Here is a 196788-nt window from a genome sequence, read left to right on the forward strand (position 1 = left end):
TGCGCAGAACGCCCGGCTCAACAAGGAGGGCTACGAGTCTATCGATCAGGTGATGCAGCGGGGGAGCCAATCGCTCGGGCCCGATGCGTTCGAAGCGGCTGTTAATGGTACCGGGGCCCTGATGCTCGATGTTCGCGAGGCTGCCGAATTTACGGCTGGTTTTATTCCTAACGCGATCAATATTGGCCTCAACGGGCAGTTTGCCCCGTGGGTGGGAGCTCTTATTCCTGATCTGGAACAACCCATTGCGCTGATTACCCCCGTGGGTAAGGAAGAAGAAACCGTGTTGCGGCTGGCGCGGGTTGGGTACGACAATTGCGTGGGCTACCTCGAAGGTGGGTTTGCCAGCTGGCAGTTGGCCGGTAAAGAGATCGACACGGTGGAGTCGATTTCGGCGGAGGAGTTTGTGCAGCGGCACGCTCAGAACCCCGCAGCCCCGGTGGTCGATGTGCGTAAACCAGTTGAATTTGGGCCGGAGCACCTTGCCGGTGCCGAGAACCTGCCGCTCGACACCCTCAACGACTACATGGCGGCTATTCCGCGCACGGGACCGGTGTACGTGCATTGCGCGGGTGGCTACCGGTCGATGGTGGCCAACTCAATCCTGAAAGCACGGGGCTTCGATAACGTGGTGAACGTAGAGGGGGGCATTGCTGCCATCAAGAAAGCAGCACCAACCTTGATTGAAGCGGGTGAGCCTGCGCACTAAGCGGCCGGTCTCACCGAATCGGGTTTTCGTCGATACCCAGTCGGGGTAAGGCCGGATTGAGCACCCGTGGTACTACCTTAATTCGAAACACTTTGGTACCAGCTACGTCGAAGTCGCAGGAGTAAAATTTTCGTTGTTTTACGCCCCTATACACGGCCGTGTAGTTTACTTTCAGAGGCCAGTTGTTCACGAGGAGTTCGGCCGTGATGGCCTCAACGGCTTTTTTCAGGTTTGAGAAAAAGATAGTGTTCGGTTCGCGTTGCCGGAGTGTGTTGAGCGAGCCAATATGTTGCATGGTGATCTCGTAAATCACCTTGGTTTCGATACGCACGGTTTGAGGATAGTGTTAGTTACATCAGTTGTTTTATGGTAAATTATTAAACTATTTTTCAACTGCAAAATATCTGCGTGCCTCCGCGCGTTTACGATGTATAAACTTTGCAAAAGCTCAGGCCACCCGGTTTGGGCTTTTTTTATTCAAGAAATTGACCGTGCGTCTCACTACTGGACATTAGATGTTGAACCTCCCTACAGAATGGTAGTAAGTCTAACGTCTAATGTCTGAAGTCCGAATGTCCGGTACTGTAAACGTCCGTGATAAGTAGTATCCAATTCGTAGAGATGCAACCTATCGCGTCTCAGTAAGTACGATGTATGCCATTTCACCTCACAAAAAAGCCCCGATACCTGCACGATACCGGGGCCCGGAAAATCAGCTTGACAGCTTATTTCTTGTACATAACCGAATCAACGGCCTGCAAGGTTTTCTTCACGTTGGGCAGAATCACCTCGATGAGTGATGGTGCGTACGGAAGCGGCAAGTCGAGGCTGTTCACCCGAACTACCGGTGCATCCAGATAATCGAACGCGTTACGCTGAATGTTGTACGTCAGCTCCGACGAGATGGCGGCCAATGGCCACGCTTCTTCCACAATCACACACCGGTTGGTTTTCTTCACCGAGTTGATGATGGTAGCGTAATCAATCGGGCGCACCGAACGCAGGTCGATTACCTCGGCCGAGATGTTGTTTTTGGCTAATTCTTCGGCCGCCTGATTGGCTACCTTCATCATTTTACCAAACGAAACGATGGTCACGTCGTTGCCTTCGCGTACCACATCGGCTTTGCCAATCGGAATAAGGTATTCTTCTTCGGGCACCTGACCTTTGTCGCCGTACATTAGCTCTGACTCCATGAAAATCACGGGGTCATCGTCGCGAATGGCTGATTTAAGCAGACCTTTCGCGTCGTAGGGGTTCGACGGAACCACCACTTTCAGGCCGGGCGTATTGGCGTACCAGTTCTCGAAGTTCTGAGAGTGCTGGCTCGACAGCATACCGGCGTTACCGGTGGGGCCGCGGAATACGATTGGGCATGAGTACTGCCCGCCCGACATAGACATGACCTTGGCCGCGCTGTTGATCACCTGATCGATGGCAACGAGCGAGAAGTTAAACGTCATGAACTCGATAATGGGCCGCAGACCGTTCATACCCGCTCCGACGCCAATACCGGCAAAGCCCAGCTCAGCAATGGGGGTGTCCCATACGCGATCCGGTCCGAACTCGTCGAGCATACCCTGACTGACTTTGTAGGCACCGTTGTATTCGGCCACCTCTTCGCCCATCAGGAAAACCTTCGGGTCCCGGCGCATTTCTTCGGACATAGCCTCCCGCAGGGCCTCGCGAAACTGTATTTCTCTCATAGTAATTCGAGTGATCTATCCGTTAGGGTTTCTGTACGAGTTGGGAAGTCCCGGGTTCTCACACAAAAACGGCCAAAATTAGACAACAATAGGGGATTGGGCAATACGTTACAATTTCTCCCGCAGGAAATCAGCCGTGTAGTTTTGTCCTTCGGGGAGTTGGGCCATCTCTTCGGGTGTACCCGCAAAGGTGATATACCCGCCCGTTTCGCCCCCTTCAGGACCCAGGTCGATGATATGGTCGGCACTTTTGATGACTTCCATATTGTGCTCAATGATAATCACCGAGTCGCCCTGATCCACGAGGGCGTTGATGGCCTTGAGCAGTTTTCGGATGTCGTGAAAATGCAGACCCGTGGTCGGTTCGTCGAAAATGAACAGGGTGCCGCCTTTGTTAGGATTCCCTTTGCTCAGAAACGACGCCAGTTTCACCCGTTGAGCCTCACCACCCGACAAGGTGTTGGCCGATTGCCCCAGCCCCACATAACCCAGCCCAACCTCTTGCAGGGGTTGTAGCTTGTCGGCCATTTTGGGGTCGGCTTCGCGGAAGAAAGTAATGGCTTCATCCACGGTCATGCTCAGAATATCGGCCACGTTTTTGCCGTGGAGCGTTACTTCGAGCACCTCCTGCTTGAACCGCCGACCGTTGCAGCCCTCGCATTTGAGGTAAATGTCGGCCATGAACTGCATCTCTACCTTTACCTCGCCTTCACCCTGACAAACCTCACAGCGCCCCCCGTCGACGTTAAACGAAAACTGACTCGGCTTGTAGCCGCGAGCTTTTGAAATAGGTTGCTCCGACATCACCTGCCGAAGATAATCGTAGGCTTTGATGTACGTGACGGGGTTTGAGCGGCTCGATTTGCCAATCGGGTTCTGATCGATCATCTCGATGGCCGTGATCTGATCGAGGCTACCGGTAAGTTCGCTGTAGCGGCCTGCTTCTTCGGAGCCTTCACCTTTCAGGCGGGCCAGCGCCGGATACAGCACTTTTCGGATGAGCGTACTCTTACCTGAGCCCGACACGCCCGTGACCACCGTCAGGGTATTGAGCGGAAACCGGGCGTCTACGTGCTTGAGGTTGTTCTCGTTGGCACCTTTCAGCTCGATAAAATGCATACCCTTCCGCCGGAACGTGGGCGTCGCGATGGTTTCGCGGCCCGTCAGGAAGTCGAGGGTGTGGGAATGGAAGGGCAAGGCTACCGGACGGTGAGGAGTGAGGAGTGAGGAGTGAGGAGTTGCTTGCGCGAGCTCTATCTCCTCACTCCTCGCTCCTCGCTCCTCGCTCCTTAAGGAGCCCTGAAACACCAAATGCCCTCCGCCGGTGCCGGCTTCGGGGCCAATGTCGATCAGTTGGTCGGCGGCCCGCATCACTTCTTCTTCGTGCTCAACCACGATCACGGTATTGCCCATGTCGCGCAGAGATTCGAGTACGCTCACGAGTCGGCGGGTATCGCGCGGGTGGAGGCCAATGCTCGGTTCGTCCAGAATATACATAGAGCCTACCAGGGCCGAACCAAGCGAGGTAGCCAGTTTAATGCGCTGGTACTCACCGCCCGACAGGGTATTGGTGAGCCGGTTGAGGGTCAGGTAGCCCAGCCCCACGCGTTCCATATAATCGAGCCGGTTCCGAATTTCGACCAGAATCCGACCGGCTACTTTCTGGGTAGTTGCGGGCAGGTCGAGGGCGCGGAAGTAAGCCGCTACCTCGGTGATCGGCATGAGAACCAGATCGGTAATCGAGATTTTATGGCCATCGTTGCCGGTCAGTTTTACATAGCTGGCGTCTTTGCGCAAGCGCGAGCCCCGGCATTCGGGGCAGGTGGTTTTGCCCCGGTATCGCGAGAGCATCACCCGGTACTGCACCTTGAACGTTTGGCTTTCGACCCACACAAAGAAATCGTGCAGGCCCGAAAAGTACGCGTTGCCTGTCCAGAGCAAATCTTTCTGCTCCGGCGTAAGGTCTTTGAAAGGTCGGTGAATGGGGAAGTCGAACCGAATACCATTGCGCAACAGGGGTTTCAGAAACTCCTCACTCATTTTCTCGCTCCGCCAGGGGGCAATGGCTCCTTCAAACACCGACAGATTTTTGTCGGGCACCACCAAATCGGGGTCAATGCCCAGTACCTTCCCGAAACCGTCGCATCTGCGGCAGGCTCCGTAGGGGTTGTTGAACGTGAACAGATTCACGCTCGGCTCTTCGAACGCAATCCCGTCAAGTTCGAACTTATCTGAAAATAGCTGCGACTCGCCCCGGCTCACCACATCAACGCGGCAAGTGCCGTCGCCCTCGTTGAAAGCCGTTTGTACCGAATCCGAGAATCGGTACTGCGTATCTTCGTCGGGTTGGCCATTATCATCGAGCAGTACCGTACCGCGGTCAACGAGCAGTTCGAGCGGGGCCGTGTTGGCGAGCGCGTTCAGTTCGTCGGTGGGGAGTTCGAGCAGGTCTTCAATCTGCCGCACCTGTCGGTCGGGCCGGTCGGTTGTACCGTTGTCGATCACCACCCGCGTGTAGCCTTTTTGCAACAGAATCCTGAGTTCGTACTCCAGCGTGCGGCCCTCATGAATGAGCAGGGGCGTGGTAATCATGACCCGCTCGGTGGGTTGGTCGGGGGGGGCGGCCTGCGCAAAAATATAGTTGACCACGTCGGTCACGGTATCCCGGCGCACCGCTCGGCCCGACACGGGCGAGTAGGTAGTACCTGCCCGGGCGAAGAGCAGTTTGAGGTAATCGTAAATTTCGGTGCTGGTGCCGACCGTAGAGCGGGGGTTGCGCGTCGATACTTTTTGCTCGATAGCAATGGCGGGCGACACGCCCCGGATATACTCCACTTCGGGTTTTTCCATCCGACCCAAAAACTGGCGGGCGTAGCTGCTCAAACTCTCCACGTACATGCGCTGGCCTTCGGCAAACAGGGTGTCGAACGCGAGCGATGATTTGCCGGAGCCTGAGAGGCCCGTCAGGACCACCAGTTTATTACGGGGAATGGCAACGTCAACATTTTTCAGGTTGTGTACCTTTGCTCCTTTGATAAGGATGTACTGCTTCGGATCGAGGTCGTCAATAGCGACGATTGGGCCTGTTTCCGCAAGGTTCCCGGAGGTTGTGTTCATTCAGAAAGTTAAGCAAACCGTATCTGTAGGCTAACGGTTTTCAACGGAATTAGGTTTCTGGAAACCAATCATTCGTTGGCTTGTTAATGGGCCAGAAGATTTGGGTAGCTTGCCCGTCGATTCGTTGTTTTTTACCAACCATTCAGCCATGAATTTTGTCGAGGAAGATATGTACCGATTGCTGGTGGCCCTGCTGGTGGGTGGCCTGATCGGGGTTGAGCGCGAATACCACAGCAAGGCTGCGGGGTTTCGGACCATGATTATGATTTGTGTGGGGGCGGCTTTGTTTACGCTGGCTTCGGAGCGCATCGGTGACTCCGGCGACCGGATTGCCGCCAATATTGTGAACGGGATTGGTTTCCTGGGCGCGGGAATCGTGTTTAAGGAAGACAACCGGGTGCGGGGCCTGACAACGGCCGCTACCGTTTGGGCGGTGGGGGCCCTGGGCATGTGCATCGGCGGTGGGCATTACGACATCGGGCTGTTGGGAGCTGCGGTAGTACTGGCTACGCTCTGGCTCATGGTAGGAACTTCCAACTGGATTGGCTCCAAAAACCAGCAGCGCGATTATAAAATCGTGACAACCTTTAAAAACAAAACGCTGCAACATTACGAGCGGTTGTTTGAAGAGTGCGGGCTGGTGCCACGACGCGGGCGTCAGGAGCGTATTGGTAATGAGATTATCGGACAATGGCGGGTGTCGGGCCCCGATAAAGCCCACGAAAAGTGTATCAAGCGGCTCTTAAACGATGCCGAGGTAAAGCAGTTTGTGTTCTAAAAAATTTCGGGTACCCCTTTTTCGTTCTTTCATTTAGTTTGCGGAGCCTCGGTGCTCGTGCTGCCCCCAACCGGGCTCATGGGCCGAACCTACTCCGCGAGCTGCACACTATAAACGAACCATGAGACATATTCGTCGTATTTTACTGGCTGTTGCGCTGTTGAGCAGCGGCATGGCTTTTGGGCAAATCACCGAAGACCCCGAAGACCGGGAGCGGGGTAATCAGGGGTACGAGCCCCTCCGTACGCAAACGCCCGAGGGTCGGCCGTTGCCGTTCTGGCAGCGTTTGCGCGTGGGTGGCGGCATTACCGGGTTTCGGTTTGGTAACCCGTTTAGTCTGGGGGCTGCCCCGGTGGTGGCGTATCAGGCGTCGGAGCGGCTGGTGCTGGGCATTGGCGGTAGCTACACCTACACGCGCTACAAAGCCATTGACCGGGTTACGGGCCGCACCATTCCGTTTGAGACGTACAATCAGTTTGGGGCGCGGGGGTTTGTGATGTTTGAGGCACTGCCCTCGGTCATTCCGAACCTGTACCTGCATGGTGAGGTCGATAACAGTGCCATTCAGGTGATCGATAACATCAACGGCGGTCGGCAAACGGCAAGCGTAACGGCTCCATTGCTGGGCCTCACGTTTTCGCAGCGTGTGGGCCGACTGGCGGGGGTGAATATCACGGCCCTGTACAATCTGAATTACAATGGTAACCGACTCAATCAGGCTATTTACGGAAGTCCGTTTGTGTTCCGTATTTCGTTCTTCTAAACGGGTGTGGCCATGTAGGCTTGTTCAACCCGGTCGCTGTAGTGGCCGGGTTGTTTTTTGTGGGGCCGGGTCACCACCCCCAGGCCCCCTCCTGAATTCATGAGGGGGTGTTGAAAACGTTTGCCCTGACTAATCAAGGGGGCTTGTAACGTCTGCTAATTCAGACCTTTTCGAGGGAGAGCGGAGGGTAGCACCAAAGGGCACTCTGCCCCCTTCGCTAAGAGATACGTGGGCTTTGTTGGCGGATTGTTAATTTTGGTCCCGAAACGTAGTCCTTTCCCATGCTCTTTAGCTCGGCCATATTCCTTTTTCTGTACCTGCCCACCTTTCTGTTTATCTACTACCTGCTGCCCACACGCTTTAAAAACGCGTTTTTGTTTGCGGCCAGTTTGGTATTTTACGCCTGGGGAGAAGGTATCGTTGTGTTGATTCTGCTCTTGTCGGCGGGTATCAATTTCATAGCCGGGCGGCTGATTGAGCAGGGCAAACGAACGGCCGGTTTGTGGCTTTCGTTGGTGGGGAGCCTGTCGTTGCTGTTTTATTACAAGTACAGCAACTTCGCTGTAGAATCGGTGCGGGGCTTTGCCGAGGCCCTGAGTCTGCCCGGAGCCGACAACATCGAACTGGCGGCTATTGCCCTGCCCATTGGCATTAGTTTTTACACGTTTCAGGGTATCTCATACACGCTCGACATTTACTGGGGGCGTATCCGGGCCAACAAGAGCTTTATCAATTACGGCACCTACGTCGCCATGTTTCCGCATCAGATAGCCGGGCCTATTGTGCGTTACGCCGACATTGCCCCCGAACTGGAAGAACGGCACGTGACCATCGAAAAGTTTGGTGTTGGGGCCGAGCGGTTTATCATCGGTATGGCCAAGAAAATTCTTCTGGCCAACACGTTTGCCAGCCTCGCCGACCAGATTTTTAACGCGCAACTGTCTGACATCAGCACGGCTACGGCCTGGCTGGGTATTGTGGCGTACACCTTCCAGATTTACTTCGACTTTTCGGGCTACTCCGATATGGCTATCGGTCTGGGTAAAATGGTGGGGTTCGATTTCAAAGAAAACTTCAACTATCCGTACATCGCCCGGTCTATTCAGGATTTCTGGCGTCGGTGGCACATTTCGCTGTCGAGCTGGTTCCGCGATTATGTGTATATCCCGTTGGGAGGCAACCGGGGCGGGGAGTTTAAAACCTATCGCAACCTCCTGATTGTGTTTTTTGTGACGGGCCTGTGGCACGGGGCGAGTCTCAATTTCATTGTCTGGGGCCTCTACCACGGTGTATTTCTGTTGATTGAACGCGCCGGACTGGGTAAGCGGCTTGAGCGTGCCCCGGCCGCAGTGGGGCATGTGTACACCCTGCTGGTGGTACTGGTAGGCTGGGTATTTTTCCGGGCGGTCGATCTGAGCAGCGCGCTGGCGTATCTGAGCAAGATGGCTGGCCTGAGCGCAAGCCCGGCCGATGTGGCTTATCCGCTTTCGTTTTTCATCAATACTGAAGTGCTGGTATCGCTGGGCCTCGCTGTGGTGCTGGCTACACCTGTGTACCACCGGTTTCAGCGGTTCTGGCAGAGCTTGCCCGCCGTGGCCGTTCGGGAGGTGGTGTACTCGATGGGGTTGTTTGGCCTGTTTATCGCTGCGGTCATGTACTTAGCCGCCGACACGTACAACCCGTTTATTTATTTCCGGTTCTGAGTTGGCAACCGGCCGTTAAGCCATCCATACCTCTGTTTTTCGCCGTCTGACAAACCCGGCTTTACGCTATGAACAACCCCCGATTCCGCATACTCGCTTTTGGCTTTGGACTGCTGTTGCTGCTGCCTACGCTCGATCAGCTGCTGGGCTTGTCGGCCCGGTTCGAGAGTACCGAAAACCGCCGGGCTGGTGGGATGCCGGCTTTCCATTTTCCGCACATCAACAGCTTTGTGCGGCAGTTCGATCAGTATTACAAAGAGAATTTCGGGTGGCGCAACGCCTTGTTTTATGCCTACAGCCGCTGGCAGTATTGGGGCTTGGGCGGGTCGCCCCTGCCCGAAAAAGTAGTGGTGGGCAAAGAGGGCTGGTTTTTTCTGGGCGATGGCTACAACAATGTGGTGAAGCAACACCGGGGTCTTATGCCGCTCTCGGCCGATTCGGCCCGGCTTATCAGTACGCATCTGCTCCGGCGACAGGCCGAACTGGCCGCGCAGGGTATCCGGCTGTACGTACTCATTGCACCCGATTCGCACAGTATCTATCCCGAATTTCTGCCCGACCGCGTTGCGTACAAGGCACCCTCGCGGCTCGATGTACTCCGCCAAACTATTGAGAAACAGGGACAGGTGCCGTTTATTGATTTGCGCGACACCCTGCTGGCGGCCAAAAAGCGGGATGTGGTGTATTACCAGACCGATACCCATTGGAACGATTACGGCACGCTGGTGGGCTCGGCCCGGTTGCTGAACCGGATTGCGCCTGATTTTCCAGCGATGTTGCCCGTGCGTCCGGCCGATTACCAAATCACCCGAATGCGCGGGGGCAGCGGAGATTTGGTTCGGATGATGGCCCTGCAGGACGACATCCGCGATCCGGTGTTTTACGAGATCAAAACAGCCCCGGCCATTACGGCCCGCCAAACGGCCGAGGTGCCTAATACCGAAACTGGCCCCCGCGCTACGGGGTTTCCGAGCACCCGCTTTGTGGGCCCGAATCCCCGTGCGCCGAAGCTCCTGTTTATTGGTGACTCGTTCAGTCACAGCATGATGCCCCTGCTGGCGGGGTACTTCCGGGAGTCGTATTTTGCCCGTAGCAGTTACCTCAGCCCGGCCGTGGTGCAGCAGGAAAAACCCGACGTAGTGGTGTTTCAGATTGTGGAGCGCAATTTGGGCTGGCTGGCCGAAATCTGAGCCGTTTGCCCCAGCACCAGGTCGGCCCCTTTTTCGCCAATCATGATGGCGGCCGCATTGGTATTGCCCGACACCACCTGAGGCATCACCGACGCATCAATCACGCGTAAGCCTTCTACGCCCTGCACCCGCAGTTGAGGGTCGACCACGGCCATGTCGTCAATGCCCATTTTGCAAGTGCCGACCGGGTGATACACGGTTTCGAGCTGGTTCAGAATATGATGCCAAAGCCCCTCGTCGGAGCGGTTGGGGGGCGTCTGAATCCGCTGGCGGAACGGCCCGAACGCATCAGCCTCCATAATTTCCAACGACCGCCGGATACCGCCCATCAGAAGAGCCCGGTCGTTTTCGGCGGTCAGAAAATTAGGCTGAATCACGGGAGCGTCGGCTATGTTGGCCGAGCGCAGACCCACGTACCCACGGCTTTCGGGGCGGAGCAGCGTGGGCAGAATCGTGTAGCCATCGGTATGCGGGAACGTGTTCTGGTCGTACAAATCCACGTTGTATTGGTCGCCGAGGTGAATGGGGGCAAAGTGCAGTTGCAGGTCCACCCGGCCCGTGGGGTCGAGCTGGTTGGTAAAGGCGTAGGCTTCGAGCGGACTGGTGCTCAACGGTCCTTTACGGCCCATAAAATACCGCGTGAGGGCAAGCACCTGCCGCATAGGAGCCAAGTGAAAATTGCTCGTGCTACCGCGTTGCGACGAGAGCGCACTGACGGCCGTGAACAAGTGGTCCTGGAGGTTCTGACCCACGCCCGGCAGCTCGTGTTTGGGGTCGATACCGTGCCGTTTTAGCTCATCTTTAGGCCCAATCCCCGATAGCATGAGTAGTTGGGGTGATTGAAACGCCCCTGCCGACAGAATCACCTCGCGCCGGGCGGTGGCCGTCTGCGTGGTGCTTTTGCCGGTGATAAACTCGACCCCCGTGGCCCGGCCCTGTTGCAGAATAACCCGCTGAGTGAGGGCGTGGGTAATGACCTTCAGATTGGGTCGGTTCAGTACCGGTTTCAGAAACGCACTCGCGGTGCTGTGCCGCTTGCCGTCTTTGATGGTAAACTGAAAGAAGCCAGCCCCGGCCTGATTGGCTCCGTTGTAATCGGGGTTGGGCGCAATGCCTGCCTGTTCGCAGGCCTGTACAAACGCGGGGGCTACCGGCGTCCGAAAGGTCTGGGCAAACGTAACGTTCAGCGGGCCACCGGTGCCGTGATAGCCCGCGTCGAGCTGCCCGGCCTGTTCGTTGTGCTCCGACCGTATAAAGTAGGGGAGCACCTCGTCGAAACTCCAGCCAGTATTGCCCAGCCGGGCCCAGTCGTTGTAATCTTCGCGGTTGCCCCGTACGTAGGCCATAGCGTTGGTACTGCTGCTCCCGCCCAGGGTTTTACCCCGTGGGAGGTAAATTCGTCGTCCGTCGAGGGCTTGCTGCGGTTCGGTCCAGAACCCCCAATCGACTGCCGAACGGTGGAGTTTGCCGTAAGCGGCCGGAATCTGAATTTCGAATTTTGAGTCGGGACCGCCTGCTTCGAGCAGCAGCACCGAAACGGACGGGTCGGCCGAAAGTCGGTTGGCCAACACACAGCCCGCCGAACCGGCACCCACAATGATGAAATCGTAGTTCATGACTCGTTGAAAAGACGATAGGAATGTTGAAGGTACAATTATTTCATGGTATCGGACTATGAAAGCCGGGTGTGACTCTTTTTTCTGGAATAGGGATTGCGTAACCCATCACCGCAACCGCCGAAAATATGCCGTACTTTCGCGGCTGGTTTACCAACCTACCCCCAATTCATGACTATTTGGTACCTGACCGACCTGATTGGTACAAGCGTATTCGCGATTTCCGGCGCTTTATCGGCCCTGCAAAAGAAAATGTACCACGACCTGTTCAGTATATTTTTTGTCGGTTTCGTGACGGCCATCGGGGGTGGTACCCTCCGCGACATCATCATGGGCGCCCACCCGATTGCCTGGATTCGCGACCCGAACTACCTGGTTGTCATTATTGCCAGCGTGCTTATTGCCGTTTTGTGCCGTACCTGGTGGCTGGGGATGCTCCGGCGGCCTTTGCTGATTTTTGACACCCTCGGCATCGGTATCTACACGATTCTGGGCATGCAGAAAGCCCTGGCCCACGGGGTAAACGAGTGGGCGGCTATTTTGCTCGGTCTCATTTCGGCCCTGTTTGGCGGAGTGATCCGCGACACCCTTGTCAACGACTTGCCCCTTATTTTCGACCGGCAACTGTACGCAACGCCCTGTCTGGCGGGGGCTATTCTGTATTTGGCTGGCCTCGCGCTCGGCCTCGACACCAACCTGAACTTCGTTCTCTCGGCGGGTACTATCACCTTGTTTCGGTTAGTGGCTATCCGGAAGGGCTGGTCTTTGCCCCGCGTTGAGTAGCTCTTCCGCTACGGAATATGATACCCTAAGTTGTGCTTGATTTCTTTAAGCACAAACGTGCTGTTGAGTACGCCGATGTTCTCGATCTGGGAGAGCTTGTACTTCACAAAATCGTGGTACTCGGCCAGGCTGGCTACGTGAATCTTGAGCATAAAATCCACCTGCCCGGCCATGTGGTAGCATTCCTGCACTTCTTCCAGTTTCTGGACCTCTTCCTCAAACTTGTCGATAAACGCTTTGTCGTGGTAGCGCATAGATACCTGACAGAACGTGGTGATGGGCTGACCGAGCAGACTTTTGTCGAGCACGGCAATGTACTGCTTGATGTAGCCGAGGGTTTCGAGCCGTTTGATGCGCTCATAAACCGGCGACAGTGTGAGGCCCAGATGCGACGCCAGCTCCTTGGTGGTGAGCTTGGCGTCCTGCTGCAACAGGCGCAGGAGTTTCTTGTCGGTATCGTCTAAGGTTTCCATGCCGAAAAATTTTCTATAGGTGGCTTAAAAACAGAGTGGGTTGTCGAAAGGCTTACGGCTTAAAACTGATATGGCCATAAAATTCACGGATTTATTCAGAAACGCACTACTTATTCCCTGTAAAAATAACTTTGCTCCGTAAATAGACGCTGTTGTCGAATTGCGTTTTCATCAACGAAACTTACTTCATCACACCCTTACTTAACGTCTTATGCAGCGCGAAACCGTATTAGTTATCGGAGCCAACGGGCAAATCGGAACGGCCCTGCTCCCGCAGTTGCAGGCTCAGTTTGGTGTTGGCCACGTGGTGGCTACCGACCTGCGCCCCCCGGTGGTGGAATCGGGCCCGTTTGAGGTGCTGGATGCCACAAAACCCGATGCCCTTACCGACATAGTACGCCGGTATCGGGTCACGCAGATTTACCATTTGGCGGCTGTGTTGTCGGCCAAAGGCGAGGGTGATCCCCTCTGGGCCTGGAACCTCAACATGCAGACCCTGCTCAACGTGCTCGAAGTGTCGCGGCAGTATCAGGTTCGGAAGGTATTTGTACCCAGCTCCATTGCGGCCTTTGGCGAGCACGCGCCCAAAGACGAGACGCCCCAAAGCAGCCCGCTCGACCCCGCTACGGTGTACGGAATCAGCAAGGTAGCCGCTGAGAACTGGTCGCTTTACTACCACAAGCGTTATGGGCTCGATGTGCGCTCGCTGCGGTATCCGGGCGTCATTAGCTACCAGTCGATGCCGGGTGGCGGCACTACGGATTATGCCGTGTCGATTTTCCACGCGGCTGTGCAGGGGCTGCCGTTTGAATGCTTTCTGGCCGAAGACACCCGCCTGCCCATGATTTACATGGACGATGCCCTGCGGGCTACTCTCGAACTGATGGAGGCCCCCGCCGACCGCATCAGCGTGCGTACGTCGTACAATCTGGCGGGTATGAGTTTCACACCCGCCGAGCTGACTGCCGCCATTCAGGCGTATTTCCCGGAGTTTTCGACCGTGTACAAGCCCGATTTTCGGCAGGCCATTGCCGAGTCGTGGCCCCGGAGCATCGACGATTCGGTGGCCCGGCAGGACTGGGGCTGGAAACCCGCGTTTGACTTGCCCCGGATGACGCACGAAATGATTACCAACCTGACCCCGGCTTACCAGCCGCTGGTCGCAACCGTTTAAACACCATGTACGGAAGCATCAAAGAACAACTTCAGCAAGAACTCGATAGTATCAAAGAAGCCGGTCTGTTCAAGTCGGAGCGGATTATTGTATCGCCCCAGTCGTCGGTTATTGCCGTGCACGATGGCCGCGAGGTGCTCAATTTCTGCGCCAACAATTACCTCGGCCTGTCGTCGCACCCTGAGGTGGTCGAAGCAGCCCATAAAACCCTCGACAGCCACGGTTTCGGTATGTCGTCGGTGCGGTTTATCTGCGGCACGCAGGACATTCACAAGGAACTCGAACGCCGGACGGCCGAGTTTGTCGGAGCCGAAGACTGTATTCTGTACGCGGCTGCTTTTGATGCCAACGGCGGTGTGTTTGAGCCCCTGCTCAACGAAGAAGACGCTATTATCTCCGACGAACTGAACCACGCATCGATCATCGACGGGATTCGGTTGTGCAAGGCCAAGCGGTTCCGGTACAAACACAACGATATGGCTGACCTCGAAGCGCAGTTGCAGGCGGCTTCGTCGGCTCGCCGGACGCTGATTGTGACCGACGGTGTGTTTTCGATGGACGGTACTATTGCTCAGCTCGACAAAATCTGTGACCTCGCCGACCAGTACGGGGCTATGGTGATGGTAGATGAGTGCCACGCCAGCGGCTTTATCGGTAAAACGGGCCGGGGTACGCCGGAGTATCGCAACGTGCTGGGACGCATCGACATTATCACGGGCACCTACGGCAAGGCTCTCGGTGGCGCGTCGGGAGGTTTTACGGCCGCCCGCAAAGAGATTGTGGAGTTGCTGCGTCAGCGGTCACGGCCGTATCTGTTTTCCAACACCCTGGCACCAACCATTGTAGGGGCATCGCTCAAAGTGCTCGATATGCTCGAAGGTTCAACCGCTCTGCGCGATAAGCTCGAAGCCAATACCCGGTATTTCCGCGAGGCTATGACGGCGGCCGGTTTCGATATTCTGCCCGGCGAGCACCCCATTGTTCCCATTATGCTTTACGACGCTCCGCTGGCGCAGGAATTTGCCGCCCGGTTGTTGCAGGAAGGTATTTACGTGATTGGGTTCTTCTACCCCGTGGTACCGAAGGGCAAAGCCCGGATCCGGGTGCAGATTTCGGCCGGTCATGAGCCAGAGCACCTGCAAAAAGCCGTGGCTGCCTTTACCAAAGTAGGGCAGGAGCTGGGCGTTATCCAGCCTGCCGAAACGGTCGCCTAACGAAGATGCCGCCCCGGCGGAAGGTCTCCTGTGGATCAGCTTGTTTGTGAAAAAACAGGCTGACGCACAGGAGACGCTTTTTTTACAGGTTCCGGGTGCTTTTGAGCGCCCAGTACATTAGCACAGGCTGGAAAAATAACCGGGCGAATCGTTTCCGGTCGGTGTCGAGGCCGAAGGCGCTGCGCCCGTTCACGTACTGCGAGATATTGCCCGGAAACACAGCCGCGAAGAAGCCTGCGGCCACTTTACCCACCGTTTGTTCGTACGTTGGGTTGGCCAGCACGAGTGCGCTACCCAGGGCTATTTCGGCAAGGCCCGAGTACACCACTGTATCGTCGACATCGAGCGGTACCCAATCGGGAACCTGCGCCCGAAACTCTTGCCGGGCCACGGTCAGGTGGCTTATGCCGGCCCAAATGAGTGAGCCACCCAACGCCAGCCGGGCCGCTACTTTTGCCTTTTTCGTCAAATTCATACCGTTGCTATTAGTTGACTGACCACCCTGCTCCTGATGGGAGCCGGGTGTCTGATGGAAGTACTAACCGGTACTTACTTTGAGGTGTTTAATAATCAGACGGATTGGGCATCACTCAACCCGCACAACCAACTCCGGCTCGAGCATAACGCGCTGGAAAGCGGGGGCCGACTCGTCGGGGCCGGATTCGGTGACCGACAGCAGAATCTCGACGGCGGTGCGGCCAATCTGATAGGGGTGCTGCTCTACCGATGCCAGGGGCGAGTGATCCATGTAGGCCGTGAGGGGAAGGTTTGCAAAACTCACAAACGAGATGTCGGCATTGATCTGAAGACCCTGTTTGCGGCAAACCTGCATGGCATCCAGGGCTACGTAATCGTTGAACGCCAGCACGGCATCGGGCCGGTGCGGGGTGCTGAGCAACTGCGCCATTTGCCGGGCCGTATCGTCGGGCGTCAGGTCGACGCGCTTGATTAGTGCGTTTTCCACCGGCAGGTTTTCTTCCAGCAACGCCCGTACGTAGCCCCGGTACCGGTCTTCGCTCGCCACCAGAGGGTGCGGTCCGTTGAGCAGGGCAATCCGCCGAAACCCCCGGCTTGCCAGCCATTTGGTGGCTTCGTAAGCCCCTTTTTCCATATCGCAACCTACCTGATGCGTTTCAATTCGGGGCGGAATCCGGTCGAAGAGCACCACCGGAATCCGGCGGTCGAGCAGGTTCTGAATATGATCGAACTGCTGCGACTCCTTGGCCACCGACAGCATCACGCCATCGACCTGATTGGCCGCCAGAACCGACAAAATCTGCCGTTCGCGCTCGAAAAGGTCGTGCGATTGGTACAGGGCTACGGTGTACTGATGCCCAAAGGCCAGTTCTTCGACGCCATTGACCACTTCCGAAAAGAAATTCTCCCGGATTTCGGGGAGCACCATGGCGAACACCCCGGTTTTGCCCCGGCGCAGGTTGCGGGCCGTGGTGCTCGGAAAATACTTGAGCTGACCCGCCATTTGATGCACGGCCTCGCGGGTGGCTGGGCTGATCCGGGGGTTGTTCTGCAACGCCCGTGAAACCGTCGAGGGAGAGATGTGTAACCGACGGGCAATCTCCTTAATTGTGATGGTTTCTTTCATCGAACGGCTGGTCCACGTACACAAAATACGTTTTGGGCGCCCAAACGCAAAAAAATCTCCTGTTTTGAGCAAACGATTGCACACGGCAGAGCAAACGTTTGCACAAGGAGTACGGGTCAAATTAAACAGTTTTGGGCCGAATGTGACCTTTCAGGAGCCAATTGAGGGGAGTAATTTTCAAAAAGTTTTAGCCGCCCCACGACCCAAACAGGGCGTGCGGTTTTCCCTTCAATCATCACCAGACATGACAACCTCCCGGCGTTCTTTTTTGCGTACGGCCGCCCTCAGTACGGCCGCTGTACCGTTTTTGCCCGCCCTGACCGGGGCGGCCTCAGCCCAGGCTCAACCCGCGGCCCTGTCGAAAGTACGACTCGGCTTTATTGGGGTGGGTTTGCGTGGGCGTAGCCATTTGCAACAGGCTCTTTACCGGCCCGATGTGGAGATTACGGCCCTCTGCGACATCTCGGCCGACGCCATTGCCCGCTCTAACGCCATGATTGAAAAGGCTGGCCGGAAGGCTCCCGTGGCTTATACCAAAGGAGCTGAAGCATACCTCGATATGCTCAAGCGCGACGATATCGACGGTGTGGTGATTTCTACGCCCTGGGAATGGCATACGCCGATGGCCGTGGCTACCATGAAAGCGGGCAAATATGCCGGGCTGGAGGTATCGGCCACGGTGACGCTCAAAGAATCGTGGGATCTGGTGAATACCTACGAAAAAACGGGCTCGCACTGCATGTTGCTCGAAAATGTCTGCTACCGGCGCGATGTGATGGCCATTCTGAATATGGTGCGGCAGGGTATGTTTGGCGAAATGACGTATACCCACTGTGGTTATGAGCATGATCTGCGCAACATCAAGTTCAACGACGGAAAAGGGCATGGCGTAGGGGCTGAGTTTGGCAAAAACGCTTACTCGGAAGCGAGCTGGCGTACCCAGCACTCCGTCGACCGCAACGGCGACCTGTACCCGACTCATGGCCTTGGGCCGGTGGCGCATTGGCTCAATATTAACCGGGGTAACCAGTTTGTGCGGCTTACCTCTATGGCGACCAAAAGCCGGGGGCTGCACCAATATGTGGTTGATAAGGGCGGCCCGAACCACCCAAACGCCAAGGTCAATTTCAAACTGGGCGACGTGGTGACGACGATGGTGGAGTGTGCCAACGGCGAAAACATCGTGATTATTCATGACACCAACTCGCCCCGGCCGTACTCGCTTGGGTTCCGGGCGCAGGGTACCAAAGGAATCTGGATGGACGATGGCGACACTATTTATCTGGAAGGCATAAGCCCCAAGCCCCACCAATGGGAGCCGTTTGCGCCGTATGGAGAAAAATACGACCACCCGCTCTGGAAACAGCACGCCCAAACGGCCCAGAATGCGGGTCACGGCGGTATCGACTTCTTTGTGCTGCGCGGATTTATCGAGGCTATCAAAAATCAGGTAGCGCCCCCCATTGATGTGTACGACGCGGCTGCCTGGAGTGCCATCAGCCCGCTCTCGGAGGAGAGTATTGCCAAGGGCAGTAAGCCGGTCGAGATTCCTGATTTTACGCGGGGCAAATGGAAAACCAACAAGCCCATTTTCGGCCTCAACGAAGTGTATTGATGTGCGCGCTTTTCGCTTCTGTCCACGTTTCAACCTATCCAATATGAAAAAGATGTATGCTTACCTGCTCGTACTGTCGTTGGTCGTAATGACCCTGACAGCTTACGGGCAATCGCTCAGTCTGAGCGGAACTGTGCGCGACGATGCCGGTCAGCCACTGCCGGGGGCAACCGTTGTGGTACGCGGCACTACCACCGGCACTACTACCAACGCCGAAGGGGCGTTTTCGATCCGGGTTCAGCCTACTGATGTGCTCGAAATCAGTTCGATTGGGTTTCAGGGTACGACAGTCGCTGTTGATGGGCGCACCACCGTCGAAATCTCGCTAAACCGCTCGACGGCCACGCTCGACGAAGTGGTCGTGTTAGGATACACCTCAACGACCCAGAAAAACCTGACCGGGGCGGCTCAGTCGGTTACGGCCAAAGACTTGAAAGACGTAACGGCCAACAACGTGGGGCAACTGCTTCAGGGTAAAGCGGCCGGGGTGTTTATCGGTAACAGTTCGGGCGACCCGCGCACCCCTCCCAAAGTGCTGGTGCGTGGTATTGGTACACTCACGGCGAGTTCAAATCCGCTGTATGTGGTAGATGGGGTTATTGGGGGGATTCCGAACCCGAGTGATATCGAAACCATTACGGTACTGAAAGATGCCGCATCGACGGCCTTGTACGGGGCGCGGGCTTCGAATGGGGTCATTGTGGTAACTACCCGCCGGGGCGCGGCTGGTAAAACCCGACTGTCGGCCCGGCTCAACAAGGGAATGGGCTACCTGAGCCTGGGAAATTTTGGCCTGCTCAATGGTACAGACCTGTACGCCCTGCAAAAAGGGGTGTTTCAGCGCGACCGCCCGACCGCCAATGTCAACGATTATCTGCCTACGCCCGAAACCAACGCCAACACCAACTGGTTTGATCTGGCGTTTCGGCCCGCCACCAACACCCTGGCTGAGTTGAGCGCGTCGGGTGGGAACGAAAAGACCCGCTTTTTCATGAGCGGCAACTACTATCAGGAGCAGGGGATTTTGAAAGGTACCGGCCTCGACCGGTTTGGCGGTCGGCTCAATTTTAGCCATAACGTAAGCGATAAATTCCGGGTGAGCATCAACACCTCGGGCCTGTACACGCGTGGCTACGACGATAGCAACGGGGCATTGTACGGAGCCTATACCTACCTGCCTTACGATAGCCCATACCTCAACGAAAAGCCGTATAACCCTGTAACCGGTGCAAAACGGTGGTACGGACGCGACAACGCTAACTTTATCTATAACCAGCAGTTCAACACGTTTCGGGAGAACACCTTTGCGGGCGATGTACTGTTCAAGGGTGAATATGACCTGCTACCGTGGCTGTCTTTTTCGACCACCAACCGGGCGCAGACCAGCTACTACGGTAGCGAGAGTAGCCAGGATTTGCGCGGTAATGCAGCCGCCGATGTACTCGGCCGACTTTCGGATTACAGCAGCCGCGATTACAATCTGCTTAGCTCCAACCTGTTCAAGTTCAAGCAGAGTTTTGCCGGAGGACACAGTATCGACGGGCTGGCGGGTTACGAATTTCAGCGGTACTACTTCGAGTCGCTGGGGGCTACCGGGAAGGGTATTTTCTCCGGCCTGAATATTCTGGACGCCACCTCGCAACCCGAAAGTATCAACGGCACCAAGACCGAAAATGCGTTCACATCGTACCTGTTGCAGGCCAACTACGGCTATAATGAGAAGTACCTGGTGACTACCTCGTTCCGGCGCGATGGATCGTCGAAGTTCGGGCGTAACCGGCGCTTCGGTAACTTTTACGCCGTGGGTCTTACCTGGATTGCCTCGAACGAAGCCTTCCTGAGTAGCAATGCCACGCTCAACAACCTCAAATTCCGGCTTAGCTACGGAACTACAGGTAATGCCGATGGAATCAATGACTACGCAGCACAGGGTCTGTATAACCTGACAGGGCAGTACGCGGGTGTGCCCTCGGCCTTCCCTACCCGGATCGAGAATCCAAACCTATCATGGGAGGTGTCGAACAACGCCAATTTTGGGGTTGATGCCACGCTCTGGAATCGGATTTCGGTAACGGTTGACTTGTATAACCGACTCACCAACAATCTGTTGTTTAACCGACCTTTGCAGGGTACCAGTGGATACGCCTTCATAACGGAGAACATTGGGGCGGTGCGTAATCAGGGTCTCGAAGTGGTGTTGTCGGCGGATATTCTTCAGAAAACAGCCCTCAAATGGCGCACCGAACTCAACGCGGGCCTCAACCAGAACCGGCTCATTAAGCTTTATGGCGACCGCACATTGGTAGCCAACGGGCAGCGTCCGTTTGCGCTCGACAAACCCCTCAATAGCTGGTACATGCGTCGGTGGGCGGGCGTTGATGCCCCCACAGGCGACCCCCTCTGGCAGAAAGTCAACGCTGACGGATCAGTGGCGACCACTAACAATTACAACGAGGCCACGCTTCAGTTTATCGGCTCCAACGCTAACCCAAAATTGTTTGGCGGGGTACGGCAGGTGCTGAGCTGGAACAACTTTGAACTGAACGCTTTCTTCACCTATGCCGCCGGGGTAACGATCTACAACGGCGACCGTAACCTGTTCGATAACGATGGGGCTTATGACCGCTACAGCCTGATGGCCTTACAGCCAGGCTGGAGCCGGTGGGAAAAGCCGGGCGACGTGGCCACGCACCCCAAATACGTGATCGGTGGTAATAAAAACTCACAGCGCCCTTCGTCGCGGTTCCTCGAAAGCGGCAATTACCTCCGCTTGCGGAACATCAGCCTCAACTACGATGTGCCCAAAACATGGCTGCGTAGAGCCCGGCTCGAAGGGGTACGCCTGACGGCCTCGGCCGACAACCTGTTTACGGTTACTAAATTTTCGGGGATCGACCCTGACGTGACCGAGACGGGTGAAGTCGGAACGAAATATCCCTTCAGCAAGAAGTTTGTTTTTGGTGTTCAACTCAACTTTTAACCACTATCCCGTATGAACGCTTTATTTTCCCGGTTGGCAGGGCTAGGACTGGTCGTGATGATGAGTGCCTGTAGCATCGACAAAAAACCCTACAATGGCTTGCCCGAAGATGCTGTTCTGCAAAATGCGCAGGGCCTACGGGCGGCTACCGACGGTAACTACATGTTTATCAAGGATTCGGATTATACCCGAAACCTGTACATTATGAATGAGTACCCCGGTGATAACGTCACACTGAGCGGTACTACTACTGACCCCCTGTTTCTGACGTACACTTACCGCCGAACCTCCGATCAAGGCAATGCGCTCCAGATTTACCGCAAAGGGTATCAGGCTATTGTAGGTTGTAACAAAGTGATTGGATCCATAAAAGAAGGTAGCTCGAAAGAACTGGATCAGATTCTGGGCGAGAACCTGTTTCTGCGGGCTATGGTGCATTTTGATCTCGTACGCCTATTTGGGCGGCCGTATGCCCAAAGCCCCGAAACAAACCTTGGTATCATTATCAAAACCGATACCAAGGCCGATGACAACGCCAGCCGGGCTACTGTGAAAGAGGTGTACACGTTTGTGGTAAGCGAATTGCAGAAAGCCGCCCGGCTGATGACGGTGAACCGGACCAACAGCTACGCGAGTCCGGCTGCTGCCAACGCGCTGCTGTCGCGGGTGTATCTGTACATGAATGATAACACCAACGCCATCAAATACGCCGATGGGGTAATTACCGAGGGCCGTTTTGCTCTGGCTACCCCGACACAGGTCCCCGACTTTTATGCCGTGGAGAACGAGCAGAACAAAGAGATCATTTTCGCTATCAAGCACACGCTTAAAGACGACCGTACCTGGAGCTCGATTGGTTCTATGTACTACACCTCTCCCGGCGGAGTGGGCTGGGGCGAGGTGTACGCGTCGCAGGCCTTTCAGGATCTTGTCAACAAGTATCCTAACGATCAGCGCCGGTCGTATCTGGTTCGGAAGCTGACGGCGCAGGGCGTGCAGGAGAAACGTAACGGTATTGATAAGGTGTATGTTACGAAATTCTCCAATCAGGCAGGCCTCCCTACACTCAGCTCACCGGTTGTATTGCGTCTGGCCGAACTATACCTGAATCGGGCCGAGGCTTACGCCAAACTGGGCGAAACGGCCAAGGCGATTGACGACGTAAACCTGATTCGCCGTCGGGCGGGCCTGAGTGGTGCCGATCTCTACACACCCACCGACCTGAAGGGCTTACCCTCCGTACTCGATGTTGTGTTGCAGGAGCGCCGGGTCGAGCTGGCCTTTGAAGGGCACCGTCCGTACGACCTGTTCCGCAATAACCGGAGTTTGGTTCGCAACTATCCCGGTTACCACAACACGGCTACCGGCCAGCAAACGGTGCCCCCCGACGATAAGCAGGTGGTACATCTGGTACCTGAGTCGGAATTGGTGCTGAACAAAAACTTGAAGCAAAATCCCCTGTAACCTGATGTTTTATACCCGAGACCACTCGTCCCGCTGGGTGAGTGGTCTTTTTTTCGCCGGAAACCGTAGCTTAGAGCGGTATTTTGCCACACACTCCCATGAGTCAAATTCATATTCCGTCGGCCCGGTTGGTTTGGGTCTGTCTCGTTAGTTTGTTGCTGACCTCCACCTGCACGCTGTCGAAGGCGCCGGAGGCTGCCCCCAAAGCTGTAGCCGATACGCTGGCTGTACGTGTGTCTCTCGGCGGTAATAGCTGGATTACAGGCGGGGCGAATTTGTCCGAAACGCTTTCGGCTGAAGGGCTGGCCAATTGGTCGAGTGCAGACGCTGTGGTGAACACTTACGTCCGGTTTGGGAAGGTCGGTAAACTGACTCTCTCGGCCCGGCTCCGGGTACCTACCGGCAAAAGCCGGATTCGGGTGACAGTAGGGGCGCAGTCGAAAGAATTTGATATTGATGGAAGTACCCTTGCCGAGCACCGGCTGGGCGAATGGCGCATTGATAAGGGACAGACGCCGGGCGAGTCCACGCCGGGCGAGTCCACGCCGGGCGTGACGATGCCCGGAGGTTATGTGAAAATTAGTTTGCAGGGCGTGCGTAAAACGGGGGCTACCTATGCCGAGGTGACCGATTTGGGCATTGGCGGGGAGGTGGTCGACGAGCAAACGGCTTTTGTGCGCAACAACGAAGGTAACTTTTTTTACTGGGGTCGGCGGGGGCCGTCGGTGCACTTGCGCTACCCTATACCGGCCGAGCAGTCGGTTGAGTGGTTTTACAACGAAATCACCGTGCCTACAGGGAACGACGTTATTGGCTCGTACTACATGGCCAATGGCTTTGGCGAAGGCTACTTCGGGATGCAGGTAAACTCGGCTACCGAGCGCCGGATTCTGTTTTCGGTCTGGAGCCCATTTCAGACCGACGACCCGAAGCAGATTCCCGAAAACCAGAAAATCCGGCTCGACCGCAAAGGCCCGGAGGTAGTCACCAATGAGTTTGGCAACGAGGGGTCGGGTGGGCAGAGTTTTTTACGATACAACTGGCAGGCGGGCCAAACCTACGCGTTTTTGTTGCGTGGTCAGCCCGGCACGGATGGCTACACGGCGTACACGGCGTATTTCCGGCCGGTAGGCGAAAGCAGCTGGCGGCTAATTGCGAGTTTCCGGCGACCCCAAACCAACACCTATCTCAAATCCTTGTATTCGTTTCTGGAAAATTTTGTGCCCAACACGGGTAATGTGCAGCGCGAAGCCGAGTTTGGCAACGCCTGGGTGCGTACGCGGGAGGGGCAGTGGCACGAGCTGACGCAGATTCAGTTTACCGGCGACAATACGGCCCGGAAGGCGTTTCGGATGGACTATGCCGGGGGCGTGAGCGCGTCGGGGCGGTTCTTCCTGCGAAACTGTGGTTTTTTTGACCAATACACCCCGTTGCGTTCCGATTTCACCCGCCCTGCCCGGTCGGTGGCTCCAACCATTGATTGGTCGGCCCTACCGTGATGGCTGGTAGTGCTCAACTCTGTACGGGGCTGACAGTAAATTGTGGCGTCTGTCTGCTCTTTTGAAAAGCGAATCCGGGGCTGAGTTGTCGGTATGGGTACCTACTGCAATACAAAAGAATTGGCACGCGGATGTAACAGATTAAGCCGATTTTCACGGATCTACTCATGGGCGTGAATTCGTTAAATCGGTGTTATCCGCGTTCAATTGACATCGGTTGGCTACGTCAATCGCTCGATTGTACAGGCTGTCCAGTACTCAGGCCAGAGACTACAAACCAAGAACTACGTAAACTACCTGGTAGTGAAGCTGCCAAATACCTTGCTGGTATGATGAATAACCAAGCTATTTCTGTTTCAACCCCTGGCCGGATTTGCCTTTTCGGCGAACATCAGGACTATCTGGGGCTTCCTGTGATTGCCGCAGCCATTTCCTGCCGGATTCAAATCAATGCCGAGCGAATCGATCAACCCACGGTTCACCTCGAACTGCCCGACATCGGCAGTCAGGAAGTGTTTAGCCTCACTGAGCTTCCCCTGTCGTATCAGCACGACCGCGACTATTTTCGGAGCGCCATCAACGTGCTCATGCGCGAAGGCTTTCAGTTCGGGCACGGCCTGGCAGGCGAGGTGCGCGGCCGTATCCCGATCAACGCGGGTACATCAAGTTCGTCGGCTCTGTTGATTTCGTGGCTCAACGTGCTGACCCAACTCGCCGACAACCCCCGCGAGCTGACGGCCCGCCAACTCGCCGAATTGGCCTACCGGGCCGAGGTACTTGAGTTTGGCGAACCCGGCGGTATGATGGACCATTACGCAACGGCCGTGGGCGGGGTTATCTACCTTGAATCGCAACCGGCTATCCGGCTCGAAACCTACAAACCGGCACTGGGGGCTTTTGTACTGGGCGATTCGCAGGAGCCGAAAGATACCATCGGGATACTGGCCCGGGTAAAACACGGTATGTTGCGCATTGCCAAACAACTGACCGAGCTGAATCCGGGGTTCTCGCTGCACACAACCGAACTAACCGAGGTGACCGAGTTTAAAGACGTACTTTCCAAAGACGATTATATTTTGCTCAAAGGCACCCTCTCGAACCGCGATATTCTGCGGCAGGCTCTGGGTCTGATTCGGGCGTCGGAGCAAGCGGGTACTCCACTCGATCATACCCGGCTGGGCCAACTGCTCACCGAACACCACGCGAACCTGCGCGACGCCCAGCAGATTTCGACGCCCAAAATCAACCGGATGCTCGATGCGGCTCTGGCGGCTGGTGCGTTGGGAGGCAAAATCAACGGCTCGGGCGGGGGCGGCTGCATGTTCGCGTATGCGCCGGGCGACGCTTCGCCGGGCGAGGTGGATAACGACCCTTTAGCGACGGCTCGTCGGGTGGCGGAGGCCATCGAGCGCGAAGGGGGTCGAGCCTACATTGTGTCGGTTGATGAAGGCACGGTTCGCCACCCGTTGGCTACCAGCACGGTGTTGTAAGAAAACGCCATAACCAAAAAAGCCCGGTACGGAGCAGATGCTCCGTACCGGGCTTTTTACCACCGGCACCGGCCGCCCGGCCCCAACCCCCTCCTGAAAAACAGGAGGGAAAGAGAGAACGTCAAACTTGACTAACGGAGCAGGTAGCCTTAAGCTCTTTGGTAGTCTGGTAAGATTCCCCCTCCTTAGTTCAAGGAGGGGGGGAGGGCCGGGCGGCCGGTGCCGGTGGTAAACCATCTTAATAACTCTCATTCTGCACCAGATAGCCGGGCAGGTTCGAAGCACCATCGATGGCTGTTTGCGGAATTGGGAAAATACGCTTCCGGCGATCGTTGTTCGATTTCTCGGTCCAGGTGCCTTCGTATTTTCCGAAACGGATCATGTCGGTCCGGCGCAGCATCTCCCAGTAAAATTCGAAACCCCGCTCGCGGAACAGCAAATCCAGGTTCATCGACGTGAGGGCGGGCGGGGGCGTACTTGCTGTACGCGAAGCCCGTACCAGATTCACGTCGGCCAGGGCACCGGCGGCATCGTTGCTCTTGCGGAGTTTCGCTTCGGCCCGCATCATGTACACATCGGCCAGACGGACAATGGAGAAGTCGGCATCGCCCAAGTTCCGGCCCGACGACGACTTCTTGCTGAATTCATACTTCAACACCCGAAAACCGGTGCTGTAATCGCTACCGGCCACGGTAAAGTCCACGCGCTCAGTAAATACCACAGGGGTGGTTGGGCGGTTACGAGTTACGTTGAATAACCGGCCCACGCGGTAGTTGTTGCCGCAGCGCACAAACGCTCCATTGACCCGAATCAGGCCAAACTGCTGCCCACGCAGGATACCCCGGTTCATGTTGAAATCGTTGGCCGATACGCACGAATCAGCCGGAATGTTCAGATTTTGCTTGAAAAAACGCGGGTCGGCGGCTGCCGGGTCGCGGGGGGCGTAGGTATCCACCCAGGTCCGGTAAAAGTCGGGCGTAATAGCCGGGCCATCGGTACCGTTAGCGGCCGGGAAGGCGGGCAGCGGAAACTGATCGCCCGAGAGCGAGAAATACGCCAGACGGTTATGTCCGTTCAGTTCGGCCCGTTGATCGACGGCGAAAATCAACTCTTTGTTTGTGTTGTTGTCGGAGTTGAAAATCGAGAAATAATCCCGCGCCAGTTGGTACTGCCCTGAGTTGATAATCTTGTCGCAGTACTCCACCACCTTGTCCATATCTTCGGGCTTAAAGGTAAAGTTAGTAGCGTAGCGATCGCGGTACACGGCCGCATTCAGGTGCAACCGGGCCAGCAAGCCCCACACAGCCCCTTTGGTCAGGCGGCCGGGACCTACGTTGGTCAGCAGGTCGGGCTCAACGGCCAGAAACTCAGTCCGAACATAATCGAGGGCTTTCTCACCCCGCAGAATCTCCGAAATACCCTGGGCATCGTCTTTGGCAAAGACCAGCCCAAACAGGTCGAGCAACACCATGTTGTAGTAGGCCCGCATCCCCCGTGCTTCGGCAATGTAGACCTTGGCGGCTGGGTCGTTGATGGTGGGCAGGGTGTTGATGGCCGTGAGCGCCCGCGAAATGCCCTGGGTCAGAAACTGCCAGGTATTACGGATGTTCGGGTCGGTGCTGGTAGAGGTATGCTGGTGCATAGCCAGATAAATACCATTGTCGCCCCAGTCGGTGCCACCCCGGTAAGGCAGAATAGCCTCATCGGTCGAGATTTCCTGTAGGTTGAAGTAGTTGGTATGCAGGAAAATATCTGGCAGACGGGCGTACACCGGAGCCAGGTTGCCATCCGCAGCCTGCTTGTCGGTCAGGCCCGTTACCGACGATTCGTCGAGTACGTTTTCGGTCAGGTCGGTACAGCTATTCAAAAAGAGCAGGCCGCACAAGGCGAGCGAGCTTACGAGTATCTTTTTCATGATCGATTTTCGTCTTAAATGGAAGGATCTCCTGCCTAAAATGTCACGTTGAGCCCAAACACAAACGACCGCGCGCGGGGATAGCTCAGGTAATCGATACCGTACGACACGATGCCGTTGACGGTACGGTCGGTGTTGACCTCTGGGTCAAAGCCGTCGTACTTCGTGATTACGAACAGGTTCTGACCCGTAGCCGACAGCCGAATGTTCGACACCCAGCGGTCGAGACCGATGCTGCGGGGGCTGAGGTTGTAGCCCAGGGCTACGTTGTTGAGCCGGAAGAAAGCTCCGTCTTTCAGGAAGCGCGTTGATACAGGAGCCGCGTTGTTGATCGACTCGTTTGCTTCGCCTACCGACGAGGCCGGGCCGTTCAGACCTTTCACCAGACGAGCCCGGTAGAAGAATGCGTTGGCCGTGTTGTCGTACAGTTTGTTGCCCGACACCCCGTTGAAGTTAGCCGCCAGGTCAAAGCCTTTGTAAGCTACGCTGCCGTTGATGTTGAACTGACGCGTGGGTAGGGCGCTACCAGCCGCAATCCGGTCTTTGTCGGTGCCACCTATACCGTCGCCGTCCACATCCCGGAAACGGTTCACGCCTTTCTCGTCGATGCCGAGGTACTCACGCAGGTAGAACGTACCAATGGGTTGCCCGTTTACGTAGCCGTTGACCGTGGCCGACGTCAGACCCGGACCCGATGCTGACCCTGACGTAATCACGGTATAGGGTGAGTTGTCGACCCGGTTTTTGATAAACGTCATGTTGCCGCCGATATCGAAGCGCAGACCGCTTTGGCTCACATACCGGTAGTTCAGTTCCATTTCAACACCTTGGTTGGTGATGGTCATGTCGGGTACGTTGGTCCAGTAGGTCGATGCGGGCTGAATGGGGTCGGCCGGAATCACTTCGAGCAGAATCTTGCCCGATACCTTACGGAAATAATCGAGCGTACCGGTCAAAGCACCGTTGAACAGGCCAAAATCGAGACCGATGTCGGTTTGGGTCGACAGCTCCCACTGAATATCGGGGTTAGCGAGTCGGGTGTAGGTCGTACCAGCCGGGAAGTTGGCCGAGTTGTCGAGCGGGTAGCTCGTGGCGGCCGATGTGCTTGAGGTAAACAAGGCCTGCGTAATCTTCGACGGAATCTCCTGGTTACCCGTTTGACCCCAGCCCATCCGCAGTTTCAGGTCAGAGAAGGGCCCCGACTTGAGGAACTCTTCTTCCGAAATCCGCCAGCCTGCCGAGAACGACGGGAACACCCCGTACTTGTTGTTGGCCCCGAACTTGCTCGATCCGTCGGCCCGTACGGTTGCCGTAAACAGGTAGCGGTCGTTAAATTGGTAGTTCAACCGTCCGAAGAACGATTGCAGCTCGTTCTGGATGGCAAAACCGCCCGGCCGGTTGGTGGCCAGGGTCAGTTCCTGCCCTAAACCGGGGTTGTTGCCCGGCTCAATAGGCGAAACCGGGAATCGGTTGATGCTCCAGTTGCGGCCCCGAATATCGAACTGCTGGTACGAGTGACCCAACAAGGCCGAAAGGCTATGCTTGGCCCAGTTGCGGTTGTATGTGAAATAGTTCTCAATCAGAACGTTGCGGTTGTTGCCGTAGATGCTTTCCAGACGGCCGTCCTGCTGCGGCAGAGCACTCGCCAGCGACTGCAAATCGCGCGTCGAGCTGGCGTTGTCTACACCGAGATTCAGCTTGTACGTCAGGTTTTTGGTGATCTTGTACGAAGGCGACACACTCGCGACTACCCGGTTGATGGTGGTGGCGTCTTTCTGGAGTTGCAGCGTGATGAGGGGGTTGGTAAACGCCTGGTAACGCGCTGGTTGACCAGTTGTGGGGTCGTAGGCCGGATACGTGGGGTTAGCCGACAGGGCCGCCCCAATCAGACCGTCGATAGACGGACGGTCGTTGACCGTTTGCGAAGCCGTCAGGTTTACATCGAGCACCAGCCGGTCTTCCATGAACTTCTGCGACGCGTTGAACCGGCCCGTGTAGCGTTTCAGGCCGCTGCCTTTCAGAATACCTTCCTGGTTCTGCACCCCTACCGAACCGTAGTACGACAGGCGCTCGGCTCCTCCGCTAAAGGCAATGTTGTGGTCCTGCGTGATGGCCGTTCGGGTAATTTCGCGCTGCCAGTCGGTCGACGCCCGCTGATCATCGACAACCCCACCAATAGCCGCTACTTCTTTCCGAAACTCGTCGGCCGTGAAGAGGGGCAGCGGGCGGGCAATATTCGAGATGCCGACGTTCGACGACAGGGTCAGGTTGGCCGCGCCAGCCTTGCCTTTGCGAGTCGTAATCAGAATAACCCCGTTGGCACCCCGGGCACCGTAGATAGCCGTAGCCGAAGCATCTTTCAGGACATCAATCGACTCAATATCCTGCGGGTTGAGGAAGTTGAGCGGGTTACCGGCTCCGCCCGTGCTGGAGTTGTCGAGCGGAATTCCGTCGAGCACAAACAAAGGTGTACTGCCCGTGCGTACCCCGCCCGGTCCGCGTACCGTAATGTTTTGCCGGCCGCCCGGTTCACCACTTGCCGAGGTCACGTTCACACCGGCTACCCGGCCTTGCAGCAACTGCTCCGGTGAGTTGACAATACCCCGGTTAAAATCGGTGCTTTTGACCGACTTAATGGCGCCCGTCATATCCTTTTTAGTGGCGCTACCGTAACCGATAACCACCACCTGATTCAGCTCCGAAGCCGACGCCTTGAGCGATACGTTGATGGTCGACTGGTTGCCGACCGTTACTTCCTGCGATACAAACCCGATAAACCCGAACACCAGTACGGCCGAGCCCTCGGGAACAACAAGCTTGTAATTACCATTGGCGTCGGTAGTGGTACCGCGCTGTGTGCCTTTGAGCAATACGCTACACCCGGCGAGGGGTTCGTTGGTGGTGGCATCCACTACGCGGCCCGTGACCGTGATGTCGGCCACCTGACGGGTGGCTCCGTTGGGCACGATTGTGCGTGCTGGCGGAACGGTGGCTCCCTGCGCGGTGAGCAAAGGAAAAGCCAGTAACGCGCAGAGGGGTACTCTCCAGGATGAAGCCCATGGAGGAGTAGAGAATCCATACAAGTTAGACATACGGGATACTACGTTTAAAGTGCAAAATTGCCCCTGAGGGGGTACTCGTTACTCAAACTTTGAGCGATTTAAAGATAAAATAATACTATGTAAGGGTAGGCGACTCGTTCGACTTGAAATATTTTGCGGTGTGCGTAAGGGAGGATGTGTGGATATATAGCAAACTGTTGATAATCAGATAATTACTGGTCAGCATTGGCGGGTTTAGTTTTTTAGAAATTTTAAAAACTAAAAAGGGCTGTTTATCAAGTGTTTACCCATTTTGCGCTGCCAGATTCGGAATTTGCTTAAGTAAGCAGGTATGCGGTGCCCGACAAAAATACGCCTACGCTTACTGCCCGGTGGGTTATTTTTTTGTAACGAACGGACCGGTATATACACAATTTGGTAACAGGTGCCCGTGGAGTAGGACAGTAAAATGGGCTGATTTATGGTCTTAGTAAAGGGTGAGCAACGTATCGCTTCAAATCACAAAATGATAACAGACCCGGCTGGCTTTGTGCGGCCGTCGGGTAGTAGTTTTGCCTTTTAGCTTCCAATCCAACCATGCGGTTTCTCTCATTTTTCTTGCTTAGCGGGCTGTTGTGTGGCTCGCTGTTTGCCCAGCGCCCGGCCGACTATTCAGGCCAACAGGCGGCTGGCTACCAGTTAGGCGTTATTCCGGGTCTGCAAACGCTCGACAAAGCGCTGCATTTTGCCGTGGTGGGCGATTGGGGGCGGCAGGGCGAGTACCGGCAGCGCGATGTGGCCCTTCAGATGGCGCGGGCTATGGCGGGCCTGAGCGGGAGCTTTATCATCTCGACCGGCGACAATTTTTATCCCAGTGGCGTCATGAGCACGCAGGACCCGCTTTGGCAAAGCAGTTTCGAGCAGGTGTACACCCATGCGTGGCTTCAGGCACCCTGGTACCCGGTGCTGGGTAATCACGATTACGGCGGCAACCCCGATGCGCAGGTGGCTTATTCGAGCATCAGTCGGCGGTGGCGGATGCCGGGCCGGTATTATTCGTTCAAGAAAAAACTGCCGGGGGGCGGCAAGGTTCTGTTTGTGTGTATCGACACCAACGGGCTGGAACCGGGTTACTACAAAAATGAGGATTTGGCCCCGGCGCTGAGTCAGCAGGATACTACGGCACAACTGCGGTGGTTGCGCCAAACCCTGAGCGATTCCGACCCTGAGGTGCGCTGGCGCGTGGTAGTGGGGCATCATCCGGTGTACACGGCCGGCAAACGGGTGGCCGTAACGGGGCCCGTTCGGAAGGTGATTGAGCCCATCCTGAACGAGTACGCGGTAGACCTCTACCTCTGCGGACACGATCACGACTTGCAGTACAACAAACCGGCTGGTCCTACGCACCATTTTCTGTCGGGGGCGGGTTCGGAGCTGAGCAACTTCCCCCACAAAACGCCCGAAAACGTGTTTTACGCGGGTGTTAACGGGTTCATGACGTTTTCAATGCAGGCCGACCAGTTTCTGGTACAGGCCATCGACTACAAAGGAGAAATTCTATTCAGCCGGGTGTTGAGCAAAGCCCAAACCGCCCGGAAGTAGGAGTTTTTTGAGTTTGTGGTTTATAGTTTTTGGTTTTTGGTTGTGTAGGCTCGAACCCCAACCAAAAACTAAAAACCATAAACTCTCCAAAACGCCTACTCGTAAAAATGCCGTAACCGACGCATCGACTGCCGCACAATCCAGTCGCCCAGGCGGGGGAGGTAGGTATGCACAAACGCAATGAGTTTCCCCAGCCCCGAAACCACCGTCCGCTGCCGCCGACGCCGGATGTGACCCAGAATGAGCTGGGCGACCTGCTCCTGCGTTTTTTGCCAGCGCGGAGACCGGTACGCAATGGGTACGGGCTGCCCGTTGGCGTCGAGCACACGTTTGGTTGTGTCGTTTTTGGTGAAGCCTAAGTGTACCACCCCGATATGCAGGCCCGTATGCGCCAGTTCGAGACGGAGCGTGTGGGCCAGGTTCGAAATAGCGGCCTTGCCCGCGCAATACGCCGATCCGCTTGGCATTCCGTTGAGCGCCGAAATCGACGAGATAAACGTGACACTACCCCGAGACTCAATCAGGTGGGGTAGGGCGGCTTTGAGCGGGTACACCGTGCCGTACACATTGCTGTCGAGAACGCGTTGAAACACGTCGGGTTGCATATCGGCAAAGTAGGCCCGCATTGAAATACTGGCGTTGGTAATCAGAATATCAAGTTGTCCGTAGGTATCAATGGCCGTGTCGACGAGCCGCTGACACGCATCGAACTGGGTCACATCGGCCACGCAGCGAACAACCGGATAGCCCTCAGCCCGTAAAAGTCGCTCGGTTTGAGCCAGTCGTTCATCCGACAAGCCATTAATGACCAGGCGAGCCCCGGCTTCGCCCAGTGCAAAGGCGGTAGCCCGTCCGATGCCCGATTCGGAGCCGGTAATCAGGGCTACTTTGCCCGCAAAGGCCGACTGGCGTGCGCCGGGTATGGGCGTATCGGTGGGTTTATGGGTGAAAGAAGGCGTTGGGTCGCTACGTTCGAGGAGGATAGATGGCATAAGAGAGCAAAAGGGACACCTGCTAAACCGAAACGGTCGGTTAGCGGTGGTTCAACATGGATTTGTAGGTGCGGGCAATGCGTTGGGGCGATACATTCAGAAAGAACATCGAAAAGGCGGTTAGGTTCGCCAACTGCACCCGCAACCAGCTATTGGTCTCGTATTTGCGGGCCGACACCAGTACGTCTTTCGGAATAATGCGGAAGCGGGCCACCTGCCGAATACGGACAATGATGTCGAAATCTTCCATGATTACGTACCGCTCATTGAAACCGCCCAGCCGGTCGAAAAGCGACCGGGTGATAAACAGGGTTTGGTCGCCCCCGCGGCTCATAAGCCCTTCGAACCGGGTGCCGTAGCTGTTGAACCGCAGCATGGGTTTGTCGGAGTTGAACCGGAACCGGTAGCAACCGGCTTCGTAACCCGCGCCGATGGCCTCGGCAATATCGGTGGCAAAAGTCGGGTTGAGCTGCACATCGGCATGTACAAAATACAGCACCTCGCCGGTAGCTATGCTCGCGCCATAATTCATTTGTACCGCCCGCCCGCTGGCTGGTGAGCGCCGTACCGTAGCACCCGCCTGTTGAGCCTGCGCAACGGTTTGGTCAGAACTACCGCCGTCGATGACCAGAATCTGGGTTACGGCATCTCCGCCATAGCTGCGCACGGCCTCTACCACCTGACGGATATTATCGGCTTCGTTGTAGGTGGGTATGATTACGCTAATTGTCACAGAGTACAGGTTTGTGTGTTCGATTTATTCAGTACTGGACATTCAGACTTCAGATACCAGACGTTAGACCTACCACCATTCTGTAGAGAAGTCTGACGTCGAATGTCCAGTACTGAGTTTGGTTTATAGATATATACGGCAAAACGCGGTGTTTGGTCGGTTTTGCCCCTCAAAACGCTTCGCCAATGGTCAGATAAAACCCGGTCGATTGGCGGCCGATACCGTAGTCGAGCCGAAGGTTGAGGTGGTCGCGCCGGTTCAGCGTGAAGCGCAGGCCACCCCCGTAGGCCCCCTTGGGGTCGTCGGGCCGGAGCCAGCGCCGGTTATCGCCCAGCACACCCACCGACCCAAATACCACAGCCCCCAGCCGCCGGTAAAGGTCGAAACGGATTTCGGCCTGTAGCAACGCCAGATTGTCGTCGCGGAACCGGCCTTCGTAGTAGCCCCGCATCCGTTTGGTGCCGCCCAGCAGCGAGAGGGCATTAAACGGGGCTGTGCCTACGGTACCACTCAGGGCGTAGTTGAGGGCCAGTACCGCGTGTCGGTTGAGCGAATGATACGACGACACATCGAGCCCGTACCGCGTAAACCGTACCCCGCTACCCAGCGCCGGATGATGATTGAGGTAGGTGAGGTCGGCAACCAACCCTTGGGTGGGAAAAAATATTTGATTGCGTCTGTCGTAAAACAGGCCCAATCCGCCCCCCGACAGGCGGCTGCCGGTTCCGCCCGGTACGGTTCCGCTTGCCAGCAAACCACCCGGCTCCACGCTCGTAACCCGGTAATCTTCGTACTGATAGCGCAGCCCGGCATAGAGTTTCCCGGTTTTCAGCCGGGGTACGATGCGCCGAAAGGCATTGACCCGAATTCGGGGGAAGTCCACGCCGTACAGCTCCTGCTCAACTTCCCGCTGCCCCAGTCCGAAGAAAAAATAATTGTAACGGTAATACCCCACTTCGCCATTTGCGTAGTAGGTGTCGCGCGCCCAGAAAAGGTTGAACGGCAGGTAGAACAGAATCTGCTTATTTTGGGTGTAGGCCACGCCAAACGTAACCTGCGAGGGTCGGGAGAGGGTATGGGTGGTATCGGCCGGGCGGGGCCGGGCACCGAGCTGAAACGTGGCTGTAGCGGCTACGCCGTACGCCAGCCGGGTTTCCGGGGTATAGTACACCAGTGGCAGCGGCAGAAGCTTAAACCGTTTGGGCAAACTATCGGGCGGGGCCGTAAAGGCTAATGCGAGCAGAAGAGAGACGAGGGGCATTGAGGCTGAAATCGGGTCGATGCGGATATATACGGGAAACGGAAGGGGATGGGTTCATGCTTGAAAAATCAAACTATTCGGGCCCGAAACGCGTAAATAAACAACTGAAACGAATAGAAACAACAAATTGACCCTATGAACAAGCTCCTGAATAGTGCCTTGCTGATAGCCACGCTTGCGGGCCTGGTAGCCTTTGTAAAACCTCAAACCGCGCCCGTGGATCACAGCGCCTACGATCGGTTGCTGAAAAAACACGTGAATGCGCAGGGCTTGGTTGATTACAAGGGTTTCAAAGCCGACGAAAAGGCGTTCAACGCGTATCTGGATCAGTTGAGCAAGAATCCGCCCGCCAGTAGCTGGTCGAAAAAGGAGCAGATGGCCTACTGGATCAATGCCTACAACGCCTATACCATTCGGCTGATCCTGAACCACTATCCCGTGAAAAGCATCAAGGATATTGGCTCAAAAATCAAGATTCCGTTTGTCACAACCCCCTGGGCGGCTAAGTTTATCACCATTGGCAACGAGAAAATGAGCCTCGACAACATTGAGCACGGTACGCTACGCAAACAGTTCGATGATCCCCGGATTCACTTTGCCCTCGTGTGCGCGTCGATCTCCTGCCCGCGCCTGCGCAACGAGGCTTTCACCGCCGACAAACTTGATGCCCAACTCGACGATCAGGGAAGCGATTTTCTGAACAACCCGGCTAAAAACAAACTGGCCAAAGACAAAGCCCAGCTATCCAAGTACTTCGACTGGTACAAGGGCGATTGGAATGACGATGGCCAGTCGGTGGTGAAATGGGTAAACCGGTACGCCAACACCAAAATCGACGCGAATACCAAGATCACTTACCTCGATTACAACTGGAATCTGAACGAGCAGTAAAGTAATTGAGTGAATGAGCAATTGAGCGATTGAGCAGGGTGCGCAGCCTGATTGAGTGTGTTGGGCGGAGCCATTCGCTCAATCACGCATTAAATAGATGCCGCGCCAGCTCGGTTCGCCAGACGCTGTAGCCGGCTGGGTTGAGGTGTAGGGCGTCGTCTTCGTAGAGCTCGGGCCGGGGTTGGCCGGTTTCGGTGAGCATAGCTTCTGATAAATCCAGAAATGTGCAGTGCGGTAACCGTTCAATTTCGGCAGCAATAGTCTGGTTTGCCGCCCGAATCGACTCGATCAACGCCCAACGCGCGGGGCTCGGTTTGATTGAGATAAACCACAAGGGCACGTCGGGCAGAAACCGTTGCTTTTTTTCCATGAGGGCGCAGAAAAAAAGATAAACAGCCTCGGGCGATTGTCCCTCGCCCAGATCGTTGTCGCCCGCGTAGAGAATTAGGGTGCGAGGGTGTGCTGGCACAACGAGCCGCTCAAAATGCCAGGCACAGGCGGCCAGTGTAGAGCCACCAAAGCCCAGGTTAAGGGCGTCGATGTGCGGGAAATCGGCGCTTAGGTCGGGCCAGAGCCGGATGGTCGAGCTGCCGTAAAACACCGTACTACCGGCCGGGTGAGCCCGCACTTGCTGCTCCAGTAGCGCTACCTCGTCTTCAAACAAATTCATGCAAACTAAATCACACCCTTGCCCGAAAGGTTTACAAGGCCTGTGCGTTTATGTGCACGAGTTGCGTGTTCCAGAGGCAAGGCTCTGTTTACGAATGGGTTACGGGTAGGGCCGGACAGTAAGAAACAGACGATTGTGCGGTCAGGCCGTAGTGAAACGGTTCCCCGACCTGACCGCCCAACCGTGAATTAGGCTGCTACCGACACGTCGGGGTTTTGGCCGAGTGAGTCGGGGGCGGCCCAGTTGAGGGCTTCTGGCTGGGCGGGGGGCTGTGCTACCTCGCTTTGGGTCAATAGATACTGCTGCCGAACGTCGTCGAGAGCCGCCCGGCCTGTTTCCCACCGGCGTACGATGTTGGTAAACCGGATGGTGTCAGGATGTTGGGGCTGGTTGGGCCCCTCGAAATAGTCGGTCATTCGCTCAGTCATCTGGCTCACCAGCTCCTCAATAGGTCCGTTCACAAGCAGTTCGGGCGACTGCTTGGCCAATTGCACTACGGCCCGGCCCATAGCGGCTGTGTAAAACGCACAGTCGATGTCCTGATGCCGAATAGGTACGCCGTCGTGCAGCCGTTGCAGGTTCACCCCGCCATCTTCCAGAAAATCAGAAGCCGGGGGCTCGCCTTCCGGTTGCGGAAACACCGAATCGAGGCAGCGCCGGAACGTATTCCACCAGGGCGCGCGCCCGTTGGGCCGGAGCGTGTCGTGAAAAATAACCCGTTGCGGCCGGTGGGGTTGCTGCGGGTTCATGAGCACGGTGGCCAGTCCCAGATGCCGGTCGTCGATGGCGTGCCGACGGTGAATCACGTAGCAATGCAGCTCCGTGTCGCCCTCAGCTTGCCGTTGTTCGGTCTGGTGGCGCACCATCCGCAACGACTCCGCCATGTACCCCTCGTTGAGTACGTGGGTGGGCAACACCATGGCAAACCGGGCCTCGAACCGCAGCTGCCGGGCCAGCAGGTTCAGGGCGGTGTTGTCGGAGCGCCGGGTACCAAAATAGTAGCCAATGTCTTCACGAGCCTGCTCGGGAGGCAGGTCACCCAGTCCGATGGAGTCGCCGTAGGCACCCTGCCGGTTGGGCGAGCTGTACCGAAACGGCACTTCGCGGTGCTCGCGGTGAGCCGCCAGGTTGTAAATGCGCCGTTCGAAGGTGGCCAGCAGAGGCTCGTATGCGTCGGGTTCAAAATACACTTCGTTGGCTGGGCGGAGCAGGTGCCGGGCCAGCGTATCGTGGCTGAGTAGCCGCTCAAGGGCGTCGTCGTGATGCTTGAAAAAGCTACGCAACGCGCCTTGCTGCACAAAGTCCTGGAGGTTGCCTTCGTAGGCATGGTCGGTGTCGGGAACGGTGCCTTGCTCAATCCATTGGTGCAGAAATTGCCGCACCGCCTGATCGAAGGCCTGATTAGCCTCGGTGGCTTTTTCCTGGGTGTACGATTGGGGGGGAACAGATGGGTAATCCACCGGCTTCGGGGCGTCGAAGTCGGTTGGCATCACTTGAATCATTGGCAGTTGACGAGGGGCAAAAATTGTTTGGATAAATGTACGAAGGTTTGCGATTTATTTAGGCTATGGTTTCTATAGCGCCTATAGATTTAAAAAATAAAGGGGCTAATTGGTTCATGGACAAGTGGGTTTTGCCGATGCGTTGGAAAACTATTTTTTCAACGCATCGGCATTTTCCGGCAGGTCTCTTTTACGGTTTTACCCGCTCTGGCTTGGCCGTGGGGCCGGTCATCCGGGCGGGTAGCCTGAACACAGCCCCGGCTTTCGTCCCGAAATACAGAAACGACTCCGAAGGTTGCCGACCGTTACCATCGGCCCAAAGCCCGTAAAAATCGGGGTGAGCGCTAACCGGTCGGCGGGGGTAGCTGTGGTTGCGGGGACTGTTGCGGGTGAGGGCCCCGGTTGATTGCCAGTGCTGACCCCGGTCTCGGCTAACCCAGACCGCAATCTCTCCGCCAGTGTTGTACGCCTGCGGGCCGGTGCCGGTGGGCCCTATAATGCGCCAGGTACCGTCGGGTTCGCAATAGAGCGAGCCCATGTCGTAGTTGTGGTCGGAGGTGGTAACCGGATAAATAGCCCACGTTTTGCCCGTCCAGTGGGCTACGTGCCAGGTGTAAGGTCCACTGTCGGGGCCGGGTTCGGGGCCTTTGCTCGTAATGTACAGAATCACGGGGTTTCCCTTGGTATCGTGGGCCACGTCGTTGATGTACACGTTGAGTCCTTCGGCCTTGTAATTGTGTATGAGAGCCGCATTTTGGGTCTCGCGCACCGGTAGGCTCACCCGTTGTCCACCGGCGGTTTGCCACGACTGCCCAAAATCGGTGGTTTCGATGTAGTACAGATTGGTTCGGTAGTCGAGGCCGGCCCCTTTTTCGGTATCCGGGTGCATGTTAAACGCGGTTCCTACCTTACGGCCGTGTTGGTGGCTGGTTTGGTAATGTCCCTCCTCGATAGTGGCAATATCCCGAATGGCCGACCACCGGATACCGTCGCGGCTGGTGACGTAGCCAATGGTTCGGCGGGGTTTCTTCGCGCCGTATTTGAGCATACCGCGCTCATAGTGAGTCATCAGATGCAGAAAGCCCCGGTCGGGGTCGTAGTGGCTCTGGAGGTACGAGAAATTGTCGAACGGCACGAGGCTGTCGCCCTGCATTCGGGTAGCAGGCACCCGGTCGAAGGCGGTGATGTCGTATGGTTTCCGGCTCCGATGGATAAACGAGGGGCGTTCGGTGCCGTGTGAGGTCGAAAAGAGCCAGATGTAGCCTTGCCGGTCGATATTGAGCACCGGGTTGTCGTGGGCGTCATCGGTCTGTTTATCAAGTACCACCGTCGGTAGCGATACCGTGCCGGTGCGGTGATCAAACACGCCAACCTCGTGGAGCAGGCTCGGTTTGGCACGTTTGGAAGCCCCACCAAAACAGAAAAATGTTTTTTGAACGGACGGGGCATATACGGCGAAGGGGTGATGGTTGGCCGGATAGGTGGCGAGGCCCCCGCTGTATTTGTACGCGTACTCGGTTTTGAGCGGCCCAATGTGGTACCAGATGCCCCGGTAGCCGTCGTCGGGTTGGTTGAGGGTCGGAATCGGTTGAGCGAAGGTACTAAGGCCTACCAGCAGGCCAATCGGGAGGGTGAGGTGTTTGAGCATATCGATAAAAGCACCGCCCGACCGGTACTTAATGGCTTTGATACTCACCGAGGGGAGGTTTGGCCCGACACGCTCAGGAGGGCAATGCGTTGCTGGGTAAATAGTGCTTCACCAATTGGCTGATCATCACTTGAAGCTGACCGTAATCCGTCGGTTTGGTTAAAAAATGGGTGGCACCCAGGGCCTGCGCCCGCTCCTGATCTCCCTCGGTGCTGGAGGTGGTAAACAGAATAATGGGCAGGTCTTGCCAGGCTACCGTTCGCCGAACCTGCGCCAGCGTTTCGAAACCATTTTGCCGGGGCATGTTGATGTCGAGCAGAATGAGCCGGGGTGGTTCGGGGGCGTTCGAGAGTTCGGGTAGCACCTCGTCGCCGTCGTTCAGAATTTTGAGTGGAATGGAGGGCGTGTGTTGTTCAAATGCGGTGTAGACCAGAAACTGGTCGTCCTGGTCGTCGTCGACGAGCCAGACATTAGGAGATTGACTGGATGGAGAAAGCATGTGGAGAGGTTAGAACGTATGGAAGGCGCCCGGGAGCACCCAAAAAGAGAAACGCCGACTGAATGCAGTGCCGGGCCGGAGCCGACTAATGGGGTGTGCGAAGAGAGTGGACTTGGCTGTTGGGTGACCTTTACCCCGAAGCGCTTATGCTTTAATAAACAACCAAATTTAACAAGTAAATTATTAGGAAACAAAAATGATTTAAATGTCTATTAATGTGGGTCTGGACAGGCCAAAATCTTGGACTGGCTTAGGCGGTTCGAAGGTACCAGCTACGCCTGTCGTTCAGTACTATACGTGACCGGAAATAAACAGATTCTTATTTAACGAACCCGGCCGTGCGATTACGGCTTGTGCCGTATGTTGGGTAGGTATAACGGCCGCAATTTGGCTTTATAGGGTATGAGATTTTTACTTACCCTGGCGTTGCTGGTTGGCGCTCTGGGTGCCGTAGCCCAACATAAACCTGTGAACTTCGACAAAATTGCCATTCAATCATCGCGGTACTGGATGGACCTCGATTACGTGGGCGACAATCTGGTTGGCCACAAACTGGACATTCACTTGCCACTGACCGGCAAAGCACCCTACCCCGTGGTTATCTGTATTTACGGCAGTGCCTGGCGGTCAAATAGTTGGAAAGCCAATACCTTTAAAGACGGCATTGGGCAGCGGTTGCTCGAGAAAGGCTATGCCGTGGCCAGTATCAACTACCGGTCGAGCAGCGACGCCATGTTTCCGGCTCAGATCCACGATGTGAAAGCCGCCATCCGGTTTGTACGGGCCAATGCCGCACAACTGGACCTCGACGATTCGTTTGTGGCTATCACGGGTTGGTCGTCGGGGGGGCATTTGGCTGCTATGGCCGGGACAACCAATGGTCTCAAAAAGACCAGTGTGGCCGGGCTGGATGTTGATCTGGAGGGAAATCTGGGGGCATTCACGGGTGTTAGCAGTCAGGTCGATGCGGTGGTCGATTGGTTTGGCCCCACCGATTTTCTGATTATGGATAGCTGCGGGAGCACCATGTCGCACAATGACGCCCAGTCGCCCGAGTCGGTGCTGGTGGGTGGCCCTATTCAGCAGAACAAAGAAAAGTGCGCGGTGGCCAACCCCATCAGTTACGTACGGAAAGGCAACCCGCCTTTCCTCATCTTTCACGGTGATAAAGACCCGCTGGTGCCGCCCTGCCAGAGCGAGAAACTGTTTGAGAAACAACAGGCAACGGGTGTTAAAACCGAGCTGGTGCTGGTGCCGGGCGGTGGGCATGGCCCCGGCGTCATGATCGACTCGTATTTCGATCAGATGCTCCGCTTTCTGGATACGCTCCGCACCAGCCGCAAAAAGTAAACCGATAGGTAGTCTATTTCGCCCATTCACGCTCTCTATATGTCGTCTGAACCCCAATTAACCTCCGCCGATTTAACGGCACTCTACGAAAAAGGCGCCGAGATGCCCGGCGGCCTGTCGGCTATTCAGGCCGTGACCCCGCAAAATGCGCTGCCGGGTCAGAAAATCCCGTACTATCTGCTCAACGGCTCCGGCAACCGATACCTGGTTGGTGGGTTGGTGGTGAGCCAATTGGCCCGCCCGGCCGACACGGGCAATCTGTTCGAATGGTCGGTGCTGACCGGTGGCCGAGGGGCCTCGCTGCCCATGCACACCCATGCGCACACGCACGAGGTGCTGTATGTGCTGGAGGGTGTGGTGGAACTTTGGCTAAATGGCGAGCACCATTTGCTGGTCAAAGGCGATTTTGCCAGTATTCCGCCCACAGTCCCGCACGGTTTTTGGATGGGTACGCACCGGAACCAGCTGATTTCGATGACGAGCGAAGATGGCCTGTCGTTGTTGTACCCGACGCTGGGCACACCCTATGCCGGCCATGTGCAGCCGGGCGATGCCGTGGCTCCGTTAGCGGCCGAGGCTATGCAACAGGCCGAGCAAGTGGCTGATATCCGGTTTACAGACGAGCCCCTCACCGGCGACTCGCCCCGCCGGGTAACCAATGCCCAATTGCCCGGTGCGGTGGTGCCGTATGTGTTGGCTGCAGGCGAGGGCGACCGGTACACGATTGGTGATCAATTATTTACGGTTCTGAGCGATAATGCCAGCACAGCCCACAAACTCCTGGTGGTTGGTACCGAGGGGCCGGCCGGGCACATGATTATCAAGCACTTTCACCAGAAGCATTCGGAGTCGTTTTTCTGTGTGGATGGGCAAATGGCGATGTGGGCCAACGGCTCGCTACTCGACCTGAATCCGGGCGATTTTCTGTCGGCCCCGGCCGGTACCATTCACGCGTACCAGTTCAAGAGCCCCTACACCCGCATTGTGGGTATGCTTACGCCGGGCATTTTCGAAGATTTCTTCCGGTCGGCACACCCGTACACCGATCACGTGTACCCCCAAACCCCAACCCCCGGCCCGAACTTCGCCAAAATAAGCCAACTCGATCTGGTCTTCGTCGAACGGCCGGGACCACCGAAGTAAATGAGTGAAAAGCGAAAGAGCGAAACATGAGTCATCCCGAATTTTAGGGTAGCAGAGGCCTCGACTCGACGCCCCGTTAGGGGCCCAACATTGGTAGAAAAGACGTCCCCCGCCAATACCAGAGCCCCGAAGGGGCGTAACTTATTTAGGGTTACGCCCCTTCGGGGCTCTGGTATTCGGTCTATGTTCCGGGTTTGCTACCAATATTAGGCCCCTGACGGGGCATCCAGGGAGGTGCTTGTGTTTAAATTCATCAAAAATTCGAAAATTCGGCATGACTCATGTTTACCGAATGCGGTCCACACTCTTTACTCTTTCCCATTGAGCGTTTCCTTATCAAAGCCGGCGATCTGGCGGTAGCGGTCCATCACCTGTTTGAGGTCTTCGTATGGAATAGCCTCGTCGGGGTGGGCGAATCCGTCGGGAGCGGCTTCTTCCATCATGTCCAGAATCTGATCGGGGCCTTTCTGTCGGTTTTGCAGCACCACCCGTGTGGTAGCTTGTACGCGCTCCTGATCGTAGGCCCTGAGAGCCGTTTGTACGTCGGGCTGAGTAGTCAGTGCCTGCGTGAGGGCTTCGGCGTCCAGAATAGCCTGCGACGCCCCGTTTGAGCCAATTGGGTACATGGGGTGGGCCGCGTCGCCAAGCAGCGTTACCCGCCCAAATGTCCAACGATCGAGCGGGTCGCGGTCTGACATCGGAAACTCGTAAACCGCAGGCGCACCGGCAATCATAGCGGGCACGTTGAGCCAGTCGAAGTGCCAGTTCTGGTAAAGATTCACCAGCCGGTTGGGGTCAGCCTGTCGGTTCCAGTCGCGCACGGTCATAGCCGTTTCGGGCTCCCAAAGGTTAGCAACCCAATTAATTACCTGCAAGCCAGTTTCGTCGGGTTCACCAATGGGGTAAGCCACCATTTTCTGTTTCAGGTGGCCAATCATCACCATCGAGCGGCCGTTCAGAAACGGCTTCATGCGGGTGGTGCCCCGGTACAGCACATTGCCCGAAAACCGGGGCTCGGTTTCGGTCGGGTACAGCTGTTTGCGGACCACCGAGTGGATACCGTCGCAACCAATCAGCAGGTCGACGGTATCGGTCGTCAACCCGTTGCCGGTAGCCCGGTGGGTAAACGTAGCGGTTACGCTCTGATCAGTTTGGCTGAACGAGGCCAGATGATGGCCTACCCGCACGGCATCGGGGCCAATTCGGGTCAAAACCTCTTCGTAAAGCATTTCCTGAAACCGACCTCGATGCACCGAAAACTGGGGCCACCGGTAGCCTGCATGACGACCTCGGGGCTCGTGCCAGAACAGTTGACCGTGTTTGTTGTAGTACCGGAGATCTTCGGTCTCGACGGCTATCTGGGTGAGTTTCGGGGCGAGCCCCAGATTGGTGAGTACCCGAACGCTATGAGGCAACAGATTGATACCCACCCCCAGCGCCCGGATGGCGGGCACCGATTCATAGACCTGTACGCCAAAGCCAGCCTGGTGTAGGCAGAGGGCGGTTGTGAGCCCGCCAATCCCTCCGCCGACGATACCTATTTTCAGCATTCGTTTAGAACCGGTAAACTCGTTTTTCGCCTTTTTTCAACATAATCGGCTTCGATTGGTCCTTGTACCGCAGCGTAGCCCGGCCACTCTGCCGGGCCTCGACTGTTACCTGCTCCAGTTGGCCGCTTTTCCAGTTCATGCTGATGTTGTAGCCTCCACGGGCCACCAGCCCCCCAACGGCTCCGTTAGCCCAGCTCGCGGGCAGGGCCGGTAACAGGTCAATCAGCACCCCGCCTTCCGGGGTCTCCACGTGGCTTTGCAGGAGCATTTCGGCAATGCCGGCCGTGGTGCCAAAGTTGGCGTCCATCTGAAACGGCGGGTGTTGCCCAAAGAGGTTGATAGAGGTGCTTTTGGCACCCACCACGTCGAGGCTCGCCTTTGCTTTTTCGGCTTCGCCCAGCCGGGCATACTGACTCACGAGCCAGGCGGCACTCCAACCGGTGTGGCCACCCCCGTTAGCCATGCGGTAATCGAGCGATTTCCGAACGGCATCCATCAGGTCGGGCGTTTGCACGGCGTTGATCTGATGGCCGGGGTGCAACGCAAACAGGTGCGAAATATGCCGGTGACCGGGTTCGGCTTCCTTGAAAGGCTCGGCCCATTCCATCAGTCGCCCGTCGGCCCCGATCTGTGGCCCGGCCAACTGCCCCTGAGCCTCGGCAATGCGCCGGGTCCAGCTATCCGAGATGCCGAGGGCTTTGGAAACCAGGCCGAAATCTTGAAACAACTGCCAGATTACCTGCTGCTCGTGGGCAGGCCCCATGCTGATTTGGCTCTTGCTGCCATCGGGTGCAATAAACGTGTTTTCGGGCGAGCCCGCCGGGCCTGATACCAGCTTGCCTGTTTGTGGATGCACCACCAGCCAGTCCATGTAAAACTCGGTGGCGGCTTTTAGCACCGGGTACATCTGCCGCAAAAAGGCTTTGTCCTGCGTGTAGCGGTAATGCTCGGCAATGTGGCTGCAAAGCCAGGCCGTGGCCCCGGTGTGCATTCCCCAACTGGCCTGTTCGCCGGGGGCGGTGTAGCCCCACACGTTGGTAATCGGGTGCATCACCCAGCCCCGCGCGTGGTAGTGAACCCGGGCGGTCTCGGCACCGGGTGTTGTGAGCGAACGCAGCAGATCGAAAAACGGCAGGTGTAACTCGGGCAGGTTAGTTACCTCGGCCGGCCAGTAATTCATCTGGATATTGATGTTCGTGTGGTAGTCGCCGTTCCAGGGCGTCTGGATTTTATTACCCCAGATGCCCTGCAAATTGGCGGGCAGGGTACCGGGCCGCGACGACGAAATGAGCAGATACCGACCGTACTGAAACAGGAGTTCGTACAGGTGAGGGTCGTTGCGGTTGGTTTTGAAAGCCGCCAGCCGCTCGTCGGTAGGTTGGGTGTCGTTGCCCGAAAACAGGGTAAATGAGGTACGGTCGAAATAGCGCCGGTAGTCGGTCAGGTGGTCACTGAGTAGCCGGGCGTAGGGTTTTTGCATGGCCTGTTGCAGCGAACGGGCCGTGAGGGCCACATGGTCGCGACCGCGGTACGTGGGGTGTTGCAGCTTGTAATCGGTTGAGGCTGTCAGATACAGAATCACCTCGGTGGCTCCGCTGACCGAAATACCCGCATCGGTGTAGGCCACCGTGCCGCCTTTGTGCCCGGCTTTGAGTCGGGTCATGTACGCCAGTCCGTCGCCCCCTTTGCCGTCGGAAAGGTTACCCGCCATAATGAGCTGATTATCGGCTGCGTACGTCCGAAATCGTTCAGGCCGCCAGAGCCGGGCCTTGAACGAGAGCGCACCGGGTTTGTCGGCCGTGAGCCGAATAGCCATTACCTGATCGGGGTAACTCACAAAGGCTTCGCGGCTATACCGAACCCCATTTTGGGTGTAGCGTACCCTGACTGCGGCATCGTGCAGGTCGAGTTCGCGGTAGTAATCGGTGTAGGGGGTGCTGTTGGCAAAATCGAGATACAGTTCGCCGAGGGTCTGAAAACTGCCGTAGGGAACCTTGGTTCCGTTGCCATTGCCAGAGCCTGCACCCTTGCTGATCTGCGTTTTGTCGGTCAGCTCGGTAGCTTCTTTGTATTTTCCGGCGTACAGGAGTTTCCTGATTTCGGCCTGCGCTGCAAACGAATTGGGGTTGTTATTATCGTCGGGGCTGCCCGACCACATACTTTCTTCGTTGAGCTGAATACGCTCGCGGTTTACGTCGCCAAACACCATCGCCCCCAGCGACCCGTTGCCGAGCGGCAGGGCCTTGAGCCATTCGGGGTCATCTTTCCAGCCGTTATCAACATCGGCTATCTGCGCGTTGGCGGGTGTTTTATACCAGAGTTTGAGCGGTGGATGGGGTTGGGCCAAAGCCGTTTGGGCCAGAAAAAGAGCCAGAAACAGGAAACAGGTACGCATGAGTGTCGGAAAGCGGCTGGTCGGAAGCCGGTAAAGAGTTCGGGGGTTAAAGGTAGTTGTTTGGGGCGTATAGGGGGCAGAGATGTCATCTTTCCAAACAAGATGACATCTCTAGTCAAAATGACATCTCTGCAGCGCATACACGCGAAAATTTAACTCAGAATACCGTTTACCACCTTGCCGTGTACATCGGTCAGGCGGAACCGGCGACCCTGGTATTTGTAGGTCAGTTGCTCGTGGTCGACGCCGAGTAGGTGCATCAGCGTAGCCTGAAAATCGTGCACGTGTACGGGGTCTTTCACAATGTTGTAGCTGAAATCGTCGGTTTGGCCATAGGTAATGCCTGCCTTCACACCCGCCCCGGCCATCCACATCGTAAAGCAGCGCGGATGATGGTCGCGGCCGTAGTTGGTGGCCGACAGTTGCCCCTGTGAGTACACCGTACGGCCAAACTCACCGCCCCACACCACCAGGGTATCTTCGAGCAAACCCCGCCGTTTCAGGTCGACGATGAGGGCGGCCGTAGCCCGGTCAATTTGCCCGCATTGGTGCTTCATGCCTTTGGGCAGGCCCCCGTGGTGGTCCCAGCCCTGATGGTACAGTTGCACAAAGCGCACGTCTTTTTCGAGCAGCTTACGGGCCAGCAGGCAGTTGGCTGCGTACGAGCCTTTGTCGCGGCTGCTGGGGCCATATAGGTCAAACACCTCGTCGGGCTCGCGGGTGGTATCCATCACATCGGGCACCGACGTTTGCATCCGGTAGGCCATTTCGTACTGCGCAATCCGGGCGTTCACTTCGGGGTCGCCCCAGCTTTCGTTTTGCAGCTGGTTGAGCTGCGTGAGGTATTCCAGCATCTGCTGGCGGTCGGTGCCGTCGTAGCCTTCGGGGTTGTTCAGAAACAAAACCGGGTCTTTGCCCGACCGAAACTGCACACCCTGATGCTCGGAGGGCAGAAACCCGTTTCCCCACAAACGGGCGTACAGCGGCTGGTCTTTGGAGGCATCTTTCGAGACTAGTACGATAAACGCGGGCAGGTTCTGGTTTTCGGAGCCGAGCCCGTAACTCACCCACGACCCAATGGATGGTCGGCCGGGCAACTGATGGCCCGTCTGGAAAAACGTGATGGCCGGGTCGTGGTTGATTTGCTCCGTGTACACCGACTTAATCAGGCACAGCTCATCGACCACCTGTGCTGTGTAGGGCAACAACTCACTCACCCACGTCTGATTTTTGCCGTATGGTTTGAACTGGTACGCCGATGGCGCAATGGGTAAGGCTGCCTGATTGGCGCTCATGCCCGTGAGTCGCTGCCCTTTGCGTACCGAATCGGGCAGGTTTTTGCCGAGCATCGACAGCAGTTTGGGCTTGTAATCGAACGTCTCGAACTGCGAGGGGCCACCGGCCATAAACAGGTACACCACCCGTTTGGCTTTGGGGGCAATTTGCCCCAGCCGGGCCGAAATCTGGTGGGCCATTGCCTCGGCGGGGTTGGCCAGGGCCCGGCCGGTGAGCAAGCCGCTCAGGGCCACCGCACCCAGCCCCGAGGCCGTGCGGAGCAGAAAGTCCCGGCGGTCAAGTTTGCGGTTCAGGTCCGAAAAATCGCCCCCGCCCACCCGAAAGGGTTCGTCGTGATGATGTGCCATTGGATTAACGTTTGGTTAGGGTGGCGTCGGAGTTCAGAATTGTACTGACCACTACGGCGTAAGCGGCTACTCCAGCCGGTTCGAGGGTCGGGTCGGGCCGATGACGCCCGGTTTTGAGCCAGCCGGTTGTTTTGGCGGGGTTCGCTTTAAACTTCTCGAACTCGGTTTGCCGGAGTTTGAGAAGCAGGGTCAGTTCGCGCTCGGTGGGGGTGCGGCCCGTCAGGCGTCGGTAGGCGTCGGTGATGGCCTGCCGGGCGTCGGGTTGCCGGGCCATGTGCTCGCCCAGTACCCCGGCCGCTTCAACATACGTGGGGTCGTTGAGCGTCACGAGGGCTTGCAGGGGCGTGTTGGTACGTTGCCGCCGAACCACGCAGCTACTCCGCGAGGGGGCATCAAACGTACCCAGCGTGGGGTTGGGCACCGACCGCTTCACCACCACATACAGGCTTCGGCGGTACACGGCATCGGTCGTGTCGGCTTTGTAGGTCATGCTGTTAATCTCCCAAAGGCCGTCGGGCTGGTACGGTTTCACACTTTTGCCGCCAATTTTGGGGTTCAGCAGGCCGCTTGCCACCAGGGCGTTGTCGCGGAGCATTTCGGCCGTAAGCCGGGTAGCCGGGCCGCGGGCCAGCAACCGGTTTTCGGGGTCACGCTCGCGCAGGTCGGGCCGCGTGAGCCGCGAGTCCTGCCGGTACGTGGCCGACATCACCATCAGCTTCACCAGCCGTTTTACATCCCAGTCGAAGTCTTGGGCAAAGGTCACGGCCAGCCAGTCGAGCAGTTCGGGGTGGCTGGGTAACTCGCCCTGATTGCCAAAATCTTCGGTGGTTTTGACGAGGCCCGTGCCGAAGAAATTCTGCCAGTACCGGTTCACGGCCACGCGGGCGGTGAGTGGGTGCCGGTTGTCGGTGAGCCATTGCGCCAGCCCCAGCCGGTTTTTGGGCAACGATGCCGGAAACGGCAGAATCGACGTGGGGGTATTCGGAAATACCTCCGGGCCGGGGAGGTCGTACTGACCCCGGTTCAGCAAAAACGTTTTTTTGGGCGTGGGCATCTCCTGCATCACCATCAGTTCGGCAATGCGCCGGGTCGAGTCGCTGAAAGCCGTTCGGCGTTGTTGCAGGGTTTGCCGGGCGGCCCGTACGTTGGGGTCTTCTACCGCGAGGTAGTACGCCAGCAGGGTGGCTTTGTCGGCCTCCGAGAGGTCGGCCGGTGCTTTGTTTGCCAGATTCGACCAGCTTGCCTTGCGGGCCAGCACCCGAATCTCAAACGGCGTAAGCGCGCGGTTGTACACCACCACATCGTCGACCTTGCCGCCCTTAAAACCCAACCCCCGGTACCAGCCTCCAATTTGCAGAGCGGGCTCGTTCTTCTCGAAGAAAATAATGTCTTTGTACAGCTGATCGATTACCGTTTCCATGACCAGCTCGGCTCCGTCGAGGTAAAGCCGGAACCCCTCGGCCCGGCCCGACCCATCGTAGGTCAGCGTGAGCTGTACCCATTTCTGGCGGGGCACGGGTTGGGTGCTCAGGCGCGTAATGGCGTTGGAGGGGGCCGTGTGGGCCATTGTGATTTCGAGCCGGTTGTTTTTCAGCAGCAGGTGGTAGCCTTTGAAGTTGTATAGTCGCTCGGCATTGCTTTTGTGGAAGATGACGCCCTCCTTAAACTCGTTCGGAAACCACGCTCGGATACCCACCGAAAACGGCTCCGACTTGCGAAACACGCCCACATCGCGTAAATCGGCGTAAGAGTCGCCGTTCAGCAGCAGCACTTTACCTTGTGGGGTAGTCTCAAAAACGGGCTTGTCGGCCTCGCCTGCGTCGCGCTTCATTACGCCTTTCTGTTTGGGATTGAGGCTGTTGCGCAGCGAGTCCTCAAACGGATAAAAGCCCTGTAAATGGGCCTGAGGCAGCGTTTCGGAAGCCAGTTTGCGGTAACTGCCCGACGCCAGCCAATGGGCAAAACCCGCCTGAGCGTCCCGCTCGGCCTTCGCTACGGCGGCTTCCTGCTCCGTAATGCCCGACTGCATAAACCGAATCAGGGCCTCTTCTTTTTCGGTTGGCAGCAGTAAGGTGGGCGTGGGTAGGTCGTCGTTCCACGAAATTTGCCCGGCCTCCCGCACATTGTTGAAAAAGCTGTACAGTTCGTAGTAATTTTTCTGGCTGATGGGATCGTATTTGTGGTCGTGGCAGCGCGCGCACCCTACCGAAATGGCCATGAACGCATCGCCAAGGGTATTGGCCCGGTCCATGACGTACTCGGTCTGAAATTCTTCCTCCACAATACCACCTTCCATGTTTTGCGGATGCAGCCGGTTGAAGGCCGTGGCAATGAGCCGGTCGCGGTGGGCCGTTTTGTCCTCGTCGGGGCTTTTCATGAGGTCGCCGGCCAGCTGCTGATGCACAAACAGGCGGTACGACATATTGCTGTTGAACGTCCGAATGACCCAATCGCGGTAGGGCGACATATCGCGGAGCCGGTCGACAGTGTAGCCGTGTGAATCGGCAAAGCGGGCCAAATCGAGCCAATCGGTGGCCATTTTTTCTCCGTAGTGGGGTGAGGCCAAGAGCCGGTCGACCTGCTTTTCGTAGGCATCAGGGCTTTTGTCGGCCAGAAAACGGTCGATTTCGGCCGGGGTGGGGGGCAGGCCCGTCAGGTCGAGCGAAAGCCGCCGGAGCAGCAGTTCACGGTCGGCTTCGGGCGCGGGCTGTAACCCTTCTCGTTCGAGCCGCGCAAACACAAACCCGTCGATGGGGTTCACCACCCTGCCCGCGAGTGCGTCGCTCAACGGGGGTAGGGCCTTTTTCTGGGGCGGCACAAACGCCCAGTGCGGTTTATAAACGGCTCCGTCTTTAATCCATTTGAGCAGCACGGCTTTCTCCTCGGCCGACAAACTCAGGTGCGACTCGGGCGTGGGCATCCGGTAGTCGGGGTCGGTGCTCAGAATCCGGTGCACCACTTCGCTTTTGGCCCAGTTGCCGGGTTTAATGGCCACTTTGCCGGGGCTTTCGGGCAAGGGACCGTACGCGGCCGCGGCCACATCGAGCCGAAGACCGGCTTTTTGTTTGGCTTTATCGGGGCCGTGGCAGGCAAAGCATTTGTCCGACAGTACCGGTTTTACGTGCTGGTTATAGTCCAGCTCGGCCGGGAGTTTGGCATAGGCACCCGCCACGTCGGCCGGGAGTTTTACATCAGTGCCGGGCGGACCGGAGGGTATCCAGAGCGGCACACTGCCAAACAGGAAAAGGAAGAACCGAAGCATACGTTTGTGTGGGTTTTAGAGCGCTTTGTTGGTGTCGGGTTTGGCCAGTTGCAGCGTTCCGGTTTCAATAATCAGGTCGGGCCGGGCTTTGCGGAGTCGCTCTACACCGGCCGGGGTGGTTTTGGTTTGCCACAGATACAGCACCTTCAGGTTGGGTAACTGCGCCAGTTGCGCGAGGCCCGCGTCGGTCACGGCGGTGCCGTAGAGGTTTAGCTGCTCCAGGTTAGGCAGTGCCGATACGTGTCCGAGGGCGGCATCGGTAATGGGGGTGTTTTCGAGGTTGAGCCGGGTGAGGTTCGGAAATTGGCGTAACGTCTGGAGGTCAGCATCGCGCACGGGCTGATCGGAGAGCCGCAACCGCATCACCTGCTGGCCCACGCCCGCCAGAGCGTCGAGCAAGCGGGGTTCAAATGATTTGACGTTTACAAAATTGGCCGACAGATAGGGGCCTGCGTCGGTAAGTCGGTTAATCGTTACCTGTTCGGCGCGGAGTTTTTCGAGTACGGCCGGGGCGGGTGCCGCTATGGGATTGGCCAGCAGCCGGGCCTCGGCACTTGCGGGTGCGTTTACCACGGGGCCACCCGCCGGGGGCGTAGTATTGGCGGGGAGGACGGGCAACTCATACACCGGGTTAGTGGGCAGGCCGTCGGTGGATGCGGCCACGAGGCCACTGCTGGTTGCCGCTGGGGCAATGACCTCGATTTGCTCCTTGAACGAAGCCCCCGTTTTAATCCAGTGGTGAATCAGGGCAATTTCGTTCCGGCTTAGTTGCAGTTTGCCTTTGGGGGGCATGTGCATCTCGTCGCCTTCGGGTAGCAGCAGGTAGGTAAACAGTTTGCTTTTTTGTGGATTGCCGGGCGTCAGGATGGAGCCATTTTTACCGCCCTGCCGGATAAACGCTTCGGTGTCGAGCCGGAGGCCGCCTTTTTTCTTGCGCGACGAGTGGCAGCTGTAGCATTTGGTTTCGAGAACCGGCACCACGCGGTCGCGGTAGAAAAACGTGCGCCGGACAGTAGGTTGGGTGGCCGTTGCTCCCGAATCGTTGGTGCGTATGGCCAGTTCGCCCACCTGTGCCGAAACGGTTGGCTCAAGGTCAGTGGAGGTGTCGGCTACCGTTTTCGCGCCAGGAAAAAGGTAATCCTCGCCGTGGGTCAGGTTGCCGCCGTAGTGCCCCGCAACTGTCAGAAAAAGGACTGTAGCCGTAGCCAAAGCAGGGCGGTAACGCTTTATGAAGTAGGTAAGAGCACCGAACCCGGCCGTAGCCAGCCCGGTCCATTGGTGTCGTTGTACCAGGTCCGCATCGTACTCGCCCGACTGCGCCAGCAACCAGCCCGCACCACACGCCAGTAAAGCCGACCCTGCGCCCAGCCCCCACGCCAGCGACTCGGCCGCTTCGACATCGACCGACCGCCACCGGCCAAACACCATTAGGGCACCTGCAAACAAGAGAATGCCAATGGGCAGGTGAACCAGTAACGGGTGTAAATGGGCAATAAAATCGAACATCTGGATGGAAGGTTTGGGGGTCTTGAGTACCAACGAGGTCAAACTTACGTAAACTTAAGTTTTGGGCCCGTATGCGTAAAGCACCCAGCGGAGAAAGCATAAACGGGTGTTTATTTTACCAGGTTGACCGCTAATTTTCGCACGAGCGGTGGACACTGCATGAAAGGCTGACGACTTTCCCTGAAGAACCATGCAGCCATTTTACATGGAAAAGGCGTTGCAAAAAATAGTTGGTAATTAGTTGAAAACGAGGGGTTAATCTAGGTTGAGGCTAATAGCGGGAAAGTCGATCGGCTTAGTTTTTAGCTTACTATTCGGTTAGAAAACCCCTTTTTTTATCTTAGTTGCCCAATTGCCCACTAACACGTTCGATGAGTACGATTAAACGATTGCGTTACACGCCCACCACGGAACTACAAAAAGCACTCGAACAGATAACCGATGAATTAGAACGACGGAGGAAGCAGGCGGAGAGTTTACCCGACGAGTTACTGATTCAGGATTTACCTATTCGGGCCAATACCCGGAGCACGCTGTTTCGGGCTTACAAGCAGAATACACAGGCCGGTTATTTGGTCGAAAAGACGCTGACGCTTCGGGAGCTGATGCTGCAACTCCCGCCCGGCTACTGGCTAAAATTCAAGGAGGAGTCGCCCCGGTTGTTTGATGAATTTCGCGATGCCCTGCGGCAGAAAAAGATTTACATCAATCAGGTCATCTCGATTGATATGACGTCGGTAAACGACGATGTGTTGGCTCAGTTGTAAGAAATATCGGTAACGAAAAGCGCAAGTTGGGACACCCCGGCTTGCGCTTTTTTCGTGTAGGACCACCCGAAAAGCGCCAAGGCTGACAACCCCATTTGGCGTTCCAGTACATTGTGCTTTACGTTTTTGGCGGTTTGCCCTGCCCCGGATGCTCAGGCCCTACAGCCTGTGTAAGTAACTTTTACGTTTCATTAACATTCTTTTGCTAGCCCTCCGACACATCTCAGCACAAAGCAGGTAGGTTTACAGTCCACCGCCGTTTCCGCCGGTGCGGTCCAAATTCGTTGATACCAAAAAGGGAAACCGATGAACTACTTCCGCCTATACGCTCTGCTCGTACTGTCTGTTTGGCTTACTTCCTGCGGACAAAACCAGCCAAATGAAACACAGGAGTCCATCAAGACCGAAATCAAAGACATAGGCCCCAACCTGATGGTTCGTAACATAAAAAAGGGCAGAGATGGCACCCTTTTGATGGCTGGCCCCAACAACGCATCCTTTGGGGATGTGTTTCGATACGATGCCCGCCTGCCCGATGAGCCGGGAAAATCGTTTACGAATCTTACCCGTAACCTGGGCCCGCACCGATTTGGGGATGTTCTGGAAGATCGGCGCGGCAACCTTTGGTTTACGTCTACTGATTCCGGTGTTTATTATGACAACGGCAAATCCATTCGACATTTCACTACCAGAGAGGGGCTCGCCAGTAATTCGGTCAGGTCTGTTTATGAAGATAAAGCCGGCATTATTTGGTTCGGTACTGAAGAGGGAATCAGTCGCTACGACGGGAAATCGTTTCGAAATTTCACCTCTCCGAACGCCCCGCTTTTCTACAAGGAAGGGCATTGGAATCATGATATCCATACAATCATTGAAGATAGAACCGGGAAATTGTGGGTTGGCACCCGGGGCGACGCCTTTGTGTATGACGGGAAAACGTTTACCACGCTGACCCATAAAGGCGAGCCTTTTCTCGACGTTTGGAGTATAATCGAAGATCGAAACGGCAACATTTGGCTCAGTGGCTATAATGGCTTTCGGGGAGGCCGTCGGCCCGGTGGCCTCTATCGCTACGACGGTCGTACGTTTACAAAGGTATCGGAGCGAGGGGCCTATGCCATTATCGAAGATAAAAAAGTAAACATCTGGACTACGGGTCCCGTAAACCCGGCTAATTGGACGGTTCAGGCACTTTCCCGGTACGAGGCCGCGTCTCTGAACAGCCCGAAGCCCATTGTAACTGAAATCAAGTCCGGGAAGGCGTTTTTTGGGCTTTCGGAAGCGAACGATGGCAGTATTTGGTTTGGCGACGCTAATGGGGTGTATCGGTACGACGGAACCACCATCACAGACTTTTACAATAAAGGAGGGAAGAAAAGATATAGCATTGATCCGAAGCAAAGTGTTATCGTCTGGAAAGGGTCTATGCTACTGGGTGGATGGGAAGGTACTACGTTTCTGGGGGATGGGACCCGTACGGGAAGCGTCGATCTAAAAAAAGGAGAGCTGACCATCGAATCGGATCGCCGAAGCGACCGTCGGCTGGTGGGCGGTGCCGTTGAGGTCGACATGACTACCATTCAGGAAACGATGGACGATCAACGTCCACGCAACCAGTTACCTCCCTTTTTTGATCTCAAGAAATTCCCCCTTTCTACGTTCGCCATTACGAAGGTTGAGCCAGCGAATGGGGGAAATGCAAATATTCCAACGGATGGAAGTATACGGGTCACAACGGAAGGAAATCTAAAAATTACCGGGAACCTAACCATTGAAGGGGTTACGAAGGCCGTTACTTTTTGGGCCACTATGCACTTTAAAGACGGAATGGACGGAATTGTCGAGCTAAATGGCGCGCTGACCATTGACCGAACGGAGTGGGGCATCGATTACGGATCAGAAAGACACTTTTATCGGTCTGGAAATGCAATTTCGAACGACGTCAAACTCTTTATGAAAATCGTAGCCAGGAAACAGATGAGATAATCTCTTTGGCTGATTGGTGCTGCCGATGATCGACTCCAAAAAATGACTTTTATCGATGATCGGCTTTGTGGCTCGGCGCGCGCTATTGGCTGAATGTTTCGGGAACAATAAAAAAGCCTCTCAGTTTGCACTGAGAGGCTTTTTGAGCGGTGCGGACGGGACTCGAACCCGCGACCCCCTGCGTGACAGGCAGGTATTCTAACCGACTGAACTACCGCACCATTTTTTTTGATTAAGTTTTCGTTGCCGTTGTCCTTAATCGTGGTGCAAAAGTAGTGCGCCGGGCTATTCGACGCAAGAGGGCGCTTGAAAAAAATTAAAAAAACTTTCTCCGAAAATGGCCAATACAGACGTTAAAGAAGGGTATGCGTTTGAAAACCACTTGATTATTTCCACGAAAAAAAATTGACAATGAACCCTATTCATCGTAGTTTTCGAATTGGTTCACCTCCTCTTACGCGATCTCATGAACGTCTCTGAATCATACGTCGAAATGCTGAACCGGTCGTTTCGGCCTTCTCAACAGGAAGGTTGTCGGCCGTTTCCGATTGCCAGCCTGGAAATAACCCTGTTAGATGAGGCTCAGCAGCGAGCCAAGGAACGGGAGAAAGTGTTGTTTGCCCGGCTGTGCCGCATTTTCGACTGGAAGCTCACCCGGCAGCAACGCCGGTACTACGCCCAAAGCTTGCAGGACGGCATGACCCTCGTGTTAACCGACCTCTCGAAAAGTATTCTCTGGACCAGCCACAGCTTCCTGACCCTGACCGGGTACACCATGGGCGAGGTGCTCGGCCGAACGCCCTCCCTCCTGCAAGGAAAAGACACGAACATGTCGCTGATGCGGAAAGTAGGCGATCAACTGCGCCATGCCCGACCCGTGAACATCACGACCCGTAATCACCGCAAAAACGGTGAGTCGTATCTGTGCCGGATTATGATCAACCCAATGCGCAATACCCAAGGGGACCTGACTCACTTTCTGGCCGTTGAATATGAAGTAGCAGACGCCTGATGCGCTTATCTGGATAAGTGGCTGATCCATATATACAGACGTTATGAAACTGAATGGAAAGTGTGTCGGGCTACAGTTGCTGGTCTGGCTTCTCTTTTTTTGCCAATCATACGCACAGCAAGGCAATCCGCCCCCTTGCTCTGACGTGCAGGAAATAAAGCTTGACACCGACCCGCTACGAAGGCGTATTTTGGCCGAATTCCTACAGGCTTGCGTCCGGAACAAAGAATTTTTGCCCAAATACGATAAGGGAATTATTCATCTACATCAGTATCAAAACGCACATGGGGAGGAGTGTTGGCTCCTTATACCTTTGATAGACGATAGCTACAAAGACAATCCACCAACCCGGTTTAGTGATTTCGATGGCGATATAATTTTAGTGTACGATGCTGATTCAGTCGGGTATCCTTACAAGACAACGGGTGATATAGCCGCACGCAACCGCTGTCTGGAGCAGATTATTGGTGATCGTGTATTTACCCGTCCTCCAAACCAAACACGTTGGACAAGCATGATAATACCCATTTCGAATAGAAGGAGAAAAGAGGGCACCCGTCGAAACCTGACTGGCAATGGCGGGGACATTATCATCATCTTCGATAAGAAAGGCGGTTACCGAAAATCAATTCCTGTCTGACAAGCAGCTTGCGCATTAGAAAAACGACCTCTCGGCTGATAACGTACCAGCCGAGAGGTCGTTTACAATCAGGCCTGTTCGTTGGCCTCGTCGGGTGTCATTTTTTCGGCATCATTGGCGCTGTCGCCGGCGGAGTTAATAGAGCCGATTGTTTCTGCTTGTGTGGTTTCGCCATCCATACCCTTGTTGCCGAGGGCCTCGCCCAGATTATCCAGATCAATGGAGCTTATTTGTGGGGCGTCTGCTTGTTCATTCATACCGTTGCGTGATTTGTGTTTACTGCTCAACCACCCGTCGGTCTGAATGTTTTACCGATCCAGCGCTGACTTCTCCGGCTGAACCGATACACTCCGCCGACCCGACGAAACCGGGTTTCGCGTTACTGGCATCGAGAGGCCCGGCAGCGGCTCGCCCGAAGGGTCAGCTTTGGGCGTCTGCTCGGCATCAGGTACTGATACGCCCGGGGAGGGTTTGCGGGAGCCGCCAAACAACCGGTTGAAGGTGCGGGTGTATTGCAGGCTAATGCCCCCGCCCGTGGTCAGGGTGCTGTTGGTTGTGGCCTGACTCAGCACGTTCTGCTGGTTGCGGTTGTACATCTTGGCCCGGAACCGACCATCGGGCGTTACCCAGTATTCGAGGGTCCACTCGCCGAGCAAACTGGCTGCGCTCGTTTGCGTTTGGCCCGCCCCGTTCTGACCGTACGTAAAGCCTCCGTCGCGGCTGATGCGGAACCTGTCGTTGAGAAATCGGTACGAGAACCTGAGTTGCAGGTTGTTCAGCAGGTTTTCGTTGTTGGTGTTGCTCGTAAATCCACCAAATGACACCCCTACGTCTAAGTTTTTGTCGATGTTCGAGGCAATGCGGCTGATCTGGTTCGAGAGTAGTTCGCCCACACTATTGGCAATGCCACTGTTTACGTTACCCTGATCGAACAGGCTGGAACCTTCGGGCAGCAGTTGGCTGAACAGCAGCACACTGCTCACCTGCCGGGTCAGCTCCTGCTCATTGGCCTGTAACCGGGCTTCAAACGCGGTGACAGCCTGCCGGAAATCCGACGAAGCCGGATACTCTTTGACCTCCAGATCGTACGTAACGGCGGGCGACTGCAACTCACCATCCAGATTAATAATCAGGTCGACGGGGTACCGCCGGTTACTATCGGGGTTGCGGCTCGCGCCCGACGAGGCCCCGTTGTACAGGCTAGTGAGCAGGGGTTGCAGGGAGGTGTATTGCGTGTAAGCGGCCGATACGTTGAGCAACGCCCGGTAGGGGTCGCCGGTCCAGGTGATGCGGCTGTTGGGCCGAATCTGGAACCGCTTGTTAATCACATTTTCGAACGTAAAAGTGTACTCGCCCTGCTGGATCTCGTAGTTGCCCGTCATGGAAAACGCTCCTTTCGTATCGATCTGCATGTTGATTCGGCCTGCCCCGTTCGACTTGATAATGTCGCCGGTTTGGCGGTCAAGCTGGATTTCGCAGTACGCATCGGGCGTAATATCGAAGTTGAAATCCATTTTGATGCCCGACAAATCGAGGGTCGGTTCGGCCTTGTCGATGTTAGCGAGTGCGTTGCTGGTGCTGACGGCCGTAGTCGAGACGGGCGTACGGTCGATAAACTGAACGAAATCGTCTTCGGCCGACGAGACCGAGGTAGCCTGATCGAGCGGAATGTAGATGCGGGTGCCTTTGTTGCTGGTCACATCGGCCCGAATAGTCAGGTTGTCGATGGGGCCGTACAGTTCCGCTTTCCCGGTGGCAAAGGCGGCTCCGTAAAACAGGTCGTTATCTTTGGCCGCAGTGTTCATGATCCGGAAATTGCGCAGGTCGGCATCGAACCGCAGCTGAAAATACCGAAACTGATCGTGGTACACCCCGCCCCGGAGGTTCATGATGTTACCGAGCGGGTCGCGCAGGGTGAGCCGACGGGCAATAATCTCACCATCACCGAAATACACCCGGTCGTCGAAGGTCGCTTCGGCTTTGAGGTAATCCATCGTCAGGCGACCCTTCTGCACATCCAACGCCCCTTTCAGAATGGGGGCTGTGGCTGGCCCGGTCAGGTCGATGGTGCCACTTGCCGTACCGCCAATGTTGGAAAACAGACCCTCGGTAAATGGTTCGAGCACGCGCAGGTCGGCATTGGTAAACACAGCTTTCAGGTCGAAAGCCTCATCGGTGTTGACCGGTGTATAACTGCCTCGCAAGGTGAGCGCGTCCACCCCGTCGCGGTTGAGCCGGGCGTCGATGTTGATGCGTTGGCCACTCGGGTCGTACACACCCAGTCCGTTAACATTACCAATCAGAAAATCGTCGTACCGCAGCCGATCTACAGTCAGGTTGCTTTCTACAATCGGGGTTTGGTACACGTTGCGGATCTTGGCGGTGCCGTCGAGGGTACCGGCCAGCCGGGTATTAAGGAGCGGGTTGAGGGTTTCGAGCAGGAAGTTATCGGCCTGAATCCGCAACACGGCGGCTGTATCGGTGCCAACCCGGCCCGAGGCCATCACGCGCTGATCGCTGTGCGAGAGCATTAGGTCGGTCAGGGTGTAATTGCGCCCTACTTTCCGTACCAGACCATCGGGGCTGACGGTCCAGGTGCTGTCGAGTACCCGAATGTTGGAGTTATGAAACATCAGATCGAGCGCGTTGCCGCTAAACCGGAGTTCCCCGTTCAGGTCGGCCCGGTTGGTGCTGTTTTGTTGCTGCACACTGCTCGAAAAGTCGATATGATCCACGTCCCAGGCGGCTTCGATCAACAGGTTTTCGGTCGGGGCAAGGCTACCCAGAGCTTGCTTTTGCGACGTAGCTACTACCGAGGCCAGTACTTCCTGATTATCAACAAACTTTGAGGTGGTCAGGTCCACTTCGCTCGCGCCGAGCCGGATGTCGCCAATCCGAAGTGAGTCAGTTTGAACATTAGCCGTGAGCAAGGCTGTCCGGTCGACGGAGAAGCGGCCTTCTACTGTGGTTCCCTGCGCTACCCGCACCGAAGGGAGGGCAAAATCGAGCAGGGGTTGCAGGTTACGGGTGGCAAATCGGTACTGAATATCGTACCGATCCGAGCTACCAATTTTGGCCCGGTTGAGCTTGCGGTAGTAGTAAGCCTGCCGGGTGTTGAGGTCGCCCGTAAAATACAGGGCGTACTCTTTGGCCAGTGTGGTCAGGTCGTTAACAGTTTGGTTGGGGAGGAAATTGCCCCGTAGCTCGGCCGTCAGAAAGTCCGAATCGACCGTGAGCAGGCGGCCGTTGGGCTGAATGGCCGACAGTACCTGTAGGGTGTCGATGTTGAGAGGCCGCCGGTTGAGTACCAGCATAGCGTTGCGGAAATTTGCCCGCCCTTCGAGCTGATCAATCGTGTTGCCGTCCATAATCACGTCCAGCTCGGTGCTGACCGTGAGGGTGTCGCTGGTGTAGCCCAGAGCACGCAGGTTGGCGTGCTGCACCGAGCCCCGGATGTCGAAATGATTACGGGGACTGCCGAGGTCACTCTCGCCGTCGAGGTCGAAGCTCAGGTTGGGGTCGCGCAGGCTCACCTGGCCGTGGAAAAAGGCTTTCTGAAGATTGCCGCGTACCGTAACGTTGCGGTAGTCGTAGCCCTGAAAGCCGAACCGGGTCAGCTTGCCGTCGATGTCGACGGAGGCTTTGGTGAGATCGAGGCCACCCCGGCCCGTGATGCGGCCTTGCCCGTCGAGTTGCCCAATCAGATCGGGCTGGTTGATGAGCTTGCCGAGTGCAAAATTTTCGCCCCGTAGGTTGGCGGTGTAGGTGGTTTGTGCTGACTGCTCGCCCAGCTTCAGCTTGAGGTCGCCCGTAACGTTGCCGAGAGCCGTACGGAAGGTACCAGCTGTTTTAAAATCGTCGAACAGCCCGGCAAATGTAGCCGCGAACGTTACGGTGCCCAGTTGCTGCACCACGTCGTTGAAGGCTTTGTCGGGGTAATACTGCCGAATATCGGCCATGTTCACCTCCGAAGGCGTAAAGTCAAAATCGGTGATGATGTTGTCGGTGCGGGGCAGATTTTTAAACCCAATATTGCCCGCCAACCGGCTCCGAAGGCCGGGCCCGAAGCGGAGATCGGTGCGCCGGAGCTTGAAATTGTCGACCGTGCCCACAAAGTCGGTGGTGAGGGCCCAGGTTTCGCGCAGGTTCCGCAGATACTCCGAAAAATACCCCAGATCGGCTGAAGTAACGAGGCTGTTGCGGAGCCGCCCGATCATGGTTACCTCCCGGTTAAAATCGCCAAACGCTGAGGGGCTATCGTACAGAAATACAATTTGTTCGCGCACCGTCGACTCGTTGATACGGGCGTACAAATCGTTCATTTCCATCTTTTTGGCGCACCACAAAAACTGCGTGTTCAGCTTGTGTACCCGCAATCGCGAATCGCGGTCGACGGTTTTAAGGTTGCTGATGTTGAGGGCGATGGTGTCGCCGAGGGCCAGAAAGTTGCGAACGTTGCCGTTGATGCGTTCGAGCCGGAAGTGGTAGTAGTCGAAGTATCGCTTGTCGTTCATCCGGGCCTGCCGGGGATCATCAAACTGAAACGACCCATCGGCCACGGTAGCCCGGCCAATGGTAAACGGCACATTGTTGTCGGGCTTTTTGGGCTGCGTGGTGTCGGCTGCGAGCAACTCGCCAATGCGGGCAATAAATTCGTCGATGTTGAGGTCGCCGGTGCGTGGGTTTTTCACCAGCCGCACATCGGGCTGGTACAGCAGCACCTCATCCAGATGAATGTTGTGGGCCGACGAGTCGATGAGGTTGCGCAGGTTGTAGTTCACTTCGAGCCGTTCTACGTCGATCATGGGGCGTTGTTGCCGGTCTTTCACGGTCACGCCTTCGAGCACCATCGAGTCGAACCATTTGATCGAAACGTGCTTAATGTCAATCGGGAACTGCATTTTGGCCGACACCCACCCGGCCAACTGACGCACGGCCTTCGTTTGTACTGCCGGAATCTGCAACCCAATCGCCACGGTCAATACCAAAGCCACTACCGCCATCAGGGCGTAGCCGATTGATTTGACAAGTATGGCGAAGAAATCACGCATTCGCTGAGGAAGCTGGGTGTCCGACCGATGGACTTTAGATAGATTTAACCCTCCTTTGTTTAATGGATATGCCTAAAAAAGGGGTGCTACTACACAAAACTACATTCTAAACGCGAAAGCGCCCATTGCTGGTGCGCAACCGATTGAACGGTAACTTGTATTTTTGTCCGGTGAATTTACTAGCAATCGAATCTTCCTGCGACGAGACGTCGGCGGCCGTTCTGGTAGACAACCAGATTCGCTCGAATGTTATTGCCGCACAACTGATCCACGAACAATACGGCGGTGTTGTTCCAGAACTGGCTTCGCGTGCCCACCAACAACACATTGTACCCGTGGTAGAGCGCGCACTTGCCGATGCAAAGATACCGAAAACTGCACTGGATGCCATTGCCTTTACGCGTGGGCCCGGTCTTTTGGGCTCGTTGCTGGTGGGAGCTTCGTTTGCCAAGGCGCTCGCCCTCGGGCTTAACATCCCGCTTATTGAGGTAAACCATATGCAGGCGCACGTATTGGCCCATTTTATCGGCGACTCCAACCCGGCGTTTCCGTTTTTATGCCTCACCGTGAGCGGTGGCCATACCCAGATTGTGCGGGTGCGGGCTCCGCTCGATATGGAAGTGATTGGCCAAACCCAGGACGATGCCGTGGGCGAAGCCTTCGATAAGTCGGCTAAATTGCTCAACCTGCCGTATCCGGGTGGGCCGCTCATCGACCGGTACGCCCGGCAGGGAAACCCACTGGCGTTTCGGTTTCCGCTCGCCGAAATGCCTGGTCTCGATTTTTCGTTCAGTGGTATCAAAACGGCTATCCTGTATTTTCTGCGCGATCAGATCAAAACCAACCCCCAGTTTATCGACCAAAACCTGCCCGACATTTGCGCCAGTATTCAGTACACGCTCGTGCAGATGCTGCTGACCAAGCTCAAACGGGCCGCCCGCGAAACCGGCATTCGTGATATTGCCATTGCGGGCGGGGTATCGGCCAATAGTGGGCTGCGGGAGGCTCTGCAAAAAACCGGCCAGGAATTGGGGTGGCGGGTGTTTATTCCGGCCTTTGAGTATTGTACCGATAATGCCGCTATGATTGCCATGGCGGCCAAGTTTAAATTTGACCAGTCGGACTTTGTGGGGCAGGACGTGAGCCCGTTGCCACGCATGAGTTTTTAACCCTTGGCGTGTATGAGACTTTCTCAACTGGTGCTGTACCCGGTGAAATCGCTGGCGGGTATTTCGGTGACCGAAGCGACGGTCGAAGAGCGGGGTTTCCGGCACGACCGCCGGTTTATGCTTGTAGAGCCGAAACTGGCCGACGGTATGCCAATTGGCCGGATGATGACCCAGCGGCAATATCCCAATATGGCCTTGCTGGACGTGGCTTTCGGACCCGACGAAACGCTCCAGATTAGCCACCGGCACCAACCGGGCTCGGTACTTACCGTGCCCCTGCACCCCGCTGCTGGCGCGGGTACTCTCTCGGTGCAGGTCTGGGACAGTGCCCCGTTTGATGGGCTGTTGGTAGGCCCCGAGGCCGACGCCTGGTTTAGTCAGATGCTCGGTACGGCGTGTCAACTGGTGTATATGCCCGATACGGTTACCCGGCCCGTTTCCTCAGGTTATCGGGTTCCGCGTCACCAGAGTCATCCACCGGCGGTTAGCTTTGCCGATGGGTTCCCGTATCTGGTGGCAAGTGCGGAGTCGCTGAACGAGCTGAACCGACGGCTGGCCGAGCCGGTCAGCATGAGCCGTTTTCGCCCTAATCTGGTGGTATCCGGCGCGGCTGGTCCGCACGATGAGGACGGCTGGGGGCATTTTCGGGTGGGAGATGTGTCGTTTTTTGGGGTGAAACCCTGTGTGCGCTGCACCATGACGACCATTGATCCCGAAACCGCGCAGAAAGGCAACGAACCCCTCCGAACGCTGGCTTTGTACCGGCAATTAGACCACAAGATTTTGTTTGGGCAAAACGCGGTGCTCCAGCCTGGTGCGGTTGGGGTGGTGCGGGTGGGCGATCTGGTCTCAGTAATTGAGCATCTGGAGGCCCGACTGTAGCGAGCCGGAGTATCCGCTCCGAATGAGGTACTATTTAATGAATAATGTACAGTGTAGAATGCGTAAAAAGTCTGATAGTCAACAAGATAAGTTGTTTTCAGTTGTGCATTATTCATTGTGCATTCACTTACAACCGATTGAGACCACTTTATACCTTTAATTATCTGAGCCTGCTCGTGGTTCTGGGGGCTGTGTTGTCGAACCGGATGGCGGCCCGGCTCTCCGACGTAGTGCCTATCCATTGGGCTACGTCGGTGGTGCTGGCATTGGTGGTCTGGATTATCTACACTGTCGATCGTCTGCTGGATGTCCGTAAGGCAAGTGGCCCGCAAACGCCCCGGCATACCTTTCACCGTACTCACGCTACCCGGCTGGGGCAGATGGTAGCGGGGGCGGCCCTGCTGGCGGGCATCCTGGTTTTTTTTCTGCCCAAGCCGGTCTGGAAATTCGGGCTGGTACTCGGCGGTATTTGTGCCGGCTATGTGCTGGCTGTGTTTCGGTTGCCGGCCCGGCATCCGGCCCTCCTGCTCAAAGAGCCGCTGGTCGCTATTCTATTCTCGGCGGGTGTGTGGGGGAGCGTGTGGGCGCAACGGGCGTCTATTTCGGCTGTGGAGTGGACCGAAGGACTCATGTTTACGGCCATTGCGTTTCAGAATCTGCTCCTGTTCGACCTATTCGAGCAAACGGAGCCCTACACAGGTGCGCGCCCGTACTCACTCGCTACGGCCTGGGGCTCGGTGGCCTGTGATCAAATTCTGCGCTGGCTCACGTTCGGGGTGGTGGCAGCTGCGTTTGGAATCTGCCTCATGGCCGACAACGGTAGCGTAGGGGGCGGCTTGCGGTTTGCGCAACGGTCGGCCCTGATGCTGGGCATTATGAGCGTGGTGCTGTACGTGATCCAACGGTATCCGGGCTACTACAGTAAGCATGAACGTTACCGCTGGCTCGGCGATGCCGTATTCTGGCTGCCTGCCCTTGTGCTGTAGGCGGGCGTTATCAACTCCAACGGACTGATCTGATTATGTAACAGCGAGTTTAGGCTTTACGGGTAAACGCCTACTCTCTTGATCGCCAATCAGCCATCCGACCTGTACACCCTCACGCCCGAACGCGTGCGCGAGGCTCCTCCTACGTTATTAAAAAGCCTGCGCCACCTCGGGCCCGGCTTCATCATGTCGGCCGCTATTGTGGGGTCGGGCGAACTGATTGCCACTACGGCGCTGGGGGCGAAAGCCGGTTTTATTACGTTCTGGGTCATTCTGGTGAGTTGCTTCGTGAAGGTGGCCCTACAACTCGAATTTGGCAAAAACGCCATTTACACCGGGGTGCCCACCATGCAGTCGATGAACCGGTTGCCTGGCCCACGGCTGGGACGAGCCAACTGGACCATCTGGCTCTGGCTAAGTCTGCAAACGCTCAAGGTGTTGCAGGTGGGCGGTATTGTTGGGGGTGTGGCACTCGTGCTCCACATGGCCTGGCCGGCGCTACCGGTTTGGGTGTGGGCGGTGGTTTCGGCGGGGTCGGCGGCTGGTCTTATTGCCACCGGACGCTACGGCTGGGTCGAGTCGGGCTCGCTGGTGATGATTCTGCTGTTCACCAGTCTCATTCTGCTATCGTTGTTTTTGCTGCAACAAACGGATTTCGCCATCAGCGGGGCCGATCTGGCCAGTGGATTGTCGTTTTCGCTACCGCCCGAAACGGTAGGCGTAGCCCTGGCGGCTTTTGGAATCACGGGCGTCGGGGGCGACGAAATCATGTACTACAATTACTGGTGTATCGAAAAAGGATACGCAGCGTACACCGGCCCCCGCGACGATTCGGCGGAGTGGGCTGAGCGGGCTCGTGGCTGGATTCGGGTCATGACCTTCGACGCCCTTTGCTCTATGGTCGTGTACACCACCGTAACGGCTGCGTTTTACCTCTTGGGGGCCTCGTTGCTGCACGCGCAGGAGGGGCAGGTGCCCGAAGGCTACGCTATGGTCGAAACGTTGTCAAGGTTGTTTACAGCTACCCTCGGCGATGGCGCACGGGTAGCGTTTATGGTAGGGGCTTTCTTTGTCCTGTACTCGACTCTATTCACGGCTACGGCCAGTTGGTCGCGGATTTTTGCCGATGCCTTTGGCGAATTAGGCTGGCTGAACTTGACAAAGCCGCAGGCCCGGAGTCGGGCAGTAGCGCAGCTGTCGTGGGCGTTTCCGGCCCTGTGGTGCGTGTTATATCTGTTTATCAAACTGCCCGTGCTGATGATTCTGCTGGGCGGCATCGCCACCTCGGTGCTGTTGCTGGTGGTGGTCTGGGCGGCCCTTCAGTTTCGGTATCGGCAACTGCCACCAAGTTTACAGCCCTCGCGGGCCTACGACCTGTGGCTCTGGCTGAGTGTGCTGTCTATTCTGGGTGTTAGTGTTTATGGCGTATGGCAAATCCTATGAACGGAGTCGAAATAAAATGTATAATGCATAGTGTAGAATGAATAAACATAGGCTGATAATCAAATGGATAAATCGTTTTCATTGTGCATTTTTCATTCTGCATTCAGGTATGAATACTAAATATATCTTCCGAAAAGCCTGTTTGGGTCTTCTGCTGGGTTGGTCGTCGGTTAGCTTCGGTCAGATACCGCCCCTGAACATATCTATCATAGCAAAACCACCCACGACCAACGTGGTGGCTTTTTACGATGGTTACGATACCGGGGGCAACACGTCCGTCGCGTTCGATGGGGAGAATATCTATAAATGGTCGGGAACATCGCCCTACAAAGCCGAGCCGTGGGGGTATTTTACGCCCGATGGCCGCGAGGTGCCTTATATCAAACGGGATCGGGATCTGGGGCAAACCTTCACGTACACCGGCTCTGTCGCCAGGCAGTTGACCGCCGTCACGGTATCGACCGGATACGGAACCAACGTGGTACGGGCGGGCATGTATGGCCGACGGGTATCGATGCAACTGTTTGAAGTAACCGGCGAACCAACACGGCACACCAATGGCTCCGAAGGCGCAACGAACGCGCTTCATGGGTTTCCGCATAATCGGCCCGCCTTGCCTATTCCGCCCGAACGAGACGACTATCTGGTGGGCGAAGAATACAGGTCGCTGGGCGTGTTTTCGGGTGCTGTTTTCCCCGACAAAGTGGCCTTTGGCTTTGCTTCTGCCGACGTAGCCGTACCGCCTAATCACCCCAATCTGAAAGGTCGGTACTTGCGATTTGTGTTTACCGACGCTAAACCGATCTGGCTACAGCCGGGTAAACGTTATAGCTTTCTGGTGATGCTCGAACAGATTGGGCTCGATTGTGGCTTCACCTTAGCCAATCACTACTCAGGAACGTATGCAGCGGGTCACGCTATCCGGCGCGATGGCAACGGTCAGTTCCCGCCCGTCCCCGCCGATCCACGTCAGGATTTTACGCACCCCGCGAATGCCAAGGCACTCGCGTCGGCTCATTTTCCAACCGATCTTAGTCGGCGCGTTCAGATTCCGCCCGGTACCAATGGCTACCCAGACGTAGACACCTGGCGCGACCTTCTGTTTTACGTAGAAGCCCGGTAGGAAATCGAGTCCCCAATGCGTCGAGTCTCCAAGGCAAAGTTGGCTGATGAAGTTGGGGCAGTTACCGGCGTCGGAGCATCCGAACGTACAGGTCTTCGACCTTTTGCCGGGCCCAGGGGGTTTTACGCAGAAACGTCAGGCTCGATTTAACGCTGGGGTTGCTCTGGAAGCAGTTGATTCGGATGCGGTCGCCAAGTTCCTCCCAGCCGTAATAGTCGACCAGCTCGTTCAGAATCGCTTCGAGGGTTTTGCCGTGCAGAGGGTTGTTGGGCTGTTGGGGCGTCATGGGCGTACACTATTTTTCTTTCCGCAAAATCGCTTTCAGCTGGGCATACGGCACCGTCAGCTCAATGGGCCCAACGGCGTAAGCCGCAATTTCGTAGGGATTGTACAGAAAAATAAGACCCTCGCGGCCAATACCAAACGTGCCGGGCAGGAAGAACTGCCCATCGCGCAGAAAGTAGCCAGCGGCTTCGAGGTCCCCATTGGCCGGAATTTCCTGCTGCCGCCGAAATGCCCGTTCTACCAGTGGGAGCAGGGCTGTTGTGTCGGTCACCACTTCGGTCAGCTTGAGGGCATGGCCGGTGCGCCGGTCGAAACTTTGCAGTGTGGTTTGGGTATTGGGGTGGGCACCGCCTGAGTACGTAAACGTGGCTTGCCGAACGGTCAGAATTTCGGGGCTGCTGTAAATCGAGTCACAGTGAATTTCGAGCTCCCAGCAGCCGCCAAACATACGGCCTTCCTCTCCCATCTGTCGGTAGCTCTCCCAAAAAAGAGAGGCCCCTTTGCTCAGGTCGGTACGGGCGGCTGGTGTCTGCGCCAACGCTGCACTATCGACCCAGTTAATGATGCCCGTAGCCACCATCGCCCGTAGGGAGTCGTTGATACTTCGGGTGGCGGGCGATGTACCAACCAGTTCAAAGTAATCAGCCGATACCTTGACCCCCCGGTTCTTAGCCGTGTCGCACCTGCCCTCGCCGGTGTATTCGTAGGTGATAGGTTTGAGGGTGGTTGTCGACAGATCGTCCGATTGGTTACAGCACCAAAGGGTTGTTAGCAGGCCAAAAATGAAACCGAAAGTAGGGATGCGCATGGACAGAAGCACTGGCGCGGCCAAACCGACCGCGCCAGTGTTCTTACAAACTTAGTAAATCCTTGAATCGAATAGCCTGTCGGCGGCTGATTTCAATTTTGTCACCTCCGCGTAAGGTCACCAGCAAACCCCCGCTAAACCAGGGTTCGATTTTCTCGATCCAGTTCAGGTTGATGATGTGCTTGCGATTGGCCCGGAAGAACGTAGCGGCATCGAGCCGGTCTTCAAGGGCATTCAATGACTTGAGTACGAGGGGTTTTTGGTCGTCGAAATAGAGCCGAACATAATTGCCCATCGACTCAAACAGCCGCACTTTGCCCAGTTTAACGAACCAGCATTTCTCGCCGTCTTTCACAAACACCTGATCGTTTTCGCCCAGAATTTTTGTGCCCGGCTCTGAGCTTGGTCGCGGAGCTTCAGTTGGGTGGCTCTGCAATTCTTCTTCAACCCGGTGAATAGCCTCCGTAAGCCGGTTCAGCTCAATGGGTTTGAGCAGGTAGTCGAGCGCGTTGAACTCAAACGCTTTGATCGCGTACTCGTCGTAGGCCGTTGTAAACACCACATCGGGGGCCTTGCCTTCGATAGCCTGTAGTAGCTCGAAGCCATTTTTGCCTGGCATCTGAATGTCCAGAAACAACAGGTCGGGCTGAAGGTCCTCGATCAGGGGCAGGGCTTCGTCAGCATTGGCCGCTTCACCCACAATGTCAATTTTGGGGAAGTTCTCAAGTAGTCGGCGCAACTCGTTCCGCGCTAAACGTTCGTCATCAACAATCAGGGTTCGCATGGTTGGTATTTGTCAGATAATCAAGTTTACAGGTTGCCCACTGCCCGGCAGGGCCCTTGTGCAGGCCATTTATCCACGGTCCAAAACCGGTTTTAGGCGGCCTGGGAGGTTATGTTTTTGGTGTCGTTCTTGCGGAAAATGGTGTCCGACTGGCTGGGAATAACGATCTCAGCGCACACAATATCTTCCTTTTCCTGCACGATGTGAAAACTGGCGGGCGAGCCGTACAGCAGATCGAGCCGCTGGGCGGTATTCTTCAGACCAAAGCCGTCCGAAGCTTCTTTGTCGCCCAACACGCCCGTGTTCCGAATCCGGATGTGCAGCAGATCGTGATCTTTGGCGTCGGCTTCGAGCCAGGAGGTAACCTCCACAAAACCACCGCCCACGGCTTTCTGAACGCCGTGTTTAATGGCATTCTCGACGAGGGTCTGAAGCATCATGGGGGGCACTTGCCAGTACAACGTTCGCGTATCGAGATCGATGTGGGCGTTGAGCCGGTCTTCATACCGAATCTTTTCCAGCGCCAGATAATCCTCCACCGTCTTGATTTCCTCGCGAAGCTCTACGGTTTTACGCCGGTCGGCGAGGAGTGAGTTACGCAGAATATTCGACAACTGCGTGATACCCTGTTGTGCCTTTGTGGGGTCTTCGTAGACCAGCGCCCGAATGCTGTTGAGGGCGTTGAAGATAAAGTGCGGGTTCATTTGCGAGCGCAACACTTTGGCTTCCGTTTCGCGAATGCTTGTTTTCAGCAGCAGTTTTTCGATCTCGGCATCGCGGGTGCGTTCTACGTAATGATAAGCCGTATAACTCAGCACCCAGGCAAACATGGTTTTGCCCCAGCTCATGAGATAGCCAAACAAAACAACCGGCTCATTAATAAAGAGTTCGGGGTAGAGCGTGCGGTCGAACGGCAGGTTCACGAACGTCATGATACTCGCCAGCACCAGCACGGACAGCAGCACGCGGGGGGCCAGCCGGAAAAACGGTAATCGAACCCAGTTCCAGCGTCGGATCACATGCCGGTAGGCGTGTGTCAGCGAAATACCCAATACGATGTTAGCTAATGCCAGATAGATTGTATCTGGGTTGTAGCCATCATCCAGCCAAAAGGCCAGCCACTCGATCATAATGACGAGTGTCCAGCCAAATATCTGGCAAAACCAATATATTTTATGTTTCGGATAACCCATCTCAGTTTGTCCCTTTTTCGGGTGTGTCCCTTTAAGGGTCAATAAGCGAAGATAGGACATCTACGCAAAAACCCCGGCAGAAAAGGACGAAAGGGAGGAAACGGGGAAGAAAGGAGAAAAGGGAGGAAGGGAGGAGGGGGATGAAAGGAGGAAGGGGAAAAGAAAAAAGGAGGAAGGAGGAAAGGAAAAAGGCCCTGAAGCCATTACACATTATGCATTACACATTATCCATTCCCCCTTTTCTATGCCATCACCAATGAAATAAGGTGGGCAGTGTTATTGGCCAGTTCGATGGTAAACTGCCCGGTTTCGTAGTCGTAATCCAGTTTGTACAGGCAGAGGTTGCTGTGCTCGTAATTGTCCATTTGCGATAGGGGCTCGTTCATGAGCCAGGAGAGCAGAATCCGCATAGCTCGTCCGTGCATGGCAACCAGCACCGGATTTTCGTCCTGCCGAGACAGAATCAGGTCGATCACCGGTTTTTGTCGATCCCGAACCTGCTCAGGGCTTTCGCCCCCTTCGGTTGAGCGGGCTGTGTTGCCCGAGGCCCAGCTTTCGGTCAGGTCACGATAGTATTCATCGTCGACATTGCCCGGCACTTTGCCCTCCATAATGCCCCAGCTGATTTCGTTGAGACCCGTATGGCGTTCGTACGGAATACCGAGATCAATAAACGGCTGGGTGGTCTGAAGGGTCCGTTTCAGGGCCGATATGTACACTTTGCTGAACGGAACGTGCTGGTAAGCCGCGAAAAAGGCTTGTGCCTGTGCGCGGCCCATATCATTCAAATCGGCGTCGACCCCACTACCCTGCACCACACCCCGGCGGTTGTAGTCTGTTTCGCCGTGCCGAATTATATAAATACTTTTATGTCCCAAGCGCCCGTCAGTAGTTTATAGCGTGTGGTTCTGGGGACCATCGTTCTCGTAATGAAAAAGAGAGATTTGATGCCCAAAACCATACACTTAATGGTCAATAAGGGTGCAAAATTACATAAAACCAATCGCAATATGAAAGCTGGATTTGATCTGAGTTCGTTGCAGTTTGCCCATACCGATTCTATTGTCAAACACCTTGGTATTGAGTTTACGGAGGCTGGTGAGGGCTACCTCGAAGCCCGGATGCCGGTGGATGGCCGCACGCATCAGCCGTTCGGGATTCTGCACGGCGGGGCCTCGGTGGTACTGGCCGAGTCGCTCGGGAGTACTGCCTCGTTTATGCTGCTCGATGACCCGGCCAAACAACGGGCAGTCGGGCTTGAGATCAACGCCAATCACCTGCGGGCCGTGCGCGATGGATGGGTGTACGGTCGGTGCACGCCTATTCACCTGGGGCGCACCACGCACATCTGGGACATCCGTATTCGCGATGAACAGGGACGCTCTGTTTGCGTGAGCCGCCTTACGGTCATGATTGTGGGTAGTTGATCGCAGCAAAACCAGCTCCGAGCCGAGCCTGCCAGAACGGAGCCGATGGCCAACGCTGTTCCTGTCGGTAATACACGGATTGGTTGGTCCGAAAGGCATCGTACAGCCGGTCGAGCGCGCCACTGTATGAGGGAAAGGCGTCGGGGCTACCAGCCTGCTCGTTTAGTATGGCTTTGGCTCCCAGAATACCCGTGTAGAGGGCGCTCAAAACCCCCTGTGCCGACAACGGGTCGAATCGGACGGCGGCATCGCCCACGGCCAGCCAACCCGGTCCGGTGGCATCCGTAAGTCGACCGCTCCGGGCATCGGCCGCTACGGGCGGCCCCTGAAGTTGATACCCGGAGCGATACAGACATTCGGCAACGTGAGTAGTCTGCTGAATGAGCGCACTAAATCCGGCCCGTGTTCTGGCCAACTTACTGGCCGGGAGGTGGCCATCGGTGAAAAATGAAACCACGCGTTTGCCGGTGGGCAACAAGGCGGTATGAAACCACCCGTCGGCTACCGACTCAATCAGGGTTGTGCTGTCTTCGTCGGGTGCGGCTCCGCTCCCGGCCGAAAACCAACCCATGAATGCAACCTGCCGGTCGTGGTGCTCAATCGGCACCCCAAGCGTACGGGCTACCGTAGCCCGGCGTCCACTGGCGTCGATGAGAAAGCGCGCAGTCAAAGAGCTTTGGGTCGGGTCGTCAGTCGAAACGAGCCAACCCGTCTCGTGCCGGGCGACTTTCATAATCCGTGTCGGCAACAAGGTGGCACCAGCCAGCCGGGCCACCTGCCTCAAGCTGTCGTCGAACCGGGGCCGGTCGAGATGCCAGCCATTGCCGAAGGGCGAGTGAATAAACGACCGGTCGGCCAGGTGGCTGCTGCCCCAGGCCGATGTGTTGCCATAACAAACCCGGTGCGCGTCGGCCTGGAAAGCCGACCACGCCCCGAGTTCAATCAGCATGGGTTTTGCCGAAGGGGCCAGGCTTTCCCCTCCGGCAAATCGATGTTGGCCCGGCTCGTAAACCAGCCCAACCGACAGGCCCGCCCGACTTAGCAGGTTCGCCGACGCGGCTCCGGCGGGGCCACCTCCCACAATCAGTACGTTGTACATCATCGCTATCGCTGCCGGGCGGCCCGACCTACCCGACCCACGTACAAGCCCTGGTCGTCGGGGATTTGGGTGGCTTCGTCGGCCAGATTCTGCCGAAGTGTAGTTACACGATCGGCCATAAGTAATCCCGATTCGGGCGCTTCGCCCGGTGCAAACGGGGGCGACTCTACGTACATTGTGGGTGGGAAATCAGGATCGTCGGGCAGACCGGGCTGATGACCAATCACGCCCAGATCCCCGAACTTATCCACCATATTGACCAGTGCATCGAGGTAGCCGGGCCCGAGAATCCGGTACCAGCTGGCCCGGCGATTAAACGCATCGAGCCGTTCCGACCGGTCACGGCCTGTATCCATGACCACTTCGTAATCAGCTTGTTTCAGAACGGTATTGGGCACGCGGGCGGGCCAGAACGTCGGCACCAGCGGATCGTACTGCGACTCATACCCGGCCCGGCAACTGGCGGTGTCACTTTGCCAGGGGCAGGCCATCCAGCGGGTCAGGTCGCCGGGGCCGTTCCAGAAAATACCTGGTGGCGTGGTAAACACATCGCTCAGTAAATCGGGTGAGAGCACCGGGCCGTAGTCAGGTTCGGGGTAATTGGCCGGCCGCCGACGAACCCGAAACGGGCCGCTGTACATGCCCACCTGTCGCATGGGCCAGGTCATTTCGCAACCGGGGTGGAATGGGCCGCCGAGGCAGTACCAAAGGGCGGATTTGGTCAGGGTGTCCGCCTGTTGCTGTGGGTCGCCAATGTCCTGAAGCGACTGGGGGGGCTGGTAATTCGGGTCCCAGTCGGGCGTAAAGTTTCCGTTGACCCAACTGTTCAGGTAGCCGTACAGGGTTTTGGTCAGCGTAAAATACGCGTTGGGCGTCGAGGCTGGCACGTTCATATTGTCGCCGTACATCCAGGGCCACCGCTGCGGCTCAATCTGGGTCGATTTGGGTGAGCGGAAGTAATTGAAAATCTGTCGGCGGTACTCACGGTAGTCGTCGGTCACGTTGCCGTCGGCATCGGTCGTGATCGTCGATAGTTTGTGCAGTAGGGCGGGCTGGGTGAAATCGTAAGCCTGGCCGTGTCCGTAGGCCACAAAAAAGCCCTGATTGACCCACTGATTCTGACTGAATTGATCCAGAATGGGCAGAATATCGTGCTGAAACGAGGGACGTGTGGTTGTGGGGGTGTTGAAATACCCGCTGATGGCGTCGGCCACCACATCGTACATCGTCTGTACCGAGATAATGTCTGGCGCGTAGTTTGGTGGCCCGCACACAACCCAGGCTCCTTCAACGGGCAGGCTCTGCCCCTGGTACGTCACCACGGCATCTACCGGTCCGTCGGAGGTGTCGTCGTGCCAGCCGTTATTATTGGCAAAGGTCGTGGGCGTGTTGCCGGGGTAAGGCGTGTTCGAAACGCCATGGCCACCCAGAAACAGCAAATGGCCCTCTTCGTCGGTGCGAAGCTCGCCCAGATACACCGATTCACCCAAAAACTGGCCTTTGTCAAAGGCATATTGCTGGCCACTCTCGTTGGTTCCGGTGATTGATACGGGGCCCGGGTCAATAATCAATTGTTGCCGGTCGGTGCCCTGGAAATTGGCGTTACGAAGCGGTACGGGCTTGGCCTGCGGAATATCCAGGGCCACGTCGAACTCGTACCAGGCCGCTTTTTTATTAGCCACATGGGCCGTCCAGGTGATCGAGGCATTAGACGCGTTCAATTCCTGCACCACCTGCCCCTGCGCGTTGAGGCCAAATACCCGAAACCGGGCGGCCTGCCGTTTGAGGGCCCCACGCTGGTCTTTGTAAAAGGCTGCGGGCCGCTGGGCGGGCGCCAGCACTTCGGGGCCAATGAAATACGAATCGGGACTGTTGCCCACGCGGGCAACGCCAATGGCGGGATAGATAGCCGCCCGGACAATCGTTTGGTCAATAGAAGACATCGTTACGCGTTGGTTTAGGAAAGAGTTTAGTTGGAGGCTGGTTGCGGAATCACGTTAGAAGGCGGCTGGGGTGGGCGGTTGACCGTTGGTTCACCGACGGGTACGCCATTGAGGTACCGCCGGAGTTCGGCCGAGGCCTGATACACCACTTTACGAACTTCGTTGAGGCTCCCCACGGGTGCATGTTCGGGTAGGGCGTGCCACGAATTAAACGCCAGATTTTCGCCGAAAGCCGCCTGACCGGGGGCGTCGATATCCTGCACGGGTAGCGTGATGGTGGCTACCGGAATCGGGGGCGACTCCTGTTCGCTCCAGGCCACGGTGGCATCGTCGAGGGGCATGGTGGCTGGGTTACGCCGGAACTGCACCGAAAACGTCAGCGTAATGGGCTGGCCCAGCAACCGGTCGCGCAGGCGGTCGTGCAGGTAGTTGGGGTTGTTGGTCGGCACGTCGTCCGGGGCATCCGTGACCGAAGCGGTTACCTTGTATTTCACGTATTCGCCTTCGCCAAAGGCATACGGCAGGCAACTCCAGTAGGGCGTGGCCAGTACATCCGGAAACGACTTGTCCATTTCGTTCAGTATCGCCTGCGTAACCGGGTGCGTGTTCAGGTAAGTATCGTAATTATGCCCCACCACCCCGGCCTGTGTGAAGGCACACATTTCGGTCGCGTTTGGTACAAAAAACCGGTCGATGAACTGAAGGGTGAAATCGTGCGTGGTGGCATCTTCTTCGCCGGGGAGCAGCTTGCGGCCGGGCACATCAAATAGCTTGATCGAGAGGCCCAGCGTGGTACCCTGGTCGGGAAGCAGGGGTAGGGTGTCCGACGAAAACCGAACCCAGCACGCAAACGAGGGGTAACTAAACACCCCAATTTTGAGCGTATCGGGCAGGTCGGGGTTAACCGTAAATGTGCCGTATGCAACGCCGTGTGGGCGCAAAAAAACCGCCCGCCGAACGGGTTGCTGACCCGCCAGAATCCGAGGGCCCATTGTTTTGTTGACGAACATCTGTTTGAGCGATCCAATGGGGTCGGCTGAGCAATCGATAGCCATAGAGGTATTGGTTTAGGGAAAGAGAAAAGCAGAAGCAACCGGGAATAAGAATCCGCCCGATCAAGGGTACGGATGCACGATCAGTCGGCAGGTATTACGAATCCGGACGAAGTAGATGATAAAACGCATACAGATAATGTCTTAAGAGTGAATGGCTTGTGGTATAAGTCGAATCAATATATGTGATGCCGTAGATGACTGATGGTCTTTTCTGACAGATGGTATCTTTTTCATTGATTTGCGTCTCCAGCGTCGATTATTTGTACCGAATCGGGATAGAACTGCACCCAACGGATTGATTTTAGTGCTGCCGTGACTTTTTCGTTGTACAAACTGTTACCCGTTTAACCGACTGACTCTGTTGGTCGTCGGTCCGTTGATTATGCAAGTAGAGGCAATCCATATTCGGCCAGACTTCGCGCAGCCCACCGCGACAGCCTGGTGGGAGGTAGCCCGGCAGGCTGGTTATCCGGCTGCCCTCTGGCGGCTGCCCAATCAGACCGAAAAACACCTGATCGTTCACCTCGACCATACACCCGCCGTGGTGCCGGTCGATTTGGAAGAGCTACCCGCCGGGTTCGTGATGAGCCCGTTCAACAATTTTGATTACGGCACGGGCCAACCCTTTGAGGCTCCGTTCTTACGCGCTGACCTGCACGTAAAGCAGGCAGGCCAGGGCTGGGAACTTGCCAGCCCCGTGACCTCGCGCCGGGCCGAAGAACTCATCGGGCAGGTGCAAGCCTACCGGCCGGCCAACCGCCCTGTGGCCCAAATGGTCGATGACCCGGCTGCCGATCAAATCAACAGCGTAGCCCAGCACCGTTTCGAGCAGAGTGTCGAGGAGGCCGTTGCGGCTATGCAGCAGGGGGCTTTTCGGAAAGTGGTGCTCTCGCGTACTAAATCGGTCTGGTTCGACGAAGAGCCCGATGCCGTGGCCTTGTTCGATCAACTTTGCGTAGCGTACCCAACCGCGTTTGTGGCGGCTGTGTGGCTCCCCGACCGACGGCAGGTCTGGATCAGTGCCAGTCCTGAGCGGCTGGTGAGCGTCGATGCGGCCGGCATATTCCGCACCATTTCGCTGGCCGGCACCCAGTCGGCTTACGATGCCGGGGGGCGGCTCAAGCGGACTTCGGAGGCCTTATGGGCGCAGAAAGAGATTGAGGAGCAGGCCCTGGTGAGTCGCTACATCATCGAGTGCTTCAAGAAAATCCGTTTACGAGAATATCTCGAAGAAGGCCCCAAGACCATTCTGGCGGGGAATCTGATGCACCTGGGCAGTCATTTTACCGTGGATACGCAAGCCGTACGCTATGGGCAACTGGGCACCGTGATGATTCGGCTGCTGCACCCGACCTCGGCCGTGTGCGGAATGCCCCGAACCGATGCGTTCAACTTCATCAATGAACATGAGGGCTACGACCGCGAGTTTTACAGCGGTTTTCTGGGGCCGGTCAACATGACACCCGATGGCGTCACCGAAGGCACCGAAAGCAATCTGTTTGTGCATATTCGGTGCATGAAGGTGGAGGGTAAACAAGCGACTTTGTTTGCCGGAGCCGGCCTGACTGAAGACTCTGACCCGCAAAAAGAGTGGAAAGAAACCGAGATGAAATGCCAGACATTGCTCTCGGTGATGAAAAGCCTGAATGCCGGACAGTAGCCGGATCGCCCTATCTTTACGGAACCTCTCTCCGATAGTCATGGCAGCATCCGAAACCTCCACACCCGTACACCCCGGTTGGCCCGTGGTGGGCAATACCCTTGAGTTTGCCCGTAATCCGCTGGCGATGTTTACCCGGCTCTCGCAACAGTACGAGCGGGTGGTACGCATATCTATTGGCGGCCGTAAGCAGTTCGTGGCCCTGCGCCCCGAAGATGTGAAGTACGTGTTTCAGGAGAACAACCGAAACTATGTGCGGTCGCCTGCATTTATGATACTCAAACGCTTTCTGGGCGAAGGGCTGCTCACAAGCGACGGTGATTTCTGGCGTCGGCAACGTCGACTGGCACAACCCGCGTTTCACCGGCAGAAGCTGGCTATACTGGCCCAAACGATGGTGGAAGAGGCCGTCGGTTGGGTCGATGAACTGGCTGAAAGTGTGGAGGCTAAACCCGGTGCGCCGGTCAATATGTCGCAGTCGCTCATGGATGTGACCATGCAGATTGTGTGTAAAACTCTATTTGGCACAGAGTACGCGGCCGTGTCGGGCGCGGGCCACATCAAGGGCCTTTCGCACTCGCTCGAAACACTCAACTATCTGGCCAATCAGATGCTGCTGACGCCCGTTAAGGTGCCGCGCTCGTGGCCTACGCCCAGCAATGTCCGGTTCCGAAAGGCAAGCGCGCTGGTCGATAACCTGATCTATGGCTTTATTGCTACCCGGCGCCAAACGGGCGAGTCGCGCGATGACCTGCTCGATATGCTGCTCCATGCCGTTGATGAAGAAACCGGGGCGGTGATGTCGGACAAGCAACTGCGCGACGAGTGCGTGACCCTGTTTACGGCTGGGCATGAAACAACGGCCGTATCAATGGCCTGGACACTTTCTCTGCTGGCCACCCACCCCGACATACAGGCCCGCGTGCAGGCCGAAGTCCGGGAGAAACTCGGTACCGACCGCGTGCCGGGTGCCGATGCTTTCCGGTCGCTTACGTACACGCTTCAGGTTATTCAGGAGTCGCTGCGGCTGTACCCACCGGCCTGGGCCATGAGCCGTATGGCGCTTGCCGACGATCAGCTTGGGCCGCACCGGGTGCCGGCGGGGGCTACGGTGCTGGTATCACCCTATGTGCTGCACCACGACCCGCGCCATTGGGAGCAGCCTGACCGGTTCGACCCTGACCGGTTTGCGGCCGGGCGCGAAAAAGAACGGCATCCGTACGCGTACCTGCCGTTTGGGGGCGGCCCCCGGCTCTGTATCGGCAATCAGTTTGCCCTAATGGAGATGCAGATTCTGCTCGGGCTGTTGCTCCGCGACTTTACCCTCCAACGCCCCGAAAAACTACCCGTTCCGCAACCACTTATCACGTTGCGCCCTAAAACACCGCTGCATCTGGTGATGCAACGGAACACCAACTGGTTCTCCTGAACAATCGGGCCTACTTGCTGGTAACGTACAATACACACGTACTCAACGTTATGGCGCAAGAAAAAGAACTGGAAGGCCGGGTAGCCGTGATTACAGGTGCCGGGTCGGGAATTGGTAAGGCGGCTGCCCTACGGCTGGCTCGCGAAGGAGCAAAAGTAGTAGCTGTGAGTCGTTCAGACGACGAAATAAAGCAGACCGTTGCCGAAATTGAGCAGGCAGGGGGTGAGGCAATTGCCGTTACAGCCGACATTTCGAAAGAACCCGATATGAAGGCTTTGTATGAGCAGGTCGAAAAAACCTACGGCCGACTCGACATTGTGTTTGCCAACGCGGGCATCAACGGGGTATGGGCTCCGCTCGACGAAATTGAGCTTGATGAGTGGCAAAAAACAATCGACATTAACCTGACCGGTACGTTTCTGACGGTCAAGCACGCCCTGCGGCTTCTTAAGCAGGCGGGCAAAGGCTCCATCATTATTACGGCGTCGGTCAATGGAACCCGCATTTTTACGAACACCGGTGCCACAGCTTACTCCTCAACCAAGGCTGCACAGGTGGCTTTCACCCAGATGATTGCCCTTGAACTGGCCAAGCACAAGATTCGGGTCAACGTGGTTTGTCCGGGGGCTATCGAAACAAACATTGAAGAGAGTACCGAACACCGCCATCTCGACCGGGTGAAAGAGCCCGCCGAGTTTCCGGCCGGTAAAATTCCCCTCACCGACGGTAAGCCGGGTACAAGCGAGCAGGTGGCGGATTTAGTGCTGTTCCTGGCCTCCGACCGGGCGAGCCATATTACCGGCACACCTATCTGGATCGACGGGGCCGAGTCCCTGTTGTTGGGGTAACCTGTAGAGACGCCTACTTGCATCTCACTTGCGCCAGCAATCATTAAAAATTGCTTACGCCGGTGAGACGCAAGTATGCACCTCTACAGGTCATTACAGGGCCAGTTCTTTCTCCGACACGATCGTTAGTACCTCGGGATCTTTCAGGCGGGCCGCCAAACCGAGCGTTTTGGGCACTTCGTAATGGAAGAAGAACTTCATTGTGTGAATTTTGCCTTCGTAGAATGTCAGTTCATCGCCCTGCGGGTTTTGGGTGAGCAGCGCCTGTTTAGCCACCACAGCTTGTTTGAGCCACTGCCACGCTACGGTGACAATACCGAGCATTTCGAGGAACAGTGTCGCGTCGGAGAGGTAGCGCTCCACGTCGCTCATGGCGTGTGGCATCAGGGCCATAAATACCTCCTGCGCCTGCTTTAGTTCGCCTTTGAGCTTGTCGGCATAGGGTTTCAGATCGTCGTACGCACTAGCTTCGGCAATGCTCTTGCTTATTTCGGCAAACAGCAGTTGAGCCGCTTTGCCGCCCTTCATGGTCATTTTACGGCCGAGCAAATCCTGCGCCTGAATACCGGTGGTACCTTCGTAAATCGGGGTAATCCGAATGTCGCGGTAGAGTTGTTCCACCGGGAAATCTTCGGTGAAACCGTACCCGCCAAAGGTTTGAACGCTTTGGCTGGTGGCCTGTACGCCCATTTCCGACGGATACGTCTTGGCCATCGGCGTCAGGATTTCGAGCAGCAGGGTATTGTTTTCTTTCTCTTCGCCCTCGGTCACCTGCGCCAGGTCGAACAGGCGAGCCGTTTCGAGCAACAGCGATAGCGAGCCCTCGGTTACGGCTTTCTGGAACAACAGCATCCGGCGTACATCGGGGTGGTTGATGATGGGCGTTTGCGGAGCGTCGAGCGCGTGTTTCTGGTTCAGTCGGCGGCTCTGTGGGCGCTCCTTAGCGTATTGCAGGGCTGCATGGTAAGCGGCCGTGGCAATGGCGGCTGCTGTCATACCCACCCCAATACGGGCTTCGTTCATCATCTGGAACATATACGAAAGTCCCATATGCGGCTGTCCCACCAGATACCCGATACAGTCGTCGTTTTCGCCGTAGGTGAGGTGCATGGCGGGCACACCCCGTTGCCCCATTTTGTGGTACACACCGGTAGAGGTCACGTCGTTGGGCGCACCATCGGTCCGGTACTTGGGCACCACAAACAGCGAAATCCCCTTGGTACCTTTAGGGGCTCCGTCGATGCGGGCGAGCAGCAGGTGAATGATATTATCGGCGGCATCGTGGTCACCGGCCGATATGAATACCTTTTGGCCCCGTATTTTGAAGGTGCCGTCGGGCTGCGGAGTGGCCGACGTGACCACGTCTGAGAGTGAGCTACCGGCCTGCGGCTCAGTGAGGGCCATGGTGCCCTGCCACTTACCCGATAACATGTTTTCGACGTATGTTTTCTGGAGCTCTTCGGACCCGAACGACGTGATGAGGTGAGCCGCGCCCGAGGTAAGGCCGGTGTACATCATGCCATTGTTGGCCGCCATCAGAATAAAGCCCACCGTCGAGTTAATCAATTCGGGCAATTGCTGACCGCCGTGGTCGTAGCTGAAACCAGCCCCGATGAGGCCGGCCTCGCCCATGGCCTTCAGAAACTCTTTTACTTTCGGATGCACCGTCACCTTGCCGTCTTTCAGTTCGGGCTGGTTTTTGTCGGCGTCTTTGAAGTACGGGTGCATGAGTGTATCGGCGATGTGGGTCACCGAATCGAGCACCATGTTGAACGTCTCTTTGTCGTGTCCGCTGAAGTATTCGTATTGGGCCAGTTGCTCGGCCTGAAATACTTCATGGAGCAGAAACTGTAGGTTGCGTTTGCTGAAATAGGTTGCCATCGGAAGGGCTGATTTTTGGTTAACCGTATGCGTGCATACTAATTATTGGATAAAAATAAGCTGAAGTTGTTCAATCCTGCAAGTAAGCGGCCGCATATTTGGCAGACGACGGCCTCCTTTAAACCTTTTGGGCATCCGTCTGTCCATAAAGGGCGCAATTAGCGGGATTCTAAACAACAATTTGAGTAGACAGCCGTTTACGTTGCGTTGTTAATACAAACCACTTTTTACAAACATGAAAAAATTTAGCGCATTCATTCTGCTGCTGTTAACCACCCTGACGGTTGCCATGGCCCAGGGCCAGAAAGCCCCCGCCAGCCCCCGCATCACGGCTGAGAGCCCCAACAAGAACATTAAAGTTGTGTACGGTCAGCCTTCAAAGCGTGGTCGGGTAATCTTCGGGCCCGAGGGTTCGGCCAGTCTGGAGAAATACGGTAAGCCCTGGCGCACCGGTGCCAATGAGGCCACCGAAGTGACGTTTAAGAACGACGTTATGTTTGGCGGTAAGCATGTGAAAGCGGGTACCTACACGCTGGTTACCTTCCCCGGCGAGAAAGAGTGGGGTGTTGTACTCAACTCAACCCTCGGACAGTGGGGCGCCTATGAGTACGAGAAAAACAAAGCCAACAATGTGGTTGACGTGAAGGCTAAGGTATCGAGCAATAAAACGCCTATCGAGAAACTGACCATCACACCGGCAAACAACAGCATTGCTATTGCCTGGGATAACATGACGGTATCGATTCCGGTAATGGACCACGGTAAGTAAGCAAACAGGCTGAACACAGTATATCGGGTCGGGGCCATTGCGGTTCCGACCCGTTTTGGTTTAGGGATACCCGGTTACGCTTAGGGCTTGCTACGGACCTCGGCCAGTACCTTGGGCTTCAGTGCCTGGGTGCGGGTCTGATGATTCAGGAATTCGCCGGTGAGCTTGGTGACGTGGAAAAACTGGAAGGTGCCGATAGGAGCTACCTGCCAGCCATCTTGCCGGAGGGTGTCCAGGTGGGTTGGGCTCGTCAGAATCCAGACGGGCTCTTTGTCGGCTACGGCTTTCAGGTCGGCTTTGGTACGCCAGTAGTAAGCCCGCTGCTTCAGGTAAAACTCAAACGAATACTGGTCTTCAACGTACATGCCCGCCAGCCGCATACCGCCGGGCTGCTCGGGCGTGTTGTGTTCGTTAATGTAAAAAGCGGCTTCGCCACCTGCCTGGTAGGGCATCAGGTGAGGGTACAAAAACAGGTTGTAAAAGCCCAATGCCAGCACCGAGCTTCCTACGGCCCAGCCCACTAAGGCCGGGAGCCAGCGGCCCCGCGCCAGTACTCCCGTGACAACCGTGACCAACACGGCCCAGATAATGGCCCCCGCCATAGGTTGTGGCCGGAAATACCAGATGAGCCCGCCTACAATAACCAACAGCAATAGGTACTGTATTTGGATGGTTCGGAGCCAACGCCGGTGCGTTACGTTGTTGCGCAGGGTAGTCAGAAAATGGGCGGTGAGTACGGCGTAAAAAGGAAAAACAATGTTGAGGTAGTGCGGTAGCTGAAACCCCGACAGCGAAAACAGAAGAAAGGTCATCAGCCCTGACCCCAGCGAAACGTATTCGGGCAGATACGACATCCGCCCAATTAGCCGGAGAAGGGCCCGCCCCACGGCCGCATACAGCAACAGAGCCCAGGGAGCAAACGCCCACAGGGTCGTGTGCAGGAAGAACGTTTTCTCGCCCGACCCTTTAATGGGACCCGTGTTGAAAAACCGCCCGAACTGACTATCCCAGAAGAAAAACCGGATGCCGGAGTTGCCCGTTTTACCGAACACTACTTTCTCCGGGTGCAGGTCGAACTGAAGGTAAAGCGTGTACAGTTCGGGTAGGCAAAACACAAGTGAAAGAATAATAGCTACATACCAGCGCAGTTTCCAGAACTCCCGCCATTGGCCGGTGAGCACAATGTGAAAAAACAGCCCAGCCCCGATCGGAACAACTACAAACGGCCCTTTGGTCATGAGGGCCATACCCGTCCAGAAAGCCCCCAGCACCAGATCCAGCGGCCGGTCGGAGCGGTAGAGCCGGAAAAAATGAAACACCGCCCCGATCACCTGAGCGGTCAGGTACGGCTCGGCCCGTACATCATTGTTAGAAATAACGAGGTGTAAAGCCGTGAGCATCACCAGGGCCGAAATCTGGGCTACCAGCCGACTGTACGCCAACAGGGCAAACTGATAGGTGTACCATACGCTCCCCAGAAAAAACAGAAACGCCGGAAACTTATAGGCAAACGAGTTGATGCCGAAAATTTTGTAGCTGATGGCCGCCACCCAGAACGGGAAGTGCGGTTTGTCGAGCCAATCCCGATCTTCAACAATCAGGTTTACAAAATCGCCCGATTCTGCAACGGTTTTAGCGATTGTAGCGTACAGAGCACCGTCGGGCTCCATAATTAAGCTGAACAATCCCAGAGCGTTAAGGATGACCCCAACGGTTAATAAAATGTTGAAAAAAAAATCGGGCAAAGCGGGAGCGGAGCTACGGGCGTAATTCATGCCGCAAAACAACAAAAAACCGGGGGGAGTGCAAGTGCGGAAGGCCGATACGGCGATTCTTCCCGTGTGCCGTTACCTGTCCGAGCAACGCTCGTCATTGTACTGACTCCCAAGTTTGTGTAAACTTGTGGTTGATTTTGGAGCCCCACCGTAACGACACATTAACTATGCTTTATTTTTCCCGTATCTGTGTGCCGGTTTTTCGGGTGCTACGCGCTTCTTATGGCCTATTTCTCTGGCTCTTTTTGCTGACCGGCACCGTTCTCAACGCACAGAGTTTACCCGCGGGATTCAATCTGGTTCGACTTAGCGAGGGGCTCAGTACCCCTACCGCTATGGCGTTTGCCCCCGATGGGCGCATTTTCATCACAGAGCAAGGGGGAACCATTCGTATTTTTAAAGATGGAGCCTTGTTGCCAACACCATTTTTGGAGCTTACTGTCGACAGTTACGGCGAGCGGGGCCTCGACGGGATTACGCTGGACCCCGACTTTGCCAGCAACGGCTACGTGTACCTTTACTACACCGTACCGGGTAGCCCAGCTCACAACCGGGTTAGCCGGTTTACAGCCAATGGCGATGTGGTAGTGGCCGGTAGCGAGACCATTCTGCTGGATCTGGAGCCACCCCTTTACGGCGAGTTTCATAATGGTGGGTCGATGCGGTTTGGGGTCGATGGAAAACTGTATATCGGCATCGGTGACCATGCTTCGCCCCTCAACGCGCAGGACCCTGATAGCCACTGGGGAAAGCTGCTGCGGATCAACCCGGACGGTACCATACCATCCGACAACCCGAATCAAACCGGATCGGAGGCCCGGCAGCGAATTTGGGCTATGGGTTTACGCAACCCGTTTACTCTGGCGGTGCAGCCGCTTACAGGCCGTATTTTTGTCAACGATGTTGGGTTTTTGAACTGGGAAGAGATCAACGATGCTACCCAACCGGGCCATAACTTCGGTTGGCCACAAGCCGAGGGCGTCGACTACAACCCGGCTTTCACCAATCCGTTTTATACCTATGCGCATGGTGATGGCGACAGTGTAGGCTGCGCTATCACCGGGGGCACGTTTTTCAACCCGATTCAGACGGGTTATCCGGCTGAGTGGACAGGACGCTATTTCTTCCATGACTACTGTAACCAGTGGATTAACTACCTCGACCTGTCGGGGCCAACACCCGTACGGGGTTCGTTTGCAACGGGCATACCGTCATCGCCCCTCGGCATCAGCACCGGCCCCGATGGAAATCTATATTTCATTACCCGCGATAGTGGCCACCTGTACCGGATTATTTACAGCGATCAGCTGGCTCCGGCCATCACGGCTCAGCCGGTGAGTGTGTCGGCTTTCGATGGGCAACCTGCTTCGTTTGGAGTGTCGGTATCGGGAGCCACGCCCATCACTTACCAATGGCAGCTGAACGAGGAAGATATTCTTACCGCTACCGGCCCCTCGTACACGGTACCGAGTGTGTCGTCGGCCGTAGCGGGTAACTATCGCGTGATTGTCAGCAACGGCTACGGTAGCGTCACCAGCAATACAGCTAGCCTTGTTAGCTTAGGGTACAATGCAGCACCGGTTCCCGAAATCCTGACGCCCGCCAACCATACCAAATACAAGGCAGGCACAACCATTAGTTTCTCCGGGACGGCCGTCGATGCTGAAGATGGGGTGTTACCGCCCAGCGCGTTTACCTGGCGGGTATATCTCTACCACGACACGCACTACCACGACGGGCCACCCATTGCCACGGGGACAGCCAGTGGTACGTTTACGATTCCGAACCAGGGCGAAACGTCCGTTAATGTCTGGTATCGCTTGATTCTGACCGTTACCGACTCGAAGGGCCTATCCGCCCGCGACACCGTTGATATTGACCCAACGATTGTAAAGCTGACGGTTGCTACCAACCCGCCCGGTATGCAGATTAACCTCGACGGCCACCCGCATACGGCCCCGTATAGTCAGTCGTTTGTGGTGGGTATGCGAATCAATCTGGCAACCACGGGTGTACAGATGCTGGCCGACAGTGCCTACGAGTTTACCGAATGGTCTCCGGCGGTACCCGCCGATGGATACATTGTAATTCCACCGGCTGTTACTACCTACACCGCTTCATTTACGGTATTGCCCGATGGCCCGCGCGTGTTTACGCTCGTGCAGCCGCTTTACAACTGTCAAACGGGCTCGCTCACGTTCCGAACAACGGGTGGTGATGGCTCGCCTATTGAATACATGGCAGTCGGGATTACTGGCTGGACTACAGAGCCCACGCATATTATCGACGCTGAGTTACGGAGCGACCCCGGTCTGATTACCCTGATGGCCCGCCAGAACGGTGTTGAAGTTTCGCGGCCGTTCGACCTGACGGCTGTATGTGCCAACCTGTCGCCTGTAGTGCACACGGTACCCGTGCCCCTGTCGGCAACGGTTGGGATGTCGTTCTCGTACACCGTGCCCGACAGCACGTTCGCCGACCCTGAAAACGGGCTATTAACCTGGTCTGCTACGGGATTACCCGCCGGACTGGCATTCAATAAGAACACGCGAGTGCTGTCAGGAACACTCACGCAAGCTGGTAGCCAGACAATCGTAATTTCCGTTGTTGATCCGTATGGCGCGTCGGCCAGTACGGCGCTGACACTCATTGTGAGCGAACCCGCCAATCATTGCATGGAAGAGATAGAAGGCCCCGAAATCAGCAGCGTCAAGGATGGTGACTGGAACAGCCCGGCAACCTGGTCGTGCGGGTGTGTACCAGCGGCCTGCAACCCCGTTCGGATTGGCCACCGCGTCACGGTAACCGTTCAGCAGATGGCCAACGCTAAAAAGCTTATTTACGCAACCGGAGGGCACTTGGTCCTGAGCGAAGCGGCCATGCTTCATCTGGGGCATTAGGGGCAAGTGGATGAACAATGGATAATGTAAAATGGATAATGCACAGTGAATAATGCGTTCCCGGGTTGATTTCAGCTGATACATTAACGTGAATTATGCATAATGGCTGACGCCAGGGCCTTCGACAGGCTCAGGCTGACCGCAAACTTGTGAGCTGCACGTCAGCCTGAGCCTGTCGAAGGCCCTAGCGTCAGCAACTGCTTGTAGAACAGAGATTTAGAAGTGCGTATTATCCATAACTCACGTTATATTATTTATTTTACACTGTACATTATCCATTAATTGTACAGGCAACGGAAACAACCATCCAAAACGAAAAGGCCCGCTTCCGGAGAGGAAGCGGGCCTTTCGTATCTATTAGCCTTACAATTAGTCTTGCGACAAAAATTACTTGCCTGCCATCTGACCCCGCAGTGCACGTGGGATTTCGATAGAAGCAACTGGGTTTGATGCACTTTCCAGAATAACGAAATTACCAGCCTGAATCTGGCCAACCCGTACTGATTTACCCAGATCGAGGTCGCTTACGTTTACATCAATATAATCAGGAATATCCTGTGCCAGACCCCGTACACGCAGTTTGCGAACGCGGGTTACCAGCTTACCACCCTTTTGTACACCCGGTGCGTTACCAACCAACCGGACAGGTACCGAAACCTTGATAGGCTTGTTCTCTACAATTTGTAGGAAGTCAGCGTGCAACAGGTTGTCGGCTACTGGGTGGAATTGCGTTTCCTGCAACACTGCCTGATACTCATCGCCTTCGATGTTCAGCGTCACTTCGTACACGTCGGGCGTGAACAGCAGTGGGCGGAACAGAATAGCCGGTGCGTAGAAATGAATTTGCTCTGAGCCTCCGTACAATACGCACGGAATGTTGCCTTCGTTACGAATGGCCTGAGCCTGAGTGGGGCCGAGATTCGCTCGTTTGTACCCTACAATCTCGATTTTTTTCATGATGCAAAAAATAAAAGAGTGAAAGATCGAAAGAGCGAAAGAGCGAATCAGTGACGGAGCCAATTTGCTCTTTCACTGGTTCGATCTTTCACTCTTTCGCTCAGTGTTTTATAAAAAGCGAACTAATAGATTCGTGATCACGGATGCGGCCGATAGCTTTGGCAAAAAGCTCAGATACCGACAGCACCTTAATTTTTTCGTTCATCTCCCGCATCGGGATCGTGTCCGAAACAACCAATTCTTCCAGCACCGAGTTTCGAATGTTCTCGTGCGCTTTACCCGACATGACCGGGTGTGTACAGATAGCCCGCACCGACTTGGCCCCCTTGTCCAGAATAATCTGGGCCGCTTTAGCCAGGGTGCCTCCCGTATCAATCAGGTCGTCGATGAGGACCACATTGGCCCCTTCAACATCACCAATCACCTGCATCGAGGCAATTTCGTTGGCCCGCTTGCGGTGCTTGTCGCAGAGCACAATATCGGCGTTGAAATGCTTGGCAAACGTACGGGCCCGGTTAGCACCACCTACGTCGGGCGAGGCAATGACCAGATTGTCCAGATTCAGGCTCTTGATGTACGGAACAAAAACCGATGTTCCCTCCAGATGATCGACCGGAAAGTCGAAAAAGCCCTGAATCTGCCCCGCGTGCAGGTCGATGGTCATCAGGCGGTCGGCACCGGCCGCAGCGAGCATGTTGGCCACTAACTTAGCCGCAATAGCCACCCGGGGTTTGTCTTTCCGATCTTGCCGGGCGTAGCCGAAGTACGGAATTACCACAGTTACGTAGTGGGCTGAGGCCCGCCGGGCGGCATCCACCATCAGCAGGAGTTCCATCAGATTGTCGGCGGGCGGGAGTGTGGATTGTACCAAAAACACGTCGCAACCGCGAACTGATTCTTCAAAGCTGGGCGACATTTCGCCGTCGCTGAATCGGCGGCAAGTATAGCCGCCTAACTCTTTACCGTAGTAGTGCGCAATCTTCTCAGCGAGGTAGGTTGACTGACTCCCCGAAAAGATTTTCACCGGATTGAACGAAGCCATCGTGTGCCGGAAAAATTTCCGCAAAGGTACGGAAAAGATGGGCCAATTCCTTCGAAAGCCCTAATCCCAATCAACACTTTAACCCGAATGGCCAAAAAACAACGTATTGTGCAAGTTTTCCGGTGCAGAGTTTAATCCGAAACGGGCTCGTTGGCCAGTTTATGCGCGAATCGGCAGTTGGTGAAGATGGTTTCGAGGGTATCCCGGAGTTGGTCAATGGCGGCTGGCTCAAGCTCATTGAGGGCAATGGCCCGGTTGCGACTGATGATGGGAGCCACCGCTTCGAGCAATTGTTTGCCTTCTTTGGTCAGCTTCCGAACAATTCGACGACGGTCGGTTTGACTGGCTGTTTGGTGGAGCAGTTTCTTTTTGACCAGCAGCTCGATGATGCGGGCTACGGATGCCTGATCTTTAAACACCCGATCGGCTATTTCGGCCTGTCCCAATTCAGGTGATTCTCCGATTACGGTTAGCACCAGCCATTGATCGATTGTAATGTCAAAACCAGCCCGATCAATATTGGCCTGCGCAAATTGTCGGTATTGCTTGATCGTTTTGTCAAGGCTGTAAAAAATAATGTCGTTCAGCATGGAGATAGTCGCCAGATTCGGTAAGACGCAAGTTTAAACAAAATGCTCGGGATTCGACCGTTTATCCCGGATTTAGCTCATTCAACGAATAGATGCGCGGTTGAGGCTGCAACATACGTCTTTTATTTAATGATATATCATAGATTTGCTTCCGCTATGCAAACGTTATCCTCATCTCAGCCGCAGTCCACCTCGTGGGCGCATCCATTAAAACCAGTACAAATCGTACTGGCATTCCTATTGTTTATTTTGTTTTTTGTGCCAATGAGCCATGCGCAAACCGGTGCGCAACTAAGCGGTTTGGTGCAGGACGAAGCCGGTAAACCGCTGGAGTTTGCCACCGTGACGCTGCACCGAATAGCCGATTCGAGCGTGGTGAAAGCGGAGTTTTCCGATGCGCAGGGTACGTATCGATTCTCATTGCCACCCGCTGGGCAGTACCGGGTGTCGGCTTCACAGGTAGGGCTTAACCGGATGTGGTCGGAACCGATCACGGTGGGCACTGAACCTATTACGGTGCCTGCCCTGAAGCTGACGGCAGCGGGTAGCACAACGCTCAAAGAAGTTAAAGTAATTGGACAGAAGCCTCTTTACGAACGCCTGGCCGACCGCACCGTGGTTAATGTGGAGGGGAGCCCGCTGGCGGCTGGCAACACCTCGCTCGATATTCTGGCGCGTTCGCCGGGGGTAACCGTCGACAATAATGATAACCTCGCCCTACGCGGCCGGCAGAGTGTACTGGTGTTGATTGACGGCAAACGGCAGCCTATGACCGGCTCCGAACTGGCCGACTACCTGCGGGCATTACCCGCCGATCAACTGAAAAGCATTGAGCTGATTACTAACCCGCCCGCCAAGTACGACGCGCAGGGCACCGCCGGTGTGATTGCCATTAACCTCAAGAAAGATGGACGGCTGGGTACCAATGGCTCGGTGCAGGCCAGTTACGGCCGTAGTCAGTACGATAAATACACGGCCGGAATAACGCTCAACAACCGGCAGGCTACCCGGCCGGGGCAATCGGTTAACCTGTTCGGATCGTACAACTACTCGGACCGGAGTGGGATTTCGAAGCTCGATATGCACCGCGACTTTTTTGCGGTAGGCCCTAATCGGAGCCAGACCCTGACGGGTACGAGTGACCAGGCCAACCGGATGCCAATGGCCTTTAAGTCGCATTCGGTGCGGGCGGGTATCGACTATTCCCTGTCGAAACAAACGGTACTCGGTGCAGTGATTAATGCGCAGAAAGTGGTAGGCCCTGCCCGTAACGGCCTGAATCAGACGAGCCTGTTCGACGAAACAGGTACGCTTACTGACCGGTACGAGGCCCGGAGCACTCGTTCGTTCGATGCCCCAAATCTGTCGGCCAACCTAAACTTCAAGCATACTTTTTCAACCGATGCCAACAGCCCCGAACTTACCGCCGACGCCGACTACGCCCGTTACACATCGGAGCGGTTGCAGGAGCTGACTACCCTATACAAACTGACGGGGCGGTCGGTACTGCTGATGGGGGATCAGCAGGGCGACCTGACCATCTGGTCGGGCAAGACCGACTATGTGCGTCCGTTGAGCAACGGCGGCCGATTGGAGGCCGGGGCTAAGTTTAGCCGGATATCGTCGGACAACGACGTGGTGTTTCGATTCACCGAGGGCGATATTACGACCATAGACCCCAACCGGACTAACCGATTTAAGTACAATGAATCGATCACGGCGGGGTATGTTAACTGGAACCGCACGGTGGGCAAATGGAATGTGCAGGCAGGCTTGCGGGCCGAGCATACCTTAACCGAGGGGCGGCAGGTGGTGGGCGATAGCAGCTTCACGCGCCGGTACGCTCAGTTGTTTCCGAGCGCGGCTTTGAAGCGGGCATTCGGCAAAAACCATGAGCTGAACCTGACCCTGAGCCGCCGAATTAACCGGCCTTCGTATGGCCAACTAAACCCCTTCCGAATTATTATCGACCCCACAACCTCGGGCTCAGGTAACCCCAATCTACGCCCCGAAACCAGCTATAATCTGGAGTTTTCGCACACGTTCAAGGGCAAGTACACCACGGGCCTGAGCTACAGCCGCACTTCACTACCCATGATTAGCGTGGTGCAGCCCGAAACTGACTCAACGGTGATTTCAACCAACGTGAACCTTGACCGGCAAGACTATTTTGCCCTGACGTTTACTGTGCCGGTGCAACCCGCCAAATGGTGGCAGATTTACAATAACGCGGTGTTCTACTACAGTCATTTTGTGGGCAACCTGGCTGGCACGGCCCTGAACAAAGGTCGCCCGGCGTTTAACCTGAGCAGCAACCACACGTTTACGTTTGGTAAGGGATGGTCGGGTGAGTTGAATAGCAGCTTCCAGTCGGGTGAGCAGTACGGCTTTCTGCGGGTACGACCCAACGGACAGGTGACAGCCGGGGTGCAAAAAGCGTTGTGGGATCGTAAAGGCTCGCTTAAATTCAGTGTGGCCGACTTGTTCTTCACGAGTAAAGTACGGGCGATTTCTTCCTACGACAACTTCGTGGAGCGGTTTTACCAGCGTCGCGATTCGCGGGTGGCCACCCTGTCGTTTTCGTACCGGTTTGGCAACGATAAAGTAGCCCCTACGCGTCGGCGAACGGGCGGAGCTGAAGACGAAAAGCGCCGGGCTAACTAAGGGTTTGTGGCGGTTGTTGCAAGGCTTACAAACCCAATGCTATGCGTCTTGCAAACAACTCAGCGGGGAGCCACACGAAGGTGTACGGGGGTAAACCGGCGGTAGAGCGTTACGCTTAAGGCCGCCATCCCGACGCCAATGCCCGCCCCCGCCAGTATGTCGAGGGGATAGTGGGCACCCACGTAAATGCGGCTGTAAGCGAGCAAAAATGCCCATACGAATGTCCAGCGAAGCCACCCGTAGCGTTGACCCAGCAGGAACCAAAGCCCGGTAGCCAGGGCAAAGGCATTGGCGGCATGGGACGAGGCAAACCCGTACTGCCCTCCGCACGGCAACACCGGGTGGATGAGGGGCTGCAATGCCGGTACATGGCAGGGACGAAGCCGCAGGGTGAGGGGCTTGAGCAGGGCCGAGGCCGTCTGATCGCTCAGGGCCACGGCTACGGCGAGGGTCAGAATAAGCGGAACGGCTTGCCAACGGAACCGGTACCCGAGCCAGCCCAGCAATAGGGCGTAAAAGGGAAACCAGGAATTACGCTCCGTGATCCAGACCATAATTGGGTCGAGCCAGGGGGCGTACAGCCCGTTGAGCCGTAGAAACAGGTCGGTATCGAGCTGATGAAGAGTTTCGAGCATACGAAGGTCAAGGTAGCGCCGACAGCTTGTGTAGAAAGCTGTCGGCGCTTGTGCAAAGACCGAAAACGTGAGTTATGGCTTAAACCAAACGGATATGCCTGTCTGATAGGCGATTGCTGGCGCACAGGGCTTCGACAGGCTCAGCCTGACCCAATACTCTCAAGTTTGCCGTCAGGCTGAGCCTGTCGAAGCCCTGTGCGCCAGCAATTTTCTATAATTCCCGTTACGCTACTGCAAAGCGGCTACACCGGGGAGGGTTTTGCCTTCCATGTATTCGAGGAGGGCACCGCCACCGGTCGATACGTAGCTAACCCGGTCGCCGTAACCGGCCTGATTGATAGCCGAGGCCGAATCGCCCCCGCCGATGAGCGAGAACGCGCCGTTTTCTTCGGTTGCTTTTACCACCGCTTCGGCAATGGCGTTGGTGCCCGTTGCGAAGTTCTCAAACTCGAAAACGCCCATTGGACCGTTCCAGAGAATGGTTTTTGAACTGGCAACTACTTCCATGAACAGCTTTACGGTTTCGGGGCCAATATCAAGACCTTCCCAGCCATCGGGAATTTGGCCCGCTGCCACGGTTTGCCGGTTGGCGTTGTTTGAGAAATCGTCGGCGCAAACGTTATCAACGGGCATGATGATTTTCACCCCTTTTTCGGCCGCTTTTTTCAGAATATCGAGGGCTAACTCCTGCTTGTCGGCTTCGAGTAGCGACTTACCGATGTTGCCACCCTGTGCTTTCACGAACGTGTACGTCATCCCCCCGCCGATAATCAGGTTATCGACTTTGTCGAGCAGGCGCTCAATGATCAGGATTTTGTCGGAAATTTTGGCACCGCCCATGATCGCCGTGAATGGCTTTTCGGCGTTGTTCAGAATCTTGTCTGCGTTTTCAATTTCGGCCAGCATCACGTAGCCGCACACCCGATCCTGAAAAAACTGACCAACTACGGCCGTACTGGCGTGGGCCCGGTGCGCCGTTCCGAAGGCGTCGTTTACCCACACATCGCCCAGTTTTGAGAGTTTTTCGGCAAACTCGACATCGCCTTTCTCTTCCTGCTTGTAAAAACGCAGGTTTTCGAGCAGCAGAATTTCGCCCGGTTGCAGCGAAGCTGCCAGGTCGGTAGCCGATTGCCCGATGCAGTCGTCCGCAAATTTTACCTCCCGACCAAACGTCTCCGACAGGGTAGGTACCAGGTGTTTAAGCGAGTATTTCTCCGTGGGGCCGTCTTTCGGTCGCCCAAGGTGCGACATCAGAATGGCCGAACCCCCGTCGTTCAGGATCTTGGTGATCGTGGGGATGGTGGCCTTGATGCGGGTATCATCGGTGATGTTGTACTGTGCGTCGAGGGGCACGTTGAAGTCTACCCGAACGAGAGCCTTCTTGCCGGCGAAATTGTACGAATCAACTGTTTTCATGGACGAATAAAGAGCGAAAGAGTGAACGTGTGCGGTTGGGCCGCCGAGCCTGTGGGGCTTCACCCGAGACACACGAAAGGAATATTTTCGGATGTAAAATTGGTGGAAAAAACCATGTGACAAGCCCTGTATTAGAAAAGGTTAACATTGTCGCGGAATAATAAAAAAACTGTTTGCTAACTTGCCTTTTTCTTCCCCTTTACCTGAATGCTCTCTCTTCCGAAACGGGTCGCTCTATTGACCCTGCTGTTGCTGACCGGCCTGGCGTTGGGTCTGATTCAGCTCATGCAGCCTCCCAAACCCCTACCTGCCACCGCACCGGCGGACGAATTTTCGGCCGAACGCGCCTTAACACACGTCAAGGCCATGTCGGTGGCTCCGCACGCAATGGGTACGGCCGCGCACGCGTCGGTGCGGGCGTATCTGTTGGAGCAGATGCGGGCTTTGGGCCTGAACCCTCAGGTGCAGGAGACACCCGTAGCGGGTCGGCGCGGGGGTAGTGTGGGGTACGTGTACAACCTGCTGGGGCGGTTGCGGGGGCAGCAGCCCGGCAAAGTGGCCCTGCTGATGGCGCATTACGACTCGCAACCCAACGCCATTGGGGCTGCCGACGATGCGTCGAGCGTAGCCGCGATTCTGGAAACTATTCGAGCCTTGCGCGCGGGACCGCCCCTGCCGCACGATGTCATTGTGCTCATTACCGATGGTGAGGAGTACGGCCTGTACGGCCCGCAGGCCTTTTTGCGGCATCCGTGGGCGGGTGAGGTGGGGTTTGTGATGAACCTCGAAGCGCGGGGTACCCGTGGCCCCAGCATGACGTTTGAGATCAGCCCGCAGAACGGTTGGGCCGTAGAAGCGTTTGCCAAAGCGGCCCCGTACCCGCTGGCGTCGTCGCTGATGTACGAAATTTACCGGAGCTTGCCCAACAACACCGATTTTACCATTTTCCGAAATGCGGGCTATACGGGCATCAACTCGGCCTACATCGACGGCTTTGTGCATTACCACAAACTGACCGACTCCCCCGAAAATCTGGACCTTGCCAGTATGCAGCATCACGGCAGTAACCTGCTGGCCATGACGCGCTACGTGGCGAGCCAATCGCTTGAACAGACCAAAGCCCCGGACAAGATTTTCTTCAACACGCTGGGGTATCATTTTGTGCAGTACCCTATGGTCTACAATTGGGCGTTAGTGGCCTTGCTCACGGCCGTATTGGCCTTTACGCTGGCGACGGCCCTCCGTAAGAAGGTGCTTACGGTGGGCCAGACCCTCGCGGGTGCAGGTCTGTTTCTGGTCATGCTGATGCTGATTCTGGCTTTGTTCTGGCCCATTACGGTGGCGGTGCGGGCGTACATGCCACCGGCTTACCACCTGACCCTCTGGGAAGGTCCCCTGTTTTCGCTCTCGGCGTACATCAACGGTATCTACGGCTCCGACCGGTTTCTGATCGCCTACATCCTGCTTACGGTGGGTGTATTCGGCTTGCTGACCCGGCTGGTGCTGCGCTGGATTCGGCCGTTTGCGTTTGTGATGGGTGTGTACCTTTTCCTGTACGGGCTTATTTTGTGGCAAGCGGTTGCTCTGCCTTCGGTTACCTTTCAGCTTTTGTTTCCTCTGCTGTTCAGCGCGTTGGGTACGCTGCTCGTGCTTCGGTCAGAGGGGTATCAGCGCCGGTTTTCGCCTAAACAAGCGCTGGTTGGGATGCTGACCATGCTGCCAACATTGCTGCTGATTCCGCTGGTGCGGCTGCTGTTCGTGACGTTCGATCTGCAACTCCCTATCGTGATTGCCGTGCTGGGGCTGGTAATCACCCTTGGGTTGTTACTACCGCTTGGGCTGCGGATTGAGCAGGAATTGCGCTGGCGCAATGGCCCTACCGTGCCACTGTTGGCGTTGGTAGCCGGGCTGGTCCTGACGGTCTGGGCGGTGCGGGCCGAGGCCCCGAGTGCCACCCAGCCGTTGCATTCGCACGTGAGCTACTACCTCGATGCCGACGCGGGCCGAGCCTACTGGGCCACCGAATCGCTCGAAATGGACCCCTGGAAAAAGCAATTTTTTACCACTGACAGCGTGGGGTTGTTCAAGGCGTTTTACCCGGCAACCGGGCGTCGTCGGCGCTGGAGCGAAGGCCGCGCTTTGGCCATACCAGCCCCTACGGCCGAGTTACTACGGGATAGCAGTACCGCCACCAGCCGAACGGTGAAACTCCGGCTGCGGTCGGTGCGGGGAGCGGCCGGGTTTGAGATTGGGTTGCTGACGCCCGACACAACCACCATTCGGTCGGTGCAGATAAACAATGAGCCGGTGAAACCCACGGTAGCGCAGGCGGGGCAGCAAACCTTGTCGACGGTGGTGTGCCACGGTCTGCCCTTCGACAAAGAAATGACGCTCACCGTGCAGTTGCGAGCGGGAGCGTCATTCCAGTTGTTGTTATACGATGAATCGAACGAGTTGCCCGCCGACCTGATTCGGGTGCCGCGCCCGGCCGAGGTAGTTTTCGAGCAGGGGCGGGGCAGTAATCAGACAGTGGTTCGGAAACGGTTCCAGTTTTAAGAAGCTGTTTGAATGAGCGGATTTATTCAAACAGTTTCTAAACCTGCTCAGGTCCCGAGGTAGGTGTCGGGGCTGGGTTGGGTGTTTCGGTGGCCGGGAGTTCAGATTTCTTGCCGAGGATGTCGTTGATAGCGTGTTCGGCATTGGGGAAATTGTTTTTGAGCATATCGGCCAACTGATTCCGCAGATTGTCGAAATACTCAGGGGCATTATCCACAGCGGCCTCGGCTTCCGACTTAAACTGGTTGCCTTTTTCCTTCAGGTCGGCCATGAGCTTTTCGCCTTCTTCGGTTTGCAGATACTTGGTCAGAGCCGCCCCGGCGGCAGCACCCAGAATAAAGGTGGCGAGGTGTTTTGCATTGACAGCCATTGTGATAATCAGTTAAGGTTACAGAAGCGAATGTAGGTGGTTTCGGAATCTGAAGAAAAGAAATCTACGTCAATGGCCCTTTGCCCACCGCAACGGAGTAAATAAGGCTACGGGCGGTGCAAGCCTACAAGGAATGGAGAATGAATAATGGCTAATGAATGACATTTTATGTATTTGACTATCAGTATATTATTCATTTTCTGCACTATACATTATACATTTAACTCTAAAGTTCCCTCCATGAACAACTCTATGAATCGCCGGGCGTTTTTGCAGCAAAGCAGTGCAGCCGCCCTTAGTTTGGCTCTGCTGCCGAGTTTCAAACGGCGCGTGGCCCCCTCCGACAAAGTGCGCGTGGCGCATATTGGCCTCAACGGCATGGGTACCGCCCACCTCAACTGGTTTGCTAAACTGCCCGATGTAGACGTGGTGGGTCTGTGCGATGTCGACGAAAATCACCTGAACAAAGCGCTCGCGACGCTCAAAGGGCATCATCCCGATACGACGGCCAAAACCTACGCCGATTTCCGCTACCTCCTCGACCGCAACGACATTGACGCCATCACCTGCGCTACCCCCGACCATTGGCACGCGCAAATTGCCATTATGGCGTTTCAGGCCGGTAAAGATGTGTACGGGGAGAAACCGCTTTCGTACACCGTGCGCGAGGGTCAGCAGATGCTCAAAGCACAAAATCGCTACAATCGTATTTTTCAGCTGGGCACCCAGATTCATGCCGGCGACAATTACCACCGGGTTGTCGAACTGATCCGGGCGGGGGCCATCGGAAAGGTGCATACCGTGCGGCTCTGGCGAACTGGCACCCCGCCCGTATTGGGGCCGGCCAATTACCAGACTCCACCCAGCACACTCAACTGGGACATGTGGCAGGGACCCGCGCCCGCGTCGCTCTACACGCCTGAGCGTTGCCATTTCACGTACCGGTACTTTCTGGATTACTCCGGCGGGGTGTTTCAGGACTTCTGGTGCCACATTGCCGATGTAGTCTGGTGGGCGCTGAACCCGACGGGGCTGCGGACGGTGCGGGCCAGGGGAGAAGCCACCGAAGGGATTGGCGACACCCCAAAATGGATTGATATCGACTATGCGTTCGACGGGCTGAACCTGCACTGGACAAGTACCCCCCCCAATGTGCCGGGTGCCGAAAAACGGGGCATCGGGGCTTATTTTGAGGGGGATAAAGGCACTCTGTTGTGCGATTATAGCACCCGCGAAATTACCATTAACGGTGTCACGATGAACGACGTACCCGAAATTCCGATTACGCTCGAACGCTCACCCGGTCATCAGCAGAACTTTATCGACTCGGTAAAGTCGCGGAAGGAGCCGGAATCGAATCTGGCCTACGCCCGGCAGATGACCCTGCCTATGCACCTGGGCCTGATTGCATGGCGGCTCGGCGAAACCCTGGAGTGGAATCCCCGCAAAGAGAAGTTCCGGCATAACCGGGCTGCCAATGCACTGCTCTCCCGCGAAAACCGGAAGGGCTGGGATTTGGTATAGTTCCGCAAATCGGAATTATTTTTTACTTTGCGAACTATTTGCCCCAGTCACTTGTGATCTTAATGCCTTGCTCATGGTTATCATTAGCAAAACCATGTTGAATGAGTTTGCCCAACGGCACCCCGACGTTGCCAATGCCCTCAATGAGTGGTATGATATAGTCAGCAAGGCCGATTGGCAATCATTTGCCGATGTCAGGCAAACGTTCAATCACGCTGATTACGTGGGTAATGACCGTTTTGTGTTTAATGTGAAAGGTAATCAGTACCGGATTGTGGGTATGATTTTCTTCGACAAACGCACGCTGTTTGTTCGGTTTGTTGGAACACATGCTCAGTATGACAAGATAAACTGCTCAGTCGTATAGAAAGCTATGGAAATCAGAACAGAACAGGACTATCAGGCCCTCATGTCTCGCATTGAAGGCTTTTTGCAGAAAGCGACTGAGGGGGGTGGGTTTACGGCGTTGTCGCCCGAAGAAGGGGATGAGCTTCATCGTCTTTCGTTGCTTGCCGAAGCCTACGAAGACAGTATTCCGATTATGCCATTGCCCGTGCCGCCCCCGAAGAATCTGGTAGATATTCTGGAACACAAAATGTACGAGCAGCGGATGAAACAGCGCGATCTGGCGCGGCTGCTGAATGTATCGGAAGCGCGTTTGTCGGATGTGCTGTCGGGCAAGCGCAAACCTAATCTGGACCTGGCAAAACGAATCCACTTACGGCTCGGCGTCGATGCTGAGACTGTATTGAGGTTGGCCTAAGAAAGTTTACAGTCTTCTGTTTACCGTTTTCAGTTGCGCGAAGCGGTCTGATCATGCGTCAGCCAACTGAAAACCGTACACTGAAAACTGTAAACCAGAAACTATAAACCATGACAATTGACCTTCGTAGCGATACCGTTACGCAACCAACGCCCGCCATGCGCGAGGCTATGTTTTCGGCCCCGCTGGGCGATGATGTTTTCGGCGATGACCCTACCGTAAATGCGCTGGAGACCAAAGTCGCCGAACTGTTTGGTATGGAGGCTGCCCTGTTCTGCCCCAGCGGAACCATGACCAATCAACTGGCGATTCGGACGCACACGCGCCCCGGCGACGAGGTTATTTGCGATCAACTCTCGCACATCTACCTGTACGAAGGGGGCGGTACTATGGCCAACGCTCTGGTGTCGGTGGCCCTGCTGCCGGGCGTGCGTGGCAAACTGACCCCGGAGCTGATTCGGGATGCAGTGAATAACCCCGCCGACCCGCACCGGCCTCTGTCGCGGCTGGTGTCGCTCGAAAACACCATGAACAAAGGGGGCGGCTGTTATTACACCGTACCCGAAATTGCCGCTATTCAGCAGGTGTGCAAAGACCATAAGTTGGTGCTGCACCTCGACGGTGCCCGGCTGTTCAACGCCCTGATCGAAACCGGAGATAGCCCCGAAGCCTACGGCCAACTCTTCGACTCGATTAGTATTTGCCTCTCGAAAGGGTTGGGGTGCCCGGTGGGCTCACTGCTGCTTGGTACACGTGATTTTATCGCGCAGGCGCGTCGGTACCGGAAACTGATGGGGGGCGGCTGGCGGCAGGCTGGTTTTCTGGCGGCCGCGGGCATCTACGCCCTCGACCATCACGTGAACCGGCTCAAAATTGACCACTCCCGCGCTCGTAAAATCGGGGCGATACTCGAAAAACGGCCGGAGGTTGAAGAGATTTACCCGATTGATACCAACATCGTTATTTTCCGGTTGCCCGAGTCTATTCTGGCCACCGACTATGTGGCTCAATTGGCCGAAAAGGGCATCCGGGCGGTTACGTTCGGTAAGCACCTCGTTCGGTTTGTAACGCACCTCGACTTTACCGACGAGCACCTGACCGAGCTGGAAAAGCGGCTGGCTGTGTAGCACGCGGCACGGTGCGTTGGTTGCGGGAATAGCCCCGTCAGAACGTGAACCCGGCGCGGATAGCCACCCGGTTGAAATCGGACGATTGGCGCGAACTCCGGCCGGGTTGTTCAATGATGGACCGTTGAAGATAGTACCCGCCACTGAGCAGAAAACTGGTGTTGCGCACAAATGGAAACCGCAAGCCCAACCCGGCCGAGGTGTATGCCCCGCCAATGTAGTTCAGGCCGGGGGTGTCGTTTACGGTTGCGTTGAAACCGTAGCCACCATCGACGAAGTAGAAAGGAATCGGCCCCTGCCGTTGCGAAGGCCCCGACAGGTCGCCCCGGACAGAAGCAAAAAAGGGAACAAACGTCTGGGTTGCGTACAGGTCGACCCCGGTACCAAGGCCAGCGTATAGCCAACGGCTAAACCGAAACCCGTTGATGACGTGAAATGTGATAGCGGCCGTTGTAACAGCCTGCGCTGTTGTGTTGCGAGCCGCCAACGGCCCCAGTTCGACAAAAAGACCATAGCCCCGGCTGCGCGCAGCCGGGGCTTTTTCGTGCCGGATACTCAGGACGTTGGTTTGCGGAAACACAAACCGGTTGCCGTCGCGGGTTTCTAGGGTCACGCTCGAATCTGAAAGGGCTGACAGGATTTGCCCGCGCAATACCCAACCGTTACGGAGCAGCAGTACGTCGGTGGTGGTAGGGTCGGTTATTGTTTGGGCGTAACCAGTTGATGTAATGAAACAAATAAAGAGGAAGGTAAGTACGGAATGGCGCATGGAATTGGTGACTGTGGATAGTTGACATACGGCTGCTGGCACCCTCGGGGCTATTGCTCCAGCCACGCTTTAAACTCGGGTACCCGCTCGCGGCTCACAAAGACCTCTTCGTCGGGGGCGGGCTGGAAATGTAGGCGCAGGCGGCCACCCACGTTGGTCCGAATATCCCGAATGGTGTTGATACGGGCCACCACCTTGCGGTTGACCCGAAAAAACTGCCGGGGGTCGAGCTGCATTTCGAGTTCTTCGAGGGTATAATCAATTACGTACCGGCGGTTATCGGTCGAGACGAGGTACACAATCTTGCCATCGGCGTAGAAGTAGGCCACGTCGTCGGTGTTCCGAAACTGGAGATGGTCGCCAAATTTGACCAGAAACCGGGTTTTGTAAGCGCGCGACAGTTGCGCAATATCGCGGCTTAGCTGATGAATCAGGTTCGGGGCCAGTACCGGAACGGGCATGAGCCGGCTACGCCATTTGTTCAGTGCGCGGCCCAACTGCGTAGGGTCAACGGGTTTGAGCAGGTAGTCGATGCTATTGACCGAAAAGGCGCGCAGGGCATACTGATCGTAGGCGGTGGTAAAAATCACCGGACAGTGAACCGAGGTGCGGTTGAAGATGCCGAAGCTGAGGCCGTCGGAGAGGTGAATGTCCAACAGCAGCAAGTCGGGTTGGGGGTGAGTGGCAAACCAGTCGACGGCGTCGTCGACTGAATCAAGCGGGCCCAGAATGGTCAGGCTATCGTCGTGTTCCCGGATTAGTTTGGCCAGCCGTTCGGCCGCCAGATCTTCGTCTTCAATCAGCAATACGTTCATGGTTTGGAAAGGCGGATCAATGGAAGAGTAACCCGAAACGTACCGCCCTGTTGCACAACCGACACGTCGCGTTGCGTAATAAACCGATACCGTTGCCTAATGTTTCTCAGCCCCACGCGCGTAGAGCCCTCCACTTCGGTTTTGGGCTGTACATTGTTGGTCACAACCAGGCCGGGCGAATCTTCGACCGAGACGTTGATGGTGAGCGGGCGGTTGTGGGAGCTGACGTTGTGTTTAATGGCGTTTTCGAGCACCATTTGCAGGGCTGCCGGCACAATGTAGTAGTTGCGGTACGTGTCCGGTACGTTCAACTGAATACGTAGCCCCCCGTTGAAACGGGTTTTGAGCAGATAGCTGTACGATTCCAGAAACTGCATCTCCTCGCTGAGCGATACCAGCTCGCGGTTGCTCTGATCGAGCACGTGGCGGTACACGTTGGATAGCTGTTGGATAAACTCCTTCGCCGAAGCAGGGTCTTTGTCGACCAGCAGGCTCAGTACGTTGAAGTTATTGAACAGAAAATGCGGGTTTACCTGCGCTTTCAACGCCTGTAGTTCGGCCTGCACGGTGGTCTTTTTCAACTGCTCGGCCTCCAGCTGTGATTGGCGGTACTGCCGAAACAGAAACTCGGCTGCGTTCAGGATATTGATAAACAGATTGACCCGGTAGCCAAACACCAGACATAGCTTAAACACCACGACGAGGTTGGCGAGGCTATACCCCTCGTAGGCTCCGCCCACAACCCACACGATAGGCGTAATCACGACCAGCACCAGCAGCAGACTCAGCACAAAATGAATCAGCAGCGGGTGCCAGGGCCACGGCCACCGACGTTGCACGGCCGGAATGGCCCAACTCAGCAGATGGTTGCCTTCCCAAACCAGCCAGACAATGGCCAGTACAACCCCGGCCGCTACCCAATTGGGGGCCGTAATCTGGTAACGGGACAGGGTGTCGAGAAAATGCAGATTCAGGTACGAATAGCCTGCCAGCAAGGCTACAAACAGGTACCGGTAACGATGCGCAAACATGGTGGATAGGGAATGCTCTAAAAAGCAGGCAGGAGGCTACTTTGTTTGCTGCGGCCTGAAAAGGCAATACCACCCCCACGGCGGAGGGTGGTATGACACGTTGAAGGTGCGAATAGAAATTAGGGAAGAAGAACGCGGTCGATAACGTGCACGACGCCGTTGAGCGTGGGTACATTAGCAATCACCACGTTGGATGCCATAGCGTTGCCGCGGCCCCTTACCTGAACACCGCTACCCGAAACGGTGGTGCGGAGCGTGGCACCGTTGAGCGTGGGCACATCGGCGTTGTTGGGCACGTTGGGCGAGTACACCTGCTGCCCCAATACGTGGTAGGTCAGAATACGGGTCAGCACGGCTGGGTCGGCGGCACGGATGGCATCAATGGTGGGGAAACCCGCATCGATAAACGCCTGGTTGGTGGGTGCAAACACGGTGAGCAGCGGGGTGGTGCCGAGTACGCGCTGCACATCTACCGAACCCTGGGTCGCCCGTTGTACGGCGGCTACCAGATACGTCAGGTTGGGGTTGCCCGCAGCCACTTCGACAATGTTACCGGCCGGTGGCAGCAACACGCTGTTGAGGATATGGATAACCCCGTTGGAAGCCAGCACATCGGCCTGCGTCACAGGAATACCGTTGACCGTAACGCCGGCACCCCGACGGGTTACGTGAAACTGAGGAGAAATGAGCGTGTTGAAGCCTACTTCGACCTCCGGGAAAATATCCGAGAAGAACCGGTTGCCGGGAATAACGTGGTAGCCCAGAATTCGGCGCAGGGTCGGAATGGGTGCGTTGTTGATGGCGGCCTCGTCGGGGAAACCCGCTGCCCGGAAGGCATCGTCGGTAGGAGCAAACACCGTGAAGTCGCCGGGATTGCTTAGCGTACCTGCCAGCCCCGCCCGAATCACAGCGGCTTCGAGCAGCGTATGCACCGGGCTGTTGATAACGATTTCGGCCAGGCTTTGGGTACCTACGCGGGCCGCGCCCTGACGCGACGGGCGGAGGTCGGCGGCTGTTTCGCGCTCACAGCTGCTCAGGGGTAACAACAGGCCCGTGAAGACCACGGCGATTACAAACGTGAAGGTTTTTTTCATGGTTAACAACGTGTTGAAACATGTGGTGAATCAGGAAACAATCACGGGTATAACCGGTGTGGATGAACCGTTGGCCGGGCTGCTGGGAGTGAATGGAAAGAACAAAGGAGTAGACCGCCCAAAGTGGGGTGTAAACCGGGTTAAAACCGTAGTTCGTTCGGAACCACCGGCAAGGCTACGGTGGTTAGTAGAGGCATGTAGCTCTGGCGAGCCAACAGGAATTGACAAACGACCGACACGTATGCGCATTGATACCCGAAACTTACGGAGAGAAGATTACGCCGACCTGAAAGAGGCCATGATTGAGTCATACAGTGGCATCGGGGGCGATTATTGGGAGAAAAACCTCATCGACAAGCTGCTGCGGGTGTTTCCGGAAGGGCAACTGTGTGTGGAGGTCGATGATAAAGTAGTTGCCTGCGCGCTCGCTATTCGGGTGAAGTACGCCGATTTTGGCGATGACCATACCTACAAGGAAATTACCGGTGGCTACACCTTCAGCACCAATAACCCCAAGGGCGACTGGCTCTACGGTATCGAGGTATTTGTGCATCCCGATTACCGCGATTTGCGGCTCGGCCGACGTTTGTACGACGCCCGCAAGGAACTGTGCGAGCAACTGAACCTGAAGGGGATTATGGCGGGTGGCCGGATTCCGAATTACGCCAGCTACGCCGATAAACTGTCGCCCCGCGACTACATTGCCAAGGTCCGGCAAAAGGAAATCTACGACCCTACGCTTAGCTTTCAACTTTCCAACGACTTTCACGTGAAGAAAGTCCTGCGGGGTTACCTGCCCGGCGATACCGAGTCGAAAGAGTACGCGACCCTGCTGGAGTGGAACAACATTTACTACGTGGATGAAAAGAAAAAACGCTCACATTCCGACGCCATTATCCGGCTGGGGGTGGTGCAGTGGCAGATGCGCCATTTCCCGACACTCGAAGCATTTTTCGATCAGGTTGAGTTTTTCGTAGATGTAGTAAGCGATTATAAAGCTGACTTTCTGGTGTTGCCTGAGTTTTTCAACACCCCCCTGATGGCTGAGTTTCGGGATATGCCCGAGCCCAAAGCCATTCGGAAACTGGCCGAGTACACCGAGGAGGTTCGCGAACGGCTGGTGAAGTTTGCCATTTCGTACAACGTCAATATCATTGGGGGGTCTATGCCGCTCATGGACGATGGTAAGCTCTACAACGTGGCCTACCTTTGTCGACGCGACGGCACCTGCGAGGAGTACCGAAAAATTCATATCACCCCCAACGAGGTGAAGTACTACGGTATGGTAGGTGGCAACGAGGTGCGGGTGTTCGATACCGATTGTGGTAAAATCGGGATGATGATCTGCTACGATGTCGAGTTCCCTGAACTGGGGCGGATTCTGGCGGCTCAGGGTGCCCAGATCATGTTTGTACCCTTCCTGACCGATACGCAGAACGGCTACTACCGGGTGCGAAACTGCGCTCAGGCGCGGGCCATCGAAAACGAGTGTTACGTGGCTATTTCGGGTTGTGTGGGTAACCTGCCCAACGTACCCAACACCGATATTCACTACGCACAGTCGGCGGTATTTACGCCCTCAGACTTCCAGTTTCCGAACAATGCGGTCAAAGCCGAAGCGACTACCAACACCGAGATGGTACTCTTCGCCGACGTTGACCTGTCGTTGCTGAAAGAGTTGCACGAATACGGCTCGGTACAGAACCTCAAAGACCGTCGGCCCGATTTGTACGAAGTAAGCCTGAAGAAGTCATCCCGGCGCACGGCCAAAAAAGCCTCGCCCGACAACGACCCCGAATATGTTGCACCCATTCAGATTGTGACACCGTAAACGATGTTATCTTGTATGGAAGGATGGCCGCTTTGGGAGTAGTCAAGTCAGCTAAAAGATGTCATCTTGTTTGGAAAGATGACATCTTTCCGAATAGTCAAGTCAGCAAAGAGCTGTCATCGTTTAAACAAGATGGGGGCTCTGGCAGACATGGTCAGTCGGGCGTACTGGTTGGACTCGTTCCTGATTAAAATATTGTAGTATTACAGGTTTAAACCCCTGTAAGCTAATGAATGACAAGTATTCATCCCCTTTTGAGCCGGATGCTTTTTATCATGTCTATGCCCGGTCTAACAATGGTGAGACTTTGTTTTTAACCGATGAAAACCGAACGTTTTTTCTTCTGAAGTTGGAACGTTACATAGGCCAAATTGCGACTGTTTATGCCTATTGTTTAATGGATAATCATGTCCATTTTATGATTAAGCTTAAGGCTAAGGAGGAGCTTACCAGTAAATTGGCTGATAAGGGTTTGGGTGTTAATGAAGCAGTCAGTCAGCTTTTTCGTAAGTTTTTTATCAGTTACTCGGCCTCATTCAACCGGTTTTATGATCGGAAGGGTAACCTGTTCCAACGCCCATTTCGACGGATACACGTTGATACTGATAGCTATTTTACGGCTCTCATTGCCTATATTCATTGCAATCCAACAAAGCATCTGAATAAGAATTACCAAACCTGGACGTGGAGTAGCTACAAGGCGATGCTGAGCAACAAACCGACGAAAGTGGCCCGTGCTGAAGTTCTACAATGGTTTGGTGGCCCCGTTGATTTTGAAAAATTTCATAAAGGGTATAGCGAAGCGTACCTGGATGAACGGTATTGGCTGGAATAGCGCTGAGATGACATCTTGTTTAGAAAAATCGGGGCCGCCCGGCGGTCATCTCTTTTTTATCAAACACGCGCTTGTTGGTTTTTAGAGATGTCATCTTTCTAAACAAGATGACATCTCTTTTTATCAAACGCAGGCTTGTCAGTTTTTAGAGCTGTCATCTTTCCAAACAAGATGACAGCTCTGATGCATTACCTCGCTACCGCCCGGAATACCTCCAATGGGCGGTCGGTGCTCATGATATCGGCACCGTTCTGAGCCCACTCCTTGTAGAGACCGTCGCCTTTGGTTGCGGCCTGCTTATCGAGGTTACCCAGTGTACCCAGAATACAGGCAATGCCTTTGGCGTGCAGAAACTCGTACAGGGCTTTGTCGGGTTCGCGGACGCCCACAAAGGCTACCATCCGGTTGTCGGGGATACCCAGTTCGCGCAGGCGGTCGTACTCGGCCTGATTCCGAATGGTCACCGAAATCATCAGCTCAGGGGCCATTTTGTGGAGCCGGGCGGCATCGGCCGCGTTGTAGGTAATAATGGCTGCTATATGGCCCGTACCCGTTTGCCGAACCATGTTTACCACTTTATCGAAGCTCACATTACGCTTTACATCGAGCGTGAAATAAACGCCTGCCTTGCGGCCCCAACGTAGCACCTCTTCCAGCTTCGGAATTTTGTACGGCGTAGGCGTGCCCAGATTGTCTTCGAGCCGGTACTGCTGAATCTGCGCGTAGGTCTGCTCAATGAGCTTGCCGGTGCCGGTGGTGGTGCGGTCGAGGGTAGCGTCGTGCATCATCACCAGCACGCTGTCGCGGGTCAGGTCGATGTCGCACTCGATAATAGCCGGGGCTTCGCGCGTCCCGATTTGCCGGGCCACATACGCGAACGACTCGATGCAGTTTTCGGGGTAGCCCTTCAAATCGCCCCCGCCCCGGTGTACCGAGATGCGGGCCGTTTGGCCGGGTTTGTATTTGAAAAACTCATTGGCCCCATTGCCCGGCGCACGCAGGCTTGCCTTGGGGGTACAGGTTACCAGCGAAACGGCCAGTAGGGGCAGCAGAAAGGTATTTTTCATTATCCGAACGGTAATTCTGAACGTCGATTTAGGTGATTGTATGGGTTATGCCTAGGCTCATGGTCAGCAAATAGCCTAGTCAATCAATCCAATCCGAGGAATCAAAGTTCAGAGTTTGTCTCGCTGCCGGATGCTATACTCATCTTTAGGAAACAGGTCGGTATTGATTTCGGGGCCAACCGGCACGTTGCCCGGTATAGTATGGGTGTGCGACTGGTATTTGGCCAGTAATCCCCACAAATCAATCCCCGCCGAGCGGTAATGAGCCTGGGTGTAAGGGCTTTCGATCCGTTGCCGAATGGCGGCCCAGTCGACCGTAATGGGCTGATTACTACCAATCAATACCAGTTGGTCAACGTACACCACGTACGGAAATACCGACTGAAATGTGTTGCGGATACGGGTTGTAGGAGCCCACGTGACCGCGTAGCCGCCCGGCCGGAGCCGCGACCGCAGCAACTGAAAATACTCGCGCGAGTACACATTGCCCGAAAACGCCGACGATGGCCGGAGTGCGTCGGCCTCGATTACATCGTACCGCTCATCGCTGTGTTGCAGGGCGTAGCGGCCATCGCGGAAGATGAGCTGTAACCGTTTGTCGATGAGAAGATTGTTGACGGTGCTGTCGTTGGCTTCGGCACCGTAGTCGGCCACGATCTGAGCCTGATTGCTCACAATCTCGAAGCAGTCGATCCGGCGGGTTTCGGCCCGGCCGGCCATGCCGTGTACCGTTCCGCCCGACCCCAGCCCGATTACGGCAACCCGCTCGGGGTTGGGGTGAATCATAACGGGCAGGGCTCCCAGCAAGGTATGCACCGGGTCGATGGAAAACGGTAGGCCGCTTTGCCCCAGACCATTCACAAATACAACTCCCGATTGGTGGTTAGGCAGCAGTTTAATAACCGACACACCCGATGCATTCTCGTTGAACAGGATGTCTTCGGGGACATCAACGCCGTTGAGCCGTTGCCAGAACCGGGTATTGTCGGGAATGAGCAACAGGGCGAGTACCTGCGCTACTGTCAGCACCGAAACGGCCAGTGTGTTGAGGTGTTTTCGGGCAAACAAAACAAAGCCGTACACCACGCCCAGCCCCGCAATCAGTTTGAGCAGGGCCGCCGTGCCCAGCACCGGAAATCCGATCCAGGTAACCCACCAGGCTCCAATGGCCGACCCGACGATATTAACAAACTGAAGCCAGCCAACCTTACGGCCTACCTCTTCGAACCGATCCTGAATGAGCGACTGCGACACGGCAAAGCTCAGACCCATCAGAAACGTAGGCACAAACAGCAGAAACAGCGGCATGAGCCCGTAGGTGAAAAAGGCAAAACCCGGCGACAAAACAGGCTCGCCACTTTTGAAATACTGCCACAGAAAATCGAGCGAGGGCACCCGGCCAATGGCGTTGACAAATACCCCAACGGAAGCCGCTGTGTACACGTATAGAACGGTTTGCGCCCACAAAAATAGCCGCTCGCGCGCGGCCGGGGCTTTGAAACGGGCGTTGCGGCCCAGCCCCACGCCCACCAGCGTGCCCAGGGCCATCGAGCCAAGATACACCGCCAGCAAGACCGAGAAGGTGAGCGATACCGATTTGATAAGAGTTTCGAGAACCCGGAACCAGATCAGCTCCAGCGACAGGGCGGCCAGTCCCGACAACAGGTATTGTACCGACCAGACCGTGAGTGCGGGCGTAAAGCGCATTGGTTCGGTGGCTGTGTCGGGTTCGGTGTTGGTGGTTTCGGGCGAGTTGCTCCAGGTTCCGCGTCCCATGCCCCAAGCACCCACCACGCACAGACCGTTAAACAAAACACCCACCCAAATCGCCGACTCGTACCCCATCTGCCGAACCAGCACAAAACCCGTGATAAACGCGCCCACGGCCGCACCGAGGGTATTCACGAAGTAGAGCAGGCTGATGTAACGCGCCTGCGCGGGGCCGTCGCTGAACCGAAATGCCCGCGAGAGGGCAGGTAGTGAGAAGCCCATCAGAAATGTGGGGAGCAGCAGTACCAGAAATACCACCACGTACATTACCACCGGGCTGCTGCTATCGACCGGGTTGTTGACGTACAACACATCGTACAGCACCCATTTGCTCAGAGCGGCAAAGCCCATAATACCGGCTTCGGCCAGGAGAAAGTACCGGAGGTTGCGGGCGGCTGAGGCCCGATCAGACAGGCGACCACCCACCAGATAACCCAGCCCCAGCCCCGTCATGAACGCCGAGACAATCAGGCTGATACTGACCGTGTCGGAGCCGGTGTAAAAAACGATTAACCGTTGCCAGATAACCTGGTAGAGCAGGGCTGCAAAACCAGATAAAAAGAACAGGATGTACAGAAAGAATAGTGACGAGCGAGACGGTTGGGTAGAATTCTTCATTCTGCAAGATATAGCGCGCACGGTAGGATGGCAAAAACACGGGCACGGGTTTCTGGTTTCCTCGTTAGTAGGCCTCTCATTTAGCCTAATACCTACTCAACCGATTGGCATGGCAGAACAAAAATTAAGTGGGCAGACGGCCCTTGTTACCGGAGCAAGCTCTGGGATTGGAGCGGGGGTGGCCCGGGCACTTGGACAGGCGGGGGCCAATGTGGTAGTCAACTACGTCAGCAATGCCGATGAGGCCGAGGCCATTGCCGCCGAAATCAGGCAGCAGGGTGTAGAGGCCGTAGCCATCCGGGCCGATGTGTCGCAGGAACATCAGGTGCAGGCCATGTTCCGGCAGGCCGTCGAGCAATTCGGGACAATTGATATTCTGGTGAATAATGCCGGGCTTCAGCGCGACGCTCCGTTTCATGACATGACCCTGCAACAATGGCAAACCGTGATCGACGTGAACCTGACGGGGCAGTTTTTGTGCGCCCGTGAGGCTATCCGCGAGTTTTTGCGCCGGGGGCCACGCCCCGAGGTGTCGCGGGCTACGGGTAAAATTATCTGCATGAGTTCGGTCCATGAACTGATTCCGTGGGCGGGCCACGTGAACTATGCCTCGTCGAAAGGGGCCATCAAAATGCTCATGCAATCGCTGGCGCAGGAGTACGGCGACCGGCAGATTCGGGTCAACAGCATTTGCCCCGGTGCTATTCAGACACCCATCAACACGGCGGCCTGGAGCACTCCGCAGGCGCTAAATAGCCTGATGACACTCATCCCCTACAACCGCATTGGCCAACCCGGCGATGTGGGCAAACTGGCCGTTTTTCTGGCTTCTGATGATTCGGATTATATCACCGGGGCCAGTATCTTCATTGACGGTGGCATGACCGTGTTTGAGGGCTTTGCCACGGGTGGTTGATGGGGAAGGTTGAAGGTCTGATTTTACTCTTTTCAAACTACTCCATGCCTACCTCTTCTTCCCAACCCGATTCCGAACGCCTGCGGGTATTGGCCAACGATCAAAAGCCGGTGCCCCTCGAAAAATGGGGGCCGTACCTCGCTGATCGGCAGTGGGGCACCGTCCGCGAAGACTACTCGGCCAATGGCGATGCCTGGAACTACTTTCCCCACGACCACGCCCGCTCGCGGGTGTACCGCTGGGGCGAGGATGGGCTGCTGGGAATCTCGGACCGGCGGCAACACGTGTGCTTTGGGCTCGCCCTCTGGAACCATACCGACCGGATTCTGAAAGAACGCCTGTTTGGCTTGACCAATGGCGAGGGTAACCACGGCGAAGACGTAAAGGAGCTGTATTACTACCTCGACAACACGCCCACGCACTCGTACATGAAGGGCCTTTATAAGTACCCACAAGGCCCGTTTCCGTACGAACAATTGCTGACCGAAAATGCCCGGCGTTCGCGAAACGACACTGAGTTTGAACTGCTTGATACGGGGATTTTCGACGGGGGGCGTTACTTCGATGTGGTCGTTGAATACGCTAAAAACAACCCCGACGATGTGTGTATTCGTATCACGGTCACCAATCGGGGGCCGCAACCGGCCGATCTGACCCTACTCCCGACGCTCTGGTGCCGCAACCGCTGGGCTTTCGAACCGAATTACGAAAAACCGCTGATCAACCGACGGCCCGATATGCCCATGGGCGGAGTGGCCCATCTGAAACACCCCCGGCTGGGCGATTACTACTTCTACTATCAGCCCACCGACACGGCGTTGATGACTGAAAACGAAACCAACACGAGCCGGTTGTTCAACATGCCCAATGAGAACCCGTTTGTGAAAGACGCGTTTCACGGGGCCATTGCCGCTCAGAACGACTACCTGTGCACGTTGCTCCGCGAAAACCCGACGGGTACCAAATTTGCCCCCGTGTACCGGCTTCGTATTCCGGCGGGTGCGTCGAAAACGGTCTGTTTGCGGCTATCGAAAGAGGCAAATACCCGGCCGTTTGATGAGGAATTTGGCGAGGTGTTTGCCCATCGAATCGCCGAGGCCGACCAATTTCACAACCGGCTGGCTCCGGCGCAGACCACGGCCGAGCAGAAGCTGATTCAGCGGCAGGCATTGGCTGGTTTGCTCTGGTCGAAGCAGTATTACCACTACGATATTCCGCGTTGGCTCCACGGCGACCCCGGCCATCTGCCCCCTCCGCCCGAGCGGGTGCTGGGCCGAAACAACCGTTGGGAACACCTCAACAACGAAGATGTTCTTTCGATGCCCGACAAGTGGGAGTACCCGTGGTACGCGGCCTGGGATCTGGCGTTTCATTGTATCCCGATGGCGATGGTCGATCCGAGTTTTGCCAAGCATCAGCTCATTTTGCTCATGCGCGAGTGGTACATGAGCCCGCAGGGGCAGATACCCGCCTACGAGTGGAATTTTTCGGATGTAAACCCACCCGTGCACGCCTGGGCGGCCCTGTCGGTGTACCGGATTGAGCGGGCGCTGCATGGCAATGCCGACGTGTCGTTTCTGAAACGGGTGTTTCAGAAGCTGCTGATCAACTTTACATGGTGGGCCAATCGGCAGGACGAAGAAGAAAACAACGTGTTCAGCGGGGGGTTTCTGGGTCTCGACAATATCGGGGTCATCAACCGGAGCCACCTGCCGCCGGGTACGCTGCTTGAGCAGGCCGATGCTACCGCCTGGATGGGGATGTATGCCCTCAATATGATGGACATGGCGCTCGAGATTACCCGATTCGACCCGACGTTTGAAGACGTAGCCACCAAGTTCTACGAACAATACGTGCTTATTGCCGAGTCGCTGAATGGGGAGCTGTGGGACGATGAGGAACACTTCTTTTACGACCTGCTCCACCCCAATACGGGCCCTTCGACCAAGCTACGGGTGCGCTCGGTGGTGGGGCTTACGGTCTTGTTTGCGGTGTCGGTAATCAAGCACGAAAAGAGTCAGCCGTTGGCCGATTTTCTGAAGCGGATGCGGTTTTTCCAGAAATACCACCGCGAACTCGGCCGACCCCTGCCCGAACAGCGGGTCAATGCCGAGGGCGACATTCTGCTGTCGATGATCTCGGAAGAGCGACTGGTGAAACTACTGGAGGTGATGCTCGATGAGTCGGAATTTTTGTCGCCGGGGGGCGTCCGGGCCCTGTCGAAGTACCACGAACGGCACCCGTATAGTGTGCAGATCGACGGTGAGCTTCATAGCATTCGGTACGTACCCGGCGACTCCGACACGGGGATGTTTGGCGGTAACTCCAACTGGCGCGGGCCGGTCTGGATGCCGATCAATTATCTGCTTATTAAGGCGCTCAAGAAGTACCATCAGTTCTTTGGCGATACGCTGACAGTCGAGTTCCCAACGGGCTCAGGCAACCGGCTCACCCTGCGTGAGGTGTCGGACCGACTGGCCCGGCGGATGGTGTCTATTTTTGAGCGCGACGAGATGGGCAACCGGCCGGTACACGGGCCGTATAACCCATTTTACAGCCGCCCCGAAAACGCCGATCTGCTGCTGTTTTTCGAGTATTTTCATGGCGACACAGCGGCCGGTATCGGGGCCAGTCACCAAACTGGCTGGACGGCTGTAGTGGCCGAGCTGGTCAACGACGATGCCTGGGAGTGGGAGTAGGTGTGGTGCCCTACGCCCGAAATTAGCTCTTTACCCGTTGCTGTTCGGTGTCGGATCCGCCGGTTTGCCGCTGTTTGAGCGTTTGGCCGTTGCTAAACCGGTACGAGAACGAAACGGTTGCCACGCGGCTGTCTAAATAACTGTACCAGCGGGCGGTCGAATTGGTCAGCCCTTTGATGGTGCCTCCAACCTGATTTGTGTACAGAACATCGCTCAAGGCCAGCTTGGCCGTTCCTTTGTTTTTCAGCACCTTTTTCGAAACCGCTACCCGAACCTGACCCACCGGAATCACCACAAACTGCCCGAAATAAGCGCGGGTCTGGTAGCTTCCGCCCAGCTCGGCATTCCAGGCGGCACTCAGCCTAAACTGATTGGTAGGAGCCACGTGCCAATAGGTGCCCGTATTATCGAGCATTTGGGTGCCCAGTTGGGTTCTGAACTGGTTGTGCATCACCTCGGTGTAAAACTGAATGGTCCACCATTTGGCGGGCTGGTACGAACCGTTGACCGCTACCCCGTAGCTGACCTGTTGGCCAATGTTGCCGGGGCGACTGTAAAACACGGCGTTACGCTGCTCTATCGTTTCGGTGATGACGTCTTTCACCCGGCTGTAGCGCAGGGTTGTTGTGATAGCGCTGTTCCAGGTGTGCGATACCTCTAGATTATTAGAAAACGTAGGCCGCAAAAACGGGTTGCCGCCGTAGAGCGTAAACCGGTCGATGGGATAGGTGAAGGGGTTCATGGCCTGATAATCGGGCCGGTCGATTCGGCGGCTGAACGAAAGCCCAAGCTGATGCTTGCCCGCCGAGTCGAGCCGGTACGTGGCGTAAACTGTCGGGAAAAGATTGTTGTACTGCCGCGTAAACGACGAGTCTTTTACTTCCGGGTTACCCAACTGATGGCCCTCAACGGCCGTACGTTCGAACCGGAGCCCCGTTTGCACTGACAACCGCCCTCGCTCGACGTTGTAATTGAGGTAGCCGGCCTGAATACGCTCGGTATAGTTGAAGGCGTTCGAAAAGGTATAGTTGGGCCGGGGTTGTCCGTCGATTACATCGAAAAAGTTTGCCCGATTGCCGGTCTGAATGTGGCTCAGCTTGGCTCCGCCCGCCAGTTTGCTCCCCTTGTCCAGCGGATGCACATAGTCGAGTTTGGCCGTCAGAATATCGATAGAAGTAGGTAACGACGAATCCAGAACCGTATTCTCGGCGGTTTGCCCGGTTGCCAGAACCCGATTGGCGAGTGATTGATTCAGGTCAGAACGGTACGTCAGATAATCGACATTGGTAGTGAGTTCGCGGCCGGTGCTGTCGAATGAGTGGGTGAAATTGAGGTTCACGCTGCCGTTTCGGAGTACTTTATCGGCTTGGCTGAGAGCCTCAACGCGCGCGGTTGGCTGATCGGCTGCATCGCTCACGCGGGCGCTGTTGGTAATGGTGGCCAGGGTGGGGTTACGGAACCCACTCAGTACCACCCCGAACGTTGATTTTGGGGTGATGAGCCAGTCGAAACCTCCCTTGAGCGTGGCCCCGTTGAGCCGACGACGGATGTACGAGTTTTGGGTGAATCGCGATTCCAGAGGGCCATTGGGCAAGAAATACTCCCGCCAGATAGTCAGGTCCTGGTACGTATTTACCGTGTTGAGGCTCGCGTTTCCGAAGAAATTAAGGTTGCCCGTTCGGTAATTGACGTTCGCACTGTTGTTGCTCCGGTGGTAACGCCCCTGCCCATAGCTCAGGTTAACCCCTCCGTTGAATCCGCGGGCCTTTGTTTTTTTGAGCCGAATGTTAATTACCCCGGCATTACCGGCCGCATCGTACCGGGCGGGTGGGTTGGTCATAATATCGATGGCTTCGACCGAGCCCGCTGGTAATGATCGCAGGTAGTTGGCCAGATCGGTGGCCGATAGGTAGGTGGGTTTATCGTCGACAAACACAACGACTCCGCTCCGGCCCCGCAGACTGATGTTGCCGTTGGCATCGACCTGAACGCCGGGCGATTTTTCGAGTACATCGAGCGATGTAGTACCCGCGTTGCTGATGAGGGCGTCCGGATTAACCGTAACCCGGTCGATGCGCTGCTCCACAAAGGCCTTTCGGGCGGTCACCTGCACTTCGCCAAGTGTTTTTTCGGCCGGTACGAGCCCAATATCGGGGAGAGTGTGCGTAGAGGGTCCGGCCTCAAGCCCGAATGGGGCGCTGAGGTAGGGCTGATACCCCAGATAACTCACCGACACCCGGAACGTTCCGGCTGGCAGGCCCGCCACCAGAAATTGACCGGCTGCATCGGTCAGAGCCGCTTTTACAAAGGCTGAGTCGGCCGCTTTTACAACCGATACCACGGCGCCCTCAATCGGCTTTCGGTCGGGATCGGCAATGAGGCCCTGAAGGGTGTACGTTTGCGCCTGTGCGGCACCAAGAGCAATCAGGAGAAAGAGCGAAGAGAGAAAAAAACGCATGGCCGGGGTTGTTGACGGAAAATCAATGCTCCAAATTGCCTCCGTCAGCGGCCTCCCGAAACCTGTCTTGTTGTGAACGGTAAAAAACGCCCCCTGAATTGTACGAAGCCCGGCTGTAATTGTGCGCAAACAAACGGCCCGTACCCATGCAAAGATGCATTCGGTACGGGCCGGTGAATCGGGGGTTTGTCGGTTTGCGACAAACCTAAAATCAATTACAACACTACGTTCACAATACGCTTCGGTACGACCACCACTTTTTTCGGTGTCTTACCATCGAGCCACTTCTGCACCACCTCGTCGGCCAGTACGGCCTGCTCAATATCGGCCGGGGCCCGGTCAATGGCAAAGCTGATGGTTGTCCGCACTTTACCGTTAATCTGAATCGGGTATTCAAAGCTGTCTTCAACCAGGTAGGCCGGGTTGAACACGGGGAGGCTCGCCCGCGAAACACTGCCGGGTTCGTTGCCAAGGGCGGCCCACAGTTCTTCGCAGATGTGGGGCGCGTAGGGTGACAGAAGCAACACCAGGTCCGACAGGATAGCCCGCTTGTGGCAGTCGAGGGCCGTCAGTTCGTTTACGCACACCATAAAGGCCGATACCGAGGTGTTGAACGAATAGTTTTCGATGTCGTCCTGCACCTTTTTGATTGTCTTGTGCAGCACCTTCAGCTCGGCCGGGGTAGGAGCCTGCTCGGTCACAATCCAGCGGCCTGTTTCGGGTTGCCCTTCGGTAGTAGGGGCGTCTTTGTAGAACAACCGCCAGAACTTGCGCAGGAACCGGAACGTACCGTCGATACCGTTGGTATTCCAGGGTTTAGCCTGCTCAATAGGCCCCAGAAACATCTCGTACATCCGCAACGTATCGGCCCCGTACTTCTCTACAATGGTGTCGGGGTTAACTACGTTGAACTTCGACTTCGACATTTTTTCGACCTCGGCCCCGCAGACATACGTGCCGTTGTCTTCGAGTTCAAACTGGGCGGGCAGGCCGTCGGGGCTTTGCGTAAAGTCGGGGCGCGATGCGCGGAAAGCCTCAACGTCGAGCACATCGTTGTCAACGATATTCACATCGACGTGCAGGGGTGTGACCTCCCGGCCGGCAATCTTGTTCAGCGACACAAAAACCGGAGCGACTCCTTCCGAACCTGTGCCTTTGAGTCGGTACACAAAGTTGCTCCGGCCCTGAATCATGCCCTGGTTGATGAGCTTTTTGAACGGCTCCTCCTGGGTGACATAGCCCCGGTCTTTGAGGAATTTATTCCAGAAACGGCTGTAGAGCAGGTGGCCTGTTGCGTGCTCGGAGCCGCCCATGTACAGGTCAACATTCTCCCAGTACCGAATGGCTTCGGGGCCCGCAAAGGCGTCGGGGTTTTGCGGGTCCATGTACCGATACCAATACCACGACGACCCCGCCCAGCCGGGCATGGTGCTCAGTTCGTACTCAAATCCCCCCTCTCCTTGCGAAGGGGAGGGGCTGGGGTGATAACGCCAGTCTTCGGCACGGCCAAGCGGGGGCTCGCCCGTTTCGGTGGGGAGGTATTTATCTACGGCGGGTAGTTCGAGAGGCAGGTCGGCCTCGTCGATCAGGTAGGGTAACTGACCCGTTGAGCCACCTTCTTTAAAATAAACGGGCACCGGCTCACCCCAGTAACGCTGACGGCTAAATACGGCGTCGCGCATTCGGAAGTTTACTTTACCCCGGCCCAGGCCGCGTTCTTCGAGCCAGGCAATCAGGGTGGCGGTGGCCTCTTTGTAGGTCATGCCATTGATAATACCCGAGTTGATGTACCGGCCTTCTTTGGTATTGTCGGCTTGCTGATCGAGGTCTTTCTGGGCGTCGAGAACGGGAATGATGGGCAGGCCAAACTGCTTGGCAAAGCCATAGTCGCGCGCATCGCCCGAAGGGACGGCCATAACGGCCCCGGTACCGTATCCGGCCAGCACGTAATCGGCCAGGAAGATAGGGACCTTCTCATTGTTGAGTGGGTTGAGGCAGTAGCTACCCGTAAACACGCCCGAAACCGTTTTGGTATCGGCCATGCGGTCGCGCTCCGACCGCATTTTGGCGGCCTGCACATACGCTTCAACGGCCTCGCGCTGCGCGTCGGTAGTAAGGCCCGGTACGAGCTCGTGCTCGGGGGCCAGTACCATGAAGGTCACACCGTAAATCGTATCGACCCGCGTGGTGAACACTTCAATGAAGGAGTGAGGAGTCGCTTGCGCCAGCCCTTTCTCCTCACTCCTTTCAATCTGAAACTTTACACTGGCCCCTACACTCTTGCCAATCCAGTTGCGTTGTTGCTCTTTGAGCGACTCCGACCAGTCGATGGTGTCGAGGCCACTCAGGAGCCGGTCGGCATAGGCCGTAATGCGCATCATCCACTGGCGCATCAGCTTTTGCTCAACGGGGTAACCGCCCCGCTCCGATACGCCGTCTTTCACCTCGTCGTTGGCGAGTACCGTACCGAGGGCCGGGCACCAGTTCACCACGGCATCGGCCAGGTAGGTGAGCCGGTACTTAAGCGTGATTTCGTAGGATTGCTCCTTCGATAGGGCGTTCCACTCGGCGGCCGTAAACTGGAGTGCCTGCGTTTCTTCGTCGCACACGGCGTTCACGTCGGTGGTGCCGTTGGTGGCAAACTTATGGAGCAGGGTTTCGATGGGCTCGGCCCGGTCGGTGTCTTTGTTGTACCAAGACCGGAACAACTCCATAAAAATCCACTGAGTCCATTTATAGTAACCGGGGTCGGAGGTGCGTACCTCGCGGCTCCAGTCGTAGCTGAACCCGATTTGTTTCAGCTGCTTTATGTACGTGGCAATGTTTTGTTCGGTTGTGATGGCCGGGTGCTGCCCTGTCTGGATAGCGTACTGTTCGGCGGGCAGCCCGAATGAGTCGAAGCCCATTGGGTGCAGCACGTTGAAGCCTTGCAACCGCTTGTAGCGCGACACAATGTCCGACGCGATGTACCCCAGCGGGTGACCGACGTGTAGCCCTGCCCCCGACGGGTATGGAAACATATCGAGGACGTAGTACTTGGATTTGGCGGGGTCTGTCTCGGTACGGTAGGTCTGGTTTTCGTCCCAGAACTGCCGCCACTTTTGTTCGGTCTCGCGGTGGTTGTAATCGGCCATATAAATAGGGGAGGAAAGGAGGAGGCAGAAGGGAGGAAAGGGATTGACCTTACCTGATGTTTGGCTCTTCTAACCCTGAAGCCTTATCTCGTTACGTATGCAAAATCGTTTCGGGTTGCAAAAATAGCCGATTCGGTGGACATTTGCCCCCTTCTGAGCGATGTCATCTTATTTGAAAAGACCACATTGCTCGCTATTCTGCTATGACCCGCTTCCCTCGCCTTATACTTCCGATCTTATTGACTCTGTTGGTTGGAGGGCTGGCGGTTTGGCTCGTCGACGATTTTTCGGGGCCCTTGTCCGACGGGGGCGATACCGACTTCTACGAGTACGTGGGTTATTACGTGGCCCACAACCTCACGTTTTGGCCGGTTCCGCATCTCAATCTTCTTCATAATCAGACGTTTTACCCTTACGGGGCTAACCATACCCTGCTCGACTGGGGCTGGGAGCGCGATTACTGGTATGCGCTCTGCTACTGGCTGATTGGCAAGGGTGAGCCGGGGCCGTATCTCCAGTATTATTACGTCTATAGCCTGCTTATCACGGCTTTGGGGGCGTTTGGGCTGCTGCGTGGAATAGTTAGCGATGGCCGGGCGTGGGTAGCTGCGCTGATTGTTTCGGTATTTAATTTCTATTGCATCTGGAAATACCCTACCCACCTGAACGTGTGCGTATTGCACTGGACAACCCTGTGCATATTGGCCACCTACCGGCTGTTGTACGAATGTGCAACAGGGCCCACCCGAAACAGGCCGTTGCCCGCTTTGCCGTGGTGGTTGCTCTGGGTGTGGCTTCATGTGCAGGTACTGTCGCAGGAGTTGGGGTATGTGGCTGGGTTTGCCCTGACGTTTACGGTAATCTGTGCGCCATTTCTGGGGTGGTGTCTCTGGCAACACCGGTCGGTGGTTCCGGCTTTGTTTCGGCCTGAACCGGGGCATAAACCGTATGTCTGGCTCCTGCTGGGCCTTATTGGTGTCAGCACCTGGCTGTACGTACCGCCTACGATTCAGATTTTTCTGGGGGCTCAGGCCTATGCCGACTCCTCGGTAGGGATGCCGCCCTCGTGGTCGCACCCGCTTCGGTTACTGATTCCGTATCTGCCGGGTGTGGATGAGTTTGCGATTCGGTACGACCGCATTTTTTGGGATACCTACGAGAGTTACGGGCAAACCCGGCCGGGTCTGTATCTGGTCATATTGGCGGTTGTGGGCTTCTGGGGTATTCGCCGGAAACCACTTTTGTGGGGCCCGGTGGTTTTCATGCTGGCTTTGTGTGTGGTGTACCACCCGGTGCTGCTGCCCACGCTCAAGGTATTCCCGTGGTTTAGTTTCAACCGGCATGGTGGGCGGGCGAGTATGGTGTATCCGGTGCTGTTTGGTCTGCTGGCGCTATGGGTGCCCCGCCCCCAAACGCGGTCGGGCTGGCTGGCGTTAGCTCCCGTGCTCCTGCTCATGCTGGCCGAATGGAGCTGGGGCTATCGGTATCCGCATCTGTACAAACCCCAGATTGTGTCGGCTTCGGTACAGGCGTACATGCAAACGGTACGTGATGCGCCGGGCGAGGCCGTGCTCGACTTCCCGTTCTGTACCATCGGAGCCGATGGCGTGGGCGCGGCCGAAGGGCTCTGCCCGTACTACCGCGAGCAGAACGCGGTGTTTACCTTCCGCCGGTTTCACCAGAAAAAAGTAGTGGGCCAATACTGGGGGCGCTTGCTGCCAACGTACATTCAGCCCTTTCTGCGCGACCACTGGGACCGGCTGCTGCGGCCGGGATACGTGTTTACGCCCGCCGACTGGCAATTTCTCGACCAGTTTTTGCAACAACATCGGTTTGCGGGCATCAATCTCTACCCCGATTTGCTCTCGGCCGAGCAGCGGGCGGCTTTCTATGCCCACTACGGGCTCCCCCGTGCCGAAACCCGTTTGCCGATGGCGGGGCGAGTGCAGTTGTTGCGAGTTGACCATCAGCCGTAACCAGATTGTTTTTTTTAAATTATTAGCTACTTAACCCTTGCCCGCTTGGCTTTCATTACTATTTTTCAACCATTATCTCCATAAGATCCGAATGGCGCATAAACACCACCGCAAGCTTGAAATTTGCCCCAACTGCCAGCGCCATCTCGCCCACATCGATAATTTCTGCCCTAACTGCGGGCAGGAAAACCACGACCTGCGGTTGCCTTTCGGCCATGTTGTTTACGAAGTAGTTGAAGGCTTTACCCACTTCGATGGCAAGCTTTGGGTAACCCTGCGCGACATGTTTACCCGCCCCGGTCAGGTGCCACTCGATTTTATTGAGGGGCGACGACAGCGCCACGTGCCGCCTATACGGCTCTATATCTTCGTCAGTTTTCTGTCGTTTTTGCTAATCAATCTGTCGTTTAATAAGAGACAGGAACGAAGTACACTAAAGACTGAACGCCTGAAAGCCGTATATGGACCCGACCGTCAGTACCGCGAAATGAGCTTGAAAGACATCTATTCTCTGCTTAACACACCCAACGCCAACCTGGGAAGTATTGCGACCATAGCTATCCAGTTTGCGCCCGCCGACAGCACCGGTAGGCAAACGCTACGTCAGTGGCGCAGCTTTACGGATACGCAACTTGATTCGGTATTGTACTTGTACCATTCGGTGAACTCAGCTACTCAGCGTAACCGGCTGCGAGAAGCCATCGCGGGCCTGCCCAGCCAATTGATGTGGCTCCCCCTCCGCGAGTTAGCCAATACAATAGAATTACCTGTTGACAACGACATCAAAAAGAAAGCGGGTATTGATACAACCCTCTCTGTAAATCTGCGTTTCTCTCCCAACGACACGCTCGGCACGGGGCTTTACACCCGAATCAAGGCACTCTCACCCGCCGAGCGGACACAGTACGCCAGTGTCAACAAGGCTATTCGGTCTGTCGCCAAAGCCCCCCTGATTCAGATAAAACGCGAACTGGGTGATTCGCAGGTGGGGCAGCAGTTTTCCCGGCTCATCGACACCCTGAAACCTCATTCAGCGAACTACCCGCTCCGGTTCTATTTTGGCAAGGGTTTTGGCACCATCAGTAACCTGGTCTATACTAACGAAGCACTCGCCCGTGCCGACGTTAGCCGGATGCGCGAGATGACCTCCGACGAGCGTTTTACATTCTACGTGAAGCAGGTGGGCGTCCCCCAGCAGGAAGTTGATAATCTGGACTTTATATCAAAATTCATGGTCAAACGGTCGCTTAATCACTACGTCCAGTTTTTCGATAAATCGGAGAATGATGTAACAACGGCACAGTTCGGAACGGCCATTAAATACATATCGTACAGCTTTTTCCTGTTGATGCCTTTGGTAGCGGTTTACCTGTATGTCTTTTACCGACGCCGGAAGAAGTACTACTACGTTGACCACCTGATTTTTTCTATCAACATGCACACGGTGGCGTTTGTGATATTTTCCATTGTGTTGCTGCTATTCGGCTATACAGCACTGGGTCACTATGCACCAACCAATGCGGGACCTCTGCTGCTGATCCTGTTTACCGCGCCGGTGGTGCTGTATTTTCTCCTCGCCCTGCGCACCGTATATCAGCAATCGTGGGGCTCCACAGTAGCGAAACTACTGGGGTTAACGTTGTTGTACAGTGCTACGTTCTCACTGGTGCTTGGGGGAGCCTTCGTGCTAGGCTTTATATAGCATTCCCCCTTGCCGATGGCCGGATGAATTGAGTTGTTGCCCTTACGTTTTCCCCAAAAACGGCCCACCGCTCATCTTCATCTCAATAGGTTGGCGGAACATTCTGACGGGCGGTTCGTACGGAGCCCGGCACCTCACCTGCCCAATGGGGAACAGGGCGTTTGGTCATGCCCATACGAAGGGAGTGCTTATGGGCGCTGATCACTGTCTGCTGGTAGCGAACTAACGCGTAAGCTAATACCAATAACAGTAAAAAAATCAGCAAAGTCTTCATGCCCCTCTAATACGCTGATGCGTACCAGCTGCGTTGTGCGAGAAAGATTTTTCTGGAAGCAAACTATTTACAAACCAATCAATCGGGTTGGTTTGTTATCAATATAGAGTACCGACTAAACCCTGTATGCTAGGTTTGGTCAAAGACATTGTTCACGAACAAAAACGTCAACGTTATGAAACGCAATTCATTCCTGGCCGCAGGCCTGTTGTCCTTGTTTCTGTCAGTTAGTGCCCTGGCCCAAACCACTACAAGTGCAGCCAGCCCACTGGTAATCCCTCTTCAGCAGGCGGCTTCGAAACTGAAATCGGTACAGGTGACCGGTGATCCTGACTATGACTATGTGTTTCGGATGCGTTTGCTTGGGCAGGGTGCGCTCGAAATGGCTAAAGTAGAAGCCCTGCAGGGTACCGACCCGGCCACTAAGCAGAAAGCGCAGGCTTTTGTGGAGGCTAAACAGAAAGAATTGGCTGACCTGGAAGCCTTACAACGTCAGATGCGCCCCAGCCGCCCTAATCAGGCGTATGTGCAACAGCAAAGCCGTCAGGTAGAAGCGATTGTGCTGAAAATGCAACCCGATGGCGTAGCCGCCAAACTGACGGGCAAACTGGATGACGACTTCAGCACCCTTCTGACCGAGTACAACCGCGATGCCAGCGACCTCTCAAAGGCCTACCTGAGCTTCGGCACCAACGCATCAGTGAAGGCAGTCGCGCAGAAAATGGTAGCGAATTAATAGTAGGCAGTGGCAGTAGGCAGTGCTGACGCAAGTTCTTGCTTTACTGCCCACTGCCCACTGCCCACTGCCCACTGCCCACTGCCCACTGCCCACTGCCCACTGCCCACTGCCCACTGCCTACTTTTTCAGAACTCCTGCGCAATGTTGAAATAGAAACCGCGCTGCCCTTGTCCGTTGACGGTTGCGCTGAACCGCCCGACAACGTTGTAAAACGTAACTACGTCGAGGCTCAGGCCGGTGCCCAGCAAAGGCCGGTTGGCCAGTCGGCTCTCAAACGGTTGGGCAATTGTGCTCGACACGTAGCCTGCATCGATAAAGCCGGTCAGGTAGGCGGCTATCGGGAAGGTGCTGAACTGCTTCACCTTTACCCAGCGGAGGTGCTTTACGGTGTTGAAAAGGTTGTACCGAAGGCTGTTTTTCCAGAGCCCAAAATGCTGCCCGTCGATGATGTATAGCTCGTAACCCCGCACTACTTCCTGCAAATAACCCAGCCCGCGCAGGTCGTTGTAGGGTTGAGGCCGGGGAAAAATAACCTGCCCCCGCACCCCCGAACTGGCGTACCAGCGGTTGTCGGGTTTAGGGCTCAAAGCCCAGAACCGGGCCGCCGACGCCACCACCTCGACCTGCCGCAGATCGTCGCGCGGCAGGAGGCCGTTCCAGAACAAATCGCCCGTGATGAGCGAGCCCCGCAGCGGGTAAGCCACATTGTCGCGCCGGTCGAACCGGTAGCCGTAGTTGAGTTGAAGGTACCGTTGACGAGTGCGGCCCTCGCCATAGTACGCCGGGTTAAGCCGCGCTACGGTATCGGCAATCTGGTTGTCGACGTACCGTAGGCCCAGGCCGTGGAACTGGTAAAAGCCATTTCGGTGCGTGAGCGAGGCCCCTACGTACAGGCGTCGGCGCAGGAGTTCTTCCGAGCGCAGAAAAACCAGTTTATCCAACCGCGACCGGTAGGCAAGCTCCTTGTTGGTCTGGTACAGCGCATCGACCCGGAAGCCTAACCGTTGCGCCCGGTCGATGTAGGGACGCTGGTAGGTCACAAAAAAACGGCGCAGAAAGCCAAACTCCGTAATGACACCCAACCGGTCGTTGTTGCCCGTTACATTGCGGTAATCGAGCCGACCCCCGTAAATCACCCGGCGCAGGCTCCGGCCCCGGTCGTACCACCACTCGTTGAAGTTACGGTCGGCCAAGTCGAACACGGGGTAAGCCAGGGCGTACCAACGCTCTTTCATAGTCACAAACACATCAACGGGGGTGGGCTCTGTAGGACGGGTATTTTTATCCCGAACGGGCTCCGGTTGGCTAATGCTCGTGGAGTCGGCAATGCGGCTGGCGGTTACACTCACCGTGATGAAGAGGTTCGTGTTGTTTAGTTTTCGGCTGTCCCAGGCCAGTTTTCCGGGCAGGTCGGCTACCCGGATGGTGTCGCCCGGTTTTATTTCGAGTTCACGGAAAATGATGCGCTCGCGGGTACGCACATGCCCGGTGAGTATAATGTTGCGCACCAGAACGGTGGAATCGGGTCGGGGGGGCTGGCCCAACGAACCCGTTGGGAGCAGTAGACCCACGCACAACAAACAGAAAACAACGAACCTGACGATGGGCATTATTGGGGCGTAAATCGAGTCAAAGATACGGTTTTGCTGCCCGTTGCGATTGCGTCCTTGCCAGCCCGAAGCCTGCAAATGGGCCATACAGGCGAAATTTATGGTTCGCAAGCCCGATTCATAGCGTCTCCTTTCGTATCATTGTCTAATTTTCTTACGGCATAATGCAAACGAAAGGTAAACCCAAACTAAGTTTTTGGCAGATCTGGAACATGAGTTTCGGATTTCTGGGTATCCAGTACGGCTTTGGCCTCCAGCAAGCCAACATGAGCCCGATCTACCGGTACCTCGGTGCCGACGAAGCGTCTATTCCGGGCCTTTGGCTGGCCGGCCCGCTTACCGGACTCCTGTTGCAACCGATCATTGGTGCGGTTTCGGACCGGAGTTGGTCGCCAACCTGGGGCCGTCGGAAACCATTTATTCTGGCGGGTGCACTCCTGGGTAGCATTGCCATGATCCTGATGCCCAACTCCCCCTATGTCTGGATGGCTGCGGGCCTGATGTGGATGCTCGACGCGGGCCTTAACTCAGCTATGGAGCCGTTTCGGGCGTTTGTGGGCGATATGCTCGATGATGAGCAGCGGCCTACGGGCTTTGCTGTTCAGTCGTTTATGGTGGGTTTTGGGCAAACTCTGGCCAACCTGATGCCGTATATTTTGCCCTTGCTGGGTATCTCGATGGTGATGTCCGACGAGCAACTGGCCAATGGCATTCCCAATTCGGTGCGGTACCCATTTTACATTGGTGGGGCTGCTATCGTGATTTCGGTGCTCTGGACAATCCGCACCACCAAGGAACACCCGCCCGTTGATGATAGCTACAAACAGCCGCACGTGTTTACCGACGAGGAGAAAAAATCGATCTCGTTTTGGCACCTGGCGTTGTCGGGCGGAGCCGCTATTCTGGCGTTTTTCTTTGCGGCCCGCGTAGGTGGCGTGTCGGCGGGTCTGCTGTGGGGTGGGGGTATTCTGGCGGGTAGCTACCTGATTTTGATGCTGCCTATTTTTAAAGAGATTCTGGCGTCGTTGTCGGCTATGCCTACGGTGATGAAGCAGCTGTGGTGGGTGAAGTTTTTTACCTGGTATGGCCTCCCGCTGATGTGGCAGTACCTGTCGCTGTCGGCGGCCCGGTATGCGTTCAACGCGCCCGATGCGTTCTCCAACAAGGCGGGTTTTGAGGAGGGCACCAAATGGGGTGGGCTCTGCTTTGCCATGTTCAGCATATCGTGCGCGGTTATTTCAATTTTTATTCCCCGCATTGCCCGTGCCATCGGGAGTGCCCGCCTGACCCACGCTGTGTTCCTGACTATTGGAGCCACCGGCTTTTTCCTAACGCTCACCTCCAACGATAAATTTGTGTACCTGATCGGAATGACCATCATTGGTCTGGCCTGGGGCTCAATTATGTCCATGCCCTACCTGATGCTGGCAAGCGCCGTTCCGAAAGAGCGGATGGGCGTTTATATGGGCATTTTCAACGGATTTATCTGCGTGCCGCAGTTCATCGGTATGCTGACGGTGCCGCTGTATTATAAGCCTATTTTGGGCGACGATCCGCGCAATGCCCTCGTGTTGGCAGGTGTGTGTCTGTTGCTGGCGGCCGGGTCTTGTTTCCTGGTGAAAGAAGTTAAGCAAAGCCAAGACACTGCCATGCCCGTTGGTGCGGGAGGACATTAATCCACCTGATGAATTGGGTGTACAAATGCCATATCGGAGTCGGTATGGCATTTGCATTTGTCCCGTTCTGGATTTCTCTTTGTCGGCATAATGATGGAAAAAACAATTGATATTCTGGCCGTGGGCGAGTTGCTGGCCGACCTTATTGGGCAGCAAATGCACAACAGCCTGCTCGATACGCCTACATTTGAGCGGTTTCAGGGAGGCTCGCCCGCCAATATGGCCGCCAACATGGCCCGGTTGGGCAACCGGGCGGCTTTGGTGGCCTGCGTCGGTAGCGATAATCTGGGTGTGTACCTGGTTGATGAGGTAGGTAGTGCCGGGGTCGATACCGAATACATTGCCCGGTCTACCCACGACCCCACCAGTATCGTGCTGGTGTCGCGGAGCAAAGGTACCCCCGACTTTATTGCGTACCGGCAAGCCGACCGCCAACTGATGCCGTATCACCTGCCCGATACCTTGCTCACCCAGGCCCGGCTGTTTCATACTACCTGTTTCGCACTGAGTCAGGAGCCTGCCCAAAGCACACTGGTCGATGCGGCCGCGCGGGCCGGGCGTGTGGGGTGTCAGGTAAGTATTGATTGCAACTATGCCCCGAGTATTTGGCCCGACCGCGAACAGGCCTGGCAGGTAATTAAAGCCTATTGTTCGGCGGGGGCATTGGTGAAACTGAGCGAAGACGATGCCGCCCGGCTGTATGGTCAGCCCACCGGAGTGGACCAGATTATCACCGATTTTCACGAGATGGGGGCCACGCTCGTGTGCCTGACACTGGGTGCGGAGGGTAGCCTGGTTTCGACCAATGGCGGGGCCGATCGGGTGCAGCTCCCCGGTCGTAAAATTGAAGTTATCGACGTGACCGGTGCGGGCGACGCCTACTGGGCTGGTTTCCTGACAGCCTGGCTCGACGGTCGCAGCCCGGCAGCCTGCGCCGAAGCGGGCGCCGATGTTGCCGTCATGAAGCTGACCCGCAAAGGGCCGTTGCCAACGGGTATCAGCATATAGTGCGTTTAGACTAAAACGAAACCGGGCCGGGTGCTGACGTCAGTACCCGGCCCGGTTTTATGTTGGTAAGTTTCCAATTATTTCATGCCCGCCAGTTTGTCGAGGTCTACATCCTCAAGGGTGGCTTTTAGTTTTTCGGCCGACACGCCATTCCCTTTGATCGTGACCACAAACCGGTTTTTCACCAATACGGCAATTTCACCGTCCTTGTTGGCATTGTCGTATTTCTCATACGATTTGTAATCGCCAATTTTGCCCGTGCGCTCGTACCCGTTTTCGGTTTCCTTGTCCACGTCAATCATCGACCAGGCAGCCAGGCCCATCAGCGCGCCGGTGCCACCCGCATCCACAATATCGAGGTCGATACGCTCCGTGCCGTCGGCATTGGCGTACTCACCGCTGGCCGTCGAAATTTTAAAACCCATAGCGCCCGCTTTTTCGCCCGTAGCTTCTTTGCGGGGCAGGCCGTCGGCATCGGCAGGCAGAAGTTCTTTGAGAGCCCGAAAATCAACCGTTTCGACAGGACCATTTTTCTCGGCTTCTTCGGCCTGTTCGGCCATTTGTTGCATAGAGTTAACGGCATCAGAAACGGAGACTTTGGCCTCTTCGGCGGCTTTTTCTTCTTCACTCTTGCCGCCACAACCCGTTAGTAGCGCTACCGCGAGGCAGCATACGCCTATGTAGTGTAATTTCATGGTACAATGGTTTAGTACTGGGCTGTAAGGTAAAAATTTCTGGATAACAGGCGGGTAAGTTTTGAGCCAGCGATGCATAAAAAAAGTGGTAAAGCCCGGAGCCCTACCACCTTAAAACGGAAAGAAGACCATGATTTAGTAAGCCCGTACCAGCTTACCTTCCATAAAGTTGACAAACGATTTGTTGACCACCTTGTTACCGCCGGGGGTGGGGTAGTTGCCCGTAAAGTACCAGTCACCCGAATGATTGGGGCAGGCAACGTGCAGGTTTTCAACGGTTTGGTAAATAACTGCCACTTCGGCTTTGAGCTCGGGTGGGGTGATTATCTCGGACACTTTACGCGATAGCTCTTCGTGCGTGAAAGGATCAAAAAGGGCTTTCACGTAGTTGTCGGCGTTGGCGTTGCCTGTTTCGATAGAAGCTACGCATTGGGCGTACACTTCATCGAGCAGATGCTCCAGACCGCGATCTTTCAGCAGCTCCAAAGCCGCCCGGAAGGCCACAAATTCTTTCGGCTTCGACATGTCGATACCGTAACAATCGGGGAAGCGGATCTGCGGAGCCGACGAAACAATCACGATTTTCTTCGGGCCCAACCGGTCAAGCATCCGCAAGATGCTTTTCTCGAGCGTAGTTCCCCGCACAATCGAGTCATCGACCACCACAACGTTGTCTTTCCCTTTCTTGATAACCTCGAACGTGGTGTCGTAAACGTGCGATACCATATCGTCGCGGTGGGCGTCGTCGGTGATGAACGTCCGCAACTTTACGTCTTTCGAAACCAGTTTTTCGATGCGCGGCCGGAAGGTAAGCAACCGTTCGAGATCTTGCTCAAACAGAATGCCGTCCATGATGGCCTTCTTGCGTTGCTTAGCCAGATAGTCTTCCAACCCCTCAACCATGCCGAAGAAAGCCGTTTCGGCCGTGTTCGGAATGTATGAGAAGACGGTATTTTCGAGATCGTAATCGATCTCCTTCAGAATCTGCGGAATCAGCAATTTGCCCAGGGTCTTCCGCTCGTTGTAAATATCGGGGTCGGTAGCGCGGGAGAAATAGATGCGCTCAAAGCTGCACGATTTTTTCTCAACCGGCTTCCTGAACTCATATTCGCCGTACTCGCCGTACTTGTCAATAATCAGGGCATGACCCGGTTGCACTTCCTGAATCTGATTGTATTCAACATTGAAGGCCGTTTTGATAGCGGGCTTTTCGGAGGCCACTACCACCACCTCATCATCGGCGTAGTAGTAAGCCGGGCGGATACCCGCCGGGTCGCGGGCCACAAACGAAGCACCATAGCCGGTCATCCCCACCATAGCGTATCCACCGTCGAAATCGCGGCACGAACGGTGCAGAACGCGCTGAAGATCAAGGTTATCCTCGATAATGTCAGAAAGGTCGGGGTTCTCGTAAATGCCCTTGAACCGGTCGAACACGCGTTGGTTCTCTTCGTCGAGGAAGTGGCCGATTTTTTCCATGACCGTCACCGTATCGACGTACTCCTTGGGATGCTGTCCGAGCGAAACGAGTTTATCGAACAGTTCATCCACGTTGGTCATGTTGAAGTTACCCGCTACCACCAGATTCCGGCTGCGCCAGTTGCTTTGGCGGAGCATGGGGTGGCAGTTTTCAATTTCGTTGGCGCCGTGCGTGCCGTACCGCAGGTGGCCCATCCAGACCTCGCCCGTGAAGGCTACGTTTTCCTGCAACCAGTGGGCATCATTGGCAAACTCTTTATGGCCTTTGAGTGCTTTCCGAACTTTCTTGTCGATTTTCTCGAAGATGTCCGTCACGGGTTGCTGCTCCACCGAACGGTACCGGCTGATATAGCGGTGGCCCGGCGGTACATCGAGCTTGATGTTGGCTACGCCAGCTCCATCTTGCCCCCGGTTTACCTGCTTGTTCATGAGCAGATACAGTTTGCGGGCTGCATACAGGGGCGTTTTGTACTTGTCGATGTAATACTGATAGGGCTTGCGAAGGCGGATAAGGGCAATTCCGCACTCGTGTTTGATGGCGTCGCTCATAGCAGGTTAGCCGGGGCCAGACGTTGGTTGCTTGGTTGATGACTCGTATAGACCAAACGGCTTCACAATAGGAATCGTTCGGCGGCCACTTGTACAAAGTTAGGAAAAGTCTGCTGACGGTAGAGACTAAAACGCCAAAGAGATTACCCGTATTTGTTGCCGAGATGACATCTTGCTTGGAAAGATGTCATCTCGGTAACCTTATCAGTTCACTAATAAAACCGATACACCAGACCGGCCGACAACATGAGCGAAGGACTGTTGTTCAGCTCGTTGTACTTGAAGAAAACGTGCTGGTATTGCGCCTGAATATCGGCACCGAGTCCTTTGCCTTGCCGCCCGAAGACTTTCAGCCCCACGGCGGGGGCAACGGCCGCGTTGATGCCATTTTTTCGGTCGGCCAGTACGCCATAAAAGTTGGTGTAATCGACGTAGGCACCGCCCGCGCCCAGTTGCACGTATGGCCGAAAAGCGGCTCCGGCATTGGTAAAATTGTAGGCCACAGTGGCCAGCGCCGGAATGGTTGTGAGGGTGCGGGTCTGCACGGCCGAAACCGTTTCGTCGCCAAACTGCGTCACACTGCGCCCCAGCCGCTGTTGGTTGTACTGGTAGCCCGTTTGAATCCCGACGGAAAGTTTACCGGGCAAATTCCATTGCCCCTCCAGTACCAGATTCGTAGGGGATATTTTATCGATGTAATTGGCCTGACTACCCATGGGCAAACCCACGCCATACCTGGCTGAAACACTGTACGTGACGCCCACACTGTAGGGTGAGTAAGGCCGGAGGTCGCTATCGTCGTATCCCTGCGCATGGGCAGCTCCGCCCAATGCCAGCAAGGCTATTGCTATCTGAAAGAGTTTCATGGTTGATGTGTGTCTGGGTGAGCCGGTCGCTTACCGGCCAGCCTGTAAGAAAGAAGATTGGGCAAAAATGGCCTCAAGGGCCCGGTCAACAGCTCCGTTATCGGTCAGGTTATCTCCCCGAATGTCGGCCTGAAAAATAACGGGTAGTTGGTTCTGCCCGTTGCTGCCTGCGCCGGGCTGCGCGCGTAGGTTCACAATCTGAATTTGCCAGAATTGCTCCTGTACAGTATAAAACTGGTAGTAATTGGGGTAGTACGGGTAAAACGGGTCAAAGCCGAAACCACCTCCGTACCAGTAGTTCGTATAGTAGCCAGCGTAGGGGTTAGATGTGACGCCGGTGTACCGGTTCGAAACCCGGATAACGGCCACGCCCATGTCGGCCGGTTGGCCAATATTCACTCGCTGATACCCCCGGCTTGTAAGCGTTTCGGCCAGCCGGTCGATAAACCGGCCCTCAACGGGCGAGAGCGACGTTCGAACCCGGTCGTTTGATTCAATCACGACCGAGTCGGGCAGGCTAAACGTACGAAACTGACTGAAATTGGCCGACCGGTCGTAGTTGGTGATATACACCCGGCTATCGTCGGGGGAGAGGTCGCGGAGGGCCTGATCGCGGCAGGAGACCAGGGTGGTGCTCAAAGCTGCGCAGAGCGCGAGGGCTACCCCCGCGCCAACCGATTTTAATTTATGCGTTCTCATAGGTAATTGGTGGCTTCTCATTTCAGGTTAAAAGGCATTCAAGCCGTGAAGCCAGCGCCTGTAAACGAGAAAGTCAAAGCCAGATCGTTGTTGTAAACTGTTATCTATAAAACGAATAGACTACGACTCCTGTTTGGTAGAAGGCCCAGATTTTGCCCTTTTCGCTATGATTAGTTGTGTCGCCGGTTATCCTGGGAGTTATGCCACTAACCCGCCCAGTGCAGTAAGAGTGAGCATAAGGCCCATTCTGGAGCCGCTGTGGATTCAAAGCATTCCTACAACAGGTTGTGCAACTACCACATACCTTTGTGCCATTCGTTTGACGCTCATGAAAAAACACCTGTTACAAGTTCTGCTGGCAATGGCTCTGCTGAGTCAGGCATGTCAGAATACCTCACAATCGGAGAAAACCAATCTGGATAGCACCCTGACGGCCGCTGGTACATCGGCCGTGCCGCCCGCATCTGAAGCCGCCCTGTCGTCGCGTTTACGCGATATTGGCCTTACCACGGAGAGCGATTGGCGCGGAATCCGGCTGGGCGATGCCGTTGCCACCGTTAAGGAAAAAGAAAAGGCGACCCTGTTTGAAACGGACGCCAAACATTTGGGCTATACCGTTGAATTTTCCAATCTCGAATCCATTGATATGCTCTATCTGCTGGATACGAACCAAACGGTGAGCGGTATCGAGGTTGACCTGTACCTAAACGATGCCCAATCGGTAGATGCCTACCAAACTGACCTGAAGCGGTATTTCGATGCCCGCTACAAGGCTACGGCTACAGCCGGCACCTGGCAGGGCGACCGGGGGCAGACCATCACGCTCAAAAACGTATCGAAGGGTAAAGATTATGGCCTGAAAGTCCGAATTGCGGGCAGTACGTCGGCGTAAAATTGATCGTTCTAAAATTAAAAAGGCCCGGCAACTGAGAGTTACCGGGCCTTTTTGGCTGAGCCGTACGGGGTAGTGATTACACCTTGTACACCCAGCCGAATGTATCATCTACCTTACCAGTACGGATATCCGTGAGGTAATTTTTGATGCGTACCGCAATGGACTTCTCGGCCGGATGCTCGGCCAGCATATAGTCTTTACCCTGGTAACCGATAACCGAAAACGGCGAAACCACCACGGCTGTGCCAGCCCCGAAGGCTTCGGTCAGGCGGCCCGATTCGATACCGCTAATCACCTCTTCAACCGATACCAGGCGCTCTTCGATCTCGATACCCAGCTGACGGGCAATCTGGAGAATGCTGTCGCGGGTGATGCCTTTCAGAATCGTGTCTGAAACGGCGGGTGTTACCAGTTTGCCATCAATCACAAACATAACGTTCATCGTACCCGACTCCTCAAAGTACTTGTGTTCTTTGGCGTCGGTCCACAGAATCTGGTCGTAACCAGCCTGTTGGGCCAGCATGGTTGGGTACATAGAACCGGCGTAGTTGCCCGCACATTTGGCGTAACCCACACCACCGGCGGCCGCCCGAATGTACTCAGTTTCTACTTTTACCTTAGGTGGCTTGGCATAATAGGTTCCCACCGGACAGGTGAAAATGCAGAACCGATACGTTTTAGAAGGGGCTACCCCCAGGAACGTATCGGTAGCAAACAGGTAGGGGCGGATATACAACGAGCTACCGGGCGTCGACGGAACCCAGTCGGCATCAACGCGAAGCAGCGCTTCCAGACCACCCATAAACACCTCTTCGGTGAGGGGAGCCATGCACATCCGCTTGGCCGATTCGTTCATCCGCTTGAAGTTGTCCAACGGACGGAACATGAGTACTTCGCCCTCTTCGTTTTTGTAGGCTTTCATGCCTTCGAAGATCGACTGACCGTAGTGTAGCGACGAAAGGGCTGGGCTTAGCGTAAAATTATCGAACGGCAGAATTTGCCCATTCTGCCATTGTCCGTCCACAAAGTCGGCCACAAACATGTGATCCGAGAAGTGCTTGCCGAACGGTAAGTTATTGAAGTCAACTTCCTGAATACGGGAGCGCTCAGTCTTCCGAAATTCAATCTGCATCACGTCCGTTGTCATAAATAATCAGGTTTTATCCCTTTAATCAGTGGTTTTAAGTTGTTTGCTCATGGTTTCCCGATAACCGCAAAGCGGGCTGTTGTCAGTATCAGAGAGTTGCCGACAACCGGAGCCGCACTAAGTACGTTACCCGAAACAATGAATCGTTTGTTGTGAAGTAGGCAAATGTAAGAATTTTGGCTGAAACGGCCGTTCTAACCCGCCAGAACAGAACTAATATCAATTAGTCGATAGAACCAAGTGGTATTGGCGTAACAACTCGGCCTTGTCAGTAGTTGGTAGTTTAGTACCACCACGATCACTTTCTATGTCTAATCAACCCCCGAACGATTCGTCCGGCTCACTCGACCATCTTTCCCTGCGTTATCTCCGCCGGGTACTCGATGCGTCGCACCCGACCGACGAGCCGTACGTCCTGAATGAGGTTGAAGCGTGGGTTATCCGGCGGGTACGCCGTCGTACTATCGCGCTGGCGGCTGCGTTGGGTGCCCTGGCGGTTTTGCTGTTATACCTGCCTCAGTATTTCTGGCCCGCTTTTTTTCAGGAGTTCACATTTACCATTCTGGGCGAGGGATACGATGTGCCGGTCATCTCGATTCTGTACGGCGTCCTGCTCGTATACGTAGAAGTGTACGCGCTCATGTACGTCAATCTCAACGCTATTCGGACAATTATGGCCATTTGCCAGTTTCCCCGTGCTCATGATGCGCAGTACGATCGGCACTTGAAAGCTATTGCCAGTGTAGCCTTGAGCTGGAAGTACGGTGGTATCTTTTCGTTGGGTTCCGATCCGCACTTTGGCCGACCCGGCTGGGGGCTCACGTCGTTTTTCTGGTTCAATACCGCCAAAGCGTTTGCCAGTGACCTGTTGTTGCGCACGCTGATGTTCCGGTTTCTCGGGCGGTTTGCCTTCCGGCAGTTGACCGACCTGATTGGAATGCCTGTTTTTGCCTTCTGGAATGCCTTTGCTTCGTTTCAAATTTTGCGCGAGGCACAGATTCGGGTGATGGCCCCGTTGACTATCCGTAGTTTCGTTGACGAGCTTCACGAAGAATTGGGGAGCGATGAAGCATTCTGTCAACTCATTCCAGAAGCTCTCCGGTGTATCGGGGTGCAACGTCGACAATACAATTACGCGCACCTGTTCCTGTTTGAGACTATCGAAGACCGTTTCGGAATCAAACTGGACACCCCCTCTGGTGAATGGTTCGACCGGGTACCTGCCTTGTCGACGGAAGCACGTAGCGGGCTTGAGCGGCTGATTATTTTTTCTGCACTTGTTGACGGACGCCTGTCATGGGCCGAAAAAAAATGCCTCGGGCGACTGCACGCTCAAGGCATTGTATCCTACACCATTGCCGATATCCGGCAGATTGGCAAACAGTATAACGATGGTAAGGGCCTTTGGGTATAGCCTGTTTGCGGGTAAACGTTGAGAGCGTAGTTTATACCGTACGAAGCTATCTGAACGGTAAATTTCAGGCACGTTTACGAAAGAGAGAGAGGCATTTCGGTAATGCGAACCTCGTTAATGCGCTTGTTATCAGCCGATAAGACATGAAAATGAAACTGTCCGTACTGTACCTCTTCGCCAGGTTGAGGTAACCGACTAAACAGTTCGAGCAATAAGCCACCCAGCGACTCGCTATCTCCCCGAACGTCATCAAACGTAGTGGCATCTACGTCGAGAACCCGACACACATCCGTTAGAGGTAGTTTTCCTTCTACCACAACCGTATGGTCGTCAATACGCCGAAAACCAGCCGGAGTATCGTCATCAAACTCGTCGTTGATGTCTCCGAAAATTTCTTCGATGATGTCTTCAAGCGTAACCAGCCCACGTGTGCCGCCGTATTCGTCAACTACAATGGCCATGTGCACCCGCCGACGCTGAAAGTCCTGCATCAGATCGTCTACTTTCTTTGTCTCAGGGATAAAAAAAGCGGGACGTAGCAGCGTTTGCCACGCAAAGGAATCATCGCTGTGCAGGTGGGGCAGCAAATCTTTGAGGTACAGAATTCCATCAATCTGATCGATGGTTTCTTTGAACACCGGCACCCGTGAATAGCCCGATGCATTGATCCGGCTCATGAGTTCGGAGAAAGTCAGGTCGTCTTCAAAGGCCGTAATATCCATGCGCGAGCGCATCACCTGCCGTGCGGTCAGATTGCTAAAATTGACAATTCCTTTCAGAATCTCGCGCTCTTCAACCGTGGTTTCGGACCCGGTCATTTCAACAGCTTGATTCAATTCCTCGACGGATAGTTTGTAGCCTTGCTTGGGGAGTCGTTTGTCAATCTGCGTACTCAGGTTGACTAACATTGACGAAAGCGGCCGGAACGCCAGCAGTGCCATGCGGGCCAGCGGGGTCGTTCGGCGGGCTACGGCCAGGCTATTTTCGCTGGCAAATACTTTGGGAATAATCTCGCCAAAGAGTACAATGACAAGGGTAAGTACAAACGTGATCCCTGATAAAACAACCGCCGACGCGTGAGCCAGCTGGGATAGCTCCCAGGTCAGATACGTCGCCATCACTACAATGGCAATGTTCAGCAGGTTGTTGAAAATCACGAGCGAGGCCAGCAATCGACGCGGGCGGTCAAGAAGCATGGCAATGCGTCGGTCGGCCGGTGCGGCACTTTCCCGGCACGAAGACCGGTCATCAGCAGAGAGGGTAAAAAAAGCAACTTCTGTTGCCGACACCAGCGAGGCCAGCGTCACTAACAGAAGGATGAGGGCGGCTACAGGGCCGTATGAAGTAAAATAGGTGCTCCAGACGTCGTCCGTCGGGAGCACCTGTCGAGGAAGTGGATCACCAGGGTCCATTCAGGTCAAATTAAGTAGGACAATAACAGGGTTAGAACGGCAAATCGTCGTCACCACTGTTTCCATCAAAAGGAGTCGGTTCGGGCTGACGGGCCTGCCGCTGTGGAGCGGGCGCTGACGGGGCCGGTGCCGCTTGTTGCTGACGCGGAGCCGGAGCGGCCTGCTGCTGGCGCGGAGCTTCGTATCCACCGTCGTTTTGGTCGCGCTCACCGGGCGAGCCCAGCAATTGCATGGTATTAGCCCGCACCCGAAGTGAGAACCGTTCTTTTCCTTCTTTATCTACCCAGGTTTCGGTCCGCAGACGGCCCTCGATGTAAACTGGGTTTCCTTTTTTCAAATATTTCTCAGCGATCTTGGCCTGATCGTTCCATAACTCGACCCGAAACCACTCGGTTTGCTCAACCTTCTCACCATTACGGTTGGTATACTTTTCCGTAGTGGCCACGTTAAACTGGGCAACTACGGCTCCACCGTCGAGGTAGCGGACTTCAGGATCTGCCCCTAAATTGCCAATCAACGTGACTTTGTTCAGACTTGCCATGCTTGGTTTTGCTGGTTAAATGTAAAACCCACTGTGGGTTTAAGCGTACTAAAGTTACTCAACGAAGCTCACTTTTCCAAGTGAGTTTTCAAATAATTTACGATCAAAAGTGGCTTCGGTAAGGCCGCTACCTGATCGACCGAAAACCAGCTTAAACCATCGAATAAGTCGTCGGTCAGGCGATCGGGGACGACAAACTCATAGAATGTGGCCCGAATTCGTTGGTGTGAAAGCAACTGCGTGGCCTCGGTCGGTGCGGCAGTTTGCGTGCTGTATAGCACCAGTTTTTGGAGTTTTTCGCTCAACTCCAGTTGGCGAAACCCCGTTTTGGGTTCGTCGGTTTCCACCAGGGCAAAATCGTATAGGTTTTGCCAGATGTCGCGGTTTGTTCGCTCACGAAGAGCCAGACGATTGCCGTTTCGAAAAACGAAATAATGGAAAAATCGCTCCCGAACAGCGGCTTTTTTTGCTTTCACGGGCAACACCTGCTGCCGGCCGGTCTGGTAGGCGACACAGGGCTGTTGCAAGGGGCACAACAGGCAGTCGGGCGATGTAGGTGTACACTGAATAGCACCAAATTCCATGATGGCCTGATTGAAGGTGGCCGGGTCGTCGGCGTGGGCTATCAGCCGGGATGCCAGCGCAGCAAAACGCTTCTTTGCCGACGTGGTAGTGATGTCATCTTCGATGCCAAAGACACGGGCCAGTACCCGGTACACATTCCCGTCGACCACAGCCACCCGCTCACCAAAAGCAAAGGAAGCAATAGCGGCTGCTGTGTAGGTGCCAATACCTTTGAGGGTCAAAAGTTTATGGTATGTGCCCGGAAATAGACCTGCGTGCTCGTTAACGACCAGTTTAGCGGTCTGATGGAGGTTGCGGGCCCGCGAATAGTACCCCAGTCCTTGCCAAAGTCGGAGGACATCACGCTCATCGGCCGCGGCCATGTGAGCCACGGTTGGGTAGGCTTCGACGAACCGTTTGTAGTACGGCATTCCCTGCGCAACGCGGGTCTGTTGGAGGATGATTTCGGACAGCCAGATGCGGTAAGGATCACGCGTATGCCGCCAGGGAAGGTCCCGTTTGTGGTGCTCATACCAATGGGCCAAAACGGGGGCAAAATTGGACTCTTCCGGTTGATTAAAGTCTGATTGTGAAGGCAAAATATTAAGAGCAATAAGACGTTAGGTGGAAAAACAGTGAGCAGGACTTTTTGATTTTGGGCGGAAAGCTCTACCTTTGTACTCCCATTTTTGACACCTGAATTTTCAACAACTCAGTAAACGTTAAAGTTTTAATAAGTCGTGACGAAAGCAGACGTAATCGCAGAAATCTCCGAGAAAACCGGGATCGACAAGGCGGAAGTAACGCACACGTTAGAGACCTTTTTCACGGTGGTGAAGGAGTCGCTGGCCAAAGAGGAGCCGATTTACGTGAGAGGGTTTGGCAGCTTCATCAATAAGAAGAGAGCTAAGAAGGTCGCCCGGAATATTTCCAAAAATACGGCCATGGTAATCGATGAACATTTTATCCCCAGCTTTAAGCCGGCTAAAATTTTTGTTGAGCAGGTAAAATCAAGCGTGAAAAACGCCACGGTTGAGTAATCAACCGCATCGTTTCATCCGGCGGACGAATTAATCCGCCGGATGAAACGTTTTTAATGGAAACGTCAGAATAGCGATGTTTTTTTGCCAAACGAACATTCATCGTCAGACAATTTCCACCTATGAACAAACCAATTCTGCTTGTTGTCGGTCTTGCTTCGCTGCTCACGGTTGGCTTGTATAGCCTGCCGAAAGGGGTTGTGCAAAACACCAATAAGCAGTTGAGTACACAAGAAGGCGGTGGGCGAACTACTACCGCCAAAGCCGAAAATGCTTCGGCAGCCGGATCGGCGATGGAGCACAACGCTCCGTTATCGCCCGAACAGGAAAAGAAGCGTTCGGCTTTGCTAACGGCTTATGCCTCGGCAACAGATAAAGCCAAACCTACCGAAACACTCGTCGAGTTTTTCCGCTCGGTAAGCCGTTTTGATAGTGCAGCGTATTACGCTGGTCAGCTTGCTACGGCACAGCCGACGGAGCCCAACCTGTTGCGTGCGGGCGATTTATACTTTGAAGCATACGGCTTTGCCGTTGACGATAAAAAATCGGCCGACCTGGGGCAAAAGACGAGAGATTTCTATCAGAAAGCTCTTGACAAAAACCCTGACCTGCTGCTGGCGAAAGCCAACATGGCCATGACGTACGTGAGTACGCAAACGCCAATGCAGGGTATTATGCTGTTGCGCGAAGTACTGCAGCAAGACCCAACCAACGAGGTTGCCTTGTTTAATTTGGGTCTGCTCTCGATGCGCTCAAACCAGTACGACCGGGCGATTGAGCGGTTCCGGCAGATTCTGACCGTGAATCCGAACAGCCGCAAGGCTCGTTTCTATCTGGGCGTTAGCCTGGTTGAGAAAGGCGAGAAAGCAGAAGCGCAGAAAATTCTTGCCGAGGTGAAAGCCACGGAGAAAGACCCGCAGATTCTGGCTGCTGTAAAAGAGCTGGAAGAGCGGATGAAGTAACATTGTAGTTTGCAGTTTACGGTTTGTAGTTGTTGAAGAAGAACGTGAACGAGTTTCATGGCCTAACTGAAAACAGTGAACTTAAAACTGAAAACATAAATAGGGCGCCCGGGTGGGTGGCCGACAAATCAAATAACCATTAAACACGTTTTTACTATGCCTTGCGGTAAAAAAAGAAAACGCCATAAGATCGCTACCCACAAGCGGAAGAAGCGTCTCCGGAAGAATCGGCACAAGAAAAAGTAATTTACAGTGAACAGTGAGCAACGAGCAACTAACAGTAAACAGATTCATCTGCTTACCGTTGGTTGCTCGCTGTTCACTGTTAGTTGTTCACTGTTTACTTCCATCGCCATCTCTAACCGTGTCTTCATCTGGTGAGTAATGAATTAGTTATCAGTTCGACTCAGAAAGGTGATCGGATTGCCCTCTTGCAGGACAAGAGGTTGCTCGAATATCACATCGAAGAGTCCGACAGCAGCTTTACGGTTGGCGATTTATACTTAGGCACAATAAAGAAGCTATCATCGGGTCTGAATGCCGCGTTTGTGGATGTAGGACACGAAAAGGATGGGTTTCTGCATTATCAGGATTTAGGGCCGAACATTAATTCGTTCCTCAAATTTACTAAGGATGCTATCGCCAAACGGGTTGATACCGGCCGGCTCAATGGTTTCAAAATGGAGCCGGAGATCGATAAAATCGGCAAAATCGATAAGGTATTAACAAAGGGTGCGCCGATCTTGGTGCAAGTTGTAAAAGAGCCTATTTCAACAAAAGGTCCGCGGTTATCGTGCGATATTTCGATTGCCGGCCGGTACTTGGTACTGGTGCCTTTTGCCAACGGAGTTAATATTTCCAAAAAAATCACCGACCGGGCCGAACGTTCGCGGTTGCTCCGGTTGATGTCGTCGCTGAAGCCCCAAAACTTCGGCGTGATTGTCCGGACGGTAGCGGCCGGGCGTGAGGTGGAAGAATTGGATCGAGATCTGCAAACCTCCCTCGAAAAGTGGGATACTGCCATCAAGACCCTCCGCGATGCCAAACCCCGTGATCGGGTGTTGGGCGAAATGAACCGGGCTTCGTCTATTCTTCGCGATATGCTGAACGAATCGTTCGACAGCATTACGGTCGATACCCGCGAAGCATTCGACGACATTAAGCACTTTATTCACACGATTGCTCCCGAAAAAGAACGCATTGTCAAGCTTCATGCGGGAAAAAACAAAGTCTTCGAGGCCCTTGGGTTAGAAAAGCAGTTAAAGTCGCTGTTTGGGCGGTCGGTAAGTTTGCCGGGTGGGGGATACCTTATCATTGAGCATACCGAAGCGCTGCACGTGATTGACGTCAATAGCGGTAATAAGTCTAACTCCGAAGAGGATCAGGAAGCAACGGCCGTGAGCGTAAACCGTGAGGCCGCTAAAGAAATTGCCCGCCAACTGCGGTTGCGCGATATGGGCGGAATTATTGTGGTGGACTTCATTGACATGAAGCGCGCCGAAAATAAGAAGCTGGTGTATGACCTGATGCGCGACGAAATGCGCACTGACCGGTCGAAATACACCATTTTGCCCTTGACCAAGTTTGGTCTGATGCAGATTACCCGGCAGCGTGTCCGGCCCGAAATGAATGTGACCACCCGCGAGGTGTGCCCCACCTGCAACGGTACCGGTACCATTCAGGCGAGCGTATTGGTGACCGACGTGATCGAGAATAACCTTGATTATATCCTAACCAAGCAAAACGAGCGCGGTATTAGTATTGTGCTGCACCCGTTCCTGCATGCGTACTTCAGCAAAGGGATTCTCTCGCGGCAGTGGCAGTGGTACATGAAGTACAAAACCTGGGTGAAACTGGTTAAAGACAGCTCGTTCGGGATTATGGATTTCCGGTTCCTGACTAAGTCAGGCGAAGAGATTGAAATTACAGCCGGGAGTTAACAGGCTCACTGGCTAACCAAAAAAGGCAACCCATCCGGGTTGCCTTTTTTGGTTTTTAGATGGCCAATCGTAGCGACCTGACAAATGATATACTGCTCAACCACTGACATTGAAGCTCGTGAATAGACACCCTTAAATTTATTTAGAAAGATTTTAAATTGGTGCCAACTACGATTATCTTTGCACCAACAAAGCGCATCGGTAATCTTATGCACGCTCAGAGCTATCAAACGGAGCTTTACAAAAACGAACGGGGAGTAACTTGGCAGTGCGATCTCACAAACACGATTGTCATTGATTTTGAACCGTTTCGTATCCGGCTACGCCTACCTGACTTTAATACGTTTCGGCGTAAAGTAAACGGCATTGATATCCGGGCCATGCTGTTTGATTTGTCGGACGCGGCCGATTATCAAGTTCTCGAAGCACCCAAAGCGCAATCGGCATACCGCCTGACATTATGCGAGCTGATTCAGCTACGCGACCTGCTCAATGGAACTCGCTTTGCCCTTGAACTTAGTTCACTCCTGCACGAGACCCTCGGAGAAATAGTAATAACTGACTGATACAGAACTTGTATTAGACTGTTTCTAAATTTAGCGCAGACCCGAAAGCTGAAAAACTTTCGAGGCCTGCGCTTCGTTTTTCCAGCAGTAACAGCTATAACCTATCAGTCATGAAGAATCTACTTCGTTTACATACATCGCTCAAAGAAGAAATTGAAATCGCCCTTAATGCACAGGTGAAAATGGAGGCTGAAGCTTCGCATAAATACCAGGCTATGGCTTCGTGGCTGGAGCAGAACGGTTACGAACACTCAGCTAATTATTTATACCGGCAGGCAGATGAGGAGCGCGCGCATAGCCTGAAAATTTTCCGTTACATCAACGAGATGGGCGGCAGCGCTATTACCCCGGCCGTGGGTGAAGTGACGCTCGACTTTACCAGTTTCCGGTCGGTGTTTGAAGCGGCTCTCCAAAGCGAAATAGCCGTGACACACGCCATCAACCGGATTGTGGGTAAATGCCGGCAGGTAGATGATTATGCGACCGAAAGCTTCATGATGTGGTTTGTGAACGAGCAGCGTGAAGAAGAGCGTAACGCTCGTCGGGCGCTTGAGCTTTGTGATTTGATTGAAGAAACCGGAACCGGTAAATATACCTTAGATAAGGAGATTGCTAAGATTAGCGCGGAAGAGGAGTAATAAAGTACCTTGTCTGGGCAACAAAAAGCGAGTGTGAAAGTCACACTCGCTTTTTGTTTTATGTATCCTGTAGCTTTACCCTAACCTGGGAGGTCAGGTAAAACAAACAGATTCAATGAAAAGAAAGCTGGTGTCCTACTCTAGTCGTTTGGCGGTGATCCGTCGCCATTTGTAGGGCAGCTGATTCTGAAGATCAACTTTGTCGTTTTGAATAATCAGTATCTCCTCCGAAAGCGTCCTGATGGTGTAGTTGCCGAATAATTGTCGGCTTACGTCGGAGTACCGTGGGGATCCGTCTGGAGTAGCTTTAAGGTCTATTTCTAGTCCTGTGTCCACGGTACCATCATCCGCGGTGATCCGATACCTGAACTCTTCTTGGTTGTAGTACAACGGACAGGTGTTTACTCGCCGGTTGTTGCCACTGCCGCATTTTTCGAACGACAACGTCAGGTTGGTAGGTATGATTATTGAATCGGCTTTAGCTATCTGATTCCCATACTCAATACTTTCGATACGCCATAAGCCATCAATCTGGCGAACGGCCTGTAAACGGTCTGAGCAAGCTGTGGAGAGTATACTCAATAAAAGTACTACAAAAGCTTTAGGTGTAACACGGCTTGGTTTCATGAAGAGTTGCGGTTGAGTACTTATCGTTTCAACTTTGTAATAGGTCGATACTAACCTCTCTTATGTAACTGATGTCTGAAAATATTCTCTTGCCGATGAGAAACAGCATACCCTACTTTAAATAGTTGGTTGCCTAAAACAGTATTGCCAGAAGTTGCAAAGGGTTTTGGCATTACCCGCTGATCACCGTCCCCAGCAACTTGGCAATTTCCACGTCGACCCGTTTGTAGTGCATGTATTCGGCCATCAGGCGGTCGCTTTCGTCGGGGTCGGTTGTTTCGACGATACCCCGCCGAATTTCGAGCATCTTTTGTTCGGCCAGCATTTTCTTAATCCGCAAAATGTTGCCGTAAGCGGCATCGGCCAGAATAGACACATCTTCTTCAGATGGGACAATAATCTCGTGTTTGAGCCAGCCATCGCTGATTTCGTGGCGGGGTGTAGTCAGATTGATGGCCTCCCGGTGGGTTTCAATCTGTTCGGGTTTCCGCAAAAAATCGTCGGCGGTCAGAATATCACCGTGCAGGTAAGCCTCCCGAAACAGGGTAAGCATGAGATTGTAGGGAGACGTCTGAAAATCAATACCATCCAGCTCCGACAGCACGTACTGGCACAGCGTAATGCCCGGTTCCAGTTCGCGCGTGCCGTAATTAACCAGGAGCCGGATGCACTCTTCCTCCTGAAACGACAGGCCCGAGCGCTCCGGTTTGGGGGCTGTGCGGGCCTCGGGCGTGGGTGCAGGAGGGGCAATGCCCGCCGGGATGTCGTCCAGAAAAAAGTCGTCGGGTGGGCCGTCGATGCCAGCCTCCGAGAGCAGGGCGTTGATGTCGGCGAGCGATGCATCGGGAGCTGAACCCCGGTTGACCGGGCCGTTTTGGGGGCGGTTCTGATCGCGGTCGCGCTGCCGTTGCTGATCGCGGCTTTGTTGCTCCTGCTGTTTGCGCATCAGGCGGTTTCCTTCGCTGATGAGGGTTTGCTCATCAACCCGCAATTGAGCGGCCGTTGTGCGGAAGAAAACCTGCCGTTGCAGGGCGTCGGGAATCCGAATAATGCTGCTGACCACCTCGCCGATGACCTCGGCCCGCTTAAACGGATTGTCGCCCGCGTCGCGTAGCAACACATCGGTTTTGAACCGGATAAAGTCGCTCGTATGGCTTTTGATATAGGCTTTGAACGCTTCGGCCCCCACACGCCGGACGTAGCTGTCGGGGTCTTCACCATCCGGGAACGTAACAATGCTCACATTGAGGCCCTCTTCGAGTACCATATCGAGCCCGCGCAGGGCGGCCTTGATACCGGCCGCGTCGCCATCGTACAGGATGGTTACGTTTTGGGTGAATCGCCCGATGAGCCGAATCTGCTCGATCGTGAGCGACGTGCCCGACGAAGCCACTACGTTTTTGATGCCAGCCTGGTGCAGGGAAATTACATCCGTATAGCCCTCCGTTAGGTAACAAACGTCTTCCTGCCGAATCGTTTGTTTAGCCTGATATATACCGTACAGAACGGCACTTTTATGGTAGACCTCGGTTTCAGGTGAGTTAAGGTACTTGGGCTGGTTCTTGTCATTGACCAGAATCCGGGCCCCAAACGCGATAACCCGCCCCGAGACGTTGTGGATCGGGAACATGACCCGCCCCCGAAACCGGTCGAAAACCCGGTCGCGTTTAGACCCACCGTCATCGGTTTTGTTCAGAATCAGACCCGCCTTTTCGAGCAGGTCGCGACTATAACCACGTCGTTCAGCTTCCTGCAACAGTCCGTCCCAGCTGTTGAGGCTGTAGCCGAGTTCAAAAGCCTGAATAGTGGGTGTGGTAAACCCCCGTTCGCGGAAGTAGCTCAGGCCGATACTTTGGCCTTCATCGTGATTAGTGAGCAGCTCGGCAAAGTACGTCTTGGCAAAGTTTAGTACGATGAACAGGCTCTCGCGTTCGTTTTGCTTGAGCAGGTCTTCGGGCGTGGGGGCCTGTTCCTCAATTTCAATGCCATATTTTTTGGCTAGAAAACGTAGTGCTTCCCCGTAACCGATGTTCTCGATGTCCATCACAAACCGCACGGGATCACCGGCTTTGCCACAACCAAAGCACTTGTAGATCTGCCGGGCCGGATTGACGTTGAACGACGGCGTTTTTTCGTTGTGAAACGGGCAACAGGCAATATAATTACTACCCCGTTTTTTGAGCGAGACAAAATCGCCGACAACTTCTACAATGTCGGCGGCTTGTTTGATTCGTTCGATGGTATCGTCGGGGATGCGCATGGTGATAAAAGCAGAGTCAATCGGTAGTCAAAGATACGACAAGAATCAGCTTTGGAGATGACACCTATTAGGCCCTCCGCCATCATAGGTACAGGTTCTCTTAACTGGCATCACTTTTGCTTTAAATTGGGTGAGGCTAAATTTGTGTAACCAAACTCGGTTGCATGTGTGCGCATGGAAAAAAATCTACAAACCATAGTATCGGCGCCAAAGGCTGGGGTCGTCGCTAAATTCCGGAACAGATCGTCTTTTCTTTTCCTGTTCGTTGCCGTCCTGTTTCTGGAATCGTGCCGACAGCAAACGGAAGAAAACAACGTAACCCCACAGCCTAACGGTAATACAGCCGATCAGATCGACAATACCGTGGCTCTGAGCTGGTCGGATATGACCCTCCGGCTCGTCAGGAATAGCCCTGGTTTTTCGCCCCCTGTGGCCGCCCGGGCCATTGGCTATGCCGGGGTAACTATGTATGAATCCGTAGTTGCCGGTATCCCGACGAAGCGGTCGTTGGTAGGGCAGTTGCAAGGCCTTACTACCTTGCCTGCAGCAGAAGCGAATAAGGCATATAACTGGGCTCTGTCGGCCAATGCTGCGCAGGCTGTTGTTTTGAAAGGCCTGTTTGCCAATACAAACGACGCTTACAAAGCCAAAATTGACTCGGTCGAAACGGCGTTGCTCAATCAGTACAAATCGGGTGACGTGGCTGTGAATGAACGTTCGATAGCGTACGGGAAAAGTATTGGGCAGGCCATTTTTGAGTGGTCGAAAACAGACGGCGGACACGAAGGGTACACGCGCAATTTCCCGGCCGACTACAAAGTACTGACAGGAGCTGGTTTTTGGGAGCCCACCGACGCCCGTAAAGTTCCCCTACAACCGTATTGGGGGCAGGTTCGTACCATGTTGGCCCGCAATGCAGCGTTGCCAGTACCGTCTATCATTCCGTATTCAACCCAGATTACTTCATCGTTTTTTGCCCAGAATCTGGAAGTGTACACCAAAGGGAAGTCATTAACGCAGGAGGAAAAAGAGATTGCTGTTTGGTGGGCCGATGATCCGAGCGATACATTCACGCCCCCAGGGCACTCGTATAACCTGGCCCGGATTGCTATCCGAACAGCCAAGGTAGATTTAGCGAAATCAGCCGAAGCGCTGGCGCGGGTAGGAATTGCGGTTAATGATGCGTTTATCTGTTGCTGGAAGTGCAAGTTTACCTACAACAATATTCGTCCGCAGAGCTACGTACGGTACTTTATTGATCCAAACTGGATGCCGTTGCTGTCTACTCCGCCTTTCCCCGGCTTTATGTCAGGACATGCCACTCAGTCGGGCGCTGCGGCCATTGTACTGTCTGAAGTGTTTGGCAGCAATTTCTCCTTTACCGATGATTCGCATGTGAACCGTGTCCGGGACACCAAGCGGAACGCCGATTTTAAAGCCCGTTCTTTTAAGTCGTTCTGGGAAACGGCCGAAGAGTCGTCGTACTCTCGCTTCCTGGGTGGTATTCATACCCGTCAGGACAATGACACTGGCTTGCGCGAAGGCCGTAAGGTGGGGCAGAACATTAATGCCTTAGCCTGGAATAAATAAGCCTTAAAGGGTAAAGCAGAAAGGGAGAAGGGAAACGGATAAAACCGTCTGCCTTCTCCCTTTCTGCGTTTTGCTCTGTTACAACAACCCTTCGTCGGCGAAGCTGAGGTACGCCCGATCGGTAAAGATCAGATGGTCGAGGACCGGAATATCCAGGAGTTTACCACCTTCCCGTAGTTTGCGGGTGAGGTCTTTATCGGCCTGCGAGGGGGTTAGGTTTCCTGAAGGGTGGTTGTGCACCAAAATGATCGAACTGGCCAAGTTTTCGACGGCCTGTTTGAAAATCAGCTTTGGATCAGCAACCGTACCCGAAACGCCCCCGGCGCTGATCTGAACAGGACGCAGTACCTCATTGGCCCGGTTGAGTAATAAAATCCAGAATTCTTCGTGTGGTTTGTCGAGCAGATGCGGCCTGATTTCCTCGTAGGCATCCCGTGAGCAGGTGATACGAGTGCGTTGGGGCCGGTCTTGTTCGCGCCGACGCCGACCCAGTTCAAGGGCGGCTACAATGCTAATGCCCTTGGCCTCGCCAATCCCCCTGAACTTCGACAAGTCTTTTACGCTCAGCTTCGCCAGCTCGTTGAGGTTGTTACCTACGCTTTGTAAGATGATTTTGGAAACATCAACGGCCGTGAGGTCGGTAGTTCCCGACCCGATCAGAATGGCGATCAACTCGGCGTCGGAGAGAGCAGCCCGGCCTTTGAGCATCAGTTTCTCACGGGGGCGGTCTTCCTCGGCCCAGCTGAGAATTTTGCGGGGATTATCGTAGTTCATGACGGTAGGGCAAAAAAAAACCTCACACGGGTACGTGTAAGGTTTTCATAAATCGTTGGTAGGTAATGGCTGATCGGGATCAGCAAATCACAACAACAATTAGGCAGCTGCCTGAGCTAGCTTGTTTACAAAACGAGCCAGTTTCGACTTGTTGTTTGAGGCTTTATTCTTGTGAATAACATTGCGCTTCGCCAGTTTGTCGAGCGCAGATGCTACTTTCTTGTACAGTTCAACAGCCATTGCGTGATCGTGTGTCTCACGGAGAGACTTGACCAAATTCCGGGTTGTTTTGTGCTGGTAACGGTTCAGTAAACGCTTCTTGGCACTCGACCGGATGGCTTTCTTCGCAGATTTGTGATTTGCCATTTTGTATGTAAACGAATTTCTTGTTTCGCAAAAGAGTTGCAAAAGTACGGCTTCTTTCTCAGAACATCAACACTTTGTACTGAAATTTAAGAAGTTGCCCTGTATGCACTCAGAACCAACCTGGTCGGACAAAATGTACCATTGGGTGGTGCTGGTACGCCAGCCCGGTGGTGCGCCACCCCGGTCGGGCTATTAAGCCGAATTTAGCCTTGCGGCTCAGCGAAGTACCACTTCGCTGTACAAAATGCCCTGTATGCCCTTAATGACCAACATTTAAAACGGTGTCGGCCCGGTTCAGCGCGATCTACCTAATGGTGGCCATCGATTGGGTTACTGCTGAATATCGGCGTTGATGACCAGGATATTTTCCCAGGCGGCTTCGTTCTCAGCTTTAAACGTTTTGAAGGGAGCGCTCTGTTGAAAATTTTTCATGTCCTCTTCGCTCTGAAACGTCAGATAGTGGACTACGTCATACGAATTTGACCGGCCTGCGGGCTCAATGGTCCGTCCTGCACTGTAATTTACGATGGCTTTGGTTTCACGCTTCAACGCAGCAAATGCATGCATATGGCGCTCAACAGCTTCTTTCTCAGTGCTGTTTTTGAACTTCACGCAAAAAATTTGCTGTTTTAATGCTTTTCTTGCAGGAGAGTAAGCTCCGTAGATGAAAAGCCCGAAGGCACAGAATACAGCGACAATTAGCAGGTAACCTTTTGATTTGCGATTCATTGTTATGTTCTTTTGCGTTTCAGCAAAATATTGTTCTGTTAAAATAGCTCCTTGCTTTAAAAGTTTAATATTTTCTTTGCAAAGTACTATATTCGTTCAAAGGTATCTATTTTTGCTCTGGTTGTATGCGTTCAGCCCACTTTTTTTTGTGGCAGAAACACAAGCCGGTGCTGCAATGAATAAGCCAAATTGGGGTTTCCACTCGCATCGGCAGATCAATCGGTTAGCGGTTTTCACGCTGCCCGCCGAGATGATGCCTTTTTTCAAACGTCATATTGATTACCTGACCGATAATGCAGTGAATCCGGACCGTCGGCGGGTGGCCGTAGTGGGCGAGGCTCCCCGGCATTTTATTGACCTCGACGATTACCCCGATACCACAAGCGCAACCCTACCTCGCTACTACAAGGATGCAGTTAACCGATACGGAGAGGATACACTGGCTGCTCATGGCATAGTGCCCTGGCACATTCAGTTGGCCAAATACCAATTGACCGAGGCTTTCCGAACGCGTAATGTTCGTCAGATCCTCCGATTGGCCGCCGATTTAGGGCATTATATTGCTGATGCTAACGTGCCTTTACATACTACCCGGAACTACAATGGGCAGCTGACCAATCAGCAGGGGATTCATGGTTTTTGGGAATCGCGTTTACCGGAGTTGTTCAGCCATCAGTTCGATTTTGTTGTAGGGCCTGCCGACTACGTTGAGTCGCCCCAGAAAGCAGCCTGGCGGGCCGTTTTCCGGGCTCACGCTGCTCTTGATTCTGTATTGCGTACCGAGCAGGAGCTCACGGCCGAAGTAGGTGATACCCGTAAGTTTGGATTTGAGGACCGCAATGGAGTAACGACGAAGGTTTATTCCGAAGTGTTTTCGGCGCAGTACCACGAGCGCCTGAAAGGGCAGGTAGAGCGACAGATGCGCGCGTCGGTGAAAATGGTCGGTGATTTCTGGTACACCTGTTGGGTAGACGCGGGGCAGCCTGACCTACGCCAACTGGCCCGGCAGGAGCTAACCGAAGTGGATAAAAATGAAGAAGCCGCCGAGCAAAAAAGTTGGCTCAGGCGGCTCTTTATGGTTCGTTCAGAAGATTAGTGAGCAGCGGCAGTGGGCAGTACGTTAGACTGCCTACTGGAATTTAATTCACCCGTAGCTTTTGACCAGGCCGAATCTTGGTACGCTGCGACATGTGATTTTTCCGGGCCAGTGTAGACGCCGACATTCCGTACCGACCGGCAATTGACGAGAGTGTTTCGCCGGAGCGTACCCGGTGGAGTACTGTCCGCTTAAACTTGGGCTTAAAACTCAAATCAGAGCCCGAACTGGCGTTGCGACCTCCGCGTAGGTAGTCCCACACCTTGCTCGTGAGCAGAAAATGGTCCGAGGTAACCACGTTTTCAGGAAAAGCGTAAATATTGAGCGGGCTGAAGGGGTTACCCTCGTAGCGGGTTTCGTAATGGAGGTGAGCACCATAACTCCGGCCTGTGTTGCCACCAAGCCCGATTTGATCTCCCGCTTTCACCAACTGGCCCGATTCAACCAGTTGCTTCGACATGTGGCCGTAGAGTGTTTCGAGGCCGTTGTAGTGCCGAATCAGCACATACCGCCCGTACCCGTTTCCATCCCAGCCAACTATCCGCACAATACCATCGAAAGCTGCGTAAACAGGGTCACCGGTTTCGCAGTCGAGATCGGCACCGGTATGCCAACGCCCCCAGCGATAGCCGAAGTTTGAGGTGAGTTTACCCTGTTGGAGCGGGGCCGACCAGAACCGGTTGGCCGGTGGGTCGTAGAGCTTAATATCGATTACCTCGTCGAAATCAAGCGGGTTAATATTGTAAGGGTCAATATGACGGGAGTCCCAAACGGCGTAGTAATCCGCAATTTTCACCCACTCGTCGCCCACCTGAACAGAGTCAATCACTTCAACTACGCTCGTTTCGCCCTGATCGATCATGCTGGTATCTTCAGCCACAACCGGGTTCACTTCTTTTTTTGGCTCAAATTGGTTGTTGAAACGCAGGCTGGTTGTTTCCTGCTCAAATACATCGGCTTGCTTTTTCTCTTCAGTCGCCGGGAAATTGGGATTGTAGGTGGTTTTGGGCTTGATGCGTGAGTTTTTGAACAAACCCCGCTCCTGCGCCTGTGCATTCAGGGAGCTTAGGGTGAGGCATCCAAAGGCAATCAGCCAGGTAATCCGGTTTTTTATCATCGGTTCATTCCAGTAGGCAGTTGGTCTGTAAGCCGTGTACCAGAACGAAAAAATGAACCAGGATGGGCAGTTGGCTTCGGTAGGGGAGGCCAGCTGCTCATCGGGCGTTGTTCATGAAGTGTCGTTCGGCAGGCGGGCGATCAAGATCAACCACCAGAGTTAAGTTAAGTACTGTGATATACCCGATTTCAGGCCGGATAAGCGAACCTATCCGGCCTGAAATGTAAAATCCGTAAACTAAGCGACCATGTGCTCCTGCATTTCGAGCGTTACCAGATAACGCTCGGCGTCGAGAGCTGCCATACAACCGGTGCCAGCCGCCGTAATGGCTTGCCGGTACACGTTGTCCTGGGCATCCCCGCAGGCAAATACGCCGGGAATGTTGGTCCGTGTGCTGCCTTTCTCGGTCAGAATGTAGCCATTGCTGTCCATGTCGAGGTAGTCTTTGAAAATATCAGTATTGGGTTTGTGACCGATAGCCACAAAAAAGCCCGTCACGTCGAGGGTGCGCTGCTCGCCCGTTACGGTATCCTGAATCAGAATGCCGTTTACTTCCTCATCGCCGAGTACTTCGAGGGTCTCGGTATTCCAGAGCACTTCGATATTGTCTTTTGACAGAACCCGCTGCTGCATAAACCGTGAGGCCCGCATCTGATCGCGCCGAACCAGCATATACACTTTCCGGCAGATGTTAGAGAGGTAGCTGGCTTCTTCGGCAGCGGTGTCGCCCGCGCCTACAATGGCTACGTCCTGATTACGGAAGAAAAACCCGTCGCAGACAGCACAGGCCGAGACACCCCGACCGTTCAGGCGCATTTCGGAGGGGAGGCCGAGCCATTTGGCTGAGGCTCCGGTTGAAATAATGATACTGTCGGCTGTGATTTCGTGTTTCTCGTCGACAATAGCCCGGTGCGGACGTCCGGGGCCCGGATTGGCCTCAAACTCAACGGAGGTTACCACACCGTAGCGTACGTCAGAGCCAAACCGGCGAGCCTGCGCTTCAAGGTCCTGCATCATCTGCGGGCCATTAACGCCCTGCGGATAACCCGGAAAATTGTCGACTTCAGTGGTGATGGTCAATTGGCCACCGGGTTGGGCACCCTGGTACAAAACAGGTTGCATGTTGGCCCGTGCGGCATAAATAGCTGCTGTATATCCGGCGGGTCCGGAGCCAATAATAAGGCACTTTACGTGTTCGGGAGTCATCGTCACTCAGAAAAGAATGTTGTCAGAATCAATCAGAACAGCCGCTTTTAGTACAAGGCAATAGATGTCACAAGCTACCGTTCGTAACGACAACATTGGCAAAGTTCAAAAAAATTCCTCGTGAAACCAAGCAGATTAGTAGACCAAACCAATGTCTTAACCTTATTTTAGCCTCATTATGGGCAAGTTACCCTCCATTGCAGAGAGTCGCTGATCGTAGGTGTATACCGAAAATATGCTACAGGATACGCCACTCGATACGCCGGTTCTGACGCCGATTTTCGTCGCTGGTATTGGGCACCAAAGGGCGGGTTTTACCAAATCCAGCCGATTTGATCCGGGTGGGTTCGATACCGGCTTCGGTCAGGTAGGTGACCACGGTCTGAGCCCGTTTTTTCGACAACGTTAGGTTGGCCGCAGCATCGCCCTGATCATCGGTATGCCCCGACACTTCGATAGTTACCGAGGGGTTCAACTTCAGAAAATCGGCTAACCGATTTAATTCAGTCCGTGACTTATCGGCGAGGTCGTACCGCCCCGATTCGAAAAACAGGTTGTTGAGCGTCTCTTTGCTCGTAGGGCCAATCGGTTCGAGGGCTACCGGAAGGGCTACACCACTGCTCGTTTCTTTGGTTTTCTGGCTAAAATCGAACGAAAGACTTTTGAACAGGTAGCCGGGGCTACTCACGTACAGGGCGTACTCGCCTTCGGTGGGGAGCACAATGGCGTACTGCCCGGTTTGTGCATCGGACTTAACTCGCGAGATGGTCTGTTTGGTGGCCAGGTCGATTAGTTCAACGGTGGCCGCAACGGGTTTCTGGCTTTTGCCGTTGGCTATTATCCCTTTGAGGTAACTAACCGGCTTTACCCGCTCGCGTAGCGACTCAGGCATATCGAATACGTAAATCCGTGACCGTTGCGAAATGCCCTCTTTCTGTTCCTCGAATGAATAATAAGCCCGTGCACCGTTGGCCGACACAAACAGCGATGCCTGATCCTCAGCCGTATTGATCGGATACCCCAGATTGGTGGGTTGGTTCCAGCGTACCGGGGCCGTTGTGACCAGACTGTCGCTCACAAAAAGGTCGTAGCCCCCCATGCCGATGTGCCCCTCCGACGCAAAAAACAGGGTTTGGCCGTTGGCATGAATAAACGGTGATGCCTCGTTGAAGGTGGTATTGATGGGCGTCCCCATATTGACGGGGGCCAGCCAGTTGCCTTGTTCATCGGCATCGGTACGCCAGATATCGCGTTTGCCCTGACCACCGGGCCGGTCCGACACAAAATATAACCGCCGACCATCGGCCGACAGGGCGGGTTGCGATTCGTAATAGCGGCTGTTTACCGTGGGGCCGAGGTTCTGGGGTTCAGACCATTCATTGCCGGTGCGTCGGGTAATGTACAGGTCGCAGCTACCCATTCCTTTACGGCCCTGGCAGGCGGCAAACACCAGGGTGCGTCCATCGGCCGAAAGGCTGGGCGTACCTTCGTTATCGACCGTGTTTATATTGGGTGATAGCGAAACGGGAGGCTGCCAGGTTTCACCGTTGAAGGTGGTGGTAAACAGGTCTTCGTCGCCCTCAGGCTTCAAAACCGTAAACACCAGGGTTTGCTCGTCGGCAGTAAGTACAGGAAAATATTGCGAGGGGGTAGTTTGCAATGCCGACGAGAGTGGGCGGGGCGTTACGGCCTGTGGGCGTTGGGTAGCTTCCTGCCCGAAGCGGGCGGTGGCCAGCAGCCGCTCTACGCGCAATGCCTGTGCCGACTGCGGGGCAAACAAGGTTACGTATTTTTCTAAATAGGGGATCGCTTCGGTGTAGCGGCCGAGCCGGAGCAGCAGATTACTTAACGATTGGTAGGCCGGTGCCGTTGTGGGGGCATCGGGCTGAAGCCGCACCGCTTCGCGGTAGGCCAGCAGGGCGGGCTCTACCCGTTTGGTAAACTCGTACAGCTGCCCGAGTTTCAGGTGAGCATCGGCAAAGGTAGGCTCCCGTTTTATGGCTTCCTGCATAAACGCGATGGCTTCAGTGGCTTTACGTTCGCCAAAGAGCTTCATCGATTGCTCGTAGAGCTGTTTGGTGCGGGAATCCTGAGAGAAAGAGTAGGCAGTAGGCAGCAGGCAGTAGGCAAAAAAGAGGAGCCAGAATTTATACTGTCTGGTTTTTTCTGCCCACTGCTTACTGACTACGGCCCACTGCTTCATGGAATATCCATGTACTTGTGGGTTTGCAACGATACCTGCCATTGCGGATTACTTTTTACGTACTCAACGATGAGCGGCAGCATTTCTTTTGTTCGACTCCATTCGGTTTGCAGAAACAGCCGACAATCGGGGCGCAGATAGGGCACAAATGACTCTGCAAAGGCAAAATCCGACCGGTTATAAATAATTACTTTTAATTCGTGGGCCTGCTCGTAAATGGCAGGGTTGGGCTTTTTAAACTTCTTTGGTGAGAAGCAAATCCAGTCCCAGCTACCGGTTACGGCCTCGCATACGCCCGATGTTTCGATGTTTGTTTTGAACCCGGCTGCCTGCAAGGCCTGCGTAAGGTGGGTAAGGTCATGCATGAGGGGTTCGCCCCCCGTCACAACGGCCATGCGGCCGGGATGAGCAGCCGCTTCGGTCACAATCTGATCAATAGACAGGTGCGGGTGAGCGTTTACATCCCACGACTCCTTCACATCGCACCAGTGGCAACCCACGTCGCAGCCCCCCAGCCGGATGAAGTAAGCCGCCCGGCCGCTGTGTGCCCCTTCGCCCTGTAGGGTGTAAAAGGCTTCCATTACGGGTAGGGTGGCAGTGGGTATAACGGGTTGATTTAGTGTCGTATTCATTGGACAAAGATACGGATTATAGGCAAGCTGGTAGAAGTAGGGTAGAGCCGTCAACGCACTTCGGTCGGTTTTTCAGACCATCTATCCAATTCCGATTGACTATCTGGGTCGCCCTCTTTAGCTTTGGTTAGTACAACCAATACCAACGAAACAATAGCCACAACAAATACGGTCATGAAACGAAAAGCCTGGGTACTATATACGGCTCTGGGGGTAGGCAGTGCGCTGAGTCTGAGTGGGTGTGCGTCGGGCAAATATCTGCAACTTACGCCCGTTACGGGCGATGTAGCGCATGTTGAGGGGCGTATGGTAACGAAAGCCGAAGCGGATAGCCTGGTGGTAGTAGCTTCGTTTGAGCGCGAAGACATGGAATACCTGGCGATGGATATTGAAATCAAAAACCGATCGAGCCGACCGATGCGTATTGACCCGACTCGCTTTCGGTACGTGGCCCTTACCGCAAACGAAGATACCCTCCGCGAGTCGCACAACCCGGCATTGGCAGTGGCTCGTACAGCCGCCGACCCAACTGCCGAGAGTGAGCGGGTGAAGACCAAAGTAGCCCGCGAAGAACGACGCCTGAAAACGGCCCGTATCATCAATACGGTGTTGCTGGTGGCCGCTGTAGCCAGTGATGTTTCGTCGTCTACGCGCCGACAGTCGGTCGAGAGTCGATTCCGTAACCGCGTGGCCCACAACAACGCCTACCAACTGATTCAAGCCAAACGGGTTATTGACCACGGGGTATTTGCCGACCGGATGCAGCAGTACGGTTTTGAAGCTTACCGCTGGAACGAACTGGCCCTGCAACGAACGTACATTGAGCCGGGCGAATCGGTGCGGGGGTTCGTTTATCTGCCCAAAGCCAATGCCGCGCAGTTTATTCGGCTGAATTACCCGGTGTCGGAGCAGGGCGAGGTTTCGCTCGTGTTCAGTCAGGAAATGGTGGCTCGAAAAAGAAAGTAGCAGAAGCCTAAATGGGCAGCGGGCGCGTTGGGAATTAGCTCCCGACGCGCCCGCTGCCCATTTAGGGGTAATTTTTAGAATACGCGCTCACCACCCACCCAGGTCTGTAGCACTTTGGTTTGGCGCAATTCGGGCGCGGGGGCTTTCATAATGTCTTTGTTGAGGACCACAAAGTCGGCCTGTTTGCCGGGGGCGATGCTGCCGCGCATATGGTCTTCAAAGTTAGCGTAGGCCGCCCAGCGGGTCATAGCGAGCAGAGCCGATTGCCGGTCAACAGCGTTTTCGGGCTGGTAGCCCCCTGCCGGGAAATTTTTGGCATCTTGCCGGGCAGTGGCCGAGTGGAAGCCAAACAAGGGGTTAACAGCCTCGACCGGGAAGTCGCTGCCAAACGCAATCACATTGTTCTGCTTCATCAGGTCTTTAAACGCGTAGGCACCTTTTACCCGCACAGACCCGAGCCGTTCGGCGGCCCAATACATATCGGAGGTGGCATGGGTGGGTTGCACCGATGGAATCACCGAGTACCGATTGAATTTCCAGACATCGTCGGGCGAAACCACCTGCGCGTGCTCGATGCGCCAGCGACGGTCGTTCTTGGTTTTCAGGAGCTTACCGTACAGGTCCAGAATAAGATGATTGGCCGAGTCGCCAATGCAGTGGGTATTGGCCTGAAATCCGCTCCCGGCGAGTTGGGTCAGAATCCGCTCCAGCTCAGTGGGGCTGAGGAGCAGAAAACCGGTTGTTTCGGGGCGGTCGCTGTAGGGCTTGCGCAGGCAGGCACCCCGTGAGCCGAGGGCTCCGTCGGCATAGAGCTTAAACGACCGAACGGTGAGCCGGTCGGTTTGGTACGGTCCTTTTTTGAGGTAATAGTCAATGTTGGGCAGGCCGAGCGAGATCATGGCGTAATCGCGGATCTTCAGTTTGCCTTCTTTCTGCAATCGCTCAATCAGCTCAATATCGTTGCGGTTCAGGCCCGCATCTGATACCGACGTAAGCCCGTATGAGAAACACATTTTCTGGGCCGCCAGCAACATTCGTTCTTTATCCTGATCGTCGGGTTGCGGAATGACCCGCCGAACCATCTGCATGGCGTTGTCAACCAACACCCCCGTGGGTTGCCCTTGGGCATCGAGCACCACTTCGCCCCCGGCGAGTTTGCTGCCGCCCGTGATCTGGGCTAGCCGAAGGGCCTTGCTGTTGACGAGCAGGGCGTGCCCATCAACCCGGGTCAGAGCTACCGGAATGTTCGGAAAGGCGGCATCGAGCAGGGCTTTAGTTGGGAACCCCCGCACGGGTGAGTCGGTGGCGGGCCAGTCGTTCTGATCCCAGCCCCGGCCGATGATCCACATGGCCTGCGGGTTTTTCTGGCCAAATGCTTTCAGGCGTTGCACGACTTCGGTGTATGACTCGGCTCCGACGAGGTCGGCCTGATCGAGCATTTGACCCAGGCCCATAAAGTGCGAATGCGGGTCGAAGAAGCCGGGGTACACCGGTTGGCCGCCCAGGTCGGCGGTGCTGTCGGCGTCATATTGTTTGGTTAGTTCGTCGGCAGACCCAACGGCCAGAAATTTGCCGTCTTTGACAACAAAGGCGTTGGCGGTCGAAAACGCCGAGTCGGCGGTGTATACGGTGGCATTCGTGACCAGTAAATCGGCTGATTGCCGTTGCTGACAGCCGACCAGCAGAAGGCCGGCAAATGCCGATGCGAGAGATACGGAAGAGCGTACGCGCATGATGTTGATTAAGTAGGTCGCAATTATACGGCACTTTTCGAGAACGGAGCGACTTATAGTCGTTAGGTTTGTGAATCTTGCTTTCGTCGGTGTATTAGGGCAGTTTGTCGATTGGTATCTATACGCAGTAGAGGAGTAAACCTGTCTAAACACTAATTTTGGCTTTTATACGCGCATTCCCCCTTTTTATGAGATACTGCTCTTTTCTGGTTTGTTTTTTTCTCTCGTTCCAGGTACTTGCCCAGCAGCCCACCCGCCCCACAACTACTACGCAACCACAAACCGACACGCCCACTTCGCCTGTGCAACGTGCCTTACAGCGCACGGTAACACTGGACAATTTACCGCAGAAAGGCAGTTTACTTTCTTTATCGGAGGTGGTCTCAACGGCCGTTGCCAATAATTACCAAATTCGGGTGAATCGCTCCCAGGAGCTGATTGCGCAGAACAACAACACGAAAGGGTTTGCTGGTTTTTACCCGACGGTCAATTTTACGTTTCAGAATAACCTCCTGGTGCAAAACCTCCGGCAGGATTTTTTCAACTTCAACGTACCTCCGCAGCGGCTTTATGGTGTTGTAAACCGAAATGCAACCGTTGGACCAGCGGCTACGTACACGCTTTTTAACGGGTTCGGTCGCGAGGCTACCCTCGCCCGGTTGGGGCAGCTGGTACGGGTGGCTGAAGTAAATACCCGCGCCAATATTGAACTGACTATTGCCGATGCCACCACTGCGTACTATGATGTGGTGCGGCAGCTCCAGCGGCTGATTGCGTTTCAGCAGGCGTTGGACATCTCCCGCGAACGACTCGAACTGGCGCGGGCAACCTATGAGGTAGGGACACGTTCGAAGGTTGATTTTCTGAGCGCTCAGGTCGACTATAACGCCGACAGTGCGGCCCTGATGACGCAGCAACTGAACCTGCGCAATGCAAAAGTGGTGCTGAACACGTTGTTGGTACGTGAATTAGATACGGAGTTTGCCGTGCGCGATACAATCCTGGTCCGCTCTGATCTGTCGTTGCCCGACCTGCGCGAGTCGCTCAAACTGCAAAACCCACAGTTGGCAGCTGCCGTGCTGAACCAGCGTTTGGCGGCTATCGATGTGCGTTTGGCTCGTTCTCAGCAGTACCCGCAGGTCGATTTGCTGGGCGGGTATAGTTTTTTACCCACCGATAACCAGGCTGGATTCGGAACGCGCCGGGGCCGTAACGAAACGTATTCGTTGGGTGTTCGGATGGTGCTGCCGTTGTACAACGGTGGGAATCTGAAACGTCAGCTTGCCAATGCCCGTATCAACGAGCGAATCACCGCCGATCAGACCGCCAATCAGCAATTACAACTGATGTCGGCCCTGGAGCAGTCGTACCAACAATACCGCAATAGTTTGGCTCAGCTTGCTCTGGAAGTTCAGAACTATCAGATTGCCCTTCAGAACGTAGATATTGCCTACGACCGCTACCGGATTGGTAACTCTACGTTTGTGGAGTTCAGAGATGTGCAGCGGAATGCCCTGACGGCTCAGACGCGCCTGATCGACGCTTCTTTCAATGCCAAATCGGCCGAAATTGAACTGCTCCGCCTGAGCAGCAACATAACCAAGTAATCGTTTCTGCGTTTATAAAATCGTAACCAGACTGAGGGAGCGGATGGGGCTGTGAAGCCGCTATTTCTGATTCCTGTAGTCCGGTTACGATTTTTCGTTTAGCCCCGGCACCGGAGCTAACCTATCGCAGATACCATGAAAGAGCCTGTACAACCCTTCGACTGGCACCGGATTCTTATCCATGATTTTCCGTGGATGTACCTGGGCGAAGTGGCTCTCCGTACCGCCATTATGTTTACGGTGGTGTTGCTGGCGCTGACCATATCGGGTAAGCGGTCGGTGAAACAATTGTCGGTGTATGAGCTGGTGTTGCTGATTGGGTTGGGCTCAGCTGCGGGCGATCCTATGTTTTACGATGATGTCCCGCTGAGTACGCCTATCGTTGTGTTTGTGGTCATGATGGGCTGCTACAAAATCATCACCCGCCTGAGCGATAAGAACCGGCGGCTTCGCGAAAGTCTTGAAGGCAAGCCCGTGTACGTGATCCAGAACGGATGTATCGAAACCCGCAACTTCGACGAAGAAGACCTCGGGCAAGACGAACTCTTCTCTGAACTGCGGCAGGGTGGTATTGAGCATTTGGGGCAGGTTCGGCTGGCTATTCTGGAGCCGAATGGCCAATTAAGCGTTTTTCGGTCGACGGACGATGTGGGTAAACCGGGGTTGCCTATTTTGCCCCATCTGCTACGGCTCGAAACAGATACGCTGGTGGTGCCTGGTCAATATGCCTGCACAACCTGTGGGCACGTACAGCCGTTTGAAGGGACTGAAACCCAACCTGCCTGCCGTCAGTGTGGCCACCACCATTGGGTAAAAGCTATGGGCTGACGGTGTTGGGCCGGGCGCGCGTAGTGGGGGCCGCCGAACGCGTATTGGTTTGTTTGACAACCGTTTTGGCCTGATCGGTCAGGAACTTCAACAGTAATTTTTCGACGCCATCCAGCCCGTACGGACTCGTTTGCCGAAACCGGTTGCGGTGTTCAATGTACGGGTTGAGGTCCTGACACTCGTAGGCTTCCAGAATCTGCGGATGTACGTAATGTTTCCGGCAAACGGTGCGGGTGTTGCCCAGCCGGTGCGATACCTCATCGAGTACAGTGTTTACATTCTTCTTGGCTTCCTTTTCCGTTGTGCAGGGCTCCAGCTCAACCAGTAACCGAAGCGCATTGACGGTGCCGGCCCAGGTGCGGAAGTCTTTTGCCGAAAAGCTATCGCCCATGACGTCCTGCAAGTACTCGTTGACCATACCCGAATCAATACTGCGTCGTTCACCGGTTTCGTCGAAGTACTGAAAAAGCTCTTTACCGGGAATATCACGGCAGGCTTTCACCAATCGCGACAGTCGTCGGTCGTGCAGCGTAATGTCGTGGTAAATGCCTTTTTTGCCTTTAAAGCTGAAACGAAGTTGGGCACCCTGCATTTTCACGTGCCGGTCTTTCAGCGTGGTAAGGCCATACGAACCGTATTCTTTCTCGTACGCTGCGTTGCCGATTCGAATCAGGGTATGCTCCATGACGCTCAGAGCGATGGCAATCACTTTGTCGCGCGGAAGCCCCGTTTTTTTGAGGTCCTGCTCAATTTGCTGACGTAACAGCGGCAGTTTCTGGCCAAACGAGATCATGCGAAAAAACTTGGTTTCGCTCCGAATGGCGTTCCAATTGGCGTGGTAGCGGTATTGTTTACGGTTTTTAGTATCAATGCCCGTTGCCTGTAGGTGACCATTAGGCTTGGCGCAAATCCATACCTTCTCCCAGGCCGGGGGAAGGGCCATGTTGCTGATTCGGGTCAGTGTGGCGTCATCATCAATGGGTTGGCCATCCGGTGCCAGGTACGTGAATCGGTCACCTTGCCGTTGCCGCGAAATGCCCGGCATGGTATCAGAAGTGTACTGAAGTTTGGCGGCTTTAGCGGCTTTGACCGGGTCTTCGGCCAGTTCCAATAAATTCATTCGCGTGTAGTTGTTGAGTATAACAACTAAACCCACGCAGGGGCGTGACGGTTTATTTGGCTAATATGATTTCCGGGGGCGTGGCCAACCTATCGCTGCACCGCCTTACCGAACCCAAGCAACGAGAGCGCCAGCATGTAATGATAAAAATCGGTGGGGTGCATTAGTTGTGAAAACGACTCCGCCTTGGTGGCAATGGCCGCCAGCATGACGGCAATTACAATCCAGAGTGCGTTGGGTACCCGGCGCATGAGGCCAAACACGCCCAGCAGCATCACGAGCAAAATACCGAGCGAAGAAGACACCGGCCGAAATACGCGTACATCGGGTAGTAACAGCACCACAAACAGAAACAGGCCCATTACCAGGGTCATCACAAACGGGATAAGCGTTACCGTTCGGCGCATTACCAGGGCCCAGGTGGCCATTACGACACAGACAATTCCGAGCGTGCTGGCCAACGTTTGCAACGATTCGTGCAGGGCCTCCAGATTTTCGACACCGGCAAAGCGGGCAGTACCGGCGATGGCCGCCAGCGAAATGGTCAGTAAAAAAAAGCCCCAAAGCAACCGATTATAGAAAGGCAGGTGACCAAAAAAATGCCAGAAAACACCAACGCCCGTGATGGCCAAAGCCGCGTCGGAAATGACGTGCGAAAGAATCATGCCGAAATGTACAGAAAATAGTCATTGGTCTTTCCGGCTTTCCCTCTACTTTTGCGAGGCTTTTTATTGGTGCTGTTTGAGGTTACGGTCAACGATTCGGCATCTAAAATCAACGATTTACGAGCAACATGAGCGTATTAGTCAACAAGAACTCAAAAGTTATCGTCCAGGGCTTTACTGGTTCGGAGGGTAGTTTCCATGCCCAGCAGATGATGGAATACGGCACCAACGTGGTTGGCGGTGTCACACCCGGCAAAGGAGGACAAACGCACCTCGACCGCCCGGTGTTCAATACCGTACGGGATGCTGTGGAGCAGACCGGCGCCGATGTGTCGATTATTTTTGTGCCCCCCGCTTTCGCGGCCGACGCCATAATGGAAGCTGCCGATGCAGGTATTCAGGTGATTGTATGTATCACCGAGGGTATTCCGACCGAAGATATGGTGATGGCCAAAAATTATCTGGCCGGCAAAACCTGCCGCCTGATCGGGCCTAACTGCCCCGGTGTGATGACGGCCGAAGAGTGCAAGGTTGGGATTATGCCCGGCTTCATTTTCAAGAAAGGTACGGTTGGTATCGTTTCTAAGTCAGGTACGCTTACGTACGAAGCTGTTGACCAATTGACCAAAGCGGGTCTGGGCCAAACAACGGCGATCGGTATCGGTGGTGATCCCATTATCGGTACGACCACTAAAGAAGCCGTTGAACTCCTGATGAACGACCCCGAAACGGAAGCCATCGTGATGATTGGTGAAATTGGTGGGGGTATGGAGGCTGAGGCCGCCCGTTGGATCAAAGCCGACGGCAACCGGAAACCGGTAGTTGGCTTTATTGCTGGTCAAACCGCGCCCAAGGGCCGCCGTATGGGCCATGCCGGTGCTATTGTTGGTGGGGCTGACGATACAGCAGCTGCCAAAATGGCTATCATGCGTGAGTGCGGTATTCACGTAGTGGAGTCGCCAGCCCTTATCGGCGAAACCATGCTGAAGGCCCTCGGTAAAAATTAATGAACGAGTGAAAGAGCAGAAGAGCGATGGCCCAATGGGCCGTGTGGTGAAAGAGCAAACACAGAAGACGAACGGATGGATACGACGGGGTCTTGCTGTACTCGCTCTTTCACTTCTTCACTCGTTTGCTCTTTCGCTTTTTGCACAAACTACCCGCAATGGCGTTGGCCCCGAACAGCGCTACTATGCCGTACACAGCTTTGCCGACGACTGGCTTGTGTACGATGAGGCTGCCAAAGCCTACGTTCCTTACCTCCCCGAAATTCATGCCGATGCCCCCGCGGTAAGTGCTTCCATTGATCTGGAAAGTAACCGGCATTATCAGCTCCTCCTGTACACCGATACCGATACGTATGTGTTTATCAATGCCGCCCTGAAAAAGCAGCTGTTGGGTGGCCGGTGGTACACATTTTCGATTGATAGCCTGTATAATGCCTACCGACAACCGAGAGTGCTGCTTTCCATCTACGGGTCGGCGGGTGTAGCTGGCAAGCAGATGATTATGGGGTATCCCAAATCGATTTTGCAGAAGCCTGTCGTATTGAGCGACGACAATCTGAGCGTACGGCCCCGGACTTTTTCGGTGTATCAAAATTTTTTCGGGCTTGGCCTGCTCTTCCTGCTGGCTATTCATGCCCTGTTGTTTAGCCTGTACCGGCGGGCGTTTCTGGTCCTGTACGACCCCCGCGATTTATTTGCGCTGCGCGTTCGGGATGAGTCATTCCTCATTAACCGCCCCCTTAGCCGCACGGTACTCTTGTTTTTGCTCAGCCTCAGTTTTGTGATGGGCTATCTGTTCCTGTTTGTGCAGAGCCGCAACGTCAATGTGTTCTCGTCGCGTACCTTACTGCTTGATCAACAGAATTTTGGGGCTTTGTTACTCTATTACCTGTTGGTCAGCGTACTGGTGTTTCTGTCGTTTCTGGGCAAATATTTGATGTTGCAGGTTGTCGGGAGCCTGTACCGATTCGAGAGCGTGGTCAATATTCACTTCTTCAAAGTTGTTCAGTCATCGCTACTGTTCTTTACAGCCATTGGCTTTCTGGCGACCATTGTGATTTTCAATGGCCCTACTATCGAAAACCTCACTAATTACCTGTTAATCCCGTTTACGGTCTTCTATCTGGTGCGGTTAGTCCTTTTGTATTTGGTTATACGAGCTCAGGCACCTATCAAAAGTCTTTATTTAATTTCGTACCTTTGCATCGTTGAATTAGTGCCCTTGCTAATTGGTGTGCGGTTTGCACTGTAAGGTTCTCCTTCTTTTATCAAGTCAACCGCAATGCATCAGGAGGCTTGCTGGCATCTAAGCTTCGAATCGTATAACGAGGTTTATTCAATGAACGAAACAAGCACCCAGCAATCAGAAAATCGGTTAACGAAGGTTTCGAGCGTCTTAGTTACTCAATCCAGACCTGACGAAAAATCTCCTTATTTCGACTTAGCCAGCAAGTACAATCTTACCATAGACTTCCGACCATTTATTCAAATCCAGGGCGTATCGTACAAAGATTTCCGTAAACAAAAGATCAACATTCTTGATCACACGGCCATTATTTTCACGAGCCGTAACGCGATTGATCACTTTTTCCGTATCTGCCAGGAAGGTCGGGTAGAGGTGCCTGCCGATATGAAGTACTTCTGTATTTCGGAGCAGACCGCCAACTACCTCCAGAAGTACATTGTGATTCGGAAGCGGAAAATCTTCACCGGCACCAAAACGGCGGCCGAACTGATGGAAATCATCAAGAAGCACAAAACCGAGAAGTTTTTGTTTCCGTGTTCCAACATTCGCCGAAATGATATTCCGGAGTTTATGGATACAAGTGCGTTGCACTTTACCGAAGCGGTCATGTACGAAACAGTACCCACCGATCTGTCGGACCTGGATATTAAGTCGTTTGACATCATTGCCTTCTTTAGCCCGTCGGGTGTAACTTCACTGTTTAGCAACTTTCCTGATTTTCAGCAGAATGGAACCCGGATGGCGGCTTTCGGACCTACTACTGCCAAGGCAATTAAAGAAGCGGGCCTGACGCTCGACATCGAAGCTCCGCTACCCAATGCACCCTCTATGAACGGTGCGCTCGAATTGTATATCAAAAAAGCCAACAATCTGTAGGCTCAGTAAGTTAGCATAGGAGGTCAGGCGTTTGCGTCTGACCTCTTTTTTGTTTCAATATTTTCTGTCTATACTGCGTTTAGATTTAAAGTCATTTATTGACAATGGCCCGTGGTCTGGGTTCGTAACCCATCAGCTACGGGCAACCGGGAATAACCAGTGATCAATTGACCTAGAAACTTTACACGGCCAGCTTTATGGGGCGCATTGTTTACGCATTACTATCACTGCTTTTGTTGGGCGCAAGCGGGTTTGTGCACGCCCAAAACGACCCTCAGTTTAGCATGTACATGTTTAATCCGCTGTATTACAACCCAGCGGGGGCAGGGTCGGAGGGAGTGCCGCGCTTTCAGTTGGTGCACCGTACCCAGTGGGCCGGGTATCAGCCAACCGTTACCGACAATGGCGGAGGCCCAAGTACGCAACTCTTCTCGTTCAACATGCCTCTGGATAAAATTAAGGGCGGGGTCGGCATTTATGCCATGAACGACCGGCTTGGGCCGGCCATTAATCAGGCGGTGCAGGTTTCGTATGCGTACCGGATGGCGTTGAAAAATGGTACACTGGCCATAGGCGTACAGGGTGGCATGTACAACCGGGGTTTTGATTTTGGTCAGTTTCGCCCTAACGAGCCTGACCCGCTACTCCAGCAGGGCCGTATTACGCAGGCCCGACCCGACCTGGGGGCTGGCGTTTATTACAATACGGTCGACTACTGGGTGGGGGTAAGTGTCTTGCACATCAACCAACCAGCTTTCCGGCTTGGTACCGACCGTCTGGTAGTGCCTCAGGAGCGAACTGCTTACCTGACGGCTGGTTATCGGCTTGGTTTTGGCTATGACTTGGATCTGCAGCCGTCGGTCTTAGTAGCAATGGCTACACCGACTACCAAAACGGCCATCTCGGCCAATATTCTGGCTACGTATCAGCAACGGTACTGGGCTGGGCTGGGGTACCGAGTAGGCGATGCGCTAATGGCTACGGTAGGGGTAAGCCTGCTACGGAATAATGCCTTACGCTTTGGGTATGCGTTCGATTTTACCACGAATACTTTTGCCAATAAAGCACCCACCTCCCACGAAATTTTGCTTAGTTACTCATTACCGCCTATTGATGCCCGCAAAAAGCCCATTATTCGTACCCCGCGTTTCCGGTATTGAAAATACGGCTAATAGGTAAGTAGACTTGCTTAAATCGGCTCAGATAGACAAATTGGCCCTATTATTGTTAGGCTGTTTGCAGGTAGGGTAGTAATTTTGAGGGATTGACCCTTGATAATGACCTTGTTTTCACCTGTTTTTAATTGGTAAATAGTACCCGAAGTCTAATTTTTTCGCCTGTACGGCATAACAATACAATAACCGAACGGATTTTCGTTTTTAGTTCGGTCTTGCACAAGAAGAAAATAAGTACGCTACTGACATGAAGTACACCTGGTTTACAGTAAACGCAACCCGAGGGGCAATGGTCGCGGCTGTGGTTCTGCTAATGCAGAGTTGCGGTTTTGTTAAGTCTAAATTTGGCGGAAGAGGGGGAAAAGACGGTGGTGACGTTGGTGTAATCAATGGTGAGATTACTGCTGACAAAGGCCGTAAAGGTTGGAAGCAAACTACGCCCTACGGCATGGTGCTCGTTCCCTCAGGCTCGTTCATTATGGGTCAGGCCGACGAAGACGTGGCCGCTACCCAGATTAACATGAACCGCCGGGTAACCATCAGCTCGTTCTACATGGACGATACCGAGGTTACCAACCATGAGTACCGCCAGTACGTCAACGCACTCCTGACCGATTCGGTATCGACTATCGGCGAGGAGGAAATCATGGCAAAGTTCTACCCGGATACGGCCGTTTGGAAAAACGACTTTACGTATCACAATGGCGACCCGATGCTGGAATATTATTATGGTCACCCAGCCTTTGATACCTACCCGGTGGTAGGGGTGAGCTGGCAGGCGGCTCAACATTTCTGCTCGTGGCGCACCAACGTGTACAATGACTTCCGGACTAAAGAAGGTCAGTTTGTGTCGCCCCGTTTCCGGTTGCCTTCTGAGGCCGAATGGGAGTGGGCCGCACGGGGTGGTAAGCAGGGAGCCAAATACCCATGGGGTAATCCCTACGTTGCCAATGGAAAAGGTTGCTACTTAGCCAACTTTAAACCACAACGCGGTAATTTCGACGCCGATGGTTATCCGTACACGGCCCCGGCCAATGCCTACAACGCCAATGATTACGGTCTGTATAACATGGCCGGTAACGTAGCCGAGTGGTGCCGCGATGCCTACGCTGACAACTCAAACGCCATTGTTTGGGATATGAACCCTGATAACCAGAATGCCGACGAGCCACGTAAAGTAGTTCGGGGTGGTTCATGGAAAGATATTGCCTACTACCTGGAAACCGGTACACGGTATTACGAGTACGAGAACGCCAAGCGGTCGTATATCGGATTCCGTTGCGTGATGGACAACCTCGAAGGCCGGACCGCGTCGATGCGGGGTGGTCGGAGCGGTGGCTCACGTAGCAAGGCAACCAAAGCCAGCAGCAGCAGCAGCCGGGGTAGCAAAAGCAGCCGGGGTGGCCGTGGCAACAACAGCAAAGCTTAATTCGTAATCACAAAAACAGTTCACCATACGCTTTAATTAGCCCATCTTATGGCAGCAGGAAAGAGAGTCAATTTTTTCTGGGATCGTCTCGTACCAACCATTTATAGTGCCGGAGCCGCAGTCGTAGTACTTGGGGCCATGGCCAAGATTCAACACATTACCTCGCTGGGCTGGCTCCTGACGGCCGGTCTGATTATCGAGGCTGTTATCTTCGCTTTGTATGCTATGCAAAGCTTCCTGTTTCCTGCCGCCGGTGTCGACTATGAGTGGGAGCGGGTGTACCCCGAGCTGGCCGATGACTACAAGGGTGAGCCCCGTAAGGCCGCTGTTGCTGTTCCTCAGGCCAATGGTCTGACGGCCAACATGGACCAAATGCTGGCGCAGGCTAAGGTAACTCCCGATATTTTTGAAAAACTCGGCTCGGGCTTCCGCACGCTGTCTGATTCAGTTTCAAAAATGAAGGATCTGACGGATGCTACCGTAGCGACTAACGAGTACGCTCGGAACGTGAAAACGGCCTCGCAGTCAATCGGTGAAATGAACAAGTCATACGGCACGGCTATCACAGCTATGAACTCGATGGCTGATGCAACCACCGATGCGAAAGACTACCGCGATCAGTTCCAGAAGGTAACCAAGAACATGGGTGCCCTGAACGCGGTGTACGAACTGGAGTTGCAGGATACAAACAAACACCTGAAGGCAATGAACGCCTTCTATGGCAGCCTGACCTCCGCTATGGAGAACATGGCCGATGCCAGCCGCGATACGCAACAGTTCAAAAACGAACTGGCTAAACTGACGGGCAACCTGTCGTCACTGAATAATGTGTACGGCAGCATGCTGACAGCTATGCGCGGTAATCAATAAAAGGATGCATGTGTCAGGTTGGGGTGTTGGCACGGTCGCTGACCGGTACGATTCGCCAACCTGACAACACGGCAACTTTGTACTAACTCTACAACTCTTTAATTATCACTACCCCACATTATGGCAGGTGGCAAAGAAACACCCCGTCAGAAGATGATCGGGATGATGTACCTGGTTTTGACCGCGTTGCTTGCCCTGCAGGTGACATCGGCCATTCTGGAGAAATTCATCCTGATCAATAACAGTCTGGAGCAATCGACGGGGGCTATTAATCAGGTTAACGACGCTACAATCAAAAATATCCGGGCTACGGTTGAGAAGTCTGGAAATCGCCCCGCCGATGTAGCGGTCATCCGGCAGGCCGAAGAAGTCCGTAAGATGGCATCAGAAATGATCAGCCAGATCGACGGTCTCAAGCAACGTCTGATCGAAGAAGCAGGCGGTGGTCTTGATGAAACGGGCAATATCAAAAATGCCAGTGAAGAAGAAAAAGTAGCTCAGATCATGGTGGGCCCCAACCGGAACGGTGAAGCCTATGCCCTGAAAAACCAACTGAACGGCTTTGTTACGAATCTGAGCAAGTACACTAATGCGAAGTTTGCGCCCCTGGCGGTTGATGGTAAAGAGGATGCCATTGCCAGCCGATCAGCCGAACAGCGCCGGAAAGATTTTGCTGAACTGAACTTCGCCCAGACGCCCGTGCCGGCAGCTTTGGCCGTTTTGAGCCAGAAACAGTCGGAAGTACGTCGTATTGAAGGCGAAACACTGGAAGTACTGGCTTCGAAAGTTGGTGCAGCCGATGTGAAGTTCGATAAGATTATGGCCATGCTCAGCATGGAATCGAAGGTGGTGGTTGCAGGTACGAAGTTCAAAGGTGAGATGTTCCTGGCGGCTTCGTCGTCGGGTATTCAGCCTCGGATGAGTCTCAGTGGCGCACCTGTTCGGATGGACAATGGCCGTGGGGTAATCGAGTTTACGGCACAGGGTGGTGCGTATGACAAGAATGGTTTGGCCCGCCGGGTACTGACTGGTTCGATCTCGTACAATGCACCCGATGGAACTTCGAAAACTGTACCGCTGCAAGCCGAATACTTTGTAGCCAAACCAACGTATCAGGTTGAGACAGGTACGCTGCCTCCGCTCTATCTGGGTTGTGCTAATAAACTGAGTATTCAGAGTCCGCAGTTGGGCGCACTTTGGAACCCAAGCATTACAGCTTCGGGCGCCGACGTAATCAACAGTGGTGAGAAAGGTAAAGTAACGGTGGTGCCAAGTGCACAAAGTGTAGCCATCAACATCAGCAACGGAGGTAACCTGTTGGGCACTGAGAAGTTCCGGGTTAACCGGGTTCCGAAACCGACGCTGGAGTATTATGTCGGTAATTCGAAAGTCGATGAGCGCCGGGGTATGTCGGCTTCCGCTGTGCGGAGCATCCGGGTAGTAGCTGTTCCTGACGAAAGCTTCAAGAACTTCAACCCCGAAGATGCCCGGTTCCGGGTAACTGGCTTCACGGTGAACCTGGCTCGCGGTAACCGTCGGGTAGGTGCTGTTACGTTGGGTTCCGGTGGTGGGTCAATTGGTAGCCTGGCTGCCGAAGCGCAACCCGGTGACCGATATGTGATAGAGGTAGAAGGGGTACAGCGTCAGAACTTCCGGGGTGAAGTAAGTGATGTAAACATGGGTCGTCCGATTTACAACATTCCGTTGAACTAAATAATCTGGCCCATTAAGCGTTATATAGTTAGAATAAGCCGATAATGGCACGGTTTTGTTAGTCAGACAGATAGCCGTGCCATTATTGTGAAAAGTAAACCTTAGAAGCAGACATGAATCAACCGAAAAACATGCGGTTCGGCGTGGGCGCAGTAGCCATCTTGCTGCTGGCTGGTGGGAGTGCGGTAGCGCAGGAGAAGGCCAGTACGGGCGCGAATCCAATGTCGGTTCGACCCATCAACGACAATGACATCATGATGAAGAAGACCCTTTGGCGTCGGATCGACCTGAAGGAGAAGCAGAATCAATCGATGTTCTCGAAGAATAACGAGATTTCTAAGTACCTGATGGAAGCCGTTAAGTCGGGTTTGCTGGTGGCTTATGAAAACGATTCGACACGTACGCCCATGACACCCGATAAGTTTCAGCAGAAGATTCTGATGCCGAACTCCGGGGGCGGATTGTCGAAAGAAGAAATTGAGGCCGGTTTCGGTCAGGAGGGTGCTGCCAATGCCAACGATGGCTGGGGGGCACCTGCTAAAAAAGATGCGCCGAAGGCAGCTGCTAAAACAACTGACGACGGTTGGGGCGCTCCGGCACCCAAGAAGAAAGCAGAACCCGTCGACGATGGCTGGGGGGCTCCGGCACCCAAGAAGAAGGCAGTAGCCTCGTCGAAGAAAGGTGCTAAAGGCAAAGCAACCAAACCGGCTCCGGCTACGGTGGTGGCTGCGGCTCCGGTTGATACGGTAAAAGCAGCGCCGGCTTTTCAGGGCGACGAGTACTTTGCCCGTGACCTGAATATTCTGGAGATCAAAGAAGACTGGATTTTTGACCGCAAGCGCTCACGTTTGTACTACGATATCCAGACTGTGACGCTTTACTTGCCTGCTGATAAGAACCCGGCTGGTTTGGAAGTGCCCGTGGCATCGTTCAAATATGCTGATCTGGACAAACTGTTCCGGTCAGATCCGAAGAAATTTGTGTGGTACAACCCGCAAAACCAGGCTCAGCATAAAAACCTGGCCGACGCCTTTGATCTTCGTTTGTTCTACGGTCGTATTACCAAAGTATCAAACCCCGAAGATAAAGATCTTGTGGGCGTTTACGGCGACCGTGAAGGCTTGTTGAAGTCAATTCAGACCGAACATGAGCTGATGGAGATGGAGCACGGCTTGTGGGAATACTAAGCTAAAAGACTATTACGACAAAAGCCCGGTTGAACCGGGCTTTTGTCGTTTAAACAGAATGCTGTTTGCGTTGCTACGTATTTTCAATTCCGGCAAAGTACTCCTTCACTTTCCGCGCTTTATCGGTCCCCACAACCTCGGCAATTTGCTCAACCGGGGCCTCCCGAATCTTTTTGACGCCTTTGAAGTAGGTCAGCAAGCGGGCGGCTGTTTTCTTGCCTATTCCTTCGATGTTTTCCAACTCGCTAATCAGGCTGTTTCGGCTCCGTTTATCGCGGTGGTAGGTAATAGCAAACCGGTGCGCTTCGTCGCGGATACGTTGAATTAGTTTGAGCGATTCTGACTTTTTATCGATGTACAGCGGCAGGCTATCTTCTGGGAAATAGATCTCTTCGAGCCGCTTGGCGATGCCAATAATCGGTACTTTGCCGTACAGGTCGAGCGCTTTGAGGGCGTCGCAGGCGGCACTGAGCTGCCCTTTGCCACCGTCAATCACAATCAGATCAGGTAGACCCGTTTGCTCGTCCAGCACCCGGCTGTACCGGCGGGTAACTACCTCGTGCATACTGGCAAAGTCGTTGGGACCTACCACGGTTTTAATTGAAAAATGGCGATACTCTTTATTCGCTGGCTTGCCATCGATGAAACAAACCATAGCCGATACCGGGTTTGTGCCCTGAATATTGGAGTTATCAAAACACTCGATACGTCGGGGTAATGATTTCAATTGAAGGTCTTGCTTCAACTTAATCAGAACCCGGTCTTTCTTACTCGCACTCGCTGTAGCCTCGGCCGCTGCCCGGTCCTGACGCTCACGTCGGAAATACAGCACGTTTTTGAGCGACATGTCGAGCAGTTTCTTCTTATCGCCAATCTGCGGAATCGTAATTTCAGCCTTCAGGTCTACATCGAGCGGAATATTGGTCATGATTTCCTTCGCCGTGCTACCGTATTGCCCACGAAATTCGACAATCATCATGGCCAGAATATCGGCATCGGTTTCATCAAGCTTCTTCTTGACCTCCACTGTGTGCGTTTGGATAATAGTCCCGTTGACGACCTTCATGAAGTTCACGTACGCGCAGCTTTCGTCGGAGGCAATGGTAAACACGTCGGCATCGGCAATTTTGGGGTTTACCACCGTCGATTTGCTCTGGAACCGCTGCAACACATCCATTTTGTCTTTGTACTGCTGCGCCTGCTCAAATGCCAGGGTTTCGGCCGCTTCGACCATTCGGTTGCGGAAATACTCCTGCGCGGGCTTTAGTTGCCCTTTCAGAATCGAGTGCACCTGCTCAATATCGCGGTCGTAATCGGGCTCCGATTGCTTGCCTTCACAAGGCCCTTTGCAGTTGCCAATATGGTATTCCAGGCAGACCTTAAACTTGCCAGCCTCGATATTTTCCTGCGTCAGGTTGTAGTTGCAGGTGCGGATGGTAAACAACTGGCTGAACATTTCCAGCACGGTGTACATCGGCTTCAGATTGGCGTAGGGGCCGTAAAAGGTTCCGAGTTTCCGGTCGATGCGCCGGGTGGTAATTACGCGCGGAAATGGCTCGTTGGTTACGCAAATGAACGGGTACGTTTTATCGTCACGAAGCAAAATGTTGTACTTCGGCAGGTACCGTTTTATCAGCTGGTTTTCGAGCAGGAGGGCGTCAAATTCGGTGTGTACAATCGTGAACTCGATTTTCCGAATCTGGCTGACAAGTCGCAACGTTTTCCGGTCGTGTTGCCGTGAGTTGGTAAAATAGCTGCTAACCCGGTTACGCAGGTCTTTGGCCTTACCCACATAAATTACCTCGCCTGTAGCGTCGAAATACCGATACACACCCGGCTCGTGCGGAATCCGGGCCAGCTCAGTTTTGTAATCGAATTGAGGATTAGCCATTGCTTATCAACAAAAAGTAAAACAGAACGCGGATGACGCAGATTGAGCAGATTCGCACAGGTTTCTAAAGAAAAGCCGTGTAAATCTCCGCTATCCGCGTTATCCGCGTGCCATTGTTTAACGACCCTCAGGTCAAAAAAGTTACTGCAAAATGCCCTCCTCTTCCTGGGTGGTTACCTTGGGCGGAATGTACCGTTGCGTGGAGTCAATGTAGTAACCACCGCAGTCGATTTTGTACTTGTCGGGCTTGCGGAACCGTTCGGGTTTATAGCGGGTCAGAGCAGGGTCTTTGTACACGCGCTGCATGTATAAGGCCCAGGCGGGCATAGCCACACGGGCTCCCTGACCGTATTCGATATTGCGGAAGTGAATACTCCGGTCGTCGCCCCCCACCCACAGGCCCGAAACTAGATTCTGGGTCATACCCATAAACCAGCCGTCAGAGTAGTTGGAGGTTGTACCGGTTTTGGCCGCAATCTCATTGCCACCGTCGAGGAGCTTGTACTGGCTCCGTAGCCGGGCCGAGGTTCCGTTGGGCTCCTCCACGGCCCCACGCATCAGGTACAGCATGTCGTACGCCCGCGACGCATTGATTTCCTGATTTGCTAATGGGCCAAAGCTGGCCAAGACGTTGCCGTCTTTATCCCGAATATCCAGAATGAGCAGAGGTTTAACCCGGTAGCCGCCGTTAGCAAACGCACAATAGGCCCCTACCATTTCAAACACCGTGACATCGCTCGTACCCAGGCAAAGTGTGGGATTGGCCGTGAGTGGACTCTGAATGCCCAGCCGTTTGGCATAATCCACTACGGTTTCAGATTTGGTTTTCTTGATCAACTGGGCGCTTACCGTATTGATCGACTGACCCAGTGCTTCGCGCAGCGACAGGCTCCGGTAGCTGTATTTGCCGTTCGAGTTTTTGGGTGTCCAGGCCGGGCCGCCGTTGTTGTCTTCGCCCCGCGCAAACGTGGTGGGCTGATCGGTAAACTGGTCGCAAGGGGTTATGAATGCTTTGTCGATGGCTGCCAGGTACACAAACGGTTTGAACGTTGAGCCCGGTTGCCGACGGCTTTGCCGCACGTGATCAAACTTCATGTACTTGAAGTTGATACCGCCCACCCAGGCTTTTACCTGTCCGGTATTGGGGTCCATCGACATGAAACCCACGTTGAGCAATCGCTTGTAATAGCGAATCGAGTCGAGCGGGCTGAGGGTGGTATCTTTTTCGTTTTTCTTGCCCCCGTACGTGAAAACCTTCATTTTTACCGGCTTCCGCATTTCACGCCAGATAGCCTCTTTGTCGTCGCCGTATTCTTTCACGAGGCTTTTGTACCGGGCCGTACGTTTAGCCACCTGCTCAATGAAGCCCGGTATTTCGACAAACTTGTCTGTCCGCTCATCTTTCTTAACCCAGGGATTCCGGCCGCGCCAGTGTTCGTAAAATTTGCGTTGCTGATCGCGCATATGCTCCATCACACTCGCTTCGGCATAAGCCTGCATCCGCGAATCAATCGATGTGCGGATTTTAAGACCGCTACTGTACAGGTCAAGCTCGGTGCCGTTGTTTTCGTTGTATTCTTTGATCCATCGTTGCAGGTCGTCTTTGATAACCGCCCGGAAATAAGCTGCCATACCCGTGTTCTGGTTCTCAACGCTAAAATCCAGTTTTAGAGGTTTCTCGCGGTAGGTCGCAAACTGCGCGTCGGTCAGAAAACCGTATTTTTTCATCTGCCCCAGTACCACATTTCGCCGTTGAATGGCCCGTTCCTCGTGGGTACGGGGGTTATACAACGATGGGTTCTGAAGCATACCGACCAGCAGCGCACCTTCTTCCACATTCAGTTGCCACGGCTCTTTACCAAAATACGTTTTGGTCGCAGTTTTGATCCCGTAGGTATTGTTCCCAAACGAAACGGTGTTCAGGTACATCATCAGAATTTCCTGCTTCGTATAGTTTCGTTCGAGCCGCACGGCCAGAATCCACTCCTTTGTTTTTGAGATGACCGTGCTCACCAGCGGAATATGCCCCAGCCAGCCCCGGTACTTTTCGGCCCGGGTTTCAAACAGGTTCTTGGCGGTTTGCTGCGTCAGCGTACTGCCGCCCCCTTTTCCGCCAAAAGGCAAAATACCCGAAACGGCCCGGAACAAAGAGCGCGGGTCGATACCCGAATGCCGGGTAAACCGGGCGTCCTCGGTGGCAATGAGTGCCGAAATCACATTGGGCGATACCTGTGTAATTTCGATGGGTGTTCGGTTTTCGGTATAATACTTACCCAGAATGACGCCGTCTTCGGAGTAGAGTTCTGAAGCAACTTCGCTCTGTGGATTTTCGAGGGCTTTGAGGCTGGGCATACCGCCAAACAGCCAGAGAAAGTTGTAGCTGACGGCAAAAATGTAGAAAACGAGTAACGCCAGACCAAGTAAGGCATAGCGCCAGAGTCGTTTGATGATGGTTCGGTACGGGCCAGAAGCAAGTTCGAGCATTGAATGTTGGGTCGTTAGATCTTGGATGGCAGACTATGGATTGGGTTCTATCCAGCCATTAAACTCATTATTTCCGCTTGGCCGTAGCCTGGTCAGCGGCTGTTTGCAACTCCTTCACGTGCGGAATGAGCGTACTGGCCGGGTAGTCGCGGATAAAATCGGCTAACGCCTGACGGTAGGGCTCCGTTCCCTGCACCCGACCAATGAGCATGGCCCGCAGTAGAGCAAACTTATCTTCAATTTGCGAACCAGCAAACTGATTCAGGGCCGTTTCGGCACGGGCGAGGCCTTCGGTCAGGTTGCCGGTCTGGTACAGATAGTACACGTCGGCGTATAGTTTCTGCGCCTGGGCTTCTGCCCCGGAGCTTACGGCCGCGCCGTTGCCTGCGGCTATTTTACCGGCTAGCCGCGCGTACGACGTATTCGGGAATTCGGCCAGTAGTTTGTCTTTCCAGGTCGAGGTGCGCCCCAGCTGATCGTTGGAAACCGACAGGAGGTAGTAGACTTCGGGTTTCTGGAGAGTGTTGGGGTAGCGGGTCAGCAACTGCTCAAATGTCGAGATGGCATCGGTAGGCTGATTGAACTGGAACTTGTACAGTTTACCCAGCCGGTATAGGGCGTTTTCGATGCGCCCATTCGACTGGGCCAGGGCTGCGGGTGTCAGCGGCAACTGCGCTTTCATAGCTTCCAGCCGACTACCTACGCCATTAGCGCGGCTACCCACGGCTGTACCGCCTACCGTTGGATTCCCGGCGGCAGCGTTCAGCGCATCAGCCCGGGTAGGCAGGGGCGCATTGGGGTTGATTTCGTTGGCCGGTGTGCCCCCATTTACCGGGCTGTTTTCGGCTGCCATAGCCCGCGAGGCATCCTTGTTGCTCCGACGCCAGTCGTCTTCGAGCGGGCGGTTTCCCCAGGTGCTCGTAAAATCCTGAAGGCCCTGCGTAATCCGAACAGGGTTGTACAAGTACCAACGGTCGTTGGGGGAGAGGTTGGAGTTGGTAGCCCCCGGCTGCGATACCCCGGCCACGGTAGGGGTACCGGTCGCCTTTTCAATCACCTGCCGGGCCAGCTCGGCCTGTTGGGCGTCGCGTTTGTCCTGCTCCTGCATCGCCTTGTTGAGGGCCTGCGTGAGCGCTTCGGGCGAGAGTCGGGCCAGTTGTTGCAGGCTGTCTTCGGTCCGTATGGTGTTTCGGTAGCTTACGTATTCGTCCAGCGATTTTTTGCGGGTCTGAATACTCGCGTAATCGGCCGACTGCTGGGGAAGCAACGCCAGTGCACTATCATAGTACATCTGCGCATTCACAAAATCTCCTTTCTTCTCAAAATAGAGTTTGCCCATTTCGAGGTACGTGTACGGAACTTGCGCGGTATTGGTGGTGGTAGCCGCCACCGACTGACGGTACAGACTAATTGCCTCATCGTAGCGGCCCCGGCGGGCTTCGAGCAGGCCCATAGTGTAGTAGACTTTGTCTTTCAGGTCGGCATTTTTACGATCGCTCAGCATCTGTTCAAACGACTGCCCCAACCTGTTTTTGCCCCCGCTGCCCTGAATCAGGTAGATGTTGGCGTAAAATTCCTGTTCGTAGGCCGGGCGGTTCCGAAGCACATCGGCATAGTGCTCATAGGCCTTGGCTGTTTGACCGGCAAGGTCGTACAGCTGCCCGGCAATCAGATGCAAACGGGCCGTTGATTCTTCTTTTTTGAGCAACGGAAACGTAGCATCCAGAATAGCAGCTGCCACGGCGGGTTCGCCTTTGCGCTGATGCAAATACGCCTTGGTCAGGTAGTAATCACGGGTGTTGTCTTTACTAAGAGGTTGCACCCGCAGGTATTCGGCTACATTAAGGCCGTTGTTGTAGTCGCCGGCCTCCACATAGGCCCGCATCAGGTTAACGAGTGCCGTGTGCTTGTCGTCTTCATTGGTGCCTTTGGTGTTCACATACTTGAACACCTCAATGGCATTAGGAAGATCCTGCTTTAACAAACGGGCTTTGCCAATGACGATATACGCATCGTCGAGCCATTTACTGTTCTGATGCCGCTCGGCAACCAGCGATGCTTTTTTGATCGCTTCGTCGAGAAAGGGCTTGACCGGCTCGTTCGTGATCGAATCAACCGGCAGCAAAACGGGGAGAATCTGGTTATAATTTTCCTTACGGTTTTTGTAGAGCGTTATTTCGGCTTGCCGAAGCTGATCTTGTGCAATAAAATACGCGTTATAATGAGCCGTAAGGTTGTGATAAGCCTTACTCATGGGCCGGTTGCTGTATTGTGAACAGGCACTCAGGCCAGCCACCAGCCCTAAACAGGTGGCCCAGCCCAGCAGGCTATTGGTAGAGTCTGTGCGACGGAATAGAAACATTGTCGATAATGAACCGATGAATAGCAAATAACCAGCAGGAAGCTTCCTTACAGGAAACTATGCATCCTTTATTTTGCATTATACATCTTACATGACGCTTGCCCCCTGTGGGGTACGGCAAACTAATCTTCTAACGCTGACGGGGTAGGTGGCATTATTTAATATGGGCCAAATTACAAAAAAGAGACCAAACCCCCAGTTGGCACCCGTTCATCATGGAAAATAAGCCCGGCTCAACCGACCCCAAATCTCGCTTCGATAAGGCCAACCGCAAGGTTACGTCGTACACGCAGTATAGCAGCATTGCGTTTCAGATGCTCGGCACCATCGGACTGGGGGTGTGGGGAGGTATGAAACTCGACGAATGGCAGGGCAACCGACTCCCGGTCTGGACTATTGTTCTGGCATTGACGGCCATCGGTGCGTCGCTGTATCTGTTTATTAAAGGCTTACCAAAAGAATAAGTGGTAGGAGAGTGGTAACGGTGGACGGTTGTACACAGGTCCGTTCTCCCTCTTTCGTTCTCCTTTTCCTGCCTGTCTACCCCGATATGATTCGATCGATACTGTTTACGTTCATTCTGGCTTTTGTATTTTTCATAGCTGAACGGTTTGGCTATACCAGTTTTATTCATCCACTTTGGAAGGTTATTCTGCTCTTTTACCTCAGTTTGTCGTTTCTAATGCACCGTTTAGTAGAACTTGGAAATCAGGAAAAAGGCGAACGATTCATTCCTTTTTACATGGGTTTTACGGTGGCCCGGCTGGTGCTGAGCGTAGCCTTCGTTGGTTTTTTCGTGTATCAGGGCGTTGAGAACAAGCGCATCTTCATCTTCGACTTTCTTGTACTATATATATTTTACACCGCTTTTGAAATCTACGGATTGAGTCGTAAATTGCGACGCGATTTGAAAGACCGCCTTTGATTTCATATGATGCGTCGCTTATTTAATAGATTTTTCGTTGTTACTTCTCTGTTTCTGAGCTCGTTTGGTTTAGCTACGGCTCAGGAGCACACGCTCGACGGTCAGGAGACACACCAGGAGCAAAAAGAAAAATTCAATGTGGGCGAAATGATTATGCACCACATTCGCGACGACCGGGGCTGGGAATTCGCTCACGGCGTTACGCTCCCCCTGCCTGTTATTCTGTACACTGCCGACCGCGGCCTGGAGGTTTTCTCGTCGTCGCACCTGAATCATGGTGAGGTGTACAACAATTACAAGTCAGAGCACGGTCACCTCTATCGTGTAAACGAAGCGGGCGAGCCTCTCAAAGACGTGAAGGTGTACGATTTCTCGATCACCAAAAACGTAGCCTCATTGATGTTGAGTGCCATTCTGCTGATTCTGATTTTCCGGTCAGTGGCAAGTGGGTACGCGAAAAACAAAGGCAAGGCTCCCAAAGGTCTGCAATCGTTTCTGGAGCCTATCGTGATGTTCGTGCGTGACGAAATCGCCAAGCCGAACCTGGGCCCACAATACGAGAAATACCTTCCTTACCTGCTCACGCTGTTCTTCTTCATCCTGATCAACAACCTGCTGGGTCTGCTGCCGGGTGGGGCCAACCTGACGGGTAACATCGCCGTAACGCTCGTACTGGCTGTTATTACCTTCTTTGTGGTAAACCTGAACGGTAACAAGCACTACTGGGCTCACCTTGTGAAACCAACGGGTGTACCGGTAGCCCTGCTGCCGATCATGATTCCGGTCGAGATTGTGGGTGTATTTATGAAGCCGTTCTCGTTGATGGTCCGGTTGTTTGCCAACATCACGGCGGGTCACATCATCATCCTGAGCTTGATTTCGCTTATTTTCATTGCCAATAATCTGGGTGGCTCGGCAACGGGTTGGGGTATCAGCTTGATCGTGGCTCCGTTTACGATCTTCATGAACTTGATCGAATTGCTGGTTGCCTTCCTGCAAGCCTTTATCTTCACCCTGCTCACGTCAATGTACATCGGCAGCGCGATTGAAGATCACCACGAAGCCGATCATGGTATCGGGTACGAAGGCCCGGAAGCCCACTAATTTACAGGTAGCAAGAGCCGCACGTGACTGAATCGTTTGACGGCCCGCTGCTTATTCAGTTTTGCATTCTTTTGTTTATTTTTCATAATTAATTCAAAATCAGATGTTAGCGTTTTTGCTCTCAATCTTGTTGGAAGCTACGGGTAGCGTAGCCGTAATGGGTGCCGCAGTAGGTGCTGGTCTGGCCGCTATTGGTGCTGGTCTGGGTATCGGTCGTATCGGTGGCAGCGCGATGGAAGGTATCGCTCGTCAGCCAGAAGCGGCTGGTCGTATCCAAACGGCTATGTTGATCATCGCGGCTCTTATCGAAGCCGTGGCCCTGTTCGCTGCCGTAATCTGTCTGCTGGTTGCTCTGGCGTAATCGCTGAGCAGCAGCACGCGCGTAAGCGCAGCTTTTCGCTCACGTATTAGGCAAGAGCACACGAAAAGCAACCCGTTTTCTGGAAAGTCCCCGTAGTTTGAGGTTGTCGGCTGCGGGGGCTTCCTAACAAAAGAATGTCCCTTAGAAGTTTACAGTTTGCTGTTTACAGTCTTTGGTTTATCTGTAAGACAGCCCCCAACTGTAGACCGTAAACTGAAAAACATAAAAACGTCCGAAAATGGATTTACTTACCCCCGATATCGGCCTGTTGTTTTGGCAGATTATCATCTTCGGTGCCCTGTTCTTTATCCTGTCTAAGTTTGCGTGGAAGCCAATCACGCAGAGCCTCAAAGAGCGCGAAACCAATATTCAGAGTGCCCTCGATCTGGCGGAGAAAACCCGTCAGGAAATGGCGCTTCTGAAGGCTGACAACGAGAAGCTGCTGGCCGAAGCTCGTTCAGAGCGCGAAAGCATTCTTCGGGGTGCTAAAGAAGCCGCTGACCGTCTGGTTGCCGATGCGCAGCAGAAAGCTCAGGTAGAAGCTAACCGGATTCTGGAGCAGGCTCGTGAGTCAATGCAGAACGAGCGTCAGGCGCTGGTAACGTCGATGAAGAAAGAGGTAGTTACCCTCTCGCTCGACATTGCCGAGAAAGTACTGCGTCGTGAACTGGCTGACCAATCAGCACAGGAGAAACTGGTTCAGGATTTAGTAGCAAACTCACGGCTCAATTAAAAAAGTTTACAGTGTAGAGTTTACAGTTCTCAGTTTGCTGATGCCTAACGTATTAGCTTTAACTGTCGACCGGAAACTGAAAGCTGAAAACTGCTAAAGATATGGCAGTAGCAACCGTTGCATACCGATACGCTAAGTCCTTGTTGGATTTGGCACGGGAAAAAGACCTTGTAGCAGACATCCACAGGGATATGTTGTTCTTCAAGAAGACTGTAGACGATAGCCGTCCGCTGGCTCTGATGCTGAAGAATCCGATTATCCGCGTGAGCAAGAAAGACACTGTTCTGCGCACCATCTTCAAGGATAAGCTGAACCCAATGACAATGAGCTTTATCGACATTGTTGTTCGGAAAAACCGCGAGGGTATCCTGGAGAATATAGCCGACGAGTTTATCCGTTTGTACGACGGTATGAAAGGAATTGAGCGGGCCACGGTGATTACCACCACGCCCCTTACCGACGAACTGCGGACGAAGTTTAAAGAGATGGTAGCCAAAACAACCGGCGGCCAACTGATTGAACTGACCGAAAAGATTAATCCGAAGCTGATTGGGGGGTATGTTCTCCAACTCGGCGACCGGCAGGTAGATGCCTCGGTTCGAAGCCAACTGAACGATTTGAAACTTTCGTTTCTGAATTAATAGAAAAGCCCCGGTCATCACGTCCGGGGCTTTTTATTGGTAGTTCACCTATTCAAAGCTAACTTGAGCCTTGCCTTCACCCGGCCGCTCAGGTTATGGTATCGCTTTACACAACCCTCTGTTTACTGGCTGTTCCTACCGACACGGTACCCGCGCTCGATTCAATGCGGGCCCGCCAGTTAAACGAGGTGGTGGTGTCGGCTTCGCGAGTGCCTGAAAACGTGCTTCGCTCGCCAGTAAGCGTTGAGGTGCTCGATGAACGAGCCATTCGTAAATCGGCCCAACTGTCGTATTACGACGCTATTGAGAACCTCAAAGGGGTTCAGTTACTCACCCCCAGCTTAGGGTTCAAGGTTTACAACACCCGCGGGTTTGCCAACACAACCAACGTACGATTTGTACAGCTTGTCGACGGCCGCGACAACCAGGCTCCGCATATTGGGGCACCCATTGCGGGCGCGTTAGCCCCCTCGGACCTCGACATCAGCCGGGTCGAAATTATGGCCGGAACCGCTTCGGCTTTATATGGCCTTAATGCCCTGAATGGCCTCGTCAATCTCATTACCAAAGACCCCTTTGAATCGCCGGGCTTGACTGTGAGCCAGAAAACAGGCGTAAACCACGTGGGTAACGCGAGTATCGGGCCTAAACTTTACAGCGAAAGCAGCATCCGGTACGCAAAGGTGTTGGGTAGCCGACTCGCTTTCAAGGCTAATCTGGTGTACCAGACGGGCTACGATTGGGTAGCCAATAACCGTACCGACCTGAACCCCACCGCCAACCAATCGCTGGGGTTAGTCGGCTCCGAACAACCCGCTCAGGACCCTGTAAATTCGTACGGAAACGAATCGCCTAACCGGCGCACGCTCCGGCTCGATGGACGTAACGTGGTGGTAGCCCGTACAGGATATTACGAAAGCGAAGTGACTGATTATCGGTTGCGGAACCTCCGGGGCGACCTGACCGTGCAATACCGGTTTAAGCCGCAAACCAGCCTAAGCTATACCTATCAGGGGGCCCTGCTCGATAATGTGTACCAGCGCACCAACCGGTTTCGCCTGAACGACTACGGATTGGGTCAGCATAGCCTGACGTTTGCCTCGCCCACGCTCCAGATTCGGGCGTACCGCACGAGTGAGAATACCGGAAACTCGTACAATATTCGCTCGATGGCGGAGAATATCGACCGGGCTTTCCGGTCGGATAACGCTTGGTTCGGGCAGTTTTCGGCTCAGTTTGCTGGCAGTCGACAGCAGGGAGCGTCGTTGCCGGTTGCGCTGGCACAGGCTCGTGCACAAGCCGACGCCGGCCGACCGCAGCCCGGTACAGCGCGCTTTGAGGCTTTGCTCGATTCGCTGGCCAATATCAATAACTGGGACATTGGGGCGGCTTTGCGGGTGCGGTCGTGGTTGTACCATGCCGAAGCGCAGTTTGAACCTACGCGTGGCCCGTGGGCGGCCTTTCAAAAACAGACCGGTATCGACCTCCTGCTGGGCATGGAGTATCGGCAGTTTGTTCTGTTTCCCGATGGCAACTATTTCATCAATCCTGAAGCGCCCGGTCAAAATCTGACATACTCGAAAATAGGCGGCTTTGTGCAGGCTACCCGCCTGTTTCTCGATAATCGGCTCAAACTGACAGGCTCCGTTCGGCTCGATAAAAACAAGTATTTTGAACCCCGGCTAAACCCCCGCGTGGCCGTTGTTTTCTCCCCATCCGATAAGCATCATGTGCGGTTGTCGTACCAGAACGGCTACCGGTTTCCGTCGTTGTTCGAAGCCTTCTCAAATGTTAACTCGGGTGGTGTAAAGCGGGTGGGTGGGCTGCCGTTACTTTCGGCGGGTGTGTTTGAGCGGTCTTACTTCCGAACGTCGATCGATGCCTTCGGGGCTGCTATCAACACCGATGTGAACACCAATAGGCTGACCACCGCGCAGGCTATTGCCCGTAACAAGGGGCTGCTGAAAACCAACACTTATACGTACATCAAACCGGAGCAGGTAAATAGTATTGAGAGTGGGTACAAAGGTCTTTGGTTGGATGGTCGTTTACAGCTCGACGTGGATTTGTACTACACCCGATACCGTAATTTCATGGCGCAGGTCGAAGCCAATATCCCGAAAGGTAACAACCCTGACTCGGTAGCGTATTACCTCGCCGACCGAACCAAACAGGATCGGTATCGGCTCTGGACCAACTCGCGTTCGGTGGTGCATACCTACGGGGGGAGCGTGGGTGTGCGTTATGCACTGGCGGGTGGCCGCACAGGTTGGGCCGTAGCGGGCAATGCGGCTTACGCCCAACTGAATCGCACCGAACAGGGCGACGGCCTCGAAGAGGGCTTCAATACGCCCCGTTGGATTGCCAACCTGAGCCTGTCGAAAGTGGGGCCGGTGGGGTTTGCGGTGAACTACAAGTACCAGACCGCTTTCCTGTGGCAGTCGGCGCTGGCAACGGGCCGAGTACCGGCTATCCACACTGTAGATGCGCAGATCAACGCACGGCTCAAAGGGCTTGTGCTAAAGTTGGGCGCGACCAATTTGCTCAACCGGCCGTATTATTCCTTCCTGGCTGGCCCGGCGGTAGGTGGTTTTTATTACCTGTCGCTGACGTACGATGCACTCACCCGTTGAGCCGTCTTACTTTTTGCGGGTTTTACGGGGTTGCTCCTGCACAACCGGCTGAACGATTGGTTTGAGGTATGGGCGCATTTTGTCAGCCAGAAGCCGGTACCCCTGCGCATTTGGGTGAAGCCCGTCGGTAAAGAGCGATTCGTCTATTTTGCCATCCGGCCCCAGAAAAACCGTGCCGGGCTGGGCAAAGGTAGCATTCAGTTCACCGGCAATCCGGGCGATGTCTTCGTTCAGGCGGGCAATGCGTTTTTCTTCGTTTCGGCGGGGCAGAATCCCGATCAGCAGGAGTTGAGCCGTAGGCTGCCGGGTTTTGATCGCCTGTCCCAGAAACTTCAGACCCGCCACAATGTCGTCGTTGGTGTTTAGGCCAATGTTGTTTGTACCAACCATCAAAACAACCTGTTCGGCTGTGTAGCCATCCAGCTCACCATGATACACGCGCCAGAGTACGTTTTCGATTCGGTCCCAGCCGAACCCCATGTTTTGTACCCCAAGCGGCTCCATCATCGCATTCCATGAATCGGTACCCCGTGCAATGGGGGCTTGTGGCTCGCCCGCCCAGTAGTGCGTGATTGAGTTGCCAAAGAAGACAATCCGGGGCGGCTTCGCTTTCAACCGCGCCAGAATGGCCCGGTGGCGGGTTTCCCAGTCGTAAATACTCGCATCGCGCGATTGAGTGCGGGCGCGGGTGGTTGACAAAGTGCCTGCTGGTTCGTTCAGAATGGGCCGCAGCACCCGCTCGTAAGCCTCAGCGTACTGGAGCATACCAAAATCGCTGGGGTGCGTTCCGTCGACCATCGATTCAGCGTCGAGGTTCAGGGCTGAGTAGGGGAGCAGGTATAAGTCCTGAATACCCTCGGCTTTTAGCTGAGTGAAAATCTGATGCTGTAAATTGTTGATTTCCTCGTATAACTGCCGCCGACCGGGGTTGGTGCCGCCATCAGTATAGCCCGCATGGTCGACGAGCAGAATGGGCGTGTTGGGTCGTTTCTGCTTCAGAAGCCGAACCGCCTGTAGTGTGCGGGCGCGGGTGGTGTCGAGCGGAATCCCGGTCGACGAAATGAGGTTGGGCAGGCAGTCGAGCACATACACGCGGGCGTCGAGTTCGGGCAGGAGTTCATACACCTCTTTTTCCATACGGCCATTTCCCGAAAACGCCAGATTAATCATGGGTTGGTCGAGCTTGCGGCCCAGAATATTCACCCACGACATACCCGCCCGCGAGGCCGAATACCCGTGCGCAATGGAGGTGCCGTACACCACAATCGGTTTGTAGGGGCGCACCGGTAGCGGGGTAAACGCACTACCGGTTGGCACGCCAATTTCGAGCCATTTGAGCGAATTGCCCAGCGGGAGGTAAAGCTGGTATTCGCGGCCTTTCTGGTGCTGGGGTTCGGAGGGCTGAAGCCCCGTGTAGGTGAACCGGATGGTATCACCATAGGTCGGTCGGCCGTTGCACCAGAGCCATTCGCCATCGCTGTTGCGGGCATACAGGTCAACGCCACTGGCCCCCGTTGTCGACATGTTTGTCAATGACAGATTTCCATTGACGGCGTAGCGCACGCTGATCTGGTTGGTATTGGCCCGAAACCGAATGAGCAGCCCGGTTGCATGGCGCGACAGGTTCCAGACCGCCGGGCGTACCGTTTTCTGGGCTACCGCCGGGAGCCGGTCGTAGGGGCTCAAAAGGGCCTTGCCCGTCCAGCCTTGCCCTTCAATTACGGGCCCATCCGACTGGGCAGGGTTCCACCACGTAAGCTGAACGGCAGTTTGGGCTGCCGGAGCCGTTGTTTGGGGTGTTTGGGCGAACGAAAGAGAACTCAGGCAGAGCCCGATTCCGAAAAGGGCAACGATACGTTTCATACGAGGGATAGCGGCCGGCTGTTGGGTTTGGCGTTGCCACGCCCCCGGCCTTGTGTATCAGAAGCAACTCATACGCCCGATTATACCCAATGCGCCCGTCGGTTCGGGTGTCTGCATGGGTAAATTACCTGTTCAGACACCCTTACGTGTACAAATTGACTTCTGTACACCCAAAACCATACAGCGTGATGCACCCCATAAATCGGCTTTTCTGCCTTTTGCTGCTCGTTTGGCTGACGGCCTTTACGACAGTGACCGTAGCCCAGCAGTCGCGGCCTAATATCATCTATATCATGGCCGACGATTTGGGCTATGGCGATTTGGGCTGTTACGGACAGCAAAAAGTAAAAACGCCTAACCTCGACCGCATGGCCCGGCAGGGGACCCGCTTTACCCGATTCTACGCGGGCAGCACCGTGTGTGCACCCTCGCGTTGTGCCCTCATGACGGGTAAGCACATGGGCCATGCCTACGTGCGGGGCAATGGCGAAATACCCTTGCGCGATACCGATACCACCCTGGCACAGCGGTTACAGGCCAATGGCTATAAAACCGGTATGTTTGGTAAATGGGGCCTTGGCCTGAACACAAATTCGGGGGCACCGCAGCGTAAAGGATGGGACGAGTTTACGGGCTATCTGCACCACCGACACGCGCACAATTACCATACAGATTCGCTCTGGCAGGTGCGAAACGGCCAACTGTCGGTGTTGCGGCTTTCGCCAACCCAGTACACGCACGACGTGATTATGGACCGTGCTTTCGAGTTTTTGCAGAACCGGCAGGCCGACAAGCAACCGTTTTTTCTGTACCTGCCCATCACGCTTGTGCACGCCGAAATGGCAACGACCGATGAAGACGTACGCCCGATTCTGACCGCCGACGGCCGAAGCCCGTTCCCCGAAACGCCGTTTGTGAAACGCCCCGGCACGTCGTATTCGAGCCAGAAAAACCCCAAAGCTACGTTTGCGGCCATGTTGAGTCGGCTGGATAAGGATGTGGGGAAACTCCTGGACTTGCTCAAACAGTACGGCATGGACGAGAACACCTACGTGTTTTTCACGTCGGACAACGGCCCGCATCGGGAGGGTGGGGCCGACCCGGAGTTTTTCGACAGCAACGGCCCGTTGCGCGGCATCAAGCGTGATTTGTACGAAGGGGGCATTCGGGTGCCTATGATTGCCTGGGGGGGGGCGCGTCAGGCCAGGCAAGGTGAGCAATGCTGTTTGGGCTAATTGGGACATCAGCCCGACCGTATGTGCCCTGACCCAGACTGCCCCGCCCCGCAACATTGATGGACTGGATATGAGCCGGGTCTTGATGCGCGGAGCCCCGGCCCCCGCCAACCGTTCGCTGTTCTGGCAGTTCGATGAGGGCGAGTTGCGGCAGGTGTTGTTACAGGATAACTGGAAACTGGTCCGGCTGAAGAAAAAAGGGGAGCCCGAACGGCTGGAACTCTACGACCTGCGACAGGATGAGGGCGAAACCACCAATCTGGCGGCCAGTAAACCTGATAAAGTGGCGGCCCTGCTGACTCTCTTGAAAGGGGCCCAAACGCCTGCAGAGCATCCGCAATTTGACTGGAGTAAAAGTGAGTTGTAATCAAAAGGGGCGGGTCATTATGTGACCCGCCCCTTTTGATTACAGCCACTGAAGGGCTTCCTCGTTGCCTTGCTGAATGGCTATGTCGCGGGCCGAGAGCCCCCGTGCATCGCGTAGGCTGGTGTCGGCACCTGCATCAAGCAGGAGTTTCACCATCGGGTTACGGCCAAACATCGTGGCAAACATCAGGGCGGTGCCCCCGTTACCGTTTTGCAGGTCGAGGTCGGCACCGTGTTGAATAAGGAGGTCGGCAATTTCGGGATAGCCTTTAAACGAAATGCCCATGAGGGCCGTGTTGCCGCTCGCATCCTGAATATTGGGGTCGGCTCCAGCATCGAGCAGGAGCTGGGTGGCTTCCTGTTGCCCGTCGTAGGCGGCCACAATCAGGGGGGTAAAACCCTTACCGTTCTGAATATTGATATCGACCTGATTGTCGATCAGTTGCTTGAGGTAGGCTGTATCGCCCCGGCGGGCGGCATCGAAGAGTAAATCTTCGGGATGGTCGGAGTAAAACGCCATGAATGCTCGTTGGTTTTGATCGTTCGGTACAAGTATAAACCCGAAACGGGTGAGTATGTCTTTTGTGGATGGGCAAACCCATGCTACGGGCTCATTTTGACGACAAATGACTAATTCGCCCGCCGTTCATCCGATTGTGTAGCAACGCAATCGGCAAAATCAGTACCTTTAATCGTCTACAAAATACATTCGAACATGAAAAAGCTGGCTACCATGGCCTTGCTGCTCGTTCCCTCGATGCTCTGGGCACAGGGAGGAGCGTACACCATTAAAGGTAAACTGGGCAATTCATCGGCAACAAAAGCCTTTTTGCGGTACCGCGCCGGGGCTGCCATCAAAATGGATACGGCGCTGATTCAGCAGGGCGCGTTTGAGTTTAAGGGGTCCGTTGAGAACCCCATGCAGGCTTCGCTTGCCGTTGAGAAACAGGGCCGGGTAAACCCTGCGTCGGTGATGGGCGTGTATCTGGAGCCCGGTACCATCACGGTCATCAGCCCCGACTCTATGCAGAATGCCGTAGTGGCCGGCACTCCCCTCAACGTTGATAATAACAAGCTACGGATGGCACTCAAACCGGCTTCGCAGAAAATGGAGCTGTTTATGAAAGAGTACCAGTCGGCGTCGGCAGAGCAGCGTAAGTCGAAGGAGTTCAACGAGTCGTCGGAGAAGCGGTACGAGGCTATTCAGGCTGAGCAGAAGCAGGTTTGGGCCGATTTTATTAAGAACAATCCCAATAGCCAGATTAGTCTGGACGCCTTGCAGAACTACGGCGGCTACGCCCCCGAATACACCAATGTGAAGCCGTTGTTCGATGGGTTGTCGGAGGCCGTAAAAAGTAGTAAAGCTGGTAAAGAGTATGCCAGTATGCTCGTGAAGCTGAAGGCTACATCGATTGGTGAAATGGCGATGGATTTCACCCAGGCCGATACGTCGGGCCGGGCGGTGTCGCTCCGTGATTTCCGGGGTAAATACGTACTCGTGGACTTTTGGGCGAGCTGGTGCGGCCCCTGCCGGATGGAGAACCCCAACGTGGTGAAGAATTTCAACGACTTTAAAGATCGGAACTTCACCGTGCTCGGCGTCTCGCTCGACCGGCCTAATGCGAAAGAGGCCTGGATGAAGGCAATCTATAAAGATAGCCTCACCTGGACGCACGTATCGGACCTGAAGTTCTGGGAAAATGAAGTGGCCCAAATGTACGGGGTTCGCGCTATTCCGCAGAACTTCCTGATTGGCCCCGACGGCAAGATTCTGGCCAAGAATATCCGGGGCGAAGACCTCGGTAAGAAATTAGCCGAACTGATTCCTCAGAAGTAGGAAGGCGGTATATAGTTTTTTGTTTAGGGCGGTCGGCGTTCCGGTTTTTGGTTAGGCTGGCGCATGACTGTAGAGACGCATACTTGCGTCTCTACAGTCATGCGCCAGCCCACGATAAATTGGCAAAAAAGGCCTGCGCATGAAGGCTGTCGCATGAGGAGACGCAAGTATGCGTCTCTACGCGCGGGATGGTTCAACGATAAACCAGAAGACCGGTTGCCCAAAACGATAAACGCAAACCCCCATCAACCGGGCGCGACTTCTACCGAGGTCGCGCCTTTGTTTTGGGCTGTAGCCACCCGCCATAGCCAGACGACTCCGATCCACAGACCCACTGAAAACAGGAGCAACATTTCGCCGAAATACGGGAGGTACGTACCTGTGCGTTGCAGGATTGATTCGAGCACCAGACCGCCTTCAGTGAGCGTGAAAAAGACCAGAATCAGGCCAAGTGCCGGGCCTGAGGGGCGTAATATCCGGCGGTGAATGGCCCACGCCAGCAGGAAAAAGCTTATAACCCCGATAAACACAAGGTGCAGATACGCAATGACCAGATGCCGTTGGGTGTAGCTCCACTCAGTGGCCCACGCGCTCGCCGACAACGCCTGTAACCCAAGCTTGAGCCCGAAACTCAGCAACGCCAGCTGACCCAGCCAGTAAGCGGGAGTCCGTAATTTGCTTTGTAGCCGGGACCGTTGTTGCCAGAGCAACCTAATGAGCCAGCCACCGGCTGCAAGCTGTGCCAGCCCGGCCACTGCGCCCACGGCCCACACCCACATGGGCGGTTGGGTCCATAGGGCCGATAGAGCGAGCGTTCCCACCGTAGCACCAATCCAGACCAGCAGAAACCGGTTGGCTTCCCGGCCAACTGGCATACAGCCCCACCGCTCAAGCCACCTGACGAGGAGCGCCAGGCACCCGAACATAAACCAGCCGTTGTACAGAAAGTGCAGGTAAAAATAGATTGACAGGTTGTACCAGATTGTCTCGTGCAATTGCCGGGCTTTCAGAATGCCGAGGGCATACGGCCCTAGTGTCGACATGACCAGAAAAAGCAAGCCCCAGCGCACAAATCGAGCCGCCAGCGAGTGGTCGGGCCGAAGGTCGGTGTAGAGCCGCCAGGCCATGTAGTACGACAGGAGCACGTGCAGCGTCGAGAATATGATGGAGCCCGCCCCGTAGCCCTGCACCGGAAATAACCCCAACATGCCCACAATGGCGACCTGAAACCCAATCCAAATGGGTCGGTAAGCTTTCTGGCGAGCCGAAGAAACAAACTGAGCTATCAGAGTCAGAAACAAGGCGTTGAACGCCCAGCCGAGCAGCACTACGTGTGAGTGAGCATGTAGCCAATACGGATAAACGAGCGTGGCTGACGGCCGCAACAGTAGGTACCGTAACAGTACCCCAAGGCCACCGGCTACTACCCACCACAGCAGGGCGGTTTGCCAGTCGCGTTGTTCCTGCGTGCGGGAGCCCTGAAGAGGTGTATCGGCTACGTTCATGATACGGGCAAAGATAGGGCAATGCCCCACCACCCAGCTTGACCTAAATAGGGCGTCGGTCTGATTTGGGTCAGGTTAGGTGTGGGCGGGCGCGTGTTTCTTTGTGCCTGAGGTCACTTGTCCAATACCTCCGCGGGCCATGAAGTTTATCCGTATTCCCCCCATTGCGTTGTTGCCTTTTGCGTTGTTGTCGCTGGTACTGGGTATTCTGACCGGGCTGGTTCGGCTGGGGTATCCTATGCCCGTAGCCGAGGCTGTAGGGCAACACGGAGCCTTGATGATTGGCTCGTTTCTGACCACGTTAATCCTGCTCGAACGGGCCGTGGTGTTCAAAACAAACTGGGCTTTGCTGGCTCCGTTGCTCAACGGGCTTAGCCTGCCCGCTTTCTGGCTGGGCGCTACCGAACTGGCGCAGGGATTACTCATTGCAGGGGCGTTGAGCATGGTGCTCATGACCTACCTGTTTCTGGTTCGGCACCGGCACAGTTACTATTACCTCCTGTTGGCGGGCAGCGTATGCCTGGCTGTGGGCAACAGTTTGCTGTTTCGGAATGGCTTCTACCCGTTGGCCGTGCCCTGGTGGATGGGCTTTTTGCTGTTTACCATCGTTGGCGAACGGCTCGAACTGAGCCGGTTTTTACCGCTGACGACTGGCCAACGGGCTTTACTCTGGGCGTTGCTGGCGTTGGTAGCCTTAGGCATTGGACAACCGTTTCATGGGGCTGGGCAGTCGGTGCTGGGCGCGGGTATGCTGGGCGTAGCCCTCTGGCTGCTTCGGTACGATATGGCACTCAAGTCGTTGCGAAAACCGGGGCAGGCCCGGTACAGCGGGGTATGGCTGCTGGTCGGCTACGGCTGGTTGTTTCTGAGCGGACTCCTGTTTCTGCTGCCCGTGCGCAACGCTTTTTGGTACGATGCCGCCCTGCATAGCTTCTTTCTGGGCTTTGTGTTTTCTATGATTTTTGCCCACGCGCCTATTATTCTACCCGGCGTGTTGGGCCGGGGTGGGGTGTTTTATCACCCGTTGCTCTATGCATGGGCCGGGCTCAACAGCGTGTCGCTGGGGCTTCGGTTAGGGGCCGACTGGCAGGCCCTGCCCAACTGGCGGGTGTTTAGTGGCTTTGGGCAAACGGCCGCCCTGCTGGGCTTTTTTGTCACAATAGCCCTCACTGTTGCTGGGCTGAACCGGCTTAGTTTTCGTAAAAAAGGCTATTCTCGCGGGTAACAATGTCGATAGGCATGTAGTGCACCGCTTCGACCGGGGTCTGGAACACCAGATGCTGGTAGAGGGCCATAATGCTCCGGTAGCCCTGGTCTTCGGGCTGATGGCAAATGAGAAAATCAATGGTGCCCTGCTGAAGGTAATGGCTGTTTTTCTGCACCAAATCGTACCCGATAAGCATCGGTTTGGCCGGTAACGAACTCGATTCGAGAAAGCGGGCCACCAGAAACGTCCGGGAGTTGGTCACAAAAATGAGGTCGAGGTCGGGGTGGTTGTTCAGGTATGCCGAAAGGGCGGCCGAAACGGCAGTTTGTCCTGTTTCGTGCAGGTCGATTCGGTCGATGAGGCAAGCCCGCCGATGCTCGGTCAGGTACGCCCGGAAGCCCTCTTCAATGCGTCGGTACGTGAAACTTTCCAGATCGGCGGCCAGATTCACCACCAGCACCCGGCCCGCGCCCCGCAGGGCGTAGGTACTCAGCCGACCGGCCAGGTAGCCACTCTCGAACAGGGGTGGGCCAATGTACGACAGGCTGGGCAGGTCGGGGATGTTGGAGTCGATAAACACATACGGAATGCCCGCTTCCTGACAAGCCACGGCAAACGCCCGTGCTTCTTCCACAAACATGGGCGCCAGCACCACGCCATCGGGCGGATTGGCCAGAATCAGGCGGGTTTGCTCCACAAATGTCTGCTTGTCATTCAGGTCGAAAAAAAGCTCGTCGACCCGCAGCCCGTAGGCCCGCACCTCGGCATCGGCCCGCTGAATACCCCGGCGGGGGGCGTCCCAAAAGTCGAGTTCGGGGGTTGCTGACGGGATGAGGGCCACCAGCCGGTTCGATTTGCCCGAGGCCAGCCGCCGGGCGAGCAGGTTGGGCTGGTAGTCTAACTCCTGAATGATAGCGAGAATTTTCTCCCGCGTTTTTTCGGATACCCCGCCCCGGTTATGAATCACCCGGTCCACGGTGGCAATGGCTACATTAGCCCGACGCGCTATCTCTTTAACGCCCTGAAGTTCTTTCTTTTTCATCAATTCATCATCTCCCCCTTCGGTCGGGCGGGTTTGCCAATCAACACACCCGTTGGTTGGCAAACCCGCCGACTGCAAGATAGGCTACCCGGCGGGCAGCACAAAAGGA

At 54.9% G+C, this 196788-nt stretch carries 154 protein-coding genes and 1 tRNA gene (1 of these 155 cut by a window edge); 79 read left to right on the forward strand and 76 right to left on the reverse strand.

Translation table 11 applies throughout. The annotated features are described in order from the left end of the window. A protein-coding gene (locus F5984_RS17650; RefSeq protein WP_152125554.1) for an MBL fold metallo-hydrolase crosses the window boundary here: on the forward strand, window positions 1–709 show its 3' portion. It extends 695 nt beyond the left edge of the window; the window shows 709 of its 1404 coding nt (coding positions 696–1404); its start codon lies off the left edge, out of view; it ends in the stop codon at window positions 707–709. Between the two features lie 10 nt (window positions 710–719). Here the strand turns inward: F5984_RS17650 and F5984_RS17655 are convergent, their stop codons facing one another. The 3 genes from F5984_RS17655 to F5984_RS17665 all read right to left on the reverse strand — a co-directional run bounded on the left by F5984_RS17655 (window position 720) and on the right by F5984_RS17665 (window position 5532). Further along, complete coding sequence (locus F5984_RS17655; RefSeq protein WP_044130517.1) at window positions 720–1004, reverse strand: hypothetical protein; 285 nt, start codon at window positions 1002–1004, stop codon at window positions 720–722. A 430-nt stretch (window positions 1005–1434) separates the two neighbouring features. Next, window positions 1435–2415, reverse strand: coding sequence for a pyruvate dehydrogenase complex E1 component subunit beta (locus F5984_RS17660; protein WP_152125555.1), 981 nt, complete (start codon window positions 2413–2415; stop codon window positions 1435–1437). Window positions 2416–2523: 108 nt separating this feature from the next. Continuing rightward, window positions 2524–5532 carry an excinuclease ABC subunit UvrA gene (locus F5984_RS17665; protein WP_152125556.1) on the reverse strand — a complete coding sequence of 1003 codons (3009 nt, stop codon included), beginning with the start codon at window positions 5530–5532 and terminating at the stop codon, window positions 2524–2526. Between the two features lie 148 nt (window positions 5533–5680). On the opposite strand from F5984_RS17665, the gene F5984_RS17670 reads away from it, so the two are divergent. From F5984_RS17670 to F5984_RS17685, 4 genes are all read left to right on the forward strand, one after another. After that, window positions 5681–6310, forward strand: coding sequence for an MgtC/SapB family protein (locus tag F5984_RS17670; protein ID WP_152125557.1), 630 nt, complete (start codon window positions 5681–5683; stop codon window positions 6308–6310). Window positions 6311–6431: 121 nt separating this feature from the next. After that, window positions 6432–7073: a hypothetical protein gene (locus F5984_RS17675; RefSeq protein WP_152125558.1), complete on the forward strand. Its 642-nt coding sequence runs from the start codon at window positions 6432–6434 to the stop codon at window positions 7071–7073. Window positions 7074–7354: 281 nt separating this feature from the next. After that, window positions 7355–8776 (forward strand): MBOAT family O-acyltransferase, encoded by a 1422-nt coding sequence (locus tag F5984_RS17680; RefSeq protein WP_152125559.1) that lies wholly within the window; start codon window positions 7355–7357, stop codon window positions 8774–8776. Between the two features lie 68 nt (window positions 8777–8844). Beyond that, window positions 8845–9966: an alginate O-acetyltransferase AlgX-related protein gene (locus F5984_RS17685; RefSeq protein ID WP_152125560.1), complete on the forward strand. Its 1122-nt coding sequence runs from the start codon at window positions 8845–8847 to the stop codon at window positions 9964–9966. On the opposite strand, the gene F5984_RS17690 is transcribed toward F5984_RS17685, so the two are convergent. Then, window positions 9924–11582 (reverse strand): GMC family oxidoreductase, encoded by a 1659-nt coding sequence (locus F5984_RS17690; protein ID WP_152125561.1) that lies wholly within the window; start codon window positions 11580–11582, stop codon window positions 9924–9926. The genes F5984_RS17685 and F5984_RS17690 overlap by 43 nt on opposite strands. 171 nt (window positions 11583–11753) lie before the next feature. Between F5984_RS17690 and F5984_RS17695 the strand changes: the two genes are divergently transcribed. After that, a complete protein-coding gene (locus tag F5984_RS17695; RefSeq protein ID WP_019989781.1) occupies window positions 11754–12365 on the forward strand; it encodes a trimeric intracellular cation channel family protein in 612 nt (203 codons plus the stop codon). Window positions 12366–12373: 8 nt separating this feature from the next. Here the strand turns inward: F5984_RS17695 and F5984_RS17700 are convergent, their stop codons facing one another. Further along, window positions 12374–12838, reverse strand: a complete 465-nt coding sequence (locus F5984_RS17700) for an Lrp/AsnC family transcriptional regulator (protein WP_152125562.1) — start codon at window positions 12836–12838, stop codon at window positions 12374–12376. 211 nt (window positions 12839–13049) lie between these two features. On the opposite strand from F5984_RS17700, the gene F5984_RS17705 reads away from it, so the two are divergent. Together F5984_RS17705 and kbl are read left to right on the forward strand one after the other, a co-directional pair. Next, window positions 13050–14012, forward strand: a complete 963-nt coding sequence (locus F5984_RS17705) for an NAD-dependent epimerase/dehydratase family protein (RefSeq protein ID WP_152125563.1) — start codon at window positions 13050–13052, stop codon at window positions 14010–14012. 5 nt (window positions 14013–14017) lie between these two features. Continuing rightward, complete coding sequence (gene kbl / locus F5984_RS17710) at window positions 14018–15226, forward strand: glycine C-acetyltransferase (protein ID WP_152125564.1); 1209 nt, start codon at window positions 14018–14020, stop codon at window positions 15224–15226. Window positions 15227–15308: 82 nt separating this feature from the next. On the opposite strand, the gene F5984_RS17715 is transcribed toward kbl, so the two are convergent. Then, a complete protein-coding gene (locus F5984_RS17715) occupies window positions 15309–15701 on the reverse strand; it encodes a DoxX family protein (RefSeq protein WP_152125565.1) in 393 nt (130 codons plus the stop codon). A 111-nt stretch (window positions 15702–15812) separates the two neighbouring features. Next, window positions 15813–16829, reverse strand: coding sequence for a LacI family DNA-binding transcriptional regulator (locus F5984_RS17720; protein WP_185155550.1), 1017 nt, complete (start codon window positions 16827–16829; stop codon window positions 15813–15815). A gap of 244 nt (window positions 16830–17073) precedes the next feature. Here F5984_RS17720 and F5984_RS17725 point away from each other — a divergent pair, with 244 nt between their 5' ends. The 5 genes from F5984_RS17725 to F5984_RS17745 all read left to right on the forward strand — a co-directional run bounded on the left by F5984_RS17725 (window position 17074) and on the right by F5984_RS17745 (window position 25877). After that, on the forward strand, window positions 17074–18444 hold the full coding sequence (locus F5984_RS17725; RefSeq protein ID WP_152125566.1) for a Gfo/Idh/MocA family protein: 1371 nt from the start codon (window positions 17074–17076) through the stop codon (window positions 18442–18444). Window positions 18445–18487: 43 nt separating this feature from the next. Beyond that, window positions 18488–21424 (forward strand): SusC/RagA family TonB-linked outer membrane protein, encoded by a 2937-nt coding sequence (locus F5984_RS17730; protein WP_152125567.1) that lies wholly within the window; start codon window positions 18488–18490, stop codon window positions 21422–21424. A 12-nt stretch (window positions 21425–21436) separates the two neighbouring features. After that, window positions 21437–22888, forward strand: coding sequence for a RagB/SusD family nutrient uptake outer membrane protein (locus F5984_RS17735; RefSeq protein ID WP_152125568.1), 1452 nt, complete (start codon window positions 21437–21439; stop codon window positions 22886–22888). 98 nt (window positions 22889–22986) lie between these two features. Next, entirely contained in the window at window positions 22987–24387 is a 1401-nt protein-coding gene (locus F5984_RS17740; protein ID WP_152125569.1) for a DUF3472 domain-containing protein, read from the forward strand. A gap of 332 nt (window positions 24388–24719) precedes the next feature. Next, a complete protein-coding gene (locus F5984_RS17745) occupies window positions 24720–25877 on the forward strand; it encodes a mevalonate kinase family protein (protein WP_185155558.1) in 1158 nt (385 codons plus the stop codon). A 238-nt stretch (window positions 25878–26115) separates the two neighbouring features. On the opposite strand, the gene F5984_RS17750 is transcribed toward F5984_RS17745, so the two are convergent. Both F5984_RS17750 and F5984_RS17755 read right to left on the reverse strand, forming a co-directional pair. Beyond that, on the reverse strand, window positions 26116–27792 hold the full coding sequence (locus tag F5984_RS17750; protein WP_152125571.1) for a RagB/SusD family nutrient uptake outer membrane protein: 1677 nt from the start codon (window positions 27790–27792) through the stop codon (window positions 26116–26118). 35 nt (window positions 27793–27827) lie between these two features. Continuing rightward, complete coding sequence (locus tag F5984_RS17755) at window positions 27828–30884, reverse strand: SusC/RagA family TonB-linked outer membrane protein (protein ID WP_246169103.1); 3057 nt, start codon at window positions 30882–30884, stop codon at window positions 27828–27830. A 546-nt stretch (window positions 30885–31430) separates the two neighbouring features. On the opposite strand from F5984_RS17755, the gene F5984_RS17760 reads away from it, so the two are divergent. Next, window positions 31431–32435 carry a metallophosphoesterase gene (locus F5984_RS17760; protein ID WP_152125572.1) on the forward strand — a complete coding sequence of 335 codons (1005 nt, stop codon included), beginning with the start codon at window positions 31431–31433 and terminating at the stop codon, window positions 32433–32435. A gap of 95 nt (window positions 32436–32530) precedes the next feature. On the opposite strand, the gene F5984_RS17765 is transcribed toward F5984_RS17760, so the two are convergent. The 3 genes from F5984_RS17765 to F5984_RS17775 all read right to left on the reverse strand — a co-directional run bounded on the left by F5984_RS17765 (window position 32531) and on the right by F5984_RS17775 (window position 35421). Then, window positions 32531–33427: an SDR family oxidoreductase gene (locus F5984_RS17765; protein ID WP_152125573.1), complete on the reverse strand. Its 897-nt coding sequence runs from the start codon at window positions 33425–33427 to the stop codon at window positions 32531–32533. 40 nt (window positions 33428–33467) lie between these two features. After that, window positions 33468–34160 (reverse strand): TIGR04283 family arsenosugar biosynthesis glycosyltransferase, encoded by a 693-nt coding sequence (locus tag F5984_RS17770; RefSeq protein WP_152125574.1) that lies wholly within the window; start codon window positions 34158–34160, stop codon window positions 33468–33470. A gap of 169 nt (window positions 34161–34329) precedes the next feature. Then, a complete protein-coding gene (locus tag F5984_RS17775; RefSeq protein ID WP_152125575.1) occupies window positions 34330–35421 on the reverse strand; it encodes a BamA/TamA family outer membrane protein in 1092 nt (363 codons plus the stop codon). Between the two features lie 135 nt (window positions 35422–35556). Here F5984_RS17775 and F5984_RS17780 point away from each other — a divergent pair, with 135 nt between their 5' ends. Further along, window positions 35557–36312, forward strand: a complete 756-nt coding sequence (locus F5984_RS17780; RefSeq protein ID WP_152125576.1) for a DUF547 domain-containing protein — start codon at window positions 35557–35559, stop codon at window positions 36310–36312. An 82-nt stretch (window positions 36313–36394) separates the two neighbouring features. Here the strand turns inward: F5984_RS17780 and F5984_RS17785 are convergent, their stop codons facing one another. From F5984_RS17785 to F5984_RS17800, 4 genes are all read right to left on the reverse strand, one after another. Beyond that, on the reverse strand, window positions 36395–36982 hold the full coding sequence (locus F5984_RS17785) for an SGNH/GDSL hydrolase family protein (protein ID WP_152125577.1): 588 nt from the start codon (window positions 36980–36982) through the stop codon (window positions 36395–36397). Window positions 36983–37170: 188 nt separating this feature from the next. Next, window positions 37171–38484, reverse strand: a complete 1314-nt coding sequence (locus F5984_RS17790) for a hypothetical protein (RefSeq protein WP_152125578.1) — start codon at window positions 38482–38484, stop codon at window positions 37171–37173. A gap of 190 nt (window positions 38485–38674) precedes the next feature. Next, entirely contained in the window at window positions 38675–40180 is a 1506-nt protein-coding gene (locus F5984_RS17795) for a BNR-4 repeat-containing protein (protein WP_246169105.1), read from the reverse strand. Window positions 40181–40205: 25 nt separating this feature from the next. Then, window positions 40206–40631: a response regulator gene (locus F5984_RS17800; protein WP_152125579.1), complete on the reverse strand. Its 426-nt coding sequence runs from the start codon at window positions 40629–40631 to the stop codon at window positions 40206–40208. A 402-nt stretch (window positions 40632–41033) separates the two neighbouring features. On the opposite strand from F5984_RS17800, the gene F5984_RS17805 reads away from it, so the two are divergent. Beyond that, complete coding sequence (locus tag F5984_RS17805) at window positions 41034–41981, forward strand: alpha/beta hydrolase (RefSeq protein WP_152125580.1); 948 nt, start codon at window positions 41034–41036, stop codon at window positions 41979–41981. Window positions 41982–42020: 39 nt separating this feature from the next. After that, entirely contained in the window at window positions 42021–43124 is a 1104-nt protein-coding gene (locus F5984_RS17810) for a quercetin 2,3-dioxygenase (protein ID WP_152125581.1), read from the forward strand. 308 nt (window positions 43125–43432) lie between these two features. Here F5984_RS17810 and F5984_RS17815 read toward each other — a convergent pair whose 3' ends face one another. From F5984_RS17815 to F5984_RS17835, 5 genes are all read right to left on the reverse strand, one after another. Next, complete coding sequence (locus F5984_RS17815) at window positions 43433–44674, reverse strand: flavin-dependent oxidoreductase (protein ID WP_152125582.1); 1242 nt, start codon at window positions 44672–44674, stop codon at window positions 43433–43435. A 4-nt stretch (window positions 44675–44678) separates the two neighbouring features. Further along, the gene (locus F5984_RS17820; protein ID WP_152125583.1) at window positions 44679–47069 is read right to left on the reverse strand and encodes a glycoside hydrolase family 95 protein; all 2391 of its coding nucleotides are present in this window, start codon (window positions 47067–47069) and stop codon (window positions 44679–44681) included. 152 nt (window positions 47070–47221) lie between these two features. Then, window positions 47222–48712, reverse strand: coding sequence for a DUF1501 domain-containing protein (locus F5984_RS17825; protein WP_152125584.1), 1491 nt, complete (start codon window positions 48710–48712; stop codon window positions 47222–47224). 4 nt (window positions 48713–48716) lie between these two features. Beyond that, window positions 48717–51974 carry a DUF1553 domain-containing protein gene (locus tag F5984_RS17830; protein WP_152125585.1) on the reverse strand — a complete coding sequence of 1086 codons (3258 nt, stop codon included), beginning with the start codon at window positions 51972–51974 and terminating at the stop codon, window positions 48717–48719. Between the two features lie 15 nt (window positions 51975–51989). Further along, window positions 51990–53480: a c-type cytochrome domain-containing protein gene (locus tag F5984_RS17835; protein WP_152125586.1), complete on the reverse strand. Its 1491-nt coding sequence runs from the start codon at window positions 53478–53480 to the stop codon at window positions 51990–51992. A 371-nt stretch (window positions 53481–53851) separates the two neighbouring features. Between F5984_RS17835 and F5984_RS17840 the strand changes: the two genes are divergently transcribed. Both F5984_RS17840 and F5984_RS17845 read left to right on the forward strand, forming a co-directional pair. Then, window positions 53852–54247 carry a hypothetical protein gene (locus F5984_RS17840; protein WP_152125587.1) on the forward strand — a complete coding sequence of 132 codons (396 nt, stop codon included), beginning with the start codon at window positions 53852–53854 and terminating at the stop codon, window positions 54245–54247. Between the two features lie 306 nt (window positions 54248–54553). After that, window positions 54554–56233: a YceI family protein gene (locus tag F5984_RS17845; RefSeq protein ID WP_152125588.1), complete on the forward strand. Its 1680-nt coding sequence runs from the start codon at window positions 54554–54556 to the stop codon at window positions 56231–56233. A gap of 147 nt (window positions 56234–56380) precedes the next feature. On the opposite strand, the gene F5984_RS17850 is transcribed toward F5984_RS17845, so the two are convergent. Continuing rightward, window positions 56381–56454, reverse strand: a tRNA-Asp gene (locus F5984_RS17850). A gap of 245 nt (window positions 56455–56699) precedes the next feature. Here F5984_RS17850 and F5984_RS17855 point away from each other — a divergent pair. Continuing rightward, entirely contained in the window at window positions 56700–57245 is a 546-nt protein-coding gene (locus F5984_RS17855) for a PAS domain-containing protein (RefSeq protein ID WP_246169106.1), read from the forward strand. Between the two features lie 43 nt (window positions 57246–57288). After that, complete coding sequence (locus F5984_RS17860) at window positions 57289–57885, forward strand: hypothetical protein (protein WP_152125589.1); 597 nt, start codon at window positions 57289–57291, stop codon at window positions 57883–57885. Between the two features lie 68 nt (window positions 57886–57953). On the opposite strand, the gene F5984_RS17865 is transcribed toward F5984_RS17860, so the two are convergent. Beyond that, complete coding sequence (locus F5984_RS17865) at window positions 57954–58142, reverse strand: hypothetical protein (RefSeq protein WP_152125590.1); 189 nt, start codon at window positions 58140–58142, stop codon at window positions 57954–57956. 51 nt (window positions 58143–58193) lie between these two features. Then, window positions 58194–62936 carry a translocation/assembly module TamB domain-containing protein gene (locus F5984_RS17870; RefSeq protein WP_152125591.1) on the reverse strand — a complete coding sequence of 1581 codons (4743 nt, stop codon included), beginning with the start codon at window positions 62934–62936 and terminating at the stop codon, window positions 58194–58196. 170 nt (window positions 62937–63106) lie between these two features. Between F5984_RS17870 and tsaD the strand changes: the two genes are divergently transcribed. The 5 genes from tsaD (at window position 63107) to F5984_RS17895 (ending at window position 68539) form a co-directional block, all read left to right on the forward strand. After that, a complete protein-coding gene (tsaD, locus tag F5984_RS17875; protein WP_152125592.1) occupies window positions 63107–64105 on the forward strand; it encodes a tRNA (adenosine(37)-N6)-threonylcarbamoyltransferase complex transferase subunit TsaD in 999 nt (332 codons plus the stop codon). 12 nt (window positions 64106–64117) lie between these two features. Next, window positions 64118–64987: an MOSC domain-containing protein gene (locus F5984_RS17880; RefSeq protein ID WP_152125593.1), complete on the forward strand. Its 870-nt coding sequence runs from the start codon at window positions 64118–64120 to the stop codon at window positions 64985–64987. A gap of 137 nt (window positions 64988–65124) precedes the next feature. Next, on the forward strand, window positions 65125–65973 hold the full coding sequence (locus tag F5984_RS17885; RefSeq protein ID WP_152125595.1) for a UbiA prenyltransferase family protein: 849 nt from the start codon (window positions 65125–65127) through the stop codon (window positions 65971–65973). A gap of 78 nt (window positions 65974–66051) precedes the next feature. Beyond that, on the forward strand, window positions 66052–67416 hold the full coding sequence (locus tag F5984_RS17890; RefSeq protein WP_185155551.1) for an Nramp family divalent metal transporter: 1365 nt from the start codon (window positions 66052–66054) through the stop codon (window positions 67414–67416). 109 nt (window positions 67417–67525) lie between these two features. Beyond that, window positions 67526–68539, forward strand: coding sequence for a hypothetical protein (locus F5984_RS17895; RefSeq protein WP_246169108.1), 1014 nt, complete (start codon window positions 67526–67528; stop codon window positions 68537–68539). A gap of 61 nt (window positions 68540–68600) precedes the next feature. Here F5984_RS17895 and F5984_RS17900 read toward each other — a convergent pair whose 3' ends face one another. From F5984_RS17900 to F5984_RS17920, 5 genes are all read right to left on the reverse strand, one after another. After that, entirely contained in the window at window positions 68601–68825 is a 225-nt protein-coding gene (locus F5984_RS17900; RefSeq protein WP_152125596.1) for a VF530 family protein, read from the reverse strand. 9 nt (window positions 68826–68834) lie between these two features. After that, window positions 68835–69632 carry a DUF3298 and DUF4163 domain-containing protein gene (locus F5984_RS17905; protein WP_246169110.1) on the reverse strand — a complete coding sequence of 266 codons (798 nt, stop codon included), beginning with the start codon at window positions 69630–69632 and terminating at the stop codon, window positions 68835–68837. Window positions 69633–69675: 43 nt separating this feature from the next. Continuing rightward, window positions 69676–70416, reverse strand: coding sequence for a LytR/AlgR family response regulator transcription factor (locus F5984_RS17910; protein ID WP_019989839.1), 741 nt, complete (start codon window positions 70414–70416; stop codon window positions 69676–69678). Between the two features lie 92 nt (window positions 70417–70508). Continuing rightward, entirely contained in the window at window positions 70509–71546 is a 1038-nt protein-coding gene (locus tag F5984_RS17915) for a sensor histidine kinase (RefSeq protein WP_152125598.1), read from the reverse strand. 305 nt (window positions 71547–71851) lie between these two features. Beyond that, on the reverse strand, window positions 71852–72487 hold the full coding sequence (locus F5984_RS17920; protein ID WP_152125599.1) for a histidine phosphatase family protein: 636 nt from the start codon (window positions 72485–72487) through the stop codon (window positions 71852–71854). A gap of 132 nt (window positions 72488–72619) precedes the next feature. Here F5984_RS17920 and F5984_RS17925 point away from each other — a divergent pair, with 132 nt between their 5' ends. Beyond that, a complete protein-coding gene (locus tag F5984_RS17925; RefSeq protein WP_152125600.1) occupies window positions 72620–73036 on the forward strand; it encodes a hotdog fold thioesterase in 417 nt (138 codons plus the stop codon). Here the strand turns inward: F5984_RS17925 and F5984_RS17930 are convergent. Genes F5984_RS17930 through F5984_RS17940 form a run of 3 tightly spaced genes read right to left on the reverse strand, consistent with a single transcriptional unit; the run spans window position 73017 to window position 77133 of the window. Next, entirely contained in the window at window positions 73017–74138 is a 1122-nt protein-coding gene (locus F5984_RS17930; RefSeq protein ID WP_152125601.1) for a tryptophan 7-halogenase, read from the reverse strand. The two genes, F5984_RS17925 and F5984_RS17930, sit on opposite strands and share 20 nt — an antisense overlap. 2 nt (window positions 74139–74140) lie before the next feature. Continuing rightward, window positions 74141–76078 (reverse strand): LodA/GoxA family CTQ-dependent oxidase, encoded by a 1938-nt coding sequence (locus F5984_RS17935; RefSeq protein ID WP_152125602.1) that lies wholly within the window; start codon window positions 76076–76078, stop codon window positions 74141–74143. Window positions 76079–76104: 26 nt separating this feature from the next. Continuing rightward, window positions 76105–77133: a catalase family protein gene (locus F5984_RS17940; RefSeq protein ID WP_152125603.1), complete on the reverse strand. Its 1029-nt coding sequence runs from the start codon at window positions 77131–77133 to the stop codon at window positions 76105–76107. 382 nt (window positions 77134–77515) lie between these two features. Here F5984_RS17940 and F5984_RS17945 point away from each other — a divergent pair, with 382 nt between their 5' ends. The 3 genes from F5984_RS17945 to F5984_RS17955 are packed head-to-tail and all read left to right on the forward strand — an operon-like array spanning window position 77516 to window position 81070. Then, complete coding sequence (locus F5984_RS17945) at window positions 77516–78793, forward strand: chorismate-binding protein (protein ID WP_152125604.1); 1278 nt, start codon at window positions 77516–77518, stop codon at window positions 78791–78793. 40 nt (window positions 78794–78833) lie between these two features. After that, on the forward strand, window positions 78834–80222 hold the full coding sequence (locus tag F5984_RS17950) for a cytochrome P450 (RefSeq protein WP_152125605.1): 1389 nt from the start codon (window positions 78834–78836) through the stop codon (window positions 80220–80222). A gap of 50 nt (window positions 80223–80272) precedes the next feature. Continuing rightward, window positions 80273–81070, forward strand: a complete 798-nt coding sequence (locus F5984_RS17955; RefSeq protein WP_152125606.1) for an SDR family oxidoreductase — start codon at window positions 80273–80275, stop codon at window positions 81068–81070. A 93-nt stretch (window positions 81071–81163) separates the two neighbouring features. Here the strand turns inward: F5984_RS17955 and F5984_RS17960 are convergent, their stop codons facing one another. Continuing rightward, window positions 81164–82951, reverse strand: coding sequence for an acyl-CoA dehydrogenase (locus F5984_RS17960; RefSeq protein WP_152125607.1), 1788 nt, complete (start codon window positions 82949–82951; stop codon window positions 81164–81166). A gap of 235 nt (window positions 82952–83186) precedes the next feature. Between F5984_RS17960 and F5984_RS17965 the strand changes: the two genes are divergently transcribed. Then, entirely contained in the window at window positions 83187–83720 is a 534-nt protein-coding gene (locus tag F5984_RS17965; protein ID WP_019989850.1) for a DUF2911 domain-containing protein, read from the forward strand. Window positions 83721–83800: 80 nt separating this feature from the next. On the opposite strand, the gene F5984_RS17970 is transcribed toward F5984_RS17965, so the two are convergent. Beyond that, a complete protein-coding gene (locus tag F5984_RS17970) occupies window positions 83801–85405 on the reverse strand; it encodes an ArnT family glycosyltransferase (protein WP_246169112.1) in 1605 nt (534 codons plus the stop codon). A gap of 257 nt (window positions 85406–85662) precedes the next feature. Here F5984_RS17970 and F5984_RS17975 point away from each other — a divergent pair, with 257 nt between their 5' ends. After that, window positions 85663–88395: a PQQ-dependent sugar dehydrogenase gene (locus F5984_RS17975; RefSeq protein ID WP_152125609.1), complete on the forward strand. Its 2733-nt coding sequence runs from the start codon at window positions 85663–85665 to the stop codon at window positions 88393–88395. Window positions 88396–88782: 387 nt separating this feature from the next. Here the strand turns inward: F5984_RS17975 and F5984_RS17980 are convergent, their stop codons facing one another. The 3 genes from F5984_RS17980 to F5984_RS17990 all read right to left on the reverse strand — a co-directional run bounded on the left by F5984_RS17980 (window position 88783) and on the right by F5984_RS17990 (window position 90984). Further along, a complete protein-coding gene (locus tag F5984_RS17980; RefSeq protein ID WP_027303189.1) occupies window positions 88783–89352 on the reverse strand; it encodes a 50S ribosomal protein L25/general stress protein Ctc in 570 nt (189 codons plus the stop codon). A gap of 100 nt (window positions 89353–89452) precedes the next feature. Continuing rightward, window positions 89453–90394: a ribose-phosphate pyrophosphokinase gene (locus F5984_RS17985; RefSeq protein WP_027303190.1), complete on the reverse strand. Its 942-nt coding sequence runs from the start codon at window positions 90392–90394 to the stop codon at window positions 89453–89455. A 131-nt stretch (window positions 90395–90525) separates the two neighbouring features. After that, window positions 90526–90984 carry a MarR family winged helix-turn-helix transcriptional regulator gene (locus tag F5984_RS17990; protein ID WP_152125610.1) on the reverse strand — a complete coding sequence of 153 codons (459 nt, stop codon included), beginning with the start codon at window positions 90982–90984 and terminating at the stop codon, window positions 90526–90528. 264 nt (window positions 90985–91248) lie between these two features. Here F5984_RS17990 and F5984_RS17995 point away from each other — a divergent pair, with 264 nt between their 5' ends. Beyond that, window positions 91249–93648: an outer membrane beta-barrel protein gene (locus F5984_RS17995; RefSeq protein WP_246169115.1), complete on the forward strand. Its 2400-nt coding sequence runs from the start codon at window positions 91249–91251 to the stop codon at window positions 93646–93648. Window positions 93649–93707: 59 nt separating this feature from the next. Here the strand turns inward: F5984_RS17995 and F5984_RS18000 are convergent, their stop codons facing one another. Together F5984_RS18000 and F5984_RS18005 are read right to left on the reverse strand one after the other, a co-directional pair. Continuing rightward, window positions 93708–94283: a phosphatase PAP2 family protein gene (locus F5984_RS18000; protein WP_152125612.1), complete on the reverse strand. Its 576-nt coding sequence runs from the start codon at window positions 94281–94283 to the stop codon at window positions 93708–93710. Between the two features lie 228 nt (window positions 94284–94511). Then, complete coding sequence (locus F5984_RS18005) at window positions 94512–95699, reverse strand: phosphoglycerate kinase (protein ID WP_152125613.1); 1188 nt, start codon at window positions 95697–95699, stop codon at window positions 94512–94514. 207 nt (window positions 95700–95906) lie between these two features. Between F5984_RS18005 and F5984_RS18010 the strand changes: the two genes are divergently transcribed. Next, the gene (locus F5984_RS18010; protein WP_152125614.1) at window positions 95907–98255 is read left to right on the forward strand and encodes a M28 family peptidase; all 2349 of its coding nucleotides are present in this window, start codon (window positions 95907–95909) and stop codon (window positions 98253–98255) included. A 37-nt stretch (window positions 98256–98292) separates the two neighbouring features. Here the strand turns inward: F5984_RS18010 and F5984_RS18015 are convergent, their stop codons facing one another. Then, window positions 98293–98625 carry a YtxH domain-containing protein gene (locus F5984_RS18015; protein ID WP_152125615.1) on the reverse strand — a complete coding sequence of 111 codons (333 nt, stop codon included), beginning with the start codon at window positions 98623–98625 and terminating at the stop codon, window positions 98293–98295. Between the two features lie 240 nt (window positions 98626–98865). Between F5984_RS18015 and F5984_RS18020 the strand changes: the two genes are divergently transcribed. The 4 genes from F5984_RS18020 to F5984_RS18035 all read left to right on the forward strand — a co-directional run bounded on the left by F5984_RS18020 (window position 98866) and on the right by F5984_RS18035 (window position 102039). After that, on the forward strand, window positions 98866–100149 hold the full coding sequence (locus F5984_RS18020) for a Gfo/Idh/MocA family protein (RefSeq protein ID WP_152125616.1): 1284 nt from the start codon (window positions 98866–98868) through the stop codon (window positions 100147–100149). A 73-nt stretch (window positions 100150–100222) separates the two neighbouring features. Further along, complete coding sequence (locus F5984_RS18025; RefSeq protein WP_152125617.1) at window positions 100223–100516, forward strand: type II toxin-antitoxin system HigB family toxin; 294 nt, start codon at window positions 100223–100225, stop codon at window positions 100514–100516. A gap of 6 nt (window positions 100517–100522) precedes the next feature. Next, window positions 100523–100912, forward strand: coding sequence for a helix-turn-helix domain-containing protein (locus F5984_RS26765; RefSeq protein ID WP_246169117.1), 390 nt, complete (start codon window positions 100523–100525; stop codon window positions 100910–100912). Window positions 100913–101022: 110 nt separating this feature from the next. After that, window positions 101023–102039 (forward strand): threonine aldolase family protein, encoded by a 1017-nt coding sequence (locus F5984_RS18035; protein ID WP_152125618.1) that lies wholly within the window; start codon window positions 101023–101025, stop codon window positions 102037–102039. Between the two features lie 37 nt (window positions 102040–102076). Here the strand turns inward: F5984_RS18035 and F5984_RS18040 are convergent, their stop codons facing one another. The 4 genes from F5984_RS18040 to F5984_RS18055 all read right to left on the reverse strand — a co-directional run bounded on the left by F5984_RS18040 (window position 102077) and on the right by F5984_RS18055 (window position 105748). Further along, entirely contained in the window at window positions 102077–102808 is a 732-nt protein-coding gene (locus F5984_RS18040) for a hypothetical protein (protein WP_152125619.1), read from the reverse strand. Between the two features lie 50 nt (window positions 102809–102858). Next, entirely contained in the window at window positions 102859–103623 is a 765-nt protein-coding gene (locus tag F5984_RS18045; RefSeq protein ID WP_152125620.1) for a LytR/AlgR family response regulator transcription factor, read from the reverse strand. Then, window positions 103620–104654 (reverse strand): sensor histidine kinase, encoded by a 1035-nt coding sequence (locus tag F5984_RS18050; protein WP_152125621.1) that lies wholly within the window; start codon window positions 104652–104654, stop codon window positions 103620–103622. Before F5984_RS18050 ends, F5984_RS18045 begins: the two co-directional genes overlap by 4 nt. A 119-nt stretch (window positions 104655–104773) precedes the next feature. Further along, a complete protein-coding gene (locus F5984_RS18055) occupies window positions 104774–105748 on the reverse strand; it encodes a fasciclin domain-containing protein (RefSeq protein WP_152125622.1) in 975 nt (324 codons plus the stop codon). A 241-nt stretch (window positions 105749–105989) separates the two neighbouring features. On the opposite strand from F5984_RS18055, the gene F5984_RS18060 reads away from it, so the two are divergent. Then, complete coding sequence (locus F5984_RS18060) at window positions 105990–107579, forward strand: bifunctional GNAT family N-acetyltransferase/carbon-nitrogen hydrolase family protein (RefSeq protein WP_152125623.1); 1590 nt, start codon at window positions 105990–105992, stop codon at window positions 107577–107579. 229 nt (window positions 107580–107808) lie between these two features. After that, a complete protein-coding gene (locus F5984_RS18065; RefSeq protein WP_152125624.1) occupies window positions 107809–108414 on the forward strand; it encodes a transposase in 606 nt (201 codons plus the stop codon). A 188-nt stretch (window positions 108415–108602) separates the two neighbouring features. On the opposite strand, the gene F5984_RS18070 is transcribed toward F5984_RS18065, so the two are convergent. Together F5984_RS18070 and F5984_RS18075 are read right to left on the reverse strand one after the other, a co-directional pair. Beyond that, window positions 108603–109481: a glycerophosphodiester phosphodiesterase family protein gene (locus F5984_RS18070; RefSeq protein WP_185155553.1), complete on the reverse strand. Its 879-nt coding sequence runs from the start codon at window positions 109479–109481 to the stop codon at window positions 108603–108605. Window positions 109482–109589: 108 nt separating this feature from the next. Beyond that, window positions 109590–111869, reverse strand: a complete 2280-nt coding sequence (locus F5984_RS18075; protein WP_152125626.1) for a spermine/spermidine synthase domain-containing protein — start codon at window positions 111867–111869, stop codon at window positions 109590–109592. 109 nt (window positions 111870–111978) lie between these two features. On the opposite strand from F5984_RS18075, the gene F5984_RS18080 reads away from it, so the two are divergent. After that, a complete protein-coding gene (locus F5984_RS18080) occupies window positions 111979–112785 on the forward strand; it encodes an SDR family oxidoreductase (protein WP_152125627.1) in 807 nt (268 codons plus the stop codon). Window positions 112786–112829: 44 nt separating this feature from the next. Then, a complete protein-coding gene (locus F5984_RS18085; protein WP_246169119.1) occupies window positions 112830–115484 on the forward strand; it encodes an MGH1-like glycoside hydrolase domain-containing protein in 2655 nt (884 codons plus the stop codon). 22 nt (window positions 115485–115506) lie between these two features. Here the strand turns inward: F5984_RS18085 and F5984_RS18090 are convergent, their stop codons facing one another. Next, on the reverse strand, window positions 115507–117942 hold the full coding sequence (locus F5984_RS18090; protein ID WP_246169121.1) for a TonB-dependent receptor: 2436 nt from the start codon (window positions 117940–117942) through the stop codon (window positions 115507–115509). A 215-nt stretch (window positions 117943–118157) separates the two neighbouring features. Then, window positions 118158–121076: a leucine--tRNA ligase gene (gene leuS, locus F5984_RS18095; protein WP_152125629.1), complete on the reverse strand. Its 2919-nt coding sequence runs from the start codon at window positions 121074–121076 to the stop codon at window positions 118158–118160. 203 nt (window positions 121077–121279) lie between these two features. On the opposite strand from leuS, the gene F5984_RS18100 reads away from it, so the two are divergent. The 3 genes from F5984_RS18100 (at window position 121280) to F5984_RS18110 (ending at window position 125764) form a co-directional block, all read left to right on the forward strand. After that, entirely contained in the window at window positions 121280–123052 is a 1773-nt protein-coding gene (locus tag F5984_RS18100; RefSeq protein WP_152125630.1) for a hypothetical protein, read from the forward strand. Window positions 123053–123143: 91 nt separating this feature from the next. Next, window positions 123144–124754: a DUF3667 domain-containing protein gene (locus F5984_RS18105; RefSeq protein WP_152125631.1), complete on the forward strand. Its 1611-nt coding sequence runs from the start codon at window positions 123144–123146 to the stop codon at window positions 124752–124754. Between the two features lie 449 nt (window positions 124755–125203). After that, entirely contained in the window at window positions 125204–125764 is a 561-nt protein-coding gene (locus tag F5984_RS18110; protein WP_152125632.1) for a DUF305 domain-containing protein, read from the forward strand. 128 nt (window positions 125765–125892) lie between these two features. Here the strand turns inward: F5984_RS18110 and F5984_RS18115 are convergent, their stop codons facing one another. Beyond that, on the reverse strand, window positions 125893–127464 hold the full coding sequence (locus F5984_RS18115; protein WP_246169123.1) for a BamA/TamA family outer membrane protein: 1572 nt from the start codon (window positions 127462–127464) through the stop codon (window positions 125893–125895). Between the two features lie 77 nt (window positions 127465–127541). On the opposite strand from F5984_RS18115, the gene F5984_RS18120 reads away from it, so the two are divergent. Both F5984_RS18120 and F5984_RS18125 read left to right on the forward strand, forming a co-directional pair. Then, window positions 127542–129053 (forward strand): MFS transporter, encoded by a 1512-nt coding sequence (locus F5984_RS18120; protein ID WP_152125633.1) that lies wholly within the window; start codon window positions 127542–127544, stop codon window positions 129051–129053. Window positions 129054–129146: 93 nt separating this feature from the next. After that, the gene (locus tag F5984_RS18125; RefSeq protein WP_152125634.1) at window positions 129147–130061 is read left to right on the forward strand and encodes a carbohydrate kinase family protein; all 915 of its coding nucleotides are present in this window, start codon (window positions 129147–129149) and stop codon (window positions 130059–130061) included. 77 nt (window positions 130062–130138) lie between these two features. Here F5984_RS18125 and F5984_RS18130 read toward each other — a convergent pair whose 3' ends face one another. The 4 genes from F5984_RS18130 to F5984_RS18145 all read right to left on the reverse strand — a co-directional run bounded on the left by F5984_RS18130 (window position 130139) and on the right by F5984_RS18145 (window position 134349). Beyond that, window positions 130139–130756 carry a transposase gene (locus F5984_RS18130; protein ID WP_152125635.1) on the reverse strand — a complete coding sequence of 206 codons (618 nt, stop codon included), beginning with the start codon at window positions 130754–130756 and terminating at the stop codon, window positions 130139–130141. A gap of 135 nt (window positions 130757–130891) precedes the next feature. Next, window positions 130892–132784 (reverse strand): amidophosphoribosyltransferase, encoded by a 1893-nt coding sequence (locus F5984_RS18135; protein WP_152125636.1) that lies wholly within the window; start codon window positions 132782–132784, stop codon window positions 130892–130894. 212 nt (window positions 132785–132996) lie between these two features. Continuing rightward, on the reverse strand, window positions 132997–133650 hold the full coding sequence (locus F5984_RS18140) for a hypothetical protein (protein WP_152125637.1): 654 nt from the start codon (window positions 133648–133650) through the stop codon (window positions 132997–132999). Window positions 133651–133680: 30 nt separating this feature from the next. Next, complete coding sequence (locus tag F5984_RS18145) at window positions 133681–134349, reverse strand: DUF4136 domain-containing protein (protein ID WP_152125638.1); 669 nt, start codon at window positions 134347–134349, stop codon at window positions 133681–133683. Window positions 134350–134677: 328 nt separating this feature from the next. Between F5984_RS18145 and F5984_RS18150 the strand changes: the two genes are divergently transcribed. Further along, complete coding sequence (locus F5984_RS18150; RefSeq protein ID WP_152125639.1) at window positions 134678–135241, forward strand: hypothetical protein; 564 nt, start codon at window positions 134678–134680, stop codon at window positions 135239–135241. A 79-nt stretch (window positions 135242–135320) separates the two neighbouring features. On the opposite strand, the gene F5984_RS18155 is transcribed toward F5984_RS18150, so the two are convergent. Further along, window positions 135321–136391, reverse strand: coding sequence for a branched-chain amino acid aminotransferase (locus F5984_RS18155; RefSeq protein ID WP_152125640.1), 1071 nt, complete (start codon window positions 136389–136391; stop codon window positions 135321–135323). A 307-nt stretch (window positions 136392–136698) separates the two neighbouring features. Here F5984_RS18155 and F5984_RS18160 point away from each other — a divergent pair, with 307 nt between their 5' ends. Next, complete coding sequence (locus F5984_RS18160) at window positions 136699–137805, forward strand: LBF_2804 family protein (protein WP_152125641.1); 1107 nt, start codon at window positions 136699–136701, stop codon at window positions 137803–137805. Between the two features lie 74 nt (window positions 137806–137879). Here F5984_RS18160 and gldE read toward each other — a convergent pair whose 3' ends face one another. From gldE to mutY, 3 genes are all read right to left on the reverse strand, one after another. After that, window positions 137880–139217, reverse strand: coding sequence for a gliding motility-associated protein GldE (gene gldE / locus F5984_RS18165; RefSeq protein WP_152125642.1), 1338 nt, complete (start codon window positions 139215–139217; stop codon window positions 137880–137882). 31 nt (window positions 139218–139248) lie between these two features. Further along, the gene (locus F5984_RS18170) at window positions 139249–139758 is read right to left on the reverse strand and encodes a single-stranded DNA-binding protein (protein WP_152125643.1); all 510 of its coding nucleotides are present in this window, start codon (window positions 139756–139758) and stop codon (window positions 139249–139251) included. A 68-nt stretch (window positions 139759–139826) separates the two neighbouring features. Continuing rightward, a complete protein-coding gene (gene mutY, locus F5984_RS18175; RefSeq protein WP_246169126.1) occupies window positions 139827–140921 on the reverse strand; it encodes an A/G-specific adenine glycosylase in 1095 nt (364 codons plus the stop codon). Between the two features lie 141 nt (window positions 140922–141062). Between mutY and F5984_RS18180 the strand changes: the two genes are divergently transcribed. From F5984_RS18180 to F5984_RS18200, 5 genes are all read left to right on the forward strand, one after another. Continuing rightward, complete coding sequence (locus F5984_RS18180) at window positions 141063–141362, forward strand: HU family DNA-binding protein (protein ID WP_019989896.1); 300 nt, start codon at window positions 141063–141065, stop codon at window positions 141360–141362. Between the two features lie 122 nt (window positions 141363–141484). Beyond that, window positions 141485–142324 (forward strand): tetratricopeptide repeat protein, encoded by an 840-nt coding sequence (locus F5984_RS18185; protein WP_152125645.1) that lies wholly within the window; start codon window positions 141485–141487, stop codon window positions 142322–142324. 377 nt (window positions 142325–142701) lie between these two features. Further along, the gene (locus tag F5984_RS18190) at window positions 142702–144264 is read left to right on the forward strand and encodes an Rne/Rng family ribonuclease (protein ID WP_185155554.1); all 1563 of its coding nucleotides are present in this window, start codon (window positions 142702–142704) and stop codon (window positions 144262–144264) included. 209 nt (window positions 144265–144473) lie between these two features. After that, window positions 144474–144830 carry a hypothetical protein gene (locus tag F5984_RS18195; RefSeq protein ID WP_152125646.1) on the forward strand — a complete coding sequence of 119 codons (357 nt, stop codon included), beginning with the start codon at window positions 144474–144476 and terminating at the stop codon, window positions 144828–144830. 110 nt (window positions 144831–144940) lie between these two features. Next, window positions 144941–145468, forward strand: coding sequence for a ferritin (locus F5984_RS18200; protein ID WP_152125647.1), 528 nt, complete (start codon window positions 144941–144943; stop codon window positions 145466–145468). Window positions 145469–145603: 135 nt separating this feature from the next. Here the strand turns inward: F5984_RS18200 and F5984_RS18205 are convergent, their stop codons facing one another. Together F5984_RS18205 and dnaG are read right to left on the reverse strand one after the other, a co-directional pair. Further along, window positions 145604–146095 (reverse strand): hypothetical protein, encoded by a 492-nt coding sequence (locus F5984_RS18205; RefSeq protein WP_152125648.1) that lies wholly within the window; start codon window positions 146093–146095, stop codon window positions 145604–145606. Window positions 146096–146267: 172 nt separating this feature from the next. After that, window positions 146268–148355, reverse strand: a complete 2088-nt coding sequence (dnaG, locus tag F5984_RS18210) for a DNA primase (protein WP_152125649.1) — start codon at window positions 148353–148355, stop codon at window positions 146268–146270. Between the two features lie 174 nt (window positions 148356–148529). Between dnaG and F5984_RS18215 the strand changes: the two genes are divergently transcribed. Beyond that, window positions 148530–149945 carry a vanadium-dependent haloperoxidase gene (locus F5984_RS18215; RefSeq protein WP_246169128.1) on the forward strand — a complete coding sequence of 472 codons (1416 nt, stop codon included), beginning with the start codon at window positions 148530–148532 and terminating at the stop codon, window positions 149943–149945. Window positions 149946–150023: 78 nt separating this feature from the next. On the opposite strand, the gene radC is transcribed toward F5984_RS18215, so the two are convergent. The 3 genes from radC to F5984_RS18230 all read right to left on the reverse strand — a co-directional run bounded on the left by radC (window position 150024) and on the right by F5984_RS18230 (window position 151814). Further along, entirely contained in the window at window positions 150024–150719 is a 696-nt protein-coding gene (gene radC / locus F5984_RS18220; RefSeq protein ID WP_152125650.1) for a RadC family protein, read from the reverse strand. A gap of 99 nt (window positions 150720–150818) precedes the next feature. Beyond that, window positions 150819–151085: a 30S ribosomal protein S20 gene (gene rpsT, locus F5984_RS18225; protein WP_019989902.1), complete on the reverse strand. Its 267-nt coding sequence runs from the start codon at window positions 151083–151085 to the stop codon at window positions 150819–150821. Between the two features lie 330 nt (window positions 151086–151415). Then, window positions 151416–151814 (reverse strand): Dabb family protein, encoded by a 399-nt coding sequence (locus F5984_RS18230; protein ID WP_152125651.1) that lies wholly within the window; start codon window positions 151812–151814, stop codon window positions 151416–151418. Window positions 151815–151989: 175 nt separating this feature from the next. On the opposite strand from F5984_RS18230, the gene F5984_RS18235 reads away from it, so the two are divergent. Next, the gene (locus F5984_RS18235; RefSeq protein ID WP_246169130.1) at window positions 151990–152910 is read left to right on the forward strand and encodes a zinc dependent phospholipase C family protein; all 921 of its coding nucleotides are present in this window, start codon (window positions 151990–151992) and stop codon (window positions 152908–152910) included. 43 nt (window positions 152911–152953) lie between these two features. Here the strand turns inward: F5984_RS18235 and F5984_RS18240 are convergent, their stop codons facing one another. Then, window positions 152954–154027 carry a M23 family metallopeptidase gene (locus F5984_RS18240; RefSeq protein WP_152125652.1) on the reverse strand — a complete coding sequence of 358 codons (1074 nt, stop codon included), beginning with the start codon at window positions 154025–154027 and terminating at the stop codon, window positions 152954–152956. 34 nt (window positions 154028–154061) lie between these two features. Between F5984_RS18240 and F5984_RS26935 the strand changes: the two genes are divergently transcribed. Beyond that, complete coding sequence (locus F5984_RS26935) at window positions 154062–154190, forward strand: hypothetical protein (RefSeq protein WP_262884513.1); 129 nt, start codon at window positions 154062–154064, stop codon at window positions 154188–154190. Between the two features lie 74 nt (window positions 154191–154264). Here F5984_RS26935 and trxB read toward each other — a convergent pair whose 3' ends face one another. The 3 genes from trxB to F5984_RS18255 form a co-directional block, all read right to left on the reverse strand. Further along, entirely contained in the window at window positions 154265–155233 is a 969-nt protein-coding gene (trxB, locus tag F5984_RS18245) for a thioredoxin-disulfide reductase (RefSeq protein ID WP_152125653.1), read from the reverse strand. 238 nt (window positions 155234–155471) lie between these two features. Then, on the reverse strand, window positions 155472–157436 hold the full coding sequence (locus F5984_RS18250; RefSeq protein WP_246169131.1) for an OmpA family protein: 1965 nt from the start codon (window positions 157434–157436) through the stop codon (window positions 155472–155474). Beyond that, complete coding sequence (locus F5984_RS18255; RefSeq protein WP_152125693.1) at window positions 157433–158017, reverse strand: 7-carboxy-7-deazaguanine synthase QueE; 585 nt, start codon at window positions 158015–158017, stop codon at window positions 157433–157435. Before F5984_RS18255 ends, F5984_RS18250 begins: the two co-directional genes overlap by 4 nt. 225 nt (window positions 158018–158242) lie before the next feature. Here F5984_RS18255 and F5984_RS18260 point away from each other — a divergent pair, with 225 nt between their 5' ends. After that, a complete protein-coding gene (locus tag F5984_RS18260; RefSeq protein ID WP_152125655.1) occupies window positions 158243–159034 on the forward strand; it encodes a hypothetical protein in 792 nt (263 codons plus the stop codon). 74 nt (window positions 159035–159108) lie between these two features. On the opposite strand, the gene F5984_RS18265 is transcribed toward F5984_RS18260, so the two are convergent. Continuing rightward, a complete protein-coding gene (locus tag F5984_RS18265) occupies window positions 159109–160767 on the reverse strand; it encodes an amidohydrolase (protein ID WP_152125656.1) in 1659 nt (552 codons plus the stop codon). A 188-nt stretch (window positions 160768–160955) separates the two neighbouring features. Here F5984_RS18265 and F5984_RS18270 point away from each other — a divergent pair, with 188 nt between their 5' ends. After that, on the forward strand, window positions 160956–162374 hold the full coding sequence (locus F5984_RS18270; protein ID WP_152125657.1) for a TolC family protein: 1419 nt from the start codon (window positions 160956–160958) through the stop codon (window positions 162372–162374). A gap of 135 nt (window positions 162375–162509) precedes the next feature. Beyond that, a complete protein-coding gene (locus F5984_RS18275) occupies window positions 162510–163202 on the forward strand; it encodes a YetF domain-containing protein (protein ID WP_152125658.1) in 693 nt (230 codons plus the stop codon). Here F5984_RS18275 and F5984_RS18280 read toward each other — a convergent pair. After that, on the reverse strand, window positions 163192–164322 hold the full coding sequence (locus tag F5984_RS18280) for a DNA topoisomerase IB (protein WP_152125659.1): 1131 nt from the start codon (window positions 164320–164322) through the stop codon (window positions 163192–163194). The two genes, F5984_RS18275 and F5984_RS18280, sit on opposite strands and share 11 nt — an antisense overlap. A gap of 89 nt (window positions 164323–164411) precedes the next feature. Then, window positions 164412–164987 carry a DUF6962 family protein gene (locus F5984_RS18285; RefSeq protein WP_152125660.1) on the reverse strand — a complete coding sequence of 192 codons (576 nt, stop codon included), beginning with the start codon at window positions 164985–164987 and terminating at the stop codon, window positions 164412–164414. 128 nt (window positions 164988–165115) lie between these two features. Between F5984_RS18285 and sucD the strand changes: the two genes are divergently transcribed. From sucD to porN, 8 genes are all read left to right on the forward strand, one after another. Continuing rightward, entirely contained in the window at window positions 165116–165994 is an 879-nt protein-coding gene (gene sucD, locus F5984_RS18290) for a succinate--CoA ligase subunit alpha (protein WP_019989915.1), read from the forward strand. 7 nt (window positions 165995–166001) lie between these two features. Beyond that, window positions 166002–167246: a DUF4271 domain-containing protein gene (locus F5984_RS18295; protein ID WP_246169134.1), complete on the forward strand. Its 1245-nt coding sequence runs from the start codon at window positions 166002–166004 to the stop codon at window positions 167244–167246. Window positions 167247–167333: 87 nt separating this feature from the next. Further along, window positions 167334–168116 (forward strand): uroporphyrinogen-III synthase, encoded by a 783-nt coding sequence (locus F5984_RS18300; protein WP_019989917.1) that lies wholly within the window; start codon window positions 167334–167336, stop codon window positions 168114–168116. 197 nt (window positions 168117–168313) lie between these two features. After that, window positions 168314–169276 (forward strand): PorP/SprF family type IX secretion system membrane protein, encoded by a 963-nt coding sequence (locus F5984_RS18305; RefSeq protein WP_152125661.1) that lies wholly within the window; start codon window positions 168314–168316, stop codon window positions 169274–169276. A 262-nt stretch (window positions 169277–169538) separates the two neighbouring features. Continuing rightward, entirely contained in the window at window positions 169539–170720 is a 1182-nt protein-coding gene (porK, locus tag F5984_RS18310) for a T9SS ring complex lipoprotein PorK/GldK (protein ID WP_246169136.1), read from the forward strand. A 48-nt stretch (window positions 170721–170768) separates the two neighbouring features. Next, window positions 170769–171590 (forward strand): type IX secretion system motor protein PorL/GldL, encoded by an 822-nt coding sequence (gene porL / locus F5984_RS18315; RefSeq protein ID WP_152125662.1) that lies wholly within the window; start codon window positions 170769–170771, stop codon window positions 171588–171590. A 120-nt stretch (window positions 171591–171710) separates the two neighbouring features. Further along, a complete protein-coding gene (gene porM, locus F5984_RS18320) occupies window positions 171711–173303 on the forward strand; it encodes a type IX secretion system motor protein PorM/GldM (protein ID WP_152125663.1) in 1593 nt (530 codons plus the stop codon). Window positions 173304–173416: 113 nt separating this feature from the next. Further along, entirely contained in the window at window positions 173417–174490 is a 1074-nt protein-coding gene (porN, locus tag F5984_RS18325) for a type IX secretion system ring subunit PorN/GldN (RefSeq protein ID WP_019989922.1), read from the forward strand. 73 nt (window positions 174491–174563) lie between these two features. Here porN and uvrC read toward each other — a convergent pair whose 3' ends face one another. The 3 genes from uvrC to porW all read right to left on the reverse strand — a co-directional run bounded on the left by uvrC (window position 174564) and on the right by porW (window position 181227). After that, window positions 174564–176381, reverse strand: coding sequence for an excinuclease ABC subunit UvrC (gene uvrC, locus F5984_RS18330; protein WP_152125664.1), 1818 nt, complete (start codon window positions 176379–176381; stop codon window positions 174564–174566). 141 nt (window positions 176382–176522) lie between these two features. Further along, window positions 176523–178865 carry a penicillin-binding protein 1A gene (locus F5984_RS18335; protein WP_152125665.1) on the reverse strand — a complete coding sequence of 781 codons (2343 nt, stop codon included), beginning with the start codon at window positions 178863–178865 and terminating at the stop codon, window positions 176523–176525. A 67-nt stretch (window positions 178866–178932) separates the two neighbouring features. Continuing rightward, on the reverse strand, window positions 178933–181227 hold the full coding sequence (gene porW, locus F5984_RS18340) for a type IX secretion system periplasmic lipoprotein PorW/SprE (protein ID WP_449619075.1): 2295 nt from the start codon (window positions 181225–181227) through the stop codon (window positions 178933–178935). 215 nt (window positions 181228–181442) lie between these two features. Between porW and F5984_RS18345 the strand changes: the two genes are divergently transcribed. The 7 genes from F5984_RS18345 (at window position 181443) to F5984_RS18375 (ending at window position 187624) form a co-directional block, all read left to right on the forward strand. Further along, the gene (locus F5984_RS18345; protein WP_152125666.1) at window positions 181443–181691 is read left to right on the forward strand and encodes an AtpZ/AtpI family protein; all 249 of its coding nucleotides are present in this window, start codon (window positions 181443–181445) and stop codon (window positions 181689–181691) included. Window positions 181692–181777: 86 nt separating this feature from the next. Beyond that, window positions 181778–182152 carry a hypothetical protein gene (locus F5984_RS18350; protein ID WP_152125667.1) on the forward strand — a complete coding sequence of 125 codons (375 nt, stop codon included), beginning with the start codon at window positions 181778–181780 and terminating at the stop codon, window positions 182150–182152. 6 nt (window positions 182153–182158) lie between these two features. Next, on the forward strand, window positions 182159–183256 hold the full coding sequence (gene atpB, locus F5984_RS18355; RefSeq protein WP_152125668.1) for a F0F1 ATP synthase subunit A: 1098 nt from the start codon (window positions 182159–182161) through the stop codon (window positions 183254–183256). A gap of 103 nt (window positions 183257–183359) precedes the next feature. After that, complete coding sequence (gene atpE / locus F5984_RS18360; protein ID WP_019989929.1) at window positions 183360–183617, forward strand: ATP synthase F0 subunit C; 258 nt, start codon at window positions 183360–183362, stop codon at window positions 183615–183617. A gap of 238 nt (window positions 183618–183855) precedes the next feature. Then, window positions 183856–184350: a F0F1 ATP synthase subunit B gene (gene atpF, locus F5984_RS18365; RefSeq protein WP_152125669.1), complete on the forward strand. Its 495-nt coding sequence runs from the start codon at window positions 183856–183858 to the stop codon at window positions 184348–184350. 101 nt (window positions 184351–184451) lie between these two features. Next, entirely contained in the window at window positions 184452–184991 is a 540-nt protein-coding gene (gene atpH / locus F5984_RS18370) for an ATP synthase F1 subunit delta (protein WP_152125670.1), read from the forward strand. 95 nt (window positions 184992–185086) lie between these two features. Continuing rightward, a complete protein-coding gene (locus F5984_RS18375) occupies window positions 185087–187624 on the forward strand; it encodes a TonB-dependent receptor plug domain-containing protein (protein WP_152125671.1) in 2538 nt (845 codons plus the stop codon). A gap of 6 nt (window positions 187625–187630) precedes the next feature. On the opposite strand, the gene F5984_RS18380 is transcribed toward F5984_RS18375, so the two are convergent. Continuing rightward, on the reverse strand, window positions 187631–189487 hold the full coding sequence (locus tag F5984_RS18380) for an SGNH/GDSL hydrolase family protein (protein ID WP_185155555.1): 1857 nt from the start codon (window positions 189485–189487) through the stop codon (window positions 187631–187633). 188 nt (window positions 189488–189675) lie between these two features. Here F5984_RS18380 and F5984_RS18385 point away from each other — a divergent pair, with 188 nt between their 5' ends. Continuing rightward, a complete protein-coding gene (locus tag F5984_RS18385) occupies window positions 189676–190722 on the forward strand; it encodes a sulfatase-like hydrolase/transferase (RefSeq protein ID WP_246169138.1) in 1047 nt (348 codons plus the stop codon). Further along, a complete protein-coding gene (locus F5984_RS26770; protein WP_246169140.1) occupies window positions 190700–191089 on the forward strand; it encodes an alkaline phosphatase family protein in 390 nt (129 codons plus the stop codon). The genes F5984_RS18385 and F5984_RS26770 overlap by 23 nt, the downstream gene beginning before the upstream one ends. Before the next feature lie 39 nt (window positions 191090–191128). On the opposite strand, the gene F5984_RS18390 is transcribed toward F5984_RS26770, so the two are convergent. Continuing rightward, window positions 191129–191608, reverse strand: coding sequence for an ankyrin repeat domain-containing protein (locus F5984_RS18390; protein WP_152125672.1), 480 nt, complete (start codon window positions 191606–191608; stop codon window positions 191129–191131). A gap of 195 nt (window positions 191609–191803) precedes the next feature. On the opposite strand from F5984_RS18390, the gene F5984_RS18395 reads away from it, so the two are divergent. Continuing rightward, on the forward strand, window positions 191804–192925 hold the full coding sequence (locus F5984_RS18395; protein WP_152125673.1) for a TlpA disulfide reductase family protein: 1122 nt from the start codon (window positions 191804–191806) through the stop codon (window positions 192923–192925). Window positions 192926–193170: 245 nt separating this feature from the next. On the opposite strand, the gene F5984_RS18400 is transcribed toward F5984_RS18395, so the two are convergent. Next, window positions 193171–194430, reverse strand: coding sequence for a hypothetical protein (locus F5984_RS18400; RefSeq protein ID WP_152125674.1), 1260 nt, complete (start codon window positions 194428–194430; stop codon window positions 193171–193173). 139 nt (window positions 194431–194569) lie between these two features. Between F5984_RS18400 and F5984_RS18405 the strand changes: the two genes are divergently transcribed. Continuing rightward, window positions 194570–195655 (forward strand): hypothetical protein, encoded by a 1086-nt coding sequence (locus tag F5984_RS18405; protein WP_152125675.1) that lies wholly within the window; start codon window positions 194570–194572, stop codon window positions 195653–195655. On the opposite strand, the gene F5984_RS18410 is transcribed toward F5984_RS18405, so the two are convergent. Beyond that, on the reverse strand, window positions 195621–196679 hold the full coding sequence (locus F5984_RS18410; protein ID WP_152125676.1) for a LacI family DNA-binding transcriptional regulator: 1059 nt from the start codon (window positions 196677–196679) through the stop codon (window positions 195621–195623). The two genes, F5984_RS18405 and F5984_RS18410, sit on opposite strands and share 35 nt — an antisense overlap. Window positions 196680–196788 lie beyond the last annotated feature (109 nt).

Source organism: Rudanella paleaurantiibacter, from assembly GCF_009184635.1.
Lineage (GTDB): Bacteria > Bacteroidota > Bacteroidia > Cytophagales > Spirosomataceae > Rudanella > Rudanella paleaurantiibacter.

Coding starts and splice junctions, on each gene's coding strand:
- F5984_RS18050 (WP_152125621.1), bottom strand. CDS start 104,654: ATGTTTGCGCATCGTTACCGGTACCTGTTTGTAGCCTTGCTGGCAGGC.
- F5984_RS26765 (WP_246169117.1), top strand. CDS start 100,523: ATGGAAATCAGAACAGAACAGGACTATCAGGCCCTCATGTCTCGCATT.
- F5984_RS18395 (WP_152125673.1), top strand. CDS start 191,804: ATGAAAAAGCTGGCTACCATGGCCTTGCTGCTCGTTCCCTCGATGCTC.
- F5984_RS17690 (WP_152125561.1), bottom strand. CDS start 11,582: ATGAACTACGATTTCATCATTGTGGGTGCCGGTTCGGCGGGCTGTGTG.
- F5984_RS18150 (WP_152125639.1), top strand. CDS start 134,678: ATGAAAAAACACCTGTTACAAGTTCTGCTGGCAATGGCTCTGCTGAGT.
- F5984_RS18055 (WP_152125622.1), bottom strand. CDS start 105,748: ATGAAAAAAACCTTCACGTTTGTAATCGCCGTGGTCTTCACGGGCCTG.
- F5984_RS17860 (WP_152125589.1), top strand. CDS start 57,289: ATGAAACTGAATGGAAAGTGTGTCGGGCTACAGTTGCTGGTCTGGCTT.
- F5984_RS18020 (WP_152125616.1), top strand. CDS start 98,866: ATGAACAACTCTATGAATCGCCGGGCGTTTTTGCAGCAAAGCAGTGCA.
- F5984_RS17910 (WP_019989839.1), bottom strand. CDS start 70,416: ATGCGAACCCTGATTGTTGATGACGAACGTTTAGCGCGGAACGAGTTG.
- F5984_RS17780 (WP_152125576.1), top strand. CDS start 35,557: ATGAACAAGCTCCTGAATAGTGCCTTGCTGATAGCCACGCTTGCGGGC.
- F5984_RS18400 (WP_152125674.1), bottom strand. CDS start 194,430: ATGAACGTAGCCGATACACCTCTTCAGGGCTCCCGCACGCAGGAACAA.
- F5984_RS18260 (WP_152125655.1), top strand. CDS start 158,243: ATGAAACGAAAAGCCTGGGTACTATATACGGCTCTGGGGGTAGGCAGT.
- F5984_RS18380 (WP_185155555.1), bottom strand. CDS start 189,487: ATGAAACGTATCGTTGCCCTTTTCGGAATCGGGCTCTGCCTGAGTTCT.
- F5984_RS17825 (WP_152125584.1), bottom strand. CDS start 48,712: ATGGCACATCATCACGACGAACCCTTTCGGGTGGGCGGGGGCGATTTT.
- F5984_RS17880 (WP_152125593.1), top strand. CDS start 64,118: ATGAGACTTTCTCAACTGGTGCTGTACCCGGTGAAATCGCTGGCGGGT.
- F5984_RS17990 (WP_152125610.1), bottom strand. CDS start 90,984: ATGCTGAACGACATTATTTTTTACAGCCTTGACAAAACGATCAAGCAA.
- F5984_RS18155 (WP_152125640.1), bottom strand. CDS start 136,391: ATGACAACGGACGTGATGCAGATTGAATTTCGGAAGACTGAGCGCTCC.
- F5984_RS17845 (WP_152125588.1), top strand. CDS start 54,554: ATGAACTACTTCCGCCTATACGCTCTGCTCGTACTGTCTGTTTGGCTT.
- F5984_RS17960 (WP_152125607.1), bottom strand. CDS start 82,951: ATGGCAACCTATTTCAGCAAACGCAACCTACAGTTTCTGCTCCATGAA.
- F5984_RS18075 (WP_152125626.1), bottom strand. CDS start 111,869: ATGAAGAATTCTACCCAACCGTCTCGCTCGTCACTATTCTTTCTGTAC.
- F5984_RS17840 (WP_152125587.1), top strand. CDS start 53,852: ATGAGTACGATTAAACGATTGCGTTACACGCCCACCACGGAACTACAA.
- F5984_RS18130 (WP_152125635.1), bottom strand. CDS start 130,756: ATGAAATTACACTACATAGGCGTATGCTGCCTCGCGGTAGCGCTACTA.
- F5984_RS18000 (WP_152125612.1), bottom strand. CDS start 94,283: ATGCTCGAAACTCTTCATCAGCTCGATACCGACCTGTTTCTACGGCTC.
- porN (WP_019989922.1), top strand. CDS start 173,417: ATGAATCAACCGAAAAACATGCGGTTCGGCGTGGGCGCAGTAGCCATC.
- F5984_RS18305 (WP_152125661.1), top strand. CDS start 168,314: ATGGGGCGCATTGTTTACGCATTACTATCACTGCTTTTGTTGGGCGCA.
- F5984_RS17760 (WP_152125572.1), top strand. CDS start 31,431: ATGCGGTTTCTCTCATTTTTCTTGCTTAGCGGGCTGTTGTGTGGCTCG.
- F5984_RS17750 (WP_152125571.1), bottom strand. CDS start 27,792: ATGAAAAAGATACTCGTAAGCTCGCTCGCCTTGTGCGGCCTGCTCTTT.
- F5984_RS18335 (WP_152125665.1), bottom strand. CDS start 178,865: ATGCTCGAACTTGCTTCTGGCCCGTACCGAACCATCATCAAACGACTC.
- F5984_RS17790 (WP_152125578.1), bottom strand. CDS start 38,484: ATGATTCAAGTGATGCCAACCGACTTCGACGCCCCGAAGCCGGTGGAT.
- F5984_RS17785 (WP_152125577.1), bottom strand. CDS start 36,982: ATGAATTTGTTTGAAGACGAGGTAGCGCTACTGGAGCAGCAAGTGCGG.
- F5984_RS18040 (WP_152125619.1), bottom strand. CDS start 102,808: ATGCGCCATTCCGTACTTACCTTCCTCTTTATTTGTTTCATTACATCA.
- F5984_RS18065 (WP_152125624.1), top strand. CDS start 107,809: ATGAATGACAAGTATTCATCCCCTTTTGAGCCGGATGCTTTTTATCAT.
- F5984_RS17945 (WP_152125604.1), top strand. CDS start 77,516: ATGCAAGTAGAGGCAATCCATATTCGGCCAGACTTCGCGCAGCCCACC.
- F5984_RS17665 (WP_152125556.1), bottom strand. CDS start 5,532: ATGAACACAACCTCCGGGAACCTTGCGGAAACAGGCCCAATCGTCGCT.
- F5984_RS17700 (WP_152125562.1), bottom strand. CDS start 12,838: ATGGAAACCTTAGACGATACCGACAAGAAACTCCTGCGCCTGTTGCAG.
- F5984_RS18110 (WP_152125632.1), top strand. CDS start 125,204: ATGAAACGCAATTCATTCCTGGCCGCAGGCCTGTTGTCCTTGTTTCTG.
- F5984_RS17935 (WP_152125602.1), bottom strand. CDS start 76,078: ATGTCTTCTATTGACCAAACGATTGTCCGGGCGGCTATCTATCCCGCC.
- F5984_RS18405 (WP_152125675.1), top strand. CDS start 194,570: ATGAAGTTTATCCGTATTCCCCCCATTGCGTTGTTGCCTTTTGCGTTG.
- F5984_RS18115 (WP_246169123.1), bottom strand. CDS start 127,464: ATGGCCCATTTGCAGGCTTCGGGCTGGCAAGGACGCAATCGCAACGGG.
- F5984_RS17895 (WP_246169108.1), top strand. CDS start 67,526: ATGAATACTAAATATATCTTCCGAAAAGCCTGTTTGGGTCTTCTGCTG.
- F5984_RS18255 (WP_152125693.1), bottom strand. CDS start 158,017: ATGGAAGCCTTTTACACCCTACAGGGCGAAGGGGCACACAGCGGCCGG.
- F5984_RS17655 (WP_044130517.1), bottom strand. CDS start 1,004: ATGCAACATATTGGCTCGCTCAACACACTCCGGCAACGCGAACCGAAC.
- F5984_RS17900 (WP_152125596.1), bottom strand. CDS start 68,825: ATGACGCCCCAACAGCCCAACAACCCTCTGCACGGCAAAACCCTCGAA.
- F5984_RS18085 (WP_246169119.1), top strand. CDS start 112,830: ATGCCTACCTCTTCTTCCCAACCCGATTCCGAACGCCTGCGGGTATTG.
- F5984_RS18170 (WP_152125643.1), bottom strand. CDS start 139,758: ATGGCAAGTCTGAACAAAGTCACGTTGATTGGCAATTTAGGGGCAGAT.
- F5984_RS17975 (WP_152125609.1), top strand. CDS start 85,663: ATGCTTTATTTTTCCCGTATCTGTGTGCCGGTTTTTCGGGTGCTACGC.
- F5984_RS18215 (WP_246169128.1), top strand. CDS start 148,530: ATGGAAAAAAATCTACAAACCATAGTATCGGCGCCAAAGGCTGGGGTC.
- F5984_RS17775 (WP_152125575.1), bottom strand. CDS start 35,421: ATGCCCCTCGTCTCTCTTCTGCTCGCATTAGCCTTTACGGCCCCGCCC.
- F5984_RS17695 (WP_019989781.1), top strand. CDS start 11,754: ATGACTATTTGGTACCTGACCGACCTGATTGGTACAAGCGTATTCGCG.
- F5984_RS18230 (WP_152125651.1), bottom strand. CDS start 151,814: ATGAATCGCAAATCAAAAGGTTACCTGCTAATTGTCGCTGTATTCTGT.
- F5984_RS17720 (WP_185155550.1), bottom strand. CDS start 16,829: ATGAAAGAAACCATCACAATTAAGGAGATTGCCCGTCGGTTACACATC.
- F5984_RS17725 (WP_152125566.1), top strand. CDS start 17,074: ATGACAACCTCCCGGCGTTCTTTTTTGCGTACGGCCGCCCTCAGTACG.
- F5984_RS18125 (WP_152125634.1), top strand. CDS start 129,147: ATGGAAAAAACAATTGATATTCTGGCCGTGGGCGAGTTGCTGGCCGAC.
- F5984_RS18160 (WP_152125641.1), top strand. CDS start 136,699: ATGTCTAATCAACCCCCGAACGATTCGTCCGGCTCACTCGACCATCTT.
- F5984_RS18105 (WP_152125631.1), top strand. CDS start 123,144: ATGGCGCATAAACACCACCGCAAGCTTGAAATTTGCCCCAACTGCCAG.
- F5984_RS18350 (WP_152125667.1), top strand. CDS start 181,778: ATGATTCGATCGATACTGTTTACGTTCATTCTGGCTTTTGTATTTTTC.
- kbl (WP_152125564.1), top strand. CDS start 14,018: ATGTACGGAAGCATCAAAGAACAACTTCAGCAAGAACTCGATAGTATC.
- F5984_RS18240 (WP_152125652.1), bottom strand. CDS start 154,027: ATGATAAAAAACCGGATTACCTGGCTGATTGCCTTTGGATGCCTCACC.
- F5984_RS17995 (WP_246169115.1), top strand. CDS start 91,249: ATGAGCCATGCGCAAACCGGTGCGCAACTAAGCGGTTTGGTGCAGGAC.
- F5984_RS17915 (WP_152125598.1), bottom strand. CDS start 71,546: ATGATCGAGTGGCTGGCCTTTTGGCTGGATGATGGCTACAACCCAGAT.
- F5984_RS17940 (WP_152125603.1), bottom strand. CDS start 77,133: ATGGCTATCGATTGCTCAGCCGACCCCATTGGATCGCTCAAACAGATG.
- F5984_RS17925 (WP_152125600.1), top strand. CDS start 72,620: ATGAAAGCTGGATTTGATCTGAGTTCGTTGCAGTTTGCCCATACCGAT.
- gldE (WP_152125642.1), bottom strand. CDS start 139,217: ATGGACCCTGGTGATCCACTTCCTCGACAGGTGCTCCCGACGGACGAC.
- F5984_RS17870 (WP_152125591.1), bottom strand. CDS start 62,936: ATGCGTGATTTCTTCGCCATACTTGTCAAATCAATCGGCTACGCCCTG.
- F5984_RS18145 (WP_152125638.1), bottom strand. CDS start 134,349: ATGAGAACGCATAAATTAAAATCGGTTGGCGCGGGGGTAGCCCTCGCG.
- F5984_RS18005 (WP_152125613.1), bottom strand. CDS start 95,699: ATGAAAACAGTTGATTCGTACAATTTCGCCGGCAAGAAGGCTCTCGTT.
- sucD (WP_019989915.1), top strand. CDS start 165,116: ATGAGCGTATTAGTCAACAAGAACTCAAAAGTTATCGTCCAGGGCTTT.
- rpsT (WP_019989902.1), bottom strand. CDS start 151,085: ATGGCAAATCACAAATCTGCGAAGAAAGCCATCCGGTCGAGTGCCAAG.
- atpE (WP_019989929.1), top strand. CDS start 183,360: ATGTTAGCGTTTTTGCTCTCAATCTTGTTGGAAGCTACGGGTAGCGTA.
- dnaG (WP_152125649.1), bottom strand. CDS start 148,355: ATGCGCATCCCCGACGATACCATCGAACGAATCAAACAAGCCGCCGAC.
- F5984_RS18390 (WP_152125672.1), bottom strand. CDS start 191,608: ATGGCGTTTTACTCCGACCATCCCGAAGATTTACTCTTCGATGCCGCC.
- F5984_RS18235 (WP_246169130.1), top strand. CDS start 151,990: ATGAATAAGCCAAATTGGGGTTTCCACTCGCATCGGCAGATCAATCGG.
- F5984_RS18385 (WP_246169138.1), top strand. CDS start 189,676: ATGCACCCCATAAATCGGCTTTTCTGCCTTTTGCTGCTCGTTTGGCTG.
- F5984_RS18080 (WP_152125627.1), top strand. CDS start 111,979: ATGGCAGAACAAAAATTAAGTGGGCAGACGGCCCTTGTTACCGGAGCA.
- F5984_RS18090 (WP_246169121.1), bottom strand. CDS start 117,942: ATGCGTTTTTTTCTCTCTTCGCTCTTTCTCCTGATTGCTCTTGGTGCC.
- F5984_RS17855 (WP_246169106.1), top strand. CDS start 56,700: ATGAACGTCTCTGAATCATACGTCGAAATGCTGAACCGGTCGTTTCGG.
- F5984_RS18200 (WP_152125647.1), top strand. CDS start 144,941: ATGAAGAATCTACTTCGTTTACATACATCGCTCAAAGAAGAAATTGAA.
- F5984_RS18045 (WP_152125620.1), bottom strand. CDS start 103,623: ATGAACGTATTGCTGATTGAAGACGAAGATCTGGCGGCCGAACGGCTG.
- F5984_RS17755 (WP_246169103.1), bottom strand. CDS start 30,884: ATGTCTAACTTGTATGGATTCTCTACTCCTCCATGGGCTTCATCCTGG.
- F5984_RS17660 (WP_152125555.1), bottom strand. CDS start 2,415: ATGAGAGAAATACAGTTTCGCGAGGCCCTGCGGGAGGCTATGTCCGAA.
- F5984_RS17865 (WP_152125590.1), bottom strand. CDS start 58,142: ATGAATGAACAAGCAGACGCCCCACAAATAAGCTCCATTGATCTGGAT.
- F5984_RS17985 (WP_027303190.1), bottom strand. CDS start 90,394: ATGGCTTCGTTCAATCCGGTGAAAATCTTTTCGGGGAGTCAGTCAACC.
- F5984_RS17685 (WP_152125560.1), top strand. CDS start 8,845: ATGAACAACCCCCGATTCCGCATACTCGCTTTTGGCTTTGGACTGCTG.
- F5984_RS17675 (WP_152125558.1), top strand. CDS start 6,432: ATGAGACATATTCGTCGTATTTTACTGGCTGTTGCGCTGTTGAGCAGC.
- F5984_RS18015 (WP_152125615.1), bottom strand. CDS start 98,625: ATGGCTGTCAATGCAAAACACCTCGCCACCTTTATTCTGGGTGCTGCC.
- F5984_RS18025 (WP_152125617.1), top strand. CDS start 100,223: ATGGTTATCATTAGCAAAACCATGTTGAATGAGTTTGCCCAACGGCAC.
- F5984_RS17730 (WP_152125567.1), top strand. CDS start 18,488: ATGAAAAAGATGTATGCTTACCTGCTCGTACTGTCGTTGGTCGTAATG.
- radC (WP_152125650.1), bottom strand. CDS start 150,719: ATGAACTACGATAATCCCCGCAAAATTCTCAGCTGGGCCGAGGAAGAC.
- F5984_RS18265 (WP_152125656.1), bottom strand. CDS start 160,767: ATGCGCGTACGCTCTTCCGTATCTCTCGCATCGGCATTTGCCGGCCTT.
- atpF (WP_152125669.1), top strand. CDS start 183,856: ATGGATTTACTTACCCCCGATATCGGCCTGTTGTTTTGGCAGATTATC.
- F5984_RS17680 (WP_152125559.1), top strand. CDS start 7,355: ATGCTCTTTAGCTCGGCCATATTCCTTTTTCTGTACCTGCCCACCTTT.
- F5984_RS17800 (WP_152125579.1), bottom strand. CDS start 40,631: ATGCTTTCTCCATCCAGTCAATCTCCTAATGTCTGGCTCGTCGACGAC.
- F5984_RS17745 (WP_185155558.1), top strand. CDS start 24,720: ATGAATAACCAAGCTATTTCTGTTTCAACCCCTGGCCGGATTTGCCTT.
- F5984_RS17950 (WP_152125605.1), top strand. CDS start 78,834: ATGGCAGCATCCGAAACCTCCACACCCGTACACCCCGGTTGGCCCGTG.
- F5984_RS17820 (WP_152125583.1), bottom strand. CDS start 47,069: ATGCGTACCTGTTTCCTGTTTCTGGCTCTTTTTCTGGCCCAAACGGCT.
- F5984_RS17735 (WP_152125568.1), top strand. CDS start 21,437: ATGAACGCTTTATTTTCCCGGTTGGCAGGGCTAGGACTGGTCGTGATG.
- F5984_RS18375 (WP_152125671.1), top strand. CDS start 185,087: ATGGTATCGCTTTACACAACCCTCTGTTTACTGGCTGTTCCTACCGAC.
- F5984_RS18410 (WP_152125676.1), bottom strand. CDS start 196,679: ATGAAAAAGAAAGAACTTCAGGGCGTTAAAGAGATAGCGCGTCGGGCT.
- F5984_RS18185 (WP_152125645.1), top strand. CDS start 141,485: ATGAACAAACCAATTCTGCTTGTTGTCGGTCTTGCTTCGCTGCTCACG.
- F5984_RS18070 (WP_185155553.1), bottom strand. CDS start 109,481: ATGAAAAATACCTTTCTGCTGCCCCTACTGGCCGTTTCGCTGGTAACC.
- F5984_RS17705 (WP_152125563.1), top strand. CDS start 13,050: ATGCAGCGCGAAACCGTATTAGTTATCGGAGCCAACGGGCAAATCGGA.
- F5984_RS18100 (WP_152125630.1), top strand. CDS start 121,280: ATGACCCGCTTCCCTCGCCTTATACTTCCGATCTTATTGACTCTGTTG.
- F5984_RS18280 (WP_152125659.1), bottom strand. CDS start 164,322: ATGAATTTATTGGAACTGGCCGAAGACCCGGTCAAAGCCGCTAAAGCC.
- F5984_RS17930 (WP_152125601.1), bottom strand. CDS start 74,138: ATGATGTACAACGTACTGATTGTGGGAGGTGGCCCCGCCGGAGCCGCG.
- F5984_RS17810 (WP_152125581.1), top strand. CDS start 42,021: ATGTCGTCTGAACCCCAATTAACCTCCGCCGATTTAACGGCACTCTAC.
- F5984_RS17905 (WP_246169110.1), bottom strand. CDS start 69,632: ATGCGCATCCCTACTTTCGGTTTCATTTTTGGCCTGCTAACAACCCTT.
- porM (WP_152125663.1), top strand. CDS start 171,711: ATGGCAGGTGGCAAAGAAACACCCCGTCAGAAGATGATCGGGATGATG.
- leuS (WP_152125629.1), bottom strand. CDS start 121,076: ATGGCCGATTACAACCACCGCGAGACCGAACAAAAGTGGCGGCAGTTC.
- porK (WP_246169136.1), top strand. CDS start 169,539: ATGAAGTACACCTGGTTTACAGTAAACGCAACCCGAGGGGCAATGGTC.
- F5984_RS18275 (WP_152125658.1), top strand. CDS start 162,510: ATGAAAGAGCCTGTACAACCCTTCGACTGGCACCGGATTCTTATCCAT.
- F5984_RS18035 (WP_152125618.1), top strand. CDS start 101,023: ATGACAATTGACCTTCGTAGCGATACCGTTACGCAACCAACGCCCGCC.
- F5984_RS18195 (WP_152125646.1), top strand. CDS start 144,474: ATGCACGCTCAGAGCTATCAAACGGAGCTTTACAAAAACGAACGGGGA.
- F5984_RS17980 (WP_027303189.1), bottom strand. CDS start 89,352: ATGAAAAAAATCGAGATTGTAGGGTACAAACGAGCGAATCTCGGCCCC.
- F5984_RS17715 (WP_152125565.1), bottom strand. CDS start 15,701: ATGAATTTGACGAAAAAGGCAAAAGTAGCGGCCCGGCTGGCGTTGGGT.
- F5984_RS18135 (WP_152125636.1), bottom strand. CDS start 132,784: ATGAGCGACGCCATCAAACACGAGTGCGGAATTGCCCTTATCCGCCTT.
- F5984_RS18010 (WP_152125614.1), top strand. CDS start 95,907: ATGCTCTCTCTTCCGAAACGGGTCGCTCTATTGACCCTGCTGTTGCTG.
- F5984_RS17670 (WP_152125557.1), top strand. CDS start 5,681: ATGAATTTTGTCGAGGAAGATATGTACCGATTGCTGGTGGCCCTGCTG.
- F5984_RS17765 (WP_152125573.1), bottom strand. CDS start 33,427: ATGCCATCTATCCTCCTCGAACGTAGCGACCCAACGCCTTCTTTCACC.
- F5984_RS18120 (WP_152125633.1), top strand. CDS start 127,542: ATGCAAACGAAAGGTAAACCCAAACTAAGTTTTTGGCAGATCTGGAAC.
- trxB (WP_152125653.1), bottom strand. CDS start 155,233: ATGACTCCCGAACACGTAAAGTGCCTTATTATTGGCTCCGGACCCGCC.
- F5984_RS17835 (WP_152125586.1), bottom strand. CDS start 53,480: ATGTTCGATTTTATTGCCCATTTACACCCGTTACTGGTTCACCTGCCC.
- F5984_RS18205 (WP_152125648.1), bottom strand. CDS start 146,095: ATGAAACCAAGCCGTGTTACACCTAAAGCTTTTGTAGTACTTTTATTG.
- uvrC (WP_152125664.1), bottom strand. CDS start 176,381: ATGGCTAATCCTCAATTCGATTACAAAACTGAGCTGGCCCGGATTCCG.
- F5984_RS18285 (WP_152125660.1), bottom strand. CDS start 164,987: ATGATTCTTTCGCACGTCATTTCCGACGCGGCTTTGGCCATCACGGGC.
- F5984_RS17740 (WP_152125569.1), top strand. CDS start 22,987: ATGAGTCAAATTCATATTCCGTCGGCCCGGTTGGTTTGGGTCTGTCTC.
- F5984_RS18060 (WP_152125623.1), top strand. CDS start 105,990: ATGCGCATTGATACCCGAAACTTACGGAGAGAAGATTACGCCGACCTG.
- F5984_RS18250 (WP_246169131.1), bottom strand. CDS start 157,436: ATGAAGCAGTGGGCCGTAGTCAGTAAGCAGTGGGCAGAAAAAACCAGA.
- F5984_RS17830 (WP_152125585.1), bottom strand. CDS start 51,974: ATGCTTCGGTTCTTCCTTTTCCTGTTTGGCAGTGTGCCGCTCTGGATA.
- porL (WP_152125662.1), top strand. CDS start 170,769: ATGGCAGCAGGAAAGAGAGTCAATTTTTTCTGGGATCGTCTCGTACCA.
- F5984_RS17955 (WP_152125606.1), top strand. CDS start 80,273: ATGGCGCAAGAAAAAGAACTGGAAGGCCGGGTAGCCGTGATTACAGGT.
- F5984_RS17965 (WP_019989850.1), top strand. CDS start 83,187: ATGAAAAAATTTAGCGCATTCATTCTGCTGCTGTTAACCACCCTGACG.
- F5984_RS17815 (WP_152125582.1), bottom strand. CDS start 44,674: ATGCTGAAAATAGGTATCGTCGGCGGAGGGATTGGCGGGCTCACAACC.
- atpH (WP_152125670.1), top strand. CDS start 184,452: ATGGCAGTAGCAACCGTTGCATACCGATACGCTAAGTCCTTGTTGGAT.
- F5984_RS18300 (WP_019989917.1), top strand. CDS start 167,334: ATGAACGAAACAAGCACCCAGCAATCAGAAAATCGGTTAACGAAGGTT.
- F5984_RS18140 (WP_152125637.1), bottom strand. CDS start 133,650: ATGAAACTCTTTCAGATAGCAATAGCCTTGCTGGCATTGGGCGGAGCT.
- F5984_RS18345 (WP_152125666.1), top strand. CDS start 181,443: ATGGAAAATAAGCCCGGCTCAACCGACCCCAAATCTCGCTTCGATAAG.
- porW (WP_449619075.1), bottom strand. CDS start 181,227: ATGTTTCTATTCCGTCGCACAGACTCTACCAATAGCCTGCTGGGCTGG.
- atpB (WP_152125668.1), top strand. CDS start 182,159: ATGATGCGTCGCTTATTTAATAGATTTTTCGTTGTTACTTCTCTGTTT.
- F5984_RS17805 (WP_152125580.1), top strand. CDS start 41,034: ATGAGATTTTTACTTACCCTGGCGTTGCTGGTTGGCGCTCTGGGTGCC.
- F5984_RS18270 (WP_152125657.1), top strand. CDS start 160,956: ATGAGATACTGCTCTTTTCTGGTTTGTTTTTTTCTCTCGTTCCAGGTA.